At 72.2% G+C, this 191,102-nt stretch carries 189 protein-coding genes, 2 tRNA genes, 2 pseudogenes and 1 riboswitch; of the genes and pseudogenes, 117 read left to right on the forward strand and 76 right to left on the reverse strand.

The window, feature by feature from the left end; genetic code table 11:
* Positions 1-270 precede the first annotated feature (270 nt).
* From ACYVK5_RS15345 to ACYVK5_RS15370, 6 genes and pseudogenes are all read left to right on the forward strand, one after another.
* Complete coding sequence (locus ACYVK5_RS15345) at positions 271-1,026, forward strand: hypothetical protein (RefSeq protein ID WP_460706488.1); 756 nt, start codon at positions 271-273, stop codon at positions 1,024-1,026.
* Complete coding sequence (locus ACYVK5_RS15350; protein WP_460706490.1) at positions 977-1,528, forward strand: hypothetical protein; 552 nt, start codon at positions 977-979, stop codon at positions 1,526-1,528. The genes ACYVK5_RS15345 and ACYVK5_RS15350 overlap by 50 nt, the downstream gene beginning before the upstream one ends.
* 121 nt (positions 1,529-1,649) lie before the next feature.
* Positions 1,650-1,823, forward strand: a pseudogene (locus ACYVK5_RS15355) (helix-turn-helix transcriptional regulator); the annotation flags it as partial.
* 237 nt (positions 1,824-2,060) lie between these two features.
* Complete coding sequence (locus tag ACYVK5_RS15360; protein WP_460706863.1) at positions 2,061-2,951, forward strand: hypothetical protein; 891 nt, start codon at positions 2,061-2,063, stop codon at positions 2,949-2,951.
* Between the two features lies 1 nt (position 2,952).
* Entirely contained in the window at positions 2,953-3,855 is a 903-nt protein-coding gene (locus ACYVK5_RS15365; RefSeq protein ID WP_460706492.1) for a phosphotransferase, read from the forward strand.
* A gap of 226 nt (positions 3,856-4,081) precedes the next feature.
* Entirely contained in the window at positions 4,082-4,450 is a 369-nt protein-coding gene (locus tag ACYVK5_RS15370) for a hypothetical protein (RefSeq protein ID WP_460706494.1), read from the forward strand.
* A 213-nt stretch (positions 4,451-4,663) separates the two neighbouring features.
* Here the strand turns inward: ACYVK5_RS15370 and ACYVK5_RS15375 are convergent, their stop codons facing one another.
* The 4 genes from ACYVK5_RS15375 to ACYVK5_RS15390 form a co-directional block, all read right to left on the reverse strand.
* The gene (locus tag ACYVK5_RS15375) at positions 4,664-4,975 is read right to left on the reverse strand and encodes a methyltransferase domain-containing protein (protein WP_460706496.1); all 312 of its coding nucleotides are present in this window, start codon (positions 4,973-4,975) and stop codon (positions 4,664-4,666) included.
* Complete coding sequence (locus ACYVK5_RS15380) at positions 4,972-5,862, reverse strand: hypothetical protein (protein ID WP_460706498.1); 891 nt, start codon at positions 5,860-5,862, stop codon at positions 4,972-4,974. The genes ACYVK5_RS15375 and ACYVK5_RS15380 overlap by 4 nt, the downstream gene beginning before the upstream one ends.
* Before the next feature lie 30 nt (positions 5,863-5,892).
* Positions 5,893-6,639 (reverse strand): hypothetical protein, encoded by a 747-nt coding sequence (locus ACYVK5_RS15385; protein ID WP_460706500.1) that lies wholly within the window; start codon positions 6,637-6,639, stop codon positions 5,893-5,895.
* Positions 6,640-7,295: 656 nt separating this feature from the next.
* Positions 7,296-7,565: a hypothetical protein gene (locus ACYVK5_RS15390; RefSeq protein ID WP_460706502.1), complete on the reverse strand. Its 270-nt coding sequence runs from the start codon at positions 7,563-7,565 to the stop codon at positions 7,296-7,298.
* A gap of 262 nt (positions 7,566-7,827) precedes the next feature.
* On the opposite strand from ACYVK5_RS15390, the gene ACYVK5_RS15395 reads away from it, so the two are divergent.
* Complete coding sequence (locus tag ACYVK5_RS15395) at positions 7,828-7,965, forward strand: hypothetical protein (RefSeq protein ID WP_460706504.1); 138 nt, start codon at positions 7,828-7,830, stop codon at positions 7,963-7,965.
* A 395-nt stretch (positions 7,966-8,360) separates the two neighbouring features.
* Here the strand turns inward: ACYVK5_RS15395 and ACYVK5_RS15400 are convergent, their stop codons facing one another.
* Positions 8,361-9,971 (reverse strand): HEAT repeat domain-containing protein, encoded by a 1,611-nt coding sequence (locus ACYVK5_RS15400; protein WP_460706506.1) that lies wholly within the window; start codon positions 9,969-9,971, stop codon positions 8,361-8,363.
* Positions 9,972-10,107: 136 nt separating this feature from the next.
* Here ACYVK5_RS15400 and ACYVK5_RS15405 point away from each other — a divergent pair, with 136 nt between their 5' ends.
* Positions 10,108-10,287 carry a hypothetical protein gene (locus ACYVK5_RS15405; protein WP_460706508.1) on the forward strand — a complete coding sequence of 60 codons (180 nt, stop codon included), beginning with the start codon at positions 10,108-10,110 and terminating at the stop codon, positions 10,285-10,287.
* Between the two features lie 118 nt (positions 10,288-10,405).
* On the opposite strand, the gene ACYVK5_RS15410 is transcribed toward ACYVK5_RS15405, so the two are convergent.
* Positions 10,406-10,921, reverse strand: a complete 516-nt coding sequence (locus tag ACYVK5_RS15410; RefSeq protein WP_460706509.1) for an SRPBCC domain-containing protein — start codon at positions 10,919-10,921, stop codon at positions 10,406-10,408.
* Positions 10,922-10,939: 18 nt separating this feature from the next.
* Here ACYVK5_RS15410 and ACYVK5_RS15415 point away from each other — a divergent pair, with 18 nt between their 5' ends.
* Positions 10,940-11,452 (forward strand): winged helix-turn-helix transcriptional regulator, encoded by a 513-nt coding sequence (locus ACYVK5_RS15415; RefSeq protein ID WP_460706511.1) that lies wholly within the window; start codon positions 10,940-10,942, stop codon positions 11,450-11,452.
* Positions 11,453-11,618: 166 nt separating this feature from the next.
* Here the strand turns inward: ACYVK5_RS15415 and ACYVK5_RS15420 are convergent, their stop codons facing one another.
* A complete protein-coding gene (locus ACYVK5_RS15420; protein WP_460706513.1) occupies positions 11,619-12,197 on the reverse strand; it encodes a hypothetical protein in 579 nt (192 codons plus the stop codon).
* A 12-nt stretch (positions 12,198-12,209) separates the two neighbouring features.
* On the opposite strand from ACYVK5_RS15420, the gene ACYVK5_RS15425 reads away from it, so the two are divergent.
* The 4 genes from ACYVK5_RS15425 to ACYVK5_RS15440 all read left to right on the forward strand — a co-directional run bounded on the left by ACYVK5_RS15425 (position 12,210) and on the right by ACYVK5_RS15440 (position 15,683).
* A complete protein-coding gene (locus ACYVK5_RS15425) occupies positions 12,210-12,938 on the forward strand; it encodes a hypothetical protein (protein WP_460706515.1) in 729 nt (242 codons plus the stop codon).
* A gap of 12 nt (positions 12,939-12,950) precedes the next feature.
* Positions 12,951-13,277 (forward strand): hypothetical protein, encoded by a 327-nt coding sequence (locus ACYVK5_RS15430; RefSeq protein ID WP_460706517.1) that lies wholly within the window; start codon positions 12,951-12,953, stop codon positions 13,275-13,277.
* Positions 13,278-13,430: 153 nt separating this feature from the next.
* Positions 13,431-14,660: an amidohydrolase gene (locus ACYVK5_RS15435; protein WP_460706857.1), complete on the forward strand. Its 1,230-nt coding sequence runs from the start codon at positions 13,431-13,433 to the stop codon at positions 14,658-14,660.
* Positions 14,661-14,699: 39 nt separating this feature from the next.
* Positions 14,700-15,683, forward strand: a complete 984-nt coding sequence (locus ACYVK5_RS15440; RefSeq protein ID WP_460706519.1) for an epimerase — start codon at positions 14,700-14,702, stop codon at positions 15,681-15,683.
* Between the two features lie 67 nt (positions 15,684-15,750).
* Here the strand turns inward: ACYVK5_RS15440 and ACYVK5_RS15445 are convergent, their stop codons facing one another.
* Complete coding sequence (locus ACYVK5_RS15445) at positions 15,751-16,374, reverse strand: TetR/AcrR family transcriptional regulator (protein WP_460706521.1); 624 nt, start codon at positions 16,372-16,374, stop codon at positions 15,751-15,753.
* 81 nt (positions 16,375-16,455) lie between these two features.
* Here ACYVK5_RS15445 and ACYVK5_RS15450 point away from each other — a divergent pair, with 81 nt between their 5' ends.
* Together ACYVK5_RS15450 and ACYVK5_RS15455 are read left to right on the forward strand one after the other, a co-directional pair.
* The gene (locus ACYVK5_RS15450) at positions 16,456-17,418 is read left to right on the forward strand and encodes an ATP-binding cassette domain-containing protein (protein ID WP_460706523.1); all 963 of its coding nucleotides are present in this window, start codon (positions 16,456-16,458) and stop codon (positions 17,416-17,418) included.
* Positions 17,415-18,254 (forward strand): ABC transporter permease, encoded by an 840-nt coding sequence (locus tag ACYVK5_RS15455; protein ID WP_460706526.1) that lies wholly within the window; start codon positions 17,415-17,417, stop codon positions 18,252-18,254. Before ACYVK5_RS15450 ends, ACYVK5_RS15455 begins: the two co-directional genes overlap by 4 nt.
* A gap of 93 nt (positions 18,255-18,347) precedes the next feature.
* On the opposite strand, the gene ACYVK5_RS15460 is transcribed toward ACYVK5_RS15455, so the two are convergent.
* On the reverse strand, positions 18,348-20,993 hold the full coding sequence (locus tag ACYVK5_RS15460) for an RICIN domain-containing protein (protein WP_460706528.1): 2,646 nt from the start codon (positions 20,991-20,993) through the stop codon (positions 18,348-18,350).
* Between the two features lie 371 nt (positions 20,994-21,364).
* On the opposite strand from ACYVK5_RS15460, the gene ACYVK5_RS15465 reads away from it, so the two are divergent.
* Positions 21,365-22,042, forward strand: coding sequence for a phosphotransferase (locus ACYVK5_RS15465; RefSeq protein WP_460706530.1), 678 nt, complete (start codon positions 21,365-21,367; stop codon positions 22,040-22,042).
* Between the two features lie 30 nt (positions 22,043-22,072).
* Here ACYVK5_RS15465 and ACYVK5_RS15470 read toward each other — a convergent pair whose 3' ends face one another.
* On the reverse strand, positions 22,073-22,879 hold the full coding sequence (locus ACYVK5_RS15470; protein ID WP_460706532.1) for a hypothetical protein: 807 nt from the start codon (positions 22,877-22,879) through the stop codon (positions 22,073-22,075).
* Positions 22,880-23,068: 189 nt separating this feature from the next.
* On the opposite strand from ACYVK5_RS15470, the gene ACYVK5_RS15475 reads away from it, so the two are divergent.
* Entirely contained in the window at positions 23,069-23,455 is a 387-nt protein-coding gene (locus ACYVK5_RS15475; RefSeq protein WP_460706534.1) for a VOC family protein, read from the forward strand.
* 104 nt (positions 23,456-23,559) lie between these two features.
* Here the strand turns inward: ACYVK5_RS15475 and ACYVK5_RS15480 are convergent, their stop codons facing one another.
* Entirely contained in the window at positions 23,560-25,014 is a 1,455-nt protein-coding gene (locus ACYVK5_RS15480) for a ricin-type beta-trefoil lectin domain protein (RefSeq protein ID WP_460706536.1), read from the reverse strand.
* Positions 25,015-25,221: 207 nt separating this feature from the next.
* Here ACYVK5_RS15480 and ACYVK5_RS15485 point away from each other — a divergent pair, with 207 nt between their 5' ends.
* Together ACYVK5_RS15485 and ACYVK5_RS15490 are read left to right on the forward strand one after the other, a co-directional pair.
* Positions 25,222-25,863, forward strand: a complete 642-nt coding sequence (locus ACYVK5_RS15485) for a TetR/AcrR family transcriptional regulator (RefSeq protein WP_460706538.1) — start codon at positions 25,222-25,224, stop codon at positions 25,861-25,863.
* On the forward strand, positions 25,860-27,485 hold the full coding sequence (locus ACYVK5_RS15490) for a CocE/NonD family hydrolase (RefSeq protein ID WP_460706540.1): 1,626 nt from the start codon (positions 25,860-25,862) through the stop codon (positions 27,483-27,485). The genes ACYVK5_RS15485 and ACYVK5_RS15490 overlap by 4 nt, the downstream gene beginning before the upstream one ends.
* A gap of 89 nt (positions 27,486-27,574) precedes the next feature.
* On the opposite strand, the gene ACYVK5_RS15495 is transcribed toward ACYVK5_RS15490, so the two are convergent.
* Both ACYVK5_RS15495 and ACYVK5_RS15500 read right to left on the reverse strand, forming a co-directional pair.
* Positions 27,575-28,252, reverse strand: a complete 678-nt coding sequence (locus tag ACYVK5_RS15495; RefSeq protein ID WP_460706542.1) for a response regulator — start codon at positions 28,250-28,252, stop codon at positions 27,575-27,577.
* The gene (locus ACYVK5_RS15500; protein WP_460706544.1) at positions 28,249-29,103 is read right to left on the reverse strand and encodes a sensor histidine kinase; all 855 of its coding nucleotides are present in this window, start codon (positions 29,101-29,103) and stop codon (positions 28,249-28,251) included. Before ACYVK5_RS15500 ends, ACYVK5_RS15495 begins: the two co-directional genes overlap by 4 nt.
* A 132-nt stretch (positions 29,104-29,235) precedes the next feature.
* On the opposite strand from ACYVK5_RS15500, the gene ACYVK5_RS15505 reads away from it, so the two are divergent.
* The 3 genes from ACYVK5_RS15505 to ACYVK5_RS15515 are packed head-to-tail and all read left to right on the forward strand — an operon-like array spanning position 29,236 to position 31,480.
* Positions 29,236-29,952 carry an ABC transporter ATP-binding protein gene (locus ACYVK5_RS15505; RefSeq protein WP_460706546.1) on the forward strand — a complete coding sequence of 239 codons (717 nt, stop codon included), beginning with the start codon at positions 29,236-29,238 and terminating at the stop codon, positions 29,950-29,952.
* Positions 29,949-30,743 (forward strand): ABC transporter permease, encoded by a 795-nt coding sequence (locus tag ACYVK5_RS15510; RefSeq protein ID WP_460706548.1) that lies wholly within the window; start codon positions 29,949-29,951, stop codon positions 30,741-30,743. The genes ACYVK5_RS15505 and ACYVK5_RS15510 overlap by 4 nt, the downstream gene beginning before the upstream one ends.
* The gene (locus ACYVK5_RS15515) at positions 30,740-31,480 is read left to right on the forward strand and encodes a hypothetical protein (protein ID WP_460706550.1); all 741 of its coding nucleotides are present in this window, start codon (positions 30,740-30,742) and stop codon (positions 31,478-31,480) included. The genes ACYVK5_RS15510 and ACYVK5_RS15515 overlap by 4 nt, the downstream gene beginning before the upstream one ends.
* An 18-nt stretch (positions 31,481-31,498) precedes the next feature.
* On the opposite strand, the gene ACYVK5_RS15520 is transcribed toward ACYVK5_RS15515, so the two are convergent.
* On the reverse strand, positions 31,499-31,789 hold the full coding sequence (locus ACYVK5_RS15520; RefSeq protein ID WP_460706552.1) for a hypothetical protein: 291 nt from the start codon (positions 31,787-31,789) through the stop codon (positions 31,499-31,501).
* Between the two features lie 65 nt (positions 31,790-31,854).
* Here ACYVK5_RS15520 and ACYVK5_RS15525 point away from each other — a divergent pair, with 65 nt between their 5' ends.
* From ACYVK5_RS15525 to ACYVK5_RS15535, 3 genes are all read left to right on the forward strand, one after another.
* Positions 31,855-32,226, forward strand: a complete 372-nt coding sequence (locus ACYVK5_RS15525) for a hypothetical protein (RefSeq protein ID WP_460706554.1) — start codon at positions 31,855-31,857, stop codon at positions 32,224-32,226.
* A 393-nt stretch (positions 32,227-32,619) separates the two neighbouring features.
* Positions 32,620-35,667 (forward strand): InlB B-repeat-containing protein, encoded by a 3,048-nt coding sequence (locus ACYVK5_RS15530; RefSeq protein WP_460706556.1) that lies wholly within the window; start codon positions 32,620-32,622, stop codon positions 35,665-35,667.
* A gap of 220 nt (positions 35,668-35,887) precedes the next feature.
* A complete protein-coding gene (locus tag ACYVK5_RS15535; RefSeq protein ID WP_460706558.1) occupies positions 35,888-36,880 on the forward strand; it encodes a LacI family DNA-binding transcriptional regulator in 993 nt (330 codons plus the stop codon).
* A gap of 78 nt (positions 36,881-36,958) precedes the next feature.
* On the opposite strand, the gene ACYVK5_RS15540 is transcribed toward ACYVK5_RS15535, so the two are convergent.
* Genes ACYVK5_RS15540 through ACYVK5_RS15560 form a run of 5 tightly spaced genes read right to left on the reverse strand, consistent with a single transcriptional unit; the run spans position 36,959 to position 42,477 of the window.
* Positions 36,959-38,032, reverse strand: coding sequence for a Gfo/Idh/MocA family protein (locus ACYVK5_RS15540; protein ID WP_460706560.1), 1,074 nt, complete (start codon positions 38,030-38,032; stop codon positions 36,959-36,961).
* Entirely contained in the window at positions 38,029-39,246 is a 1,218-nt protein-coding gene (locus tag ACYVK5_RS15545) for a Gfo/Idh/MocA family protein (protein WP_460706562.1), read from the reverse strand. Before ACYVK5_RS15545 ends, ACYVK5_RS15540 begins: the two co-directional genes overlap by 4 nt.
* Before the next feature lie 28 nt (positions 39,247-39,274).
* Complete coding sequence (locus ACYVK5_RS15550; protein ID WP_460706564.1) at positions 39,275-40,576, reverse strand: ABC transporter substrate-binding protein; 1,302 nt, start codon at positions 40,574-40,576, stop codon at positions 39,275-39,277.
* Between the two features lie 25 nt (positions 40,577-40,601).
* Positions 40,602-41,552, reverse strand: a complete 951-nt coding sequence (locus ACYVK5_RS15555) for a carbohydrate ABC transporter permease (protein ID WP_460706566.1) — start codon at positions 41,550-41,552, stop codon at positions 40,602-40,604.
* Positions 41,542-42,477, reverse strand: coding sequence for a carbohydrate ABC transporter permease (locus ACYVK5_RS15560; RefSeq protein WP_460706568.1), 936 nt, complete (start codon positions 42,475-42,477; stop codon positions 41,542-41,544). The genes ACYVK5_RS15555 and ACYVK5_RS15560 overlap by 11 nt, the downstream gene beginning before the upstream one ends.
* 123 nt (positions 42,478-42,600) lie before the next feature.
* On the opposite strand from ACYVK5_RS15560, the gene ACYVK5_RS15565 reads away from it, so the two are divergent.
* On the forward strand, positions 42,601-43,620 hold the full coding sequence (locus ACYVK5_RS15565; protein WP_460706570.1) for a LacI family DNA-binding transcriptional regulator: 1,020 nt from the start codon (positions 42,601-42,603) through the stop codon (positions 43,618-43,620).
* A 429-nt stretch (positions 43,621-44,049) separates the two neighbouring features.
* Here the strand turns inward: ACYVK5_RS15565 and ACYVK5_RS15570 are convergent.
* Together ACYVK5_RS15570 and ACYVK5_RS15575 are read right to left on the reverse strand one after the other, a co-directional pair.
* Positions 44,050-44,598 (reverse strand): annotated as a pseudogene (locus ACYVK5_RS15570) (chloramphenicol phosphotransferase CPT family protein).
* A complete protein-coding gene (locus tag ACYVK5_RS15575; protein ID WP_460706572.1) occupies positions 44,595-44,996 on the reverse strand; it encodes a RidA family protein in 402 nt (133 codons plus the stop codon). Before ACYVK5_RS15575 ends, ACYVK5_RS15570 begins: the two are co-directional and overlap by 4 nt.
* A gap of 163 nt (positions 44,997-45,159) precedes the next feature.
* Between ACYVK5_RS15575 and ACYVK5_RS15580 the strand changes: the two genes are divergently transcribed.
* The 3 genes from ACYVK5_RS15580 to ACYVK5_RS15590 all read left to right on the forward strand — a co-directional run bounded on the left by ACYVK5_RS15580 (position 45,160) and on the right by ACYVK5_RS15590 (position 47,279).
* A complete protein-coding gene (locus ACYVK5_RS15580; protein WP_460706574.1) occupies positions 45,160-45,849 on the forward strand; it encodes a rhamnogalacturonan acetylesterase in 690 nt (229 codons plus the stop codon).
* The gene (locus ACYVK5_RS15585; protein WP_460706576.1) at positions 45,846-46,781 is read left to right on the forward strand and encodes an alpha/beta hydrolase fold domain-containing protein; all 936 of its coding nucleotides are present in this window, start codon (positions 45,846-45,848) and stop codon (positions 46,779-46,781) included. Before ACYVK5_RS15580 ends, ACYVK5_RS15585 begins: the two co-directional genes overlap by 4 nt.
* A gap of 156 nt (positions 46,782-46,937) precedes the next feature.
* Entirely contained in the window at positions 46,938-47,279 is a 342-nt protein-coding gene (locus tag ACYVK5_RS15590) for a DUF5713 family protein (RefSeq protein WP_460706578.1), read from the forward strand.
* A gap of 85 nt (positions 47,280-47,364) precedes the next feature.
* Here ACYVK5_RS15590 and ACYVK5_RS15595 read toward each other — a convergent pair whose 3' ends face one another.
* Complete coding sequence (locus ACYVK5_RS15595; protein WP_460706580.1) at positions 47,365-48,324, reverse strand: helix-turn-helix transcriptional regulator; 960 nt, start codon at positions 48,322-48,324, stop codon at positions 47,365-47,367.
* A 184-nt stretch (positions 48,325-48,508) separates the two neighbouring features.
* Here ACYVK5_RS15595 and ACYVK5_RS15600 point away from each other — a divergent pair, with 184 nt between their 5' ends.
* Positions 48,509-48,979, forward strand: coding sequence for a VOC family protein (locus tag ACYVK5_RS15600; protein ID WP_460706582.1), 471 nt, complete (start codon positions 48,509-48,511; stop codon positions 48,977-48,979).
* 9 nt (positions 48,980-48,988) lie between these two features.
* Complete coding sequence (locus ACYVK5_RS15605) at positions 48,989-49,426, forward strand: SRPBCC family protein (protein WP_460706584.1); 438 nt, start codon at positions 48,989-48,991, stop codon at positions 49,424-49,426.
* Positions 49,427-49,620: 194 nt separating this feature from the next.
* Here ACYVK5_RS15605 and ACYVK5_RS15610 read toward each other — a convergent pair whose 3' ends face one another.
* Positions 49,621-49,923, reverse strand: a complete 303-nt coding sequence (locus ACYVK5_RS15610; RefSeq protein ID WP_460706586.1) for an NIPSNAP family protein — start codon at positions 49,921-49,923, stop codon at positions 49,621-49,623.
* Between the two features lie 135 nt (positions 49,924-50,058).
* Here ACYVK5_RS15610 and ACYVK5_RS15615 point away from each other — a divergent pair, with 135 nt between their 5' ends.
* Both ACYVK5_RS15615 and ACYVK5_RS15620 read left to right on the forward strand, forming a co-directional pair.
* Positions 50,059-50,229, forward strand: coding sequence for a hypothetical protein (locus tag ACYVK5_RS15615; RefSeq protein WP_460706865.1), 171 nt, complete (start codon positions 50,059-50,061; stop codon positions 50,227-50,229).
* A gap of 114 nt (positions 50,230-50,343) precedes the next feature.
* Positions 50,344-51,345 (forward strand): diacylglycerol/lipid kinase family protein, encoded by a 1,002-nt coding sequence (locus tag ACYVK5_RS15620; protein WP_460706588.1) that lies wholly within the window; start codon positions 50,344-50,346, stop codon positions 51,343-51,345.
* Positions 51,346-51,384: 39 nt separating this feature from the next.
* Here the strand turns inward: ACYVK5_RS15620 and ACYVK5_RS15625 are convergent, their stop codons facing one another.
* From ACYVK5_RS15625 to ACYVK5_RS15635, 3 genes are all read right to left on the reverse strand, one after another.
* The gene (locus ACYVK5_RS15625; protein ID WP_460706590.1) at positions 51,385-52,659 is read right to left on the reverse strand and encodes an ATP-binding protein; all 1,275 of its coding nucleotides are present in this window, start codon (positions 52,657-52,659) and stop codon (positions 51,385-51,387) included.
* A gap of 144 nt (positions 52,660-52,803) precedes the next feature.
* Positions 52,804-53,448, reverse strand: a complete 645-nt coding sequence (locus ACYVK5_RS15630; RefSeq protein WP_460706592.1) for a dihydrofolate reductase family protein — start codon at positions 53,446-53,448, stop codon at positions 52,804-52,806.
* 77 nt (positions 53,449-53,525) lie between these two features.
* The gene (locus ACYVK5_RS15635; RefSeq protein ID WP_460706594.1) at positions 53,526-54,140 is read right to left on the reverse strand and encodes a helix-turn-helix transcriptional regulator; all 615 of its coding nucleotides are present in this window, start codon (positions 54,138-54,140) and stop codon (positions 53,526-53,528) included.
* 65 nt (positions 54,141-54,205) lie between these two features.
* Between ACYVK5_RS15635 and ACYVK5_RS15640 the strand changes: the two genes are divergently transcribed.
* The 4 genes from ACYVK5_RS15640 to ACYVK5_RS15655 all read left to right on the forward strand — a co-directional run bounded on the left by ACYVK5_RS15640 (position 54,206) and on the right by ACYVK5_RS15655 (position 58,496).
* Positions 54,206-55,408, forward strand: a complete 1,203-nt coding sequence (locus ACYVK5_RS15640; protein ID WP_460706596.1) for an FAD-dependent oxidoreductase — start codon at positions 54,206-54,208, stop codon at positions 55,406-55,408.
* Between the two features lie 97 nt (positions 55,409-55,505).
* Complete coding sequence (locus ACYVK5_RS15645; protein WP_460706598.1) at positions 55,506-56,081, forward strand: hypothetical protein; 576 nt, start codon at positions 55,506-55,508, stop codon at positions 56,079-56,081.
* A 9-nt stretch (positions 56,082-56,090) separates the two neighbouring features.
* A complete protein-coding gene (gene sigJ / locus ACYVK5_RS15650) occupies positions 56,091-57,062 on the forward strand; it encodes an RNA polymerase sigma factor SigJ (protein WP_460706600.1) in 972 nt (323 codons plus the stop codon).
* A gap of 228 nt (positions 57,063-57,290) precedes the next feature.
* Positions 57,291-58,496 (forward strand): NAD(P)/FAD-dependent oxidoreductase, encoded by a 1,206-nt coding sequence (locus tag ACYVK5_RS15655; protein WP_460706602.1) that lies wholly within the window; start codon positions 57,291-57,293, stop codon positions 58,494-58,496.
* 121 nt (positions 58,497-58,617) lie between these two features.
* Here the strand turns inward: ACYVK5_RS15655 and ACYVK5_RS15660 are convergent, their stop codons facing one another.
* Both ACYVK5_RS15660 and ACYVK5_RS15665 read right to left on the reverse strand, forming a co-directional pair.
* Positions 58,618-60,150 carry a HAMP domain-containing sensor histidine kinase gene (locus ACYVK5_RS15660; RefSeq protein WP_460706604.1) on the reverse strand — a complete coding sequence of 511 codons (1,533 nt, stop codon included), beginning with the start codon at positions 60,148-60,150 and terminating at the stop codon, positions 58,618-58,620.
* Positions 60,150-60,833 carry a response regulator transcription factor gene (locus ACYVK5_RS15665; protein WP_460706606.1) on the reverse strand — a complete coding sequence of 228 codons (684 nt, stop codon included), beginning with the start codon at positions 60,831-60,833 and terminating at the stop codon, positions 60,150-60,152. The genes ACYVK5_RS15660 and ACYVK5_RS15665 overlap by 1 nt, the downstream gene beginning before the upstream one ends.
* A 164-nt stretch (positions 60,834-60,997) precedes the next feature.
* Between ACYVK5_RS15665 and ACYVK5_RS15670 the strand changes: the two genes are divergently transcribed.
* From ACYVK5_RS15670 to ACYVK5_RS15680, 3 genes are read left to right on the forward strand one after another with little or no spacing between them, the layout of a single operon-like run.
* Positions 60,998-62,125: a hypothetical protein gene (locus ACYVK5_RS15670; RefSeq protein ID WP_460706608.1), complete on the forward strand. Its 1,128-nt coding sequence runs from the start codon at positions 60,998-61,000 to the stop codon at positions 62,123-62,125.
* The gene (locus ACYVK5_RS15675) at positions 62,122-63,135 is read left to right on the forward strand and encodes an ABC transporter ATP-binding protein (RefSeq protein WP_460706610.1); all 1,014 of its coding nucleotides are present in this window, start codon (positions 62,122-62,124) and stop codon (positions 63,133-63,135) included. Before ACYVK5_RS15670 ends, ACYVK5_RS15675 begins: the two co-directional genes overlap by 4 nt.
* Positions 63,132-64,160 (forward strand): ABC transporter permease, encoded by a 1,029-nt coding sequence (locus tag ACYVK5_RS15680; protein ID WP_460706612.1) that lies wholly within the window; start codon positions 63,132-63,134, stop codon positions 64,158-64,160. The genes ACYVK5_RS15675 and ACYVK5_RS15680 overlap by 4 nt, the downstream gene beginning before the upstream one ends.
* 127 nt (positions 64,161-64,287) lie before the next feature.
* Here ACYVK5_RS15680 and ACYVK5_RS15685 read toward each other — a convergent pair whose 3' ends face one another.
* Together ACYVK5_RS15685 and ACYVK5_RS15690 are read right to left on the reverse strand one after the other, a co-directional pair.
* Complete coding sequence (locus tag ACYVK5_RS15685; RefSeq protein WP_460706614.1) at positions 64,288-66,009, reverse strand: GH39 family glycosyl hydrolase; 1,722 nt, start codon at positions 66,007-66,009, stop codon at positions 64,288-64,290.
* Between the two features lie 34 nt (positions 66,010-66,043).
* Complete coding sequence (locus tag ACYVK5_RS15690) at positions 66,044-67,564, reverse strand: alpha-N-arabinofuranosidase (RefSeq protein ID WP_460706616.1); 1,521 nt, start codon at positions 67,562-67,564, stop codon at positions 66,044-66,046.
* A 221-nt stretch (positions 67,565-67,785) separates the two neighbouring features.
* On the opposite strand from ACYVK5_RS15690, the gene ACYVK5_RS15695 reads away from it, so the two are divergent.
* The 4 genes from ACYVK5_RS15695 (at position 67,786) to ACYVK5_RS15710 (ending at position 72,423) form a co-directional block, all read left to right on the forward strand.
* Positions 67,786-68,781 carry a LacI family DNA-binding transcriptional regulator gene (locus ACYVK5_RS15695; RefSeq protein ID WP_460706618.1) on the forward strand — a complete coding sequence of 332 codons (996 nt, stop codon included), beginning with the start codon at positions 67,786-67,788 and terminating at the stop codon, positions 68,779-68,781.
* A 330-nt stretch (positions 68,782-69,111) separates the two neighbouring features.
* The gene (gene murA / locus ACYVK5_RS15700) at positions 69,112-70,428 is read left to right on the forward strand and encodes a UDP-N-acetylglucosamine 1-carboxyvinyltransferase (protein WP_460706620.1); all 1,317 of its coding nucleotides are present in this window, start codon (positions 69,112-69,114) and stop codon (positions 70,426-70,428) included.
* Positions 70,429-70,648: 220 nt separating this feature from the next.
* Positions 70,649-71,416, forward strand: coding sequence for a lysophospholipid acyltransferase family protein (locus ACYVK5_RS15705; protein WP_460706622.1), 768 nt, complete (start codon positions 70,649-70,651; stop codon positions 71,414-71,416).
* Positions 71,413-72,423, forward strand: a complete 1,011-nt coding sequence (locus tag ACYVK5_RS15710; protein ID WP_460706624.1) for an NAD(P)H-dependent glycerol-3-phosphate dehydrogenase — start codon at positions 71,413-71,415, stop codon at positions 72,421-72,423. Before ACYVK5_RS15705 ends, ACYVK5_RS15710 begins: the two co-directional genes overlap by 4 nt.
* A 143-nt stretch (positions 72,424-72,566) precedes the next feature.
* Here ACYVK5_RS15710 and ACYVK5_RS15715 read toward each other — a convergent pair whose 3' ends face one another.
* From ACYVK5_RS15715 to ACYVK5_RS15730, 4 genes are all read right to left on the reverse strand, one after another.
* Positions 72,567-73,274 (reverse strand): AMIN-like domain-containing (lipo)protein, encoded by a 708-nt coding sequence (locus tag ACYVK5_RS15715; protein ID WP_460706626.1) that lies wholly within the window; start codon positions 73,272-73,274, stop codon positions 72,567-72,569.
* Positions 73,271-74,440 (reverse strand): trans-sulfuration enzyme family protein, encoded by a 1,170-nt coding sequence (locus ACYVK5_RS15720; RefSeq protein ID WP_460706628.1) that lies wholly within the window; start codon positions 74,438-74,440, stop codon positions 73,271-73,273. Before ACYVK5_RS15720 ends, ACYVK5_RS15715 begins: the two co-directional genes overlap by 4 nt.
* A 139-nt stretch (positions 74,441-74,579) precedes the next feature.
* Positions 74,580-76,157, reverse strand: a complete 1,578-nt coding sequence (locus ACYVK5_RS15725) for an AMP-binding protein (RefSeq protein ID WP_460706630.1) — start codon at positions 76,155-76,157, stop codon at positions 74,580-74,582.
* A gap of 202 nt (positions 76,158-76,359) precedes the next feature.
* A complete protein-coding gene (locus tag ACYVK5_RS15730; RefSeq protein ID WP_460706632.1) occupies positions 76,360-78,063 on the reverse strand; it encodes an aldehyde dehydrogenase family protein in 1,704 nt (567 codons plus the stop codon).
* Between the two features lie 232 nt (positions 78,064-78,295).
* Here ACYVK5_RS15730 and ACYVK5_RS15735 point away from each other — a divergent pair, with 232 nt between their 5' ends.
* The 3 genes from ACYVK5_RS15735 (at position 78,296) to ACYVK5_RS15745 (ending at position 80,900) form a co-directional block, all read left to right on the forward strand.
* Complete coding sequence (locus ACYVK5_RS15735) at positions 78,296-79,468, forward strand: D-alanine--D-alanine ligase family protein (protein WP_460706634.1); 1,173 nt, start codon at positions 78,296-78,298, stop codon at positions 79,466-79,468.
* A gap of 101 nt (positions 79,469-79,569) precedes the next feature.
* The gene (locus ACYVK5_RS15740; RefSeq protein ID WP_460706636.1) at positions 79,570-80,391 is read left to right on the forward strand and encodes an MBL fold metallo-hydrolase; all 822 of its coding nucleotides are present in this window, start codon (positions 79,570-79,572) and stop codon (positions 80,389-80,391) included.
* Positions 80,361-80,900, forward strand: a complete 540-nt coding sequence (locus ACYVK5_RS15745; RefSeq protein ID WP_460706638.1) for a DUF6232 family protein — start codon at positions 80,361-80,363, stop codon at positions 80,898-80,900. Before ACYVK5_RS15740 ends, ACYVK5_RS15745 begins: the two co-directional genes overlap by 31 nt.
* 132 nt (positions 80,901-81,032) lie before the next feature.
* Here ACYVK5_RS15745 and ACYVK5_RS15750 read toward each other — a convergent pair whose 3' ends face one another.
* Positions 81,033-82,073, reverse strand: a complete 1,041-nt coding sequence (locus ACYVK5_RS15750; protein ID WP_460706640.1) for a thiamine-phosphate kinase — start codon at positions 82,071-82,073, stop codon at positions 81,033-81,035.
* A 143-nt stretch (positions 82,074-82,216) separates the two neighbouring features.
* Here ACYVK5_RS15750 and ACYVK5_RS15755 point away from each other — a divergent pair, with 143 nt between their 5' ends.
* The gene (locus tag ACYVK5_RS15755) at positions 82,217-82,699 is read left to right on the forward strand and encodes a DUF3515 domain-containing protein (protein ID WP_460706642.1); all 483 of its coding nucleotides are present in this window, start codon (positions 82,217-82,219) and stop codon (positions 82,697-82,699) included.
* Positions 82,700-82,704: 5 nt separating this feature from the next.
* Positions 82,705-83,466 carry a TetR/AcrR family transcriptional regulator gene (locus ACYVK5_RS15760; protein ID WP_460706644.1) on the forward strand — a complete coding sequence of 254 codons (762 nt, stop codon included), beginning with the start codon at positions 82,705-82,707 and terminating at the stop codon, positions 83,464-83,466.
* Between the two features lie 12 nt (positions 83,467-83,478).
* On the opposite strand, the gene ACYVK5_RS15765 is transcribed toward ACYVK5_RS15760, so the two are convergent.
* The gene (locus ACYVK5_RS15765; RefSeq protein WP_460706646.1) at positions 83,479-83,991 is read right to left on the reverse strand and encodes a GNAT family N-acetyltransferase; all 513 of its coding nucleotides are present in this window, start codon (positions 83,989-83,991) and stop codon (positions 83,479-83,481) included.
* A 169-nt stretch (positions 83,992-84,160) separates the two neighbouring features.
* Positions 84,161-84,358: a 50S ribosomal protein L28 gene (gene rpmB / locus ACYVK5_RS15770; RefSeq protein WP_460706648.1), complete on the reverse strand. Its 198-nt coding sequence runs from the start codon at positions 84,356-84,358 to the stop codon at positions 84,161-84,163.
* 372 nt (positions 84,359-84,730) lie between these two features.
* Between rpmB and ACYVK5_RS15775 the strand changes: the two genes are divergently transcribed.
* The 9 genes from ACYVK5_RS15775 to mutM all read left to right on the forward strand — a co-directional run bounded on the left by ACYVK5_RS15775 (position 84,731) and on the right by mutM (position 93,952).
* The gene (locus ACYVK5_RS15775) at positions 84,731-86,491 is read left to right on the forward strand and encodes a DAK2 domain-containing protein (protein WP_460706650.1); all 1,761 of its coding nucleotides are present in this window, start codon (positions 84,731-84,733) and stop codon (positions 86,489-86,491) included.
* Positions 86,488-88,794 carry an ATP-dependent DNA helicase RecG gene (locus ACYVK5_RS15780; RefSeq protein ID WP_460706652.1) on the forward strand — a complete coding sequence of 769 codons (2,307 nt, stop codon included), beginning with the start codon at positions 86,488-86,490 and terminating at the stop codon, positions 88,792-88,794. Before ACYVK5_RS15775 ends, ACYVK5_RS15780 begins: the two co-directional genes overlap by 4 nt.
* Positions 88,795-88,829: 35 nt before the next feature.
* Positions 88,830-90,119, forward strand: a complete 1,290-nt coding sequence (locus ACYVK5_RS15785; RefSeq protein ID WP_460706654.1) for an endonuclease/exonuclease/phosphatase family protein — start codon at positions 88,830-88,832, stop codon at positions 90,117-90,119.
* Positions 90,120-90,162: 43 nt separating this feature from the next.
* Positions 90,163-90,768 carry a 16S rRNA (guanine(966)-N(2))-methyltransferase RsmD gene (gene rsmD, locus ACYVK5_RS15790; protein WP_460706656.1) on the forward strand — a complete coding sequence of 202 codons (606 nt, stop codon included), beginning with the start codon at positions 90,163-90,165 and terminating at the stop codon, positions 90,766-90,768.
* A gap of 10 nt (positions 90,769-90,778) precedes the next feature.
* On the forward strand, positions 90,779-91,261 hold the full coding sequence (gene coaD / locus ACYVK5_RS15795; protein WP_460706658.1) for a pantetheine-phosphate adenylyltransferase: 483 nt from the start codon (positions 90,779-90,781) through the stop codon (positions 91,259-91,261).
* A gap of 73 nt (positions 91,262-91,334) precedes the next feature.
* On the forward strand, positions 91,335-91,961 hold the full coding sequence (locus tag ACYVK5_RS15800) for a YceD family protein (protein ID WP_460706660.1): 627 nt from the start codon (positions 91,335-91,337) through the stop codon (positions 91,959-91,961).
* A gap of 2 nt (positions 91,962-91,963) precedes the next feature.
* Positions 91,964-92,158, forward strand: a complete 195-nt coding sequence (gene rpmF / locus ACYVK5_RS15805; RefSeq protein ID WP_460706662.1) for a 50S ribosomal protein L32 — start codon at positions 91,964-91,966, stop codon at positions 92,156-92,158.
* Positions 92,158-93,012, forward strand: coding sequence for a ribonuclease III (gene rnc, locus ACYVK5_RS15810; protein ID WP_460706664.1), 855 nt, complete (start codon positions 92,158-92,160; stop codon positions 93,010-93,012). Before rpmF ends, rnc begins: the two co-directional genes overlap by 1 nt.
* Positions 93,005-93,952 (forward strand): bifunctional DNA-formamidopyrimidine glycosylase/DNA-(apurinic or apyrimidinic site) lyase, encoded by a 948-nt coding sequence (gene mutM, locus ACYVK5_RS15815; RefSeq protein WP_460706665.1) that lies wholly within the window; start codon positions 93,005-93,007, stop codon positions 93,950-93,952. Before rnc ends, mutM begins: the two co-directional genes overlap by 8 nt.
* Here mutM and ACYVK5_RS15820 read toward each other — a convergent pair.
* Together ACYVK5_RS15820 and ACYVK5_RS15825 are read right to left on the reverse strand one after the other, a co-directional pair.
* Positions 93,897-94,907, reverse strand: coding sequence for an NAD(P)-dependent oxidoreductase (locus tag ACYVK5_RS15820; RefSeq protein ID WP_460706667.1), 1,011 nt, complete (start codon positions 94,905-94,907; stop codon positions 93,897-93,899). The genes mutM and ACYVK5_RS15820 overlap by 56 nt on opposite strands.
* Positions 94,908-95,129: 222 nt before the next feature.
* Positions 95,130-95,987, reverse strand: a complete 858-nt coding sequence (locus ACYVK5_RS15825) for a C40 family peptidase (protein WP_460706669.1) — start codon at positions 95,985-95,987, stop codon at positions 95,130-95,132.
* Positions 95,985-96,133, reverse strand: a riboswitch (cyclic di-AMP (ydaO/yuaA leader). It overlaps the preceding gene by 3 nt.
* A gap of 197 nt (positions 96,134-96,330) precedes the next feature.
* Between ACYVK5_RS15825 and ACYVK5_RS15830 the strand changes: the two genes are divergently transcribed.
* Entirely contained in the window at positions 96,331-96,858 is a 528-nt protein-coding gene (locus ACYVK5_RS15830) for a mycothiol transferase (RefSeq protein ID WP_460706671.1), read from the forward strand.
* 53 nt (positions 96,859-96,911) lie between these two features.
* Here the strand turns inward: ACYVK5_RS15830 and ACYVK5_RS15835 are convergent, their stop codons facing one another.
* Both ACYVK5_RS15835 and cydD read right to left on the reverse strand, forming a co-directional pair.
* The gene (locus ACYVK5_RS15835) at positions 96,912-98,591 is read right to left on the reverse strand and encodes an amino acid ABC transporter ATP-binding/permease protein (protein WP_460706673.1); all 1,680 of its coding nucleotides are present in this window, start codon (positions 98,589-98,591) and stop codon (positions 96,912-96,914) included.
* On the reverse strand, positions 98,588-100,534 hold the full coding sequence (gene cydD, locus ACYVK5_RS15840; RefSeq protein WP_460706675.1) for a thiol reductant ABC exporter subunit CydD: 1,947 nt from the start codon (positions 100,532-100,534) through the stop codon (positions 98,588-98,590). The genes ACYVK5_RS15835 and cydD overlap by 4 nt, the downstream gene beginning before the upstream one ends.
* A gap of 287 nt (positions 100,535-100,821) precedes the next feature.
* Here cydD and ACYVK5_RS15845 point away from each other — a divergent pair, with 287 nt between their 5' ends.
* The 3 genes from ACYVK5_RS15845 to ACYVK5_RS15855 are packed head-to-tail and all read left to right on the forward strand — an operon-like array spanning position 100,822 to position 103,255.
* The gene (locus ACYVK5_RS15845) at positions 100,822-101,688 is read left to right on the forward strand and encodes a hypothetical protein (RefSeq protein WP_460706677.1); all 867 of its coding nucleotides are present in this window, start codon (positions 100,822-100,824) and stop codon (positions 101,686-101,688) included.
* A gap of 5 nt (positions 101,689-101,693) precedes the next feature.
* Positions 101,694-102,392 carry a hypothetical protein gene (locus tag ACYVK5_RS15850; protein ID WP_460706679.1) on the forward strand — a complete coding sequence of 233 codons (699 nt, stop codon included), beginning with the start codon at positions 101,694-101,696 and terminating at the stop codon, positions 102,390-102,392.
* Positions 102,389-103,255, forward strand: coding sequence for a hypothetical protein (locus ACYVK5_RS15855; protein ID WP_460706681.1), 867 nt, complete (start codon positions 102,389-102,391; stop codon positions 103,253-103,255). The genes ACYVK5_RS15850 and ACYVK5_RS15855 overlap by 4 nt, the downstream gene beginning before the upstream one ends.
* A gap of 28 nt (positions 103,256-103,283) precedes the next feature.
* On the opposite strand, the gene cydB is transcribed toward ACYVK5_RS15855, so the two are convergent.
* Both cydB and ACYVK5_RS15865 read right to left on the reverse strand, forming a co-directional pair.
* Entirely contained in the window at positions 103,284-104,348 is a 1,065-nt protein-coding gene (gene cydB, locus ACYVK5_RS15860) for a cytochrome d ubiquinol oxidase subunit II (RefSeq protein ID WP_460706683.1), read from the reverse strand.
* Positions 104,349-104,357: 9 nt separating this feature from the next.
* Positions 104,358-105,860, reverse strand: coding sequence for a cytochrome ubiquinol oxidase subunit I (locus ACYVK5_RS15865; RefSeq protein WP_460706685.1), 1,503 nt, complete (start codon positions 105,858-105,860; stop codon positions 104,358-104,360).
* 416 nt (positions 105,861-106,276) lie between these two features.
* On the opposite strand from ACYVK5_RS15865, the gene ACYVK5_RS15870 reads away from it, so the two are divergent.
* On the forward strand, positions 106,277-109,831 hold the full coding sequence (locus ACYVK5_RS15870) for an Rne/Rng family ribonuclease (protein WP_460706687.1): 3,555 nt from the start codon (positions 106,277-106,279) through the stop codon (positions 109,829-109,831).
* Positions 109,832-109,938: 107 nt separating this feature from the next.
* Here ACYVK5_RS15870 and ACYVK5_RS15875 read toward each other — a convergent pair whose 3' ends face one another.
* Both ACYVK5_RS15875 and ACYVK5_RS15880 read right to left on the reverse strand, forming a co-directional pair.
* The gene (locus tag ACYVK5_RS15875) at positions 109,939-111,015 is read right to left on the reverse strand and encodes a fatty acid desaturase family protein (protein WP_460706689.1); all 1,077 of its coding nucleotides are present in this window, start codon (positions 111,013-111,015) and stop codon (positions 109,939-109,941) included.
* A 178-nt stretch (positions 111,016-111,193) separates the two neighbouring features.
* Positions 111,194-111,766 carry a protein-L-isoaspartate O-methyltransferase family protein gene (locus tag ACYVK5_RS15880; protein WP_460706691.1) on the reverse strand — a complete coding sequence of 191 codons (573 nt, stop codon included), beginning with the start codon at positions 111,764-111,766 and terminating at the stop codon, positions 111,194-111,196.
* A 282-nt stretch (positions 111,767-112,048) separates the two neighbouring features.
* Between ACYVK5_RS15880 and rplU the strand changes: the two genes are divergently transcribed.
* The 12 genes from rplU (at position 112,049) to ACYVK5_RS15940 (ending at position 121,763) form a co-directional block, all read left to right on the forward strand.
* The gene (rplU, locus tag ACYVK5_RS15885; protein WP_460706693.1) at positions 112,049-112,357 is read left to right on the forward strand and encodes a 50S ribosomal protein L21; all 309 of its coding nucleotides are present in this window, start codon (positions 112,049-112,051) and stop codon (positions 112,355-112,357) included.
* A 55-nt stretch (positions 112,358-112,412) separates the two neighbouring features.
* Positions 112,413-112,673 carry a 50S ribosomal protein L27 gene (gene rpmA / locus ACYVK5_RS15890; protein ID WP_460706695.1) on the forward strand — a complete coding sequence of 87 codons (261 nt, stop codon included), beginning with the start codon at positions 112,413-112,415 and terminating at the stop codon, positions 112,671-112,673.
* A 132-nt stretch (positions 112,674-112,805) separates the two neighbouring features.
* Positions 112,806-114,323: a GTPase ObgE gene (obgE, locus tag ACYVK5_RS15895; RefSeq protein ID WP_460706697.1), complete on the forward strand. Its 1,518-nt coding sequence runs from the start codon at positions 112,806-112,808 to the stop codon at positions 114,321-114,323.
* Between the two features lie 141 nt (positions 114,324-114,464).
* A complete protein-coding gene (proB, locus tag ACYVK5_RS15900) occupies positions 114,465-115,679 on the forward strand; it encodes a glutamate 5-kinase (RefSeq protein WP_460706699.1) in 1,215 nt (404 codons plus the stop codon).
* Between the two features lie 94 nt (positions 115,680-115,773).
* Complete coding sequence (locus ACYVK5_RS15905; protein ID WP_460706701.1) at positions 115,774-117,111, forward strand: glutamate-5-semialdehyde dehydrogenase; 1,338 nt, start codon at positions 115,774-115,776, stop codon at positions 117,109-117,111.
* Between the two features lie 102 nt (positions 117,112-117,213).
* On the forward strand, positions 117,214-117,405 hold the full coding sequence (locus tag ACYVK5_RS15910) for a hypothetical protein (RefSeq protein ID WP_460706703.1): 192 nt from the start codon (positions 117,214-117,216) through the stop codon (positions 117,403-117,405).
* A gap of 23 nt (positions 117,406-117,428) precedes the next feature.
* Positions 117,429-118,034, forward strand: a complete 606-nt coding sequence (gene nadD / locus ACYVK5_RS15915; RefSeq protein ID WP_460706705.1) for a nicotinate-nucleotide adenylyltransferase — start codon at positions 117,429-117,431, stop codon at positions 118,032-118,034.
* The gene (locus tag ACYVK5_RS15920; RefSeq protein ID WP_460706707.1) at positions 118,027-119,364 is read left to right on the forward strand and encodes a hypothetical protein; all 1,338 of its coding nucleotides are present in this window, start codon (positions 118,027-118,029) and stop codon (positions 119,362-119,364) included. Before nadD ends, ACYVK5_RS15920 begins: the two co-directional genes overlap by 8 nt.
* On the forward strand, positions 119,361-119,801 hold the full coding sequence (rsfS, locus tag ACYVK5_RS15925) for a ribosome silencing factor (protein WP_460706709.1): 441 nt from the start codon (positions 119,361-119,363) through the stop codon (positions 119,799-119,801). Before ACYVK5_RS15920 ends, rsfS begins: the two co-directional genes overlap by 4 nt.
* On the forward strand, positions 119,798-120,484 hold the full coding sequence (locus tag ACYVK5_RS15930) for a histidine phosphatase family protein (RefSeq protein ID WP_460706711.1): 687 nt from the start codon (positions 119,798-119,800) through the stop codon (positions 120,482-120,484). Before rsfS ends, ACYVK5_RS15930 begins: the two co-directional genes overlap by 4 nt.
* Before the next feature lie 51 nt (positions 120,485-120,535).
* Complete coding sequence (locus ACYVK5_RS15935) at positions 120,536-120,970, forward strand: hypothetical protein (RefSeq protein WP_460706713.1); 435 nt, start codon at positions 120,536-120,538, stop codon at positions 120,968-120,970.
* 55 nt (positions 120,971-121,025) lie between these two features.
* A complete protein-coding gene (locus ACYVK5_RS15940) occupies positions 121,026-121,763 on the forward strand; it encodes an alpha/beta fold hydrolase (RefSeq protein WP_460706715.1) in 738 nt (245 codons plus the stop codon).
* On the opposite strand, the gene ACYVK5_RS15945 is transcribed toward ACYVK5_RS15940, so the two are convergent.
* Positions 121,760-122,431, reverse strand: a complete 672-nt coding sequence (locus ACYVK5_RS15945) for a hypothetical protein (protein ID WP_460706717.1) — start codon at positions 122,429-122,431, stop codon at positions 121,760-121,762. The two genes, ACYVK5_RS15940 and ACYVK5_RS15945, sit on opposite strands and share 4 nt — an antisense overlap.
* 6 nt (positions 122,432-122,437) lie before the next feature.
* Positions 122,438-122,830: an SANT/Myb-like DNA-binding domain-containing protein gene (locus ACYVK5_RS15950; protein WP_460706719.1), complete on the reverse strand. Its 393-nt coding sequence runs from the start codon at positions 122,828-122,830 to the stop codon at positions 122,438-122,440.
* Positions 122,831-122,919: 89 nt separating this feature from the next.
* Here ACYVK5_RS15950 and ACYVK5_RS15955 point away from each other — a divergent pair, with 89 nt between their 5' ends.
* Both ACYVK5_RS15955 and ACYVK5_RS15960 read left to right on the forward strand, forming a co-directional pair.
* On the forward strand, positions 122,920-124,041 hold the full coding sequence (locus ACYVK5_RS15955; protein WP_460706721.1) for a PEP/pyruvate-binding domain-containing protein: 1,122 nt from the start codon (positions 122,920-122,922) through the stop codon (positions 124,039-124,041).
* A 75-nt stretch (positions 124,042-124,116) separates the two neighbouring features.
* Entirely contained in the window at positions 124,117-124,722 is a 606-nt protein-coding gene (locus ACYVK5_RS15960; RefSeq protein ID WP_460706723.1) for a histidine phosphatase family protein, read from the forward strand.
* Positions 124,723-124,751: 29 nt separating this feature from the next.
* Here the strand turns inward: ACYVK5_RS15960 and ACYVK5_RS15965 are convergent, their stop codons facing one another.
* Positions 124,752-125,654 (reverse strand): hypothetical protein, encoded by a 903-nt coding sequence (locus ACYVK5_RS15965; RefSeq protein WP_460706725.1) that lies wholly within the window; start codon positions 125,652-125,654, stop codon positions 124,752-124,754.
* A gap of 153 nt (positions 125,655-125,807) precedes the next feature.
* Between ACYVK5_RS15965 and ACYVK5_RS15970 the strand changes: the two genes are divergently transcribed.
* Positions 125,808-126,383, forward strand: a complete 576-nt coding sequence (locus ACYVK5_RS15970; RefSeq protein ID WP_460706727.1) for a helix-turn-helix domain-containing protein — start codon at positions 125,808-125,810, stop codon at positions 126,381-126,383.
* Between the two features lie 39 nt (positions 126,384-126,422).
* Here the strand turns inward: ACYVK5_RS15970 and ACYVK5_RS15975 are convergent, their stop codons facing one another.
* Positions 126,423-127,469, reverse strand: coding sequence for a LacI family DNA-binding transcriptional regulator (locus ACYVK5_RS15975; protein WP_460706859.1), 1,047 nt, complete (start codon positions 127,467-127,469; stop codon positions 126,423-126,425).
* A gap of 116 nt (positions 127,470-127,585) precedes the next feature.
* On the opposite strand from ACYVK5_RS15975, the gene ACYVK5_RS15980 reads away from it, so the two are divergent.
* The 7 genes from ACYVK5_RS15980 (at position 127,586) to ACYVK5_RS16010 (ending at position 136,794) form a co-directional block, all read left to right on the forward strand.
* Complete coding sequence (locus tag ACYVK5_RS15980; RefSeq protein WP_460706730.1) at positions 127,586-128,683, forward strand: substrate-binding domain-containing protein; 1,098 nt, start codon at positions 127,586-127,588, stop codon at positions 128,681-128,683.
* Between the two features lie 6 nt (positions 128,684-128,689).
* On the forward strand, positions 128,690-129,718 hold the full coding sequence (locus ACYVK5_RS15985) for an ABC transporter permease (RefSeq protein ID WP_460706732.1): 1,029 nt from the start codon (positions 128,690-128,692) through the stop codon (positions 129,716-129,718).
* Positions 129,715-130,530, forward strand: a complete 816-nt coding sequence (locus ACYVK5_RS15990; RefSeq protein ID WP_460706734.1) for an ATP-binding cassette domain-containing protein — start codon at positions 129,715-129,717, stop codon at positions 130,528-130,530. Before ACYVK5_RS15985 ends, ACYVK5_RS15990 begins: the two co-directional genes overlap by 4 nt.
* Before the next feature lie 245 nt (positions 130,531-130,775).
* Positions 130,776-131,141 (forward strand): Cd(II)/Pb(II)-sensing metalloregulatory transcriptional regulator CmtR, encoded by a 366-nt coding sequence (cmtR, locus tag ACYVK5_RS15995; RefSeq protein ID WP_460706736.1) that lies wholly within the window; start codon positions 130,776-130,778, stop codon positions 131,139-131,141.
* Between the two features lie 47 nt (positions 131,142-131,188).
* Positions 131,189-133,408 carry a heavy metal translocating P-type ATPase gene (locus ACYVK5_RS16000; protein WP_460706738.1) on the forward strand — a complete coding sequence of 740 codons (2,220 nt, stop codon included), beginning with the start codon at positions 131,189-131,191 and terminating at the stop codon, positions 133,406-133,408.
* A gap of 39 nt (positions 133,409-133,447) precedes the next feature.
* Positions 133,448-135,814 (forward strand): sulfatase-like hydrolase/transferase, encoded by a 2,367-nt coding sequence (locus ACYVK5_RS16005; RefSeq protein WP_460706740.1) that lies wholly within the window; start codon positions 133,448-133,450, stop codon positions 135,812-135,814.
* A 65-nt stretch (positions 135,815-135,879) separates the two neighbouring features.
* A complete protein-coding gene (locus ACYVK5_RS16010; RefSeq protein WP_460706861.1) occupies positions 135,880-136,794 on the forward strand; it encodes a formylglycine-generating enzyme family protein in 915 nt (304 codons plus the stop codon).
* Here the strand turns inward: ACYVK5_RS16010 and ACYVK5_RS16015 are convergent.
* Positions 136,767-137,282: a hypothetical protein gene (locus ACYVK5_RS16015; protein WP_460706742.1), complete on the reverse strand. Its 516-nt coding sequence runs from the start codon at positions 137,280-137,282 to the stop codon at positions 136,767-136,769. The two genes, ACYVK5_RS16010 and ACYVK5_RS16015, sit on opposite strands and share 28 nt — an antisense overlap.
* Before the next feature lie 119 nt (positions 137,283-137,401).
* Positions 137,402-137,938: a helix-turn-helix domain-containing protein gene (locus ACYVK5_RS16020; RefSeq protein ID WP_460706744.1), complete on the reverse strand. Its 537-nt coding sequence runs from the start codon at positions 137,936-137,938 to the stop codon at positions 137,402-137,404.
* A 76-nt stretch (positions 137,939-138,014) separates the two neighbouring features.
* Here ACYVK5_RS16020 and ACYVK5_RS16025 point away from each other — a divergent pair, with 76 nt between their 5' ends.
* On the forward strand, positions 138,015-139,244 hold the full coding sequence (locus ACYVK5_RS16025; protein ID WP_460706746.1) for a benzoate/H(+) symporter BenE family transporter: 1,230 nt from the start codon (positions 138,015-138,017) through the stop codon (positions 139,242-139,244).
* On the opposite strand, the gene ACYVK5_RS16030 is transcribed toward ACYVK5_RS16025, so the two are convergent.
* On the reverse strand, positions 139,153-139,794 hold the full coding sequence (locus tag ACYVK5_RS16030) for a TetR/AcrR family transcriptional regulator (protein WP_460706748.1): 642 nt from the start codon (positions 139,792-139,794) through the stop codon (positions 139,153-139,155). The two genes, ACYVK5_RS16025 and ACYVK5_RS16030, sit on opposite strands and share 92 nt — an antisense overlap.
* Positions 139,795-139,898: 104 nt before the next feature.
* Here ACYVK5_RS16030 and ACYVK5_RS16035 point away from each other — a divergent pair, with 104 nt between their 5' ends.
* Positions 139,899-140,453, forward strand: a complete 555-nt coding sequence (locus tag ACYVK5_RS16035; RefSeq protein WP_460706750.1) for a dihydrofolate reductase family protein — start codon at positions 139,899-139,901, stop codon at positions 140,451-140,453.
* A 113-nt stretch (positions 140,454-140,566) separates the two neighbouring features.
* On the opposite strand, the gene ACYVK5_RS16040 is transcribed toward ACYVK5_RS16035, so the two are convergent.
* Positions 140,567-140,639: transfer RNA gene (locus tag ACYVK5_RS16040), tRNA-Ala, on the reverse strand.
* Between the two features lie 91 nt (positions 140,640-140,730).
* On the opposite strand from ACYVK5_RS16040, the gene ACYVK5_RS16045 reads away from it, so the two are divergent.
* Together ACYVK5_RS16045 and ACYVK5_RS16050 are read left to right on the forward strand one after the other, a co-directional pair.
* Positions 140,731-141,051 carry a PadR family transcriptional regulator gene (locus ACYVK5_RS16045; RefSeq protein ID WP_460706752.1) on the forward strand — a complete coding sequence of 107 codons (321 nt, stop codon included), beginning with the start codon at positions 140,731-140,733 and terminating at the stop codon, positions 141,049-141,051.
* Between the two features lie 70 nt (positions 141,052-141,121).
* Positions 141,122-141,751, forward strand: a complete 630-nt coding sequence (locus tag ACYVK5_RS16050) for a permease prefix domain 1-containing protein (protein WP_460706754.1) — start codon at positions 141,122-141,124, stop codon at positions 141,749-141,751.
* A gap of 32 nt (positions 141,752-141,783) precedes the next feature.
* Here ACYVK5_RS16050 and ACYVK5_RS16055 read toward each other — a convergent pair whose 3' ends face one another.
* Positions 141,784-142,839, reverse strand: a complete 1,056-nt coding sequence (locus tag ACYVK5_RS16055) for a DUF418 domain-containing protein (RefSeq protein WP_460706756.1) — start codon at positions 142,837-142,839, stop codon at positions 141,784-141,786.
* Between the two features lie 393 nt (positions 142,840-143,232).
* On the opposite strand from ACYVK5_RS16055, the gene ACYVK5_RS16060 reads away from it, so the two are divergent.
* A tRNA-Ala gene (locus ACYVK5_RS16060) sits at positions 143,233-143,305 on the forward strand.
* Between the two features lie 177 nt (positions 143,306-143,482).
* Here ACYVK5_RS16060 and ACYVK5_RS16065 read toward each other — a convergent pair.
* The 4 genes from ACYVK5_RS16065 to ACYVK5_RS16080 all read right to left on the reverse strand — a co-directional run bounded on the left by ACYVK5_RS16065 (position 143,483) and on the right by ACYVK5_RS16080 (position 149,628).
* A complete protein-coding gene (locus tag ACYVK5_RS16065) occupies positions 143,483-144,100 on the reverse strand; it encodes a glyoxalase (protein WP_460706758.1) in 618 nt (205 codons plus the stop codon).
* Positions 144,101-144,351: 251 nt separating this feature from the next.
* The gene (locus ACYVK5_RS16070; RefSeq protein ID WP_460706760.1) at positions 144,352-147,753 is read right to left on the reverse strand and encodes a S8 family serine peptidase; all 3,402 of its coding nucleotides are present in this window, start codon (positions 147,751-147,753) and stop codon (positions 144,352-144,354) included.
* Positions 147,754-148,028: 275 nt separating this feature from the next.
* A complete protein-coding gene (locus ACYVK5_RS16075; protein ID WP_460706762.1) occupies positions 148,029-148,832 on the reverse strand; it encodes a hypothetical protein in 804 nt (267 codons plus the stop codon).
* A gap of 220 nt (positions 148,833-149,052) precedes the next feature.
* Positions 149,053-149,628: a CGNR zinc finger domain-containing protein gene (locus tag ACYVK5_RS16080; protein ID WP_460706764.1), complete on the reverse strand. Its 576-nt coding sequence runs from the start codon at positions 149,626-149,628 to the stop codon at positions 149,053-149,055.
* Between the two features lie 103 nt (positions 149,629-149,731).
* Between ACYVK5_RS16080 and ACYVK5_RS16085 the strand changes: the two genes are divergently transcribed.
* From ACYVK5_RS16085 to ACYVK5_RS16110, 6 genes are all read left to right on the forward strand, one after another.
* Positions 149,732-150,910: an epoxide hydrolase family protein gene (locus ACYVK5_RS16085; protein ID WP_460706766.1), complete on the forward strand. Its 1,179-nt coding sequence runs from the start codon at positions 149,732-149,734 to the stop codon at positions 150,908-150,910.
* A gap of 18 nt (positions 150,911-150,928) precedes the next feature.
* A complete protein-coding gene (locus ACYVK5_RS16090; RefSeq protein WP_460706768.1) occupies positions 150,929-151,138 on the forward strand; it encodes a DUF3175 domain-containing protein in 210 nt (69 codons plus the stop codon).
* Positions 151,139-151,231: 93 nt separating this feature from the next.
* Complete coding sequence (locus tag ACYVK5_RS16095) at positions 151,232-151,633, forward strand: VOC family protein (RefSeq protein ID WP_460706770.1); 402 nt, start codon at positions 151,232-151,234, stop codon at positions 151,631-151,633.
* Positions 151,634-151,721: 88 nt separating this feature from the next.
* Positions 151,722-153,077 (forward strand): phosphoribosyltransferase family protein, encoded by a 1,356-nt coding sequence (locus ACYVK5_RS16100; protein ID WP_460706772.1) that lies wholly within the window; start codon positions 151,722-151,724, stop codon positions 153,075-153,077.
* 108 nt (positions 153,078-153,185) lie between these two features.
* A complete protein-coding gene (locus ACYVK5_RS16105; protein ID WP_460706774.1) occupies positions 153,186-153,743 on the forward strand; it encodes an isochorismatase family protein in 558 nt (185 codons plus the stop codon).
* The gene (locus ACYVK5_RS16110) at positions 153,740-154,669 is read left to right on the forward strand and encodes a GlxA family transcriptional regulator (RefSeq protein ID WP_460706776.1); all 930 of its coding nucleotides are present in this window, start codon (positions 153,740-153,742) and stop codon (positions 154,667-154,669) included. Before ACYVK5_RS16105 ends, ACYVK5_RS16110 begins: the two co-directional genes overlap by 4 nt.
* Positions 154,670-154,774: 105 nt before the next feature.
* Here the strand turns inward: ACYVK5_RS16110 and ACYVK5_RS16115 are convergent, their stop codons facing one another.
* Positions 154,775-155,785, reverse strand: coding sequence for an NADP-dependent oxidoreductase (locus tag ACYVK5_RS16115; protein ID WP_460706778.1), 1,011 nt, complete (start codon positions 155,783-155,785; stop codon positions 154,775-154,777).
* A gap of 125 nt (positions 155,786-155,910) precedes the next feature.
* Here ACYVK5_RS16115 and ACYVK5_RS16120 point away from each other — a divergent pair, with 125 nt between their 5' ends.
* Positions 155,911-156,555: a TetR/AcrR family transcriptional regulator gene (locus ACYVK5_RS16120; protein WP_460706781.1), complete on the forward strand. Its 645-nt coding sequence runs from the start codon at positions 155,911-155,913 to the stop codon at positions 156,553-156,555.
* Between the two features lie 6 nt (positions 156,556-156,561).
* On the opposite strand, the gene ACYVK5_RS16125 is transcribed toward ACYVK5_RS16120, so the two are convergent.
* Positions 156,562-157,419, reverse strand: a complete 858-nt coding sequence (locus ACYVK5_RS16125; RefSeq protein WP_460706783.1) for a LysR family transcriptional regulator — start codon at positions 157,417-157,419, stop codon at positions 156,562-156,564.
* Positions 157,420-157,512: 93 nt separating this feature from the next.
* Here ACYVK5_RS16125 and ACYVK5_RS16130 point away from each other — a divergent pair, with 93 nt between their 5' ends.
* Positions 157,513-158,274 (forward strand): glutamine amidotransferase-related protein, encoded by a 762-nt coding sequence (locus tag ACYVK5_RS16130; protein WP_460706785.1) that lies wholly within the window; start codon positions 157,513-157,515, stop codon positions 158,272-158,274.
* A gap of 103 nt (positions 158,275-158,377) precedes the next feature.
* On the opposite strand, the gene ACYVK5_RS16135 is transcribed toward ACYVK5_RS16130, so the two are convergent.
* The 6 genes from ACYVK5_RS16135 to ACYVK5_RS16160 form a co-directional block, all read right to left on the reverse strand.
* Positions 158,378-159,196, reverse strand: a complete 819-nt coding sequence (locus ACYVK5_RS16135) for an ABC transporter ATP-binding protein (protein WP_460706787.1) — start codon at positions 159,194-159,196, stop codon at positions 158,378-158,380.
* The gene (locus tag ACYVK5_RS16140; RefSeq protein ID WP_460706789.1) at positions 159,193-160,203 is read right to left on the reverse strand and encodes a FecCD family ABC transporter permease; all 1,011 of its coding nucleotides are present in this window, start codon (positions 160,201-160,203) and stop codon (positions 159,193-159,195) included. The genes ACYVK5_RS16135 and ACYVK5_RS16140 overlap by 4 nt, the downstream gene beginning before the upstream one ends.
* A complete protein-coding gene (locus ACYVK5_RS16145) occupies positions 160,200-161,192 on the reverse strand; it encodes a FecCD family ABC transporter permease (protein WP_460706791.1) in 993 nt (330 codons plus the stop codon). Before ACYVK5_RS16145 ends, ACYVK5_RS16140 begins: the two co-directional genes overlap by 4 nt.
* A complete protein-coding gene (locus tag ACYVK5_RS16150; protein ID WP_460706793.1) occupies positions 161,189-162,172 on the reverse strand; it encodes an ABC transporter substrate-binding protein in 984 nt (327 codons plus the stop codon). The genes ACYVK5_RS16145 and ACYVK5_RS16150 overlap by 4 nt, the downstream gene beginning before the upstream one ends.
* A 145-nt stretch (positions 162,173-162,317) precedes the next feature.
* Positions 162,318-163,406 (reverse strand): class I SAM-dependent methyltransferase, encoded by a 1,089-nt coding sequence (locus ACYVK5_RS16155; RefSeq protein WP_460706795.1) that lies wholly within the window; start codon positions 163,404-163,406, stop codon positions 162,318-162,320.
* 101 nt (positions 163,407-163,507) lie between these two features.
* A complete protein-coding gene (locus ACYVK5_RS16160; RefSeq protein ID WP_460706797.1) occupies positions 163,508-164,134 on the reverse strand; it encodes a TetR/AcrR family transcriptional regulator in 627 nt (208 codons plus the stop codon).
* Positions 164,135-164,248: 114 nt separating this feature from the next.
* On the opposite strand from ACYVK5_RS16160, the gene ACYVK5_RS16165 reads away from it, so the two are divergent.
* Both ACYVK5_RS16165 and ACYVK5_RS16170 read left to right on the forward strand, forming a co-directional pair.
* Positions 164,249-164,587 carry a hypothetical protein gene (locus tag ACYVK5_RS16165; RefSeq protein WP_460706799.1) on the forward strand — a complete coding sequence of 113 codons (339 nt, stop codon included), beginning with the start codon at positions 164,249-164,251 and terminating at the stop codon, positions 164,585-164,587.
* Positions 164,584-165,561, forward strand: a complete 978-nt coding sequence (locus ACYVK5_RS16170) for a zinc-binding dehydrogenase (RefSeq protein ID WP_460706800.1) — start codon at positions 164,584-164,586, stop codon at positions 165,559-165,561. Before ACYVK5_RS16165 ends, ACYVK5_RS16170 begins: the two co-directional genes overlap by 4 nt.
* A 29-nt stretch (positions 165,562-165,590) precedes the next feature.
* Here ACYVK5_RS16170 and ACYVK5_RS16175 read toward each other — a convergent pair whose 3' ends face one another.
* Positions 165,591-166,100 carry an O-acetyl-ADP-ribose deacetylase gene (locus tag ACYVK5_RS16175; RefSeq protein WP_460706803.1) on the reverse strand — a complete coding sequence of 170 codons (510 nt, stop codon included), beginning with the start codon at positions 166,098-166,100 and terminating at the stop codon, positions 165,591-165,593.
* A gap of 207 nt (positions 166,101-166,307) precedes the next feature.
* Here ACYVK5_RS16175 and ACYVK5_RS16180 point away from each other — a divergent pair, with 207 nt between their 5' ends.
* Positions 166,308-167,234: a universal stress protein gene (locus ACYVK5_RS16180; RefSeq protein WP_460706805.1), complete on the forward strand. Its 927-nt coding sequence runs from the start codon at positions 166,308-166,310 to the stop codon at positions 167,232-167,234.
* Here the strand turns inward: ACYVK5_RS16180 and ACYVK5_RS16185 are convergent.
* Positions 167,170-168,327, reverse strand: coding sequence for a PQQ-dependent sugar dehydrogenase (locus ACYVK5_RS16185; RefSeq protein ID WP_460706807.1), 1,158 nt, complete (start codon positions 168,325-168,327; stop codon positions 167,170-167,172). The two genes, ACYVK5_RS16180 and ACYVK5_RS16185, sit on opposite strands and share 65 nt — an antisense overlap.
* A 212-nt stretch (positions 168,328-168,539) precedes the next feature.
* Between ACYVK5_RS16185 and ACYVK5_RS16190 the strand changes: the two genes are divergently transcribed.
* From ACYVK5_RS16190 to ACYVK5_RS16205, 4 genes are read left to right on the forward strand one after another with little or no spacing between them, the layout of a single operon-like run.
* Complete coding sequence (locus ACYVK5_RS16190; protein WP_460706809.1) at positions 168,540-168,935, forward strand: TOBE domain-containing protein; 396 nt, start codon at positions 168,540-168,542, stop codon at positions 168,933-168,935.
* Positions 168,932-169,711 (forward strand): molybdate ABC transporter substrate-binding protein, encoded by a 780-nt coding sequence (gene modA, locus ACYVK5_RS16195; RefSeq protein ID WP_460706811.1) that lies wholly within the window; start codon positions 168,932-168,934, stop codon positions 169,709-169,711. The genes ACYVK5_RS16190 and modA overlap by 4 nt, the downstream gene beginning before the upstream one ends.
* The gene (locus ACYVK5_RS16200) at positions 169,708-170,511 is read left to right on the forward strand and encodes an ABC transporter permease (RefSeq protein WP_460706813.1); all 804 of its coding nucleotides are present in this window, start codon (positions 169,708-169,710) and stop codon (positions 170,509-170,511) included. The genes modA and ACYVK5_RS16200 overlap by 4 nt, the downstream gene beginning before the upstream one ends.
* Positions 170,508-171,470, forward strand: a complete 963-nt coding sequence (locus ACYVK5_RS16205) for an ABC transporter ATP-binding protein (protein WP_460706815.1) — start codon at positions 170,508-170,510, stop codon at positions 171,468-171,470. Before ACYVK5_RS16200 ends, ACYVK5_RS16205 begins: the two co-directional genes overlap by 4 nt.
* 162 nt (positions 171,471-171,632) lie before the next feature.
* On the opposite strand, the gene ACYVK5_RS16210 is transcribed toward ACYVK5_RS16205, so the two are convergent.
* The gene (locus ACYVK5_RS16210) at positions 171,633-172,055 is read right to left on the reverse strand and encodes an organic hydroperoxide resistance protein (RefSeq protein ID WP_460706817.1); all 423 of its coding nucleotides are present in this window, start codon (positions 172,053-172,055) and stop codon (positions 171,633-171,635) included.
* Positions 172,056-172,157: 102 nt separating this feature from the next.
* Here ACYVK5_RS16210 and ACYVK5_RS16215 point away from each other — a divergent pair, with 102 nt between their 5' ends.
* Complete coding sequence (locus tag ACYVK5_RS16215; RefSeq protein WP_460706819.1) at positions 172,158-172,751, forward strand: TetR/AcrR family transcriptional regulator; 594 nt, start codon at positions 172,158-172,160, stop codon at positions 172,749-172,751.
* Here the strand turns inward: ACYVK5_RS16215 and ACYVK5_RS16220 are convergent.
* Positions 172,676-173,473 (reverse strand): phosphatase PAP2 family protein, encoded by a 798-nt coding sequence (locus ACYVK5_RS16220; protein WP_460706821.1) that lies wholly within the window; start codon positions 173,471-173,473, stop codon positions 172,676-172,678. The genes ACYVK5_RS16215 and ACYVK5_RS16220 overlap by 76 nt on opposite strands.
* A 271-nt stretch (positions 173,474-173,744) precedes the next feature.
* Between ACYVK5_RS16220 and ACYVK5_RS16225 the strand changes: the two genes are divergently transcribed.
* Both ACYVK5_RS16225 and ACYVK5_RS16230 read left to right on the forward strand, forming a co-directional pair.
* Positions 173,745-174,425: a RibD family protein gene (locus ACYVK5_RS16225; protein WP_460706823.1), complete on the forward strand. Its 681-nt coding sequence runs from the start codon at positions 173,745-173,747 to the stop codon at positions 174,423-174,425.
* On the forward strand, positions 174,422-174,877 hold the full coding sequence (locus ACYVK5_RS16230; RefSeq protein ID WP_460706825.1) for a cytidine/deoxycytidylate deaminase family protein: 456 nt from the start codon (positions 174,422-174,424) through the stop codon (positions 174,875-174,877). Before ACYVK5_RS16225 ends, ACYVK5_RS16230 begins: the two co-directional genes overlap by 4 nt.
* Positions 174,878-174,880: 3 nt before the next feature.
* Here ACYVK5_RS16230 and ACYVK5_RS16235 read toward each other — a convergent pair whose 3' ends face one another.
* Both ACYVK5_RS16235 and ACYVK5_RS16240 read right to left on the reverse strand, forming a co-directional pair.
* A complete protein-coding gene (locus ACYVK5_RS16235; RefSeq protein WP_460706827.1) occupies positions 174,881-176,425 on the reverse strand; it encodes a glycerol-3-phosphate dehydrogenase/oxidase in 1,545 nt (514 codons plus the stop codon).
* Positions 176,422-177,063 carry a TetR/AcrR family transcriptional regulator gene (locus ACYVK5_RS16240; protein ID WP_460706829.1) on the reverse strand — a complete coding sequence of 214 codons (642 nt, stop codon included), beginning with the start codon at positions 177,061-177,063 and terminating at the stop codon, positions 176,422-176,424. Before ACYVK5_RS16240 ends, ACYVK5_RS16235 begins: the two co-directional genes overlap by 4 nt.
* A 20-nt stretch (positions 177,064-177,083) precedes the next feature.
* On the opposite strand from ACYVK5_RS16240, the gene ACYVK5_RS16245 reads away from it, so the two are divergent.
* From ACYVK5_RS16245 to ACYVK5_RS16275, 7 genes are all read left to right on the forward strand, one after another.
* Complete coding sequence (locus ACYVK5_RS16245) at positions 177,084-178,694, forward strand: FAD-binding oxidoreductase (RefSeq protein WP_460706831.1); 1,611 nt, start codon at positions 177,084-177,086, stop codon at positions 178,692-178,694.
* Positions 178,695-178,725: 31 nt separating this feature from the next.
* Positions 178,726-179,433, forward strand: a complete 708-nt coding sequence (locus ACYVK5_RS16250; RefSeq protein ID WP_460706833.1) for a phosphatase PAP2 family protein — start codon at positions 178,726-178,728, stop codon at positions 179,431-179,433.
* A gap of 142 nt (positions 179,434-179,575) precedes the next feature.
* The gene (locus ACYVK5_RS16255) at positions 179,576-180,496 is read left to right on the forward strand and encodes a diacylglycerol/lipid kinase family protein (protein ID WP_460706835.1); all 921 of its coding nucleotides are present in this window, start codon (positions 179,576-179,578) and stop codon (positions 180,494-180,496) included.
* On the forward strand, positions 180,493-181,785 hold the full coding sequence (locus ACYVK5_RS16260; protein ID WP_460706837.1) for a cytochrome P450: 1,293 nt from the start codon (positions 180,493-180,495) through the stop codon (positions 181,783-181,785). The genes ACYVK5_RS16255 and ACYVK5_RS16260 overlap by 4 nt, the downstream gene beginning before the upstream one ends.
* 6 nt (positions 181,786-181,791) lie before the next feature.
* Positions 181,792-183,342, forward strand: a complete 1,551-nt coding sequence (locus ACYVK5_RS16265; RefSeq protein ID WP_460706839.1) for a Re/Si-specific NAD(P)(+) transhydrogenase subunit alpha — start codon at positions 181,792-181,794, stop codon at positions 183,340-183,342.
* Positions 183,339-184,772, forward strand: coding sequence for a Re/Si-specific NAD(P)(+) transhydrogenase subunit beta (gene pntB, locus ACYVK5_RS16270; RefSeq protein WP_460706841.1), 1,434 nt, complete (start codon positions 183,339-183,341; stop codon positions 184,770-184,772). Before ACYVK5_RS16265 ends, pntB begins: the two co-directional genes overlap by 4 nt.
* Before the next feature lie 49 nt (positions 184,773-184,821).
* On the forward strand, positions 184,822-185,694 hold the full coding sequence (locus ACYVK5_RS16275; protein ID WP_460706844.1) for an alpha/beta hydrolase family protein: 873 nt from the start codon (positions 184,822-184,824) through the stop codon (positions 185,692-185,694).
* Positions 185,695-185,844: 150 nt separating this feature from the next.
* Here the strand turns inward: ACYVK5_RS16275 and ACYVK5_RS16280 are convergent, their stop codons facing one another.
* Genes ACYVK5_RS16280 through ACYVK5_RS16290 form a run of 3 tightly spaced genes read right to left on the reverse strand, consistent with a single transcriptional unit; the run spans position 185,845 to position 188,058 of the window.
* A complete protein-coding gene (locus ACYVK5_RS16280) occupies positions 185,845-186,765 on the reverse strand; it encodes an aminotransferase class IV (protein WP_460706846.1) in 921 nt (306 codons plus the stop codon).
* A 34-nt stretch (positions 186,766-186,799) separates the two neighbouring features.
* A complete protein-coding gene (locus tag ACYVK5_RS16285; RefSeq protein WP_460706848.1) occupies positions 186,800-187,510 on the reverse strand; it encodes a sulfotransferase-like domain-containing protein in 711 nt (236 codons plus the stop codon).
* 14 nt (positions 187,511-187,524) lie between these two features.
* Positions 187,525-188,058, reverse strand: coding sequence for a CGNR zinc finger domain-containing protein (locus ACYVK5_RS16290; protein ID WP_460706850.1), 534 nt, complete (start codon positions 188,056-188,058; stop codon positions 187,525-187,527).
* A gap of 39 nt (positions 188,059-188,097) precedes the next feature.
* Here ACYVK5_RS16290 and ACYVK5_RS16295 point away from each other — a divergent pair, with 39 nt between their 5' ends.
* Positions 188,098-189,147, forward strand: coding sequence for an EamA family transporter (locus ACYVK5_RS16295; protein ID WP_460706851.1), 1,050 nt, complete (start codon positions 188,098-188,100; stop codon positions 189,145-189,147).
* Positions 189,148-189,157: 10 nt separating this feature from the next.
* On the opposite strand, the gene ACYVK5_RS16300 is transcribed toward ACYVK5_RS16295, so the two are convergent.
* A complete protein-coding gene (locus tag ACYVK5_RS16300) occupies positions 189,158-190,144 on the reverse strand; it encodes a glycoside hydrolase family protein (RefSeq protein WP_460706853.1) in 987 nt (328 codons plus the stop codon).
* A 581-nt stretch (positions 190,145-190,725) separates the two neighbouring features.
* Between ACYVK5_RS16300 and ACYVK5_RS16305 the strand changes: the two genes are divergently transcribed.
* Positions 190,726-191,102 (forward strand): hypothetical protein (locus ACYVK5_RS16305; protein WP_460706855.1); only part of this gene is annotated, 377 nt, incomplete at its 3' end.

Consider the following 191,102-nt stretch of genomic DNA (forward strand, 5'->3'; position numbering starts at 1 on the left):
AGAAGGGGTCTTTTCCCTGTCAACACGCAGGCCGATCCCGGCTACCCACGGATCCGGGTCTGACCGAGGCGCCGCACAGCCGTAAGGCAGGACGAACGAGTCATCGAAGGGAGGTGAGTGGTGGCGCAGTCGCGGCTGCAGTAGATCGCGGCCGGCCTGCTGGACTTCTACGGCCAGACCGACCGGCACGTCGGAGCGCTCGCGGCCGAGCTGGACCAGGTCAACAAGGCGGCGAGCATCCTGGGGAGTCAGGTGCCTCGGGAGCGTGTCGTGATCGCGGAACGGGTCGAGGCAGGTCTACCGGTGCCCGAGGTCAGGGTTGCGGATCTGGCGGAGCACCTGGCCTCGATCGCTCGTGTGCTCGAGGCGAACATGTCGAGCGTCCGGATCTACGGTGGCTACGCCCGCGCCTGGGCCGAAAGCGCGGTCGCCGACACCGCCAGCGGCGTGCGCGTGCCCTCACCCGGACTGCGTGAGCACATGCTCACCGGTCACCCCGACCGGCTTCCGCCGCCCCAGGCCGCTCAAGCCCTCGACGACGCGATCCAGGAACAGATCGACCGCGTCAAGGCCGCCGAACGCGAGTCCTGGCGGAAGCTGTTCGCCGACTTCCCTCGGGGTAGCTCCCACGGTCCGCTGAAGAAGGCGCGGTGGCTCGCTCGTAAGTACGCCGAGGAGGGGCATCTGCCGCAGCAGTACAACTTTCTGCGCGGGATTTGGTTCAACCACGCGTGTGCCCATCACTTCCGCACCACTGAGGTCTCCGTCGAACTCATCGACGAGCAGACCCGCGGACGGAAGCAACTATTCCGGGTCGACGGGATCCGCGATGACGAAGTGGTGTCGCTCACCTTGGAATCCCGCCGCAGCAGAGGCCGGTTCCCGAGCGTGTCGGCGAGTACGCTGCCAAGAGGCGCGTGCGCTTCAAGGAATTCGAGCCCCATCCGGACGCGGGAGGTCCGCTATGACTCACTCGGTGTTCTACACCACCAGCTGGAACGACATCACGAGGCTTCCCTCGGGTGACAGCGCCTGGACGCCGGAGGATGAGGCGCGTCGGCTCTACGAAAAGAAGGCTGGCCTGACAATCGTCGATGCGTCGAAATGTGATGCAGATGGCGCGCCGTTCCCACGCTGGGTTCTCGGATTCGGTGCTTCTCGGCGCGTCCGAGCGCAGTTTTTCGACGAGCACATGACGCTCGTGCACATGGTGGACTGGAACTGGATTGATGGTCGTCTTTGGCGTTGGCTCACCTATGACTGGACATATCCGAACACGACTCAGCATTGGGAGCAGAACGAGTCCGTTGCCAGGGCACTGTCGGGAATCGAGCCGGACGGGACCGGGTACATCGAACTGCTGCATAAGCAGCCACGGCGTGAACTGGACATCGAGTTCACCGACCGCGCTCAGGACTCCTACTGGGTCGACTATCCCGAGTTCGGCGACTGGGCCGCCTTGGCAGATCCTGGCCCGACAGCTCTTGAAGTCGCGGGCGACGCTGCTCCCGCGAACTTCGCCGTGTAGCGCGTCCTTGTGGCATCCGTGTAGCACCTTGCTCTCCTGGTCGCCGCAGTCCTGGGAGCAGGGCCGGGCCGCCTGTACGGTGGCGAGGGATCGCAACCGTCGCGTCAGGGAGGGGCACGGCATGGGTGGGCGCCGCGACCGGCTTGTCGAGCGTCGTGAGTTCCTGGGCCTGACTCAGGAATCTCTGGCGGGACTTCTGCAGGTTGAACGCACCACGGTCTCCCGCTGGGAGGCTGGCCGGACAACACCTGGTCTGTGGGTCCGGAACCGCCTCGCGGAAGCACTCCAGGTCGGGCTCCATCAGCTCGACATCCTCCTTACCACCGACCCCGGGACGGGATCCCCTACCGCCTCGACTGCGATCGGTCTCGGTCGTCGCGACCGATCAGCCCGGTCACTCGTCGAAGTCGACGGCGAGATGCCGGCCATTGAGGGGCCAAAACCGAGATCCGGCATCGGCGCCGTACTCGGAGGCGGCGATGAGACGCTCCTGAGACGACATGGGGAAATCAGCGCGGCCGACATCGCGGCCATGCAAGTCATGGCCGACGCGTTCACCCGGGCCGAGCACAAGGTTGGTGGCGGCCACGCGGCCTCGACTGTCGGCCACTACCTACAGCAGTCCGTATTCCCTCTTCTGGCCGGTGGGGGAGACGACGGCGTCAGGAGCTCACTCCTGTCCGCGGCGGGGCGCCTGTGCGACCTCGCCGGCTTCATGTTCTTCGACTCCGAGAAGCACGACCTGGCCCAGCGCTACTTCGGCCAAGCGCTCCGCCTGGCCAGGATGGCGGACGACGCGACGCTGATCGCGCACGTGCTGGGCGACATGACGATGCAGGCCGTCCACGTGGGCGCTGTCGGGCAAGCCATTGCTCTCACGGACAGCGTGACCGGGCACGCCGAACGAACGGGCTCTGCCCGCGTCATGGCTCGCGCCTGGGCGCTGGCGGCCCGCGCTCACGCCACGAGTGGTGACGGGGCGAGCGCGGACGCGGCGCGGACCGCCGCCGAACGCGCGCTGGACCGGGCGCCGTCGGACAACGACCCTTCGTGGATCCGGTTCTTCACCGCAGCCCAGCTGCAGACGGAGTTCCTCTACGTCGCGTGCTCGCTTGGTCGGCTCGGCGACGTCGAACGGCTGACGGCGGACGTCCTTGCCGTCGATACCGCCATGCAAAGGCGGCACGTGCTGGCCGGCGCGGCGATTGCCGGGCTACTCACCGACGAACACCGGGTGTCGCATCGAGATCCCGAGCGTGCGGTCGACGTCCTGGGCGGCCTGCTGCCGACCGCAACCAGCCTCTCGAGCGCCAGGAGCGTCACGTCGATCCGGCGTGTCCGACGGCAGCTCGGCACCTACGGGAAGGTTCGCGGACTGGATGCCCTCGACGAGGGTCTACGTGGCCTGGCACCGGTGGACTGACATGACGCCTTTCACCGAACCAGCACTCCGAGCAGCGCTCGCGGCCGTTTGTGCGCAACGTGATCTGCCCTACGAGGACGCTCTCCTTGTCCACCACTACAGCAACGCCGTCTTCGCACTCCCGGCCGCCGGCACGGTCGTCCGTTTCACGACCAGCGCGCATACCGGAGCGACGATCTGGACGACGCAGACCGCCGTCAGCCGCCTGATCCACGAGTACGGATTCCCGGCGACGGCACCGCTGGACGGTGTGCACCCCGTCCACCTCGCCAACGGCCTGACCGCATCGTTCTGGGAGTACTACCCGCAGCCGGCGATCGCGCACCTGTTCGCGGCAGCTGACCTCGCCCGGCTCGTACGCCGCCTGCATGACGTCTCGGATGTGGGGATCGCTCTCCCGGCATGGGAACCTTTGACGTCGCTGCGTGGGGAACTTGCCAGGCGAGTTCAGTTTCCAGGACTCACGGGTACCGAAGCCTCATGGCTTCGGGACGAGGTCGCCGTGGTTTCGCAGCGCATCGCGGAGACAACATGGCAGCTTGGGAGCGGTGTGATTCATGCGGACGCCTGGGCCGGGAACCTCCTGTGGAACGCAGACCAGCCGATCCTTGGTGACTGGGACGGCCTCGCCGTCGGACCGCGGGAGATCGACCTGATCCCCACCTGGCATGCCGCCATCCGCTACGGCCGCACCGGGCAGTGGGTCCGCGAGTTCCAGGACGTCTACGGCCACGACCTCGCGACGAACGAGTCGTTCGAGCTCCTACTTCACATGCGTGACCTCGTCCAGCTCACCGGCCCGCTTCGTCGCGCCGCTGATTCCCCTAAGCATCTGGATGTGCTCCGGCAACGCATCGACGCCATCCGAGCGGACGATCGCTCGGCGCGTTGGGTAGCGCTGTGATGGCATACGACGCAGGATCGGGAGGTTCGCAGTGACCAAGGCCGTTCGGTACACCACCAGGTGGAATCCCTGGACACGCCGCCCTATCGTCCGACACGAGTGGATCGACGCCGCGCATGCGCGGAAGTGCTTCGAGGACGCGTCCGGCCTTGACGTCGTCGACGCATCCAATCTCGACGATGAAGGGCTGCCTCGTGCCCGCTGGGTAATGGGGTGTGGGTCAAACATGGCGCCCCGGGTCATCTTCTTCGACGAGCACATGACCATCGTGCACATGGTCGACTGGAAGTACATCGACGGCCGCCTCTGGCGCTGGATCACCTACGACTGGATCCACCCGAACACGACTCAGCACTGGGATCAGGACGAGTCGGTCACTGAGGCTCTGGCGGAGATCACTCCTGGCGGGGCTGGGGTTCTTGAGCTCTCCGACGACAGAAACAACCGGGAGCTGGACATCGAATTCGCCGACCGCGCTCAGGGCTCCTACTGGGTCGACTACCCCGAGTTCGGCGACTGGGCCGCCTTGACCGATCCTGGTCCGACGGCGCTCGAAGTCGCGGGCGACGCTGCTCCTGCGAACTTCGCCGTGTAGGCCGCGGTTGGCGCGCCAGTCGGCACGCCGTGGGATTCCACGAGGGCTCGCCTCATCGTGACAGCCAAGATGGAGCAGCCCCGGATCTTCGGTGCTCCAGGAGAACTACCTGGTCCCGGCTGTCATCGGCGCGGAACGTGACCAGCAACTGGCCACGGGAAGAGAGTGCGCGGGCGCAGGCGCGGAGTAGTGAGCGGAGGTCGTCGGTGAAGCTCAGGGCGCCGAAGATCGACACGATGACGTCGACGGAGCCGGTGCGAACCGTCGCAGGCCATGTTCGGCGTCGTCGTGCACGAACTGCAGGTCCGGGATGGGCCCATAGAAGGCGCGGGCGCGGTGGATTCTGGCGGGGTCATGGTCGATTCCGATTCCGACGGCGCCGTGGTGGGTGACGAGGTGGGCGAGGTTGTGTCCGCTGCCGCAGCCGATCTCGATGACGATGGCGCCTGCCAGGTCACCGAGGAGGCTTGCGTCCGGGCCGACGCCGGGCACGCGTGTGAGTTCGAACCGCTCCGGTGGGCTCATGCCTTGAGCAGGGTCGCGGCTTCGAGCAGGTGCTTCGTGATCGCGCTCAGCCAGGCGTTTTCGGCTTCCTCGGCCCAGCCGAGGTCGAGTTGGCGGGCGAACCATTCGGCGACCCAGACGCGATGCCATCCCAGGGCCCACGAGGCGGCATCGATACCGCCGCGGTCGGCAGCGGCCTCAGGAGCGCCGCCTTCAGTCCGGTAGATATCGATGAGGTCCCACAAGCCCTCGACGTCGGGGGAGTCGACCGTGCCGGACCATGAAGCGAGGTCGAGCAGCCCGGGACCGATGAACGCTCGCGCCAGGTCCAGGATTCGCACACCGTGGTCGGTCACGTGCAGGGAGGTGTGGTGGAACTCGGAGTGGACCAGGCCGAACGGTGCGAGGTCCGCGTCCTTGGCCCGGGGCTCTGCTGCGGCCGTCAGTGCGCTTGCTGCCGCGACGGCGTCGTCGGGCGAGTCGTATCGAGCGAGGATCTCCGATGCGCTCGACGGGAGGGCTGAGAGTTCCTCCTGCCCGAGTGTGGCGACGCCGGGCAGGCTGGTGACGGCGTGGATCCGGACGGCGGCGCGTGCGCCATCGCCGATGTCGGCCTGTCGTCTGGCGTCGCCGAGGTCCTCGATGAGCATGACCAGCAGGTCGCCGACGTGGGTGGAGGCGTGGACCGTGGGGACGGGCAGGTCTGCCCCCACGGCGGTCAGGATGCGGTCTTCGTTGTCGAACGGGGTTTCGGCGTACTTGAGCACCACGGACGCGCCGCCGTCGAACATGAGGCGTTCGACGCCGGACCGTGCCCACACCCGGATGGGCTGACGGCGATACTGGTCCGGCAGGTCTGCCTCCGCGATGAGGGAGGGCAGCGTGGCGGTCACGTCCGTGGTGTTCAAGCTCGTGCTCCGTTCGTCAGGTGTGGTCGGTCAGTCGGTGGCGACGCGGCAGGCGTAGACGGCCTGCAGCCAGTTGTCGCGGAACCCGGCCAGGTCCTGGCGGAACCGGTCGATTGAGGCGCCGTAGGGCACGAGCGCGCCGCCGGACTGGTTGGGTGCGGACTGGCAGCCGTGGACCAGTCGCCCGCCGAGAGCGGCGTGCGCCTTGACCGACTCCACCCTGCGTGATTCGTTGAACCACGTCGAGTGGTACACCTCGTCGATCATGTTGCCCTTGGCTTCGTCGATGTCGAACACGACCTGGGTCGCGGCCGGGAAGAACCAGCAGGGGCCTACGTTCACGATTGAGCCGTCGGGCTTGACCTTGTTGAGGGCCATGAGGGTGGCGGCCTGGCGCAGCATGCGCAGCTCGTCCGGGCTGATCTCCTCCAGGCCGGCCACGGGCAGCAGCTCGTCGCGGAACACGTAGGAGTACACGTGCCACGCCGTGCGCAGGACTTCGGCGGCGTCGGTCGTGGTCCGAGCGTGGGACTGGATGAACCGCAGCGCGGTCTGCTCCAGTGCCTGCTCGGCGGACTCGTTCACTGGCAGCAGCTGCTCGCGCACGAGGTCCCAGTCCGCGATGAGCCAGGATGCCTCGTCGAACCGGAAGAAGTACTGCGCGGGGTCGAGAGTGATGGTGGTGCCCTCGACGGTGATGCCGGGCAGGCGTGACCAGCGGGGGTCGAACGCCTCGGGCAGGTCGACGCTGATCAGCGCCGGGGTAGCGACAGTCATTGCGTGTACTCCCTTGCGATAGAGGGGAACGGACGCAGCCTGGACCGCCGGCCGGTCGGTCTGGGCGTTTTGTGCCTTGCAATCACATCGCGCTTCCCGGTCGTGGAACAGCGCATGCGTGCGGCATCCGCGTCGCACGTTCGTCGCACGGGACGCAACCTGCACTTCCGCACCGGCGTCCTTGCTGTCTGGACGACGTACACGTAGTACTCAGCGCGGCGGCGCTCGGAATCCTCGGGCTATGCTCATGGCCATGAACTGCCGGCGTTTCTGGTGGCGGCTGCGTTCGCAGCCGTGATCTGACGCGCCCTTCGCAACGTCCCGAGCTGCCTGTCGCAGCCGGGACGTTCGTGTGTCTGGACGGTTCGTCGGCGGTGGCAGGCGTGAGGCCACCGAGGAGAACCCACCATGACACTTCCCACCAACACTGTTCCGCTCGCTCTGTCCGCGCCCGGTGCGCCGTCGTCGGACACGATCCCGGACCGCGTGCACGACCGAATCCGTGCGCGCCGCCCAGCACCGCTCCGCGGTCCTGGAGCAGCAGATAGCTGCTGACCCGGCTCGCTTCCGTGTGCTGACGGGCGACGTGGGTGAGCCCGTCCTTCTCGTCGAAGAACCCAATGACGCAGTCACCAGCACACGTGCATCGGACGGCACTAACTGCGCAGTGCGTCAGCCGCCATTCGGAGGTCTCGGAAGTCGACCACGGCCAGGTGGGCGGCGGAGATGAACTGTGCGAGGTCGCCGTCCGCTGCCACCCAGATGTCCTCGATGACCCTTTCCGGTGGAGAGGACTCTCTGTAGCAGTCGTGCCAGGCGTAGTCGAGTAGCGCTAACGCGTCGAGCGCCGCACCGGCCTGGCCGCCGAAGACTTCAACTGCTCGCGGGCTTCGTTCCGTTCTTCGGCTCGCGCTGCTCGTCACCATGCGGGAATTCTGCCAGGGAGGACGTGGTCTCTACGAGCACCTCGTCGGAGACGGGGAGCGCCCTCGGCGATCGTCGAAGACTCGTTGTCTCTTCCAGCCGGCCTCGCGCCGCCCAACTCCACTCCAAACGTCAGCCGGCCCCGGTCTTGCACCTTCTGGGTGGTAACCACGTCCGCCGTCCACCCAGAGGCGGAGTTCCACGGGATGCCGGCTGCGATATGGTGCGTGCCGTTGCGACGGACCGAGTAGAAGAGCTGCCTCGATGAGCTGGGACATCAGTCTGTTCAACGTGCCACCCGGGATCACGGTGGAGGAGATTCCGCGTGACTATCGGCCTGCACCACTTGGTTCGGTCACCGAGGTTCTTGGCACGTTGCAGGACGCTGTCTCGGGGATGTAGCGCAGGGCGCATCAACCTCCGGGATGTCAACCGGGTGGAGTGTGATTTACGTGGCGGGGTGCCATACGTAGCCTTGAGGCCTGTTCGTACGTGAGGAGGTCGCCGATGGCTGGTCTGTGGGGTAGGAAGTCCCGCGCGAAGAGCTGGAAGCGAGGCTTGTGGGGAAGTACGACGAAGGGTCGTAGCAAGAACCTGGGCAAGGGATTGTGGGGGAGCAGCAAGCGCCGTAAGCGCGGCCTGTGGGGGTGAACTCATGCGGCGAGGCGCCCGGTCCGTCGGACTTGGCGGTCTGGGCTGCCCGTTCGACCTCTTCCTGGGCCCGCGGGTTGTGTCGGTGGCCAGGTACGGGTGTAGAGAAGTCGGTCAGCCCGTTGGCGCGGACGTGCTCGGAAGCGTCATGTGCTTGCGTCTGTCAGAGCCGCGCGGAGGGCGTCGCGGAATTGCTCGTCGGCGGCGACGAAGGTGCCGAGTTGTCCGCCGCTGACGAACCGGGTGTCGCGTTCGATGACGGCGTGCCATCGACGAGTGGCGGCTGGAGACATCAGCGGCGCCAGTGTGGCCAGGGCGGTGACGGTGTCGTCGTCACGGTATTGGCCGGCCTGTTCGGCGAGCCGGTCGGAGACGTGGTCGACGTCGAGGTCACAGCCGCCGCAGACCAGGGCGGTCGCGGCGGCTGCCAGCGCGATCGGGTCGTCTAGAAAGCCGCGCAGAACTGACTCCAGGGTGGCCGCTTCGGTGCCGAGTCGCGCGGCCGTGCGTGCGGCGTTCGCCCGTTGGTATCCCCACAGGAAGCCTTCGCGGCCGGCGAGTCGGTCGGCCACTTCGGTCACGGTTGCCACCACGGGTGCTGGGTCGCCGGTCCGTTCCCACACCGCGGCTGCGAAGGCGAGCTTCTTCTCGATCACTGGGGTGGTGAGCTGGGCGTACTCCGATAGAGGGACGGCGAGTCGGGTGCGCATCTCCTTGATGTCGAGGTCGGCAGCATCGCCCAGGATCTGATCCGGGGTCGGCTGGATCGGCAGGGGTAGCGGGTCCGGGCCGGGGGACAGACCGAGCGTCTGAGCGAGCATCCTCGCGCCCTCGGCCCCTACGTGCTCGGCCGCGAGAGGGCGGAGCAGCTCGGTCGCCGCGCGGGATCGTTCGCAGGCGATGGTGGCGGCGTACAGTACCGACTTCAGGACAGCGTTCTTGCGCCCTGCGGCCTCGATGAGCAGGCCGGCGGCTGCCTTCCCGCGGCCGGAGTCGCACAACTGCTCGACCACCCATGCGAGTGCCTCGTATCGGTCATCCAGAAGCTGGCCGGCGATCGCGTCCGGATCCGGTACCGACAGCAGCGCCTCCCGGGCCTCGTGGGTCCATGACAGTCCGGCGTCGAACGACGCGAAGACGCCCGCCAGTCGCACCGTGTGCGCAGGGTCGGTGTACGCCTCGGAGATCACTTGACTCGTCTCCGGAGTGCTACAGCGCACCATCGCGATCACAGCCTCGGCGCGGACCAACGAGTCCTCATCCTCGTCGCGCGCCAACCGGAGGACGGGAAGCAGATCAGGCGCTCTGGTCTGCCCGAGAGCGTGCACGGCGGCCTTGCGGACCTCGCCGTCGTCGTGCGAGGTGAGCGGCTTCAGGACGTCCGCATGGGCGCGCACCGCGTCCCGCACATCCTCCTCCGCGCCCGGGGCGGTGTCGTCGCTGGCAGCGATCCAGCCCAGCAGCCACAAGCACTCCTTGGTCGCGGCACCGGCCGCCGCGAGGCGCGCCAGGAACGGAACCGCCGCCGTACTGGCCGAGTACACCGTGCCCTGATGCACGAGTGACCCCCACAGGTCGCTCATGCTGTCCGAGTCCGACTCGGGATCGGCTTCCGGGCCTTCGGCCAGAGCCCTCAGCATGCTGGGCACATCGGTCGCGGCGCCATACGCGTGGGACACGGTGGTCCAGTCGAACGCGTCGACGTCGGCCAGGACGGACGCGACCTCGGGACTCGGAGAAACCGCCTGCTGCGACATGGCCCAGAGCATGCCAGGGGTCACCGACACTCAGGCTCGTCACACGGACTTGGGCTGCCGCCGCGAAAAGTCCTTCGATCTTGGCCGCTTGAGGGTGGTGCTTCTGGGCGCCCAGCCTCTATGTCAACTCGAAGCCGTGAGATCTCAGCCAGGAGTGGAGGAGGGCCGGGTCGGCGAGGTCCGCTCCGCCGAGCCAGTGTCGGCTCTCGATCGTGGAGGGCAAGTCGATCATGACTACGGCCCTCAGGACGCGGACGAGGTGGACGCCGTGGTGTCGGTGGTCGAGGAGAGCATCGCGTTCGCACGCGGTGCGTGAGCTCTGCATCGACCGTGCCGGACCATGAAGCGAGGTCGAGCAGGTCCTGTCCGACGCTGTCCACGTCGCCCGCGACGTCGCCGGAGTCTCCCACCTCCCGAGCCTCGCGATGCGCGCCCTACGCGCCCGGGAGCCCGTTGAGGCGTAGTGCCGTGCCGCCGCGCAAGTGGGGAAGGTCGGCGCTGCCGTCGCCGGTACGGGCCAGGAAGGTGACCTGCTCGGTCCAGGTGAGCAGGCTGGCACCGTCCGCGTCGTCGGTGATCAGGACGGTCACGAGTGAGATCCACCGGCGCACGTCGTCGACGGTCGCCTCGTGCGTGAACACGATCCGCCGGTTCTGGACGATGTCGAGGTACCGGATTCGGTAGGAGAGTCTCTCCGGAGCGGAGCCGAGGGTGACGAAGGTGCTGTCCGCGTCCTCGCCGCCACCGACACGGAAGTCGTGCTGGTAGATCGCGTCCGAGCCGGGCAGGCGGAACCAGCTCCGCCGGGTCTGTTCGTCTGCGAACGCCGCGAACACGGACGGAGGCGGGGCGTCGAGGTGGCGCGTGATGGTGAACGTGTCGTGCCGGACGCCGATTGCGGTGTGCTCGAGCCGCGGGTCCGAGCCGGCGGGCGGATTCTGTGTGGTCACGTCGCTCTCTTCCTGCCGATGGCCGGCGCGGTCGTCGCCGATGCCTACTATCGGTACGAACGTGATGCGGACGTCGGGCGATCCCGTCCTGGCATACGCACTTTGAAGTCAGCAACGCACGGCGAGGGAAGAGACGTGGACAGCGAATTCCGATCCGAGCTCGCCGCGCGGGGTGTCGCGCCCGACTGCGTGGAGACCATCGTCGTCGCTCGCGAGGTGCTTGCCCGCGTCGGAGACAAATGGACGATGCTCGTCGTCGCCGCACTGGCGGACGGGCCACTGCGCTTCACGGAGTTGCACCGGAGCGTGTCCGGCATCTCGCAGCGCATGCTCGGCCAGACCCTCCGCGCCTTGACGCGCGACGGGCTCGTGAGTCGTACCCCTCACCCCGAGGTTCCGCCCCGGGTCGAGTATGAACTGACCGACCTCGGCAGGTCTCTCTCGGCGGCCGTGAACAACCTCGTCGGATGGGTCCAGCAACATCAGGGCCGGATCACGCACAACCGGAATCAGTTCGACACACGAGAATGAGTGCATGACGACGCCGGAGTCCGGAGCCGCCGGAATCCGGTGGGTTCGGCTGTCTCGGGGTATGAGCGTCGCTGTTGCTGCGATGGGTTCGTTCTAAATGAAGCACAGCAACTTCTCGTGTCGCGCCTGGCCAGTGTGCCCCTCGCTCCGAAGGCCGCGGTACGGCTCAGTGTCGTCGTCGCCCCCGGCTCCCGAGATACTCGTTCACCCATTCCCGGGTGCTTCGCCATTGCCCGTTGTCGTCATGTTGGGCGCGGAGCCGGCCACGCCGGGCGGCGTTGACGAGAGCGATCCTGCTGACATCGGGTGTCTCGAGGGCGGCGAGCGGGACGACATGGGACGGGTCAGCAACGGCCGGAAGGATGAACCGGTAGAGGTTGTCGAGCACGGCGCGGGCAATGATCTCCGCCAGGGGGCCGATCGCGCCCTTGTCTGCGCGGCGGAGCGCCTTCAGATAGCGCATGCGTTCGCGCTTCTGGATGATCGCGGGCGCATACCCGAGGCGGACCAGGACGAGATTGGCGAGGAGTCGTCCAGTGCGACCGTTGCCGTCGAGGAAGGGGGGACCTGCTCGAAGCCGGCGTGCGCCATCGCTACGGCCTCCATGCGGACCGCCCACGACGCCCTGCTGCCCGCGGCAGGCGAGGCCGCTGCGGCCTCCGGCCTGCTCACCGCCGGTCCGGTTGCGGACCACCTCGCCGGATGGGGAACACCCCAAGCCCACCGCCCTGATCAGCATCAGCACTAGCCTTCCCCCATGGAATGGACAGCCATCGTCGTCTCGTTGATCTCGGCTGCGGTCGCAGGTGTCAGTCTCCTCAACGCGAACAGGACCGAGTCCCGGCGAGCCCAGAGCGCCCGCGAGCTTGCCGCCCTGGAGGCGGAGTTCAAACGGGCGGATCGCCTCGAATCGAGGCGAGAGAACCTGGAGACCAGGCTGGCGATGCAGCGAGAACCGCTGATCGAGGCGGTCGAAGACCTTCAGAGCCGGATCTGGAACATCCGCCGCAACGGATTCCTGGAGAAGTACGCCATGCAGGAAGGCGCGCACCGACACGAGCTTGCCGTGCTGAGCACGCTGTACCGCCTGGGCAAGTACTTCGCGACCGTCGAGACGGTCCGGCGCGGGGTGGACACCTGGACGCTCGAGCACGACCCGGCCACCGAGGGGCTCGCCGTTGCGGTGCGCGAGGTCTCCGAGACCCTCGCGGCGGACCGGTACGGCGAGCTGATGGTCTGGCGTGAGGAGCAGCGGGCGATCGGCGAACTCATGCTCCACGCCGCCTCGCACACCCCGATCGGGTTCGCCGAGTTCGCGACACGCTACGACGACGACTTCCATCGGTGGTTCTCCGCACTGCGGGACGAGTTCCTCCGGTCCGGCAGTGCGACGAACGCCCGCCTCGAACGACTTGACGAAGAACTCGGGACGCTCCACTCCGTGCTCGTCGCCGGCCGGCACGTCGAGCAGGCCACGAGCCGCTGATAGCGTCCCCGCATGGAACTCCTGGCCGGCGGTCGCGACGCGGACGTCTTCGCGTTCGACGACGGCCTCGTACTCCGCCGGTACCGGGACGGCCGGTCGGCTGCCGCCGAGTCATCGGTCGGGCCCGCCCGGCTCGGCGGGCTTGGCGGGCTCGTGAGGGCGTACCTCGCCACGTTCGCCGGCGCCGTCCCTCCGTCGTACACCGACCGGCTCGACGAGGCCGTCGCCCTGCGACGGCGTGACCCGAACATGGGCCAGGCCGAGCTCGCCGCCCTGCCCGACGCCGTCCGCCTCGCCCGTGCCGTCGTTGAGCCTCGTGGCACGTGTCAAGCCGGCTGAGCTGATCTGCCGAGAGATGTCGCGCCGACCGCCCCCGCGACACGCTCCCGGGCGGACGATGCGCGGCGATGGCATCGTGAGGTCATGACGACTCCCTCCGCGGTGCCCGGCACGACGCCGGACGTCGATGCGGTCCTGGCCTCGCTGGCGGGGATGCTGCCCGGCCTGCGCGAGACCTACGTCGACCTCCACGAGCACCCCGAACTGTCCTACCAGGAGACCCGGACGGCCGCCCTGGTCGCCGAGCGTCTCGCTGCGGCCGGATACGGGGTGCACACCGGCATCGGCGGAACCGGCGTCGCGGGGGTGCTCAGCAACGGCGACGGTCCGTGCGTGCTGCTGCGCGCCGACATGGACGCCCTGCCCGTCACCGAGGACACCGGCCTGCCGTACGCCAGTACCGTCCGCGCCACCACCCCGGACGGCGCGGAGTCGGGGGTCATGCACGCGTGCGGGCACGACGTGCACGTCACCGCCCTGCTCGGCGCGGCCGACCTGTTGGCCCGCGGCCGGTCCGCATGGTCGGGCACGGTGGTCGTCGTCTTCCAACCCGCGGAAGAACTCGGCACGGGTGCCCGCGCCATGGTCGACGGCGGCCTGTACGACCTCGTGCCCCGCCCCGACATCGTGCTGGGGCAGCACGTGGCGCCCGTCGCGGCGGGCCTGCTCGGGATCCATGCCGGCCCGGCCTTCGCGGGCACGGACATACTCAACATCCGGCTGGTGGGCCGCGGCGGTCACGGCTCACGACCGGAGGCCACGGTCGACCCGGTCGTGACGGCGGCCTCGACCGTGATGCGCCTGCAGACGATCGTGTCCCGTGAGGTGGCGGCCGGCGACGCCGCAGTCGTCACGGTGGGCAAGCTGCAGGCGGGCACCAAGGACAACATCATTCCCGACGAGGCGGTGCTCGGCGTCAACGTCCGCTCCTTCGACGCGGCGGTGCGGGCGCGGGTCCTGGCGGCCGTCGAACGGATCGTGCGGGGCGAGGCCGATGCCGCGGGCGCGCCCCGGCCGCCGTCGATCACCCCCGGCGAGTCGTTCCCACCGGTGGTGAACGATCCGGCCGAGACCGAGCGCACGCGGGCGGTCCTGGCCGCCCACTTCGGCGCCGATCGGGTCATCGATCCCGGTCAGGTGTCGGGCAGCGAGGACGTCAGCATCCTGGCCACGGCGGCCGGGGTGCCGCTGGTGTACTGGCTGCTCGGCGGCTGGGACCCCGCGGAGTTCCTGGCCGCCGAGCGCGCGGGCACCACTGACCGGGACATCCCGTCCAACCACTCCCCACGGTTCGCCCCGGTGCCGCACCCGACCCTGGAGACCGGCGTGACCGCGCTCGTCGTCGCGGCATTAGACCGACTGATGGGACCGGCCGCGGCCTGACGATTCTCGGACCGTCGACGGGTCATATGCTCGTCGACCATGACGGGGAACAGGCGAGCGGTCGTTGCGGGCTGGAACGGGTTCATCGGGCGGGCTCTGGTCCAGGACCTCGGGAGGCGGGGGTACGACGTCGTCCGGGTGGGCCGTAGCGGACCCGACGTCCGGTGGGCCGACGGCGGGTCCGGGCTCGCCCGGGTGGTCGACGGCGCCGACCTGCTGATCAACCTCGCGGGCAAGAGCGTCGGCTGCCGGTACACCGATGCGAACCGCGACGAGATCCTGCGATCCCGCATCGACACGACGCGGGCGTTGCACGAGGCGGTTGCCGCAGCCTCAGCTCCTCCGCGCTTGTGGCTCAACGCCAGCACGGCCACCATCTACCGGTACGCGATCGACCGGCCCCAGACCGAGTCCGACGGCGAGCTCGGCTCAGGATTCTCCGTGGACGTGGCCCGCAGCTGGGAGCGGGAGCTGTTCGCCGGTGAGCTTCCCGGCACGCGCCGTGTCGCTCTGCGGATGGCGATCGTGCTCGGTGGACCGGCGTCCGGCATGCTGGCAAGGATTGCCCGGCTCGGGATCGGCGGGCCCCAGCTGGATGGCTGGTGGTTCCAGCATCGGCGCTACCGCGGCATCGGGACCGAGCCGACCGGCGGCCCCGTGCCGGTGCACCGATCCAGAGGACGGCAGAAGTTCTCCTGGATCCACCTCGACGACGTCCTCGGCGCGGTCCGGTTCATCGACGAGACCGAATCGCTCTCGGGGCCCGTGAACCTCGCGTCGCCGAACCCGAGCGACAACCGGGCTCTCATGGCCGAACTGCGCCGAGCCGTGCGGATGCCGATCGGGCTGCCGGCTCCGCGCTGGCTGCTGGAACCGGCTCTCTGGGTGCTGCGCAACGAGGCCGAACTCGTCCTCAAGAGCCGGTGGGTCCTGCCCGAGCGGCTCACCAGCGCCGGCTACACGTTCCGCCGGCCGGACCTGCCGCCCGCGATCGACGACGCGGTGCTCCGCCGACCCGAGTGAGGCATCTCTCACACTTCTTCATGTGCCCGACAAGCAGCCTGTCGGGTGATTTTGCGTCATAGTCATGTCAGCCCCGTGCCGCGTCATGAGCCGATGCCGCCGCCGACGGTCGTCCCGCCGCCGCGCCGATCACCCCGGCGATGGCCTGCCGCACCCGGTCGGCGGCCAGTTCCGGATCAGGCCGCCCGGCGTCCAACCAGGCGATGATCGCCTCGATCGCCACGCTCGGGGCCATCTGCGCCGCCCACCGGGCCCAGGCCTGATCGCCGACGATCTCGGAGATCTGCACGTGCGCGGCATCGGTCATGTCGGTCCGGAACTGCTCTGCGAACGCCTTGAACTCGGGCTCGCGGGCGGCGTGGACGAACAGCAGCCGGAACCCGGCCGGCTCGGCGGTCGCGGCCTTGAGCAGGCCGTCGATGCTGGCGTCGGTGAATCCGCCCACCTGCTCGGCCACGTGGTTGGACAGCACGCTGCGGAACCGGTCAAGAGCCGCCTGATACAGGTCGGTCTTGGAGTCGAAGTGCCGGTACAGGATCACGCGGGTGACGCCGGCCTCGGCGGCGATGTCGTCCAGTCCGGTGGCCGAGAACCCGTTCTGCGCGAACGCCCTCGTCGCGGCCCCGAGGATCTGCTCCCGCCGCTGGGCCCTCGGCAGCCGCCGCGCGGGCCCTGCGATCGCTTCGCCCATGATCATCCTCCAACTTGTTGACTCCAGAGTTTACTTGCGGTTATGTTTACTCTCAAGTAGACATGGCCTGAGGAGAGCCCGATGGACGACCCGATCGTCACCGTGGACGAGGTGACCAAGCAGTTCCGCGACGGCACCCGCGCCCTCGACGGGCTGAGCCTTGCGATCCCGAGAGGCAGCATCTACGGGCTGCTCGGCCCCAACGGCGCAGGCAAGACCACCCTCATCCGCATCCTCGCGACCCTGCTGCGGGCGGGCTCCGGTGCGGCCCGCGTTGCCGGGTACGACGTCGCCCGGAACCCCGCGCAGGTTCGCGAGCGCATCGGCCTGGCCGGGCAGTTCGCCGCCGTCGAGGACCACCTGACCGGCCGGGAGAACATCACCATGGTCGGCCGGCTGTACGGCCTGTCCCGCCGCGAGGCATCCACTCGCACCGAGGAGGTGCTGAGCCGCATCTGTCTCGACGACGCGGCGGACCGCCAGGTCAAGACCTACTCGGGCGGTATGCGCCGGCGCATCGACCTGGCCGCCTCCCTGATCGGCCGGCCGCAGGTCCTGTTCCTCGACGAGCCCACCACCGGCGTCGACCCAGCGAGTCGGCAGGACCTCTGGCGGCTCGTCCGTGACCTCGCCACCGAGGGCACCACCGTCCTGCTGACCACCCAGTACCTGGACGAGGCCGACCAGCTCGCCGACCGCATCGCCGTCGTCGACCACGGCCGCCTCCTCACCGAGGGCACCGCGACGGAACTCAAGGACCGCACCGGCGGCGCCGTCGTCGAGCTGGAGGCTGCGACCGGACAGCGGGAAGCGACTCTTGCCGCCCTGCGGCCGCTGGCCGCACGGGCCGCCCTCGACCGGGAGCGGATCGTGCTGCCCGCTCCGGACGGCTCGGTGACCCTCGGGCACGTACTGCGGCTGCTCGACCGGGCCGGCATCACCCCCACCGACGTCGCCCTGCACCGGCCCACCCTCGACGACGTGTTCCTCGCCCTGACCCGGGGAGCCGCCACGGACCGCGAACCTGCCGGGAGGGCAGCATGACCACCACGGCCGCACCACCAGCCGTCCCGGTCCGCCGCCTCGGCCGGGCCCTGACCCAGACCGGTGTGATCGCCCGCCGGAACCTACTGGCCAACATCCGGCTGCCGGACGTGCTGGTTCTGTCCACGATCCAGCCGGTCGTGTTCATGCTCATGTTCCTGTACGTCTTCGGCGGCGCGATCGAGGCCGCCCTGCCCCCGGCGGCCCAGGGGGAGTACGTCTACTGGCTCATCCCCGGCATCCTGGCCCAGTCCGCCGTCTTCGGCTCCGCACCGACCGCGTACGGCCTCAACAACGACAACACCAGGGGGGTCCTGGATCGGTTCCGGTCCCTGCCCATGGCCCGCTCAGCCGTGCTGGTCGGACGAACCCTGGCGGACCTGGTGCGCAGCACGTTCATCCTCGGTCTGCAGCTCGCGGTCGGCATCCTGCTGGGCTTCCGCTGGCAGAACGGCGTGGGCGGCATGCTCGCCGCCGTCGGCGTCGCCCTCGCGTTCGGCTACGCGTGCTCCTGGCTGATGGCCTACATCGGCCTGACCATCACGAACTCCGAAGCCATCCAGGCCGCCGTCTACCTGGTCGTCTTCCCGATGACTCTGATCAGCTCCGTCTTTCTGCCCACCCAGACCATGCCGGGCTGGCTCCAGGTCTTCGCCGAGCACCAGCCCATCACCGTCGTCGCCAACGCCATGCGTGGGCTGACCCTCGGCCACGGGGCACTTCCGGCCGGCCACGCCGTCCTCGGCGAGACACTGCTCGCGCTCGCGTGGACCGTCGGCATCCTCGCCGTGTTCGCTCCGCTCGCGGTACACGCGTACCGCCGCACCACCCGGTGACCTGACCGATGCAGGGTGCGGAAAGCGGCCGGACCCCGTGTTTCACGGAGCCCGGCCGCCAGGCGGTAGCGCTGCTTTCCTGCTGCCGTCTTCCTACTGTGCTTCGAACGTCCAGATGGTGTTCGCGTCGGCAGCTCCGGTGTTCCAGCCGATCGAGCCACCCGACCCGAAGAGGTATCCCCGTCCGCTGAGCTTGTTGTCGATCCGGAACCCGCCGTCGACGGCGTCGATCGCCCAGAGCGTGTCGTCGCCGAGCCAGCCGGTGTTCCAGAGGACCACGCCGTCCGGATCGGTGTCGAGGAGCTCGCGCCCGCTCCGGACGTTGTCGATCGTCCAGTACCCCGGCTCCTGCTCGGTGAGCGTCCAGTGCTGGTCGTCGTAGATGCTGCCAGGCTCCAGCGTGACGGCGCCGTCGGCTCCGGAGTCGAGGTACTGCCCGGTCGACTCGTTCCGGAGGCGATAGGTCTGTCCGCTGACCGGACCCGCGGCCTCGATGTTCACGTCGTCGACGTGGACCGAGCCACGCTCGCCGCCGTTGGCGTACCAGGCGACCCGCGCGACGCCGGGCAGGGCGTTGCGGAGGGCGGCGTCCGAGACCACCCGCTGGCCGTCGATGTCGAGGCTGTACCGCTGGGCGTCGGTGTCGATGGTGAGCCCGATGTCGTACCACCGGCCCAGCTCGTACGTGTCGAGGACGATCGAGGAGGTCCCCTGGTACGCCCTGATCTCGCCGTAGGCGAAGGCGACGCTGACCGCCGGTTCGCCCTCGGCGTTGTAGACGTAAGGCAGTCCGAAGAAACCGGCCTCGGTGTCGTCGCGCATCACGTTTGCCTCGATGGTGACGACGCCGTTCAGCGGGTCGGAGAAGGCGCGGGCGAGGTTGGTGCCGTCGGTGCCGCCACCGTTGGTCCAACGCTGCAGCCGGACGCTCTTGTCGCCGGCGGAGGGGGTCTCGACGATGTCGACGGCGTTGTCGGTGGCGACGACCCGCCACCCGTTCTTGCCGTTGGCGAGGGGTCCGGTCGGCAGAGCGTCGAACGTCTCGTGCACCGCGTACACCGGGTCGCCGGGGGCCTCGAAAGCGCCCAGGTCGGTTCCCACGCCGCTCGGCATCTGCGCACCGGCGAAGTCGCGTCCGCCGTTGCCGGAGATCTCGATGCCCGCGTCGATGAACGCCGATCCCTCACGCAGCGCGAAGTTCTCGGCGGTGTCGAGGCGGGTGCCGTTCTCGTCTCCGTAGGGCCCCGTGACGCCGGAGTCCACGAACTGCGGGTCACCGACCACCGGGCTGCTCTCGCTCGAGGGCGGGGTGAGGTTCGACGAGTACCCGTTGTTCTGGTAGATCAGGTTGGTCGGCGTGACGAATGTGACGTCGGAGCGCTCCGAGATGAACACGTTGTTGCTCAGGGTCACCGGCGAGCTGGTGCCGCCCGAGACCATGTTTGGCGCCTCGGTGCTGTAGAAGACGTTGTTGTAGACCTGGGCGGTCGCACCCGACGTCTGGGACATGTGGAGATTCCACCGGGTCGAGCCGGTGACGACGTTGTAGCGCACGACGGCGCTGCCGAACCTGAAGTTGCCGTTGCAGGCGCAGAGGAGAACGCCGTCCTCGTTGTCGTGCAGGTAGTTGTACTGGAACAGCTGGTTGGTGGTGGCGATGTCGGGGTCCATGCCGTTGCCGTCGGCGCTGCCGTTGGCCCGCGTGGTCCCGAAGATCTCGTTGAACTGGACGGTGACCTGGTCGGCGGCGTAGGTCTCGATGCCGGACACGCCGACGCGGTCGACCACGTTGTCCTCGACGAGGCCCCCACGGACGTTGGTGAGGTAGACGCCGTTGGAGCCGAACTGGGTGCCCTGCTGGGTGATGTAGTTGCCGCGGAGGACGATGTCGGTGTGCGGTGCGAAGCGCGAGTCGTCGGCGGTGCGGCGGGTGCCCCAGCCGGTCTCGACCGCGTCCGGCGCGTCACCCGTGTACTGCTTGACGGTGATGCCGGCGAACGACGTGTTCTTGATCGTGGAGTTCTGCACGGTGATGCCGTCGAGCACGGTGGGAGCACCGGGTGCGGCGATGTCGGCGACGGAGGTGAGGAAGATGATGCCGCCGGTGTTCTTCGAGCGGTCCCAACCGGTGCCGAACGTGATGCCCGGGGAGTTGTCGGCGGTGTTGCCGCCGATCCAGTTGATCTCGCCGGTGACGTCGTGCACGTCGACCGAGTCGATCACGAAGTGGTGCAACGTCTGGCCGTTGTCGCCGTGCACGCCGATGCCGCGGAAGTCACCGAGGTTCTCACCGGGGGTCGCCGTCGCGGGTGCCGTGTTCGACACGTCGAGGTTGCGGATCTCCCAGTACTCCTGGTTGAACAGCCGCACCGCATCGGCGACGGTGCCGCCGCCGGCGATGCTCGGCTTGGCGCCGCTGCCGTAGCGGTCGATCGTGATCGGCTCGCCATCGGTGCCGGAACCCTTCGGCCACAGCTGGCCGGTCCAGGTGTCGCCGCTGCGCAGGAGGATCTCGTCGCCCGGCTGGAACGTCGTCGAGTTCACCTTGCTGAGCGAGCGCCACGGCTGGTCGGAGCTGGTTCCGGTGTTGGTGTCGCTGCCGGTCGCGCTGACGTAGTACGTGGTCCCCGTGGCGGCCAGGGCCGGCGCCGCGGAACCCAGGGGGGTGACCGCCAGCGCGGCGAACAGGGCGAACACTGCGGCGGCGATCACCCGCCGCGGCGGTTTGCGGGTAGTCATCATTGACTCGTTTCTTCTTGAGTTCGGTGGTTCCTCGGCAGGACGGCGGCGAGCCGCCGCGCTGCCAGATGTGCGACCGCAGGTCGAAGGCCGAGCCGGAGGGGGCGGGGTCGGGCGGGCCGCGATCGAGGGGGTAGCGGGGCATGGGGGGCATGGACAGCGGGAGTTGAGACATTCCCTCGAGGCAAGAGAATGAACGTTCACCTTGTGGGTTCAGGAACGTAGTGAACGTTCACTCCTATTGTCAAGACGGCGACAGCGCGACGAATGCCCGCCTCGAACGCCTCGACGAGACGCTCGGGAGACTCCGGTCCGTGTGCGTCGCCGGCCGGAGCGCCGAACAGGGCACGGGTCGCTGATAGCGTCCCGGCATGGATCTCCTGGCCAGCGGCCGTGACGCGGACGTCTTCGTGCTCGACGACGGTCTGGTGCTCCGCCGGTACCGGGACGGCCGGTCGGCCGCGGCCGAGGCGGCGACGATCCGGGCCGTGTCCGACGCCGGGTTTCCCACCCCGCGCGTGCACCGCGTCGACGGGCACGAGATGGTCCTCGACCGCATCGACGGTCCTGATCTCCTGACGGCCGTCCTCACGGGCCTGGTCGACGCCGACGCCGCCGCCCGCGTCCTGGCGGACCTGCATACCCGGCTCCACGCGCTGCCCTGGCCGGGCGGCACCTTGCTCCATCTCGACCTGCACCCGCTGAACGTCCTGTGGGGCGCGGACGGCCCGGTGGTGGTCGACTGGTCGAACGCCCGGGTGGGTGAGCCCGATCTCGACGTCGCCATGACCGCTCTCATCCTGGCGCAGGTCGCCGTCGCCCCGCAGGCGTTCGCCGCCGAGTCCCCCGTCGAGCCCGCCCGGCTCGATGACCTCGTGAGGTCGTACCTCGGCACGTTCGCCGCCGCCGTACCGCCGTCGTACACCGACCGGCTCGACGAGGCCGTCGCCCGGCGGCGGCTCGACCCGAACGTGGGCCCGGCCGAGCTCGCCGCCCTGGACGACGCCGCCCGCCTCGCCCGCGACGTCGTCGGGCGATGCCCGAACTGAGAGAAGGAGGTGCGCCCTGCCCGCGCCGGGCTACGGCCCGGGCGTCACCGTCCACGAACCGTTCGTGGTGATGGCGAGCACCCCGGGCAGCGAGACCTCGTAGGAATCGGTGAAGGCCTGGGTGTCGCCGAACATCCGCGGCTCGCCCGAGACGCTGAAGTAGCGGCCGCTGAACGAGTCGTCGGGTCCAGCAGGCGTGTACTCGACGTCGATCCCGGACGCCGTGTCGCCGAGCGCCAGGACGGTCGAGCCGTCGCCGGACTGCCTGCCCGTCACAGGAGCCAGGTCGTTCCACGACTCGAGCCGCAGGCTCCACGGCCCCTCGGCGACGAGCCAGACGGACTGCTCCGTGGCTGAGCCCTCGAACACGTCCATCAGGTAGTCACCCGCCAGGGCGCCGTCGGACTCGCCGAACGGGGTTCCGCGTTCGGGAGCCGTGAGAACCGTCGCACCCGAGCACGCCGAGCAGTCGAGGTGGACGACGACGGCGAACTCGCCGTCGCGCTCGAAGGTGACCTCGGCGCTGCCCTTGCCCTCCGCCACCGTGGCCACGCCCGGCGCTACCATGCCGGCCGCTACCGATCGGTCGGGCGCCGCGGTCGGACGCGGGTCGGGTGTCGGCTCGGTTTCAGGTGCCGAGGACTCCGCTGCCGACGGCTCGGGCGTCGCACTCACCGTGGCCGTCGGGGTCGCGGCCGGCGTCGCGGTCCGGTCCGTCGGAGAGCCGGACGCGGTGGGCTCCCCACCGCTCGTGCACGCAGCGAGCGTGGCCATGATCAGGAATGTGGCGGCGAGGGCCGCGGCGGTCGGACGCGGCCGGTCGTGGAAGGAGGTCACGGCGCAAGGCTGCCACGATCTGCCCGGCTGCCCGGCTGCCCGGCTGCCCGGGTCACGGCAGCCGCGCAGATCGGACCGCCCGCAGGGCGATGCCGGGCGGCCGCAGGCGACGCCGGCGCGGCCGCGACCGATGATTTCCTCGGCGGGCCGTCGTCAACCGTATGACCGCTCCGACGGAAGGAACTCACCATGGTCACCACGGTTCGCAGTTTCAGCGGCTTCTCGGTGGACGACGTCGACGCCGCTCTCCGCTTCTACGGCGACACCCTCGGCCTGCCCGCACGCGGCAACGCCATGGGTGGTCTCGAGATCGACCTCACCGAGGGCTCGTCGGTGTTCGTCTACCCCAAGGGGGAGGCGCACACGCCCGCGTCGTTCACCGTGCTCAACCTCGTCGTTCCGGACATCGACGAAGCGGTGACGGAGCTGGAGGCCGCCGGCGTGAACCTGATCCGGTACGCGGAGTTCGGCCAGGACGAACGCGGCGTGGCTCGGAGCACCGACCCCACCCAGGGCCCGACGATCGGATGGATCGCCGATCCGGCGGGCAACGTCGTCGCGCTCATCCAGGAGTGAGACCCAAGGCTGCCATGAGGTAGCTGGTCAGAGGACCGACGCGGCGGGATTCACGCGGGCGGCCACCCCGGAGATCCGGAGCGGCCGCACCGCGTCAGACCTCGCTACGCCGAGCGCGCCCACTGCTGGGTCGTGGACCCCGCGTCACAGCCGGCGAGCGACAGCCCCCAGGAGTCCTCCGGGCTGGCCAGGCACAGAGTCGGCGCCGCCACGCTGCTCACCGTGCCGTCGTCGTTCACGTCCCACTGCTGCTCGGCCGCGCCCGTGCAGTCGGCAGTCACGAGTGAGCTCCCGGCGGCAAGCGCGCCACCGGCCGCGACGCACAGGTCCCCGTACACGGTGAGCTCCCGGTCGGCGTTCCAGTCGAACGACTGGTTCCCGCCACCGTTGCACCACCACAGCCCCAGCTCCGTGCCCGGCGTCGTCGAGAATCCCGGTACATCGACGCACACGTTCCCGTCGCCGCTGTGGTGGACGCTGATCAGGGGAGCGCCGGGCGGTGCGGGCGGGTCGTCGTTCAGCTGCTCCTTCCTGAGCAGGCCCCAGCCCCACTGGAGCTGAGCCAGCCCGGATTCGTTCGTGACCTCGAGGTCGCCGTCGCCGACCATCTCGGTCAGCGTGTACGCGTCGCCGGTGCGCAGGCCGGGCCAGTAGACGATGCCGATGCCCTGGTCGCGCGCGACCTCCGTGAGCGCGCCGAGGTACGAGGTGTAGGTGTCGCCCTCGTGGTTGCCGTAGTTGAGGCCGGTGGTCATCGGCGACCCGGCCTCGCTGACGACCGTGCGCCACCCGTACTCGCCGAGGCGGGGGAGCAGGTTCGCCTTCCACTCGTCCTCGGTGGTGTGGTCGGCCCAGAATCCGTAGAAGTGCAGGGAGAGCAGCGTGCCCTCCAGTTCCTCGGCCGCGCCGACGCCCGTGACGTCGTCGTTGTAGCCCGTGCCCGAGATGATCACGCGACCGCGCGACACGTCGTCGTGGTCGTCGAGCCAGCCGGCGGTCAGGTCGACCCACTCGTCGAGGGAGTAGCCGAACGGTTCGTTCATCGGCTCGAAGTACACGCGCGGGTTCTTGCCGTACTCGTCCACGACGGTGTCCCACATCGCGTCGAAGGCCTCGGGGTCGTCGGCCCGGCCGTCCTTGCCGTCGGGACCCTCCCAGTAGCTGAGGATGACCTTGAAGCCGTGCCGCGTGGCGGCGTCGATGGCGCCCTGGTAGGAGTCCCACCAGTCCGTGCCGACGCTCGACGGGTTGATCGGCAGCCGGACCGTGTTGGCGCGCACCTCCTTGCGGAACTCGCGGACGATGCGGGACGACTTGACGTACGTCGTGCGGTAGCTGTCGTCCGTGCTCAGGCCGGAGGGCACCACTTCGTCGTCGGCGTAGTTGTCGCGCGGGTCCGCCCAGTTGACGCCGCGGAAGTCGGTGGTGCCGACCGGTGGGCCGCCCGGCGGCCAGCCCGGAGGCCCGCCTGACGTGGCGCCGACGGCGGGACCGGCGGCCATCGCCGCCGCGAGGAGGCCGACGGCCGCCAGGGCGACGGTCCGGATTGCTCGTCTCATGGGACTCCGATCTGGGGGCGCGTCGCTGCGCCGCCGTCCGGGCATCCACGCTGGCAGCGCCAGCCTGGTGCCGATGGTGACGTAAACATTGCACGTCTGCCCGTGGTTGGCAAGGACGGTTCGTGGGCGGCGCGCAGGTGCGGGCCGCGGCGCGGGCCAGATACGCAACACTTGTTTATTAGTGGACGCTTGTCTATGATCTGGGCCATGGAGCTCGAGCTGGCAGCGCCGCCGCCCGCCAAGGACCGCCGGGTGCGCCGGTCACGGGCGGCGCTGACCCGGGCCGCCGTCGCACTGGTGACAGAGCGGGGGACCGCCGCCGTCTCGCTCTCCGACATCGCGGCGGCCGCGGACGTGAGCCGGCAGGTCGTCTACCAGCACTTCGGCGACCGCGAGTCGCTGCTGCTCGAAGCCGCGCTCGACCTGGCCAGGGCAGAGCTGCTGCCTCGCTTCGCTGAGCTCGACGCGGGGCCGGTGGCGCAGATGCCGTTCGGGCGGGCCGGCGCGCTCGCCGTGACCGGTCACTTCGCGGAGCATCGTGTCTTCTACCGGGCAATGCTGAACAGCTCCAGCGCCTTCCCGCTGACCAAGGCGCTCAGCGGGCTGATGGCGGGGGTCAACCGGCGCATCATCGAGGAGCACCTGGGCGACCGCCTCGACCCACGACAGGTGGCGGACCTGACTCGGTTCATCACCGGCGGCAGTGCCGCCGTCGTCAACGAGTGGGTCATCGAGGCGCCCGACCCGCTCGACCCCGCCGATCTCGCCGACCGGCTGATGGACGTGGTCGGCACCGTCGTCACCGCACTTCGACTGTCCGCCACCCCCAGCAAAAGGACCGACCGATGAGCCTCATGAGCCACGTGATCCAGCGCCAGCTGAAGCTCCCTGCCCCGCAGACGCGGCGACTCACGGTCGATCGTGACCTGCGCGTCCCGATGCGCGACGGCGTCGAACTGCTCGCCGACCACTGGGCGCCGAAGAACGGCGCGGATGGCCTGCCGACGGCGCTCATCCGCAGCCCGTACGGCCGCGCGGGCGTGTTCGCCACGATGATGGCCCGGCCGCTGGCCGAGCGCGGCTACCAGGTCCTCATCCAGAGCACCCGCGGCGGATTCGGCTCCGGTGGTGTGATGGATCCCTTGCGCCAGGAGCGTGAGGACGGCCTCGACACGCTGGACTGGGTGGTCGGGCAGTCGTGGTTCGGCGAGGCGATGGTGCTGTTCGGGATGAGCTACATGGGCCTGGTGCAATGGGCCGTCGCCGACAGTCTGCCGCCGCAGGTCAAGGCCATGGTTCCCGTGGTCACCGAGTCCGCGCTCACCCGGGAGTTCCTGCGCGCCGACGGGCGGTCGCTGGAGGTACCGCTCGAGTGGGGCGCGATGGTCGCCACCCAGGAGCGACCGCTTGCGACGCTGCGCATGAACGCACAGACCAAGAAGACCGCCCGCGCGTTGCGCGCGCTGCCCCTGAGCGAGTTCGACCTGGCCGCCACCGGCACGCGCTCGCAGTACGTCCAGGACGTCCTGGCGCACGATGCCGCCGACCCGCACTGGGACCGTCTGGACCACGTCCACCGCGTCGCCGATACGAGTGTTCCGGTCAGCTCGGTCGCCGGCTGGTACGACATCTTCCTGCCCGGCCAGCTCCGGGACTTCGAGATCCTGCAGGACGCCGGCAGGCTCGCCCGGCTCACCGTGGGTCCCTGGACGCACGTGGAACCCATGACCGCCATGTTCGAGGCTGCCGAGTTCGGCCTGGCTCACGCGCGCGGTGAGGAGCCCCCGGAGCGTGCGCCGGTGCGGCTCTTCGTGATGGGCCAGGACGAGTGGCGGGACTTCGAGTCGTGGCCCCCGAAGGGCTACGCACCCGAGCGATTCCACCTCCAGGCCGACGGCGGGCTGTCGGTCGAGACGCCGGGCGAGTCCGAGCCCGACACCTACCGCTACGACCCGGCCGACCCGACGCCCGCGGCCGGGGGCATCAGCATCAGCCATGGGGGCCGGGTCGACAACGGGGCGCTGGAGGCCCGCCCGGACGTGCTCACGTACACCACCCCGGTGCTCGACGAGGACATCGAGATGGTCGGTGACGTGCGGGCCGAGATCTGGTTCCGGTCCAGCCTGGCCCACGCGGACGTGTTCGTGCGGCTCTGCGACGTCGACGAGTCGGGCCGGTCGCTCAACGTGTGCGACGGACTCACCACACTCACGTCCGCCGACGACCTCACGCGCGCGGAGGTGCGGCTCTGGCCCACCGCCTACCGGTTCGGGCGCGGCCACCGGATCCGCGTGCAGGTCTCCAGCGGCGCGTTCCCCCGGTACGCCCGGAATCCCGGAACCGGCGAGCCGATCGCGTCGGCCACGACGCTGTGCGCCGCAGATCAGGCCGTCCATCACGACCCGGAGCGCCCGTCGGCGCTGATCCTGCCCGTTCGTGCACACGCGCTCGCTCAGGGCCGGAGCGAGTAGGGCCGCACGCCCCTACTTCAGGGGAAGTGCGGAGCTCGTCGGCCCGCCGGCGCGCCGCGAGCGATGCTGCTCGGCGTGCCGCTCGTCCGTCAGCCCGGTTCGACCAGCCCGTGGTTGTAGGCGGCGATGACGAGCTGGGCGCGGTCACGGGCATGGAGCTTCGCGAGGAGGCTGCCGATGTGCGTCTTGACGGTCTTGATCGAGATGGTGAGCGTGGCGGCGATCTCGTCGTTGGACAGACCCCGCCCGACGTGCGTGAGGACCTCGGTCTCGCGCGGGGTCAGCTGATCGGGGCGTCGCGCGACGAACGGTGCGGGGCGTCCCACGTAGTGCTCGACGATCCGGGTCAGGATGGCCGGGGCGAACAGGGACTCGCCGGCGTGGGTGCGACGGATCGCGTCGAGGACCTGGTCGGGGTGGGCGTCCTTGAGGAGGAAGCCGGCGGCGCCGGCGCGCAACGCGTCATAGACGTACTCGTCCAGCTCGAACATGCTGAGCACGAGCACCCGGCAGCCGGACAGCTCGGGGCTGGACGTGATCGTGCGGGTCGCCTCGATGCCGTCTCCCGCAGGCATGCGGATGTCCATGAGGATCACGTCGGGGACGAGTCCGCGTGCGAGGCGCACGGCCTCCGAGCCGGTACCGGCCTCCCCGGCGACGGCGAGGCCGGGCGCGCCGTCGACGAGAGTGGCGAGGCTGTGGCGGATCAGGGCCTGATCGTCGGCGATCAGCACGCGGACGGCCGCCTGCGCGGGAGCGGCGGTCATGACGGTTCCTGGTCGGGGATGCGTGCGGTCAGGCGGAAGCCGTCGTCGTGGGGTCCGGCGTGCACGGTGCCGCCGAGTACCGCCAGCCGCTCGCGCAGGCCGTCGATGCCGTGCCCGGCGCCGGGCTGAGGCTCCCAGCAGCCCTGGGGCCCGGCATCCTGGACGTCCACGACGATCGATCCGCCGTCGCGGTGGATCCCGACGCGCGCGGTGGTGGGGCCGGCGTGCCGGAGCGTGTTGTTCAGGGCCTCGCGGACGACGGCGCAGACGGTGAGCTGCACGCCCGGCGACACGGCGTCGTCCAGTCCTTCGATTCCCAGCGTGGCCGTCACCCCGGCGTCGGCCGCGGCACGCACGATCGAGGGAAGGTCCTCGAGAGTGTCCGCCGGACGCAGCGGCGCGCTGCCCGGCGAGCGCAGGACGCCGAGCATCCGGCGCAGCTCCACGGTCGTCCGGCGGCTGGCGTGCTCGATGTCGGCCAGCGCCGCCGCCCGCTCGGTGTCGCCGTCGGGCCCGGCGACGCTGCGGGCAGCCGCGGCGCGAACGGTGATGAGCCCGAGCCCGTGCGACACGAGGTCGTGCAGATCGGCGGCGATGCGCAGCCGTTCGGCCTGCGTCGCCTGCTGTGCCGCCCACGACGCGAGTTCGTCGTCGTACGTCCTGCGTTGTGTGCGGCTGCGTACGAGTGCCCAGACGGCGACCGAGACGGTCACGGAGGCGGTCACCGCCAGCGCGGCCCATGCGGGGACCGGGCGGTCGACGCCCACGGAAGTCAGGGCGAGCGCGAGCCCGGCGAGTACTGCGACGGCGATGAGCCATGTGCGCGAGCGCGTCGGTCGGGCCGCCTCCATCGCTCGAGTCTAGGTCGTGGATCGCCCCGATTCGTCGGTCCTGGGTCCGAGAGACCTGGGGTCGATGCGACGACGCGCAGTCCCGGCTCAGGTCCGATGACCCGGGGTCGGCCACCTGGTGGCATGGGTGGCATGCTCCAGATCGATCGACTCACCAAACGGCACGGCTCACGAGCCGTCCTCTCGGACATCTCCTTCGAGGCCCTGCCCGGCCGGGTGACGGGGTTCCTCGGCCCGAACGGGGCGGGCAAGTCCTCGACGCTGCGAATCCTGCTCGGGCTCGACCGCCCGAGCGCCGGTTCCGCCCTGATCGACGGGCGGCCCTACCGGAGCCTGCGCGACCCCTTGCGCGCGGTCGGGTCGATGCTGGAGGGCTCGGGCGCCCACCGATCCCGCACCGCCCGGAACCACCTGGCGTGGGTCGCGCGCAGCAACGGCATCCCGAGGCGCCGCGTGCACGAGGTGCTCGAACAGGTCGGGCTTGCCGATGCCGCCCGGATGCGCGTGGGCCGGTTCTCGCTGGGGATGGGGCAGCGACTCGGGCTCGCCGCGGCGCTGCTCGGCGAGCCGCGCATCGTGGTGCTCGACGAGCCGGTCAACGGACTCGACCCCGAGGGCATCCGGTGGATACGCGGCCTGCTCCGCGACCACGCGGACAACGGCGGGACGGTGCTGCTGTCCAGCCACCTGATGAGCGAGGTAGCGCAGATCGCCGACGACCTCGTGGTCATCACGGGCGGCCGCATCGTCGCCGCCGGCTCGACGGCCGAGGTCACCACGGGATACCCCACGCTCGAGGAAGCCTTCTTCACCCTCACCGGCACTCCCGGGACGGAGGTCGGCCGATGACGCTGCTGCGCACGATCAGCGCCGAGCTGCGCAAGACCGTATCTCTTCCCGCCGCGTACGCCGCCGTCGCCGTGACCCTGCTCGGCTCACTCGGCGTCAGCCTGCTCAACGCCTCCTTCGTCCGGAGATCCATCGAGTCCGGCCGGACCGAGACCGTGGCGTCGACAGCCGCGGTCGATGCCGTGCTCGCCGCCGCACCGCTGGGCACGGTCGGAGCCGTGATCCTCGGCGTCGTCGTCATCAGCAGCGAGTACACGGCCAACAGCACCGATGCCGGCGGCGGCAGGCAGCTCACCACGACCCTCACCGCCACACCGCACCGGCTCACCGTGTTCACCGCGAAGGTGGTCGCGGTCGTGCTCCTGGTCCTTGCCTCCGCCGTGGCCGCGATCCCGGCGAGCCTCGCCGTGGCCCACCGTGTCATCGGGGATCCGGGCGTCGCGTCCGACGGCCTCGCCGACGTCGTCGGACGGTCCGCCGGGGCTGCCCTCTACTGGATGCTCACGGCGCTCATCGCGCTCGGCGTCACCGTGCTCACCCGCAACGGGATCATCCCGTTGGTCGTCCTCATCGCCAACAGCTCGCTCGTGTCGGTGTCCCTGCTGCTGACCAGGCTCACGTCGCTGGCGTACTGGCTGCCCGACATCGCGGGGTCGCGAATGTTCGCCCGGGATCCCGGGGGTCTGCTGGACGACGCGCCCGATCCGGTCCCCGGCGGCCTGGCCATGGCGGCCTGGGCCGTCGCGTGGCTCGCGGTGGCCGCCGTCACGTTCGCCCGGCACGACGCATGATCCGCGCACTCGGCAACACCACCATGGCCGAGCTGATCAAGTTGCGCGGCCTCCCCGAGATCCGGCTCGCGCTGATCGGTACCGTCGGCGCGGCCGCTGCTTTCTCGGCGCTCGTCGCCGCCTCCGGTGGGTCCGACGACGCCGACCCGGTGCGGGCCGTCCTCGAGACGATCCCGTTCCTCCAGGTCGGCGTGATCGTGCTGGGCGTTCTCGTCGTCGCCGGTGAGTACACCGGCCGCCAGATCCGCACCACCCTCGTCGCGACACCGCGCCGGCTCGTCGTCCTGGCCGCCAAGACCCTTGCCTACCTCACGGCCTCGGCGGTGGCGAGCGTGGTCGCCGTCGCGTGCGGACTCTGCTCCGCGTGGGTGGTCGCCGCGGCCCGCGGCGACCACGTGGTGGCAGCCGCGGGCGGTCGGCCGGCGGCCGGGACGCTCCTGGCCGGAGCAACCGTCTACCTGGTCCTCATCGGGCTCCTCGGCCTCGCCGTGGCAGTCGTGGCGCGATCTCTGATCGTGCCGCTCGTCGCCCTGCTCGCCCACATGCTCATCGTCTCCCCGTTGCTCGCGGGGCTCACCGAGCACGCACGCTGGCTTCCCGACCGCGCCGGGAGCCTGCTCCATCTGCCGGACGACGACGCGGTGCTGGACCCGGCGACCGGAGCACTCGTGCTGGTCGCCTGGATCGCCGTGGCCACGTGTGCCGCCGGGCTCGCCTTCGCGCGACGTGACGCGTGACGAGCCGGGGCCGAACCCTCAGCGGCCCGGATCCGCCGACGCGCCGGCCCGCTCCCGCTCCGCCAGGTTGCGCGCCGCCTTCCCCAGCATCCGGCCGTTCAGCTTGATCGACTGCGACCGCGGCATCAGCCGGACCATCACGCGCATCATCCGGCCGGGGACGTGGGTTGCCCTGCCCTTGAGGAAGGCGGCGATCGTCTCCCGGACGGCCTTCTCGGCCGGCTGCGGCCGGACCGGCAGGTCCGTCCGGGCGAACCCGAGGGCGTCGATGATGGGCGTGTCGACGTTGCCCGGCAGCATCACCGTCACGGCGACTCCGTCCCGCCCTGCTCGCGTTCCTGCTGACCTCGCACGCCCGGCAGGGCGCCGAGGCGGTGCGGGCCGCGGTCGACCCGGACGATCCGCCCGAGGCGCGGCTGCGGACGATGGTGGAAACGCTGGCGCGGTTCCTCGGCGACCGGCCCGGCATCTGCGCCGGGATGCTCGGCGCCCTCGGGGGGAACCTCGGGCTGCGCGAGGTTCTCGAGGCGAACGACACCTGGATCGCCGGGCCCCTGCGGGAGCTCCTCGCCGAAGGCGCCGACGCCGGCGTCCTCGCGGTGGACGACGCCGGAGACGCGAGCAGTGCCATCCTCGGCGCGCTGCTCCTCGGCGTGCTCGGCCGGTCCATGTCCGGGGCTGACGCCACCGATCGCGAGTTCCAGCGGCGGATCACCGGGCAGATCATGCGAGGCGTCCTGCGGTAGCCCGACGACGCCGGCGACCGGCCCGGCGAGCGCAGGACGCCGCCGGAGGGGGCGGCGACGGCGGGACCGGCGGCCATCGCCGCCGCGAGGAGGCCGAGGCCCCCAGAGCGACCATCCGGATTGCTCGTCGGTCTGGGGGCGCGTCGCGCGCCTACTGCGGTTCGAACGTCCAGACGGTGTTCGCGTCGGTGGCTCCGGTGTTTGGCCCGGTTTGACGCGGGAGGGGGTCCCCCGCCACTATTCCTGATACGTGTCACCCATACGTATCACTCATACGTTTCACCCGGGGCGTGGAGGCCATCGGGTGAGGCACTCACCCGGCATCAAGGAGGATGCAGCGGTGCGGCTCAGACCGGCGGCTGCGCTCTCCTCGACCGAACAGAGGAGTTCAGCGTGAGAAGACGAACGACCGCGGCGACCGCTGGAGCGATCGGTATCGCTCTGGCGCTGGGGTCCGCACCCCTGACCAGTGGGGCGGCGACCGATGCGGTACCGGCTGCCCCTTCCGTGACCGCGGCGCCCTCAGCCCCGGTCACGATCGACTACGCCGTCGACGCCGGCGAGGCCGCGCACGTCGGCGGAGGGAACCTGCATCCCTTCGACGAGCGCAGCCCCGCGCAGTGGCTGACCGACGGCATCAACATCAACGCCGTCCGCGGCATGGACTACAGCAAGCGCACGAACTCCTACTACGAGAACCTGCCCGGGTGGTTCGAGGAACCTACCCAGGACCGCCTGATGCAGATCAACCCCGATGCGACGCAGATGATCGGGACCTACTACGGCTTCAAGGGCAAGGTCGCCGCCGGCGACTACGGCGGCAACACCGACTGGCAGGGGCTCGCCCGCCAGGACGCGGGGGCGCCGTACAAGGAGTACATGGAGTGGGAGCTCGCCGAGGCAGAGCGGCTCGGTATCGACGTGTACTCCTGGGTCCTCTGGAACGAGCCCGACCTTCAGTGGGGCAACCAGGCCGCCTACTTCGAGGCGCACAAGTACGCGCACCAGAACCTGAAGGCGATCGATCCGGGCGCGCGCAGCCAGGCTCCCGAGCTCTCCGGCTTCAAGTGGGACTACATCACCCAGTTCCTGACGTACTGCAAGGCGAACGACTGCATCCCCGACGTGCTCGCCTGGCACGAGCTGTCGCGGAACCCCCTCGACATCGAGGAGCACGCGGCGCGCCTGACGCAGTGGCTCGAGGACAACGACATCCCGGTGATGCCCTTCGCCATCACCGAGTACCAGGGCAGCGGCTACAGCACGACCGAGTCGGGACGGCGCGCGCAGGGGAACTACAACCCCGGCCTCGCCGTGTCGTACCTGGGCGGGCTGGAACGTGCCTCCGAGATCAGCACGCTGGAGTTCGGCCTGCGTTCGGAGTGGGGCCTGCCCGGAGGTGACCCGAACGCCCGCGGCTTCCTCGGCGAGATGGCGACCTTCGACGACGACGGCATGATGGCCACGGGGCTCTGGTACGTCTACAACGCGTACTGGGACATGACCGGTCGCAAGGTCGGCACCACGATCGACAAGACGGAGATCGACGCCGTCGCCACGTACGACGCCGACCCGGAGGCGAACCGGTCGGGCATCCTCGTCGGAAACTGGGAGGAGGCCGCCAAGAGCGTCCCCGTCACCCTCGAGAACCTCCCCGAGCAGCTCCTCGTCGACGGGCGTGTTCACCTGCGGGCCGAGCTCATCGGCGAGACCCTCGCGACGCCGTCCTACGGCACCGTCCCTGTGCTGACCCGTGACGTCGTGGTCACGGACGGGGCCGCGTCGTTCAGCCTGGAGCTCCCGGGCCGTACGGCCGCGAGGATCTTCCTCACCCCGGCCACGGGCGACCCGGCCGTCTACAGCGCGGTCGAGGGCACGGAGGCGCAGGACGTCGAGGTCACCACCACCGGCGCCGTCGCGGCCCAGGCCGCGAGCCTCGGCGACACGGCGTTCGTGTCGTACACCGGCGGCCGGCCGAGCTCCTACGTCGACGAGTCCGGCGCGGAGATCGCGACAGAGACGGGCGACGTCGTCACCTACGGCGTCGAGGTCGAGCAGGCCGGCGTCTACGACCTCACGTCGAGCTTCGTGCAGTCGGACAGCGGCGCGTTCGTGCAGCTCTACGTCGACGGTGAGTCGACAGGCACGCCCGCCGACCTGTACGCGGGCGACCAGCGCGAGCTCGAGCACAACCACGGCACCGTCCACCTGAGCGAGGGGACGCACGAGCTGAGCTACCGCATCGTCGGCGCGGGCAGGAACGCCGCCGGCACCGGGTACGACATCGGGATCGAGAACGTGAAGCTGGCCGCCCCCGGGGTGGCTTCCGACGCGGTTCGCGTGTCGTTCGGCGACGACGGTGCCGACGGCTCCGCCGACTCCGACTACTACGTGCGGTCCGGCGACAGGATCGGTGAACTGCCCGTCGTACCCGCCCGCGACGGCTACGTCTTCGCCGGCTGGAACACGGCCGCCGACGGCAGCGGTGAGACCGTCACGGCCGACTCGGTCGTGGAGCAGGACACGACCCTCTGGGCCATCTGGCTCGAGCTCGGCGACGTCGTCTACTTCGTCGACGCCGGCGACATCGACCCGGCCACGCTGAGCCCCGGCGCGAAGCCCGGGACGCACAACTCCGTGACCGACCAGTTCTTCGGCCCCGACCCCGAGACGGGCAAGGAATGGGGTGTCGAGGACGTCTACGCGCCGTCCAGCGCGTATCCCGACCTCCTGACGGGCGAGTACACCTGGCCCGCCGAGAACAACGGTTACACGGACGAGAGCCCGGCGTCGCAGACCTATCGCTACGCCAAGGATCAGGCGCAGCCGCTCGAGCAGCGCGTCGGCGTGCCGTACAAGTTCCAGCTCGACGACGGCGAGTACCGCGTGCGGCTCACGATCGCAACGGGCTGGGCCAGCCAGGTCGACCGGGGGTACCAGGCGACCGTGACGTTCAACGAGGGTACGGAGAACGAGGTCCAGGCTCTCGAGCCGACGCTGTTCTCGCGTGACCACGAGAACCCGATCACGGTCGATGCGATCGCCACGGTGGAGAACGGGTTCCTGACGGTCAACGTCGACATGGCCGACACCGCGACCGGGACCGTCATGGTCAACGAGATCGAGATCTGGGAGCTGATCGGCGACGAGACGGGTGCGGAGCCGGCGGTCGCCGCCGCCGTCGACACCCGCTGCGTCGGCAAGCGGGTCGCGCTGGTCGTGTCGGCGACCAACACGAGCGAGGCCCGGCTCTCGGTCGACGTGTCGACGCCCTACGGCGACACGTCGATCAGGAATCTGAGTGTCGGCCAGACACGTTCGCGGGTCGTCGCGACTCGGTCGGCGGCGATCGGGGCTGACGAGGTCGAGGTCTCGTGGGCGGGTGACGGGGGCGAGCCGGGCTCGGCCCGCGTGCCGTACGACGCCGTGTCCTGCGGCTAGCGCTGTCCTGCGGCCCTCCGCGTCCCGCGGCCGGCCGGGCCGGGGCGACGGTCTTCGGACCGCCGCCCCGGTCGTTCGTCCGGCTCGTCTCGGTCTCGCCCGCGTCCTGTCGGGCTCGCCCGCCGCTCCCGTATCGTTCGTACGATCATGGGCGTAGCGGCCGCGGCCGCCGCGGCCCGTGCCGCCGGCCAGGAGCATGCCAGGAGAGAAGGAGACGGCCATGGGGACGGTTCGCGCGCCGACGAGCCGCGATGTGGCCCGGCTCGCCGGGGTCTCGCAGACGACGGTCTCCTATGCGCTGACCGGAAACGGCGCCATCGCACCCCACACCCGTGAGCGCGTGCTGAAGATCGCCGAGTCCATCGGCTATCGGCCCAATCTCGCCGCGCGGTCCATGCGCACGCGCCGCTCCGGCCGGCTGGCCGTGGTCACCGGCATCGCCCTCGACAACCATCTGCGCATGCTGGCGGGCGCGAGCGAGATCGCGAACGGTGCGGGCTACGTCATGGAGACGCACAGTGTCGACGCGACGGTGCGCGACTCCACGGAGAGAGTGCTGGACATGGCGTCCAGTGAGCAGTACGAGGGGATCCTGACCCTTGTGCCGGTGCGCCCCGTGGCTCTCGGGGACGGCCAGGACTCGCCGCCGGTCGTCACCGCGACGGCCTTCGACGCCGAGATGCACAGCGTGGGCCAGCTCGCCGACGCCGGACTCGTCGACGTCCTCGTCTCGTCCCTCGCCGCGGCCGGTCACCGCCGGTTCGCGCACGTCGGCGGGTCCGACCGATACGTCTCCGCGCGGGCCCGCCGCAGCGTCTATCTGTCCGCCGTCGGGCGCCTCGGTGTCGAATCCCTCGGCGTGCTCGGCGGCGAGTGGCCCGCGGAATCCGGCCGGGAGGCCGTCCTCGCGCTGCCCGACGACGCCCCGCCGCTCGCCGTCATCGCGGCCAACGACGTCCTCGCCGTCGGCGTGCTGCGCGGCGCGGCCGAGCGTGGCTGGTCCGTACCGGGCGACCTCGTGGTGACCGGCTGGGACAACGCCGAGTTCGGGGCCTACACGACACCGTCCCTGACGACGGTCGACGTCGACTTCCACGAGGCGGGGCGGCAGGCGATGCGCACGCTTGTGGCGGCGCTGCGTCACGACGAGCCGCCCCCGGGCACCCCGAACCTGCAGCGCATCGTGTGGCGCGAGTCGACCGGAGATATCTAACCGGCCGCCGCCCGGGAAAGGGACGTTCGCGAGCATCGGTCGATGCCCGCGAACGTCCCACGCGCCCACAACGAGCCGTCACGGCGTGAGGACGCGAGCTCCTTGCTGGGCCAGCACGCTGAGTTCGGCCGCCTTGAACGCGTGCTCCTGCGTCATGGCGATCTCGGTGCGTTCGAGGCAGTCGAGGATGAGCTCCCCGAAGAACGGGTAGCCGACGTTCCCGTTCGCGACGAGGTGGTGCTCGCCCTTGCCGTCGACGAGAAAGACATGGCCGGGGCCGCCGCCGGTGCCGACGTCGACGTACTTGCGCAGCTCCACGTAGCCGTCGGTGCCCAGGACGAACGTGCGTCCGTCACCCCAGGTGCTCAGGCCGTCCGGGGTGAACCAGTCGACCCGGCAGTATCCCGTGGCGCCGTTGTCCATGACGATGGTCGCCTCGCCGAAGTCGTCCAGGCCGGGATGCTCGGGGTGGTGGTAGTTCGCGATCGCGGAGTACCCGACCTCGGCGTCCTTGGCGCCGGCATAGTGGAGCATCTGCTCGAAGTTGTGGCTGCCGATGTCGCACAGGATCCCGCCGTACTTCTCCTTCTCGAAGAACCAGTCGGGACGACCGGTGCCGAGGCGGTGCGGGCCGAGGCCCATCACCTGCAGCACCCGGCCGATCGCTCCCTGGTCGATGAGCTGCCCGGCGAGGACCGCGGCCTCGACGTGGATGCGCTCGGAGTAGTAGACGGCGTACTTCCGCCCGGTCCGCGCGGTCGCCTCCCGGGCCGCGGCGAGCTGGTCGAGCGTGGTGAGCGGCGCCTTGTCGGTGAAGTAGTCCTTGCCGGCCTCGATGGCGCGCAGCCCGAGGGCGCAGCGCTCCGACGTAACCGCGGCGCCGGCGACGAGGCGCACCTCGTCGTCGTCCAGCACCTCCTCCTCACTCCGCGCCACGCGCACGCCGGGGAACCGCTCGCGGAACGCGTCGACCTTCGCCGGGTCCGGGTCGTAGACCCACTTGGGCGTCGCGCCGGCGGAGGCCAGCCCTTCGCTCATCCCGTAGATGTGGCCGTGATCGAGGCGCACCGCGGCGAACTGGAACTCACCGGGCTCCACCACGGGTGCCGGGATCGGCTCGGGCGCGTAGGCGGCGCCGCTGGACGTCGTCATGAAGCCTCCTCGGCCCGCCCGGCGACGTCCGCCGTCGACCCGCCGTCGGCCACCGGCGCGGCCGCGCTGCTGCCGACGACGATCGCACCGGGCAGGTCGGCCACGGCCGCCGTCTTCTCGAAGAAGTGCGGCGCGCGCCCGACGAGCGTGCCCGCGCGGTAGTACGGGTCGTCCGCGGACAGCGGCAGGTCGACGGTGCGTCGTTCGATGCCCGCCTGGTAGATCGCGGTGACCAGCTCGATGGCGCGGCGTCCGTCGGTGCCGTCCGCGACGGGACGACGGCGGTCGCGCACGGCCCCGAGCATGTCGCCGATCTGCCCGGGGTGGCCCTCGTGTTCCAGGGCGCGGTGTGCCTCGGCGATCGCCTCGATCTTCGCGACCCGGCCGGGATCTCCGCCGGGCGCCGGAAAGCCGTTGGGTTCGGCCGTGTCGGCCACCACCTTCCACGGCTGGGACACACGGGCGTGGCGCCCGTGCACGACGATCGCCTGTTCCTCGCCGTGGTGCACCACGGAGCTGGTCACCTCGGCGAGCGCCCGGTCGTACTGCAGGACGGCCACCGAGAGGTCCTCGACCTCGGAGTTCTCGTGCTGGGCGTTGGTCAGCACGGCGGTGACGGCCTTCGGCGTGCCGAGCATCCAGAGGGTGAGGTCCAGGTGGTGGATCGCGTGGTTGAGGGTGCAGCCACCGCCCTCGGACTCCCAGGTACCCCGCCACCACAGGTCGTAGTAGGCGGTACCACGCCACCAGGCCGAGTTGACCTGGGCGTGGGAGACGGGACCGATCAGGCCCGAGTCCAGCACCTCCTTCAGGGTGAACATGTCGTCGCGGAAGCGGTTCTGCGCGACGACCGACAGGATCCGGTCGTTCTCCTCCGCGGCCGCGATCATCGCGTCGCACTCCTCGAGCGAAGGCGCCATAGGTTTCTCGACGAGCACGTCGACGCCGGCCCGCAGGGCGGCGATCGTCAGTTCGGCGTGGGTGGACGGCGGCGTTGTGACGCTGACGAGGTCGAGGTCCTCGGCGGCCAGCATGTCCTCGGCGCTCTCGTAGGCGCGGGCGCCCTCGACGCCGAGCCCGGCGCGCTGCTCGGCGGCCTTGCCGGGAACGCTGTCGCACAGGGCGACGATCTCGCACTCCTGCGCGAAGCGCCGATACCCGTCGATATGCGCGCCGGCGATGCCGCCGGTTCCGATGATCCCGATCTTGAGCATGTTTCCTCCGGTCACTGTGCGGCTGCGGTCACTGTGCGGCTGCGATGGAGTTGTGGACCTCGTCGATCAGTGCGTTCGCCGCGTCCTGCGGCGTCGTCTCCTCGAAAATGACGTCCTGCAGGTAGCGCAGCAGGACGGCCTCGATGTCCGAGGCGCCGTTCGGGACGATCGCGGGCGCCTCGCCCAGGTGCGGCTTGCGCTGCTCGGCGAACTCGGCGGCCTTGCGCTCCTCGTCGGTCAGGGCGTCGCCGAGCTCCGCGATCGTCTGCGGGTTGGCCGGGATGCCGCGCTCGGTGCCGATGATCGCGGTCGCCTCGGGGTCGTTGACCAGGAAGTCGATGAGCAGCGCCGCCTCGGCGGGGTGCTCGGACGTGGACGACACCGACCAGTACATCCCGGGCTTGTAGTAGTCGTACGGCGCGGTGTCCTCGTCGGGGGTCGGCAGCGGCACCAGCTCGAGCTCGGCGTCGATGGCTCCCGCGAATGCGGTGATCATGGTCGACGGCGTGTAGATGGTCGCGGCCTTGCCCGTCGCGAAGGGCGTCTGGTCGAGGGCGAGGCTGGTGCTCTCGGCGGTCATCGACGCCGGTGCGGCGGCGCCGTCCGACGTCCAGTCGAGCGCGAGCTGGAAGTAGGCGGCCAGCGTCTCGGGCTTGATCACGATGTCGTCGCCGGAGAACAGCTGGTCCCCGTGCTGGCGGGCGAAGAGTTGCAGGGTGAACTCGTTGAACATGATGCCGCCGCCGTAGGTGTCGTCCGGCGACTTCTCGGTGAACTCCTGGGCCCAGGCCTCGTACTCCTCCCAGGTCCAGGTGGAGGTGTCGGGCAGCGGCACCCCGATCTCGTCGATCAGGTCGGTGTTCACCAGCAGCCCGGTCGAGGTGGTCGAGACGGGCATCGCGTAGACGGTGTCGTCCCACGAGCCCATGCCCAGGACCGACTCCTCGAGCGCCGACGTGTCGAGCTGGGGCAGGGAACCGAGGTCGGCGAGGCTGCCCCGCGAGGCGTACGAGGCGAGATAGAGCTGGTCCATCTGCATGATGTCGGCCGAGTTGCCGCCCGCCGTGGCGGTGGCGAGCTTCTCCCAGTAGCCGTTCCAGTCGGAGAACTCCGGCTCGATGGTGATGGTGGGGTGCTTCTCCTCGAAGAGGTCGAAGGCCTCCTGGGTGCGGGCGTGGCGGGCGTCGCCGCCCCACCAGGTGACGCGGAGGGTGACGGGCTCGTCGGTGAGCTCGGTCGATCCCTGGGTCTGTCCGACGCCACAAGCGGCGAGCGTCAGTGCCATGGCCGCGGCGGCGGTGCCGGCGGCGGTGCGGCGGATCCTGTTCATTGCGGGTTCCTTCCGGTAGTGCGGCTCACTTGAGCCCGGTGGTGGCGATGCCCTGGACCAGGTACTTCTGACCGAGGGCGAAGGCGAGGACGAGGGGCACGATGGCGACGACGCTCATCGCGAACATCCCGCCGAACGACGAGGTGGACTGCGCGTCGATGAACGAGCGCAGCGCGATCGGGACGGTGTATTTCTGCGGGTCGGTCAGGTAGACCAGCTGGGAGAAGAAGTCGTTCCACGTCCAGATGAACGTGAAGATGGCGGTGGTGGCGAGCGCCGGCTTCATCAGCGGCAGGATGATCAGGAAGAAGATCCGGCCGTGTCCCGCGCCGTCGATGCGGGCGGCGTCGTCCAGCTCGCGGGGCAGGCCCCGGATGAACTGGACCATGAGGAAGATGAAGAAGGCGTCGGTGGCCAGCAGCTTGGGCACGATGAGCGGCCAGAACGAGTCGACCAGCCCGATCTGTGCCCACAGGATGTACTGCGGCACGATCACGACGTGCAGGGGCAGCATGATCGTGATGAGCATGTAGACGAACGCCGGCCGCTGGAAGCGGAATCGCAGGCGGGCGAACGCGTAGGCGGCCATCGAGCAGCTCACGAGGTTGCCGATGATCGAGCCCGCCACGATGATCCCGGAGTTGAGCAGGTACAGGCTGAAGGGCCGCCCGAGGGCCGTCCAGCCGTACGTGTAGTTCTCGACGTGGAAGGTCGTCAGCAGGAGCGACGGGTTGCCGAAGATCTGGCCGTCCGGTCGCAGTGAGCTCACCACCATCCACAGCACCGGGTACAGGGTGGTGAGGACGCCCAGGATCAGCAGAGCGTGCTTCCCGGCCCGGCGGAACAGGTGCCCGGTCCGGCTGGTGCCCGCCCTCGGTCGGGCGGGGACCGGTCGCCTGGTGTCGGGTCTGCCCAGGGGCGCGACGGCCGCGGCGGGGCGGTCTTGCACGGGTCGGTTCGCGGACTCAGTCGTCATAGTGCACCCAGTGCTTCGAGAGCCAGAAGTTGATTGCGGTGATCGTGCCGACGATCAGGACGAGCAGCCAGGCGAGCGCCGACGCGTACCCCATGCGGAAGGACGAGAAGCCCTCCTGGTAGAGGTAGAGCGTGTAGAAGAGCAGCGAGTCGGACGGGCCGCCCGTTCCACCCGAGACGATGAACGCCTGGGTGAAGGACTGGAACGAGTTGATCGTCGCCAGGACGAGGTTGAAGAAGATGATCGGCGTCAGCAGCGGCAGTGTGATGGCACGGAAGCGGCGCCACGGTCCCGCGCCGTCGGTCGCGGCGGCCTCGTAGAGCTCGACCGGGATCTGCCGTAGCCCGGCGAGGAAGATCACCATCGGCGATCCGAACGTCCAGATGTGCAGCAGGATGATCGTTCCCAGAGCCGTGTCGGGGCTGCCGATCCAGCTCGTGGTGGTGTGGATGCCGACCAGGCCCAGCATCGCGTTGACGAGGCCGTTGCCGCCGAACACCAGACGCCAGAGCACCGCGATCGCGACGGAGGCGCCGAGCAGGCTGGGCAGATAGAAGGCCGAGCGGTAGACGGCGCGGCCGCGCAGCCCGCGATCGAGCAGCATCGCGAGCCCGAGCGCCACGAGGAGCTGGCCCGGTACGCCCACCGCGACGTAGACGAGGGTGGCGACCAGCGAGTTGTGCAGCCGCGCGTCGGTGAGCATGCGCTCGAAGTTGGCCAGCCCGATCCAGTTCGCGTTCTGCAGCAGGTTGAAGTCGGTGAAGGCCAGGTACAGGGACGCGAGAATCGGGCCGAGCGTGAGCGCGACAGCCCCCAGCACCCATGGACCGAGAAACGCGAGAGCAGCCTTGTTGTCCGGCGTGGCCTGCGGTACACGAGCTCGGGACGAACGCCTGGTCAGCCGTTGTAACTCGGCGACAGACATGGACACCTCCTCCTTGAGGGTCACGACCCGGAACCCGGGTGACGGTAGTGAAACGTGTCACTGGTGACACGTGTCACTATAGTTGTGGTCAGACAGGCTACTGTCAAGGCGATGGAGAGAATCGTGAAAGCGACGACCCCGCCGACCATCCGCGACGTCGCGCGAGTCGCGGGGGTCTCACAGACGACGGTGTCCTACGTCCTCACTGGCAAGGGCGCCATTTCCCCCGCTACCCGCGCGCACGTCCTGAAGGTCGCCGAGTCGGTCGGCTACCGGCCGAATCTCGCCGCGCGGTCGATGCGGACCCGCCGCTCCGGACGCCTCGTCGTGATCGCGGGCATCGTCGTCGAGAATCAGATACGCATGCTCACCGGCGCGAGCCAGGCGGCGCACGACGCCGGCTACGTCATGGAGACCAGCATCGTCGACGGCCCGGTGAAGGAACGGACCGAGCGGGTGCTCGAACTGTCGAGCAGCGCGCAGTACGAGGGCATCCTGACCTTGGTGCCAGTCCTTCCCGAGGCGTTGGCGGACGGCGACGGCACACCCCCGGTCCTGGCCGCGACGGCGTTCGACGAGCAGATGCACAGTGCGGGGGAACTGGCCGACGCCGGCCTGGTGGAGACCTTCATCCATGCGCTCGTCGCGGACGGCCACCGCCGGTTCGTGCACGTCGCCGGATCCGCGGAGTTCCCTTCCGCTCGCGCGCGCCGCGACACCTACCTCGCCGCCGTCGAGCGCCACGGCGTCGAGTCGCTCGGCGTGCTCGGCGGAGACTGGCCCGCGGAGTCCGGCCGGCAGGCCATGCTCGCGTTGCCCGACGACGCGCCACCGATCGCCGTCGTCGCGGCCAACGACCTGCTGGCCGTCGGCGCTCTGCGCGGAGCCGCCGAGCGCGGCTGGTCCGTACCCGGCGACGTCGTCGTCACCGGATGGGACAACGCGGCCTTCGGCGCGCACACCATGCCGTCGCTCACCACCGTGGACGTCGACTTCCAGACAGCCGGACGCCACGCCATGCAGCTCCTCATCGCGACGCTGCGCGGCGAAGCCGCACCCCCGCGGGAATCCGAGCTCCAGCGCATCATCTGGCGGGAGTCGACGGGGCGCGCCGAGCCGGCGCCCGGACGTCCGACGGCCTAGTGCCCTGCGCGTGAGATCCGTCGTGGAAGTCGGTTGCGGTTCGGCGCGAACCGCAACGCCATGCCGGGCTGTTTCCGGCGAGTCGCAACGTCGTGCCGACCCCACGGGTCCAACCGCAGCCGCGCAACGATTCCCTCCGCCGAACCGCACCCTGAGTGCGCCGGTGTCGGGGGAGCCGCAGCTCGAGTTCGCTGGTGTCGCCCGAACCGCACCCTGAGTGCGCCGGTGTCCGCCGAACCGCAGCTTGAGGACGGTTTCCGTCACCGAGCCGCAGCGACACGCCGACAATTGCCAGTGTTGTCGGCGTGTCCCTGCGGCTCGACCGTGGTCGGCAGACGCAGGCTGCGGCTCGCCGACGCCGGCCAACACACGATTGCGGTTCGCGACGAACCGCAACAGACCTCCACCCCGAATCTCAGGCGCAGGACACTAGGGAGCGTGCACGGCCGCTGCGATCAGCCGGGCGCAGTCCAGGGCGCTCGCGGCTCCGCTGTCCACCGTGACGTCGTAGGCCACGCCGTCGTGCACCACGTCTGCCTGCAGCGCCGCCATGCCGGTGACGCGGTCACCACGGGCCGCCTCACGCCCGGCGGCGATCTCCGGCGCGCACCGCACCCCGACCCAGAGCACGTCCGGGCCGTCCAGGTGCCGTCGCATCCGCTCCTGCGAGGCGCCGCCCGCGAGGAACACGTCGTCGAGAACGACTCGTGCCCCGGCGGGCACCATCGCGGCGATCCCTGCCAGCCAGGCGGCCTGGGCCCGGGAGAAGGCGTCGCCGACGGCGACCTCGCCCGCCGACCCGAACTCGATCCCCGGCCCGGAACCGTCGCCGTCGCCGGACAGCGACGGTGGCATGGCGTCGACCAGGTCGTCGATGCTCCAGCTCAGTCACGGCGACGGCAGGATCTCCTGCAGGGCGCGCGCGATGCTCGACTTGCCCGAGCTCGACCCGCCGTTGAGGACGATCACCCGCGTCACGACAGCGCCGCCTCGAGGTCCACCTCGACCAGTTGTCCCGGGTAGCCGAGGCAGGTCACGCCGAGCAGCGTGCTCGCCGTGGTGAACCCCTCGCCCAGCTCCGAGGCGACCAGCCGGTCCCACACCGCGACCAGGTCCGCGCGGTCGGCGCTCGCGACGTAGATGACGGAGCGCACGACGTCGCCCGGCTCGGCCCCGGCGGCACGCAGGGCGACGAGCGCGTTCGCCACGACCTGGTCGGTCTGCACGACGACGTCGCCGTGGCCCACCAGGTCGCCCGCGGTGTCCAGGGGGCACTGGCCCGCCAGCTGTGCCATTCGTCCCGCCTCGACGATCGTGACGTGGTGGTAGGTGGGGGTGGGATGCAGGCCGTCCGGGTGAATACGAGTGATCGACACGACGGAGACTCTGGCATGAGCCACACGGGATACGCATCCGAAATGATCGGAGCGGGCCCGCGCGCCAGGAGGGCGACTGGACAGCGCTTACCCGAGGTGGTTCCATCGCTTCGACCGGCGGCAACGGTCCAGGGCCGCCGAGCCGGACGGACAGGAGCGACGGATGACGTATCACCTCGCAGGCGACTCGACGGTCGCCGACCCCGAGCCGGACGAACTCCCGCTCGCGGGCTGGGGAGGGTTCCTCGCCGATCACGTCGATGCCCCGGTGCGCAACCACGCCTTCGGCGGCGCGACGACCGAGTCGTTCCTCGCCGAGCGATGGGATGCGCTGATCGACGGGGTCCGGCCGTCCGACGCGGTGCTGATCCAGTTCGGGCACAACGACCAGAAGGAGCCCGAGTTGCTGGCCGCGCGCGGCGGCTACCTCGCACGGCTCCGCGCGATGGCCGACGCCGTGGACGCGCAGGGCGCTCGGCCCGTCCTGTGCACGTCGCCCGAACGCCGGTGGTTCGAGGGGGCGCAGATCACTCCCACGCACGGTGACTACCCGAACGCCGTGCGGGACCTGGCCCGCGAGCTCGACGCCCCGCTCATCGATCTGACGGCGTTCACCACCTGGCTCTACGAGGACATGGGCCCGGCGGAATCCGTCGCCCTCTTCTGCCACTTCGCTCCGGGGGAGCACCCGGCCTGGCCGGAGGGCAAGACCGACGACAACACGCACTTCCACGAGCGGGGCGCCCGGCGCATCGCGGCGTACGTCGCCCGGTCCCTCCGGGCGATCGAGCGGGCCGACGGCGATCGGCCGGCGCGCGGACTCGAGATCGTCGCCCGGGAGGCTCGGTCATGACCGCTGGTATCGGGGTGCGGATCGCGGATCGGGTGCTGGACGGGCCGCACGGTGACCTGCGGGTACGCGTGTACACGCCGACGACGGCGCCTGCGGCCGGGCTCGTCTGGGCGCACGGCGGGGCGTTCATGCACGGGGATCTCGACATGCCCGAGGCCGACTGGGTCTCGCGCCGCCTGGCCGACGCCGGCGTCGTCGTCGTGAGTGTCGACTACCGCCTGGCGCCGTTGCTGGACTACCGCGCCACCGGAGTGCGTCCGGGCGGGCCGGGGGTGCGGTTCCCGGTTCCGTCCGAGGAGGTGGCCTTCGCGTTCGTGTGGGCGGCCGGCGCGACCGGTCCGGCCCCGGAACTCACGGCGCGGCGGTGGTCGCTCGGTGGTGCCAGCGCCGGGGGTGATCTGGCCGCGGGGGCGTCGTTGCGGTTGCGTGACGGCGCTGTTCCCCTCGGTGTGCTCGGGGACGTCGTCGTGCCGCTGCCGCGGAGTGTCGTCCTGGCCTATCCGGTGACCCATCAGGAACTGCCCGCCTACCGGCCCGAGCTGGCGGCGAAGGTGGCCGCCCTGCCCGCGGAGAAGGACTTCCCGCCTGCCGCGATGCGGGCGATGAACGCCAACTATCTCGGGCACGACGGTCCGGCGGACTCGCCGTACGCGTTCCCTGGCGGGCAGGACCTGCGGGGACTGCCGCCCACGTTCGTCGTCACCTCCGACCACGACGCGCTGCGTGCGGGCGGCGAGGCGTACGCGTCCGAACTGGCGGCCGCCGGCGTCGATGTCGCCCTGGTGCGGGAGGACGGCACGACCCACGGTCACCTCAACCGCCCCGACGAGCCGGGCGCGGCGCGCAGCATCGCCCGCATCGCGGCCTGGCTCACCACCGACGCGCTCATCGGCGCGGCACACGAGCCGCCGGACCTGCCGGCCGGCGAGTAGGCCGCTCCGGTCGCGCCGGGCCTGGCCGTCGTTCGCGGGACGTCGGCGACGGTTCACCGACGACAGGAGTGCCGGCGAACACCTGGCCGGCGTGGGGAACCTTCTGGCCGAGCCGGTCGTGCGGGAGTGTCAGAGTCCATCAGTACGGTGCCCGGCATGACGATCACCAACCCCCAGGTGGCGGGGCACTACTTCCTGAAGGGGATGTACGCCGACGTGTACTTCCCTGACCACTGCGTCGACAAGGTCCGCGCGACCCTGGTGCGCCTGTCGGAGCGGATCGAGCGCGAGCGGCCGGTCGACCTGCCCGCGTTGTACGAGCTCACGCGCGCCGCGACGGACGAGGTCAACGAGGTGCAGGACGACTTCGACGAGGCCGGCAGCGAGATCGAGACCGTGGCCCGCGAGCTCATCGCGGACGAGTTCGGGTTCCTCGCCGAGGCGTACGGGTTCGCCGACGCGGACATCGAGGAACTGATCGCCACGCGCGACTGGTGACGACAGGGATGGTGGACCGTCCGGTCCGCCATCCGGGCCGCCGCCACCAGTGGCTCACGAGGTGCTCGAGCCGGGCGACCTCGGTTCAGCGGTCCGAGCCCCGCCCCGTCCGTTCGTGGATCCCGTCCATGTGGACACGGAGTTCCGGCGGACCGTGGACCGCGAAGCGGCAGTCCATCGCGAGCAGCCGCAGCGCCAGCCATTCCACGGTGTCCGGCGCGCTGTGCCATCGGGTGTCGGGGCCTTTGGGGAAGAGCTTGCCGTCGCCGAGGTGGTCTCGGAGCCGCTCCCGGGCGGCGCCGATCGGCAGGCGCAGCGTGACGTCCGCCCGGTAGGTCGGCGCCATCGCGAGCTCGGCCTCCTCGAGGTGGGTCAGGACGTCGGAGTCGGGCAGGTCGTGACGCGACGGCGCGCCTGTGGCGCGCGGGGCGCGGACCCTGTCGGCCCGGAAGGTGCGCCAGGCCTCGCGCTCGACGTCGTACGCCACGAGGTACCAGCGCTGATGGACGCTGACGAGCTGCTGCGGCTCGATGTGCCGCGGTCCGCGCCGGCCATCCCGGGTCTCGTACGCCATGCGGACCCGTTCCCGGTTGGCGATGGCGGCGGCCAGCACCGTGAGAACGTCCGGGTCGACGACGCTTCCGGTGGGACGCGCCCAGCTCCTGGTGCTCGCGCCGAGGGTGCGGACGCGGTGCCGGAGGCGCGACGGGAGCGACTGGCTCAACTTGGTGAGCGCGCGGAGGCCCGCGTCGTCGAACCCCGGGAGGCCGTGGACGGCGATGGTGCGCAGACCGAGCGCGACGGCGATCGCCTCGTCGTCCTCCAGGAGCAGCGGCGGCATCGACGTGCCGCCCACCAGGCGGTACCCGCCGTGAACGCCGAGGCCGGCTTCGACCGGGTAGCCCATCTCGCGTAGCCGGTCGATATCTCGTCGGATCGTGCGATGGGTGACGTCGAGCCGCTCCGCGAGCTCGCTGCCGGACCAGGCCCGGGAGGTCTGCAGCAGCGAGAGCAGAGTGAGCAGGCGAGAGGTGGGACCCGTCATGGCTCCATTCTCCGTCCCATCTAGGACAAGAACGGTCCTATCTCGTTCCTATCGTTGCCGGTACCAGCGAAGGCTTCACCCGAGAGGAACCGATCATGACCGACCTTCAGAACAGCGCCCCGGCCGGCTACACGAGCGTCGCCCCTGGGTCGTCACCGACGACACCGGAGCTTTCCTCGACTTCGTGACGCAGGTGTTCGACGGCGAGGAACTCGCTCGCGTCGCGACGGAGGACGGCTCGATCGGGCACGGGGAGACCCGCGTCGGCGACACCGTCGTGCTGGCCTTCGACCGCCGCCCGGAGTGGCCGGTCATGCCGAGCTTGCTGCGCGTGTTCGTCCCGGACGCGGACGCGGCCTTCGAGAGGGCGCGATCGGCGGGCGCGGCGGTGGTGACCGAGCTGGGCGACAGCGCCTTCGGACAGCGCGGCGGGCGCATCAGGGACCCGTTCGGGAACATCTGGTGGGTGGTGAGCCACGTCGAGGACGTCTCGGAAGACGTGATGTGGCAGCGCATGCAGGAACCGGTGTACACCGAGCAGATGCGCGTCGCGCAGGAGACGCTCGACGCCGAACTGAGCGGCCGCGCGCAGGGACGCGGCAGCGCACCGGTGCGCCGAGCCGGGACCACGACGTCCGAGGCGCGTGCCCAGTAGGCTCCCGCCATGACCGGTCCGCGGCGCTATCAGGACGTGCGCACCACGACGATCACCGCCCCGCCCGACGCGGTGTGGCGTGCCGTCCTGGACCAGGTCGAAGTGCTCGGGCCGGCCTGGTACGTGCGGATGATCGGCTGCCGCGACACTCGTGCTCTGGGTCCCCGCCCGCTCGCGGCGGGTTCGGTGGTCCCGGGGTTCCGGGTCACGACGGCGGACCCACCGGACCGGCTCGCGCTCGACGGCGTCCACCGGTTCTCGGCCTACACCCTCACCTTCCGGCTCGCGCCCGACGGCGCCGGCACCCGGCTCGAGGCACACACCGACGCAACCTTCCCGGGCGTGCTCGGCGCGCTCTACCGGCTGCTGGTGATCGACTCCCGGTTCCACAAGCTCGCGACCCGGAGCATCGTGGCACGCATTCAGCGGCGGGTGCCGATGCCCTGACAACGTGTGTCTGGGAACTCCAGATCAGTTTCCCGGCCACCGCCCTTCTCGGGCGTCCGAGATCATCCAGAAGCCCGTGGCACCTGCGCGCGACCACGCCATTTTGCTCGGTGCGAGCGCAGCCACCGAGCAAAATGGCGTGGTCGGCACCTGGCGGGAGGACGTCGGTTCCTGACGCGGTGGGCCCGCAGAACCTAGTCGAGTGGTCGCAGGAAGCGTCGTTCGTACCTGCGGATGCAGCGGGTCCGCCGAGCCAGCTCGAACGCCTCCTGGCACTCGGGATCACTCATGCTGTCGGTGCGGTACTGCTCGTACGCCGCAAGACTGGGGAAGGAGAACAGGGCGTACGCGATGTCGCTGTCGCCCTCGCCGGGCAGGAAGTAGCCATGATGGGTTCCCCCGAACCTGTCGACGAGGGCGACCCACCGGCGACCGTACTCCTCGAAGTCCTCGATGCGGTCGGGGTCGATCTCGTACGTGAGATGAACGGTGATCATGGGGAGACATGATGCCTGGGCGGCGGCTCGGCCGGGCGAGCGGGCCCGCGGACGGCCTGGGTGATGGCCCGGATCCGTGCGGCGCTACGGATCGGTGCTCAAGTACCCTCGTCTTGTCCACAGGGTGCGCGTACCGTGAAGAGTATGTGGACCGCCATAGTAATCCTGCTCGTCGCGTGGGCAGTGCTGGCCGTTGTCGGATTCGTCTTCGAGGGCCTGCTCTGGCTTGCCGTGGTCGGGGTCATCCTGTTCCTCGGCACGCTGATCGTGGGCATCATTCGCCAGCGGATCCGACGGAGCGCCTGAAACCCTCACCAGCCCCGAGCACGCGCGGGAACGCGGATGAGTTCGGCTCGCTGGAGGACGCGAGGGCGCTCGCACACCGCGCGCCCCACATCGAATGAGCAAGCCGTCGTCATCGTGAACCCGGTCAGGATCGACACCGAGCGGCTGCGCGCGGCTGTCGCCCTGGAGGAAGTGCGGCACGGCTGGCGACCACACCTGTGGTTCGAGACGACGGTCGACGATCCTGGACAGCAAGTGGCGAGAGACGCACTGCGGCACGATCCGGCGGTCGTGATCGTCGCCGGCGGCGACGGCACGATTCGCGCGGTCGCCGAAGTTGCCCTCGCGAGCGGGATACCCCTGGCGATCGTTCCCGCGGGGACCGGTAATCTGCTGGCCCGCGACCTCGGCCTCCTGGCCGGGCCGGAGGCGTCGGTGCGGACGGCGTTCGCCGGGTCGGACCGCACCATCGACGTTGGTGTCGCCGAACTCGAACGCGAGGACGGATCGGCGACCACGCACGTGTTCCTCGTGATGACGGGCATCGGGCTGGACGCGAGCATGGCGACCGGCACGAACAGCACGCTGAAGCGCATGATCGGCTGGCTCGCCTATGCCGACCCGATCAGCAGATCGGTTCTGGGCAACAAGCGGTTCTCCATGCACTACCGCGTGGACGGTGCCCCGGAGCGTTCGATCCGGGCGCACACCGTGATAGTCGGCAACTGCGGCACCCTCACCGCGGGGCTTCTGCTCCTTCCCGACGCGGAGGTCGACGACGGCCTCCTCGACGTCGTCGTCCTGCGTCCCCAAGGATTCTGGCAGTGGCTACGAGTCGGATCGAGACTCACGATCGGCGGCATCCTCAAGCGCTCGCGCGGAGGCCGGGTGGTGCTGCGCGCGGCACCCCGGCTCCGCGCCATGGAGTACGTGCAGGGTGAGCGTCTGGCCGCACGGTTCGATGCGCCGCAGCACATCGAACTCGACGGCGACAGCTTCGGCGCGATCACGGCCGCCAGGATCGGGATCCGCCCTGGTGCCCTGCTGGTCCGCGTTCGCGAGCAGCCGTCCGCACGCAGATCCGCGGATCCAGGGGCCCTCACCCGGGACGTCCACCGCGGAACCCGCCCGGCGTGATCTCTCAGCCGATGTGAGGCCGCTCAGGGACGGCTGATCTCAGGGGCCGAGTAGTTCTGCGGGCACGACGGCGATGCCGTCGTCGCGTCGGTATGCGGCGGGTCCGGTGGTGACGAGAACGGCATCGAGCAGGTCGTCACCCAGCGTGTCCTGGAGCCATTTCAGGTGCTTGATGTCGTTCCCGTCTGGGATGGCCGTGAGTTTTACCTCGATGGCCACGATCTTGCCGTCGCCCCGTTCGACGATGAGATCGACCTCGCGTTCGCCGCGCTTGGTCCGCAAGTGGCTCACGCGCGCTCCATGGGCTTCTGCGTACACCTGGACGGACAGCGTGACGAGTCCTTCGAAGAACGCGCCGATCAGCGAGCCGTTGCGTGGGAGCGGAACGGTGCCGGGATTTGCGCGTTCGAGGAGCGCGTCACTGCTGACGTTCAGGAGTCGTGCCGCCAGCGCGGGGTCGCACATCTGGTGCTTCGGCGAGGCGCCCAGTGCCGTCATGGTGCTGCCGATCCCCGTCCACGCCGGAATCTCCTCGACTAGCCACATGCGTTCGAGGATCTCGCGGTAGGCGACCGTGGTGGAACGCGCCGGCTTGTCGGCGTCTCCGGGTGTCGCGGCCTCGAGTATCGAGTTGTACGAGGTGGTCGTCGACGTCGCCGCCGCGTATGCGCGTAGCCAGGCACGTAGCGTTCCGGGACGGCGTACGACGTGACCGAGCTCCGGGAAGTCGCGATCCACCACGGCCGCCAGGTAGCCGTCCAGAGCGTCCTTGCGGAAGCGCTCCGGAAGACGCCGTATCCCCGGAAAGCCCGAGGAGGTGATCTCCCGGGCGTAGTCTCCGAGACTTGCCGAGGAGTCGCCCGACAGCGGCGGGCGCCCTCCTGCGAGCAGTGCACCCAGCGACACCGAGGGCTCGCCGATCGCTCGCTCCGCGAGCGACATCGGACGCATGCGCAGCTGGACGATGCGGCCCGCGCCGGAGTGCATGGGCTTCTTCGTCGGGGTCGCCGAGCCGGTCAGCAGGAAGTCTCCGGCGTGCGCGCCGCGGTCGACAGCTCGCCGAACCGCATCCCAGACAGGTGGATGTACCTGCCATTCGTCGACAAGAACCGGGCGCTCAGCCTTCGTCAACCGGCCGGGATCGTTCCGAATCAGGCTCAGTTCGAACTCGTCACCCAGGTCCAGGACCGACCGCGCCCGTCGCGAGGCTGTCTCGGTCTTCCCTACCGCCTTGGGGCCGACGATCGCCACGGCAGGAAGCCCTTCGAGAAGGTCGTCCAGCTGACGGTCGAGGATCCTGGAGATGTAGTCCACGACCCTAAACTACAGATCTGCAGCATCCTACGCTACCGATGTGCGTCTCTCTACGAGACAGTTTCTCGTGTTCCTATGCTACCGATGTGCGGGCACCGGTAGTTCGCCCGTTTCGCCTCGCCTCGACACCGGGTACGAGGGCGCCTACGCCTCCCGGCCGACCCCGCGATCGGGTGCCGTCATGTCTCCCGTCGCCGGGACGCCGTCGGCGAGTCCGTAGCGTAGGCACACGATGCCCTTCGGCCCGGCCGCCGGCGGTTCGAGGAGGGTGATGTTCGTGGGCACCTCGCCGCCGTCGAACACCTTCTTACCGACGCCGAGCACGATCGGGTGCAGCCACAGGTCCAGGCGGTCGAAGAGCTTCTCGCGCAGGAGGGTCTGGACCAGGTTCAGGCTGCCGACGACCTTGATGTTCTCGTGCCGGTCGCGGATCTCGCGCACCGCGGCGGGCAGGTCCGGGCCGAGCTGGCTGGAGCCGGCCCACGAGAGGTCGGGCGTGCCGCGGGAGGCGACGTACTTCGGGATGCGGTTGAAGAGCGTGGCGATCGAGTTGTCGGTGCCGCCCTCCTGGTGCGGCCAGTAGGCGGCGAAGATGTCGTAGGTGCGACGGCCGAGCAGGAGGGCGTCGGTGCCCTCGTAGGCGGCGTCGACCTGGGCGCCGACGGCGTCGTCCAGCAGCGGCGCCTGCCAGCCGCCGAACGGGAACCCTGCCGGATCCTCGTCGGGACTGCCGGGCGACTGCGCGACGAGATCGAGGGTGGCGAACAGCTCGATGTGGATGAGTCCCATGATGTGCTCCCGGTGGTCGTGTGGGTGGCTCCAGAAGGTAGACCCGCGGCCGCGGGTGAACTCATCGGCGGGCGGCTCTACTCGTTTTCCACCGGCGGGTGCGCCGCCAGCAGCGCCTCCGTGTCCCAGTCCAGCTTGCCGGACTCCAGGTCGGCGAGCACGCCCCGCACCCAGTCGAGCTCGGCGCGGGTGGTCACCGTGAGGTGCTCGTTCTCGAGCAGCAGGACCCGAGCGAGGCCTGCGGCGTGCGCGCCCCGCCTCTCCTGTTCTGCCACGGCGAGGACGTCCTCCAGGGCGATCGCCCGCAGCCGCAGCGCGTCGCGGACGACGGCGGGGCGGGTGATCCCGACGACCGCGAGCACGGCCCGGAACTCGGGGAACTCCCGGGCCGGCGTGCTGAGCGCGGCGGCCATCCAGCTTCCGAGCGCGGTCAGGCCGGCATCGGTGATCGCGTAGACGGTCCGGGCCGGTGCGCCGGCCGACTCCTCGCGGGCGTGCACCGCCACGAGACCGTCGCGCCGCAGCCGCTCGATCGCCTGGTAGATGCTGTTGGACCGCTCGACGTTGACGACGTCGTCCTTGCGGCGGATCTGGATCAGCCGGCGGATCCGGTAGACGTGCATCGGCTCCTCCGCCAGGAGCGCGAGGACGACCATCGCCAGGGGCGAGCGAGGACGGTTCGGTGCGGGCACCGCACCAGGGTAGATCGCGCCTTGACCTCTTGCCATTTCATGGCTAGCCATACTATGGTCATGTCATGGACGTCATCATCGTCGGAGCGGGCATCGCCGGGCCCGTGACCGCCATGGCCCTGCGGAAGGCCGGCATCCGCGCCGAGGTGTACGAGGCCTACGACCGTGGCGCCGACGACGTCGGCGCCTTCCTCTCCCTCGCACCGAACGGCCTGGCCGCCCTCGACCTCATCGGCGTCGACCACCGGGCCCTGGGCGGCTTCGACACCCCCGCCCTCGAACTGCGCGGCGCCTCGGGCCGCCCGCTCGCCCGCATGCCGATGGGCTACGGCGACGGTCCGACCTGCCAGTCCGTCCGCCGCTCCGACCTGTACTCTGCCTTGCGGGACGAGGCGCTCCGCCGCGGCATCCCGATCCACCACGGCAAGCGCCTCGGCGACCTCACCACCACCCCGGACGGCGTCACCGCCGTCTTCACCGACGGCACCACGGCCCACGGCGACGTCCTCGTCGGGGCCGACGGCGTCCGCTCCCGTGTGCGCCGGGTGCTCGACCCGGACTGCCCGGAACCCCGCTATACCCGCCTGCTGAACACCGGCGGGTACGCGAGCGGCGTCGACGTGGACGCGCCGACCGGCCTGTTCGTCATGCAGTTCGGCCGCCGCGCCTTTTTCGGTTACCTGCGCCGCGACGCCGGGGACGTGTGGTGGTTCGCCAACGTGCCGCGCAAGCGCGCCCTGACCGGCGCCGAGGCCAGAGCCCGGCGCCCCGAGGAGTGGCGGGCACAACTCGAGGCCCTCTTCGCCGACGACGCCGGCTCGGCCGTCGACCTGATCCGCGCGACGCCCGACGTCGTCGGCCCGTGGAACACGGTCGATCTGCCGCGCGTGCCCGTCTGGCACCGCGGTCCGGTCGGGCTCGTCGGGGACGCCGCGCACGCGATCTCACCCACCTCCGGGCAGGGAGCCTCCCTCGCGATCGAGGACGGCGTCCTGCTGGCCACCATGCTGCGCGACCACGAGACCCCGACCGCCGCGCTCGTCGCCTTCGAACGGGCCCGGCGCGGCCGCGTGGAACGGCTGATCGCCCAGGCGAAGCGCACCAGCTCCACCAAGATCCCGAACCCGCTCACCCGTGCGTTCCGCGACCACGTGATCCTCCCGCTGATCGGCCGTGCCGCGGCCCGCGCCACACGCGACCAGGCCACCGACTACCGCATCACGTGGGACCCGCAGGGCGCTTCCGCGGCCTCCCGCCCGGACCACTGACCGTCGAGCCCGGGCGACCTCTGAAGGCCGCGCGGGTGGCCGACCACGCCTCCTCGGGCGATCTCTCAGCAGTTCGACGTCCACTACCGTGGCCGCCATGGATCCCCTCACCGACCCCGACTACCGGGTTCCCGCGGTTCCGGACGCCGATCACGGGGTGGCCTGGCTGCGCTCGCAGGTGGCGCGGTTCTGCGACGGCGAGGATCACCGGCGTCGGCGGAAGCTGGCCGAGGACCTGCTCGCCGATGTCGATCCGGACACCCTGCGCCGCCCGGGCGACCACGTGGCGATCCTCGCTGAGGCGCTCGGCGTGCCCGGCTCGGTGTCGGCCGACGTCGACGTGGTGGCCGCCGCGTACCAGCCGCACGCGCCGCAGACGGCGGCGGCGGATCGCGCGGTCGAGCGGCTCGTCGAGGCGTGCGGCGGCGTGAAGGACGAGCGCACCGCGGCCCGGATCGGCCTGCTGGTCCAGGCCTGCGCCGCCACGCGGGCCATGATCGCCGGGGAGGACCCGCCCGTGCCGGCCACCCGCCGCGTGGACCCGTCCGGGGCTGTGGTCGAGGTCGATCTGGCCGGCCGGCCGTTCGGCGCAGGCCCCCACGAATGCCCCGGGCGCGCCCACGCCCTCGCCTTGGTGGACGGCGCCGGTGGACCGGGCGGGCCGGCGTCGTAGGGTCGGCGCATGACCAAGGAGCCGGTGCGGCATGACGAGCTGGAACTCTTCGAAGGGCTCCGGGGCAGGCTGGAAGCCATCGCGTACCGGCTCCTGGGCTCCGCCGCGGAGGCCGAGGACGCGGCCCAGGAGACCTTCCTGCGCTGGGAGGCCGCCGACCGCGGCGAGATCCGCGTGCCGGAGGCGTGGCTGACGCGGGTCCTCACCAACCTGTGCCTCACCCAGCTGAAGTCCGCACGGGCCCGGCGCGAGGTCTACGTGGGCGAGTGGCTGCCCGAGCCGGTGCTCGACGGCGACCCGATGCTCGGCCCGGCGGAGACCACCGAGCAGCGGGACTCCGTGTCCGTCGCGATGCTCGTGCTGATGGAACGCCTCTCGCCCCACGAAAGGGCCGTCTACGTGCTGCGAGAGGCCTTCGCCTACTCGCACGGGGAGATCGCCGGGATGCTCGGCATCACCGAGGCGAACTGCCAGCAGATCCTCCACCGCGCCAAGCAGCACCTGGCCACGGCCCGGGCCCGCGCCGACGTCGACCGGGCAGCCGCCCGCGAGGTCGTGGAGGAGTTCCTGGCTGCGGCCACGAGCGGCCGGACCGAGCCGCTGATCCGGCTGCTCACGGACGACGCGATGGGTGTCGGAGACGGCGGCGGGAAGTTCCCGGTGCGTCCGAAGCCCTTCTTCGGCGCCCCGGCCGTCGCCCAGTTCCTGCGCGGCGTGTTCCGGCCTGCCGACGCCCGGCGCCCGCTCGCCGGTGCGCGCGCCGTCGTCGGCGGGAGCCCCGACATCTACGCCTGGACCGCGAACGGCGACCCGGCACTGGTGTTCACCGTCGGGGACCGGATGGTCGGGATCCTCACCCTGGCGGCGACCGCCGAGGGCATCGCCGCGGTCCTCACCCAGGCCAACCCGGACAAGCTGGGCCGCGCGGGACGCCGGTGGGCGGCGTCGGACCACGGGGACCCGCTGCTCAGCGGCTGGTGACGGCGAGCCTGCCCGGGTGCGGCCGGGCTCGTCGGGGTGACGGCGGTGCCGCCCGGACGACCCTCGCTCCGCTCGGCCCCACGCCGCTGATGCCCGCGCCGCCCGGTGCGGCGCCGTTCGCCATGTGACCGGCATCACCGGGCCGAAGCGGGCAGAAGTGTCAGGGATCGGGCCGCCGTCCGGTTCAGGAGGTACGCAACCCACCCACGACAGGAGCTGAGTGCAGTCATGAAGCACCGCATCGTCATCCTCGGAGCCGGATACGCGGGAGCAATCGCCGCGGGACGTCTCGCCCGTCGCCTGAACCCCGACGACGTGGACATCACCCTGGTCAACATCGAGCCGGACTTCGTCGAACGCATCCGGATGCACCAGGTCGCCGTCGGCGAGCAACTGCGCCGGCGGCCGCTGCGCGAGATCCTCGCCGGGACCGGCGTCACGCTCCGCATCGCACGTGTGACCGCCGTCGACGTCGGACGCCGGACCGTCTCCCTCGCCGGGCCCGGCGTCGGCGCGGCCGCGGCCGGCCCCGACGAACTCGGCTACGACACGCTCGTCTACGCCCTGGGAAGTTCGTGGGACGACGGCGGTGTGCCGGGTGTCGTCGAGCACGCCGACGAGATCGCGAGCCGGCCGGGCGCGCTGCGCCTGCGCAAGCGGCTGGCATCGCTCGCTCCCGGCCGCCGCGTCGTGGTGGTCGGGGGCGGGCTGACGGGCATCGAGGCGGTCACCGAGATCGCCGAGGCCCGCGGGGACCTGGACGTCGCCCTCGTCGCGCGCGGCGACCTCGGCGGCTGGCTCTCCCCGAACGGGCGGCGCCACCTGCGCGAGGCCGTCGTCCGCCTGGGCGTCACGGTCCACGAGCACACCGACATCGAGCGTGTCGGTGCCACCGAAGTGGTGGCCGGTGGCACCGCCATCCCGGCGGACGTCACCGTGTGGTCCGCCGGGTTCGGCGTGCAGCCGATCGCCGCCGCCACGGCCCTGACGGTCTCGCCGCGCGGCCAGATCGTCGTCGACGGGACCATGCGGTCCGTGTCCCACCCCGACGTGTACGCGGTGGGCGATGCCGCACTCGCGGAAGGCCCGCAGGACAACCCGCTGCGCATGTCGTGCGCCTCGGCCATCCCGATGGCCTGGCAGGCCGCCGACTCCATCGCCGCGCGGCTGAGCGGCGGAAAGCTCCCGAGCACGTCGCTGGCCTACATCCACCAGTGCATCAGCCTGGGTCGCCGCGACGGCATCATCCAGATGGTCACGACGGACGACCAGGCCAAGCCCGCCGCGCCCGGCGGGCGCCTGGCGGCCCGGCACAAGGAACTGATCTGCCGGTACGTCGCGTGGGCGGTCGGACACCCCATGCCCTACCCGGTGCGACGGCGTCGCGTGACCGCGCGGACCACTTCCGCCGGGAGCGTTGCGGGCGCCCGGTAGGCCGCGGCGTCGGCTGAGGGCACGGCCGGTCCGATGACTGCTCAGCTCCGGAGGCCGGGGCCCGGAGCGGAGGACTCGCGGTCCGGGACCGGTCGCCCGGGTGGCGCCGGGCAGGCGGGGCTCATCCCGTCCGGGGCCCTGCCTGCCGCACCCCGCCGCCGGCCTCGGGCCAGACGGCCGTGAACCGGGCTCCGCCGTCGGGGGACTCGTCGACGGCGACCCGGCCGCCCCGCCGGCGGACGAGCTGGGCGACCAGTGCCAGACCGAGCCCGGCGCCGCCCGAGGTGCGGGCGCGGTCGTCCGAGACCCGGTAGAAGCGGTCGAAGATCTTCGGGCGGTGCTCCGGCGGGACGCCCGGGCCGTCGTCGTCGACCAGGACGCCGACACCCGCCCGGTAGGTGAGGACCGACACCACCACCTGCGTGCGCGTGTACCGGCAGGCGTTGCGCAGCAGGTTGTCGAGGACCAGCTCGACCTCGGTGTGCGCGGCGGCCGCCCACGCCTCGCCCGCCACGGCCTTGACCACGATCGGCACCGGCTGGTCCGCGGCACGAGCCACCGCCGCGCGCACCTCGCCGACCAGGTCCACGTCGTCGGGCGGCGGGAACTCGCCGGCGTCCGAGCGCGCCAGCGCCATCAGCCCGTCGAGGAGCGCGGACAACCGCACGGCGTCCGCCAGGACGTCGGCGTGCACGTCGTGCGAGAGCTCCGGGTCGGGGTTGGCCGCCGCGACCTCCGACTGCACGCGGATCGACGCCACCGGTGACCGCAGCTCGTGCGCCGCGTCGCCCGTGAACCGCCGCAGCCGTTCCGCGGTGGCCTCCGTGCGGTCCAGCAGGACGTTGAAGTCGTCGGCCAGGGCGCGCAGCTCGCCCGCGGCGGCGTCAGGCACCTCCACGCGGGCGCCGGGCGCGAGCCGGCGCACCGACTGCCGCATCCGGGCGACCGGGCGCAGCGCCGACCCGACGGCGAACGAGATCGCGACCCCGGCCACCACCGTCCCGGCGAGCGCCATGACCAGCAGCCACCGGCTGCCCGACTCCTCCGCGGCGTTCTGGCCCACGAGCCCCGACCCGGCCACCACGAGCCGCTGGCTCCCGTCCGGGGCGGTCACGACGGTCCCGTGCCAGCGGACCGGCGGACCGGCGGCGCCGCTTCCGGCGGGCGGCGGCACGGTGGTGACCGGCATGCCGGCCTTCAGCGTGCGAACCTGGTCGCGGGTCAGGGCGGGCGCGTCACCGGGTGCGCCTGTGTCGTCGTTCGGGGCGGCGCTACCGCCTTCACCCGAGGCAGAACCGCCAGCGTCGTTCGAGGCGCTACCGCTGCCGGCGTCGTCCGGGGCGGCATCGACGCCGTCGACCGGGTTTCCCGCCGTGTCGAGGACGCGTACCTCCAGGCCGTCGGGCGCGACGGGCATCCGGCCGGCGACGACCTCGCGGGCCGCGCCGGTCAGGGCCACGGCGAGCTCGTCGTCCACGGCATGCGTCAGCAGCGGCCCGAGGCCCTGGCCCGCGACCATCGCCAGGCCGAGCAGGCATGCCAGCGTGACCGCCGTGGCGAGGGCCGTGATCCGCAGACGCAGCGACGTGCCCGCCCGGCGCCGGCGTGTCCCGTGCCCGCTTGGCGACCCGTGCCCGTTCGGTGGCGACCGCACTAGCGCGGGTCCCCGAGCTGGTACCCGTGCCCCCGGACGGTCCGCACCAGGTCGCCGGCACCGGCGGCGGACAGCTTGCGGCGCAGGTAGCCGATGTACACCTCCACGGCGTTCCGGGTCGCGGCCTGCTCGTCGCCCCACGCCTCGTCCAGCAGCTCCTGCTTGGTCCGCACTGTCCCGGCCCGCGTGGCCAGTGCCTCCAGCAGCGCGTACTCGCGCGGGCTCAGGGGGACGTCGACGTCGTCGTACCGCACGGCACGGGTGGCGCGGTCGATGGTGAGCGGGCCGAGGCGGATCCGGCCCCGCGCGGTCCCGGTGGCCGCCCGGCGCAGGGTGGCGCGCAGCTGGGCGACCAGCACCACGAAGGAGAACGGCTTGACCACGTAGCCGTCGGCGCCGAGGTCCAGTCCGTCGGCCTGGTCCACCTCGCCGTCCTTCGCGGAGACGAGCAGCACGGGCGTCGTCACCCGGGCGGACCGCAGCTCCTCCAGCACGCGGTACCCGGACAGGCCGGGGATCATGATGTCGAGCAGGATCGCGTCGAACGACCCGGTGCGCGCCAGCCTCAGCGCCGTCGGCCCGTCGGCGGCGACGGTGACGTCCATGCCCTCCGCACGCAGGCCGCGATCCAGCGCCTTGCGCACGCCCGGCTCGTCGTCGACCACGAGGATCTGCGGTCTCATGGCTGCCAGCATGCCGCATGCACCCCACGATCCGCCCCGCCCCACCGACCGCTCTCAGCGTCGTCTCAGCTCCGGCCCGCGTCTCAGGTTCGTCTCAGGAGGCAGGGGGGATCGTTGATCGTGTCGGTGCAGGACACTGGAAGACGAGAGCGAAGGAGCCGGACATGAGGCCGAGGACGAAAGCACTGGTCGCCGCGGGGTCGGGGATCGCCGTCGGGCTGACGGGCCTGGCGCTGAGCGCGCTGCCCGCCGGTGCGGACGACGATCCGGTGCTGCCCGAGATCGGTGCGGAAGAGCTGGTCACCTCGGTCCTGGAGGCCCGGCCGCCGGCGTTCGACGGCGTGGCCGAGGTCGAGAACGAGCTCGGGTTGCCGGTCGTCCCGGGGATGGAGGCGCTCGACGTCGAGTCGGTGCGCGTGTTCCACGACGGCGAGGAGAGCGCCCGAGTCCAGATCGAGCGCCCGGCGTCCGAGGTCACGTTCGTGAAGAACGCCGGCGAGGCATGGGCCTACGACTCGCAGGAGCACAAGGCGAAGCACTTCACCTGGGACGACGCCGACGCGGCGGCCGCCCGGGAGCGCGCCGAGGGCGAGCTGGCGGACCCCTCGCGGGCGGCGGCGGAACTCATCGAGCGGCTGGCCCCGACCAGCGACATCTTCGTGGACGGCACCGCGCGGGTGGCGGGCCGGCCCGCGTACGAACTCGTCCTGACGCCGAAGCCGTCGGAGAAGACGCTGCTGCGGGAGATCACGGTCGCGATCGACGACGAGACGCGCGTGCCGCTGCGCCTCGACGTTTTCGCCAACGGCAGCACCGACGCCGTCCTCTCCCTCGGCTTCACCGGCTTCGCGGTCGGCGCGCAGGACGCGGACCTGTTCGAGTTCACGCCGCCGGAGGGCGCCGAGGTCGACACCACGGAGGCCGACGACGTCGCACGTGCGGCGGGCGAGGGCGCGGGGCACGACGCCGAGGCGTTCGAGGAGCGGACGACGACGGTCGGCGACGGCTGGGACACGGTAGTGATCGGCGAGATGCCCTCCGGGGCGGAGTCCGGGGACCTGACCGGGCCAGGCGGGGAGTTCGGCCAGGAGTTCGGCGGGGACGCCCCGGACCTCAGCGGGATGCTCGGCCAGATCGGCGTGCCCGTGTCCGGCGAGTTCGGTTCCGGGACCCATGTGCGGATCGCCGTCGGCGGCGCGATCATCACCGACGACGGCCGGGTCGCGGCCGGTGCGGTGCCGCAGCAGGTGCTCGTCGACGCCCTCGACAGCGACAGGGCGGTCCAGGAGTGACGACGGTACGCACCGCCGAGGCGGCGGTACCGGAGGCGGGCGCCTCCGGTACCGCCGTCGCGGCGCGCACCCGGGGGCTGCGCAAGGTCTACCGCGGCACGATCGCCGTGGACGGCGTGGACCTGGAGGTCCCGGAGGGCGCCGTGGTCGGGATGCTGGGGCCGAACGGCTCCGGCAAGACGACGACGATCCGGATGCTGCTCGGGCTCGTCCAGCCGACCGAGGGGGAGATCGAGCTGCTGGGCGTGCCCGTGCCGGGGCACGTCGACCGGGTGCTGCCGCACGTCGGGGCGCTCGTGGAGGGCCCCGGCCTCCACCCGTTCCTGTCCGGCCGGGAGAACCTGATGCGGTTCGCCGCCGCCGAGCCGCTGCTGGCCGGCGGGGAACTGCACGGCGCCGTGTCCGCGGCGCTGGAGCGGGTCGGGCTCACGCACGCGGCCGGGCGGAAGTACCGCGAATACTCGCTCGGCATGAAGCAGCGCCTGGGTCTCGCGTCGGCGCTGCTCGCGCCCCGCAGGCTCGTCGTGCTGGACGAGCCGACGAACGGCCTCGATCCGGCCGGTACGCAGGAGGTCCGCCGGATCATCGCGGAGCTGCACGCCCGCGGCGTGACGGTGCTCGTGTCGTCGCACCTCCTGGCGGAGGTCGAGGCCACCTGCACGCACGTGGTCGTGCTCAACCAGGGCGTCGTCGTCGCGCAGGGCGCGCTGGACGACCTGCTGGAGTCCGGCAGCCCCACGCTGCTCGTCACCACGCCCGACGGCGCGCGGGCCGTGGAGGTCCTGCGTACCGGCCGGATCCCCGGGCGGCTCGCGCCCGACGGCGTGCGCGTGGACATCGCGACGACGACGCCGGCCGCGGCGATCGAGACGCTGGTCCGCGCGGGCGTGCGCGTGGACGAGGCCCGGCGGGAGCGCACCGGGCTGGAGGAGGCGTTCGCGCGGCTGACGCACGACGTGGGCGACATGGTCGGCGTGCTGGACGGCGACGAACCGGAGGAGATCCGATGACCACGCGAGAACCGGGGACGGAACGAGGCCCCGTCGCGCGCGGCCCGATGGCGGAGCCAGGACGGGTGACCGGCGGTGCCGCGCCGGCCGGCCCGGGCCTGATGACCGCGCAGGATCCGATGACCGCGCGGCGGCCCGGGGCGGACGGCGCCGCCGTGCTGCCGGCTCGCCGTCGTGTGCCGCTCGTGCGCCTGCTGCGGGCTGAGGTGCGGTGGATCTTCCGGCGCCCGCGGACGCTGGCCGTCCTGGCGCTGCTCGCCGCGCTCCCGGTGATCACCGGCGTGGCCGTCGACCTGACGCTCGACGGGCCGGCCACCTCCGGCCAGATGGGACCGGGACCCGGGCCCGGGCCCGGTGGCGGGCCGCCGATCTTCGTCACGATGGCCTCCAGCGCGTTCGTGCTGCCGCTGGGGTCGCTGATGACGATGCTCATGATGCTTCTGCCCCTCACCGTCGCGATGGCGAGCGGGGACGCGCTGGCCGGCGAGCAGTCCCACGGCGCGCTGCGCGGCTGGCTGCTCGCCCCGGTGTCCCGCGGGCGGCTGCTGCTGGTCAAGTCGGCGGGCGTGCTCGCGGTCGCCTTCGTCGCGTCCGGGTTGGTCGTCGCGTCCGGCCTGGTGACCGGGCTGATCCTGAGCGGGACGGACGGCCTGATATCCATGTCCGGGACGGAGCTGTCGATCGCGGACGTGCTGGGTCGGCTGGCCGTCGCCGTGGCCTGGGCGACGCTCTACCTCATGGCGATCGGGGCGGTCGCGCTGGCGGTCTCGGCGTCCACCGAGCACCCGATGCTGGTGGTGGTGAGCGTGCTCGGCGGGCTGATCGTCTCGGTCGTGCTCATGCAGATCTCGGCGCTCGACTGGCTGCACCCGTTCCTGCTCCCGGACTCCGTGACGGTCCTGGTCGACCTGATCCGGGACCCGGTGTCGTTCAACGGCCTGGCCGAGGGCGCGTTCCGGGCGCTGTGCTACCTGGTCATCGGCCTGTCCCTGGCCTACGCCCGCCTCACGACCCGCGACGGCTGACCCGCCGCGGCGCTGCCGTGCCGCGTCGAGTCTCCCGATCACGAACCATGAGGTTCCCTGCGAGCCATGAGGATGCTTACGCCATTGTCGGCAGATCGGTAAGCAAGCTCGTGGCTCGCAGGGAACCTCATGGCCGGGCGGGCTCGTGCTCCATGAGGGACATCACGGCCCAGGCGGGGAGCTCGACGTCCAGGTCGAGCACCCCCGACGGCGACACCGTGAGCCGCTCGCGCCGGAGGGCGTCGGCCTCGGTGCGCAGCCGCGCGGTCTCCTCCCTGGTCAGGTTGAGCGGCTCGCCCAGCTGATGCCACGTCTCGGCGACGTTCCCGTGCTCCAGGTCGAGGATCTCGACCTGGAACCGGGTGCCGGGCGCCAGTCCTTCGACGCGGTGCCGGATCCTGCGCGCCGGGCCGACGTCGGCCAGCGGGCGCGTCGTCGCATACCCGTCCCGCGAGCCGACGGACGCGCGGCCCATCTCCTCCGGGTAGTTGAAGAAGAGCCCCGCGAGCTCTCCCGTGGCACCGGAGCGGGTCAGCACGCCCTGCGGCGTCGACAGCAGCAGCCGGTCACCCAGCCGGGCGAGCATCGCCATCGCGTGGAAGGTCGGCTTGTGGATGCCCTGCTCGTTGACCAGCCCGAACCCGCCGTGGAACGGCCCGATCCCCGCGCCGCCCTCCTCGAACACGTCCGTGAACGTCCAGTAGGCGATCGAGTCCGCGAACTCCGCGCACTGCAGATAGGCGCGCGTGATGTAGGTCGCCGCGAACACCGTGTCGTGCATCGCGTCGCGGCTCGACGGCGAGGTCGACCACTCGGTGATGTGGATCGCCGCCTGCGGGAACGCGCTGCCGGCCAGGATCTCGCGCAGCATGACGAGGTCGTCGTAGGTGGCGTCGGCGTAGCGGCTGATGGCGTGCCCCTCGCCGTCGGCGCCGAAGGCGTAGTCGGTGGGGTACAGGTGGGTCGTCACGAAGTCGACCGGGAGGTCGCGGGCGGCGCACCAGTCGAGGAACTCCTTGATCCACACGGGACGCCAGTGGAGTGCGTCGACGTCGTCGGCCACGGCGGTCGCGTATTCCTGGGTGCGGTCCTCCGTCTCGCCGCGGTAGCGGTCGTCGGGCACGAACACGCTGGTGGACGGCCCGCCGACCTGCAGCTCGGGGTCGATCGCCTTGATCGCCCGCGCCGTCGCCCCGTACAGCTCGAAGTACTCGGTGCGCGTCCCCGTCCAGAAGTGGGGGACCAGGTTCGGCTCGTTCCACACCTCGAACGGCCAGCGGCGCACCTCCTCGATCCCGTACCGGCCGATCCAGTGCCGCACCGTGGTGGTCACCAGCTCGATCCACCGGTTCATGTCGGAGGGCGGGCTGCCGTGCGCCTTCCACCAGAAGACGGTCTCCGTGGCCGTGGCCAGTTCGCGGGGCATGAACCCGAGCTCCACGAACGGCCGGGCGCCGGTCTCCAGGATGGCGTCGAAGACCTTGTCGACGTAGGCGTACGTGTACCGGGGTTCGGGGAGCGACTCCCCGGGGCCGAAACCGCCGCCGTTCGTGGTGCGGTAGACGAACATGTCGTCGTGGAAGACGCCATGGAAGCGGACGTACCGCGCACCCAGCACCCGGACCACCTCGCGGAAGTGTTCCTGCCAGTCCGCCCGGAGCGCCTCGTGGGCGCGGCCCGCCCCGACGCACTCGTTCCAGATGTGCTGCAGCGCGCGCTCGACCGGCTCCGCGCCGTCGATCCGGAGAGCGGCCTGCGGCGGTGTGGCGTGGCCGGGCATCCCGGTGTCGGGCAGCGGCACGGACGTGGCGTCGTCGGAGATGGTGCCGGACACGGCGTCGTCGGACATGGTGTTCATCCCTTCACGGGTTCCGGTCGGGCGCTCAGGCGAGCCGGAGCTCGGTGGTGACGTAGGAGTGCGGCGGCAGCTCCACCAGCAGGCCGCGCGGGTGCTCGCGGACGCCGTCGAACGGGGCGGGCGCGACGGCCGACGGCGCGTCGGGCGTGTTGTGCGACTGGAGGGCCGGCGCGGTGAGGATCCGCGCGCCGGTCCACTCGGCGGTACGGCCGCGGAGGTCCAGCACCACCTCGCGGGGCTCGGCCGCGTCCAGGTTGCTCAGCGAGACGAGCGCGCCGTCGTCCCTGGTCGACGCGGTGACGGAGACGAGGGGGAGCGTGCGCCCGTCGGCCTCGGTCGTCGGGACGTCGCGCAGGAAGACGTCCAGTGACGCCGCGTCGTGGTGGCCGGTGTTCATCTCGAACACGTGGTACGTGGGCGTGAGCACGAGCGCGCCGGAGTCCGGGTCGGTGAGAAGCATCGCCTGGAGCACGTTGACCGTCTGCGCGATGTTCGCCATGACCACGCGGTCCGCGTGCCGGTGGAAGGCGTCGAGGTGGGTGCTGGCGACGAGCGCGTCCCGCAGCGTGTTCTGCTGGTACAGGAAGCCCGGGTTGGTTCCCGGCTCCGCGTTCCACCAGGTGCCCCACTCGTCGACCGCCAGGCCGACCTTGCGGTGCGGGTCGTAGCGGTCCATGACCGTGCTGTGCCGGGCGAGGAACTCCTCGATCCGCGACGCGCGGGACAGCGCGGTGTACCACTCGTCCTCGGTGAACCGGGTCGCCTCACCCTTGTCCGACCAGGAGCCCGTCATCGTGTAGTAATGCAGCGAGAGCGCCTGGAACGGATCGGCCGGCGCGGCCGGGTCGGCGGCCAGGTCGTCGAACGACCGCATCATGGTCTCGGTCCAGTCGTACTGGTCGTCGTGGGGGCCGACGGCGATGCGGTAGACCCGGTTCTCGCCCTGGTCGCGCACGAACGTCGAGTAGTGGCGGGCGAGGGAGGCGTACTGCTCGGCCCGCATGTTGCCGCCGCACCCCCAGGTCTCGTTGCCGATGCCCCAGAACGGGACACGCCACGGCTCGTCCCTGCCGTGCTCGCGGCGCAGCGCCGCCATCGGCGAGTCGTCGCCGCGGGTGAGGTACTCGACCCACTCCGCCATCTCCTGCACCGAGCCGGATCCGACGTTCCCCGACACGTACGGTTCGGCGCCCAGCAGTTCGCAGAGGTCGAGGAACTCGTGGGTGCCGAAGGCGTTGTCCTCCACGACGTCGCCCCAGTGACTGTTCACGATCCTCGGGCGCTGCTTCCGCGGGCCGACGCCGTCCCGCCAGTGATAGGTGTCGGCGAAGCAGCCCCCGGGCCACCGCAGGTTCGGGATGCGCAGCGCCCGCAGCGCCGCCACGACATCCGAGCGGATGCCGCGGACGTGGGGCACGTCCGAGTCCTCGCCCACCCAGAACCCGCCGTAGATGCACCGGCCGAGGTGCTCGGCGAAGTGCCCGTAGACGTGACGGGAGATGACCGGGCCCGGCAGGTCCAGGTTGATGATCGCTGTGGTCGTCATGTCGCCTTCCGGTACGACGGCGTCCGTGCCGTCCTCGAACCACGATGTTCGCGGTGTTTATCGTTAAACTCCGTGGCAGGAGTTGATCACCCGGTGCCGTGCGTCGTCAAGTCGCGGCCCGCCGATCGTCACCGTTTCGTGACCGACGGCGGTGCCGGGTGCGCGATGCGGTGTCCGGGCTGGCAGAGTGAGCCGTCGTGGAGAGGAGACGGATGGTCACGATGAGCGACGTGGCACGGGCGGCCGGTGTCTCGGTGATGACGGTGTCGAACGTGCTCAACGGGCGGTCGAACGTGGGGGCGGACACGCGGCTGCGCGTCCTCGAGGTCATCGACGAGCTCGGGTACGAGATCAACCTGACCGCCCGGCGCCTGAGGTCGGGTCGCACGGGAACGATCGGCCTCATCGTGCCGGGCTTCGACCTGCACTACTACGGCGAGCTGGCCTCCCGGATCTCCGAGGCGCTGGCGCCGGAGGGCATGCACCTCGTCGTCGAGCAGTCGGGCGCGAGCCGCGAGCGGGAGCTCTCCGCGCTCTCGCTCGCCAGGCTCCAGCAGTACGACGGCGTGCTGCTGAGCGCCGTGGGACTCGACATGGCCGACCTCGACCGGATCCATCCCGACGTGCCGATCGTCCTCCTCGGCGAGCAGGCCGTGCCCGACCGGTACCACCGCATCCGGATGAGCAACGCCGCCGGGGCGCGGCTCGCCACCGGGCACCTGATCGACTGCGGTGCCCGCCGCATCGCGGTGCTGGGCGGCAAGCTGTCCGCACCCCGCCCGGAGATGGCGACGTGCCGCGCGGAGGGCTGGTCCGAGGCCCTCGAGGCGGCCGGCCTGCGTCCCGACCCCGGGCTCGTGATCCCGCTGCGCACCTACTCGATCGCCGAGGCGCGCGGCGCGATCGCCGCGGCGGTCGCCGGCGGGCTGGAGATCGACGGCGTCTTCGCCGTCACGGACGAGGTGGCGATCGGCGCGCTCGCGGGCCTGCACGACGCCGGGCGACGGGTCCCCGACGACGTCCAGCTCGCCGGATTCGACAACCTCGGCATCTCCGAGCACCTCGTGCCGGGCCTGACGACGATCGACCCCGACCACTCGACGACGGTGGCCGAGGCCCTGCGGCTCCTGAACCGCCAGCTGAAGGACAGGACGGCCGAACCGGAACACGTCGTGAGCGACGTGACCCTCATCTCCCGTGGCACCACCCGCGGCTGAGCCTCCGGCGGGGCGCCCTCCCCCGCCGGAGGTCCAGACGCCGGAGACGATCCCGCGCGCCTACTGAAAAGTGATATAGATCACGAATGGTTCACCCGCTGATCCGCGGAACGTGCTCCGCGGCGTGTCCGCGCGCGCCACCGTGCGCGGCGGGTGAAGGTGTAGTGAACGTGAATACTCTCGACGCGGAGCGTGTTGGCACGCTCGTGTCCGTGGGGGCAGGATCGTCGGGGCGCACGGCCCCGGCGACGACTTGTCCCGCGGTACCGGCCGGGTCCGCCGGACGACCGGCCATCGACTGCCCATCGACGACAAGGCGACGACGAGGACATGAACGACCTTCTCTACGTGAACGGCGGGAACCCGCTGAACGGTTCCATCACGGTGCGCGGCGCCAAGAACTTCGTCTCGAAGTCCATGGTCGCCTCGCTGCTGGGCGAGACCCCGAGCGTGCTGCGCAACGTGCCGCAGATCCGTGACGTCAAGGTGGTCTCCGGGCTCCTCGAACTGCACGGCGTGGCCGTGAAATACGACCCCGACGCGGGCATCCTCGATCTCGATCCCTCGAACGTCGAGTCCGCGCACGTCGCCGACATCGACGCGCACGCCGGTGCCAGCCGCATCCCGATCCTGTTCTGCGGGCCGCTCCTGCACCGGCTCGGCGAGGCTTTCATCCCCGACCTGGGCGGCTGCCGCATCGGCGACCGGCCGATCGACTACCACCTGGACATCCTGCGCCAGTTCGGCGCCGTCGTCGACAAGCGCGCGGGCGGCATCCACCTGCGCGCCCCCCGCCGCCTGCAGGGCACCAAGATCTCGCTCCCGTACCCGAGCGTCGGCGCCACGGAGCAACTGCTCCTCACGGCGGTCCGCGCCGAGGGCATCACCGAACTGTCCGGCGCCGCGATCGAGCCCGAGATCATGGACCTCATCGCCGTGCTGCAGAAGATGGGCGCCATCATCTCGGTCGACACCGACCGCGTCATCCGCATCGAGGGCGTCGACCGGCTCGAGGGGTACAACCACACGGCCCTGTCGGACCGCATCGAGGCGGCGTCGTGGGCCTCCGCGGCGCTCGCGACCGGCGGCGACATCACCGTCAAGGGCGCGACGCAGCCGGAGATGATGACGTTCCTGAACACGTTCCGGAAGGTCGGCGGCCGGTTCGAGGTGCAGGACGACGGCATCCGGTTCTGGCACCCGGGCGGTGACCTGAAGTCGATCGTGCTGGAGACCGACGTGCACCCCGGCTTCATGACGGACTGGCAGCAGCCGCTCGTCGTCGCACTCACCCAGGCCAAGGGCCTGTCGATCGTGCACGAGACCGTCTACGAGAACCGCTTCGGCTTCACCGAGGCCGTGCGGAAGATGGGCGCCACCATCCAGGTCTACAAGGAATGCCTGGGCGGCGGAGCGTGCCGGTTCGGCGCGCGGAACTTCCACCACTCCGCCGTCGTCTCCGGCCCGACGCCGCTCGCCGCGGCGGACATCGAGGTGCCGGACCTGCGCGGCGGGTTCAGCCACCTCATCGCGGCCCTCGCCGCGAAGGGCCAGTCGACGGTCCGCGGCATCCGCCTCATCGACCGCGGCTACGAGAACTTCCAGGACAAGCTCGTCGCCCTGGGCGCCGACGTCTCCCGCGACTGAACGGCGCCGAGCGCCCCCACTCCACGAGGACCCACGCCCTCAAGCCTCTGCCACCCACGCCGGGGGTCGTGGGTCCGGCGCGCAGCCCACCACCCCGGAACGAAGCAGAACCGCCGAAGTGGTGGGCTACGCGCCGGGCCGGCCACCTCACGCCTGAGGACCTGAGCGCGGGGGATCGGGCGCGGCCCTGCAGCGGAGCCCTGGCAGGTATTGTTTCGCCGTGCCCAACGCTCGTCCGCAATCCCGTCCGCCGCAGACCCGCGCGTACCGTTTCGTCGCCTTCTGCGTGCGACACCTCGGCTTCAGCCTGTGGAAGTACGACTGGCGAGGGCAGGAAAACCTCCCGAGGAAGGGCGGGTTCATCGCGGCGGCCAACCACGTCACCGAGATCGACCCCCTGCCCCTGGCGCACTTCCTCTACGACAGCGGCTACGAACCCCGGATCCTCGCCAAGCGCGCCCTGTTCGACTCACCGGTCGGGTTCGCGCTCAAGTGGACGAACATGATCCCGGTGGACCGCGGCACCAAGTCCTCCGCGCAGTCCCTCGCCGACGCCGGCAAACTGCTCGGGGACGGCGCCGCCGTCGTCATCCTCCCGGAGGGCACTCTCACCCGGGACCCCGACCTGTGGCCGATGGTCGCCAAGACCGGCATGGCACGCATGGCGCTCGCCTCGAAGCTGCCCGTGATCCCGATCGCCCAGTGGGGCGCCCACAAGACACTCCCCAGGTACGGCCGCATCCCCAGCCCGTTCCCCCGGAAGAAGGTCGTCATCTCGGTTGGCGAACCCGTGGACCTCTCCGACCTCTACGACAAGCCCCTCGACAGCACGGTCCTGACCGAGGCGACGGAACGGGTCATGGACGCCATCACGTCCCAGCTCGCCGGGATCCGCGGCGAGGAAGCCCCGAAGCACCGCTTCGACCTGCGCAGACACCCCGAATACAAGGCCAAGCAGACCGACTACCCGCCGGTGGAGCGCCCGTGACCGGCAAGCCGACGCGCGTCGCCGTCCTCGGCTCGGGTGCCTGGGGCACCGCGTTCGCGATGGTGCTGACCGACGCCGGATGCGACGTCGTGCTCTGGGGCCGCGACCCCGAGGTGGCGCGCTCCGTGACCGAGGACCACGCGAACCCCAAGCGACTGCCCGGCGTCACGCTGCCGCCGATGCGCGGCACCACCGACGCCGCCGAGGCGCTCGCGGGCGCCGCCATCGTGGTGGCGGCCATCCCGTCCCAGGTGGCGCGCACCACGCTCGAACCGATGAAGGACCTGCTCGCGCCCGACGCCGTGGTCGTGTCCCTGATGAAGGGTGTCGAGCTCGCCACCGACAAGCGGATGAGCGAGGTCGTCGCCGAGGCGCTCGACATCCCCGCGGGCCGCGTCGCCGTGGTCTCCGGCCCGAACCTGGCACGCGAGATCGCCGAGCGCCAGGTCGCCGCCAGCGTCGTGGCCGCGACCGACGAGGCGACCGCCCGGTTCGTCGCCGACGCGTGCTCCGCCCCGTACTTCCGCCCCTACACGAACGACGACGTCGTGGGCGTGGAACTGTGCGGCGCGGTGAAGAACGTGATCGCGCTCGCGGTCGGCATGGCCCAGGGGCGTGGATTCGGCTGGAACACCACGGCCACGCTGATCACCCGCGGGCTCGTGGAGATCACCCGCCTGGGGACGGTGCTCGGCGCGCGGCCGGAGACGTTCTCCGGCCTGGCGGGCATGGGCGACCTGGTCGCGACCTGCGCGTCCCCGCTGAGCCGGAACCACACGCTGGGCAAGCACCTCGGGCAGGGGATGTCCCTGGACGAGGCGATCAAGGCCACGGGCGGCACGGCCGAAGGGGTCAAGTCCTCCACGTCGGTCCTCGACCTCGCCCGCACCCACGGCGTGGACATGCCGATCACGGAGGGCGTCGTCGGCGTGATCGAGGGCAAGCTCCCCATCGACGACCTCGCTGTCGCCCTGCTCTCCCGCCCCCTCAAGTCGGAAAGCGTCTGACCGTCCCACGGCGCACCCGGCCGGACGCCCTGGTCGACCCGACGTGGTCGGCTCGACGTCGTGTGGTCGGTCGGATGTCGGATGATCGGCCGCTCGGGGGACCGATCATCCGACATCCGACCGACCACACGACATCCTGCCGACTAGTGCTGGACGTCCAGGACCACCCGGACCGGGTCCGTCAGCAGGAAGACGCGGAAGGGGCGCTCGGCCTCGTCGACGCCGACGAACGCCGTGCTGTAGCCCTCGAACCAGGTGCGGTACAGGACCTCCTCCACAGCCTCCGCGTCCGCCGGGCGGATCGGCGTGCGGTCGGCGCCGGGGACGCCGGAGTCCGTGGGCGCCGCAGTTCCCGAGATCCTCACCTCGAGGATCGCGTCCCCCGCGACGTCCACGAGGTGGCCGCTGCCGTCGTCGCGCGCCTCGGGGACGTAGCGGACGTCCCATCCGGGCGTACCGGAACCCGTGCCGTCCAGGTCGAACACGACGCGGTCGAACCCGGGGTGGACGCCCGTCCGGATGTCGGTGACGGTGAGGAAGGTGTCGCCGCCTCCGCTGGTCGGCTCGGCCAGGTCGGGACGGGTGTCCGCGGGGAAAGGCGCCGCGTCCCCAGCGTCCCCGTCCTCCCCGTCCCCGTCGTCGCCGTCCGCACTGCCGTCACCGTCGGATCCATCGCCGTCGTCGTCGGCGTGCTCACTGCCGTCGGACGGCGCGCCGGTGCCGCCGCCCGCCGTGCTCGACTCCGACGGCGTGCCGGCCGGCTCCTCGCCGTCGGAGGTGCAGCCAGCCGCCACGAGGGCCAGGACCGCGGGCAGGACGAAGGCGGTCGCGAGGCTTCGTCGCAGGCTCATACCCGCAGCGTATCGGGCCGCAGCGCCCTGTCCAGGTCGGCCCACAGATCCTCGACGTCCTCGACGCCCACGCTCAGGCGCAGCAGGTCCTCGGGCACCGTCCCCGACTCCGTGCCCCACCGCCGTCGCCGCTCGATCAGCGACTCGACCCCGCCGAGCGACGTGCCCGGGACCCAGAGCCCGCACCGGGCGACGACGGCGTCCGCCGTGGCGCCGGGCCCGTGACCGGGATCCGGCACCGGCCGCATGCCGATGACCGCTCCGAACGTGCCCATCTGGGCGGCCGCACGTTCGTGCCCCGGATCACCCGGCAGCGACGGGTGCCGCACCTCCGCCACGCCCGGGTGTGCGGCGAGGCGCCGGGCGAGCTCGGCCGCGTTCGCGCAGGCCCGCTCGAACCGCAGCGGGAGGGTGCGCAGGCCACGGAGTGCGAGCCACACCTCGAACGGTCCGGCGATCGCCCCGTGCAGCGTGCGGTGGCCGCGGACCCGTTCGGCGAGAGCGGCGTCGCTCGTGAGCACGGCGCCCAGGATCACGTCCGAGTGCCCCGCGAGGTACTTCGACACCGAGTGCAGCACGAGGTCCGCCCCGAGCCCGAGCGGACGCTGCCCGAGCGGCGTGGCGAACGTGTTGTCCACCGCCGTGCGCACACCGCGTTCCCGTGCCGCCGCCAGCAGCGCCGGGAGGTCGGCGACCTCCAGCATCGGGTTCGTCGGCGACTCGATCAGCAGCAGGTCGGCGCCGTCCAGGGTGGCGGCCACGGTGGCGGTGTCCGCGATGTCGACCCGCCGCACCGTGACACCGTGCCGTGCCGCCAGGTCGTCGGCGAACCCGCTCGTGGTCTGGTAGGCGTGGCGGGGCAGCACCAGCGTCCCGCCGTCGGGCACGAGGGACAGCACCGCCGCGATCGCGGCCATCCCGGAGGAGAACACGATCCCGCGCTCGCCCGCCTCCTCCAGCGCGGCCAGCGCCTCCTCGAACGCGTGCCACGCGTCGGTGTCGGCCCGTGCGTACGCGAGCTCGCCCGGCGGGACCTCGCCCTGGGAGACGTAGGTGCTGTTCAGCGGGATCGGCGGGTTGACGGCGCCGCCCTGCCGGGGCTCCGGCCGTCCGGCGTGCACGGCGAGGGTGGCGGGGGACAGGCCGGGGCGGTGCTGATCGATCATGCCGTGAGCGTACGACGGCGGCCGCGCGGCACCCCCGACCATGGCGACGGCCACCGTCGCGCCCGGCCCGCCACGACCGCCGTCGGACGCCACCGCTGTGGTCGGCAACGTCCCCGGCCCGCGGCGACCGCCGTCGGCCTCACCCCGTGCGCAGGTCCTTGCGCAGGATCTTGCCCGACGCCGACTTCGGGACCGCCTCGATGAACTCCACCAGGCGCACCTTCTTGTACGGGGCGACGTGCTCCGCGACGTAGCTCTTGACGTCCTCGCCCGTGAGCTCCGAGCCCGGCGTCCGCACCACGAACGCCTTCGGCAGCTCGCCCACCTCGTCGTCCGGCACGCCGATGACCGCGGCGTCCGCGATCTCCTCGTGCGCGATCAGGAGTGCCTCCAGCTCGGCCGGCGGCACCTGGTAGCCCTTGTACTTGATGAGCTCCTTGAGGCGGTCCACCACGTAGAACGCGCCGTCGGCGTCGACGGCGACGATGTCGCCGGTGTGCAGGAAGCCGTCGGGCTCGATCGTGGCGGCGGTCGCCGCCTCGTCGCCGAGGTAGCCCACCATGATGTTCGGGCCCTGGCACAGGAGCTCGCCCGGTGCGGAGACACCAACGCCCGGCTGCCCGATCTCCTCGCCGGTGGCGGGGTCGACGATCTTCGCGGTCATGTTCGGGATGAGCAAGCCGATCGAGCCGGGCGAGATGTCCTCCCGGTCGATCGGGATCACGTGGGAGACAGGGCTCATCTCGCTCATGCCGTAGCCCTGCAGCACGCGGCAGCCGGGCAGCCGGGAGGACACCGCGGCCCCGAGCTTCTCGTCGAACGGCGCGGCGCCCGACAGCATCGCCCGCACCGAGCTCATGTCGACCGTGTCCACGAGAGGGTGCTTGGCCAGCGCCAGCGCGATCGGCGGCGCGACGAACAGGTACGTCGCCCGGTGCTCGGCGATCACGCCGAGGTACTGCTCCAGGTCGAAGCGCGGCAGCGTGACGAGCGTCGCGCGCGTGTGCAGGGCCAGGTTCAGCAGCACCGTCATGCCGTAGATGTGGAAGAACGGCAGCACCGCGGGGACGACGTCGTCGCTGCGCAGGCCCAGGCCGTTGTTCTGGACCACGTTGGCGACGAGGTTGCGGTGCGTGAGCATGACACCCTTGGGCCGGCCCGTCGTGCCCGAGGAATAGGGGAGCACGGCGAGGTGCGTGGCCGGGTCGAACGACACGTCCGGCACCGGGCCGGTCTGGGTGAGCACGTCGGCGAGCGAGTCGTACCCGTCGGCGCCGTCGAGCACGACGACGTCGGACGCCGCCAGCCCTGCGATCTCCGCGCCGGCCGCGGCCGCGGGCAGCAGCGGCGACACGGTGATCAGCGCCTTCGCGTCCGAGTCGATGAGCTGCTTGGCCATCTCCAGGTGGTTGGCGAGCGCGTTCACCGTGGTGACGGTGACGCCCAGGCGCAGCAGGCCGTGGAAGACGATCGCGAACGCGGGCGTGTTCGGGCAGTGCAGGGCCACGACGTCCCCGACCGCGAGCCCCCGCGCCGCGAACCCGCCCGCGGCCGCGTCGATCCGCGCGACGAGCTCGCCGTAGGTCGTGCCCACGCCGCTCGGGCCGTCGATGATCGCGGTTCTCGCCCGATCGTCGTCGCCGAGCCCGGCGAAGAGGAAGTCGTAGACGCTCGAGTCGGGGATGTCGACGTCGTCGAACACGGACCTGATGACCACGGGTGCGCTCCTTGTCGTCCGTCCGGGGCGCCGTCGCCCCGGACCTGGGTCTTCGATTCCATCACGCGCCTCCCCGGGAGAACATCCCCGGTGGCGGCCCGCTGTCGAGGAAGGTCGGTCCGATGTCGCGAAATCGGTCCCCCGAGGGGCCGACCGCACGGACAACGGACCGACCGCTCGACATGTGGGGGCGCCGGTTCGGTCAGGCGCGGAACGCCGGGATCAGCACCGCGAGGAGCCGCGCCCAGCTCGGCGCCGCCGCGTACCGCGTCAGGCGCTCGCCCGTCGTCGCCGCGGTGCGGGCGCCGGCGAACCACGGCGGTTTCGGGAAGAGCGAGAACTCGCCGCTCAGCACGGACCGCGGGAAGTCGCGGAACGGCCCGGTCACGACGGTGCGCTCCGGCCCGGTCAGCAGGTGGCCGTTGTGCACGACGCCGACCCCGCTGCCGACGTCCTCGATCGTGCTGCCGGGGAACGCGCCCCATGTGGCCCCCGCCAGCAGGAAGCCGACGGCGGTCCAGGCGTTGACGGCGATCGTGCCGTAGTGCAGGCCGGCGAGCGCGTCGTCGAACCCCGCGCCCATCGCCTTCCGGGCGGCCGGGTCGACGACGACGTTCGCGCCCAGCGTGCCGTCGAGACGGTCGTTGGCGAAGGCCACCGCCGCGCGCAGGAACTCCGTCCCGGTCCCGGGGACCTGCTTCCAGGCGAGCACGGGTGCGAAGTACTCCGTGTCGCACGCCGGGTCGTCGTCGCTCGTGGACTCCAGCAGCACGCGACCGTTGATCGTCTCCGCGCCCGGGTGGGCGGCCACGGCGTCCCGCAGGCGGTCGCCCGATCCGGGGTACCAGGGCTCGCGCGCGGGAAGCCGTTCGAACGCGCGGCGCAGTTCGGCGAGGAAGGCGTCCCGCTGCGGCCAGTCGGCGCCGAGCACCACCATCTGCCCGGCGATGCAGTTGTGTCCCGCGTTGTGCAGCCGCATCGTGGCGACGTGCTCGGCCTGGAACCGCAGGTCGGCGTCGGACCACCGGCCGGGGACGACGATGATCGGCGAGACGCCGCCGAGCTCGCTCGTGATGGGGACGGCGAGGCGCGGGTCGTGCTCGGCGCGGCGGCGGTCCGCCTCGGGGCCGCGTCCCCAGACGATCGTGTCGTGGGTGGCCCGGGAGCCGGTGATGTGCACCTTGTCCACGCCGTCGTGCCCGGTCAGGTAGGCGCCGACGGTGCCGTCGCCGTTCACGACGCGGACCGCGCCGATGCGGATCAGCGGTGCGAGCGCTTTCTCGTAGACGCCGAACAGGTCCGCGAAGGTCGGGTTGAGCTTTACGAGCGACGTGCGATTGTGCGCGACGAGCTCGTAGAACGCGTCGAGCGGGGCGATCGACGAGATGTTCCCCGCGCCGAGCACGAGGCCGACGCCGCCGCTCGTGCCCACCGTTCCGGCGTCGAGCCCGGCCTCGCGGCGCACCTGCTCGGCCGAGACGCCGGGCGGCATCCAGACCTCGGCGGAGAAGCCGTGGAACAGGACCCGCTGCTGGGCGTTCCGTGGCAGCACCCGGACGGCCGTGCGGCCGCCGGGCGCGGGGCGCGCTGGGAGGCCGTCGGCTGGGGACTTGCCGCGGGCGATCGCCTCGTACGCGCGGGCGTAGGCGGCCGACGACTCGAGCGCGGCGTACGGGCCGCTCATCCATTCCTCGCCGGCCAGCCGCGAGCCGTCGGGGATGTTCTTGGCCCGCGCGGCCGTCTCGGCCCACTCCCGCGCGACGCAGGCGACGGCGTCGAACACCTCGCGGAAGACCTGCGCGCGGTCCGGGACGGGGAGGCCGGCCCAGCGGGCGGCGCCCGCGCGGAGCTCACGCAGCGCCTGGTCGAGCTCGGGTCGGGCGGGGGGTGCGTCGGTCACGGCCATCGCTGCGGTCTCCTTCGACTGCTGCTAGTTGTAACTGGAGTCAATTGCTCGCCTCCGGTGATTGTGCCCTGTTCCATGGCGCCTGCGCCAGGGTCGGTGGTGCGTGCGCCGAGGTCGACGGTGCGGGCCGAGGCCGACCGTGCAGGCGCCCGGGGCCACCACGTCACCGCCGGGCCCGGCGTGCCGCCCTCACGGCCTGCGGTCGACCCGTCGTCCGGTAGTGTCGGGGCCGATGTCGAACAGCACCGATTCCCAGCCGTCCACGCCCGATTCCGCGGCGGCCACGCCCGATCCCGGCCGCAAGCCGCGGGTCGTGATCCTGTTCGGCGGGCGCTCGGGCGAGCACGGGATCTCCGTCGCCACCGCGGGCGGCGTTCTGGGCGCCATCGACCGGGACAAGTACGATGTGGTGCCCGTCGGCATCACCCGCGACGGGCAGTGGGTGGTGGCCGACGACGACGCCGGCCGCTGGACCATCGCCGACGGCCGCGTCCCCGAGGTGCCCGCCGCTTCCGGCGAGGTGGTGCTGCCGCTGCGGGCCGGGTCCCGCGACGTGCGCGTGATCGAGGCGGGCCAGGTGCCGTCCGTGCTCGGCGAGGTCGACGTCGTCTTCCCCCTGCTGCACGGGCCGTACGGCGAGGACGGCACGGTCCAGGGCCTTCTGGAGCTGGCCGACGTGCGGTACGTCGGCTCCGGAGTCCTGGCTTCCGCGGTCGGCATGGACAAGCACTTCATGAAGATGGTGTTCGCCGGCCACGGCCTGCCGATCGGCCCGTACACCGTGATCCGCCCGGGGGAGTGGGACACGCGCCGGGACGAGGTCCTGTCCGAGGCGGCGGGGCTCGGCCTGCCGTTGTTCGTGAAGCCGGCGCGGGCCGGCTCCTCGCTCGGCGTCTCTCGCGTGGACTCCCTCGACGAGATGGACGCGGCCGTGCGCGCCGCGGCCGAGCACGACCCGAAGGTGATCGTCGAGGCCGGCCTCGACGGGCGGGAGATCGAGTGCGCGGTGCTGGGCGGCCGCGGCGGGGCTCGCCCCCGCGCGTCGCTGCCGGGCGAGATCGAGGTGACGGCCGGCGACCACGACTTCTACGACTTCGAGGCCAAGTACCTGGCGGAGGCCGACGTCGAGCTGTCCTGCCCGGCGAACCTCCCCGATCACGTGATCAAGGAGGTCCAGGAGATCGCGATCCGGACCTTCGAGGCGGTCGGCGCGGAGGGGCTGTCGCGGGTCGACGTGTTCGTCGGCCCGGACGAGCGCGTCGTCGTCAACGAGATCAACACCATGCCGGGCTTCACGCCCTTCTCCATGTACCCGCGCATGTGGGACGCGTCCGGCGTCCCGTACCCGGAGCTCATCGACGAGCTGATCCAGCTCGCGCTCGAGCGCCCGGTCGGCCTGCGGTGACCTGCGCACTCCTGGGGACGATCTCCGGATTCATCCTTTACTCCTGATTGCCTGGATGGCACCCTTACTGAGGATGTCATCGCAGGTCAAGGGGGTCCGGGATGGTCGTGGTCAGCCGGGTCGCGCCGGACGTGTTCCGCTGCACCGGCACGCACGTCAACTGGTACCTGCTGCGCGAGGGCAGGCATCTGACCCTGATCGACGCGGGCTGGACCGGTGACACGGCCGCCGTCGTCGCGTCGGTGGTGGCGATCGGGTGCGACCCGCGGGACGTCCGGGCGATAGTGATCACCCACGCCCACGCCGACCACATCGGCGGCGCGCAGCACTTCCGCCGCGAGTACGGCACGCCCGTGCACCTGGCCGCGGCCGACGCCGAGCGTGCCGCGAGCGGTGAGCTCGAGCGGCCGGGGACGTTCGACGTCGTGCGGCGGTTCCGCGAGCCCGGCGCCCTCCGGTGGGCCCTCGACGTGGCGCGGGCCGGGGCGTTCGGACGCCGCCCGCTGCCCGGCACCATCCCGCTGCCCGACGGCGACTCCTGGGAGCCGCTCGACCTCCCTGGCGGGCCCGTACCGGTGGCGACACCCGGTCACACCCCCGGGTCGACGTCCTACATGCTGCCCGGCGGCTTGCTGGCCACGGGCGACGCCCTGATCACCGCCCACCCGCTGGTCCGGCTGACCGGGCCGCAACTGGCCCCGGGGTTCTTCGCCCACGATCCGGCCGCCGCGGACGCGTCGCTCGACGTGCTGGCCGGACTGGACGCCGACGTCGTGCTCCCGGGGCACGGTCCGGTCTGGCGGGGCTCGATGGGCGAGGCGACGCGGATCGCGAGATGGCGAGCGGACGGCGTGGGCGCGAGCCTGCGCCACGGAGGGAGAAAGGCGGGACCGTGGCAGCGTTCTGGAAGCTCGAAGGGTTGACGGAGACCACCTGGACGCCGCGGGTCGACCGCGGCATCCTCACCGTCAGCGGGATCATGTTCCCCCTCGGGAACCTGGAGCGGGCGAGGATCCATCAGATCGGGAAGCCGCGCCGCCGGATGCCGGGCGGCTGGCCCGGGCAGGCGGCGGGAGTCGTCCTGCTGTTCGCGCTGGCCTGGGCGTGCTTCGTGCTGTTCGGCGTGCTCGAGCCGCTGTTCTGGGTGGGGCCGGCGCTCCTCGCGGTCGCGGCGGCCGCGCTCCTCGCCTACGGCATGCGCGGCGCGCCCTGCCCGCCGTTCGCCTGCCTGGAGATCGAGTCCAGCACGGGCTACGTGGTGCGGGTCTTCTCCCACAACAAGGACGGCGAGCTGGAGCGGCTGCGCGAGGCCGTCGGCCGGGGACACCACGACAAGGAGCACACGTTCTCCGAGGAGATGAAGCTGCTCAAGAACGCCCAGGACTTCTGCGACCTGGGCGGCGCGCCGGACAAGGTGGACGTGGTGCGGTGAGGTGGACCGTGCGGCGCAGGCCCGTGCCGTGGCGATCTCCCGCGACCTGCGGGAACACCTGACCCGGCGATGGGCCGACAGCTCGGATCTACATCGCCCGCCCGCAGGTCACATGGCGACCGTGCGCCCCGACTACCCCTCGAAGTGGTCCCACCCCGCCGCCACGGCCGGCCGGCGTCCGCCGATCGTGACGCGCGGTGCGGCCTTGCCCGGCGGGAGAACCTTGCCGATCCTGGTCCACCCTTCCGGCAGCCGGGCGTCCTCCGGGAACGTCGCGAGCAGGCCGTGGTCCTCGCCCCCGGACCAGATCCACTGGTTCAGGAGACGGTTCGCGGCCTCCGCCTGGCCGATGTCGCCGACCAGGTCACCGGCGCCGCCCGCACGCAGGGCCGACTGGGCGACGACGAGGGCGGCGTCGGACAGGGCACGCCGGTCGTCGCCGAACGCGGCCTCGTCCAGGTCCAGCCGCACGTCGGACGCCAGCGCGATCCGTCCGGCGTCGCGCAGCAGGCCGTCCGACACGTCGAGCATCGCGGTGGCGCCCGCGCGTGCGGCGTGCCGTCCCGCCTCCAGCGGCGGCTCGGGGCGCAGGTAGGCCTTGACGAGGGGGTGCTGATGCGAAGGGCGGATCAGCCCGGACTCGAGCAGCGCCAGCCCCGCGGCCGACCAGCCGCGCGTGCCCGCGTACGCGACGATGTCGCCCGGCTTGGCGCCGGCCCGCAGCACGGGCTGGCGCCAGTCCAGCGTCCCGTGCACGGTCACGTTCACGACGATCGTCTCGCCGCTCGCCAGGTCGCCGCCGACGACGCCCGCGCGCACCGGCTTGCACGCCTCGGCGAGTCCCCGGGCGAGGTCCTCGACCCAGTCCACCGGCGTGTCGCCGGGGATGACGAGGGAGATGACGAGCGCCGTCGGACGCCCGCCCATGGCCGCGATGTCGGCGAAGTTCTGTGCGGCGGCCCGGTATCCGACGTCGGACCCGGACGACCAGCGGGTCCGGAAGTGCCGGTCCTCGACGAGGACGTCGGAGGAGACGAGGAAGCGCCCGTCGGACGCGGCCACGATCGCGGCGTCGTCACCTGGCCCGACCTGCGTCGATCCGCCCACGGGCAGGAGAGGGAAGATGCGCCGCAGCAGCTCGTCCTCGTTCACGTCACGCACCCGCTCGGTCACGAGGACCACCCTATATAACGGGGAGCGGCGCGCTGACCAGGTATCTCGCCCGGAGGTGCAGGAAATGTTCGGAGAGCGGACGCGCCGGGGCCGCGATCTCCCTCCTCCCGGCCTGGATCCCGGGAACCAGGTACGGTGGCCGCGTGAATCCACGCCGAAAGGCACCACTGATCGCGGCGTTTCCCGCGACGGTCGCCGTGGTCGCCACCGCCGCCTGCGCCCCGACGATCGGCGTGTCCGCCGCACCGGACGCGGCCGACCCCCAGTGCGCGTCGGTGGTCCTGGCCCTGCCGGAGGAACTGGCCGAGGATCTGCCCCGGGCCGACACGAACTCGCAGGCCACCGCGGCCTGGGGAGAGCCTGGCGCCGCCGTGACCCTGCGGTGCGGCGTGGAGCCCCCCGGCCCGTCGGCGCAGTGCCAGAGCGTGGAGAGCGCAAACGGAACGACGGTCGACTGGATCGTGGCCACCGACGACGAGGGCACCTGGTCGTTCGTCACCTACGGCCGCGATCCGGCGGTCGAGGTCGTGGTACCGCCCGCGGTCATGGAGGACCACACGTCGTCGTTCGTCATCGATCTCGCCGGTGCTGTGTCGCTGGTCGAACCAGAGAGGACATGTCAGTGAGCACCATGAACACCACGACTGACACCCGCGTCCTGAGCGGACGCCATGCCGAGGCGCGACGCCAGGCCGTCAAGGCAGCCCGCCAGATCATGGTCGATTCGGGCGGTACCCGCAACGTCACGATCGCCGCGGTGGCGAAGGCGCTCAAGTTCACCTCGCCCGCCCTCTACCGGTACTTCCCCGGCGGTCGCGTCGAACTGCTGCGGGCCGTGCACCACACGGTCACCGAGCGCCTGGCCGCGCGGATGATCGTGGCGCGGGACAGGCAGCCCGCCGACGACGTGAGCGCGCAGCTCTACGCCCTCACCCACACGGTGTTCTCCTGGTCCATCGCGTACCCGGGTGAGTTCTCGCTGCTCATGGGGCCGGACTTCCACGAGGTCCGGGAAGGCGCCGAGCAGACCGACCGCGACATCGCCGCGATCATCGGCGGCGCGTACGTCCCGGCGTTCGCCATGCATCTCGAGCGGTCGACGGCGGCGCCCTGGCTGCCGCACGACGACGAAGTCCCCGAAGGGCTGCGTGGCCAGGTCATCGAGCACTCCCGCACGATCGCGCCCGGCATGGACGCGCCGCTGGGTCTCGGCTACCTGTGGATCGTGGCCTGGCGGAGCTTCTTCGGCGTGACGTGCATGGCTGCCTTCGGGCACCTGTCGTTCGCCTACGGCGACTTCGACGAGCTGTTCGACGACATGATGACCCAGGTGCTGGGGCTGTTCGGCCTGGAGCCGAGCGACCGCGTCGTCCCGGTGTCCGGGCTGGCCTGAGCGCCGGCCGGTTCAGCGGCGGTAGCGCAGCTGGGTCATCGGCTTGCCGCCGATCTCGTCGATGCGCTCGGTGCCGTCGGGCGCGAACCCGTGCCGGCGGTAGAAGTGCTGGGCGCGCTCGTTCTCCGCGAGGATCCACAAGGTCACCGACGCGCCGTCGGGGACGTCGCCGAGCACCTGGCGCATCAGGTCCCGGGCCACGCCGCTGCCCCATGCCTTGGGGTGCAGGTAGATGGCATAGATCTCGAGATCGCCGTCCTCGGCGTCCTCGTCGCGCGACGGCCCCACGCTCGTGAACCCGACCGTGCCCCCGCTGGTCTCCGCGACCAGGATGCGGGTGCCCTCGGCGGCGACCGCGTCACGCCACAGGGCCGCGCGTTCCTCCGCGTCGAGCGAGGACAGGTAGGAACCGGGGAGCATCTCCGAGTACGCGCCACGCCACGATGCGATATCGACGCGGGCGATGTCGTCGGCGTCCTCGGCCCTCGCGGGACGGATGGACACCTCGTCGAGCTGAGCCGCCATGACCTCACCTTTTCACCGTCGGGATCGTGCGTGCAACAAACGCCGTGCAACAAGCGGGGCAGCGTTCACGCAAAGCCTATGCGGACCCGTGACACACTCCGGCACGGACGACGACGCCCGTCCGCAGTCGGAACCACGGGCGGGCGTCGCTCGGAACAGACGCTGGGCGTCAGGCCGAGACGCGGCGCTGCACCTTGCCGGCCTTGAGGCACGAGGTGCAGGCGTTGACGCGCTTCGGGGCGCCGTTCACCACGGCGCGCACGCGCTGGATGTTCGGGTTCCAGCGGCGCTTGGTCCGCACGTGGGAGTGCGAGACGTTGTGCCCGAAGCCCGGGCCCTTGCCGCAGACGTCGCAGTTGGCAGCCACGGAGTCTCCTGAGTGTCGTGCACGTCCGTGCACACGAGCAGGACGTGGTGAGTGGTCGGTGAAAGAGATCTGCCCTCCGGCCACCGGTCCGGTACTTCGGACCCGCGGAACGCCGTCGGACAACCACAAGAGCGTACCCGATCCGCACTTCGGCACTCAAACCGTACCGGCGTCCCGCCACCGGGGATGCGTCACATCCGCCTGTGGGTAACGCCGCACCAAGGGCGGGCACGCCGGTACGGTGGATGCCGACCGGGGCGCCGTCGACCACCCGTGCAGGGCGAGGCGGACGGACGGGGACGGGACGTCACCGGAGCGGGACGTGAGGAGACGGCGGATGAGCGCAGCGGATCGAACCGACGGGGGGCAGCGGTGACGGAGATCGACGCGGGTCTCGTGCGCAGATGGGTCCGTGGCGCGACCGACGCGCTGCGGCGCGAACGAGCCGCCCTGGACCGGGTCAACGTGTTCCCCGTGGCCGACGCCGACACCGGCACGAACATGTACCTCACGATCCGCGAGGGTGACCGGGCCGTCCGCGCGGCACCCGACGACGCGACCGGCGTCGACCTGCTCGCCACCGCGGCCCGCGCCGCGCTGCTCGGCGCACGCGGCAACTCCGGCGTCATCCTCTCCGAGTGGCTGCGCGGCACGGCGCTCGAGGCCCGCCGGGGCACCACCGCCGCCACGATCCTCGAGGAGGCGGCACGGTCCGCGCGCGCGGCGGTCGCCAGGCCCGCCGACGGGACCGTGCCGACCACCGCCGACGCCGCCGCGACCGCGGGCCGCGCCGCCGAGGACGCCGGGGGAGGCCCCGGCGCGGTGGCCCGCGCCGCCGTCGGCGCGGCCCGCGAGGCGGCCCGGACCAGCATGACCGAGCACCCCGTCCTCGCCGCCGCCGGCGTGCTCGACGCCGGAGCGTGCGGCCTGGTCCTCGTGCTCGGCGCGCTCGTCGCGGCAGCGGTGTCAGACAGCCCGGGCACGATGGAACCCGTGAGCCTCGACCTGATCGTCCAGCCGCGGCGCGGCGCGGCCTTCGTCCTGCCGGAACCGGCCGCCTCCCACGACCACGCCCACACGGACCTGGGCGGGCTCGAGCTCATGTTCGTCCTCACCCGGCGCGCCGCCGGAGCGGAGCACGTCGCACCCCGCCTGCGGTCCCGGCTCGAGGAGGTCGGTGACTCCGTCGTCGTGGTCGGCGGCGACACCGGAGGAGACACGGCCGTCTGGCAGGCGCACGTGCACACCGACCGGCTGCCCGACGCGCTCGCCGTCGCCGCCGGGATCACCGGCGCCGGCACGCTCGCCCAGGTGCACGTGCGCCACCTCGAAGCGGCCGACCCGCAGGAGTGGGGCGTCGTCGCCGTCACCACCGCACCGGCCCTCGCCGCCGACCTCGCGCACGCCGGAGCGGTCGTGCTGCTCACGGGCGGGTTCGGCGCCACGGTCGACGCCGTCACCTCCGACGACGTGCAGCGCGCCGCGGCGTCCACCGGCGCACGCCGCGCCCTGGTGCTCGGCGACCACCCCCGGCCCGGACCGGACGGCGCAGATCCCCGCACCGGGCCGAACCACGGCGACCTCGACGAGATCGTCGCGCTGGACGCGCCCACCGACGTGCACGTGGTCGTGGCGCTCGCGGCCCTCGGCACCGCACCCGGCGCCGCCACGCCGCGGGACGCGGCCCGCGCCGCGCTGGACGGCCTGCGCGTGACCGGCCCCGTCCCGGCCCCGGAGGCGGCGACGGCGCTCGCGGAACTGGCGGGGCAGGCCGGGGAGTCCCACCCGGCCGAGGAGGCCGGGCCGCCCGAGGTCGTCACGGCGCTCCTGGACGACGACGCCACCCACGTGGCCGACGAGCTCGCGGCGGTGCTCGCCCGGGTGGCGCCCGCCGCGGAACTGGTCACGCTGCCGACGGGCCGCCCGGGCGACACCGTGCAGCTGGGCGTCGAGGCGCCCGGCGGCGGCGAACGGGCGCCGGACGCGCCCGGGGGGAGCCCGGCCTCGTGCGCGGCCACCTCGGCAGGGCCGGCGCGGCGCACGACCGCCTCGCTCCGGGGCGCCGCGCCGGCCCGGGGCACGACCGTCCCGGACGGACCGGCGGGCCGTGAGGCGCTGCGGGAGGGCGTGTGACCTCCCGGGCCCGGCTGGACGAGCCGCTGTCGCGCGCGCTGGGCCAGGCGCGCGGCAAGAACCCGCTGTCCAAGCTCGGCCTGGAGACGGTGGGCGACCTCATCGGTCACTACCCGCGGCGCTATGACGATCCGGGCCGCCTGACCGACATCAGCATGCTGCGGGCGGGGGAGCACGTCACTGTCATGGCGCGCGTGGTCCGGACCACGGTGCGTTCCATGCGCAACCGCCGGGGTGCCCTCCTGGAGGCGGTCATCACCGACGGCAAGCACTACCTGTCGCTGACGTTCTTCGGCAAGCACCGCGGCTCGCTGTACGCGCACGAGCAGCGGCTCGTCGCGGGCAGCACCGGCCTGTTCACCGGCACGGTCGGGCTGTACCGGGGCGAGCGGCAGCTCACGCACCCGGCGTTCATGATGATGGGCGAGGACGACCTGGAGTCGGACGAGGACATGCTCGCCGAGGCCGCCCGTCCCATCCCGATCTACCCGGCCGTGGCGAACGTCCCGAGCTGGAAGATCGCGAAGGCCGTGCGCACGGTGCTGGACACCCTGACCGGCGCGGACGTCCCCGACCCCGTGCCGCTGGAGGTGCGGGCGCGGGCCGGGCTCCCGGGGCGGCTCGGTGCGCTGCGCAAGGTGCACCGGCCCGACAGCATGGCCGACGTCCGCGCGGGACAGCACCGGCTGCGGTTCGAGGAGGCGTTCGTGCTGCAGGCCGCACTCGCCAAACGGCGCGCGCTGGCCACGGGGCGGCCCGCGACGCCGCGCCCGCTGGTCGACGCCGGCGCCGGTCCCGGGCGCAGGAGTCTGCTCGCCGACCTCGACGCCCGGCTGCCGTTCGACCTGACTGCCGGCCAGCGGGACGTGGGCGACGAGATCAGCGCCGAGCTGGCCGGCGCCCGGCCGATGCAGCGCCTGCTGCAGGGCGAGGTCGGGTCCGGCAAGACGGTGGTGGCGCTGCGCGCCATGCTCCAGGTGGTCGACGCCGGCGGCCAGGCGGCCCTGCTCGCGCCCACCGAGGTGCTCGCCGCCCAGCACGTCCGCACGCTCCGCGCCCTGCTCGGGCCGCTCGCCGACGGCGGGATGCTGGGCGGCGCGGAGAACGGCACCCGGGTCGCCCTGCTGACCGGGTCCCTGGGGGCCAGGGCGAAGAAGGAGGCCCTGCTGGCCGCCGCGGGCGGCGAGGCGGGGATCGTCGTCGGCACGCACGCACTCCTGTCCGAGCACGTCCAGTTCGCCGACCTCGGGCTGGTCGTGGTGGACGAGCAGCACCGGTTCGGCGTCGAGCAGCGCGACCGCCTGCGCGACAAGGCGAGCGCGGCCCCGCACCTGCTGGTCATGACCGCCACCCCCATCCCGCGCACGGTCGCGATGACCGTCTTCGGGGACCTGGCGACGTCGTCCCTCACCGAGGTGCCCGCCGGCCGCGCGGGCGTCACCACGCACGTCGTCCCGGCAGCCAACGAACGCTGGATGGACCGCACGTGGGCCCGCGTGCGGGAGGAGATCGACCGGGGCGGCCGCGCCTACGTCGTGTGCCCCCGGATCCGTCCGGACGACGACGGCGCCGGCGGCGAGGACGGGATGGAGGCCGTCCCGGTGGGTGACCTCGTGCCGGCCGGGGACGGCGACGGCGCGGGTGGCCCCGGCGCCCTGCTCGATCCCGGCGAACCGCCCGCCGCCGCGCCGCTGCGGGCCGTGCTGGAGGTCGTCGAGGAGCTGCGCGGGCGGGATCAGCTCGCGGGCGTCGAGATCGGCGTCCTGCACGGACAGATGGCGCCCGCCGACAAGGACGACGCCATGGCGCGGTTCGCGTCGGGCGACACGCCGGTGCTCGTGTCCACCACGGTGGTCGAGGTCGGCGTCGACGTGCCGGAGGCGACCGTCATGGTCATCCTCGACGCCGACAGGTTCGGCCTGTCCCAGCTGCACCAGCTGCGCGGCCGCGTCGGGCGTGGCACGGCCCCCGGCCTGTGCCTGCTGGTCTCCGACGCGCCACCGGGCGGTACGGCGGGCACGCGCCTCGAGGCGATGGTGCGCACCACGGACGGCTTCGAGCTCGCGAACACCGACCTGGAACTGCGCAACGAGGGAGACGTGCTCGGCGCCGCCCAGTCCGGGCGATCGAGCTCCCTGCGCCTGCTGCGCGTGGTCAAGGACGCCAAGCTCATCGAGCACGCCCGCACCGAGGCGATCGGAGTCGTCACGGCCGATCCGGACCTGCACTACGCCCCCGAACTCGCCGACGCCATCGCGGAGCAGCTCGACGCCGAGAAGGAGGAGTTCCTCGAACGCGCGTAGCCCCCGGTGAAGCGACCCGAGTAGAGTCCCCGCCCGTGAGCGACGATCAGCACGCCCATCCGGGTCCGCGACAGCCAGGTCGCGATCCGGGGCCCGCGATGGCGGGGCCCGCCGGTCCTGGCCGTGCTGGTACGGGGCCCGCCGGTTCGGGGCTCGCAGGCTGGGACGACCCGCCGTTCGACGACAGGTTCGACACCGTGCCGTACCTCGAACGAGGCACGCCCACGCCGTCGCGTGAGGACACCGTCCCGTACCCCGGCTCGGGCGCGCCGCCGTCGCCGCCGTCGTCGCCCGAGGACACCGTCCCCTACCCCGGAACGGGCTCGAACCCGCTCCCGTCGTTCGACGACGTCCTCCAGGACGAGCCCGCCGGCGAGCCGCACCGGACCGGCACGGCGTGGTCGCGCGGCATCGTGCTCGCCGTGCTCCAGCTCCTCCTCGCCGCGGCGCTGCTGTTCCACGACCAGCTCCCCGGCGCCTTCGGCCTGGTCAGCCTCGTCGCCTCGATCCTGCCCTGGCTGGGCGCGTTCGCCGCGCTGCTCCTCGTCCTCGGACTCGTGCGCCGATCCGCGACCGCGACGCTCGCCTTCCTCCTGCCCGCCGCGGCCTGGGCCTGGGTCCTCTGGCCGCGCCTGACGGACGAACCCGTCCCGCGCGACGACCTGACGGTGGTCCAGCACAACGTCAGCGACGAGAACCGGGACATCGCCGGGACCGTGCGAGTACTGCTCGACGCCGAACCCGACGTCGTCGTCCTGGAGGAGGTCACGCCTCCGCTGGTCGAGCATTACGCGCGTGCCTTCGGCGACGCGCTGCCGCACCAGGAGGTCCACGGCACGGTCGGCGTCTGGTCCGCCCACCCGCTGCGCGACGCGGAACGGATCGATCTGCGGCCCGACGGCGCCGGCCCGGGATGGAACCGGGGCATGCGGGTCACCGTGACCCCGGCCGACGACGCCCCGGGCATCGCGCTGTACGCGGTGCACCTGCCGTCCATGCGACTCGGCCCCGCCGGACTCGACGTCGCGGCCAGGAACCAGAGCATCGGACTGCTCGCGCAGGCCCTGTCCGCCGACGAGTCCGACGCCGTCGTCGTGGCCGGCGACCTGAACACCACCCTCGACGACCCCGCGCTGGACCCGGTCACCGCGCTGGTGTCCGAACCGCGGCACGGCCTCGGACTCACGTTCCCGGCGTCGTTCCCGATGGTCCCGATCGACCACGTGCTGGCGCGCGGCGCCGCGGTCACGGAGGTCCGCACGCTCGACCGCACGGGAAGTGACCACCTCCCGGTGGTCGCCCGCATCGACCTCCCCTGGTCCTGAGGCCACCCGACCACCCACCCGCGGAACCTCTAAACTCTGCCCCGTGAGAATCGTCGCGGGCAGGCTGGGCGGACGGACGCTCGTCGTCCCGCCCAAGGGGACCAGGCCCACCAGCGACCGCGTGCGCGAGGCGATCTTCTCCCGCCTCGACCACCTCGACGTGCTCGACGGCACGCGCGTGCTCGACCTCTACGCCGGATCCGGCGCCCTCGGCCTGGAGGCCGCCAGCCGCGGCGCACGGCACGTGACCCTCGTGGACTCCGCGCGCGGAGCCGTCGCCGCCGCACGCAAGAACGTCGCGGCGCTCGGTCTCGCGCCGCACGTCCAGGTCGTCAACGGTCCCGTCGAGCGGTACACGGCGGCGCTCGCGGCCGCTCCGCCGTCGTCCGGCGCCGCGCTCGATCTGGTCTTCCTCGACCCGCCCTACGACCTGTCCGACGACGATCTCGCCCGGGTGCTGCGCGATCTCGCCGCGCCGGGCGTGCTGGCCCGCGCGGCCGTCGTCGTCGTCGAACGGTCGGCCAGGAGCCCCGAGCCGTCCTGGCCGGAAGGCCTGGCCCTCATCGGCCGGAAGCCCTACGGCGAGACGGCGGTCTACTACACCGAGCCGATCGGGCCGGCCGCACCGGAGGAACCCGCCGCCGACTAGGGTGTGGGCCATGACCATCGCTGTGTGTCCGGGGTCGTTCGACCCGATCACCCTCGGCCATCTCGACGTGGTGCGCAGGGCACGGAGTCAGTTCGACCGCGTGATCGTCGCCGTGGCCAGGAACCCCGGCAAGTCCGGTCTGCTGGACCTGGACACGCGCGCGGCGCTCGTCCGTGCGGCCGTCGCGGCCGACCCCTCGACCGCGGACGTGGAGGTCGGCGTCGCCGATGGCCTGCTCGTCGACTTCTGCCGCGAGGTGGGCGCGACCGCCGTCGTGAAGGGCCTGCGGGGCGGCGCGGACTTCGACGCGGAACTGCCGATGGCGCTGATGAACCGGCACCTGTCGGGCGTCGAGACGGTGTTCGTCGTCGCCGACCAGGCCTACGCGCACATCGCGTCGTCGCTGGTGAAGGACATCGCCCGGAACGGCGGCGAGATCGACGACCTGGTCCCGGTCGCCGTCGCCGGAGCGGTGCGCGCGGCCGTGGGCTGAGGCGTGGCGGATCACACCTGTCCCGGGCCGACAGGCCCCGGGCCGATGCCGTAAGATTGCAGGCTGGTCCTGCATGGACCACCATCCCGCATTTCGAACGCCCCTCTCGGAGCCTGCCATCACACTCGACCCCCGCTCGCCGCTCGTGCTCGACACGCACGAGCTGTCCCGGCGTCCCGGCACCATGCGCACGCACAGCGCCATGGTGCAGGTGCCGTCTGCCGTGGGGACCCCGGTGATCGCGGTCCGCGAGGGTGATGACCTGGAGCTCGACCTGCGGCTCGAGGCCGTCATGGACGGCGTGCTGATCTCCGGGTCGATCCGCGGCAAGGCGGTCGGCGAGTGCGCCCGCTGCCTCGACGAGATCACGGTCGAGGTCGACGCGCCGGTTCAGGAGCTCTTCGCCTACCCGGAGCGGGCCGAGGCGGAAGCCGCGGCCGGTGACGACGATGTCGAGGACGAGCAGTCGGTCCTGGAGCACGATCTGGCCGACATCGAACCCGTATTGCGAGATTCGGTGGTCACTGCACTACCATTTCAACCGCTGTGTCGTCCGGACTGCCCGGGCCTGTGCACCGAGTGCGGTGCACGCCTGGCCGACGACCCCGGCCACCATCATGATCAGGTCGACCCTCGCTGGTCGGCGCTGCAGAGCATGCTCGAATCCACGAGCATGTCCGACGAGACGAAAGAGAGCTGACCGTGGCTGTTCCGAAGCGCAAGATGTCGCGCAGCAACACCCGTGCGCGTCGTTCGCAGTGGAAGACCACCGCGGCGAACCTCACGACCTGCCCGTCGTGCCAGGCCGACAAGCTGCAGCACACCGCGTGCCCCACCTGCGGCGCGTACAAGGGCCGTACCTACCGCGACGCCCTGAAGACCGTCAACGCGGGTTGATGGCCCGCCGCGGCGCTCCGACCCCCTCGGAGCCGGGCGAGCTGCTGGAGAAGCTCGGGGTCGTTCTCGACCCCGAGCTTCTCGTGCTCGCCCTGACGCATCGCTCGTTCGCCCACGAGGCAGGCGGCATCCCGACGAACGAGCGCCTGGAGTTCCTGGGCGACACGGTCCTCGGGCTCGTGGTGACCGAGGCGCTCTACCGGCGTCACCCCGACACCAACGAGGGTGACCTCGCCCGGATGCGCGCCGCGACCGTGTCGCAGCGGTCGCTCGCGAAGATCGCCCGGACGCTCGGCCTGGGACGCTACGTGCTCCTCGGCAAGGGGGAGATCCGCACGCGCGGCTTCGACAAGGACTCGATCCTGTCGGACACGGTCGAGGCGCTGATCGGCGCCACCTACGTGTCGCACGGGCTGGAGGTCTCCCGCGACCTGGTGCACCGCCTGGTCGACGACCAGCTCGACGTCGCCGCCGGCCTGGGCGCCGGCCTGGACTGGAAGACGTCGCTGCAGGAGGCCGCCGCCGAGCGCGGACTCGGCGCCCCGGACTACCTGGCGACCTTCGAGGGGCCCGAGCACGCCCGGATCTTCCACTCCGAGGTGGTGATCGACGGCGTCGCCTACGGCCAGGGCTCCGGGTCGGCGAAGAAGCACGCGGAGCAGGAGGCCGCCGAGGAGGCGTACAAGGCGCTGGTCGCCGCGTTCCCGTCGGCGCCGGTCACCGAGGACCGGGACGAGCGGCTCGCCGAGAGCGACCCGTCGTCGTCGGACGCCGCGGAGGGCGGACGCCGCCAGGCGCGGCGCCGCCCCGGCGCCGGACCCGCCGACGCGGCGCGGCACGTGCCGAGTGCCTGAGCTGCCCGAGGTCGAGACCGTGCGCGACGGTCTCGACCGTCTCGTCGTGGGCGCCGTGGTGCGGCGCGTGGAGGTCCTGCGGGACTACAGCGTGCGACGGCACGAGGGCGGTCCGCTCGACTTCGCCGGCCGCCTGGCCGGCCGGCGCCTCGCCGCCGCGGTCCGCCGCGGCAAGTTCCTCTGGCTGCCGCTGTCCGACGACGACGGCCCGGGCGCGGCCGCGACCGCGGACGATGCGCTCCTCGCCCACCTCGGCATGTCCGGCCAGCTCCTCGTCCGCGGTGGCGTGAGCGCGGACGACTGGCAGCACCCGCACCTGCGCGTACGCCTCCACCTGGAGGGTGCGCCCGCCGTCGACGGCACGGCCGCCCGCTACCTCGACTTCGTCGACCAGCGCACCTTCGGCCATCTGAGCGTGCAGGACATGGTCCCGGACGGCTCGGGGCTGCCCGCCGGGCAGGGCAGCGATCTGCCGCTCCTGCCGGTGCCCGTGGCGCACATCGCGCGTGACCTGCTCGACCCGCACGCGGAGCGCGCGGAGGTGGCGCGGCGCGTGCGCCGTCGTCGGACGCAGATCAAGCGCGCGCTCCTCGACCAGACGGTCGTCTCCGGGGTCGGGAACATCTACGCCGACGAGGCGCTCTGGCGTGCCGAGGTCCACGGCCGCCGCCCGGTCGAGCGGATGCGGCAGGCGGACGTGCTGCGCGTGCTCGACGCCGCCGCGGAGGTGATGCGCGAGGCGCTCGTGCGGGGCGGTACGTCGTTCGACGCGCTGTACGTGAACGTGAACGGCGAGTCGGGCTACTTCGCAAGAAATCTTGACGCCTACGGCCGTGCGGGCGAGCCCTGCCGCCGCTGCGGTACGGAGGTCCGGCGGGAGCCGTTCATGAACCGGTCGTCGTACTTTTGCCCCAGCTGCCAGCGCGCGCCACGTTCCTGAGACCGGCGGCGCCGTCGCGCACCCAGGCCGTGACCTGATCCGCGAGGAACCTGGCGGCACCGCGCGGACGCCCGCCGGCGACGTGGGGCGTGAGGACCAGGTTCGGGCAGTCCCACAGCGGCGAGCCGGCGGGCAGCGGCTCGGTCTCCGTGACGTCGAGGGCGGCTCCGGCGAGGCGGCCGGACCGGAGGGCGTCGATCAGGGCAGCCTCGTCGACGGTCGCCCCGCGCCCGGCGTTGACGAACCGCGCGTGCGCCGGGAGCCTCGCGAGGACGTCGGCGTCGAGCGCGTGCCGCGTGGCCGGCACGGCCGGCAGCAGGGAGACCAGGACGTCGGTCTCGGGCAGCAGGCCGGCGAGCCCGTCCGGGCCGACGACGTCGAATCCGGCCCGCCGGCCCGCCGAGCCCGCTACCCCGGTCACGCGCGCGCCGAGGGCGGAGAGCATCGGCGAGAGCCGCTCCGCGATGGACCCGAAACCCCAGAGCACGACGTGCGCCGCGGACAGCGTCCAGTGGGCGTCCGTGTCGGGAGCGGCCTGGGCGGCCGCCATCTCGCCCGCCCAGCGGCGCTCACGCTGCGCCTCGAGGGCCTCGGGCAGGCGCCGCACGGAGGCGAGGATCAGCATGAGGGTGTGCTCGGCCACGGTCTCGTCGTGGAGGGACCGCCCGGAGGAGATGACGACGTCGTCCCCGAAGCCGGCGGCCAGCGCCACGTCCGGGCCGGCTGAGAGCGTCTGGACCCAGCGCAGGCGGGTGAGCCGGCGGGCGGCGTCGGCGACGACGCCGGGTGGGCTGGCCCAGGTGACCAGGACGTCGGCGTTGGTGTGCTCTTCGGGGACGGGCTCCCCCATGGCGTACGGCACGACGACGGCGTTGCCCAGGGCCTGCCGTACGTCGTCGTCCAGGTACTGCCGGAACCCGAGATCGAACGCGACGTCGGGCAGGAGAATCTTCACGCGGGGACTGTAGCGTCCGGAGCCGGCCGGGCGCTTGTGCATCGCGTCATCGAGACATACCGACCGGCTGTCCGACGGGCGACCAGGACGTCGAGCCCTGATCTGCCGAACAGCCGGCCGGGACGAATGCCTCCCGCCGGCGCCGACCACGCCATCTCGGTCGGTGGGATCGCAGCCATCGACCAGAACGACGTGGTCGCGTGCCGGCCCTCGGGTGAGCGCTCAGGCGACCCGGACGAACGTCGGGTTCGACTGCCACATCGTCGTGTAGCGCAGCGGCGTGCCCGGCTGCACGGCCTCGACGATCATGCCGTTGCCGGCGTACAGGGAGACGTGGCCCGAGGTCCACACGATGTCGCCGGGCTGCGGGTCCGAGACGACGGTTCCGGCGTAGCGCAGGTCGCCCGACGTGCGGGGCAGGTTGGTGACGCCCAGCTGGCCGTACACGTAGGTGATCAGGCCGGAGCAGTCCAGGCCCTCCGACGGGGTGGACCCGCCGAGCACGTACGGCGTGCCGACGAGCTCCATCGCCAGGTTCACGGCCTGCTGGCCCGTCGCGGAACCGGTCGAGGTGGACGTGGTGGCCTCGGCGGCTGCCGTGGCCTCCGCCTCCGCCTCGGCTGCGGCCTGGGCCTCCAGCTCCGCCTGGCGCTGTGCCTCGAGCTCGGCCTGGCGCTGCTTCTCGAGCTCCGCCTGGCGCTCCTCCTCGGCGATGCGCTTCGCCTCGGCCTTGCCCTCAGGGGTCTCCGCGTACGGGGTGACCTTGATGGTGCTCGTCTCGACGACGGTCTCGGCCTGCGGGGAGACCTTGACCTGGCTGACGAGTTCGTCGGCCAGGGCGTCGGCGACGCGGGCGTCGGCCTTGCCGTAGTCGACGGTCTGCTTGCTGTTCTCGGCGGCAGGGGCCGCGCCCGCACTCGACGAGAACACGGACGCGAGCATGCCACCCGTGACGGCGGCGATGGCGCCCGTCCTGGCGGCGGCCTCACTCACGCCGGTCAGGGGGGTGATGGTGGGGCGCTCCGCGCGGTGGCGACCGCGACGGGACGGACGGCTGGTTTCGGGCGTGATCGTAGCCACTTTCTCCTCCGACGCCTGCGAGGTGAGCTGTCGGGTTCGGATGGGAGATCACCCGGCCTCCCGAAGGAGGCTTCACCCCAAGGGCCGTGGCCCGTACTACCTGGTTCCCCCGTCCCCGCCATGTTTTCGCTGGGCAGATCCGGTGGCGGGGCTCGGCGGCCGGATCCGGAGCCGCGGTCTGGGTCCGCGGCTCGGTGATGACAGTACAGAGGATCGCGCCGGATGTCACGAATTGGTTACGCGAAGGTTTTCGCCTGCATGTCGGACGCGTGCGAAACGGTGTGTCATCGCAGGTCATGCCGGCAAAATGCCGCCCGCTCCCGGAATCTCCTATGGTGGCGACATGCCGCTCTCCGACGTCGAACCGCGTGTGGATTCCCCTGACCCCGCCGAGCAGTTCGTGGCGTACCTGGACTACTACCGGGGCGTGGTCGAGCGCAAGGCCCGAGGTCTGGGCCCCGCAGGGCTCGCCGAACGTCCGCTGGAGTCCGGGTGGTCGCCGCTGGAACTGCTTGTGCATCTCGTGCACATGGAACGGCGGTGGTTCGTGTGGGGGTTTCTGGCGGAGGGCGTGTCCGAACCGTGGGGTGACCACGCCGGCGGGGACCCGCACGGGCCGTGGGCGGTCCCGGCGGGCGACGCGGACCTCGACGACTGGCTGCGGCGCCTGCACGACGGCGGCGCCCGGACCAGGCAGGTTCTGGCCGCCCACGACCTGGCCGAGCGCGGCGCGACCGGCGGCCGGTTCACCTCGGGCGAGACGCCGCCCACGCTGCTGTGGATCGCGTTCCACGTGCTCCAGGAGTACGCCCGGCACGCGGGCCACCTGGACGCGGCACGAGAGCAGATCGACGGCATGACGGGGGAGTGACGGCGCGGTCCGGGTCCGGCGCGCGGCTGCGTCCGGCGCGGGTCCGCCCGGCGTCAGCCGTGGAGCGTGAGGCTGATCTCGTGGTCGGCCAGGCCCGCCGGGACCGGGCGGTGCGTCGCCAGGACGACGGCGGTCCCGGTGGCGCGGGCATGCTCGGCGAGGACACGGACGACGTCGTCGGCCGCCTTCGCGTCGAGATGCTCGGCCGGCTCGTCGACGAGCAGGGCGTCCGCGCGGGCCAGCAGCGCCCGGGCGATGAGGAGCCGGCGTCGCTCGCCGCCCGACACGTTCGTCGCGTCCGTGCCCAGCATGGTGTCCAGGCCGTCCGGCAGCCCGTCGAGCCAGGGTGTCAGCCCGACGGCGCCGAGCGCCGCACGCGCCTCGCCCTCCTCGACGTCGCCGCGTGCCACCCGGAGGTTCTCGAGCACGGTGGTTCCGAAAACGTGCCCGTCCTCGGCCACGAATAGTGTGCCAAGCGCTGGCGCCCTCGCACCCGGGAGCAGCCCGGCGGAGCGCATGAGGAGGGTCGTCTTTCCCGAGCCCGACGGCCCGGTCACCACGGTCACCGTCCCCGGCCGCGGGTCCAGGGTCACGCCGTACAGGGCGGGGCGGGACTCGCCGACCCGTTCGGCGGAGTCGTCCTCCAGCAGGCTGAGCAGTCGCCGGGCTGCTTCCCGGGACCGGTGCCACTGGACGGCCGCGGCGGGGAGCCCGGCCGTCGCCTCGAACACCGCGAGCGGCGTGAGCACGACGACGCTCAGTTCCTCGGGCGTGAGCCGTCCGGCCGCCAGGGCGGGGATCCCGAGCACCAGTGCCGCCATCACGGCGAGTCCCTGCGCCAGCGAGCCGAGCCCGGCGGACAGGCCCGACACCCGTGCCCCGGCCTCGTTCGCGGCGTCGAGCTCGCGGTCGGCGGCCCGCAGGTCCGCCGACCGGGCCGCGAACCGGCCCGCCACCCGCAGCTGCGGCGCCTCCTCCAGCAGTTCGAGGACGAGCCCGCTCACCCGCCCGCGCGCCGCGGCGCCGTCGGCCTCGACCCGTGCGGACGCCCGGGCCGCCAGCCACGGTACGACGACGCCCGCCAGCAGCAGGCACACCGCCAGCGCGAGCCCCGCCTCCGGCAGGAGCACCCCGACCAGGATCACCGACCCGGCACCCGTCACCAGGGCGACCCCCGCCGGGATCACGGCGCGCACCACGACGTCGCCCACGCTGTCGACGTCGGCCCCGAGCCGCGCCAGGAGGTCGCCGCGCCGCACCGACGGGGTTCCCGGGGCGTCCGCGAGGCCCGCGTAGACCCGCGCCCGCAGCGCCGACATGCCGCGCAGGGCGACGTCGTGCGAGGCGAGGCGCTCCAGGTAGCGCAGCACGCCGCGGCCGATCCCGAACGCCCGCACCGCCACCACCGCCACCGACAGCGTGAGCACCGGGGGCATCTGGGAGGCGCGCGCGATCAGCCAGGCGGCGACGGCCGCGAGCCCGATCGCGCAGGCCAGCGCCAGGGTGCCGAGGCCGATGGCGGCCGCGACACGACCGGGCCGGACCTCCAGCAGCGGCAGGAGCCGCAGCAGCGGGTCGCGGGCGATGCCGCGCGGTCCGGCGCGCCGTGTCCGGCGGGCCGTCGCGGCGCCCGGCGACACCGCGCCTGAGGTCGCGGCGCGAGGAGCGGCACCGGGGAGCGGTGCGCCGGGAGGAAACGCCGTGGGCGGTTGCGGGCGGGATGCGGCGCTCATCGGGCGGCTCCGGCGTCGGCGCCGGTCGCGGGACCGGTGCTTGTCGTGGGAATCGCGCTGGTCGCGGTGCCGGCGGACACGGGCCGCGCCTCGACGTCGATGACCTGGTCGGCGATCGCCAGCAGCGACTCGCGGTGCGCGACGACGAGCACGGTCCGGCCCTCGCCGCGCCAGGCGCGCACGGTGTCGAGGATCTGTCCCTCCGAGTGGGCGTCGAGGTGCGCGGTCGGCTCGTCGAGGATCACGAGCGGGCGGTCGGCGCCGTCGTCCAGCAGGGCGGCGGTGAGCGCCACCCGCTGACGCTGGCCCACGCTCAGCCCGGTCCCGCCCAGGCCGAGTCGCGTGTCCCACCCGTGCGGCAGGTCGCGGACGACGGTGTCGAGCCCGGTCTTCCGGGCCGCCCTGGCGACCCGCACGGTGCGCTGCGGCGGAACCGGCACGCTCTTCACCCCCGGCGTGCGCTCTGCCCCTGGCGTGCGCTCTGCTCCCGGCCTGCCCTCCGCCTCCGGCGTGCCCTGCGCTTCCGGCGCGCCGCCCTGCCGCGCGTGCAGGATGTCGCGCAACGAGCCCGGCGGTATCGCCGGCCGCTGGGGGACCCAGGTGAGGCGGCGCCACCAGGCCTCGAGGCCGACGTCGCGCAGCGGCACCAGCCGCGCCTCGCCGGACGACCCGCCGAATGCCCCGCTCGGCTCCGCCAGTTCCAGGAGCACCTGGCCGGAGTCCGGTTCGACCAGTCCGAGCGCGACCAGGACCGCCGTCGACTTCCCGGAGCCGCTCGGCCCGCGGAGCGCGATGACGCGACCGCCCCCGGGGCGGCCCGAGCCCAGCGGGATGCGGGCGGTGAGCCCGGCGGGCGCGACCACGTCCCGATCACCGGCGCGCACGTGGACGTCGTCGAGCACCAGAGTCAGTGGCGTGACCCGGCCCACGCCGCCGTCCGCCTGCCGCGGCCGGTCAGGATCGAGGCCGGGCGCCGGGCGGCCGTCCGCGTCCGTCGTGGCGAGCAGGTCGAGGGCGCGGCCCGCGGCGGCCACGCCGTCGACCGACGCGTGGAACTCCGCCCCGACCCGCCGCAGGGGCAGGTAGACCTCCGGGGCGAGCACCAGGACGGCGATCGCCGCCTGCAGGTCCATCTGGCCCTCGACGAGACGCAGCCCGACGCCCACGGCGACGACCGCGACGGACAGCGTGGTCAGCAGCTCCAGCACCATCGACGACAGGAACGCCACGCGCAGGGTCCGCATCGTCGCGCTGCGGGACGCGTCGCCGAGCGCCCGCACCCGGGCCGCCGGGCCGGTCGCCCGGCCGAACGCGCGCAGCGTCGGGAGCCCGGCCACGAGGTCGAGCACCTGGTCGCCCAGCCGGGCGACCGCCGCCAGCCGCCGCTCCGACGTGCCGGCCGTGAGTCGTCCCACGAGCACCATGAAGATCGGCACGAGCGGCAGCGTCACCGCCACGACCGCCGCCGAGATCCAGTCCAGCCCCAGCATGACGAGCACCAGCGCGGGCGTGAGCAACGCGGTCAGGACGAGCTGCGGCACGTAGCGCACCAGATAGGGCTCGAGGTCGTCGAGCCCGCGCGTGGCCAGGGTGGCGACGCCGGTGCCGTCCGGTGCCGATCCTGTGCCGCGGGGCGGTCGCGTCGCGACCGCGTGGACGACCTGCTCGCGCAGGTCGGCGATCGTGCGCGACGCCGCCCGCCGCGCGTACCGTTCCTGTGCCCAGGCGACGACGGCGCGACCGGCGACGGCGACGCCCAGCCCCACGAGGAGCGCGCCCGCGGGCGTTACTCCCGGGTTCTGGATCACCGGAGCCAGCAGCGCGGCGATCAGCAGCGCCTGCGCGACGACCAGCCCCGCGGAGGCCAGCCCCAGCCCCACGGTCAACGTGAGATAGGAACGGGCCGGGCGAATGTGCCGGAGTCGTGGATCAAGGGGACGCACAGGCCTATCTTTGCGCGTCAGAGCCCTGAATGGGACATGCCGTCCCTCACAGATCAGGGCGAATTTCCGGTCCCGGAGCGCGCCCGGTCGCCGCCGTCCCTGACAAGCCGCCGCCGGAGATGTCCGCGGAATATCGGAATGCGCCCCGGGCGTGGCTGTCGGCGGCCCTATCTTTTGCTGATTTCACCCCTGCTGTGCAGACTTTCAATCCAGGACGTAATAAATCGTTGCTGATCTACCCCAGACACGTAGTTCCCCTTCAGTGAACTTCGAAGACGGAGTGACAGATGACGGTGACCAGAAAAGTCGTGACGCCCCTCGGCTCGCCTCTGCCCGGCGCGGCGGGCCCGCACTCCAACCGGCGGCGGACGGCCCTCGTGCTCGCCGGGCTTCTCACCCTGGCACTGCTCGCCGGCATCATCGGCACCCTCCAGGCCACCCGGACCGACGCCGCACCCGCGTCCGGCCCCACCGCGCCCGACGCGACCGCCGCACTCGCCCGGTCGTTCGTGACCGAGGTCGACGCATCGGCCAGCACCGTCACCGTCGACATGTCCCGGGACCCGGACGCCGTCTACGCCTGGATGAACGAGACGGGCACCGGCCTCGACGGCTGGACCGTCGACGTCGTCGGCCTGGACGCCCCCGACGGTGAGGAACGGGCCGCGCTCGACGCCGCCTCCTCCGACGCCGAGGGCGACCGGCCCGTCGAGCCGCAGGCATGCCCGGACCTCCCGGAAGGGACCAGGACCGACGACGGATCCACCGTGCCGTACCTCGGCTGCGACCCCGGCACCGGGCACGAACCGTCCGCCACCCCCGTGCGGGGCGGCCTCCGGCACTCGCTCGGCGGCGCGGTCGACGCGGTGCTCGCCGAACTCATCCCCGGCGCCGACCTCGCGGCGAGCAAGGTCTCCGTCACCGGCGGACACGCCGTCGTCGACCTCCCCGCGGACTTCCCCGGCGCCGCCGCGACCGCGCCCGTCCCCGCCTACGAGATCGACCGGGCCCTGATCTTCACCGCCTACAGCAACGGCGCCCTCGACTCGGTCCGTTTCCGGGTCACCGGCGACTGCCTCGCCTACGCCACCGCCGTCGACGGCGACATGTGCGCCACCGTGCCCCTCCCCATCGAACTCGGCCGCGAGGAGTGAGACCCATGACCACGGACCTCCGGCCCCTCCTCGGCCGGGCGGCCGCCGCCCTGCTGGCCGCCGGCCTCACCGCCGCGACCCTCGCCCCGCCCGCCGCCGCGGACGCCGACTACAACCCGGAGCACTGGAACGGCAAGCGCATCTACCTGTCCCAGGCCTGCCACGACGGCAACGACGGCGTACCCGGCGGCTCCTGCATCACGAACCACGGATGCCGCGACTACTCCGAGAACGCCCAGTCCTACGCGACCGCCCTGCACGCGATCACCGGCGCCCAGGACGACCGCCTCAACCTGCTCGAACGCGGGTACCGCGTCCGGCGGGGCACCGGCACGCTCAACGAGAACGTGAACAGCTCCAACAACTACGGGGCGGACCTGCACGTCCCCATCCACTCCAACGCCCGCAACGAGACGTGCGAGAACACCAGCGGCAGCCACGGGACGCTCATGATGTACGTCTCCACGGCGGGCCGTGAGTGCTCCGACGAGTTCGTGCGCTGGTTCGGCCCCGGCAGCCCCGGCACCAACGACGTGCGCTCCTACCGGTCCAACCTGGGCGAGCTGAACAACACGAACGCCCCCGCCTGCTACCTGGAGATGGAGTTCCACACCTGGAACACCGGCAGGGACTGGCTGCTCGGCGAGCAGAACTACTCGTGGCGGATCGCCAGGTCGATCGACGAGTACCTGGACTACCCGTGACGGCCGGGCGGCGCCTCACCACGACCTTCCTGGCCGGGGTGCTGCTCCTGGCGCTCGCGGGCTGCGACGCGGCGGACGGTTCGGCCGGCCCGTCGCCGTCGTCGTCCCCCGGTCCGACGACGACGGACGCCGCCGACCCGGCACCCGGCCCCGGGCGGCCCGCCGTCCGGGTGGTTCCCGCGAACGGCACCCTCCGCGTGACGGCCGAGGGCCTGCCGGGCGGCGAGGTCGTCGAGGTGCTGCCGTGCGCGGCCGAGTACGTGCGGGTCGACGGCGGGGCCGCGGACACGATGTGCTCGTTCAACTCGGACACGGGCGTCGCCGTGGAGACGTCGGCCGACGGCCGCCTCCGCACCACGGTCGAGCCCGAGGTATTCCTCAAGATCAACGGCCACGAGGTGCTGTGCGACACCGGATGCGTGCTCGGCGTCGTCACCGACGGGCGGACGGTGCGGGCGACCACCCCGTTCGGCCTGCCCGACGGCGTCGTCGTGCCCGACGCGCCGGAACTGACCGTCGAGTCGTGGACCTACGATGTCGCGAGCAACACCGGCACCGCGGTCGTGACCGGCAGCGGCTTCGAGCCCAGGGCCGACGTCGACCTGTCGCAGTGCCCGGTCGCCGCGGACGGGACGGGCGTCGACGGGGCGGACTGCCTCTACGAGTACGGCACGACGGCGATCGCCGACTCCCGCGGCGCGTTCCGGGTGGACGTCGCCGCGTACCCGCTGTTCCAGCGATCCGCCGGCGGGCGGGCCGACGAGTACGTCGACTGCGCCGAGCGCCCGGAGACCTGCGCGATCGCCGCCCCCTGGGTACCGAACGAACGCATAGCGCTCACAACCTTGGACGCCGCCCGGTAATTGGCCGGCCCTGATGGTTACCGCGGGGTCAGAACGCCGCGTCCTTGATCCGCTTCCACGTCAGGCCTGCGGGCGCGGGAATGTCCCGCACCGACAGCCGGCGCCGGAACACCCAGTACGTCCACGCCTGGTAGGCGATCACGAGCGGGGTGAGGATCACGGCGACGACCGTCATCACGCCGAGCGTGTACGGGGTCGACGCCGCCTCGGCGATGGTGAGCGAGTTGCCGCCGTCGAGCCCGGGCATCACGGCCGGGTACATCGACCCGAAGATGAGCACCACGGACGCGATCAGCACCACGGCCGACAGCCCGAACGCCCAGCCCTCGCGCGAGCGCCGGGTCATCTCCACGACGCCGACGAGCGCGCCGGCCGCGACGGCCACGGCCGCCCACGTCCACGGCGTCGAGTACGCCACCTGCGCCCAGACCGCCCAGCCGCCCGTCACGAGGAGGGCCACGACGGAGAGGCCGGCCGCCAGGCGGCAGGCACGCTCCCGGATGTCGCCGCTCGTCTTGAGCGCGATGAAGATCGCGCCGTGCAGCAGGAACAGCACCGTGGTCACCAGCCCGCCGAGCAGGGCGAACGGGTTGAGCAGCGCCCAGAAACCGCCCACGTACTGGTGCGCCGCGTCCAGCTCGACGCCCCGCACCAGGTTGGCGAACGCGACGCCCCACAGGAAGGCCGGCACCCATGACCCCACCTGGATGGCCACGTCGCAGCGCCGCCGCCAGATGTCGTCGGAGATCTTGCCGCGCCACTCGAAGGCGACGCCACGCACGATGAGCGCCAGGAGGATGAGCAGCAGCGGCACGTAGAAGCCGGAGAAGAGGGTGGCGTACCACTCGGGGAAGGCGGCGAAGGTCGCGCCGCCGGCGGTGAGCAGCCACACCTCGTTGCCGTCCCACACCGGCCCGATCGTGTTGATCAGGACGCGGCGCTCCTTGTCACGGTTCTCCGGGCCGCCGTGCGCGGCGCCGCCGCGCGGCAGGATCGACAGCAGCATGCCGACGCCGAAGTCGAATCCCTCCAGCACCAGGTAGCCGGTCCACAGGACCGCGATGAGCACGAACCAGAGAATGGCGAGATCCATGTCAGTTCCTCAGTAGGCGAAGGACAGGGGACGGTCGGCGGCGTCGTCGTCGGCCTGCGCCTCGGGCGACTCGTCGCGGACGACGCCGGGCACGCCCTCCACGGCGTAGCGGTGCATGAGCCGGCCCCACACGACGGCGAGCACGCCGTACAGGATCGTGAACACGATCATGGAGAAGAGCACCATGCCCGGGCTGACGACCGTGGACACCCCGCGCTCGGTGAGCAGCCGGATCTGGTCGATGCCCGTCGGGTTCGGCGCCACCACCCACGGCTGGCGGCCCGTCTCGGTGAAGATCCAGCCGAACGAGGAGGCGAGGAACGGGGTGGGGATCGCCCAGACGCCGACGCGGGCGAACCACCTGTTCCCGGTCACGCGACCGCCGCGGGTGAACCACAGCGCGAGGAGCGCCAGGGCGGCCGAGCCGGCGGCGAGCCCGATCATGAGCCGGAACGACCAGTAGGTCAGGGCGAGGTTCGGGGTGTAGGTGACGGGGTCGCCGGCGGCGTCGGTCTCGCCGTAGCGCTCGGAGTACTCGGACTGGACGTCGTACACGCCGGGCAGGTAGCTCTCCTCGCCGGTGAAGCTCCCGGTGCCCAGGTAGCTGGCCAGGCCCGGCACCTCCAGGATGTGCCGCACGCCCTCGCACGAGTTCGACAGGTCGCCGATGGTGAGGATGGAGAAGTTCGCGGCCTCCGAGCCCTCGCACAGCGCCTCCGCGGACGCCATCTTGCCGGGCTGCTGCTCGAACATGAGCTTGCCCTGGACGTCTCCCGAGATGCCGACGCCGATCCCGGCGACGAGCATCGTCACCGTGCCGAGCACGACGGCGGGCCGGTACACCTCGCGGGCGAGCGTCACCTTGGCCTCGTCGCCGGTGCGTACCAGGCGCACCATCCACCAGGCCGCGATGCCCGCCACGAACGTCCCGGCGGTGAGGAAGGCCGCGGCCACCGTGTGCGGGAACGCGGCCCAGAGGGTGTTGTTCGCCAGGATCGCCCAGATGGACTCCATCTCCGCGCGGCCGGTCTCCGGGTTGAACCGGGCGCCTACGGGGTGCTGCATCCAGGAGTTGGCGGCGAGGATGAAGAGCGCGGACAGGTTCACGGCGACGGCCACGGCCCAGATGCAGGCCAGGTGCACCTTCTTGTTGAGGCGGTCCCAGCCGAAGATCCACAGCCCCAGGAACGTGGATTCGACGAAGAACGCCGCGAGGGCCTCCATCGCGAGCGGGGCGCCGAACACGTCACCGACGAACCGCGAGTACTCGCTCCAGTTCATGCCGAACTGGAACTCCTGCACGATGCCGGTCACCACGCCCATCGCGAAGTTGATCAGGAAGAGTTTCCCGAAGAACTTCGTCAGGCGCAGCCAGCGCTCGTTCCCGGTGCGGACCCAGGCCGTCTGCATGATCGCCACGAGCGGGGCGAGGCCGATCGTCAGCGGTACGAAGATGAAGTGGTAGACCGTCGTGATGGCGAACTGCCATCGCGCCAGATCGAGTGCGTCCACTGAGGCTCCTGCGGGTCGGTCCAGAGCTTGTACTTTTCTTCACAAGCACCCTATGCCCGTCGGGTGCCCGCCTATGACGACGTGGCGCGTGACATCGGCCACTCGTCAGAGTGTCGCCGTCTCCGGGCGCGTCCGCCCGGCGGGGGTCGAAGCGCTTGTGCGATAATGAACTCGCCCTTGCCGGACCCACATCCTGGCCGGGGATGCAGAGCCCGCAGGACCGCGTCCGCCGCGGTGCCGCGACAACGGGGAGTGAAAGGGATCCGTGGTCGCAGGCGTCCGCGAAGACGTGACCGGTGGGGCCGCAACCGAGACTTCTGTCCGGCACGGCGCTCCGAGGCGACGTGCCGCAGGACTACCGACCGCCTGGCGGTCCGCTGGTGTGGGGCGGATCCCCAGTAACAGGAGCTACCCACGTGACGACTCCCTCTACCGCCGGTCCGACCGCCGGGTCACAGAACGATCACGACGGCGAGGCCGAGGCCCCCGCGACGACCAAGCCGGCGCGGCGCCGTGCCACGCGCACCACGTCTGCGCCCGCCACGACGGCCGCGCCCATCGTCATCAAGACCGCCCCCGCGCCGGAGCCGTCGTCGGCCCCGGCTCCGACGTCGAACGTCATCGCCGGAACCGGATCCGCACTGCGTCCGCGCCGTCGCGCCAGCCGCGGCTCCGCGGCACCCGCCACGCCGACGGAAGAGGCCACGGCCGCTCCCGGGCGCGAGGCGGCCCCTGCGTCCGGGACCGACGCGGTCGAGTCCGCCGGGACGCCCGCGACCGCTGTGACCATCGGCACAACCGCTCCGGCCGCCGAGCCGGAGGACGCTCCGGCGCCGAAGCGGCGTTCACGTCGCGTCACCAAGGCCGCGGGCGCCGTCGAGAAGACAGAGCTCACCGCGGGTTCCCGCCCGGCCGCGGCGGGTGAGGCCGCCCCGAGCGAGGCGGAGACCCCCGCCGGCACGACGGAACCCGAGGCGCCCGCCGAGGAGACGAAGCCGGCTCGCGCGCGCCGGACCCGGTCCCGCAAGGCCGACGAGTCCGCGGCCGCCGAGCCTGCAGCCGACGAGCCCGCGGACGTCAAGGCCGCGGCCGAGCCGGCCGGTGCCGGGACCGCGAGCGAGGAACCCGCGCCCCGGACCAGGGGCACCCGCCGGGCACGCACCGCGGCGCCGTCGTCGGCCACCGCGACGCGTAGGGCCGGCGCGGCCGAGGACAGGGACGAGAAGCCCAGGACGGCGCCGCGGCTCGCGACGACCGCCCTGCTGTTCCAGGCGCCCGACCTGACGGCGGTGCAGCGCCCGCGCCGCGAGCCCGGCCTCACGATGCCGGGAATGAGCGGCGCCACGACCGCCGACGCCACGACCACAGACGCCACGACCGCCGCCGCCGAGGAAGAGACCGCGGCGGCACCGGCCGAGACGGTGGAGAGGCCGGAGAAGGCCGGGTCGACGGCGGTCCGGGCGGGCTCGGGCAAGTCGGGCTCCACCAGCCGGAGGGCGGGCCGGGCCGCCGGCGAGCCGGAGCCCTCCGCCGCCGCGACCGAGGACACGACCGGCGCCGCCCCGCGCTTCCAGACCGCCGAGCTGAGCGACGACGACGCGGCCGCCGTGGACGAGGTCGGCGTCATCGAGGAGGAGCTGGCCGCCGAGGGTGTCGAGCTGGCCGAGCTCGGCCCGGAGGACCTCGACGAGGAAGAGGACTTCGACGAGGACGACTCGCGCCCGAACCGCCGTCGCCGGCGCCGGGGCGGACGAGGCCGCCGGGGAAGCCGTCCGCGCGACTCGCGCCAGGACGACGAGCCGGGCGATCAGAGGACTGCGGACGAGCAGGGCGACGACGGCGCCGCACTGGACGAGCCCGAGGACGCCGAGGACGGGGGTGCGGGTGACGACGACTCCGGCAGCCGTCGCCGGCGCCGCAGGCGGCGGGGCAGCCGTGCCGAGCGCGCTGAGGCCGCCCGGGGCACCCGTGGGTCGTCGGACGAGGTCACGGCCCTGAAGGGGTCGACCCGGCTGGAGGCCAAGCGGCAGCGCCGGCGTGAGGGCCGCGACGCGGGACGTCGCCGGCAGATCGTCAGCGAGGCCGAGTTCCTGGCACGCCGGGAGTCGGTGACGCGGTCGATGGTGGTGCGCGAGCAGGACGGGCGCACGCAGATCGCGGTGCTGGAGGACGGCGTGCTGGTGGAGCACTACGTCTCGCAGCAGTCGCAGGTGTCGATGGCCGGCAACGTCTACCTGGGCCGTGTGCAGAACGTGCTGCCGTCCATGGAGGCCGCGTTCGTCGACATCGGCAAGGGACGCAACGCCGTGCTGTACGCGGGCGAGGTGAACTGGGACGCCGCGGGGATCGCGGACGGCCAGCCGCGCCGCATCGAGGAGGCGCTCAAGTCCGGCGACACGGTGCTGGTGCAGGTCACCAAGGACCCGATGGGACACAAGGGCGCGCGTCTGACGTCGCAGGTCACGCTGGCCGGACGGTACCTGGTGTTCGTGCCGGGCGGCGGGATGACCGGGATCAGCCGCAAGCTGCCCGACACCGAGCGCAACCGGCTCAAGAAGATCCTGCGCGAGGTGGTGCCGGACGGCGCCGGCGTGATCGTGCGCACCGCCGCCGAGGGCGCGAGCGAGGAGGAGCTGCGGGCCGACGTCGAGCGGCTGCAGGGCCAGTGGGAAGCCATCACCACGAAGGCGGACCGGTCGAAGAAGTCCGCGCCCGTGCTGCTCCAGGGCGAGCCCGACCTCGCCATTCGCGTGGTGCGCGACATCTTCAACGACGACTTCTCCTCGCTCGTGGTGGCGGGCGAGCGGGCGTGGGACGAGATCTCGGCCTACGTGGACGAGCTCGCCCCGGACCTGCGCGAGCGCGTGACGAAGTGGGCGCGGTCCGGTGACGTCTTCGCCGAGCACCGCGTCGACGAGCAGCTCGCCAAGGGCATGGACCGCAAGGTGTGGCTGCCGTCCGGCGGCTCGCTGGTGATCGACCGCACCGAGGCCATGACCGTCGTGGACGTCAACACCGGCAAGTTCACCGGTGCGGGCGGCACGCTCGAGGAGACCGTCACGCGGAACAACCTCGAGGCGGCCGAGGAGATCGTGCGGCAGCTCCGCCTGCGTGACATCGGCGGCATCATCGTCATCGACTTCATCGACATGGTGCTCGAGTCGAACCGCGACCTGGTGCTGCGCAGGCTGGTCGAGTGCCTGGGCCGGGACCGGACGAAGCACCAGGTGGCCGAGGTGACCTCGCTCGGCCTGGTGCAGATGACGCGCAAGCGCGTGGGGCAGGGCCTCGTCGAGGCGTTCAGCGAGACGTGCGAGCACTGCAACGGGCGCGGGTTCGTCGTGCACGACCACCCGATCGAGCGCGGCCCGTCCGGCGTCGAGCAGGGGGACGGCGGCCCCGGCGCCGGCGCGCGCAACAAGCGCCGCAAGCGGGGCGGCAAGGCGGGCGCCGACGTCCCGTCCGCCTCGAAGGGCCCGGTATCGGCCTCGCAGAGTGCGGCCGTGCTTCCCGAGGAGAGCTCGGAGGAGCGCGAGGAGGTCAAGGCGCGGCTGGCGACCATCGCCGCTGCGGCGCAGCACGCGCACGAGGACGAGGACGCCAAGGGCGGGGCGAACGCCGCGCCGGACGCCGGCCGGACGGTGCGCGCCGGCTCGGAGGCGGAGGGCGCGCCGACGGCGGAGGCGGATTCCGCCGCGGCCGTCGCGGAGCCCGAGCGGGAGGCGAAGTCCGAGCCGCGGTTCGAGCTCAGCCTGCCGGAGCCGAAGTCGGGAGCGGGCGAGCGTGCGACGGCGAGGCCGTCCGCGTCGCTCGACGCGATCGTCCTGCCGGACAGGTCCGCGAAGGCCGAGGCGCCCGGAACTTCCGGGAGCGACGCGGCAGGGTCCGACGCCGGGCAGGCCGACGACGAGGCGCCGGACGGTGGTGCCGCGCCCGAACCGCCCAAAGGAGCCGGCGACGAGGTCGCCTGAGAACCAGCAGAAGAAGGGATTCTGGTCCAGGCTGCTGGGCCGCTGATCCCTTCACCGGAGGGCCGTCACCCGCGAGGGTGGCGGCCCTCCGCCGTTCCCCGGACGCGTCACATCTTGCGGAGCTGGTGGAACATCGGGCAGTCGAACGGGTCGCGTGCCTGCAGGCCGACGCGGTTCAGGTAGCCGACGACGATCGCGTACGACCGCAGCAGGCTGGTCTCCGTGTACGGGATGCCGAGCGTGCCGCAGTGCTCGCGCACGATCTCCCGTGCCCGCGCCAGGTGCGGCCGGGGCATGCTCGGGAACAGGTGGTGCTCGATCTGGAAGTTCAGGCCGCCCATCAGGATCGTCATCCACCAGCCGCCGCGGATGTTGCGCGAGGTGAGCACCTGCTTGGACAGGAAGTCCAGCCGGCTGCCGGCCGGGATGATCGCCATCCCCTTGTGGTTCGGCGCGAACGACGCGCCCATGTAGACGCCGAACACGGCCATCTGCACGGCGAGGAAGGCGAACGCCAGGCCCACCGGCAGCACCCAGAACAGGATGCCCACGTATACGGCCAGGCGCAGCCCGATAGTCACGAGTTCCTGGACGCGCGCGGTGCGGGTGCGGGCGAGTCCCGCGCCGCTCGCACCGGGCTCCTTGAGCAGCGACCGGATCGCCGTCACGTGCAGGTTCACGCCCTCGAGCGTGAGCAGCGGGAAGAACAGCCAGCCCTGGTACCGGTTGATCAGCGCCTTCAGTCCGCGGTGCTGCCGGACCCCGTCCTCGGTGAAGGCGATGACGTCGTTCGCGATGTCGGGGTCCTTGCCCTCGTGGTTCGGGTTGGCGTGGTGCCGGGTGTGCTTGACCATCCACCACGAGTAGCTGATCCCGACCACGGCGTTCGCGAGGGTGCGGCCCAGGCGGTCGTTGGCGGGGCCGGACTCCAGGACCTGGCGGTGCGAGGCCTCGTGCGCCACGAACGCGAACTGCGTGAGCACCAGGCCCAGGGCGCCGGCGAGGAGCAGCTGGAACCAGGAGTCGCCCAGCAGCACGAATCCCGTGACGATCCCGCCCAGGGCCAGCGTCAGCGTTCCCAGGGTCCACAGGTAGTACGCACGCGCCCGTCGCAGCAGCCCGGTGTCCCGGACGGTGCGCGCGAGCGCGGAGTAGGTGGACGTGACGGGGGTGGTGACGGACATGCACACCTCGTGGGACTAGGTTCGACTTCCCAGCCGACGGTGGTGGGGGCAGAGCGCCCGGACTTCGGATACGGCGAGAGTACGGCACCGCTGTCCCGGACTTGACGCCGGGCACGTGTAAACCTGGAAAAGACTTGACTTATGTTGAGGATGAGCCTGGCGGCTCCGGAAAGCATTGTCAGCCCTCGACCAGCGGCACGAAGCGGTAGCCGCCGTGCTCGCTCACGTCGACGTCGCCGTCCGGGTGGCGCTCCACGAGCAGCATCCGGCTCCGCACCGGGATCACCATGAGGCCGCCGGGTGCGAGCTGGTCCACCAGGCCCTGGGGCAGCCGGTCGGCCGCGGCCGACACCAGGATCCGGTCCCAGCCGCCCGGCCGTGGCGAACCCAGCGTGCCGGGCCGCGCCGGTTCCACGCGCGCCCACCCCATCCCGGTCGCCGCCACGTTCGCGTCGCCCCACCCGGCCAGCCGGGCGTACCGTTCGATACCGACGACCTCGCCGTCCGGGCCGGTCAGGTGGGCGAGGAGGGCGGTGGTCCAGCCGGACCCGGCCCCGATGTCGAGCACCCGCGCGCGGCGCGGCACGTGCAGCAGGCGCAACATGTCGGCGACGGTGCTGGGCTGCGAGGACGTCTGGCCCTGGCCGATGGGCAGCGGGTGGTCGGCGCCCGCGAAGGGGCGCTGGCTGCGAGGGAGGAAGCCGGTGCGCGGCACGGCGTGCATGGCGCGCGCGACGGCGTCGTCGGCCATACTCACCAGGGTAGACGTGGTGCCGCGCGGGCGCGGGGCGGCGTGCGTGGGGGAGGCGCGGCCGGCGGGTGCGGGGCGGCGCGGCCGCCGTCGGCCATCTCACAGGACCTGCGGTTTGAACGGCGTGGTCACATCCCGTAATCTTGGACGTCGGTGCGCGCTCTGCGCACCTGTCCCGCGTGCCCATGGCGCACCGCACTCGACCGCCGCGGCGGTGAGAGTTTCAGCAAAGCCGGTGACCGACGTCGTGCGTGCACGCCAAGACGAGGAGAAGAGTTCAACGTGGTGTACGCGATCGTCAAGGCCGGTGGCCGGCAGGAGAAGGTGTCCGTCGGTTCCATCGTGGTCATGGACCGTGTCCCGGCGCAGCCGGGTGAGACGGTGGAGCTGCCCGCTCTGCTGCTGGTCGACGGGGAGAAGGTGACCACCGACAAGGCCGTGCTGGCCGAGGTCAAGGTCACCGCCGAGGTCGTGCGGGACGAGAAGGGCCCCAAGATCACGATCCTCAAGTACAAGAACAAGACCGGTTACCGGAAGCGGCAGGGTCACCGCCAGCCGCTGACCCGCCTCAAGGTCACCGGCATCAAGTGAGCTTCCGCCGGGCGCGTCGCCCGGCGATCGTACTTCCCGAAAGAGGTCAGCAGAGATGGCACACAAGAAGGGCGCGAGCTCCTCGCGCAACGGTCGTGACTCGAACGCCCAGCGCCTCGGCGTCAAGCGCTTCGGTGGCCAGGTCGTGAACGCGGGCGAGATCATCGTGCGCCAGCGCGGCACGCACTTCCACCCGGGCAACAACGTCGGTCGCGGTGGCGACGACACGCTGTTCGCCCTGGCCGCCGGCGCCGTGCAGTTCGGCACGCGCCGCGGCCGCAAGGTCATCGACATCGTCGAGCCCGCCGGGGCCTGATCCCCCGGCTCCCGCGCAGAGGGGCGTGCCCGGCTGGGCACGCCCCTCTCGCTGTTTCCAGCCACTGGCGCCGAGCAGCCGGGACCAAGTACCTGTTCGGTCGTCGTGGCCGGACCTTGAGAGGATGTACCCATGGCCAGCTTTGTCGATCGCGTCGTCCTGCATGCCGCAGGCGGTAACGGCGGGCACGGCGTCGCGTCGATCCGTCGCGAGAAGTTCAAGCCGCTCGCCGGGCCCGACGGCGGCAACGGGGGCGACGGCGGCACCGTGAAGCTCGTCGTCGACCCGCAGGTGACCACGCTGCTCGACTACCACCACTCGCCGCACCGCCGGGGGGCCAACGGCACCCAGGGCATGGGCGACGACCGGGACGGGGCCAACGGCGGCGACCTGATCCTCGGCGTCCCCGACGGCACGGTCGTCAAGGACCGCGGCGGGAACGTGCTGGCGGACCTCGTCGGGGTGGGGGCGGAGTACATCGTCGCGCAGGGCGGCCGGGGTGGCCTGGGCAACCGGGCGCTGGCGTCGCCGAAGCGCAAGGCGCCCGGATTCGCGCTGCTCGGGGAACCGGGCGACGAGGCCGAGGTCATCCTCGAGCTCAAGACCATCGCCGACGTCGCGCTGGTGGGCTACCCGAGCGCGGGCAAGTCCTCGCTGATCGCCGCGATCTCCGCGGCGCGGCCCAAGATCGCGGACTACCCGTTCACGACGCTCGTGCCGAACCTCGGCGTCGTGCAGGCCGGGGAGTCCCGCTACACCGTCGCGGACGTGCCCGGCCTGATCCCCGGCGCGAGCGAGGGCAAGGGGCTGGGCCTCGAGTTCCTGCGGCACATCGAGCGCACGGCGGTGATCGTGCACGTGCTCGACTGCGCCACGCTGGAGCCGCAGCGCGACCCGCTCAGTGACCTCGACACGCTCGAGGCGGAGCTCGCTGCGTACGCGGGTGACCTGGGGATCGAGGGCGGCCGGGTGCCGCTCGTCGAGCGCCCCCGCATCGTGGTGCTGAACAAGATCGACGTACCCGACGCGCGCGACCTGGCCGAGATGGTCCGGCCCGACCTGGAGGCCCGGGGACTGCGGGTCTTCGAGATCTCGACCGCGTCCCACGAGGGGCTGCGCCCGCTGACGTTCGCGCTGGCGCAGGTCGTCGAGGAGGCGCGCGCGGCGGCGCCGGCGCCTGAGCCGAAGCGCGTCGTCCTGCGGCCGAAGGCGGTCGACGCCGCGGGCTTCACCGTGACCCGCAAGGGCGGCGAGCAGGACTACTGGTTCGAGGTGCGCGGCGCGAAGCCCGAGCGCTGGGTCAAGCAGACCGACTTCAACAACGACGAGGCGGTCGGGTTCCTCGCGGACCGGCTGGAACGGCTCGGCGTCGAGGACAAGCTGTTCAAGGCCGGCGCGGTGGCGGGCGACGAGGTGCGGATCGGCGATCCGGACAATGCCGTCGTCTTCGACTGGGAGCCCACTCTGACCACGGGCGCCGAACTGCTCGGCGCCCGCGGCACGGACCTGCGCCTGGAGGAGGCCACGCGCCCGACCCGCGCGGAGAAGCGGCGTGAGTTCACCGAGCGCATGGACGCCAAGGCGGAGGCCCGCCGCGAGCTGTGGACGGAGCGCGAGTCGGGCGTCTGGACGGACCCGGACCAGGAATAGGGGTTCGCGAGGGCGGCGATGCGGTCGGCTGGTTGTCGAGTGGTCGGTCCGATGTCGGATGATCGGCCGCCCGGGGGACCGATCATCCGACATCGGACCGACCTCTTGACATCGGACCGACCTCAGGTTCCGTCTGGCGAAATGAGCGAGCGCCCTGGCGGGGCCGGCGGCGATGATGGGGGAGTGGCCCCCGTTTCCTCCCGTGCCGCGCTGCCCGCCGCGCGCCGCGTCGTCGTCAAGATCGGATCCTCCTCGCTGACCCGCCCGGACGGGCACCTCGACGAGGGCGCGCTCCGCTCGCTCGTCGACGTGCTCGCGGCGCGCGTGTCCGGTCCGGGGGCGGGCGACCCGGCGGGCTCGGCACCGAACGGCGGCCAGGTCGTCCTGGTGACGTCGGGAGCGGTCGCCGCGGGGATCGGCCCGCTCGGGCTGCCGGCCCTCCCGCGCGACCTCGCCACCATGCAGGCGGCCGCGTCGGTGGGGCAGGGGCAGCTCGTGGCCCGGTACACGGAGGCGTTCGCCGGTCACGGCCTGCGGGTCGGGCAGGTGCTGCTCACCGCCGAGGACACGGTGCGCCGCTCCCGCTACGCGAACGCGCAGCGCTCGCTGGAGAAGCTCCTGGCCCTCGGCGTCGTCCCCGTGATCAACGAGAACGACGCCGTGACCACGGCCGAACTGAAGTTCGGCGACAACGACCGGCTCGCGGCCCTGGCCGCACACCTCGTACGGGCGGACGCGCTCGTGCTGCTGACCGACATCGACGGGCTCTACGACGGGCCGCCCTCGCGTCCGGGCACGCGCCGCATCCCGCACGTCGCGCAGCTGTCCGACGTCGCCGACGTCGAGGTGACGGCCCGGGGCAGCGCCGTCGGGACCGGCGGGATGCTCACCAAGCTGCAGTCGGTGCGCATCGCCACCGGGGACGGGATCCCCGTGGTCCTCACCCGCGCAACCGACGCGGCCGCCGCGCTCGCCGGCGAGGACACCGGCACGTTCTTCGCCGCCACGGGCCGCCGGACGACGGCGCGCCGGCTGTGGATCGCGCACGCCGCCGGGACCCAGGGACGCATCCACCTCGACGGAGGCGCGGTGCGCGCGGTCCGTGGTGGCCGCGCCTCGCTGCTGCCCGCCGGGGTGACGAAGGCCGAGGGCGTGTTCGACGCCGGCGACCCCGTCGAACTGGTGGGGCCCGACGGCGTCGTGGTCGCGCGCGGGCTCGTCGCCTTCGGTTCCGCCGACCTGCCCGCCCTGCTCGGCCGCACCACGCACGCCCTGCGGGAGGAGCTCGGCGAGGGCTACGACCGCGAGGTGGTGCACCGCGACGACCTCGTGCTGGCGGGCAACGGGTTCGCGTGAGCGCAGGCGGGGCCGGGCGGCCGGGTGGTCGGCGGCAGCCCAGGTTGTGGATAACACCTGCCGGGTGTCGGCGACGGGTCGTAGGCTCGTGGACATGACGAGCCTTGCACCTGACACCGAGTCCGCTTCCAGCGTGGCCGAGGTCACGCCGACGCCGCCGTCGGACGACGACGCGGCCGTCGCGGTGCGCGAGATCGCGCGACGTGCCAAGGTCGCCTCGCGGGTGCTGGCCACGGCGAACCGCGCCACGAAGGACGCCGCGCTCGGCGCGATCGCGGACAGCCTGGTCGCCCGTGCGGAGCGGATCGTGGCGGCGAACGCCGAGGACATGGAGCGCGGCCGGGCGAACGGTATGTCGCCGGGCCTGCTCGACCGGCTGGTGCTGACACCGGAGAAGATCGGGCAGATCGCCGACGCCGTCCGGGAGGTGGCCGGGCTGCCCGACCCCGTCGGCGAGGTCGTGCGTGGCCAGACCCTGCCGAACGGCCTGCGGCTGCGGCAGCTCCGGGTGCCGATGGGCGTGGTCGGGATGATCTACGAGGCCCGCCCGAACGTGACGGTCGATGCCGCGGTCCTCGCGCTGAAGTCCGGCAACGCGGCGGTACTGCGCGGCGGCTCCGCGGCGGCGTCGTCCAACCGGGTGATCGTCGAGGTCCTGCGTGCGGCCCTGGGGGACTCGGGCCTGCCCGCGGACCTCGTGCAGACCATCGACGCGCACGGCAGGCCCGGCGCCCGCGCGCTGATGCGTGCTCGCGGCCTGGCCGACGTCCTCATCCCGCGCGGCGGGGCCGACCTCATCCGGACCGTGGTCGCGAAGTCCACCGTCCCCGTGATCGAGACCGGCGTCGGGAACGTGCACGTGTACGTCGACGCCACCGCCGACGTCGGGATGGCCGTGGACATCACCATGAACGCCAAGACCCAGCGGGTCGGGGTGTGCAACGCGGCCGAGACCCTGCTGGTGCACGCCGACGCCGCCCCCGCGTTCCTGCCCGCGGCCCTCGCCGCACTGGCCGGCGCCGGCGTGGTGCTGCACGGCGACCCGCGCGCGATGGAGTACGCGCCCGAGGGGGCGACGGCGATCCCCGCGACCGACGAGGACTGGGCCACCGAGTACCTCGCGCTGGAACTCGGCGTGAAGGTGGTCGATTCCCTGGACGAGGCGATCGATCACATCCGCACCTGGTCGTCGGGGCACACCGAGGCCATCGTGACCCGTGACCTCGCGGCGTCCGAACGGTTCGTCGCCGAGGTCGACTCCGCCGCGGTCATGGTCAACGCCTCCACCCGGTTCACCGACGGCGGCGAGCTGGGCCTGGGCGCCGAGATCGGGATCTCCACCCAGAAGCTGCACGCCCGGGGGCCCATGGGCCTGAGCGAGCTCACCACCACCAAGTGGATCGTGCAGGGCGACGGCCACGTGAAGCCGTAGTCTCCGCAGGATCTTCCCGGACCCACACCGTCCGGATACGGTACGCCGGGCCCGGCGTGAGAGACTAGGGCCCACCTGAGCACGAACCACAGGAGGACATCCGTGCTGCACACTGCGGTCCAGATCGCCGAGACCACCACCGAGCACGCCGACGCGCTGCCCTTCCCGCCGCCCGTGTTCGGCCTGATCGCCTTCGGCACGCTCGTGGCCGGTCTGCTGTTCACGTTCGCCTTCCGCAACGTGAACAACCGGCACGCCGAGGTCCCTGCCTCCCACGACGACACCGGCCACTGAGACCGCAGGTCGGACCGGCGCCAGTGACTGCTCAGCGGCCTCGGATCGGTGTGATGGGTGGGACGTTCGATCCCATCCACCACGGCCACCTGGTGGCGGCGAGCGAGGCCGCCGCGCGGCTGGACCTGGACGAGGTCGTCTTCGTCCCCACCGGAAGGCCCTGGCTCAAGCACCACCAGCAGGTCACGGAGCCCGAGCACCGGTACCTCATGACGGTGATCGCCACGGCATCCAACCCGCAGTTCACGGTGAGCCGGGTCGACATCGACCGCCCCGGGACCACCTACACGGTGGACACCCTGCGGGACCTGCGGCTCGAACGGCCCGATGCCGATCTCTACTTCATCACCGGCGCCGACGCGATCCAGCAGATCCTTACGTGGAAAGATGCTGAGAAGCTCTGGGACATGGCACACTTCGTGGCGGTCACACGCCCGGGGCACCGCTTGACCGTGGAAGGGCTGCCCACGGACGGGGTGACGACGTTGGAGGTCCCGGCGCTCGCGATCTCGTCGTCCGACTGCCGTCGGCGTGCAAGTGCCGGGCTGCCAGTGTGGTACCTGGTGCCGGACGGCGTGGTCCAGTACATCGCGAAGCACGGACTGTATCGAGGTCTTCAGGATGAGTGACAACAATGGCCGGCCTCTGACGCGGCGCGAGATCCGCGAGAGAGAGGCCGCGGCACGGGCCGCCGCGGAGGGCGGTGGCCAGGCCCCGGGTAGCCCGCCGCAACGTGGCGCCGGACCCCAGGCCGGCGGCTTCCCGTCGCAACCGCCCCCGGTCACACGGCCGCCGCAGGCGTCCGGGACCCGTGGCGTCGATGCCACAGGCCGGCTCACGCCCGTGCAGCAGCAGGGCGGTGCGCCCGGCGGCGACGTCCCGACGGCGTTCCCGCCGTCCCGCGGTGGCGCGGCCCCGGCCGGCGGTGCACCCTCCCCGTTCCCCAGCCGTACCGACGCCCCGGCGGACCCTGCCGGCGGTCCGACGGGCCCGCAGAACCCGTTCGGCGGCCGTCCTGGCGCTCCTCCCGCGGGTCCCGCCGGCTCGCAGAGCCCGTTCCCCGGCCCCGCCGGTGCACCGGCCGATCCTGCAGGTGGGCCCACGGGCCCGCAGAACCCGTTCGGCGGCCGGACGAGTGCTCCGGCGGACCCCGCCGGCGGCGGCCCGACCGGCCCGCAGAGTCCGTTCGGCACGCGCGGTGGTGCGCCGGCAGGCCCGGCAGGTGGCCCGGCCGGCTCGCAGAGCCCGTTCGCGCCCCGGACGCCGGGAGCTCCGCCACCCGCGCCGGCGCCCGGTGCCCCGGACGACTTCTCCGACGAGACGGTCCGCCGGGTGCCGCAGTCGGCCGCGCCCTGGGGGGCTCCCACTCAGGCGCCCGGCGCCGCTCCCGGTCAGGCCGCACCCGGTGCTCCGAACGGGCCGGGCGGGCCGGGTGGCCAGGGCGCCCCGCCCGGGGGCCCGGGCTCGCCCTTCGGGGACCGCGGCGCGAACCCGCCCCGGGCCGAAGCCACGCAGGTCGCGCCCGCGGGCGTCCCGTGGGGCCGGAACGCTCCGGGACCCGGTCCCGTAGGAGCGCCCGGTCCTGGGGCCCTGCCTGGTCCGGGGGGTGCGCCCGGACCCGGGGCCGTGCCGCCGGCATCGCCGTTCCCGCCGGCAGCGGGCGCCGCGGGCGCTCCACCTGGTCCGGGCGGTCCCGGCGAGTTCAACCCGGGTTTCGACGCGATGGTCGGGCCCGGGCGGCCGCAGGCCGTCCGGAGCGGCCCCGTTCCCGAGGACGACGAGATCGAGGAGGATCCCGGCCCCTCCTACACCTGGTTGCACTACGTCATCCTCGTGGTGGTGGCGTTCGTGCTCGGCTTCCTGATCTGGAAGCTCGTCCTGGAGGAGGACCCGTCCTACAGCAGCGACGAGGCCGCGCAGCTGATCGTGTCGGTGCTCCCCGGGGCGGGACTCGCATGACGGCGACCGAACGCGCCCGCGAACTGGCCGTGCTCGCGGCCCGCGCGGCGAGCGACCGCAAGGCGCAGGAGATCATCGCCCTCGACGTGAGCGACCAGCTGGTGCTCACCGACATCTTCCTCATCGCGTCGGGGACGAACGAGCGCCAGGTGTCGGCGATCGTCGACGCCGTCGAGGAGGCGATGCACAAGGCGGGCTCGAAGGCGATCCGCCGGGAGGGCCTCTCGGAGGCGCGCTGGGTCCTGCTGGACTTCGGCGACGTCGTCGTACACGTGCAGCATGCCGAGGACCGTGTGTACTACGCGCTCGAGCGGCTCTGGAAGGACTGCCCGGAGGTCGAACTGCCCGACGACGCCCGAGGTGGCGGCGACACGGCCGAGTTCGGCGGGTCCGACAAGGACGCCGCCATCCACCTCGACCCGAGGCTCCGCCAGTGACGGCGGGCACCGTCGTCCTCCTGCGTCACGCCCGCACCGCCTACAACCATTCCAAGCGCCTGCAGGGGCAGATCGACATCCCGCTGGACGACGTCGGCCGCTGGCAGGCCGAACAGGGGGCGAGCGCACTCGCGTCGTCGCACACGGCGACGAAGGTGGTGGCGAGCGACCTGCAGCGCGCCTTCGACACGGCGACCGCGTACGCGAAGCTGGTGGGCGGCGACGTCGAGCCGGACGAGCGGATGCGGGAGCGCTCGTTCGGCGAGTGGGAGGGCCTGACCGGCGAGGAGATCGCCGAGCGCTGGCCCGCCGAGCACGCGCGGTGGCGTGCCGGCGCCGATCCGGTGCGGGCGGGTGCGGAGTCCCGCCGGGCGGTCGCCGACCGCATGGGCGCCGCCGTGCTGGAGCACGCGGCCGGGCTGGACTCGGAGGACACGCTCGTCGTGGTCTCGCACGGTGCCGCGATCACGCTGACGCTCACCCTGCTGCTCGGCCAGGACCCCGTCGCGTGGCGGGGCATCACCGGCCTGCACAACGTGCACTGGTCGCACCTGCACGCCGCTGACTCGCAGAGCCACCCGGCCTGGCGGCTCGTGGCACACAACGTGGGCGCGGGCTACCCGCTGGACCACTGGCTGGCGGGCCCGGACTGGAACCTGGAGCCGGGCGTCTCGGAGGAATGAGCCGAGCCGGCCGAGGGCCGGCGAGTCGTCGAGCATCGTGAGGAGGGGTCCATGGGGCAGTCCTGGGCGGAGCAGCGCACCGAGGCGGCGCGCCTGCAGGCCGAGCGCCTGCGTGAGCGGCAGGACGCCGAGCACGCGCGCGCCGAGGCGATGCTCGCCGAGTTCGTCGCGGCGGCCCGCGCCGCGGGCCTCGCGTCCGAGCCGCTCGTCGTCCGCGGGTACGGCGGGCGGGGGAGTGCCCGCACGCCGCTGCACGGCTGGTACCTGCGCATGGACCGGACGGCCGCGGTGGCCGACGACGGCGGCTTCTACGTCCTGACCGCGCCGCTCACCCTGCTCGACCGGCTCCGGGGCGTGCACCCGGACCCGAAGCGGCCGCCGCTCGTCCTCGGCGCGGGCGGCAAGGACGGCGACTCGATCGAGCTCTCGGCGGCGCTGGACCGGCTGCTCCCGGACTGGCGACCGGGGACGACGCCAGGCACCTGACGCGTGCTGGCCTGCGGGTTGGTCGCCCGAGTCGGGTGAGGACTACGGTCAGCGAATGCACCTCACCCATCACACGACAGGTTCGGGGCCGGACGTCCTGCTGCTCCACGCGGGCGTGGCCGACTCGCGGATGTGGGGTCCGCAGGTCGCCGCACTCGCTGAGCACTACTGCGTCACCACGTGCGACCTGCGCGGCTACGGCGACACGCCGCTCACCAGCGAGCCGTACAGCGACGCCGACGACGTGCGGCAGCTGCTCGACACGCTGAAGACGCCCGTCACGATCATCGGGGCGTCGGCGGGCGGCCATGTGGCACTCCAGGTCGCCTCCGGCTGGCCGGAGCTCGTCGGCACGCTCGTGCTGCTCAACCCCGCCTACCCGCTGCCGGCGACGCGCTCGCTCGAGCGCTTCGCGCGGCGCGAGGACGTCCTGCTGTCGGCCGACGACGTCGAGGGCGCCACGGAGCTGAACGTCGCCACCTGGGTGGGACCCGAGGCCGACGACGCCGCCCGCGGCCTGGTGCGCACCATGCAGCGCCACGCCTTCGAGGTGCAGCTCGCCGCCGGCGACGCCGTGAACCAGCTACCCGGCCCGGACACCGACCTGTCGCGCGTGACGGCACGCACGCTCGTCGTCTCCGGCGGCCAGGACCTGGACCACTTCCGCGAGGTCGCCCACCACGTCGTCGAGAGGATCGCCGGCGCCCGCCACGTCCAGCTCGGCTGGGCCGGCCACCTGCCGAACCTGGAACGCCCGGACGAGATCACGAAGCTGATCGCAGAGTTTCTCTAGACGCTGGCGGGTGGGTGTGGCCGGTCAGGAGGGTGGCTGCTCGGTGCCGCGGTCGATGCCGAGGGTGGCCACGAGGTCTTCGTGGAGCTGGAACCAGACCCGGTGGCAGGAGTCGATGTCGGTCCTGTCGATCCACCCGTGGTGGCCTGCTCGGGCCCGGTGGACGGCCGCCCCGAAGCGTTCGTCGTAGCCGGCGAATCGGGGGAGCGCGCTGCTGAGACGGTCGGCCAGCGGGGCGAGAGCGCTGCTGAGCGTCGCGAGCTCGTCCAGGATGCGGCCGTCCCAGGCGGGTCGCGGTGGTCGTTGGCGGCGAGCCTGTCCTCGCCGGTGGGTTTGAGCTGCCAGTCGGTGACCGCGCGCAGCAGGCGCGCGTTGAGCGGCAGGAAGTCCCGGTGGACGGCGCCGATCTCGTTCGCGGGATCGGCGCTTTCGCGCTCATGGGCGAGCTGGCGTTCGTTCTCGGTCCTTCCCGCGTCGGTCAGGGACCAGCCGCCGGCGTCCGCGAACGCGGTGTGCTGCACCCAGCCGCGGTGTTCGGCGTCGTGCAGTATGCCGATCGCCTCGTGGCGCGAGGCCGCGGCCCGGTCGGCGATCTCGGCGCTGCCGGCGTAGCCGAGCAGTCGTACCGCGTGGAGCACCCGCAGGGGCATCGGTGAGGTGAGTGTCATGGCTGCTCACCCCGCCCGGGCGGCGAGCCGGGTGAAGTGCTGCTGACAGGCCTGGGGCGACCGGAATCCCATCGCCTCGGCGATCTGCGCCCAGGTGAGTCCCGCGTTCCGGGCCGTGAACAGCAGCCCGGTCTCCACGCCCTCGACCTCGGCCCGCGCGGCGGGCAGCAGGGCGAGCGCGCTGAGGAGGTTCTCGGAAGTCAGCTCCGCGGACTTCCAGAGCGCGAACTGCGTGAGATCCACAGCCGTGGGCGGGATCGGTTCGGGACGCCAGGGGCGAGGGCCCAGGTCGCCGGCACCGAGTTCGAGAAGCCGATCCTGCGCGTCACGTTCACGCCGGGCCTGGGAGCGGTCGGGGTCGGGGTCGGCCGGGCGATCGACGTCGTGCTTGCGGTCCATGCGCCTCATCCTGCAGAATCAACATCATGTTGTCAACAAGGCGTTGATCGGCGGAGTGCTTGCGGGACGGAGCGTTGATGGATGGAGTGATGGTGGTACCTCTTCGGGAAGCGACCGCCGACACCTGCGGCGGTAAGGCGGCGGTGCTGGCGACCCTGCTGCGGGAAGGACTTCCGGTGCCCGACGGCTTCGTCGTCCCCTTCGTCGCGCAGGAATCGGCCGACGGCGCGCCGCCGATTTCCGCCGCGCTGCGGTCCGCGGTCGCTGAACGGCTCGCGGCCATGGGGGACTCGGTGGTGGTGGCAGTGCGGTCCTCGGCGGCGAACGAGGACACGACCGACGCATCCGGGGCCGGCCAGTACGAGAGCGTGATCGGCGTCCAGGGAACGGACGCCGTCTCGGAGGCGATCCGAACCTGCTGGGCGTCGGCGCGATCGGACCGCGTCAGCGACTACTGGCGCGGAGTGCACGGCGCCCGCCAACCTGGGCCGCCCGACATGGCCGTGCTCGTCCAGCGCCTGGTCGACGCCGATGTCTCCGGCGTGATGTTCACCCCGTCCGCACCGGGTCATGGCACCCGGATCGAGGCATCGCGAGGCCTCGGCCTCGACGTCGTCGGAGGGGCGGTCACCCCCGACAGTTACGAGATCGCCCCGGACGGCGGCGTGAACATTCACGACGTCCCGAGCCCGGAACGGACGCGGCCCGTCCTCGAGGATGAAGCCGCCACGGCGCTCGCGGTCCTCGGGGAGCGGGTGGCGGCGATTCTCGGCCGGCCCCAGGACATCGAATGGGCGGTCGCGGACGGGAAGGCGTGGATCCTCCAGTCGCGGCCCGTCACCGCGCCCCTTCCGCCGCTGCCCGCCCGGCCGCCGTCGTCGGACGGCGCCGTACTGACCGGTATACCGGGTGCCCACGGGATCGCCGGCGGGATCGCCCGCGTCCTGCACAGCCCCGCCGAGCTCGCGCGCGTGCGGCGCGGGAACATCGTGGTCTGCCGGTTCACCGAGCCGGCCTGGACTCCCGCGTTCGGCATCGCCGGAGGCGTCGTCACCGAGACCGGGGGAGTGCTCTCCCACGCCGCGATCGTCGCCCGCGAGCACGGCATCCCAGCAGTGCTCGGTGTCGCGCACGCCACGACCAGTGTCCGCGACGGTGCTCGAATCACGGTCGACGGCACGGCGGGGACCGTCACTGTCACACCGGACTGACTGAGAGAACCAGTCCCCGTGCAACGAGAAAGGAGAACGGAAGGCTCGTGCGCCACGCGAGCCTCCGGCCAACTCATGTCGACCAGGTATCTCTACATCGCGCGACACGGCGCCGCCGACCCGTTCGGCGAGCTCACCGACACCGGGCAGGAGCAGGCAAGGCTCCTTGGCCGTCGCCTCGCGCACCTGCCGATCGGCGCCGTCCGGCACTCACCCCTCCCGCGTGCCGCCGCGAGCGCTCAGGAACTGGCCGCACAGTTGCGGCCGGGCATCCCGGTGGCCGAGGCAGCCGAGCTCGTCGACCACATTCCCTACATCCCGTCGCCGGAGGAGACGCCCGGCCCGTGGGTGCCGTTCTTCGACGGGTACGACGCCGAGGAGGCTGCCGTCGGCAACCGGATGGCCTGCGACCTGACCGCCAGGTTCGCCACCGCGCCCGATCGAGCCGACGGCGACGTGCACGAAGTGCTCATCACCCACGCCTATCCGATCGCCTGGCTCATCCGTGACGCCCTCGCCGCACCGCCGGTCCGGTGGCTCGGCCTCAGCAGCGCCAACGCGGCGCTGACCGTCATCGAGTACCGCCCGGGCGTTCCGCCGAGCATCGCCATGTTCAATGACATGACCCACCTGCCTGCCGAACTCCGCTGGACCGGCTTCCCGCAGGTGGCCCGCCCCTGAGGCGAGGCACTCACCGGGTGTCGGGTGCCTCAGGTGAGCACCGCGACCGCCTCTTCGGGGGTGGTGAGGTCGGCCATCGAGACGGCGCCGGTCGTGGAGATGTCGGCGACGCGCGCCGCGGCGAGCGCGGTGAGCCGTCCCGTGGCCTCGGACTGGCCGGTTCCCTCGGCCTGCCGCCGTTCGCCGGTACGGCGGTTGCGCACGACGAGATGCCACGCGGCGGTGCCCAGGTGGGGTGCGCTCCCGAGGGCTCCGCGCAGGAGCGGGAGGCGTCCGACGATCGCGAGGGCGGTGGTCATCGGCGCGGAGCTGAGGCTGAGGTAGGAGCGGATGGCGGGGCCGCCGGGTCTGCCGAGAAGCACGTGATCGGGGAAGTCGGCGCGGAGATAGCGCCGACGACGTCCGTCCGGCCCGGTTTCCCGTCGGCTCGTGAGCAGATTTCGTACGGGGATGCTCTCGGGGGGCTGGTGGACGTCGGAGCCGACAAGGCCCGCCGTCCACGCGACGGCCGCCGGCCCGTGCCGATCCCCGGATCCGAGCATCACGAGGACGTCGATGTCGTCTCCGCGTCGAGCGGTCAGCGCCGCGACGAACACGGTGCTGAGGCCCGGCACGAGGCCCGCGCCGAGCACGACGGGGCCGGTGGCGGCCGACCGGAGCGCGTCGAGGTAGGCGCCCGACGCCGAGATGTCGACCAGCGGTGTTCCGTTCACGGCGGTGGCGATGCCGGCGCGTTCGATGCCGGACGCGTTGACGACGACGTCGTGCCCGGCGGCGAGGCGGGTCAGGGCCGCGAGGTCGCCGCGCAGGTCGACGCCGGTGTCGCCGTCCGTCGTCCGGCTCGCAGCGGTCACGGTGTGGCCGGAGTGCGTCAGTTCGCGGTGGACGACGGCGCCGACCGCGCCGCGCGCTCCGAGCAGGAGCGCCTTCATCGCGCGCCTCGCACGGGAATCTCAGGATGTGTCGTCTCGGTCACGCGGGTACCCAGCCTTTCGATACGTCCGACGGGTGATCGGTCGACACCGATGTTCCCCGCGGTGCGCCGCGAGGCCCAGCGTTCTTGCGGAACCTGCAAACATTGCCGGATGGAAACGGATGTTGCGGTGATCCTCGACGCGATCGGCCCACGCCTGCGCGCCTTGCGCCAGGCGCGCGGGCTCACCCTGGCCACCGTCGCCGACCGTGCCGGCCTGTCCCCGAGCACCTTGTCTCGCCTGGAGACGGGGGACCGCCGCCCCACCCTCGACGTCCTCATCCCGCTCGCACGGGCATACCGGGTCTCGTTGAACCGGCTCGTGGACGCGCCGGCCACCGGGGATCCGCGGACACATCTGGAGCCGTACCGCCACGCCGCCGGCGGGGTGATCGTGCCGCTCACGCGCTACCCGGGTCGTGTCCAGGTCTTCAAGCATGTCGTCGGTCCCCGGGATCCACGGCTCGCGACCCACGCGGGCCACGCCTGGCTCTACGTCCTCGCAGGCAAGCTCAGGCTGATCCTGGACGACGACGAGCACCTGCTCGGCCCCGGAGAGACCGCGGAGTTCGACGCCCGCACGCCGCACTGGTTCGGCCCGGCGGACGACACCCCGGTCGAGATCCTCCACCTCTTCGGCCCTCGCGGCGATCGCCCCATCGCACGCGTCGATCAGGCGCACTCGTGAGCCATGCCGTCCTCGCTCCTCGCACCGCGGCCGCGTCCCTCACCTCCCTGGGGCGGGGATCTCGCCCGAGCCGCGAGCGATGAGCTGGGTGGGGACGACGAGCCGGCGTGCCGGGCTCGTGTCTCCGCCGATCCGGGCGAACATGCGGTCGGCCGCGAGCCGGCCGATCCGGTCGGGATCCTGGGCCACCACCGAGACCCGCGGCTTGACGAGGTCGCCCGCCTCGACGTCGTCGAATCCCACGAGGGCGACGTCGTGCTCGCGGCCGAGCTGCTGCAGCGCCCGGATGGCGCCCACGGTGAGGAGGTTCTGGCTGGAGAAGATGGCCGTCGGCGGGTCCGGGAGGGTGAGCAGGCGCCGGGTCACCGCCGTGGCGCTCGCGTCGTCGTGCAGGTCGACCACGATCAGCGTAGGGTCGGGGGTGAGCCCGGCGGCGGCGAACTCGTCGAGGTAGCCCTCTCGTCGCAGGCGGGCGGTCTGGATGCGTTCGAGGTCGCCGAGGAACGCGATGCGCCGGTGACCGTGCGCGACGAGGTGCCGCACGGCGTCGCGGGCACCGTCGAGGTTGGAGGTGACGACGCTGTCGATGTCGATCCCGGTCGGTTCCCGGTCGATACAGACCAGCGGGGTGCCGCGCTCGAGATGTACTCGTAGGTAGGACTGGTCGTCATGGACGGGCGTGACCACGTAGCCGTCGACCCGCCGCCGCGAGAGCGCGGTGATCGCCCGCTGCTCGGCGGCCGGGTCGTCCTCGAGGCTGGTCGCGAAGACCGCGTAGCCGTGCTGGCTGGCGACGCGCTCGATGGCGCGGTGCACGTGCGCGGCGAACGGGTTCGCCACGCTCGAGACGAGCAGGCCGATCGTGTGGGACCGTCCGTCGGCGCGCCGGAGGTTACCGGCGTGCAGGTCGGGCTCGTACTGCAGCTCGGCGGCCGCGCGGCGTACCCGCTCGGCGGTGTCGGCGGCCACGTTGGGCTCGCCGTTGACCACCCGCGAGACGGTCTTGATGCCGACGCCGGCGAGGCGCGCGACGTCGCGCATCGTGGGCCGGCGGGCCGTCGCGGGGGTGGACGCATCCTCTGACATCGATGTCACGAAAGTGTCTCTCCTCGGTTCACTTGGGTTGACCCTACCGCGTGACTCGGGTAGACAGTGTACTGACAACGTTGTCGGGCGAGAGCCCACGGCAAAGGAGTTCGACGATGACCCTCAAGATCGCGAAGACCGCGACCAGGCGACGGTGGCAGCGCGGTGCGGTGCTGACCGGTACCGTCGCCGTCGCAGCACTCACCCTGGGGGCGTGCGGCGGCGGGACGAGCGGCGATGACGACGCCATCGGCGTCTCGCTGATCGTCAAGACCACCACCAACCCGTTCTTCGTCGCGATGCAGGACGGCGCCGAGGACGCCGCCGCGGAGCACGGCGTCTCGCTGACGATGGCGGCCGGCCGCGAGGACGGCGACGAGGACACCCAGATCCAGGCGATCGAGAACGCGGTCGCCCGCGGCGACGCGGGCATCCTCATCACGCCGAACGGCCCGTCCGTCGTCGACGCCATCGCCTCGGCCCGGGACGCCGGCCTGTACGTGATCGCCCTCGACACGCCGCCCGACCCCGCCGACGCCGTGGACATCACGTTCGCCACGGACAACCGGCTCGCCGGGCAGAAGATCGGCGAGTGGACGGCGGGAGCGCTCGACGGCGAGAAGGCGACGATCGCGATGCTCGACCTGTTCGGCGACAAGGTCGTCACGGTCGACGTCGACCGCGACCAGGGATTCCTGGAGGGCATGGGGATCGACGTCGCCGACCCGCAGGCCAACGGCGACGAGGAGGCCACCGGCGACTACAGCGGCGGCGAGTACGAGATCGTCGGCCACGAGGCGACCGACGGCGCCGAGGACGGCGGCCGCACCGCGATGGAGAACCTGCTCGCGAAGAACCCCGACGTCAACGTCGTGTACACGATCAACGAGCCCGCGGCGTACGGCGCCTACCAGGCGCTCGAGGCGGCGGGCAAGAGCGGCGACGACGTCCTGGTCGTGTCGGTCGACGGCGGCTGCGCCGGCGTGCAGAACGTGACCGAGGGCGTCATCGACGCCACGAGCCAGCAGTACCCGGTGAAGATGGCCGAGCTCGGCGTCGAGGCCATCGCGCAGCTCGCGGCCGACGGCACCACGCCGGAGACGAGCGAGGGGCTGGACTTCTTCAACACCGGCGTCGAGCTGGTCGCCGACGAGCCCGTCGACGGGGTCGAGTCGATCGACTCGACCGACGCCGCCGACATCTGCTGGGGCTGATCGCCGATGAGTGCCACCACCGCGCCTCCGGCCGATCCGGCGGCGGAGTTCCTCGACCGGCGCAGCCCGCTCGAGCGCGCCCGCGGCGTGCTGCACCGGTATCCCGCACTGAGCCCGGCCATCGTCCTGGTGCTGTCGGTCATCGTGTTCGGTCTGCTCAACGAGCGCTTCCTGGCGCTGTCGAACCTGTCGCTGATCACGCAGCAGGTGGCGGTGGTGGGAACGCTCGCCGTGGCCCAGACCCTCATCATCCTCACCGCGGGGATCGACCTGTCCGTCGGGTCGGTCATGGTCCTGGCCTCGATGGTCGTGGCCCAGGTGGCCAGCGGGTCCGGGGTGCCGGCGGGGCTCGCCCTGCTCATCGGGCTCGTGACCGGTGTGGCCTGCGGCGGTCTGAACGGGTTCCTGGTGACCCGGCTCAAGCTGCCGCCCTTCATCGCCACGCTCGGCACGTTCAGCGTGTTCACGGCCCTGGCCCTGCTGTACTCGCACGGGGCCACCGTGCGCGGTGGTGACATGCCGGCCCTGCTCACCTGGACCGGCACGACGATCCTGGTGGGCGGGGTGCGGGTCTCCACGGGCGTCCTGCTGATGCTCGCCGCGTACGTCGTCGTGGCCTTCGCGCTGTCCCGCACCGCCTGGGGCAAGCACGTCTACGCCGTCGGTGACGACAAGGAGGCCGCCCGGCTGTCCGGGATCAGCGTCAATCGCGTGCTGCTGAGCGTCTACCTCTCGGCCGGCGCGATCCTCGCCCTGGCCGCCTGGATCCAGATCGGGCGCGCCAATGCCGCGAGCCCGAACGTCGGCGTCGACATGAACCTGGACTCGATCACCGCCGTCGTCATCGGCGGGACGAGCTTGTTCGGCGGGCGTGGCATGGTCTGGGGGACGCTGCTCGGAGCGCTGATCGTCGGCGTCTTCCGTAACGGGCTGTCCCTCGCCGGGCTCGACGTGCTGTACCAGACCCTGGCCGTGGGAATCCTCGTGATCGTCGCGGTCTCGCTCGACCAGTGGATCAGGAAGGTGCGCAAGTGACCACCACCGACACCCCCACGAACACCGCCCCCGACGACGGCTCCACCGTTGCCGGAGCGACGCCGGTCCTGCGGGCGCGCGGGCTGGTCAAGACGTTCGGCCACGTGGTCGGGCTCGACGGCGTCGACATCGAGCTGTACCCGGGCGAGGTGCTCGCCGTCATCGGCGACAACGGCGCCGGCAAGTCGACGCTGATCAAGTGCCTCACCGGCGCGGAGATCCCGGACCAGGGCGAGATCCTCCTCGATGGCGAACGCGTCCACTTCAAACGCCCGCAGGACGCCCGCGCCGCCGGGATCGAGACCGTCTACCAGACGCTCGCCGTCGCGCCGTCGCTGGACATCGCCTCGAACCTGTACCTCGGCCGCGAGGTGCGGCGCCCCGGGCTGCTCGGCTCCGTGCTGCGGCTCACCGACCGGGCGGGGATGCGCAAGGCCGCGCGACAGCACCTCCTGGACCTCGGCATCTCGACCCTGCAGGACGTCACGGTGCCGGTGGAGAACCTCTCCGGCGGGCAGCGGCAGGCCGTCGCGGTCGCGCGGGCGGCGGCGTTCGGGTCGAAGGTCGTCGTGCTCGACGAGCCGACGGCGGCGCTCGGCGTGCGCGAGTCGGGTCAGGTCCTGGAGCTGGTGCGCACCCTGCGTGACAAGGGCGTGCCGGTGATCATCATCAGCCACAACATGCCGCACGTGTTCGAGATCGCCGACCGGATCCACGTCCAGCGCCTCGGGCGGCGTGCGGCGACGATCACGCCGACGTCCCACACCATGACCGAGGCGGTCGCCCTGATGACCGGGGCCGCGGAGGCCTGATCAACCCCGCGGTGGCCGCTGCAACTGGTCGTCCGACCGCCTGTCAGCGGCCGGCCCGGCCTGCGCAGGAGGCGGGTGGCGTGGTCGGTCGGTTGTCGAGTGGTCGGCCCCATGCGCCGGTCGGTCGGTCCGATGTCGAGAAGTCGGTCCCCCGGGGGACCGACCGCATGGACAACGGGCCGACCACTCGGTGACCAGCCGGCCGCTGCCGACAGAAAGGTCACTGACCGCTGTATAGTCAGTCCATGCTGACTATTGCTTCGCGGGTGGACGTGATGAACCGGCTGGGCCGGGCGATGGCGGATCCGACGCGGTCCCGGATCCTGCTGTCGCTGCTGGAGTCCCCCGGCTACCCCGCCCAGCTCGCCCGTGATCTGGAGCTGACGCGCACGAACGTGTCGAACCACCTGTCGTGCCTGCGCGGCTGCGGGATCGTGGTCGCCGAGCCGGAGGGACGCAAGACGCGGTACGAGATCGCCGACCCGCACCTGACCGCCGCCCTGACCGCGCTGGTGGACGTCACGCTCGCCGTCGACCAGGACGTGCCGTGCCTGGACCCGCGGTGCACCGTGCCGGGCTGCTGCGACCCGGGCGATGGGGAGGCCGCGTGAGCGACGAGTGCTGCGGCTCCGAGGAAACCCGCTCGGGAGCGCGGACCATGCGAAAGGTCCCGTTCACGACACGGCGTGTGACGAGTGACGCCTGCTGCGCCCCCGCCGGCCGAGTCGCACCGGCGGCGCAGGGCGCCGATGACTGCTGCAGCACTGCGGGCGGTCCCGTGCGGGCACCGGCGCAGGAGGCCGGAGATGTCGGTAGTGGTCCCGTCGGCGGCCGGGCGACCGAGCCCGTGGCGGACGACGGCGATGCCTGCTGCGGCCCCTACCCTGCTGCGCCCGGCGTCGGCGAGGAGGCGGAGGCGCGCCCACCCTGGTGGCGCGATCCCGCTCTGCTGCCGTCGGCGGTCTCGGGTGTGTTCCTGGCCGTCGGCCTGGGGCTCGGGTGGTCCGGCGCGGGCGCCCTGGCTCTGGTGGCGCAGTGGATCGCGCTGCTCGCGGGCGCCTGGACGTTCGTGCCCGGCGCGGTCCGCCGGCTCGTGCGCGGCCGGCTGGGTGTGGGACTGCTGATGACGATCGCCGCGGTCGGCGCCGTCCTGCTCGGTCACGTCGGGGAGGCCGCGGCCCTGGCGGTCCTGTTCTCCCTCGCGGAGGCGCTGGAGGACCGGGCCATGGACCGGGCCAGGGAAGGCCTGCGTGCCCTGCTGTCCCTGATCCCCGAGACCGCCCGCGTGTCCCGCGGGGGCGGTGACATCACCGTCCCGGTCACCGGGATCCGCGAGCGCGACCTGCTTCGGGTCGGTGCGGGGGAGCGGGTCGCCACGGACGGCGTCGTCGTCGAGGGCCGGTCCGCCATCGACACGTCCGCCGTCACCGGCGAGGCGATCCCCGTCGAGGTGGGCCCCGGCGACGCCGTGCCCGCCGGGGTGGTGAACGGTTCCGGGAGTCTGCTGATCGAGGCCACCGCGGACGGGCGGGACAACTCGCTCACGCAGATCGTCGCGCTGGTGGAGCAGGCGCACGCCCGCAAGGGGGAACGCGCCCGGCTCGCCGACCGCATCGCCCGCCCCCTGGTCCCGGCCGTACTGGTCGCCGCCGCCATCGTCGCCCTGTTCGGCGTGATCGCCGGGGACCCGTGGACGTGGATCGAACGCTCCCTCGTCGTGCTCGTCGCCGCCTCGCCGTGCGCGCTGGCCATTGCCGTCCCGGTCACCGTCATCAGCGCGATCGGCTCCGCCTCCCGGTTCGGCGTCGTCATCAAGTCCGGCGCCGCGTTCGAGCAGTTCGGCACCATCCGCACGATCGCGTTCGACAAGACCGGCACCCTCACCCGGGGCGAGCCGACAGTCGTCGACGTGCGCACCACCGGCAACGCCACCCGGGACGAGGTGCTAGCCCTGGCGGCCGCCGTCGAATCCACCAGCACCCACCCGCTGGCCTCCGCGATCACGGCCGCGGCCTCCGCCTCCTCCGCGACTCCCGCCGCCTCCGCCGTGCCCGCTGGTTCCGCCGCCCCCGGCGTCGCTCACGCGGCGGACGTCATCGAGGACGCCGGACACGGCATCACCGGCCGCGTCGGGACCCGCGCCGTGCGCGTGGGCCACCTCCGCCGGGTCGACCCCCGCGAACTGCGGGACGACGCCGACGACATGGCCGCGGCGGGGATGACCCTCGTCGTCGTCGAGGTGGACGGCCTGGTCGCCGGACTGATCGGGGTACGCGACGAACTCCGGCCCGAGGCCGCCGAAACGGTCCGGATGCTGCACGACCGGCATCTCGACGTCGTCATGCTCACCGGCGACAACGCGCGCACGGCGCACGCGCTCGCCGCCGACGCCGGGATCACCGACGTCCGCGCGGAGCAGCGGCCCGCGGACAAGGCGCACGCGATCACGGAACTCGCCGGTGCGCGTCCGGTCGCGATGGTCGGCGACGGCATCAACGACGCCCCGGCGCTCGCGACCGCGACCGTCGGGATCGCGATGGGCGCGAGCGGCTCCGCCGCGGCCGTCGAGTCCGCCGACATCGCCTTCACCGGCCACGACCTGCGCCTCATCCCGGCCGCGCTGGCGCACGCCAGGCGAGGACGCCGGATCATGACGGCCAACATCGCCCTGGCGCTCGCGATCATCGTCGTGCTGTTCCCGCTCGCCCTGTTCGGCGTGCTCGGGCTGGCCGGGGTCGTGCTGGTGCACGAGGTGGCCGAGGTCGTCGTCATCCTCAACGGCATCCGCGCGGCTCGCCGCCCGGTGCGCGGGGTCGGCGTGCCGCCCCGGACTCACCCCTTTCGTGGGATGCGCCCCGGCGGCACCCCCCTAGCGTGAGAGGAGCCCCATCCCCTCCGCGGTGAAGTGGAGTCCCTCATGCGTCCCGACCCGCCTGCCCGCACGATGCTGCCCGTTCCGGACCGCCCGGCGCCCGGTCTCACGACCTACGATGCGAAGGACCCGGAGACGTCGTACCCGCCCATCGAACCGTTGCTTCCCCCGCCTGGCGCACCCAACGTGCTGGTCATCCTGCTCGACGACGTCGGGTTCGGGGCCCCGAGCGCGTTCGGCGGACCGTGTTCCACGCCGACGGCCGAACGCCTCGCCGAGGCGGGTCTGCGGTTCAACCGGTTCCACACCACCGCGCTGTGCGCTCCGACGCGGCAGGCGCTGCTGACCGGCCGCAACCACCATTCGGTCGGTATGGGCAGCATCACCGAGACGGCCACCTCGGCGCCCGGGAACAGCTCACTGCGCCCGAACACGAAGGCGCCCCTGCCCGAGACCCTGCGGCTCAACGGATACTCGACCGCACAGTTCGGCAAGTGCCACGAGGTCCCGGTGTGGCAGTCGTCGCCGTTGGGCCCGTTCGACGCGTGGCCGACCGGCGGTGGCGGGTTCGAGACGTTCTACGGGTTCATCGGCGGCGAGAACAACCAGTGGGCGCCCGCCCTGTACAGCGGCACCACACCGGTCGAACCGCCGGCGACCGCGGAGGAGGGCTACCACCTCACCGAGGACCTCGTCGACCACGCCAGCGCGTGGGTGCGTCAGCAGAGGGCGCTCATGCCGGACCGGCCGTTCTTCGTCTACCTCGCCCCGGGTGCGACGCACGCTCCGCATCATGTCGCGCCCGAGTGGATCGAGAAGTATCGCGGGGCGTTCGACGACGGCTGGGACGTGCAACGCGAGCGAACCTTCGCGCGGCAGAAAGAACTCGGGGTCGTTCCGCCCGAGGCCGATCTCACGGCACGTCACGACGAGATCCCCGCGTGGGAGGACATGCCCGACGATCTCAAGCCCGTGCTGGCGCGGCAGATGGAGACGTACGCAGGCTTCCTCGAGCACACGGACGTCCAGGTCGGCCGGCTGATCGACACGCTCGAAGAGCTCGAGGTCCTGGACGACACGCTCGTCTTCTACGTCATCGGCGACAACGGCGCCTCGGCCGAGGGCACGCTCAACGGCGCGTTCAACGAGATGGCGAACTTCAACGGCATGGCAGCGCTCGAGACGCCCGAGTTCATGCGCTCCAAGATCGACGAGTTCGGTTCGCCCGACTCCTACAACCACTACTCGGTGGGCTGGGCGTGGGCCATGGACACCCCCTACCAGTGGACCAAGCAGGTCGCCTCGCACTGGGGCGGCACCCGCAACGGCACGATCGTGCACTGGCCGAGCGGTATCGCGGAGCGTGGCGGGCTCCGCTCGCAGTTCACCCACGTCATCGACGTGGCGCCCACGATTCTCGAGGCGGCCGGACTGCCGGAACCGACGATGGTGAACGGCGTGCTGCAGTCCCCCATCGAGGGCACGTCCATGATCTACGCGTTCGGCGACGCCGCGACGGCCGAACGCCACGACCTGCAGTACTTCGAGATGTTCGGCAACCGCGGGATCTACCACCGCGGCTGGAGCGCGGTCACCAAGCACCGCACGCCCTGGCTGCTGACGGGGGATCAGGTGCCTGAGTTCGACGACGACGTCTGGGAGCTGTACGACGGCGCGTCGGACTTCAGCCAGGCCCACGACCTCGCGGCCGAAAGGCCGGACTTGCTCGCGAAGCTCCAGCGCCTGTGGCTCATCGAGGCCACGAAGTACAACGTGCTGCCCATGGACGATCGCACGGGCGAACGGCTCTCGCCCGACCTCGCCGGACGACCCACGCTCATCCGGGGGGACTCCCAGATCTTCTTCCCCGGGATGGGCCGCCTGTCCGAGAGCAGCGTGGCCGGCATCAAGAACAAGTCGTTCTCCGTGACCGCCGAGGTCGACGTCCCGGCAGACGGCGCCGGGGGCGTCGTCATCGCGCAGGGCGGCAGGTTCGGCGGCTGGTCCCTGCATGCCACGGGTGGCCGGCTCACGTTCACCTACAACGTGCTCGGCATCCACCAGTACGACGTCGTCGCCGACGACCCCGTGCCTGCCGGCACGCACCAGGTACGCATCGAGTTCGCCTACGACGGCGGAGGGCTCGGCAAGGGCGGTGACGTGACCCTCTTCCACGACGGGACCCCGGTGGGCCGCGGGCGGGTGGATGCCACGCAGCCGCTGATCTTCTCGGCCGACGAGACCACCGACATCGGCTATGAGTCCGGGACCTGCGTGTCCAGCGCGTACAGCGTCGGTACGAGCCGGTTCACCGGTCGCATCAGCTGGGTGCAGCTCGACATCGGCCATGACGACCACGACCACTTCATCAGGCCCGAGGAGCTGATGCGCGTCGCCATGGGCCGGCAGTAGGCGCGCGGCACGGCGGCGTGGGGGTGGTGATCGTGGGCGAGTACCGGGACGCGGCGTCGGACCTCATGGGGATCGAGGGCGGGACCTTCCGGATGGGCTCGGACCGGTTCTACCCCGAGGAGGGGTTCGTCGTGGAGGCGACGGTCGCGGCGTTCGAGATCGGCCGGTACGCGGTGACCAACCGGCAGTTCGCTGCGTTCGTGGCTGCCACGGGGTACGTCACGACGGCGGAGCACCCGCTCGATCCGGCCGATTTCGGCGGTGCGGACCTGCCGGATCTCGAACCAGGGTCACTCGTGTTCATGCCGACCGACGGTCCCGTCGACCTGCGCGACTGGCGGCAGTGGTGGCGCTGGGTCCCGGGCGCGAACTGGCGGCATCCGCGCGGTCCGGGCTCGTCGCTCGACGGGCTGGACGACCACCCCGTCGTGCAGGTGTCGTTCCAGGACGCCGCCGCCTATGCGGACTGGGCCGGGGCGCGGCTCCCGACCGAGACCGAGTGGGAGTTCGCGGCGCGCGGCGGCCTCGACGGGGCGACCTACACGTGGGGTGAGGAGCCGAACGACGGCACGCACGCCAACACGTGGCAGGGCCGGTTCCCGTACCGCAACACCGGCGCGGGCACGGGCGGATGGGTCGGCACCGCGCCGGTGGGGTCGTTCCCGCCCAACGGGTTCGGGCTGTACGACATGGCGGGCAACGTCTGGGAGTGGACCAGCGACACCTGGACGCCGGGCCACGGCGGGCCGCCCGCCACACCCGCACTCGCGACAGAGCACGCCTGCTCGTGCGGATGCGCGCCGGACAGCGGTGGCCGAGCCGAGGACACCGGCGCGTCCGTCGGAGAGGTCGCCCGCGTGCTCAAGGGCGGCTCGCACCTCTGCGCTCCCGAGTACTGCCTGCGCTACCGACCCGCCGCCCGATCACCGCAGACGCCCGATTCCGCGACCAGTCACATCGGCTTCCGCTGCGCCCGGTGAGAAGCGGCGGGCTCGGCGAGCTGTCGCTCGAGGCCCGCGATCGTGATGTCGACGACGAACCGGTAGTAGTCCCGCACGCGCTCGGCCGCGCGGTCCGGATCGCCGGTGAGCGGCCGGATCACGCTGTCGAGGAGCACGTCGACGCCGTGGCTGCCGCCGGCGTTGGCCTGGAAGTCGTGCATCATCGCGCGATGGTCGCGGGGGCTGTCGGCCTCGTGGCGGAGCCGCTCGTCGCCGACGGAGATGGTGAGCACGGCGCTGTTGAGGAGGACGCTGTACGCGAGGCCGACGCGGTCACCGAATCCCGCCCTCTCGAGAGAGGCGATGCCGGCGTCGATGATCGGCGTGATGCCGGGGAACGCCGGACCGTGCATGAGCAGCCAGAACGCCGTTCCCGGGTAGCGGCGCAGGATCGGGTAGATCGACGTGAGCAGCTCGCGGTACGCCCTCTGGCCACCGCTGCCGATCCTGACCGGCGGGGCGATCATGCTCGCCGTGTGCGTCTTCGTCCTGGCCCACCCCCGCTTCCGTGAGGGGCCGCGCGGGTAGGCGACGTCGTCGGCCTCACGCGACCGCGGTCCCCTCGCCGAGCCGGACGAGGTTCGCGTCAGGTCCTCGGTGTCACGATGATGTTGACCGCCTCGAAGCCCTCGTCGGGGCTGCCGATGTACGAGTGCGGCTGGTCCGCCGGGAACTCGACGGAGACGCCTGTGGTGAGGTCGGACCGCCGCTCGCCGTACATGACCGCGCCGTTCCCGGTCAGCACGACGAGTCGCTCGACGGCGCCGACGGCGTGAGCGGGGGACCGGCGCACCGCGCCGGCCGCAAGCCGGATCAGGTAGACCTCGGTCACCCGCGAGTCCTCGCGCAGCACCCGGACCCGGGTGGTGAAGATCCCGTTCTCGTCGAGCTGCGTCCAGTCGTCGTCGCCGACGAGCTCCGCCATCGGCACTCGCAGCGGCCCCGCGACCGCGTACAGGGTGTCCAGCGTGGGGTTCCTCTGCCCGGTCTCCAGCTCCGAGAGGGAACCCTTGCCGATCCCGGCGGTCGCCGCCAAGGCTGTCAGCGACATTCCGCGAGCGGTTCGCAGCGCACGGATTCGCTGCCCGACCTTGGCGGCCGCGCCGTCCCTGGCGTCTCCCATCACGCTCCTTGCTTGTTCTGTATACAGAACATAGGGTGTTCCGTAATCAGAACAGCGTAGGCGAAGGGATGCTCGGATGAGCGACAGAATGCATCAGGGACCCGTCGCCGCCGGGATCGTCACGGCCGTCGTCGGCCCCAGCAGCTCCGTCGTCGTCGTGCTCGCCGGCCTGACCGCCGTGGGCGCGTCCCCCGCGCAGGCCGCCTCGGGCCTGCTGACCCTCCTCGTCACCCAAGCACTCGGGATGCTGTGGCTGAGCGTGCGACACCGCACTCCGATCGTCCTGGCCTGGTCGACCCCCGGCGCGGCGCTCCTCGCCTCGATGTCCGGCGTCGCGGGTGGGTGGCCGGCGGCCGTGGCCGCGTTCGGGATCACGGGACTGCTCATCATCCTCACCGCCGTGATCCCCCGGCTGGGGGACCTGGTCGCGGCCATCCCGGCGTCCCTGGCCCAGGGAATGCTCGCCGGGGTTCTCGTTCCCCTGTGCCTGGCCCCCGTCACCGCGCTCGCCGGCGCCCCGCTCGCGGTCGCGCCGATCGTGCTGACCTGGCTGGTCCTGCTCCCGATCGCGCGGCGATGGGCCGTGCCCGCCGCTCTCGGCGTCGCGCTCGTCGTGGTCCTGGTCACCGGCGGGGGAGCGGTCCCGACGTCGGACCTGGTCCCCACCCTGGCATGGACCACACCGCACCTGACCGTCGAGGCCGTCATCGCCATCTCCGTCCCGCTCTACGTGGTGACGATGGCGTCGCAGAACGTTCCCGGCGTCGCCGTCCTCGCCACCCACGGCTATCGCACCCCCTGGCGCGAGAGCCTGGTCGTAACCGGCCTGGGCACCACCCTCGGCGCACCCACCGGCGGGCATGCGATCAACCTCGCCGCCATCTCCGCCGCCCTCGCCGCGGGACCGGAAGCAGGACGAGATCCACGCCGCCGCTGGATCGCAGCCGTCGTCGCCGCCATCACCATGCTCGCGCTCGCCGTCGCGAGCGGAGCACTCACCACACTCGTCCAGGCGGCGCCCGACGGCGTGATGCAGGCAGCGGCCGGCCTGGCGCTGCTCGGCACCCTCTCCAACTCGCTGCTGGCGGCACTGTCAGACCCCCACGAACGAGAGGCCGCCGTCCTGACCATGCTGATCGCCGCCTCCGGCGTCGCGTTCCTCGGCATCGGCGCGGCGTTCTGGGCGCTCGCGGCCGGGCTGATTCTCCGGTACGTCATGCGCCCTGGCCGCTCCCGGCCGCGGCGTAGCGCGCGGCTGTCGTCCGGGCGGCTTGGTCCACCACGCGGTGCGTCTCTTCCTGGCTGAGCGACCAGTTGCCGTGGACGAGGCGAGGCCAGAAGACGACCGTCGCGATCATGCCGAGGAACTGCGCTGCCGCCACGTCCAGATCGTCCACGTCGGCGGTCCCGGCGGCGTTCGCCGCTTCGAAGTAGCGCCTCAGGGCCGCGAGCACGGGCAGTGTGCCGAAATCGAAGGTCCGGTCGCGCAGTTCCGGGAACCTCGGGGACTCGGCGATGACGGCTCGGATCAGGTCCGCCATGCGAGGGCGGGAGAGCAACTCCGCGTACGCGAGACCCAGGACGACCAGGCCCGCGTGGAAGTCGCCGGACGGCGGTTCCGCAAGCTCGTTGTCCGGCGTATCACCTGCCGCGAGCACCGTCGCTTCGAAGAGTTCTGCCTTCGTCGGGAACTGCTTGTACAGGGTCGCCTTGGAGACCCCCGCGCTCTCGGCGACGCGTGCCAGCGATGTCCGGTCGTAGCCGAGCTCGAGGAACAGGCGTGTGGCTGCGTCGAGGATGGCCGCGCGGTTATCCGCGGCGACCCGCCGGTGGTAGGCGGAGAGTTCGCGTGGCATGCGCCCAGTATGGCAGGGAGGTGAGTCGCTTGACTCACCATCGGGAGATCTCTACGCTCAGTTGAGGTGAGCCGACTGACTCACCTCAACCGAAGGAGCCGGACATGGCCAAACTCATCTATTCGATGATCACGTCGCTCGACGGCTACGCCGAAGCCGCCGAGGGCAGCCTTGGCAGCGGGGCCGAGGACGAGGAGGTGCACACCTTCATCGGGGACACGTTCCGTCACGTGGGCACGTACCTCTACGGCCGGCGCATGTACGAGACGATGGTCTTCTGGGAGACCGCGCACACCGAGCCCGGCGCGCCGCCGCACATCGTGCAGTACGCCCGCGACTGGCAGGCCGCGGAGAAGGTCGTCTACTCCACGACACTGGAGTCGCCGTCTAGCGCGAGAACCAGGATCGAGCGGACCTTCGACCCGGACGCGGTGCGCAAGCTCAAGGCCGAGTCCGATCACGACATCTCCGTCGACGGCCCGAACCTCGCCGCCCAGGCGATCAGGGCCGGCCTGGTGGACGAGTACCACCTCTTCGTCACGACGAGCGTGGTCGGCGGCGGCAAGCGGTTCTTCCCCGACGACGTACGCCTCGACCTCGAACTGGTTGAGGAACGCTCCTTCAGCAGCGGACTGATCTACGCGCGCTACCGGAACTGATCGAACCGGACCGGGGTCTGGGGCGGAGCCCCAGGCGGGGTGTGGGGGCTGCACCCCCATGAGACATGGCGAGACCGGTGTGGCCTGTCGGCCACACCGGTCTCACGGTCGAGTGGAGCTGAGGGGACTCGAACCCCTGACCCCCTGCATGCCATGCAGGTGCGCTACCAGCTGCGCCACAGCCCCGACGCCCGCTTTCCAGCGGGCCCCGCAAGCATACGCAGCGGCGGGCCCACCGGCCAAATTCGCACACAGGATCGACTAGTAGCCTGTCTACATGAAGGCCGACGCGCTCCGCGGACACCTCGACTCGCTGATCCTGGCCGTCGTCGAGAGTGAACCGCTGCACGGGTACGCGATCATCGAGGCACTGAGCGAACGAAGTGGCGGTGAGCTCGGGCTGCCCACCGGCACCGTGTATCCGGCCCTGCGGCGGCTGGAACGGGCGGGCTATCTCGACAGCACGTGGTCCACGGTGGGCGGCCGGCGTCGTCGTACCTATTCGCTGTCGCGCGCCGGCACGAAGGCGCTGGCGCGGCACCGCGAGGAATGGCGCGCCTTCTCCGCCGTCGTCGGCCGGGTGCTCGGTGAGGCATGATCCGGGGACCGGCGTCGAACCAGGGGCAACCCTGATGCGCTCGCGTACGCGAGCGACCACGATGGAAGGCGTGTCCGCGATCACCACCTACCTGGCCGATCTCGACGCCGCGCTCGTCGGGCCGGCCCGCCTCCGCCGTGACCTGCTGCAGGAGGCCGCCGACCACCTCGAGGACGCCACGGCGACCTACGCCCGCGCCGGGTACGACGAGCGCCGGGCCGCGGAGCGCGCCGTCGCCGAGTTCGGGACGGTGGACGAGGTCGCGCCCGGCTTCCAGACGACGCTCGCGGTCTCGTCGGCGCGGCGCACCGCCGGTCTCCTCTTCGCGTTCGTCGTGCTCCAGCCGTTCGTCTGGGGCAGCCCGATCGTCTCGACCGGCGCGCCCACCCCGGGCGGCGCGGTGTACGCATTCCTCGACCGCGCCGTCGAGGTGACCGGCGTCGTGATGATCGCCGTGGCGGCGCTGCTGCTCGTCATCGCCGGGATCGGCGGCCGATGGTTCGACGCCGGACGCCAGGTGGCGCTCGCGACCGCCGGGTTCGCCATGGTCTCGTCGGTGCTGCTCGCGGGAATCGGCGTGGCCATGACGACAGCCGGCGTCGGCTCGGAGCCCCGGGGCTGGCTGGTGCTGGGGATCGTCGTCGGACTGCCCATGGCACTCGTCGCCGTGTCCGCGCGCCGGACCCTCGCGACCTGCTGAACCGTGCCCACAGGGCACCCCGCCCCTGCCGGTCAGCTGCTGAGCCGCCGCAGCAGCACCTCTGCCGGCCCGCGGTGTCCCGCCCGGTGCAGCCCGTACGCCCCCGCCAGCGAGATCACCCACGTCCCGAGCGCGATCCCCGCGGCCCCGACGTACCGGACCTCGCCGCCCAGCCCGAGGGCGAAGGGCGCCATCAGGGCCACGAACGCCACCGACTGGAACAGGTAGAACGTCAGCGACCGCTGCCCCAGCGCCTGGACGGCCACGACGACGGGGTGCGCGAGCACGGGTACGCGCAGCGCGGCCAGCCCGATGAGCGCCGCCGTGCCGACGCCGCCCGCGTACCCCGTGACGCCGTGCACCACGGCCGCAGCCCCGGCCACGACCGCCGTCGGCCCCGGCCAGAAACCCGCCTCCATCAGTGCGAACGGCACTCCGCCCAGCACCGACGCCACGAGGCCGACGACGGCGGTCCGGGTCAGGAGCGTCCGGTGGCGATACGGCTCCTCCAGGATCCGCCGCCGCGCCGCCCAGATGCCCAGCAGCACGCCGGGCAGCACCTGCCAGGTCATGAAGGACGCCATCCGCAGCCACTCCATGACGCGGTCCCACGGCGTGAAGATCGGGCTGTCGGGGCCGATCACCAGGCTGAACCCCTCGGTCGCGGAGAGACCTCCGTACACCGCGAACGCCATCGCCACCCCGACGAGCGCCAGGCGGAGCACCTGGAGCAGGCGGGCGTCGGACCAGGTGAGCGCCCCGGCCAAGAGCAGGCTCGCGATCCCGTACATCGTGAGCACGTCGTAGAACAGCAGCGCGACGTGCAGCAGACCGAGCAGGAGCAGCCACAGGCCACGACGGCGCACGAGGCGCCGCACCGTGTCCCAGCTGTCGCCCCGGCGGCGGCAGCGCAGCCCGAGCTGGGCGAGGCCGTAGCCGAACAGGAGGACGAACATCGGCCGGGCGCGGTGGTTCACGAACAGGTCCTCGAGGAACACCACCACGCGGTCACCGAGCGCGAGCGGGCGGACGCCGTCGACCGCGTACAGCAGCAGGTAGGAGTGCGCGAGCGCGATGAACAGGAGCATCAGCCCGCGTGCCAGGTCCGGGGCCGGCGCACGGGCAGGGACGCGGGTGCGGGCGCTGAGCAGCAACCTACAGCCGATCCGGCGACGCCGCGGGGCCGTTCACGGTCGGTCTCTGGTGGGGGATGGTCATCAATTCTCCGGGTCGAAAGTGGGGCATGAGCTTGCTTGCGGAATCGCCGGGTGTGGTGAAAGCAAGCTCCTGCCTCGCGCTCGGGCGCGACAGAGGCGCGCACAGACAACCAGAGCCCGATGAACGGTGCAGGCTCGATGAGTGAACCCGAGAAGTTGGTCCGATGCACCGTGACGAGGCCCACGCGGCGGAATTTCCGATTCGATTTGGCCGGTGGGCCCGCCGCTGCGTATGCTTGCGGGGCCCGCTGGAAAGCGGGCGTCGGGGCTGTGGCGCAGCTGGTAGCGCACCTGCATGGCATGCAGGGGGTCAGGGGTTCGAGTCCCCTCAGCTCCACTCGACCGTGAGACCGGTGTGGCCGACAGGCCACACCGGTCTCGCCATGTCTCATGGGGGTGCAGCCCCCACGTCCCGCCTGGGGCTCCGCCCCAGACCCCGGTCCGGTTCGGGGTGGCTCTGCGATCGCGTCGGCGGCCGCGCCACGGCCGTGACGCGGCGCGACCCGGGCCGGTCCTATCGGGTGGCCGGGACGGGCTCCCAGGCGAATCCGTTCGGGTCCGAGAGCTCCCCGAGGTCGCCGTTGATCGTGAGCCGGTGCGAACCCGTGCCCTCGGGCGGTACGCCGGCGTCCTTGGCCAGCGCGCGGTACTTGTAGAGGCCGAACCCGATCGGGCTGGATCCCATGTCGAAGTCGACGTAGGAGCCGAAGCTCCTGCCCACCTTCAAACCGTGCTCCACGTAGAACCGCTTGCTCGCCGACACGTCGGCGACGCCGATCAGGAGCACGATCTCGTCGACCTCCCGGGAGGCCGGGGCGGTGTCCTTCTTGGCGGAGGTCGCGACCTTCCAGATGGCGCCGTCGGGCGCCTGGAGGACGCCGCCGTGACCCCACAGGGACTTCGCGACGGGCTTGAGCGGGGTGGCGCCTGCCGCGACGGCGGCGTCGAACAGGGCGTTCACGTTCGCGGGCTGGGAGGCGATGAGGGAGATGTGATAGCCGCGGAACCCGGTGGAGGGCGTGTCTCCTGCGCGGAGGTGGAGCCTGTCGCCCAGGTCGAAGGCGGCGTCGTAGAAGGAACGTGCGGTGCTGGTGTCGGTCACCTCAAGGGTGACGGAGTCGATGTTTGCCATGTCCTGAACACTAGGGAGCACGCGGCAGGGAACGCTTCTCGATTCCTGACCGACCCGCCGTGCACCCCGGTACCCGACGATGGCCAACAGCTCCAGCCCAAGGAGTCCGGGGCCGGCGACGCATGACGGTTCAGCGATTCATGAGGGTATTGAGTGAGGCGTAGTCGAGGGCGCCGCGCCGATCTTCGCGGCATCGGGCCGGACGCCCAGGCGCTTGCGTGGCCTGGGCGTCCGGCATTGCCGGTTCCCGGTCAGTCGACGGCGTACGCCCGGACGACCGTCTTGGTCACGGTCGCGTCCGCCGCGTCCCACGCCTCGACCTTGAGCGAGACGTGCTCGGTACCGGCGGGTGCCCGGACCAGTGCGGCGTAGGTGCCGTCACCGATCCTCATCGCCTTCGCCCGGCGCCAGGTGTCGCCGTCGTCGGCCGACCACCACAGGCGGGCGCCCTCGACCTCCGACGTGTCGTACGCGCCGTCCTGGTGGTCCGCACGGACCCGTACCCACGTGGTCCCGGGTGCGGAGCCTGACGGGTCGAGCCCGCGCACGTCCCACGTGGTGTCGAGCAGCGGCGGGCGGGCGTCGTCGGCGACGTCGGGACGCGCGTGGAACGTCCACTCGCCGGTCACGCTCGTGGCGAGCCGGTAGGCGGGGTCGTCCGGTGTGCTCTCGAGCAGCATCCGGTAGTCCGCCCCGCCCTCGGGGACGGTCGGGAACGCATAGGGCTCCGGGGCGTCCTCGATCAGTTCGCCGTCCTGCCAGACGCGCAGGCGTTCCACGATGTCCGAGCCCCACAGCACGCCGCCGTCGTCGTCGACCCGGCCCGACGGGGTGAGCCAGAGATCGCCACCCCACTGCATGACCGGCGTGATCGGGGAGATCCCCGAGGCCAGCACGCCCGCGGCGAGCCCCTGCCGGGCGCGGCCCGGTTCGCTCCAGGTGTGTGTCTCGGCCTCGGCGAGCACCACGCCCACGCCGTCCTCCTGGATCTCGGACCTGAGGTACCACGCGCCCGGCGCCGCTGTCAGGTACTCGGTGCGCCGCGTGCCGACGGGGACCGTCTCGACGGCTCCGCCGGCGATGATGGTGCCCGGCTCCCAGTACATGCGCTCCGCGAGGTGGGTGTCGCCGACCGACGCGCCGTAGGTGGTGTCGACGGCGACCGTCGTGCGGCGGTCGCCCCGCAGCGCCGGCACCTCGACGCCCTCGCTGTGGTGGGCGAGGTCGTAGCGGTAGGCGGCCGCCTCGTCTCCCGTGGTCGGCGCCAGCAGCGTCGCCTGGAGGATCGTGTCGTAGTCGCCGTGGGTTGCCGCCGGCACCGGGGTCAGCGCGAGGTCCGTTCCCGGCCCGTACTTCACGTTGACCGACGCGTAGGCGAACTCCAGCGAGTCCTCGGTCTCGACGGAAAGGCCCAGGGAAGCCAGTTCTGCGGGACGGTGTGTCGAGGTGGTGATCTCCTCGGCCGTCGTCCCGTCCAGGAGTACCTCCGCGTCGGAGGTCGCGTCGACCTCCCCGCTCGACAGGAACAGCGCGTCGGTGACCTCGCCGTCCTCACCGAACGTCTCGATGTACGCCATCGGGCTGTACACGCCGGGGAGGACGCGCGCCGTGGCGACGCCGTCCTCGAAGTTGAGGTTCGTGCCGAAGACCTCGCCGTTCTCGGGGTCCAGCTTGATCGCGGCGCCCCACGTGTCCGCGGCGACGGGCGCCCCGTCGCGGTCGACGGCACGCACCGTCAGGTCCACGTACTCGCGCTCCTTCGCCCAGCCGACCGGCGTACGCACCGTGGTGCCGTCCGTCCCGGTCGCGACGAGCGTCCCGCCGATCGCGCCGATGGCGCCCGGCCCGTCGGCCACGGTCACGTCGACCGACGCCGTCCCGCCGGCCGGGACGACGACGGAGTCTGCCGACAGGGTGATCGCGTCGGCCGCCGAGTCGCCCTCGGAGTCGGTGACGCCGGTGGTCAGGGCGAGCGTGACGTCGTCTGACCCCGTGTTCGTCCAGGTGACGGTGCGGGAGGCCGACTCGCCGTCGTGCGGCCAGGTGAAGGTGCCGAACGAGACCGACGGCGTGGCGGTGACCTGCTGCGCGATGGCGCCCGGGACGGTGATCCGTCCCGCGCCCTCGGACCAGACGTCCGCGCCCGTGGGTTCGGCCGATCCCATCAGGGTCGACTTGAGGGCGGTCGCGTCGAGGCCGGGGCGGGCCTGCTTGAGCAGGGCGGCTGCGCCCGCGACGTGCGGGGCCGCCATGGAGGTGCCGCTCAGCGCGACGTGCAGGTCGTCGACGACGTCGCCCTCCGAGGTCCCCGTGGCACGCGCGGCGACGATCCCGTCGCCCGGCGCGACGACGTCGGGCTTGAGCAGGCCGGCGTCGGCGCCGCCGCGGCTGGAGTAGGGCGTGACGGTGTCGGCGTCGTCGACGGCGCCCACCGTGAGGGCCGACGCCGCGATGCCGGGGGAGCCCACCGTGCCCTGGCCGAGGTCGCCGTCGTTGCCCGCGGCCACGACGAACAGCGTGCCGTACTGCTCGGTCAGCTCGTCCACCGCGACGGCGTCCGGGGACGGGACGTCGAAGAACAGGCTGCCCAGCGACAGGTTCACGACGTCGGCGCCCTCCGCGGCCGCCCACTCCATGCCGTCGATGACGCCCGACAGCTCGCCGTAGCCGTAGTCGTCCAGGACCTTGCCGACCAGCAGGTCGGCGTCCGGGGCGACGCCCCGGTTCGCGCCGTCCGACGCTTCACCCGACCCCGTCAGGATCGAGGCGACGTGCGTGCCGTGGCCGTGGCCGTCGGTCACGTCGCCCTTGCCGGTGAAGTCCCGCTCGCCGGCCACCACGTCGTCGAGGTCGGGGTGCGTCGCATCGATGCCCGAGTCGAGCACGGCGACCGTGACGCCCTCCCCCGTGAACCCCGCCTCCCAGGCCTCGGGGGCGCCGATCTGCGGCGTCGAGTCCGCGTCCGACGCCCGGACCGGCTGGTCCAGCCAGACGTACCCGACGCCGTCGGGGGCCGCGGCACGCAGAGTGGAGGCGTCCGTCCCGGCCGGCGTCCCGGCCGGCACGAGGGCGTCGAGCAGCTTCGCCGCCCGGCCCTTCGGCAGGACGTCGGCCACGGCGCCCACCGACTCCAGTTCCACGTCGGGTGTGATGCCCGACGCCGCCCAGTCGTGCTCGGCCGGTGCCGCGACGCGGGCTCGGTCGTCCGGGGAGCCGGACGTGGCCGCGCCGACGGCGGCCGTGGCACCCTCGGCCGTCGCCGCGGTGGCCGCCGCGGTCTGGACGATCACGGGCAACGTGTCGCGCGAGGCGTCGTCGTACCCGGCCTCGACCAGGCCGGTCACGTCGAACAGCGCGCGGTCCAGGCGGCCGGGCACGAGCTGCGCGACGTCGCGCGGGATGACGTAGAGATGGTCCCCCTCACGCTGCTGGAAGAAGGCCATGTGTTCGCGGCCGGGGCCGGGCTGCACCGTCGCCGCGACCGAGCCGTCGGCCGCGGTCCGCACGGTGACGACGTCGCCCGTCAGCAGCGTGACGGACGCGGGACGATCCTGCGTCGCGCCCGCCGCCCGCCGCTGTTCGAGCTGTGGTGCCGGTGTGTCCTTCGGGACGGCCGCGGTCGCCCACGTCCCCCCGCCCAGTGCGATCGCCATCGCGACCGCCGCTGCACTTGCTCTCCTGCGCATCGGGTCTCTCCCGTCCGGTTTCGAGCGCGCCGCCCGTGCGACGCCATGCCAACCAGACGCAGGAGACCTGCCGGGAGGTTGCGTGACCTGCGGGATCGGTCGGGGCGGGGGATCATGGGCGATCCGGGATCAGCGATTGCAGTGGCGGTCGATGGGACGGCGGCGAACGCCCCGGCCGAGCCTGAGAACGTCGCAATGGCTGCTCGACGCTCCGTCAGAGCCCCATGGACCGGATGGCTCGGTCAGGAACCGATCCACGCGCTCGTCGCGCCGGCGATCAACGGTGTGAGGATCACGACGGCGCGCTCCAGTTCACCAACGATTCCCAGGTCTCCCGTGGCCTGGTCGAGGCCCTTGCGCCGGCCCAGGGCCTCGGCGATGTCGGCGGCCTGATCGAGTCCCTCGATCGGGTAGAGGCAGTCGGCGAGCTCTCGGGCCCTTTGGTTGAGTGCCGCCGTCGTCGGTGCGATGACCACAGCGACGGCGACGGTACCGGCAAGCCCCGTTGCCAGGACCCTTAGGTCCCATCCGTCGGCCGGGTCGGTCCGGTTCAGGTGGGCACCGAGGGCTATCGTGATGAGCGCGACCTGAGCTCCCGCGCCTGCCAGCACTCCGCGAACGATCCGGCGACTGTCAATCAGTCGCGCGAGCTGCGTTCCTGCCGGAGCTGCCCCGTCCGGCGGGCTGCGACGCACCGCGTCGACCACGCCCACGGCGGGGACCATTCCACAGTAGGCGACGAGCGTGAGCGCCGGACCGACCCAGTTGCGGCTCCCGATGAGGTCGAACACGATCCATCCGGCCATGACCAGGCTCGCGGTCCCGAGGAGAAGGGCCGGCCAGCTCTTGGCCGCGCGGCGAACGTCCCGCACGTCGGCGGGAAGCTCAGCCCATCGGCGGGCGCCATAGCTCCAGATCACTCCAGCTGAGGTGCACACGGCAACTGCCCACCCAGCCCACGTCAGGTCTGCGAGCGCGCTCAGCTCGCCGGGTTCGAGGAGGACCAGGCCGATACCGATCAGGACGTAGCCCGCGACTACCGCCATGTCGCGGGTCTGCGTCGAGCCCTGCCGATCAGGCGGCGTGGCCGAATGCGGCCGCACAGTGCCGAACGAACGACCGTCAGTGTCCATGACTCGGACATTAGCGGCGGGCAGGTGGTCCGGCATCCGCCGGCGAGAAGTCGGTCCGAACTCCCCCGGGGCGCAGCGCCGTTGCCCCGGCGGACCAGCCGCACGCCTGGGCGCTCGATCGGCTCGTCGGCGACTACCGTGCCGGTGCGGCGCTTTCGTGCCTGTGGGCGTTGAAGCGCGCCTTCTTCTCACGGTTCCCGCACGTGTTCATGTCGCACCATCTGCGGGTGCGGCTCCGGCTGGTGTCGAAGAAGGCTGCCTGGCAGGTGGGTGACGCACACAAGGCCAGCCTGCCATCTCGTTCGCCGGAGATGATGCTGATCGCGTCGGCGGCGATCACGCCCATGGCGTCCTGCACGGCGGACGCCGAGCTCAGTCGCCAGTGCCGCTCGCCCTCGGGCGTCAGGATGGCCGCTGCCCGGCCGTGAGTGCTGCAGTCGTTGATGACGGAGACGGCAGGCGCGGGGAGGGGATCTTGGCGTGCTGCCGCCGTCGCCGCGGCGTGAATCGACTCCCTCAGCTCGCGGGCGCGTTCGAGCTGGGCGGGGGTGCAGGACTCCACCGCGAGGCCGCTCACCGCCAGCCAGTCGACGAGTCGCTGTGGCGTCGGAATGCGTTCCACGGCGTCGCCACGACGCTCCGTCAGGGTCGCCGTGAAGCCGGTCGCCAGCACCTTGCCGAGACGGAAGTCGGGGAACGGGTCGCGCATGGAACCACCATAGCTGGTTGCGCGCCGGCGCCGAGGTCTGTTAGAACCGTCATAGCCGGTTCCAGTGGATGGCGGGCCGGTTCACCGATGACCAGGAGGTCCCATGTCCACGAACCGCCGAGCCGGCGACGTGCAAGCCTTCGAAGCCCACGCGCCCGACGCCGACCTCGACGACCTGCGCGCGCGGCTGGCCGCGGCCCGGCTTCCGGAACCCGAGACGGTCTTCGGGTCCGCGCCCGGCCCTCGCCGATGGGATCAGGGCGTTCCGCTCGCCGACCTCGTGGACGTCGTGAACTACTGGCGCACCGGGTACGACTGGCGGTCGTTCGAAGCGCGCCTCGACGAGATCGGCCAGTTCCGCACGACCATCGACGGTCTGGGAATCCACTTCCTGCACCGCCGGTCGCCCCGCGCGGACGCCACCCCGCTGATCGTGACGCACGGCTGGCCGGACAGCATCGTCCGGTTCATCGATGTCGTCGACGAGCTGGCAGGTCCGACAGACGCGGACACGCCGGCGTTCCACGTCGTCGTCCCGTCGCTGCCAGGTTTTGGCTACAGCGACAAGCCGGCCACCACCGGGTGGGGAACCGAGAAGATCGCGGCCGCCTGGGCGGAACTCATGGGGCGGCTCGGCTACGGCAGGTTCCTGGCCCACGGCGGCGACTGGGGAGGCAACATCACCACGGTCCTCGCCGGCAGGTTCCCGGAACGTGTTCTCGGCATCCACACCACGTTCGCGGAAGGCTTGCCGGGGTCGACGACGGACGGGCTGACCGCGACCGAGCGCACGTGGGCCGAGGAGACCCGCGACTTCTGGCATCACCGCGCGGCGTACGCGAAGCAGCAGGCGACCCGGCCGCAGACCATCGGCTACTCGCTGGTCGACTCGCCGGTCGGGCTGCTCGCCTGGATCCTCGACAAGTTCGCGGAGTGGTCGGACACCGACGACAGCCCGTTCGAGAGGATCTCCAGGGACCGCATCCTCGACGACGTCACCCTGTACTGGCTGACGCGGACAGGCGCCTCGGCGGCCCGCATCTACTACGAGAGCCACAACTCGCTCGACCCTGAGCTCCGGGTCGACGTCCCGGCAGCGCTCACCATGTATCCCCGCGACGTCGAGAAGTGTCCGCGCCCCTGGGCGCAGGAGCGGTACCGGCAGATCGTCCGATGGACGTCGCCCGAAGCCGGGGGACACTTCCCGGCACTGGAAGTTCCCGAGTTCTTCGTCGACGACCTGCGAGAGGGTCTGGCGGCCGTGCTGGCCGCCGGCGGGTAGTCGGTCACGCCGTCGTCGGTGTTCGCGCGCGGTATCCCGGCGCGCATCGCCGCGTCGCTCAAGCGCTCCGCGGAGGCGAGCGACCGGCGCAAGAGCTCGCCGTACCGCTCGGCGATGTCGATGCTCACCTTCTACGTCAACCGCGCCGGCAAGGAGCTGAGCGCCGACCAGAAGAAGGTGCTCGAGCGCGCCAAGGACGAACTGCGCAAGCAGTTCGAGCGAGCCTGAGCGCCCGCGGCCTCACGGCGCGAGGCCCGCTGACGCGCGGCGCCGGCCCGGAAAACGCTTCGGCCACGTCCCGATCCATGTCAAGATCGTCCGGTGCTGAGACTCACCGATTTCATCATCGACTGCCCGGACCCGATGCGACTGGCCGCCTTCTACGCCGAGGTCACGGGGCGTGAGATGAAGAAGGACAGCGACGACCACTGGGCCGGCATCATCGTCGGCGACATCGAACTGGCCTTCCAGCGGGTCGAGAACTTCCGCCCACCGGTCTGGCCCAGCGACGAGCACCCCAAGCAGTACCACCTCGACTTCGAGGTCGACGAGTTCGAGCCCGAACAGCGCCGGATCGTCGCGCTGGGCGCGACGCTGCAGAAGGACTTCATCGGCCCCGAGGGCTACGGCTGGCAGGTCTACACCGACCCCGTCGGGCACCCGTTCTGCCTGTGCCGCAACCGCGGCGTGGTCTGGCGTGACGGCAAGCCGGTGTGGACCTGACGCTCTGTCGAGCTCTGTCGGCCGGCTCCGGCCGTCGACCCCTCGGCCCCCGGACGGGTCAGCGATAGGCTGGCCTGGAGGGTACGACATGACGCTGTTCGACGATCGCATCGACGCGGGGCGCCGGCTGGCCCGGCGCCTGGAGCGCCTGCGCGACGACGACGTCGTGGTTCTCGGGTTGCCGCGCGGCGGCGTTCCCGTCGCTTTCGAGGTCGCGAGGGCCCTGGACGCACCGCTGGACGTGATCGTCGTGCGCAAGCTGGGCGTGCCCTACCAGCCCGAGTTCGCCCTGGGCTCGGTCGGCGAGGGCGGCGTCCTGGTGCTCAACGACGACGTCTGGCGGCACGCGGGCTTGCGCAGCGAGGACCTCGCCGAGCTCGAGGACGCCGAGCGCGCCGAGCTGTCGCGCCGCGTGGAGCGGTTCCGCGGCGAGCGTGAGCGGATCTCCCTGGAGGACCGGGTCGCGCTGATCGTCGACGACGGGATGGCGACCGGCGCGACCGCCCGGGCGGCCTGCCAGGTGGCCCGGGCCCAGGGCGCGCGCCGCGTGATCCTCGCGGTGCCGGTCGGGGCGACCGAGGCCGTCCGCTCGCTGCACCGCGATGCCGACGAGGTCGTGTGCCTGTCGCAGCCGGTCAGGTTCATGGCCGTCGGCCAGTGGTACCGCGACTTCCGGCAGACGCCCGACAGTGACGTCGCCGAACTGCTCGATCGGGCCAGGCGGCGGGTCCCGGCGTCGGCCACGGCGGACGACGACGACCCGCCGCAGATCGACGAGGACGTGCACGTCCTGGCGGATCAGGTGCCGCTGGCGGGGCACCTCACCATTCCGGAGAAGCCGGTCGGCCTCGTGGTGTTCGCGCACGGCAGCGGGAGCAGCCGGCACAGTCCGCGCAACCGCTACGTCGCCGCCAAGCTCCACGAGGCCGGGCTGGGCACGCTCCTGTTCGACCTGCTCACTCCGCACGAGGAACTCGAACGCGCCAGTGTCTTCGACATCGAGCTCCTCGCCCGCAGGCTGGTCGAGGTCACCCTGTCGCTGCGTACCCAGGCGGACGCAGCCGGACTTCCAATCGGCTACTTCGGAGCCAGCACCGGTGCGGGCGCGGCGCTGTGGGCGGCCTCCGTCCCGGGCGTAGACGTCCGGGCCGTGGTGTCCCGCGGAGGCAGGCCGGACCTGGCCGAGCCCCGCCTCGCCCTGGTCGATGCCCCGACGCTGCTGATCGTGGGCGGACGCGACCATCTCGTCCTCGACCTCAACCGCCGCGCCCAGGCCGAGATGCGCGGCGAGTGCGAGCTCTCCGTCGTGCCCGACGCTACCCATCTGTTCGAGGAGACGGGCGCGCTCGCCCAGGTCGCCGAGTTCGCCTGTGCCTGGTTCGCCCGGCATCTCGTGCCCAGGGTGCCCGGCGTCGATGTCGCCGGCCGCGACTACTGGCTCTGAACCACGGCACCGGCGTCGGACCCGAGCGCCCGGAGCTGACCGGATCCGTCCGCCTCGCGACCTGATCGGGCCTCCCGCGGGCGGGTCGCCACGGCGCAGACTGGGGCCATGAACCGAGCGCTGATCGTCATCGACGTCCAGGAGTCCTTCCGGACCCGCCCGCTGTGGGCCCACACGCTCAACCCGGGCGTCGCGGAGCCGGTCAACCGGCTCGTCGCCCTGGCCCGCGCGGCGGGCGACCTCGTGGTGTGGGTGCTGCACACAGAACCGGGGACGGGCAACGCGTTCGACCCCGAGTCCGGTCACGTGCGGCTGTTCGAGGAGCTGAGCGAGCCCCTGCCCGGCGAGCCGGTGCTGCGCAAGACCTCGCACAACGCCTTCACCACGACCAACCTGCAGCAGATCCTCACCACCCACGGCGTGACCGAGCTGCGCGTCTGCGGCATCCGGGCCGAGCAGTGCGTGGAGACCACCACGCGCGTCGGCTCCGACCTGGGCTACGACATGACGTTCGTCAGCGACGCGACCAGCACCGACCCGCTCGGGCCGTTCAGCGCCGCCGACATCCTCGAACGCACCGAGGCGGTGCTCCGCGACCGCTTCGCGCGCATCGCCACCGTCGGGGAGCTGGAGGCGGAGACGGAAGTGGCAGCATCGGCCAGGTGACCACCGTCGTCTTCCTTCTCCTGCCCGGGGTCCACCTGCTTGACCTGGCGGGCCCCGCGCAGGCGTTCTTCACGGCCGGGGACTTCGGCCACCGCTACGACCTGCACTACGTCTCGGGATCCCCCGGGCCCGACGCCGGAGTGGTCGCCTCGGCGCAGGGCCTGCCGCTGGTCGCGGGTGCCCGCTGGCCGGATCTGGGCCCGGACGACCTCGTCGTCGTCCCCGGCTGGCGCGTGGGGAACGACCCGGCCGCCTGGCCCCGCCTGAGCGAGCCGATGCGGGAGCGGCTCGCCGCGCACCACGCGGCGGGCGGCACGGTCGCCAGCGTGTGCGCGGGGTCGGACGCGCTCGGCCAGGCCGGGCTCCTCGACGGGCGCCGCTGTACCACCCACCACGCCGTCCAGGACGACCTCGCCGTCCGGCATCCGCGGGCCCGCGTGGTGCGGGACGTCCTGTTCACCACCGACGACGGCGTGGTCACCTCCGCCGGCATCGCCAGCGGCATCGACCTCTCGCTGCACCTGCTCGCCATGCGGCACGGCCCGGCACTCGCTGCCCGGGTGGCCCGGGAGATGGTGGTCTACGCCCGCCGGAACGGTACCGAGCCACAGGCCGGCGTGATGCTGCGGCACCGCTCGCACGTCGACGACACGGTCCACCGCGTCCAGGACCACATCGACGCGCACTTCGCGCGGACCCTCCCGCTCACCGACCTGGCCGCCCACGCCGGCGTCGCCGAGCGGACCCTGACCAGGCTGTTCACCCGCGCCACCGGGCTGACGCCGCTGCGCTACCAGCAGCTTCTGCGGCGCGAACGCGCCGAGCACCTCATCGGCCACGGCGCCACCGTCGAGTCGGCGGCCCACACGGTCGGGTTCCAAGACCCGAGGATGCTCCGCCGGCTCCGGAGCGAGGCGGCGTCGTAGGCCTGGGGCCAGGCGATCTGCGGTCGGCTCGTTGTCGGATGATCGGCTCCCCGGGCGGCCGATCATCCGACGTCCGGCCGATCACTCGACGTCCGGCCGACCGCATCAGACGCGGACGAGCATCTTCCCGGTGTTGGCGCCGCGCATCATGGCGAGGAACGCGTCGACGGTGTTCTCGATGCCGTCGACGATCGTCTCGTCGTAGGCGATCTTCCCGGCGGCGAACCAGCCGGTCATCTTCTCCTGGAACTCCGGCGCGAGGTGCAGGTAGGCGGCCAGGGTGAAGCCCTTGAGGGTGAGCCCGCGGGTGATGACGTTGGCCAGGTTGCCCGGGCCGGGAACCGGGCCCGTGGCGTTGTAGGCGGAGATCGCCCCGCAGAGGGCGGCGCGGCCGCCGTCGTTGAAGGCGGCGAGCGCGGCCTCCAGGTGGTCGCCGCCGACGTTGTCGAAGTACACGTCGATGCCCTCGGGCGCGGCGGCGGCGAGCTGACCCCGGACGTCGCCGTCCTTGTAGTCGAACGCGGCGTCGTACCCGTACTTCTCGGTGAGCAGCCGCACCTTCTCGGGGGAGCCGGCGGAGCCGATCACGCGCTTCGCCCCGAGCAGCTTGGCGATCTGGCCCGCGGCGGTTCCCACGGCACCGGCGGCGCCCGAGACGAAGACCGTGTCGCCCTCGCGCATCCTGGCGATGGTGGTCAGCCCCACGTAGGCGGTCAGGCCCGTCATGCCGAGGACGTGCAGGTACAGCGAGAGGGGCACGCCGGGGAGCTCGGGCAGCACGCGGAACGTGGCGGCGTCGGCCTGCACGGTGTCGGTCCAGCCGTGCTGGTGCAGGACGATCGCGCCGACGGGCACGTCGGGCGTCGCGGACTCGACGACCCGGCCGACGGCGCCGCCGGTGATGGTCTCGCGGAGCGCGTACGGCGCCACGTAGCTGCGCACGTCGCGCATCCGGCCGCGCATGTACGGGTCGACGGAGACGAACTCGTTGCGCACGCGCACCTGGCCGGGCTCGAGGTCGCCGTGGACAACCTCGACGGTGCGGAAGTCGTCCACGGTCGGCCAGCCGTCCGGGCGGGCGGCGAGCTGGATCTGCGTGCTGGTGAACTCGGTCATGGTGGTTCCGGGTCGCTTTCTGTCGGGGTCTCTGGTCGAGGCGGGAGGTTTTCTGTAACGACCCTTCCAATATATACTGGACGGGTCGTTACAGAAAGCCGTCGTCGTCACAGGAGGTCACGGGTATGGCCAGGACCCCGGCGTTCGAGCGCGACGCCGCCGTGCGCGCGGCGCGATCACTGTTCTGGGAGCACGGGTACGAGGCCACGTCCGTACCCGCGCTCGAGGAGGCCACGGGCCTGAGCCGGTCGAGCATCTACAACACGTTCGGCTCGAAGCGCGGTCTGTTCGACGTCGTCGTGCAGAGCTACCTGGACGAGGTGATCCGTCCGCGGCTGCGGCCGCTGCAGGCCGAGGTGGTCGCGCCCGGCGCGATCACCGAGTACCTCCACGGGCTGGGGCAGGCGTTCGCGCGCGTCGAGTCGCTGCCCGCGGCGAACGGCTGCCTGCTCATCAACACGGCCGGCGCCCCCATCGCGCACGACGCGCAGGTCGCCCAGGTCATCGACGACTACCGGGCCGAGCTCCGGGCCGCGGTCGCCCGCGGCGTCGACGCGCGCCTCCCCGGCGCGCCGGACAGGGACCGCGCCCGGCTCGCCGATACGGTCACGGGCCTGGTCGTGGCCGCGTTCGCGCTGGTCCGGATCGCGCCCGCCGAGGCCGCGAGAAGCCTGACGACAGCGGACGAACTGATCGAGGACGCGCTGAGCGACGAGATCGACTTCGAGCCCGAGCGTCTGGGGCTGACCGCTCGCACTGCCGAGCTCTGATGGACCTCAACCCGTGGGCGGACTGACGGCGTCGGCCAGCGCGAGTACGGCCGGGCGGGCCGGGGTGTGGGTGCGTACCTCGATCCGGTGGACGAGCCGGGGTTCCGCGAGCGGGACGACGGCGAGGCCGTCGGGCGCGGCGCCGGTCGCCGGCGCGGCGTGCAGCCCGTGGCCCGCGCGGACGAGCGCCGCCACCGTCTCCGCCGAGCTCCCGGAGTAGGCGGCGCCGCGGCGCAGGCGGATCCGGGCCGCGGCCGCGAGGCCCGACGTCGCGCAGCGGGTGCTGGTCGTGTCGAGCCACCGGGCGTCGGTGAGAGTCGCCAGGTCGAGCCCCGCCCGCCCCGCGAGCGGATGATCGACGGGCAGGAGTACCCCAACGGGTGCCTCGGCCACGAGCCGGACCACGACGTCCGCGCCGGAGCCGGGCAATGGGTCGCGCGGCGCGGCGATCCCGTCGACGACGGCGACGTCCGTGCCGCCGGAGGTGAGAGCGGCGGCCGCGGCGTCGGCGTCGTGCACGACGACGGCGGCCAGCGGGCCGGTCACCGGGACGAGGTGCTCCGTGGCGGGGGTGACGCTCACGGACACGGGCCGGTCGGCGTCGCGCCCGGTCAGCCGCGCGACCGCCGCCTGCGCGGCCCGCTCGTGCGCGAGGATCTGCCGGGCGTGCCGCAGGAACTCCCGGCCGGCGGGCGTGGGGGCGACCGCCGGCCGGCGGGTGAGGAGCGGGGTGCCGGCGGTCTTCTCCAGGCCGGCGACGTGCTGGGAGACGGCCGACTGGGTGAAGCCCAGGCTCGCGGCCGCCCGGGAGAACGACCCGGTCTCGGCGACGGTGACCAGGCTGAGCAGGGCGCGGGTATCCACGCGAGCAGTATCCCCCGGCCTATAAGGAATAGCGATCGGCCGATCGTCGATCATCGTTGGACGTGATGCGCGGCCCGACCGCAGCATGGGTGCATGAACCCCACACGCATCGCCCTGGTCGGGGACCGTTCGACGGCGGTCCGCGCGCACGAGCAGATCCCGCGGATCGCCTCCGCGTACGACGACGTGGACCTGCACTGGCTCCCCACCGAACACCTCGTGCCCGACGACGCGACCGCGTTCGACGGCCTCTGGGTGGTCCCCGGATCCCCGTACGCGGACGAGGACGGGGTCGTCGACGTCATCCGGGCGGCCCGCGTGGCCGGGACGCCGCTGCTCGGCACGTGCGGCGGCTATCAGCACATGGTCCTGGAGTTCGCGCGCGACGTCGTCGGGATCCGGGCGCGGCACGCGGAGAGCTCCGGCGCGGGGGAGGACGGCCCGGCGTCGACCGCGCTCATCACCGAGCTGGCGTGCTCGATGAAGGGCCACAGCGGGCAGGTCGACGTCGTCCCGGGCAGCCGGGCCGCGGTAGTCCTGGGCGAGCGGAGCTTCGAGCGCTTCCACTGCTCCTTCGGACTGACCGCCGCCGACGCCGCGCCTCTGGTCGCGGCCGGGCTGGTCGTGTCCGGGACGAGCCCCGAGGGCGAGCCCCGCGTGGTCGAGCTGCCGGGGGACGCGTTCTGGCTGGGCACCGCCTTCCAGCCCGAGCTTGCGGACGCGCAGCCGCATCCGGTGATCGACGCGTTCGTCACGGCGGCCCGCGAACGGGCGGGCCGTGCGAGCGGTGGAACTGGGAACGGTCCTTGTCGCGCACAGCCTCGGCTGCCTCGCAGCGGCCTCGTGGCTCGCTGAGCACGGGCCGGGTGGCGTGGTGGGCGCGCATGGCGGCAATGCGGTCGGCCCCGGACGGGGTCGACGTCGTCCCGGTGACGATGCTTGCCCCCCCGACAAGAGGTCAGGCCCTGGTCTCCAGGGCACTGACCGGTTCCAGCGGGATCACGAGCGGCGCCCCGCTCACCGGGTCGGGGGTGACGGCGCAGGCGACGCCGAAGACGTCTTCGACCAGCTCGGCGGTGACGACCTCGCGCGGGTGGCCGTGGGCGACGACTTCGCCGTCGCGCATGGCGATGAGATGGTCGGCGTAGCGAGCCGCCTCGTGGAGGTCGTGCAGGACCATGACGACGGTGACGCCGCGTTCGGCGTTGAGGGTCCGCAACAGCCGCAGGACCTCGAGGCGGTGGGCGAGGTCGAGGTAGGTGGTGGGCTCGTCCAGCAGCAGGATGGGTGTCTGCTGGGCGAGGGTCATCGCGATCCAGGCCCGCTGGCGCTGCCCGCCGGAGAGCTCGTCGACCTCCCGGTCGGCGAGTTCGCGCATGCCGGTGGCCTCCAGCGCCTCGTCGACGGCGTCTCGGTCGGCCCTGGTCCAGCGGCCGAACGCGCCCCGGTGGGGGTAGCGGCCCCGGGCGACCAGGTCGGCGACCGTCAACTGCTCGGGGACCGCGTTGGTCTGGGGGAGCAGGCCGAGGTCGTGGGCGAGCGCCCGGGTCGATCGCCGGTGGACGGGTTCGCCGTCGAGCAGGACGGCCCCGGCGCGGGGTGCGAGGACGCGCCCCATCGCGCGCAGCAGGGTGGACTTGCCGCAGCCGTTGGGGCCGACGATGGCGGTGACCGCCCGGTCGGGGACGTCGAGGTCGATGCCGTCGAGGACGGGGCGGGAGCCGTAGGCGACGGTCAGGTGGTCGGCGCGCAGCCGGGGTGGTCGGATCTGGCTCATCGTCTTCCTGTCCGGTGGAGCAGCCATAGCAGGTAGGGGGCGCCGAGCGCGGCGGTGACGACGCCGGCCGCCAGGGAGGTCGGCGCGAACAGGCGCTGGCCGATGATGTCGGCGCCGAGCACCAGCAGAGCGCCGATGAGGACGGCGGCCGTGAGGGTGGCCGCCCGGGTGGGCCCGACGACGCGGCGGGCGATGTGCGGCGCGCCGAGCGCGACGAACGCGATCGGCCCGGCGACGGCGACCGCGATCCCCGCCAGCACGGCGGAGCTGACCAGCAGGGCCGCGCGGGTGTGCCGCACGTGGACGCCCGTGCCGATGGCGAGGTCGTCGCCGAGTTCGAGCAGCGACAGGCGGCGCAGCAGCCAGTACGCGACCGGGAGTGCGACGACGAGGCCGATCGCGGCGGCGGTGACGTGGGCCCAGCTGCGGGCGTGCAGGCTGCCGGCGAGCCAGACCTCGGCGGCGCCGAGCCGCCCGGACGGGAGCCGGGACATGACGAGCGAGACCCCGGCGGCGGCGACGGAGTGGACGCCGATGCCGATCAGCACCAGGCGGCTGCCCGCCGTCGTGCCGCGCCCGCCGAGCAGGTACAGCAGGCCGGTGACGGCCCCGGCTCCGGCCGCTGCGGCGACCGGCAGGCCCAGCGGCGGGACGGCCGCGCCGATGGCGAGGACGGCGGCCAGGCTCGCACCGCCGGTCACGCCGACGACGTCGGGCGAGGCCAGCGGGTTGCGCATGAGCCCCTGCAGCAGGGTTCCGGAGGCGCCGAGGGCCGCGCCGACCAGCAGGGCCGACAGGACTCGCGGCAGGCGCAGCTGCTGGACGACGAAGACCTGGCCGCTCTCGCCCAGCCCCAGGGCCGCCGCGATGACCTGGGGAATCGTGAGATCGCTGGAGCCGAGGGTGAGCGCCCGGGCGGCGAGGAGCGCGGTCAGCGCCAGAAGCACGACGACGGCGGCGAGGCCGCGGACACGGCGTCGTGCGAGGACGGCTGTGGCAGGTGTCATGCGGCGACCCTCCGCTTCATGACGATGCGGATCAGGATCGGCGCGCCGATGACGGCGGTGATGACACCGGCCTGGACCTCGCCCGGCTTGGCGATGATGCGCCCCAGCACGTCCGCGGCCAGCAGCATCACCGGCCCCAGCAGGAGCGAGACGACCAGCAGGAGGCGGTGTCCGCCGCCGACGAGGGAGCGGGCGATGTGCGGGACGGCCAGGCCGATGAACGCGATCGGCCCCGCGACGGCGACCGCGACGGCCGCCAGCAGCAGCGCGGCGATGCCCGCGGCCAGGCGCACCCTGCCGGGGTGCTGGCCGAGCCCGACGGCGGCCTCGTCGCCGAGGGCGAGCGCGTCGAGAGGCCGGGCGAGGAACCAGGCGGCGACCAGGGCCACCGCGACGAGGGGCAGCAGCGGGCCGATGACGGTGACGTCGCGCCCGGCGAGGGACCCGGCCAGCCAGTCGCGGACCTCCTCGGCGGCGAACTCGTTGAGCGTGAGGATCGCGGTGGTCCATGACGACAGCATGGTCGAGACGATCGCCCCCGACAGCGCCAGGCGTACCGGGGACAGGCCGTCGCGCCCCGAGCTCGCCAGCACCAGCGCGATGCCGAATCCGGCGCCGCCGCCGAGGAACGCCGCCCAGACGCCGTGCCCGGCGGGGAGGCCGAGCAGGGCCACGGTGGTCACGACGCCGAACCCGGCCCCGGCGGTGATGCCCAGCAGCGCCGGCGAGGCGAGCGGGTTGCGGGTCGCGCCCTGCAGCAGCACGCCGGAGACGCCGAGGCACGCCCCGGCGATCAGCCCGGCCGCGGTGCGCGGAACGCGCAGGTCCCGCACGATCAGGTGAGACTGGGCGCTGTCCGCCCCGGACAGCGCGTCGACGACGTCCCGGAGCGGGAGGGCGACCGACCCGACCGCGACGCTGGCCGCCAGGGCGGCGGCCAGCGCGAGCACGATCCCCGCGATCACCGCGAGGCGGCGGGTGCGGGTCATTCCTGTCCCAGGAAGTATTCCTCGAGGTCATCGAGCATGGCGTTCGCGGCGCCGATGCCGCCGCCGAGGTTCCAGACGCTCTCGTTGACCTCGCGGACGTTGTCGTTCTCGACCGCCGAGAGCTGCTGCCACAGCTCGGTAGAGGTCCACTGGTCCATGACCTCCTCGGTCTCCTGGCTGCCGCTGGCGGCATACCACTTCTCGGAGACCATGACGAAGATGACGTCGCCGTCCATCTCGGGGATGCGCTCCTCCGAGATCTCGATGAGCTGCTCGGAGGCCTCCCAGTCCTCGACGCGCTGAGCCTCGGGGCGTTCCAGGCCGGCGTCGCGCATCACGGTGCCCGGGAAGCCGGTGAGGTAGATCCGGACCTGGTCGGGCATGAAGCGGACCATCGACGCCTCGGTGTCGCCGAGGCCGGCGGCGTCCAGGCCGTCCGAGATCTCCTGGGCATGCGACTCGTAGTCGGCGAGGATCTGCTCGCCCTCGTCCTCACGGCAGAGCGCCTCGGCCCACAGGGAGACGTTGTCCTTCCAGGCCACGCCGATGGTCTCGGAGAACACGGTCGGCGCGATCTGGGAGAGCTGGTCGTACAGGGCCTCGTGGCGCAGCTTGGAGCCGAGGATGACGTCCGGCTGGAGCGCGGCGATGGCCTCGAGATCGGGTTCGAGCTCCGTACCGAGCACGGTCGCGTCCTCGACCTCGTCGGGCAGGTAGTCGTACCAGTCCTCCGTCCAGGGCTGGACGACGCCGACGGGAGTCACGCCGAGGGCCAGCACCGTGTCGGTCTGGCCCTGCCCGAGGGTGACGACCTTCTCGGGGGTGCAGGGGACATCCGTGGAGCCCATCGCGTGCTCGACGGTGGTCGTCGCGGTTCCCTCGTCGGTCTCGGCGCCCTCGGTGGCGCCACCACAGGCGGACAGGACGAGGGCAAGGGCGGCGGCACTGGACGTCAGGGCGCCGAGGCGGGCGAGTCGCATGGTTCTCCGAATCGATCAAGGGGGTTTCGGTAGGTAAGGCTAACCTCCCTTCGGTGCCGAAACCGCCGCAGATCGCACTCCGGGCGCCGGTGCGGCTGCGTTGTTGGTCACTCCTCGAGGCCCTTGACGGCGGGTGCGCGATCGGTCAGTCCCTCATGCGGTAGAAGCGCCAGAAGTCGTTCTCGATCGGCGCGACCTCGAACGATCTGAATCCGGCCGCGTCGGCCCACCTGGCCACGGTCGGCGCGCGCAGAATCGTGCCGTTGGCCTCGACGGGGTCCTCGGCGAGCGTGGCCGGGAGGCAATGGGTGACCGACCATCCGAACTGGAAGCGCTCGAGCAGATCGGCGGGCGCGGTGAACTTGTCGGCGACGCGCTCGTCACCGACGAGCACCTCGCCTCCCGCGGCCAGCAGGGAGCGGGCGGTGCGCAGGGCGCCGACCGGGTCGCCCATGTCGTGCAACGTCTCGAACATCGTGATCAGGTCGAACGGTCCGTCGGCGGCCAGCGAGGCGGCGTCCGCGGCAGTGAAGCGCACCCGGTCGTCCAGCTGGGCCGCGGTGGCTGCGTGGCGGGCCTCGGTCACCGAGTCGTCGTCGAGGTCGACGCCGAGGACGCTCGCGTCCGGATAGGCGCGTGCCAGCGCGAGCGCCGCCTGCCCGATGCCGCATCCCAGGTCGAGCAGGCGCGGCTTCTCGGCGGCCCGCAGTCGCGCGTCGAGGCCGGGGACGGACGTGAGCCAGTTCGGCAGTTCATGCAGGTACTGCGGGCGGTTGAAGGCGGCGATCCCGCGGCGGATGTCCTCACCGTATTCGGAGTAGGGCACGCCCTCGCCGGTGCGGTACGCCTGTGGCAGGCGGCGCATCACGTCGACGACGCCGCCGAACATCATCACACCGGGTGCGGCGTGGAAGAGGCTGTCGCCGTCGAGCAGCACCTCGGCATGGCCCTCGGGCAGCAGGTAGCGGCGCTCGTCGGCGGGCGCCGTGGGGTCCTCGCACTCGATGTACCCGGCGGCAGCCTGCTGTTCGAGCCACTCGCGGGCGTAGCGCCGGTCGATGTTCGTGGTGTCCGACACCTTGCCCGGAGTCGCCGCGCCGAGGTCCGCGAGTGCTCGGTAGAGCCCGAGCTCGAGGCCCAGGTGGACGCTGACGGTCTCCAGGGAGCGAGTCACATCCTCGATGAGCCGCTCGGCCAGAGCCTCCCGGGGATCCGTGGTTCCGTTCTCGGCCATCGGTCACTCCTTGCTCGTCGATGAGCTGCTCCGTTCATTCTCACAGCCGAAGGAGCCTTCTGCGCGAGTTCAGATGACGTGGACCTCGCGGACCGCAGCCGTCAGTGCGAACCCGACGTCGCGGCCTCGGCGCGGATTCCGTTGATCAGGAGCCTGAGTCCGTACTCGAACTGCTCCTCGGAGCCGACGGCGAACATCTCCTCACCCGGAGGCCGGTCCGGAAGGCCGGCGATCGCCTGGCTGGCCTGCTCCCAGCGGGCGTCGCGGCTGCCGGCCCGCACGTTCATCGCGAGGGCCGCCGCGAGGTAGGCGATGAGTGCCTGCGAGGACCGTACGACGTCGGCCGGGGGCAGGCCCGCCTCGGCCAGGGCGGCGAACAGCCCGGCGCCGAGCCGTCTGCCGTTCTCGCCGAGCGGCGGGCGCGCGGCGACGTGCGCGGCGATGCCGGGGTGGCGCAGCGCCGCGGAGCGGATCGCGAAGGTGATCGCGCGTACCCGCTCGTCCCACGGCGTCGACGGGCCGGGATCCTGTGCGTCGGCGAGCGCGGCGTCGGCGACGGCGTCCAGCAGCGCCTCGCGATGGGCGAAGTGGCGGTACAGCGCCATCGGGTCGCACTCGAGGTCCGCCGCGATGCGGCGCATCGACATCGCCTCGGCGCCCTCGCGGTCGCCGAGCCGCAGCGCGGCGGCCGCGATCATCGCGGGCGTGAGGCGTCCGGACCTGGCCATGTGGCTCCCAACTTCTGACGAACTCGCGCTTCTGACGAACCCGCCAAGTCTACGACGTAGACACCGGCACACCCGTGTGTCTACGCTGTAGACACTCGACCGAAGGAGACCGAAATGCGCATCATCACGGCCGGCAGGGTGGCGGCGCTCGTCCTGAGCGGCGCCACCTTCGCCTTCCTGTTCATCCACGACTCGTGGCGACCGGACAACCTGTTCCTGGTCCCCGACCTCATCCTGTGCGCCACACTCCTGGCCGCCGCGCTCACGCCGTCGCGCTGGGCGGGCCGCGCCCTGCTGTTCGCGTTCGGGCTGACCGCGGGTGTGCTCATGACGTCCGTCGCGTCCTACGCGGTCGACGGCCGGCTCGGCGCCGCGAGCCTGCTCGGGGCGGTCGCGGCCGTGGTCCTCGCCGCGCTGGTCGCCCGGTCGCGACCCGCCCCCACCGCAGGATGACCGTCCGCCGGAGCGTCGTCGTCGAACACTTCGGCGATCCCTCCGTGCTGCGCCTACGCGCGGGCCCGGCGCCCCGGCCCAGGCCGGGGCAGGCGCGGGTGCGGGTGCAGGCGTCGGGCGTGGCGCGGGCCGACGCCCTGATGCGTTCCGGGCGGTACCCCCGCGGACCGAGGCCGCCGTTCGTGCCGGGCTGGGACGTCGCGGGGCGCGTGGAGGAGGTCGGCGCCGGGGTGCCGCCCGAGTGGGTCGGCAGGCGGGTGGTCGCCCTCGTGCTGGCCGGCGGCTACACCAGCCACGCCGTCGTACCGGTGAGCCGCCTGGTCCCCGTCCCGGACGGGGTCGACCTGCACGCGGCGGCGTGCCTGCCGCTGAACTACGTCACGGCGTACCAGCTGCTGCACCGGGTGGCCGGCGTCGGACCGGGGGACCGGGTCCTCGTCCGCGGCGCCTCCGGCGGCGTGGGAACGGCGCTGCTCGACGTCGCTGCGCGGGCGGGCGCGGTCACGTTCGGAAGCGCCTCGGCGAGCGGCCGGGACGTCGTCAGGTCGTTCGGCGCGGAGTACGTCGAGGACACGCCGGCCGGTCTCCGGGAGATCACACCCGACGTCGTCCTCGACTCGATCGGCGGCGACGGCCTGACCCGCTCGATGCGGGCGCTGTCCGACGGCGGTCTGCTCGTGTCCTTCGGGTTCTCGGCGGGGTCGGGCCGACGGGACCTGCTGCGTCACGCGGCACGGATCATCGGCTGGTCGGCACTGCCGGACGGCAGGCGGGTCCGGACCTACCGGCTGAGCGCCGCGGCGCGCCGCGCGCCGGACCAGGTGCGCGACGACCTCGCCACGCTCCTGCGCCACCTCGCCACCGGTGACCTCCGGCCACTGGCGGCCGGCACGTTCTCCCTGGACCGTGCCGCCGACGCCCACCGCGCGCTGGAGGACCGCACCGTCCGCGGCAAGCTCCTGCTCACGCCCTGAGCGACGGGCGGACGCGTCCTCGTGGAGATTCAGCCGCGAGTTCGGGTCAGCTGCCGCTCGACCTTGCGGTGCAACTCCTCGCCGAACGCGACGACCGCGATGTCCCCGACCCGCGACGGCGTCGTGGCGAGGGTCTCGACGGCGATACGGACGGCGTCGTCGAGCGGCCAGCCGTAGCTGCCGGCGCTGACGAGCGGGACCGCGAGCGTGCTCGCGCCCAGCTCGTCGGCCGTCTCCAGGACGCGCCGGTAGCACGACACGAGGAGCTCCGGGTCGCGCTCGCCGCGGTTCCAGTTCGGCCCCACCGTGTGGATCACCCAGCGCGCCGGCAGGTCTCCCGCGGTGGTCCAGCCGGAGTCGCCCGTCGGCAGCCCGTCCGGGAACCGCCGGCGGCAGTCGGCGAGCACCTCCGGCCCGCCCGCGCGATGGATCGCGCCGTCGACCCCGCCACCGCCCCGCATCGCGCGGTTCGCCGCGTTCACGACGGCGTCGGCATGCTGCTCGGTGATGTCACCGCGGACGGCCCGGATCGTGGTCACGGAACGATTGTCCCAGGCCGGCGACGCATCACCGGGATGAACACCGGCCGACCGGCGATTCGCCCAGATCGCACTCCTGCCATCGCAGGCTGGTGCAACGGATATGCCGCGGACCAGGGAGGTCGTGCAGGTCGGCGGAACGGCGCGTCCCGTGATTACCTGGCAGGACTGACAACCACCCGACCGCACCAGTGAACGGAGACCGACATGATCGGTCACATCGGCAACGGCCACGTCGTCGTCGTCGGCGTCGACGGTTCCCCGGACAGCAGCGTCGCTCTCGACTGGGCCGCGACCGAGGCCCAGGTCAGGGAGGCGGACCTGCACGTCCTGTACGGCCTCCACACGCCCGTCAGGGTGGGGCCCGACGGCGCCCCGACCGTCGTGCCCGCGCTGGACGACCTCCGCCTCACGGGCGAGGGCGTCCTCGCCGACGCCCGGCGGCAGGTGGCCGAGCGGGCACCCGACGTGCGGGTGGAGACCCGGCTCGACCTCCGTCCGCCGATCGAGGCACTGCTGCAGGCAGCGAAGGAGGATGCGGCGCTCCTCGTCGTGGGAACGCGAGGACTCGGCACCGCCGCGGCCATCGCGCTGGGCTCCGTGAGCGGCCACGTCGTCATACACGCCGCCTGCCCGACGGTCGTGGTGCCGTCGCCGGACGAGGTACCCCCGGACGACGGGTCGATCGTCGTCGGGGTCGACGGATCGGAGCACAGCGACGCCGCCCTGCGGTTCGCGCTGCGCGAGGCGAACCTGCGGTCCGCCAGGATCGTCGCGGTGCACGCCTATCGCGCACAGGCGCCGACCCTCCCGTTCTTCGACCCCGGCCACACGGACGTCGCCGTCGAGGCCGGCCGGCAGCACGTCCAGGCGGAGGTCCGCGCCGAGTCGATGGTTCGCCAGATGGTCGCGCACGCCGCGCAGGAGGTGGGGGGCGAACCCGACTTCGGTGTGCGGGTCGTGGAAGGCCACTCGAGCGACCTGCTCGTCGAGCTGGCGCGCGACGCCGCGCTCACCGTCGTCGGAACGCGCGGCCGTGGCGACTTCCGGGCGGCGCTGCTGGGATCGGTCAGCCGCGACGTGCTCTCCCACGCGCGCCGTCCCGTCGCCGTCGTGCGGGCCGGGGCGTCCTGACCTCGAGGAGACGGTCGTCGTCGGGCCCGGGGCTGCCGCGGCCGTCCGTGTTGTTCGTCAGGAACCACAGGCCGCCGTCGGGTGACACCGTGACGTCGCGGAGCCGCCCGTACTCTCCCGCGTAGTACTCGGCGGACCCGGACGGCTCGGCGACCGGTACCGCGCGGAGCACCGAGCCGCGCAGGTTGGCGACGAAGATCGTGCCGTCCGCGATCGTGATACCGCTCGGGCTCGCGACGGCGGGATCCCACTGCTGCACCGGGTCGACGTACCGGTCGTCGTCGGCGATGCCCTCGACGACCGGCCAGCCGTAGTTGCCGCCGGGCGTGATGACGTTCAGCTCGTCCCACGTGTTCTGCCCGAACTCGGACGAGAACATCGTCCCGTCCTCCGCCCAGGCGATGCCCTGCGGGTTGCGGTGGCCGTAGGAGTGGACCAGCGACCCGTCGAAGGGGTTGTCGCCGGGGACGTCGCCGTCGGGCGTCATGCGCAGGATCTTCCCGGCCAGGCTGTCCCGGTCCTGCGCGGCGTCCGCGTTCCCGGCGTCGCCCGTGGTGACGTAGAGCATGCCGTCCGGCCCGAAGGCGATGCGCCCGCCGTTGTGGAAGTTCGCGGACGGGATCCCGTCGAGGATCGTCTCGGCCGGTCCGAGCCCGAGCGCACCGGGCTCGCCCGTGAGCGCGAACCGCTGGACGCGGTTGCCGCCCGCGCCGGTCGAGTAGGCGTAGAGGCGGTCCTCGTCGTCGACGGCGAGCCCGAGCAGGCCGCCTTCGCCGTTGGGGCTGATGCCCTCGACGGTGCCGGCGACCCGTGTGCCGCCGTCGTCGAGCAGCTCCAGCACACGGGCGCTGTCGCGCTCGCTGATCAGCGCTGTCGTGCCCGTGAACGCGACCGACCACGGGGCGGCGAGCCCGGTCGTCACCGCCTGGGGCTCGCCGGCCGACGCCTCTAGCGGGCCGGCCGACGTCGTGGAGCCCGACGGCGTCGCGGGGGTGGCGCCCCCGTCCGGTGCGGTGACCCCGCAGCCGGCGATCGCGACGCCCACGGCGGCGGTGAGCACGAGTGCGAGGGGGGTCTTCCGGGGGACGGTCATCGTTCTCCTCGGGGAAGTCGTCGCCGGTGGCCGGGTCGGTGGCCGAGTCTAGGCGCTGCTGGCGACGGCGGAGGAGGTGGTCGGGGTCGGGGTTCGGTCAAGGTCCGAGTCCAGGTGTGGGCTCCGGACGGCCGGTGGCCACGCCCCGGTGACCTGCCGCATGTGCGGGTGATTGGTTGGGAACGATCCGCAGATGCGGCATCATAGGCCGTATGGAGTACCGGATCGCGGAAGCGGCAGAGCTGCTCGGTGTCAGCGACGACACGATGCGGCGCTGGGCCGACGCCGGGCGCGTCGCGACCGGAACCCGGAACGGCCGCACGGTGATCCCCGGCGCCCCTTTGGCGGAGTTGGCCGCGTCACTCGTCGACACAGGCGAGCACGCGCGCACCCGCGGCGGCTCCGTGAGCGCCCGCAACCGGATGACGGGACTCGTCACCCGCGTCACCAAGGACACCGTGATGGCCCAGATCGAGATGGTCTGCGGCCCGTACCGGATGGTCTCCCTGATGAGCGCGGAGGCGGCCACGGAACTCGGGCTGGAGCCGGGCGTCCGCGCCATCGCCTCGGTGAAGGCGACGAACGTCGTCGTGGAGCGTCCGCGATGAGGGATACCGGCGCGGTCGAGGGCCGGTGGGGCGGGCGTGTCTGGGCCGGAGGGCTGAGTGGGGTGCTCGCCGTCGTGGTGGCGGGGTGTTCCGGGGGAGGGGGTGGGGGCGGGGAGAGCCTCCAGGTGCTCGCCGCGGCTTCGCTCACCGACGTGTTCACCGAGCTCGGGGAGCGGTTCGAGGCGTCGCACGACGGCGTCGACGTCGAGTTCTCCTTCGGCTCCAGCACCGACCTCGCCGCACAGGCCGCCGACGGCGCCCCCGGCGACGTTCTCGCCACCGCCGACGAGGACGCGATGGCGATCGCGATCGCCGCCGGCGTCGCCGCGACCCCCACCCTCATCGCGACGAACACGCTGGTCGTCGTCACGCCACGCGACAACCCGGCAGGTGTCGGGTCCCTCGACGACCTGACCGGCACCACCTGGGTGCGCTGCGCCGACCAGGCGCCCTGCGGCAAGGCGGCGCGCGCCGTCCTGGAGGACGCCGGGGTCACCGCCCGGCCGGCGAGCCTCGAGGAGGACGTCCGCGCCTCCCTCGACAAGGTCGTCTCCGGCGAGGCGGACGCCGCGCTCGTCTACGCCACCGACGCCGCCTCCGCGGGCGACGCCGTCACCACCGTCGACATCCCGGAAGCGGAGCGCGAGCGCAACTCCTACCTCCTCGTGGTCCTCGACCAGACGCGCGACGCCGACCTCGCCAAGGAATGGACCGACTTCGTGACCGGCCCGGCCGGCGAGCGCGTCCTCACCGAGGCGGGGTTCACCACGCCATGACGGAGACACTGCGCGACCCCCTCGGCCGCGCTCCCCTCGTGCTGCTGATCCCCGCCGCGCTCGCGGTGCTGCTGCTCGTGACCCCGCTGGTCACGATGGTCGCGGCCACCGATCCCGCGAGCCTGGCCGTGGCGCTCGGCTCCGAGGCCGTCCGCGAGGCCCTGTGGCTCTCGGTCGTCACCTCCACCGCCGCGATCGTGATCTGCCTGGTGCTCGGGCTGCCGCTCGCCTGGGTGCTCGCACGGGTCGACTTCCCCGGACGCCGGCTGGTGCGGTCGCTCGTCATCGTCCCGATGGTGCTGCCGCCCGTCGTCGCCGGCATCGCCCTGCGGACGGCGTTCGGCCGCTCCGGTTTCCTCGGGGAGCCGCTGCTGGGAGTCACCGGGTTCGCGTTCCCGTACACCACCTGGGGTGTCGTGCTCGCGCACGTGTTCGTGGCGCTGCCGTTCGTTGTCGTCAGCATGGAGGGCGGCCTGCGCGCCGCGGGCCCGGTGCACGACGCCGCCGCGGCGACCCTCGGCGCGTCCCGCTGGCTCACGTTCCGCCGCGTCACCGTGCCGCTCGCGCTTCCCGGCATCGCCGCCGCCCTCGTCCTCGGCTGGGCCCGTTCGCTCGGCGAGTTCGGCGCCACCATCACTTTCAACGGGAACTATCCCGGCGTGACCCAGACCATGCCGACCCTGATCTACGTCGAGCGGCAGGCCGACACCGACGCCGTCCTCGCGCTCAGCCTCGTCATGCTCGTGGTCTCGGTCGGGGTGCTCGTCGCCCTGCGGGATCGCTGGCTGGTGACGGCATGAGCGGGCGCGCCGGCCTGTCGGCGCGGCTGGCCGTTCCCGGGCGTCTGGACGTCGAGCTCGCGGCCGCGCCCGGGGACGTCGTCGCCGTCGTCGGCCCCAACGGGGCGGGGAAGACCACGCTCGTGCAGGCGCTCGCGGGACTGCAGCCCGTGGGCGGGGCGGTGCGGCTCGGCGGGACCGAGCTGACGCGGCTGCCGCCCCAGCAGCGCCACGTCGGGGTCGTGTTCCAGGACCGGCGGCTGTTCCCGCACCTCAGCGCGCTGGAGAACGTGGCGTTCGGACCGCGGGCGCGGGGGATCGCGGCCGGGCGGGCGCGCCTCGTCGCCCGCGACTGGCTCGATCGCCTCGGGGTCGGCGACCTGGCCGAACGCCGGCCGGGGGAGCTGTCCGGCGGTCAGGCGCAGCGGGTCGCGATCGCCCGGGCGCTCGCCACGGACCCCGCCCTCCTGCTCCTCGACGAGCCGTTCACCGGGCTCGACGTCGGTGTCGCCGCCGCGCTCCGGGTCGAGCTCGCCGGGCATCTCGCGGAGTACGCCGGCGTCACGGTCCTCGTGACCCACGACGCGATCGACGCCCTCACCCTCGCGACCACGGTCGCGGTGCTCGACGGCGGCCGGCTGATCCAGGCGGGGCCGCCCCACGAGGTCGCCGCGCGGCCCCGCACCGAGCATGTCGCCCGGCTGGTGGGGCTCAACGTGATCCGCGAGGGCGACCGTTTCCGCGCGTTCTCGCCGTCGGCGGTGACGGTCTCCGTGCACCTGCCGGACGACTCGACGCGCAACCGCTGGCCCGGCACCGTCCGGAGCGCTGCCCCACACGGCGATGCGGTCCGCCTGCAGGTGCACGGCACCCACGACCTCATCGCCGACGTCACCCCCGCCGCGACCCGGGAGCTGGGCCTGGCCCCGGGCCGCGAGGTCTGGCTGTCGGTCAAGGAGACGGCGATCACGACGTACTGAGTGATGCGAGCCGGCGAGTGGTCCGGCCGGCGGGCCGGCGAGTGGTCGGCTCGTTGTCGGATGATCGGCCCCCCGAGCGACCGATCATCCGACAACGAGCCGACCTCGCGTGAAAAGTGTGCCAAGCGCGGAGCGCCCCGCAGCTTGGGGCGCACTTGTGGGTCAGGCCGTGACGACCTTGAGGTCCGTGGGGACGTTGCCGCGCGTCGCGTTCGAGTAGGGGCAGACCTCGTGGGCGGCGGCGACGAGGCGCTCCGCCACCGGCTGCTCCACGCCGCCGATCTCGACCGTGAGCACGGCCTCCAGGGCGAAGCCGCCCGCCTCGTTCGGGCCGATGCCGACCTCGGCGGTGACGGCCGTGTCGCTGATCGGGGCCTTCTCCCGGCGCGCCACGAGCTTGAGCGCGCTGTGGAAGCAGGCCGCCCAGCCCGCGGCGAAGAGCTGCTCCGGGTTGGTCGCGCCGCCGGTGCCGCCGAGCTCCTTCTGGACGGCGAGGTCGACGTCGAGCAGGCCGTCCGACGTGACGGCGCGGCCGTCGCGGCCGTCGCCCGTGGCGGTGGCCGAGGCGGTGTAGAGAGCGGGCATGGGTCCTCCATCATTAGTAGAAAGAACGGTCGTTCTGCTTGCGGGCCTCACTACACCCTGGAAGGCAGCGCCATGTCAAGAAGACGCGGCTACCGTGGAGACATGACCACCCACGCACCGGGCACGACGGCGGCACGTCCGTCCGCCGCACGTGACCGCCTCCTCCGCACGGCGTCCGAGCTGTTCTACGCCGACGGCGTGCGCGGCGTGGGCGTGGAGCGCGTGGTCGCCGAGGCGTCGGTCACGCGCGCGACCTTCTACCGGCACTTCGCCGGGAAGGAAGCCCTGGTGGTCGCCTACATCGAGGCGACCGACGCGGCGATACGGGCGCATGCCGGCGAACCGCCGTCAGACTCACCCGAGAGCGCGGCGACGTGGCTCTCGGCAGTGACGGATCTGGTGGGGGAGACGTTGTGCGCCCCCGGCTTCCGGGGCTGCGCGTTCATCAACGCGGCCGCGGAGTACCCGGACCCGGACAGCCCCGTGCGCCGGGCCGTGCAGGCGCACCGCGGCTGGCTGCTCGGCGCGGTCACCGAGGCGCTGCGGGGTGCGGGACATCCGGAACCGGCCGGGGCGGGCCGGCGCTGGATGGCGATGCGCGACGGCGCGATGGTGGCCGGCTACCTCGGCGACCCGGCCGAGGCGCGGGCCACCCTGCGCGCCGGCGTCCGGGACCTGATCTCCGAGGCCGCCTGACCGGCCGACAGCGAGGGGAGCGGCGAGGGCAGAGCCGGGAATCCGGGCTCGTCGTCGTCCTCCTCGGGCACGGCCGGGATGCGATCCGGCCAGTGCAGGACCGTCAGCGAGACGCACACCGCGATGAAGCCCATCAGCCAGCCCGCCGGGATGTCGCTGAGCCAGTGGTACCCCATCCAGGCCACGAGCGGCCCGTTCACGGCGAGCAGCGCGACGACGACCACGACCCCCCGGCGGAACCGGCGCGGGTCCGGGCGGAGCCCCGCCGATCCGTACAGCAGGAACACGACCATCGTCGCGGTGAACGCCGTGTTGGCGGCGTGCCCGGACGGGAACGCCTGCCCTCCGGCGTGCAGCAGGTCGACCCCGGTCACCGGGCTCGAGCGCCCGAGGCCGAACTTCACCGGGTAGCCGATCGCCGCGATCGTCGCGAGGCCCGCGATCACGGCGTACAGCGGCCGCAGCCCGCCGCGCCGGTACGCGACCAGCGCGCTCGCACCCATGACGACCGGGACCGTCGCCCAGCGCTCACCGGTGACGAACGCCTGGACCTCGAGGAACGTGGCCGCCCCGCCCTGGGCCCGGCGGGCGTACACCCACTCGCGGGCGACCCAGTCCCACGCGATGAAGGGCCCGGCCGAGATCACCTGGAGCACCATCCACACGAACGCCAGCACGAGGACGACGCCGACGGTCGCCGGGGCGACCCACGGCTGCGGCACGGCGCCGCTCCGGGCGGAGTACACGATCGTCGCGGACCGCGCCCTCGGGGGCAGCCCCCGTCCTGGCGCGCCACTGTAAGCCGCGCTGTGCGCCCCCTGAATTCGCCACATCGCCCGTGATCCTATGGTCGATTTCACCCGCTCGCCCCAGCTTGTGCCCGGGTCGCACGAGAGATTCACAATGGCTCGATAATGGTTATCGCGCCGTGATGTTCGCAGGTCGTCAAAGTGCTGTGGGTCACTGGCGCGGGAATTTGAGAAACTTGGTGTCATGCCCCCTCGCCCGCACGTGCTCCTGTCGGTCGCGGTGTCCCTCGACGGATACATCGACGACGCCGGCACCGAGCGGCTCCTGCTCTCCGACGGCGCGGACTTCGACCGCGTCGACGACGAGCGGGCGCAGGCGGACGCGATCCTCGTCGGCGCCGGCACGATCCGCGCGGACGATCCCCGCCTGGAGGTGCGGTCGGAGGAACGCCGCGCGAAGCGCGCCGCCGGCTCGCGGCCCGAGACCCCGATCAAGGTCACCGTCACGGCCGGCGGCGACCTCGCCCCGGGATCCCGGTTCTTCACCGGCGACGTCCGCAAGATCGTCTACACCACCGACGCCGCCGTCGGCGACGTGCGCGCTCGTCTCGGCCCCGTGGCCGACGTCGTCCCCCTCGGGCCGCGCATCGATCCGGCCGCGATCCTGTCCGACCTCGGCGCCCGCGGCGTCGAACGGCTGATGGTCGAGGGCGGCGGCCGCGTCCACACCCTGTTCCTCACGGCGGGCCTGGTCGACGAACTGCACGTCGTGCTCGCCCCGTTCTTCGTCGGCGACGCCGCCGCCCCGCGATTCACCGGACCGGGTGCCTTCCCACAGGGGCCCGGGCGGCCGATGACGCTGCTCGAGGCCCGCCCCATGGGAGACCTGGTCCTGCTGCGCTACGCCCCGGGAGCCGCGCCATGACCGCCACACCCGCCGACCGGGAACTCCTGCTCGAGGCGATCGCGCTGGCGCACCGGTGCCCGCCGTCGCGCACGGCCTTCAGCGTCGGCGCGATCATCGTGGCCGACGACGGCGACGAGCTCGGCCGCGGCTGGTCGCGCCGCCACGACCTGACGGAGCACGCCGAGGAGGCCGCGCTCGCGGACGTGTCCGGCGCGGACCACGACCGGCTGCCTACCGCCACGATCTATACCTCGCTCGAACCGTGCAGCGCGCGCGCCTCCCGTCCCGTGACCTGCACGGAGCACATCCTGGCGACGGGCATCGGCCGGATCGTGTACGCGTGGTCCGAGCCCGCCCTGTTCGTGGACGGGCACGGCGCCGGGATTCTCCGGCAGGCCGGCCGCACGGTCACCCAGATCCCCGACCTGGCCGAGGCGGCCCGCGAACCGAACCTCCACCTGCTCGGCTGAAGCCTATGTGGTCTCGGCGACGATCTGCTCGACCTCGTCGGCGAGGGCGGCCCGGTCCGCCGGGACCAGGCCGATGCGGGTGCGGCGGTCCAGGACGTCGTCGGCGTCGAGGGCGCCCTCGTGCGTGATCGCCCACTCGATCTCGGCCCGCGCGATCCGCAGGTGCCCGACGGCGGCCGCGGCCGAGCGGGTGCGTGCCTCGCCGACGACCCGGTGTGCCTCGGTGCCGTGCCGCGCCACGACGCCGGCCCACAGCTCCGGGTCCATCCCGGACGGAAGCGGGCCCTGCGCCGAGCCCAGGGCTCCCACCAGCGGGAGCGAGGGGGTGCGGCACGGAGCTGCCGTCAACCCGGCGTGCCGCACCGCCAGGTCGACCGCGTCCTCGGCCATCTGCCGGTAGGTGGTGAGCTTGCCGCCCAGCACGTTCACCGCGCCCGTGCCCGCCGAGACCCGCACGAGGTGGCGCCGGGACACGTCGGCGGTGCCGCGCCCGCTGCCGTCCGTGTCGACCAGCGGCCGGAGCCCCGCATACGCGCCGACGACGTCGTCGCTGGTGAGCGGCACCTCCAGCACGCGTGAGACGGTGCGGAGCAGGAACTCGATCTCGGCCGGCGTCGGTTCGGCGACGTCGGGCACCGGGCCGAACGCCTCCTCGTCCGTGAGCCCGACGAACACACGACCGTGCTGCTGCGGCAGCGCGAACACGAACCGGCTGACCGAACCTGGCAGCGGCACCATCAGCCCGACGCCCGGGTCGCCCAGGCGCGCCGCGGGGATCACGATGTGCGTGCCCCGGCTCGGCCGTAGTCGCACCGACGGGTCGACCCTGCCCGCCCACACGCCGGTCGCATTGATCACCGCGCGGGCCTGGACGCTCAGGCTCTGGCCGGTGACGGCGCAGGTCAGGTCGGCGCCGTCGGACCGGATGCGCTCGGCGCGCGTCCGGGTCAGCACCCGCGTGCCCAGCCCCGCCGCGGTGCGGGCGAGCGCCACGACGAGCCTCGCGTCGTCCACGAGCTGCCCGTCGTGACCGAGGAGTCCGCCGCGCAGGCCGCCGGACGCCAGGGCGGGAGCGAGCCGGAGCGCCTCGCCGGCGCTCGTGCGGCGCCAGGAGGGCAGGGCCGACGACGGCGTCCGGGCGCTCCGGCGCAGCAGGTCGCCCAGCGACATCCCGATCGCGGAGGCCGCGACCTGCCCGGCGGACAGCGCCGGGAGCACGGGCACGAGCTGACCCAGCGGGCGCACCAGGTGCGGGGCGATCCGCGTCATGAGCAGGTGACGTTCGCGGGCACTCTCGCGGGCGACACCGACGTCGCCCGTCGCGAGATAGCGCAGCCCGCCGTGCACGAGCTTCGAGCTGAAGCGCGACGTGCCCCAGGCCAGGTCGCGCGCCTCGACCAGCGCCACGGACAGGCCGCGCGACGCGGCGTCGAGCGCGACGCCCGCACCGGTCACGCCGCCCCCGACGACGAGCACGTCGACCCCGGAGGAGGCCACCTCGTCGAGCTCGCGAGCGCGGCGGGCGGCGTTCAGCGCGCGCCGCGTCACGGCCGCAGGTACGAGTCGAGGGCGTGGGCCAGTTCGGCGCGCCAGGCGTCCGGGTCGACGAGGTCGGCGACCGTCGGGCCGGAGAGCAGTGCGCCCTGGGAGAGGATCAGCACCATCAGGGCCATGTCGTGCGGATCGCCCCGACGCACGGTCCCGCCGGCCTGCGCGGTGGCGAGCGCGGCGGCGATCCACTCGTGGATGACGCGCTGCGACCGCCCGATGCGTTGCAGCGTGTACCGGGTGAACACCTCGGGCTCGCGCCGCATCAGCCGCCGGAACACCGGGTCGGCCCGGAACAGGTCGCCGAACTCCAGCACCCCCGCCACGATCGCGACCCGGTCGGGCGCCTCGGCGTCGCGGCCGGTCGCGGTCCCGGACCGGCGTCGCGCGTTCCGGCTCGCCCGGGTCACGAGGAGCTGGGCGCGGTGGCCGAGCAGCGCGCGGACGACGTCGTCGGACGACCGGAAGCGCCGGTAGACCGTGGGCCGGCTGACCTCGGCCTCCCGGGCGAGCTCCGCGATCGTCAGTCCCTTCAGGCCGCGCGTGGCGACCAGGCGTCCCGCCGCGTCGAGGAGCCGCACGCCGATCGCGTCAGGTGCGTCGGGTGCGGGTGCGGGATGCTCGTTACGGACTGACATGATGTGTAACACTGTAATCCATGACGGAGAACAGTGAAGTCCCCGACATGCGCTGGGACGGCTGGGGCGATCCTGCCAAGGCCGCCGAGAGGCTGCCAGGCGGCGTCAAGCTCCTGCTCACCGCCGTGCTCGGGCACCGTCCGAGGCGGACCGAGCAGCTCCTGCTCGGCGACGTCGAACTCACCACCCCGGAGCTCGACGCCGCGGACGTGCAGGCGCTGGCGGCCGCTGTCGGGCCCGAGCACGTGCGCACCGACCACGACGCGCGCGTGCTGCACGCGGGCGGCAAGTCGACCCCGGACCTGCTGCGTCGCCGGGCACGCGAGCAGGCCGCGCCCGGCGCCGTCGTGCTGCCGGGCAGCGAGGCGGGCGTCGGCGCCGTGCTGCGGATCGCGGCCGGGCGAGGGCTCGCCGTCGTCCCGTTCGGCGGCGGGACCGCCGTCACCGGAGGACTGGGGCCCGACGCCGGGAACCACCGTGGCGTGATCAGCCTCGACCTGCGGCGGCTCGCGGGCCTGGAACGGCTCGACGAGGTGTCCGGCGAGGCGACCTTCTGGGCCGGCACGCGCGCGCCCGACGCCGAGGCCGCACTCGCGGAGCGCGGGTTCGAGCTGGGTCACTTCCCGCAGAGCTTCGAGTTCGCGTCGCTCGGCGGGTTCGCGGCGATGCGCTCGTCGGGCCAGAACTCGGCCGGGCACGGGCGGTTCGACGCCATGGTGACGGGCCTGCGGGTCGTCACGCCCACCGGGACCCTGGACCTCGGGCGGGCGCCGGGATCCGCGGCGGGGCCGGACCTGGTGCGGACGTTTCTCGGCTCCGAGGGCGCGTTCGGGGTCATCACGCAGGTGCGGCTGCGGGTGCACGAGACCCCGGCCGAACGGTACTTCGACGCCTTCACGTTCGCCGGCTTCCGCTCGGGAGCCGACGCGCTGCGTCGGGTGGCGCAGGCCGGGACCGGGCCGACCGTGATCCGGCTGTCCGACGAGGCGGAGACCGCCGTCTCGCTCGCGCAGGTGGGAAGCATCGGCAAGGCGCTGAGCAAGGGGTGCACCGCGGTGGTGCTGCACGAGGGACCCGCGGACCTGGCCCGCGCCCGGCGGGACGCGACCGCCGCCGTGCTGACCGCGGCGGGCGGGCGGCCGGCGTCGCGCAGGCTCGCCGAGTCCTGGGACCACGGCCGGTTCGGCGCGCCCTACCTGCGCGACACCTTGCTGGAGCACGGGGTGTTCGCGGAGACGCTGGAGACGGCCACGACCTGGGCCGACCTCCAGGTGCTGCGGACCGCGGTCACCGAGGCCCTGACCGAGGGGCTCGGCGCGGCGGGCGCGAAGCATCGCATCCTGTCCCACGTGTCCCACGTGTACCCGACGGGAGCGTCGCTGTACTTCACCGTCGTGGCAGGGCTGGCCGGCGACATGGCCGCCGCGTGGGAACCGGTCAAGGCGCGCGTCAACGACGCGATCATGGCCGCGGGCGGGACCATCTCGCACCACCACGGCGTCGGGACGGACCACGCCCCGTGGCTGGAGCACGAGATCGGCGAGCACGGCCTGCGCATCCTCCGGGCGATCAAGCAGGAGCTGGACCCGGCGGGCATCATGAACCCGGGCACGCTCCTGCCGCGGGCGTGAGCCGGCCGCCGGTGCCCGTAGGATCGGGCGCGTGAAGCAAGTTCCGACCGGCATGGCGTGGCTCGGAGGCGTGTCCGCCGTCCTGCTCGCCCTCGGCACGTGGCAGGTCGCGGTGTCCGGGCCGTTCGTCGCGGCCGACTGGGAGTACCACGTCTGGGCGGACGCCAACCTCCCGGCCGGGCCGGTGAAGTGGCTCCTGGACGCGTTCGCCACCATCACCGGCGAGCGCCTCGTCACGGTTCCGGTGCTCGGTGTCCTCGCCGGCTGGCAGGCGCTGCGCGGGCGGGACTGGCGGCCGCTGGTCGCGGTGCTGGCGGGGCTCCTGGTCGTCGCGGTGGTGGGCTACTCGCTCAAGTTCGGCCTCGGCCGCACGATGCCGCACACCGGCATCGACGTGCTGTTGGGCGGCGGGCGGGCGTGGCCGTCGGGGCATGCCGCGAATGCCGCGTACACCTGGGCGATGGCCGGGATCCTGCTCATCGGCGAGCGGGGCCTGTGGCCGCGGCGGGTGTGGCTCGCGCCCTGGATGGTGGTGAGCGGCGTCGTCGTGATCTTCTCCGGCTGGATCATGGTCCGTGTCGACTACCACTGGATCAGCGACGTCCCGGGCGGGTGGGTGGTCGGGCTCCTGGCGCTGGCGGTGGCGGTCACCGTCCTTCACGGCGATCCGCCGATCCCGATGCGCGCCCCCTGGGCTCTCCGCCTGCGCTCGAGGTTGTTCGACGCCGCTCGTCGCTGACGCCCCGCAGCCCCGGCATCCTGTCCGGATCGTGACTTGCGGGCGACCGGATTTTGGTCCTTGTTCCGCTAGCATCCACGAGTGCCCTTGTGCGGGGCATCACAAGACCAGGTCCACGCGGATCCACCCGGAAGGGAGCGGCATGGACGACAGCGGGCACATCGCGGTGCTCGTCAATCCTGCGTCGCGGCGTGGCGCGGGAGTCGAGCAGGCGGGCGCGGTGGTCGGCCGGCTCGCCGAGCGCGGCGCCACGGTCCGCACCTATCAGGGTGCCGGTCGTGAGGACACGGCCCGCCTCGCGAAGGAGGCGGTCGCGGCCGGGCCGGACGTGCTGGCGGTCGTGGGTGGCGACGGCACGATCGCCGCCGTCCTGCCGCACCTGATCGGCACCGGCGTGCCGCTCGCCGTCGTCGGCGGGGGAACGGGCAACGACCTCGCCCGGATGCACGGCATCCCGCCGGGCCCGCGGGACGCGGCCGACGTCGTGCTCGACGGTGACCGCCGGCTCGTCGACACCGGCACCATCACCGGCGACGACGGCAGCGTCACTCCCTTCGCGACGATCGCCTGCGCGGGGTTCGACTCGCGGGCCAACGAGCGGATCAACCGGATGCGCCGCCCGAAGGGCGCCGCGCGGTACACCCTGGGCACGTACCTCGAACTGCTCGGGCTGCGCACGTTCACCTACCGGCTCGTGCCCGACAGCGACGGCGAGCCGGTCGAGGTCCCCGGCCACCTGCTCGCGGTCGGCAACACGCGTTACTACGGCGGCGGTCGCCCCATCCTTCCCGGCGCCGACCCGCGTGACGGCCTTCTCGACCTCACGCTCGTCGAGGCGGTGGGCCGCCTCGGGCTGATCGGCCTGGACACGCCGATCAAGCGGGGCGAGCACCTGGGCCGCCCGGGCGTCCGTTCGCTGCGCGCGGCCTCCGTGCGTGTCGAGGCCGACCAGGAGCTGGTCATGTACGCCGACGGCGAGCCCGTGGGGCCGCTGCCCGTCACCGTGACGGCACACCACCGGACCCTCATGCTCTGCCTGCCACGGGACGGAGGACGACCATGACAGAACTCGGGCGCACGCCCGGAGCCGCCCGCCTGCCCGGACCCGGTGGACCCGCGCTGCGGCTGGCGGACGTGCACGACCGGCCCCTGCTCTCCGAGACGACGTCGGCCGCCGACCCCGACCAGGTGTACTCGCGGCTGAGGAAGCGCTGGGGGGCGATCGCTCCCGTCGACCTGGAGCCCGGCGTGCCGGCCTGGCTGGTGCTCGGGCACGCCGAGGTGGTCGCCGTCATGCGCGACGACCGCACCTTCGTCAAGGACCCCTCCACCTGGCGCGGGCACGAGGACGAGCTGCTGGGCCCCCACTCCGGGCTGCGCCCGCTGATCTCCCGCGCCCGGCAGCACACCGCGATCCATCAGGACGGCGCCGAGCACATGCGGCTGCGCGCCCCGATCGACGACGCCCTGGAGCAGGTCGACGAGATCCGCACCGCCGTCGTCGTGCGCCGCCTGTGCACGATGCTCATCCAGCGGTTCGAGCGGCGCGGCCGGGCGGACCTCGTCGCCGAGTACGCCGCCGCCGTGCCCTTCCTCGTCATGTCCGAGCTGGCGGGATACGACCCCGAGGACGCCCAGCGCATCCAGGAGATCATCCAGGCCATCTTCGAGACGGGCCCGGACGCGAGGGAACTGCGCAAGGAGCTCGGCGGGATCGTCCGTTCGCACCTCGCCCGCAGCGCGGAACGCGACACGCGGGACATCGCCGGGGTGCTGGCCCGCCACCCGGCGTTCCAGGACGACCTCGAACGGGCGCAGACGCTGATCGCCCTCACGTCGATCGCGAGCACGTCCCTGCTCTCCTGGGTCGCGCAGACCCTCACCCTGGTCCTGACGGACGAGCGCTTCTCGAACCGCCTGCGCGGCGGCCGGCTGAACATCGACGACGCCCTCGACGAGGTGCTGTGGCGCTCGACCCCCAACCCGAACATGGTGCCGCGGTACGCCACGCGCGACGTCCTGCTCGACGACAAGCTCATCGAGCGGGGCGAAGCAGTCGTGATGTCCGTGCACGCCGCGAACCACGACCCCGCGATCCTCCCCGACGACCAGTGGGAGGAGATCGGCAACCGTGCCCACCTCTCCTTCGGCGGCGGGCCGCACGCCTGCCCCGCACCCCGGCTCGCGCGCGTCATCGCGCGGATCGCCGCCGAGACGCTCGTGCGGCGCCTGCACGTGTCGTTCGACGGCGACCCGGCCGGCCTCGAGTGGGCGCCGTCACCCTGGCTGCGCTACCCCGCCCGGCTGCCCGTCACCTTCCCCGTTCCCCGCAGAACAGACGACGAAAGGTAGGCACAGATGCAGATCGGCATCCCCGACGACGCGGGCCCCCTGGTCGCCGCGACGCCGTCGGCCGTGACACGACTGAGCGCCCTCGGGTACGACGTCGTCGTCACCGAGAGCGGCGGAGCCGCCGCCGGACTGCCCGACGACGACTACCGTGCCGCCGGCGCGCTCGTCGTCTCCGACCCCGCCGTCGCGTGGGAGTCGGACGTGGTGGTCTGCACCGTGGTGCCCGACGACGTCACCGAGCGGATGCGGCCCGGCTCGACCCTCGTGGCCCGGCTCGCCCCCGCCGCGCACCCCGACCGCGTCCGCGCCCTGGCGGAACGCGGCATCACGGCGCTGGCCCTCGACGCCGTGCCCCGCATCTCGCGGGCGCAGTCCCTCGACGTGCTCTCCGTCCTGTCCAACGTCGCCGGTTACCGCGCCGTCGTGGAGGCTGCCGCCGAGTACTCCGGCATGTTCGGCGGCCAGGTCACCGCCGCCGGCAGCACCCGGCCCGCCACCGTCTTCGTGATCGGCGCCGGCGTCGCCGGGCTCGCCGCCCTCGGTGCCGCCACCGCGCTCGGCGCGCGCGTGCGCGCCTTCGACGTCCGGCCCGAGGTAGCCGAGCAGATCGAGTCGATGGGCGCCGAGTTCGTCTCCGAACCCGAGGCGCAGCAGCAGATCAGCGCCGACGGCTACGCCACACCCCTCACCGAGGAGCAGCTCGCCGCCGCCCTGCGCCTCTACACGCGGGAGGCCGCCGCGGCCGACATCGTCATCACCACCGCACTCGTGCGCGGCACCGCGCCGACCACGCTCACCGCCGAGGCGGTGGCGGCCATGCGGCCCGGCTCCGTGATCGTCGACCTCGCGGCACCCGGGGGCGGCAACTGCGAGCTCACGGTCCCGGGGGAGCGGGTGGTGTCCGGCAACGGCGTCGTCGTCCTCGGCTACACCGACCTGCCCGCGCGCATGCCGCGCCACACCTCCGAGCTGTACGGCACGGCCGTCGCGAACCTGCTCACCCTGCTGACGCCCGCCAAGGACGGCAAGGTCCGGCTCGACCTCGACGACGTCGTCCAGCGCGGCATCACCGTCGCCCGCGGCGGCGAGGTCCTCTGGCCGCCACCCGCGGTGCAGGTCAGCGCGGCAGCTCCGCCCGCCACCACGCCCGCCGTCGTCCCTGCCGAGCCTGCACGACGCCGGCCCGCCTGGCTCACCGGAGCACTCGCCGTGGCGGGCGCCGTGCTCGGCGGACTGGCCGTCGCCGCGTCACCCGCCGAGACCGTCGGGCACTTCACGGTGCTGGCGCTCGCGGTCGTCGTCGGGTTCTACGTGATCCGGTCCGTCACCCACGCCCTGCACACGCCGCTGATGAGTCAGACGAATGCCGTCTCGGGCATCATCCTGGTCGGCGCGCTGCTGCAGATCGGGTCCTCGTCGCTGCTGGTGACCGTGCTGGCGACCATCGCGGCGGCGGTCGCGAGCATCAACGTGTTCGGCGGGTTCCTCGTGACGCGCCGCATGCTGCGCATGTTCCGCAAGGCCGACGAGACACCTGCCGAGGGGAGCGCGCGATGACGACGACCGGACTGGTCCAGGGCGCCTCCGTCGTGGCGGCGGTGCTGTTCATCCTCTCGCTGGCGGGACTGTCCCGGCAGGAGACCGCCAGGCGCGGCGTGAACCTCGGCATGGCCGGCATGGTGCTGGCGCTCGGCGCGACGATCGCGCTCGCCCTCGTGAGTTCCGAGCGGCCCGTGGGTGTCACGGCGGCGCTGATCCTGCTCGTGCTCGTGGTCGGCGCGACCGTCGGCACGTGGCGGGCGCGCAGCGTCGAGATGACGCAGATGCCCGAGCTCATCGCGCTGCTGCACTCGTTCGTGGGTCTCGCGGCGGTGCTGGTGGGGTACGGGTCGTATCTCACGGCGTTCCCGCTGGGTGAGGGGCCGGCGGGGGACGGCGGCGACACGGTGCACGCCGTCGAGATCTATCTCGGCGTGCTGATCGGGGCCGTGACGTTCACCGGGTCGCTCGTGGCGTTCGGGAAGCTGTCCGGGAGGCTGAAGTCGGCGCCGGTGATGCTGCCCGCGCGGAACTGGCTGAACCTCGCCGTCGTCGTGGGGTGCGCGGCGCTGCTCGCCTGGTACCTGGCCGCGGTCGGGCCCGCCGGCGGGAGCGCTGCCGTGGTGCCGCTGCTGCTCATGACGGTGCTCGCCCTGGCGCTCGGCTGGCACCTCGTGGCGGCGATCGGCGGGGGAGACATGCCCGTCGTCGTCTCGATGCTGAACTCGTACTCAGGCTGGGCCGCGGCCGCGGCCGGGTTCATGCTCGGCAACGACCTGCTGATCATCACGGGCGCGCTGGTCGGGTCCTCGGGTGCGATCCTCAGCTACATCATGTGCCGGGCGATGAACCGCTCGTTCGTGTCCGTGATCCTCGGCGGGTTCGGGCAGGCCGCCGGTCCGTCGTCGTCGGACGGGCCCGACGGCGAGCACCGCGAGACGACTCCGCCCACGGTGGCGGACCAGCTCGTCGCCGCCCGGAGCGTGATCATCGCGCCGGGATACGGCATGGCCGTGGCCAAGGCGCAGTACCCCGTGGCGGACCTCGCGGCGAAACTGGCCGAGCGGGGCGTGCGGGTGCGGTTCGCGATCCACCCGGTCGCCGGGCGGCTGCCCGGGCACATGAACGTGCTGCTCGCCGAGGCGAAGGTGCCGTACGACATCGTCGAGGGCATGGACGAGATCAACGCGGACTTCGGCGAGACCGACGTCGTGCTCGTGATCGGCGCCAACGACACCGTGAACCCGGCCGCGCAGGACGACCCGGGATCGCCCATCGCCGGGATGCCGGTGCTGGAGGTGTGGCACGCGCGCGACGTCGTCGTCTTCAAGCGTTCCATGGCCACGGGCTACGCGGGCGTGCAGAACCCGCTGTTCTTCAAGGAGAACACGACGATGCTGTTCGGCGACGCCAAGGACCGCGTGGAGGAGATCATCAAGGCGCTGTGAGCGGAGGTAGCCGATACTCGGCGTATCAGGTTCGGGGTAGTCTGGCCGCGTGACGACCGAACATGCCGGTGCCGAGCCCGTTCGACACACCGTCCGTGCGCGGGACGGTCACGACCTCGCCGTCAGCACGTTCGAGCCTGGCGGCGAGCCTCGCGGCGTCGCGGTGATCGCGCCCGCGTTCTCCACGCCGGCGTCGTTCTACGCGGGGTTCGCCGACTGGCTCGCGGGGCACGGGATCCGTGCCGTCACGTTCGACTACCGCGGGTTCGCGTCGTCGTCAGGCGGTCGTCACCTGCGCGACGTCGACGCCGACCTGCTCGCCTGGGCCGGGGACGCGGCCGACGTCGTCGGCTGGGCGGCCGAGCACGCCGATGGGCTACCCGTCACCTACGTGGGGCACAGCCTCGGCAGCCAGATCCTGGGCCTCGGGAAGCACGAGGTGGTGGACCGCGCGCTGTTCGTGGCCGGCGGGAACCCCCACGTCGAGATCAGCAGGTCCCGCATGGCGTGGGCCGCCCCCTTCGCGTTCCGCGTGCTGCTGCCTGCGGTGATCCGGATGACCGGCTACTACCCCGGCAAGCGCGTGCGATTCATGGGCAACGCGCCCGCCGGGGTGATGCGGCAGTGGATGCGGTGGGCGATGCACCCCGAGTACCTCCTGGGCGAGGTGCCGCACGCGGCCGACGCGTATGCCAAGGTCGAGATGCCCATCGTGTCCCTGCACATGACCGACGACGAACTCGTGACGCGGGAGACCACCGAGGCGATGCTGAAGTGGTACTCCGGTGCGGACCTGACGCACCGCGAGGTCACGCCGGCCGAGATGGGCGCCGAACGCGTCGGCCATCTGGGCTTCTTCCGGCCGAGGTCCGCGGCGGGCTGGGACCGGGTGGTCCTCCCCGCGATCACGGGCGCGGGGTAGGCGCCGGGACGGGCGGTGCGGCCGACGGCTCGTCGGATGGTCGGCTGGTTGTCGGGTGGTCGGTCGGTTGTCGGATGATCGGTCCCTCGGGCGCCCGATCATCCGACAACCGACCGACCACACCGGACGCGCGCCCGCTGGGGCCGTGGGTCAGCAGACCTGGGTGCCCGAGGTTGTCGTCAGGGCGGCGTAGGCCGATGTCAGAAGGGTGGTGACCGGGCCCGGGCCGGAGGCGGCGTCCGCCGTCGTACCCGGTCCGATGGGGCGGCCGTCTACCGACAGGACCGGTGCGAGGCCGCCCATCGTGCCGGTCACGAAGGCCTCGTCCGCGGTGTAGAGGTCCGTCAGGGAGAAGTCGCCGACGGCGGACGGGATGCCCGCCTCCGCTGCCAGGCCGAGCACCGTCGCGCGGGTGATTCCCTCGGGGCAGGCGCGGGTGGTGGAGGTGCGCAGGACGCCGTCGGCCACGTGGAAGACGTGCGTCGCGTTCGTCTCGGCGATGTAGCCGGCGTCGTCCAGCATGAGCGCGTCGTCGGCGCCGGCCACGTTCGCCTCGATCTTCGCGAGGATCGACGTGAGCAGGTTGTTGTGGTGGATCTTCGGGTCGAGCGAGTCAGCGCGGTGCCGCCGCACGGACGACGTCACCAGGGTGATGCCACCGGCGTCGTACACGGGCGGCTTGAACTCCGCGAGCACGATGAGCGTCGGCCCGGCCTGGTTGAGCCGCGGGTCCATGCCGGACGTGATCTTCTCGCCGCGGCCGAGCGTGAGGCGGATGTGCACGTCGTCGCGCATGCCGTTGGCGGCGAGGGTCTCGCGGATCGCGGCGACGAGCTCGTCGTCGGACGGGATCTCGGAGAACGCGAGAGCCTTGGCCGAGCGGCGCAGCCGCGCGAGGTGCTCGGTCAGCCCGAAGATGCGGCCGTCGTGCAGGCGCAACCCCTCCCAGACGCCGTCGCCGCCCTGGACCAGCGAGTCGAACGGGCTGACGCGCGCCTCGTCGCGGTGGGTGAGCTTGCCGTTGATCCAGACCTGCAGGTCACGGTTGCGTTCGTCGAACGTCTGCAGCATGGGTGATTCCTCTCCTCGTGGGGATCGTGGCGCGTCACGGGCGCAGCGCGTAGGGCGCGAGCCGTTCGTAGTACGGCAGGCAGCGCTCCAGCAGCGGCCGCAGACGGTCCGGCAGCGGGTCGCGCGTGCCCGGTGACTCCGCGGCGAAGCCGGTGGACGCCTCGACGCCCGCGTACCAGTGCTTCGCCCAGACGCCGTCCTCCGCGCGAGGGCCGGGCGGCCAGGACAGCATCGCGTCGTCGAACTCCAGGCCGAGCGCGGCGCACAGCGCGGTGAGGGTGCCGCGGGGGTCGCGCAGCACGTCGGCGGCGTCGACGACCGGGCCGCCGAACCGCTCGTACAGCTCGACCTGCTGCGGCAGCCCGAGATCCTCCAGCGTGGGCTCCGAGCGCACCTTCGCGTAGGAGACCAGCACACGCTCGGGGTCGCGGATCAGGAACGCGTGGGTCAGGTGGGCGAGCGGCTCGCGCGGCGTGCTCGGCAGGATGTGGTGCGTCATGTGCTTCTGGTAGTGCACGGCCGTGGGGACGGCGCCGGTCGTCAGCTCTCGCAGCACGACGGCCGGGTCGGACGGCTGGGACGCGATGACCTCCGCGGCGCCGGGATGATCGATCCCCGTGCTCTCCAGGTAGGCGGCGTACAGCGGCTCGTCGACCACCGAGGTGTCCGCCCGGTTGCCGAGGCTGCGCATCATCGCGGTCGACAGATTACGAGGGCCGGACCACATGGCGATGCGTAGCGTCATGGTGGGCAGAGTACTCAGGTGCGCTTGCGGTCGCGGTAGGCGGCGACGGCGGCGCGGTTGCTGCATCGGGTGCTGCAGAACTTGCGGGAGCGGTTGCGGGAGAGGTCGAGGACCAGGCCCTCGCAGGTCGGGTCGGCGCAGACCGACAGGCGCGACATCTCGTCGGCGCGAATCAGGTCGGCCATGGCGAGTGCCGTCTCCGCGGCGACGTGATCGGTGAACGGGGCGTCGTCGGGCACGGAGTGGAGGTGCCAGTCGGTGTCGCCGTGCCGGACGAGGCGCGGCACGGCCGAGACGTCGGCCAGTATGCGGTTGGCCAGCTCGGCGGCCGTGTCGCGGTCCGCGATGAGGAGCTCGCGCAGGCGCGGGCGCAGCGCGTGGACGGCGGCGAGCTCGGCCGCGTCCCCGTCGTGCCGGACCGTGTAGCCGTGCGCCACGTAGAACGCGTCCAGGTCGGCGACCGTCTCGAGCGTGAGCGGCGGCTCGGCCGAGTTCACCAGGGCGACGGCGGCCCGCAGGTTCGGTTCGGTGTCATGCTCGAAAAGCATGTTGACACATTACCGCGTGCAGGCCTACTGTCATGAGTCATGACGGATATGACTCGTGACACGGGTGTTCCCAGCGCTCTCGGGGGCGGGCCGACGGCGGTCCGCCCGTCGCCCGCCGATGCGCTCCCCGGGCCGGCGCCGACGCCGACGGGTGCGGTAGCGCCGTCGACCTCCGCCGACGCGCTTCCGGGCGTGACGGCGACGGCCGGTATCGCCTTCGCCCTTCTCGCCGCGGCGACGTTCTCGCTGTCCGGTCCGTTCGCCCGCGGCCTGCTCGACGCCGGCTGGACGGCGGGGGCGGCCGTCACGGTCCGTGTGCTCATCGGCGGCGCGGTGCTCGCGATCCCGGCGATCCTGGCGCTCCGCGGCCGGTGGGCCCTGCTGCGCTCGAACCTCTGGTCGCTCCTGGCGTACGGCCTGGTGCCGGTGGCGGGCACGCAGCTCACGTTCTTCTACGCGGTGTCGTACCTGGACGTCGGTGTCGCGCTGCTCATCGAGTTCCTCGCGCCCGTGGCCGTCGTCGGCTGGATGTGGGCGCGGCACGGCCGGCGGCCGGGCCTGCTGACGTGCATCGGCGGGGTGGTCGCACTGGGCGGGCTCGTCCTGGTGCTGGATCTCGCCGGTAACGGCGGTATCAGCGTGCCCGGAGTGCTGTGGGCGCTGGGCGCCATGGTGGGGGCGGCCGGCTACTTCGTGATGTCGGCGCGGCCGACAGGGTTGCCACCCGTCGCCCTGGCCTCGGGCGGTCTGCTGACGGGCGGCGTGTCGCTGCTGGTCGCGGGCCTCATCGGGATCGTGCCGCTGCGGGTCGCGGCCGAGGCCGTACGGTTCCAGGACTTCACCGTTCCCTGGTGGGTGCCGGTGCTGGGCCTGGGTGTCGTCACGGCGGCCGTCGCCTACACGGCGGGCATCGCGGCGAGCCGGCGGCTGGGCGCGCGGCTGGCCTCGTTCGTCGGTCTGACCGAGGTGATGTTCGCGGTGCTGGCCGCGTGGCTGCTGCTGGGCCAGGCCCCGGCCCCCGTGCAGATCGTCGGCGGCGTGCTGATCCTCGCGGGCATCATCACGGTCCGGGCGGGGGAGCGGGGCTGACGGGCTGGGGTCACAGCTCGATGGCTGCGACCGAGAGGTAGAACGGCGAGGGGGCCACGGGTCGTCGCCCGCGCAACAGGCGTCCGAGAAGGAATCGTGGCCAGCGTGGGGTGGCACGCACGCCCGTCGCGTACAGGATGGTGCGGTCGGGGCCGGCCACGTGCAGTATGCCCGGACCATAGGTGCCGCGGGCGAGAGCCGCGGGCGTTCCGGGATCCTCCGTCCGTACGACGTGTCGCGGCTCCGACCAGTCGGCTCGGTTCGTCGTGAGCTCGGTCGCTGTACTCAGCCACAGGCCCTGCGGTGGGAATCCGCCGGTTCCGTGGAGGTCCGCACCTCGGGCGAGGACCATGAGCCATCCGTCCGGTGTGCGCGTGACGGCGTTGTCGAAGAACCCTTCCACGGAGCTTGCGAACACTCGCGGTTCGTCCCATGTGATCCCGTCCGCGCTCTCGGTCACCCGGAGCTCGTAGTCGGGAAGCTCGCCGGGACCGATCTCGTGCTCGTTCGCCTGGAACCACATCACGTAGCGACCGCCGTCGTGGATCACGAGCGGTTCGAGCACGCTGAGCCGTGGCGGGGAGCCCTGGACCAGAGGCTCGTCGTGACGCACCCACCGCCCGTCGAGGTGCTCGAGCATCCCGATCGCGTACCTGCTCCTGGATCCGTACTGCTTCCGGGAGGAGCGGCCGGTGTAGTAGATGCGCGCCGGCTGTCCGTCGGACGCCGGGACGTACGACGGCGTGTGCATGCCGGAGGCGTCCCATGCCCCTCGGGGCGGATCGGCAGCCAGGGCGCGCGCACGTCCGCGCGCGTCCGTTTCGACACGCCAGGCGGAGCCTGCCGGGTCGTCGGCCTCGTCGAGGGTGGCCACGTACAGACGGTTCCTGAACGTGGTGCTGAATCCTCCGAGGAACATCGTCGGGACGCCATCGATGACATGGACGTCGGGATCGCCCACACCGAGCAGACCGGGTGGCATCGGCCCGTCCGCCATGTCCCACAGTGAAGCCCACCGGGACGATGAGAAGTGGCTGACCATGACGACCTCCGCGGAATCGAGCACGCCAAGACGGGCGTGGACTCCCCTGCGTGTCAGGTAGGTCGTTGCCCCGACCCTATCAATCGCGGGGTGCCCCGGTGGGGCAGGGTGCCGTGGGTCAGGTTGTCGCCGAGTCCTGCGCGGCCGCGTCGTGATCTGGCTGCTGGCGGGGTGCGTCCTCTGCTGGCCGTACTACTGGGTGCGCTGCACGCCTCGCGAGGGCGGCGGTGATGCCCATGCGGCCGGCTTGAGGCACTCGCGCCGGCAGTGGGGGGGATTCGAGGGCGCTCCATGCCGACGACGACGGCGGTGGCCGGGGCCATGGCCGCCGCCTACCAGAGGGCCGTGGGGCGTCATCGGCGCCTCGGCCCCCGGCTACCGGCCCCGGGCCCGGGCCCGCGATGAGGGACCGTCATGACGGCGTTGTGCGGGAGGGACGCCGACGGCGACTGTGTGCAGAACATTTGTTCCACAGATTGGTGCCAGATAGGGGTTTCAGCTCGTGCTTGCCTCGGCCTGCTGAGAGAATTGAGGGCATGACGACACGACGCGCCACGGGCTTCCTGCCCGGCCCCCAGGACGGGGCCGGGCAGGCCACGACGCCCCCGCGCACCACCGTGTCCACCCACGACAGCTCGGCCGACGGCATCCCGGCCAACTTCTCAGCGGCTGACATGTCGGCGACTGGCGTCTCGACCCACGGCGTCCCGGCGACCGGTGTCCCGGTGACCGGTGTCTCGGCGGCTGGCGCCTCGACGAACGGTGTGTCGGCGACTGGCATGTCGGCGACTGGAGGCTCGACTGGCGCCTTGGCCACCGACGTGTCGGCGGCCGATGTTGCTGCGGTGCATGAGTGGCTGCTGACGGCGGCCAAGCCCGGTGAAGCGCGCGGTCAGGTCCAGATGCTGCGTGC

This window comes from Myceligenerans halotolerans (genome assembly GCF_054782975.1).

Coding starts and splice junctions, on each gene's coding strand:
- ACYVK5_RS15850 (WP_460706679.1), top strand. CDS start 101,694: ATGACCACGGACCTCCGGCCCCTCCTCGGCCGGGCGGCCGCCGCCCTG.
- ACYVK5_RS16005 (WP_460706740.1), top strand. CDS start 133,448: ATGCGTCCCGACCCGCCTGCCCGCACGATGCTGCCCGTTCCGGACCGC.
- ACYVK5_RS16180 (WP_460706805.1), top strand. CDS start 166,308: ATGATCGGTCACATCGGCAACGGCCACGTCGTCGTCGTCGGCGTCGAC.
- ACYVK5_RS15765 (WP_460706646.1), bottom strand. CDS start 83,991: ATGGCGGCTCAGCTCGACGAGGTGTCCATCCGTCCCGCGAGGGCCGAG.
- ACYVK5_RS15360 (WP_460706863.1), top strand. CDS start 2,061: ATGCAAGTCATGGCCGACGCGTTCACCCGGGCCGAGCACAAGGTTGGT.
- ACYVK5_RS16100 (WP_460706772.1), top strand. CDS start 151,722: ATGACGCTGTTCGACGATCGCATCGACGCGGGGCGCCGGCTGGCCCGG.
- ACYVK5_RS15440 (WP_460706519.1), top strand. CDS start 14,700: ATGACGGGGAACAGGCGAGCGGTCGTTGCGGGCTGGAACGGGTTCATC.
- ACYVK5_RS15390 (WP_460706502.1), bottom strand. CDS start 7,565: ATGGTGACGAGCAGCGCGAGCCGAAGAACGGAACGAAGCCCGCGAGCA.
- ACYVK5_RS15430 (WP_460706517.1), top strand. CDS start 12,951: ATGGAACTCCTGGCCGGCGGTCGCGACGCGGACGTCTTCGCGTTCGAC.
- ACYVK5_RS15905 (WP_460706701.1), top strand. CDS start 115,774: ATGACGAGCCTTGCACCTGACACCGAGTCCGCTTCCAGCGTGGCCGAG.
- ACYVK5_RS16085 (WP_460706766.1), top strand. CDS start 149,732: ATGTCCACGAACCGCCGAGCCGGCGACGTGCAAGCCTTCGAAGCCCAC.
- rpmA (WP_460706695.1), top strand. CDS start 112,413: ATGGCACACAAGAAGGGCGCGAGCTCCTCGCGCAACGGTCGTGACTCG.
- ACYVK5_RS15730 (WP_460706632.1), bottom strand. CDS start 78,063: ATGGCCGTGACCGACGCACCCCCCGCCCGACCCGAGCTCGACCAGGCG.
- ACYVK5_RS15605 (WP_460706584.1), top strand. CDS start 48,989: ATGACCGGTCCGCGGCGCTATCAGGACGTGCGCACCACGACGATCACC.
- obgE (WP_460706697.1), top strand. CDS start 112,806: ATGGCCAGCTTTGTCGATCGCGTCGTCCTGCATGCCGCAGGCGGTAAC.
- ACYVK5_RS15585 (WP_460706576.1), top strand. CDS start 45,846: ATGACCGCTGGTATCGGGGTGCGGATCGCGGATCGGGTGCTGGACGGG.
- ACYVK5_RS15645 (WP_460706598.1), top strand. CDS start 55,506: ATGGATCCCCTCACCGACCCCGACTACCGGGTTCCCGCGGTTCCGGAC.
- ACYVK5_RS16205 (WP_460706815.1), top strand. CDS start 170,508: ATGAGCGGGCGCGCCGGCCTGTCGGCGCGGCTGGCCGTTCCCGGGCGT.
- murA (WP_460706620.1), top strand. CDS start 69,112: ATGAACGACCTTCTCTACGTGAACGGCGGGAACCCGCTGAACGGTTCC.
- ACYVK5_RS16000 (WP_460706738.1), top strand. CDS start 131,189: ATGCGAAAGGTCCCGTTCACGACACGGCGTGTGACGAGTGACGCCTGC.
- ACYVK5_RS16115 (WP_460706778.1), bottom strand. CDS start 155,785: ATGACCGAGTTCACCAGCACGCAGATCCAGCTCGCCGCCCGCCCGGAC.
- ACYVK5_RS15800 (WP_460706660.1), top strand. CDS start 91,335: ATGGACCACCATCCCGCATTTCGAACGCCCCTCTCGGAGCCTGCCATC.
- ACYVK5_RS15375 (WP_460706496.1), bottom strand. CDS start 4,975: ATGAGCCCACCGGAGCGGTTCGAACTCACACGCGTGCCCGGCGTCGGC.
- ACYVK5_RS15830 (WP_460706671.1), top strand. CDS start 96,331: ATGCCGCTCTCCGACGTCGAACCGCGTGTGGATTCCCCTGACCCCGCC.
- ACYVK5_RS15540 (WP_460706560.1), bottom strand. CDS start 38,032: ATGACGACGTCCAGCGGCGCCGCCTACGCGCCCGAGCCGATCCCGGCA.
- ACYVK5_RS15535 (WP_460706558.1), top strand. CDS start 35,888: ATGGGGACGGTTCGCGCGCCGACGAGCCGCGATGTGGCCCGGCTCGCC.
- ACYVK5_RS15515 (WP_460706550.1), top strand. CDS start 30,740: ATGATCCGCGCACTCGGCAACACCACCATGGCCGAGCTGATCAAGTTG.
- ACYVK5_RS15630 (WP_460706592.1), bottom strand. CDS start 53,448: ATGGGACTCATCCACATCGAGCTGTTCGCCACCCTCGATCTCGTCGCG.
- ACYVK5_RS16020 (WP_460706744.1), bottom strand. CDS start 137,938: ATGGGAGACGCCAGGGACGGCGCGGCCGCCAAGGTCGGGCAGCGAATC.
- ACYVK5_RS15670 (WP_460706608.1), top strand. CDS start 60,998: ATGAGGCCGAGGACGAAAGCACTGGTCGCCGCGGGGTCGGGGATCGCC.
- ACYVK5_RS15695 (WP_460706618.1), top strand. CDS start 67,786: ATGAGCGACGTGGCACGGGCGGCCGGTGTCTCGGTGATGACGGTGTCG.
- ACYVK5_RS16015 (WP_460706742.1), bottom strand. CDS start 137,282: ATGATCGCCCCGCCGGTCAGGATCGGCAGCGGTGGCCAGAGGGCGTAC.
- ACYVK5_RS16080 (WP_460706764.1), bottom strand. CDS start 149,628: ATGCGCGACCCGTTCCCCGACTTCCGTCTCGGCAAGGTGCTGGCGACC.
- ACYVK5_RS15680 (WP_460706612.1), top strand. CDS start 63,132: ATGACCACGCGAGAACCGGGGACGGAACGAGGCCCCGTCGCGCGCGGC.
- ACYVK5_RS16290 (WP_460706850.1), bottom strand. CDS start 188,058: ATGCTTTTCGAGCATGACACCGAACCGAACCTGCGGGCCGCCGTCGCC.
- ACYVK5_RS15580 (WP_460706574.1), top strand. CDS start 45,160: ATGACGTATCACCTCGCAGGCGACTCGACGGTCGCCGACCCCGAGCCG.
- ACYVK5_RS16130 (WP_460706785.1), top strand. CDS start 157,513: ATGAACCCCACACGCATCGCCCTGGTCGGGGACCGTTCGACGGCGGTC.
- ACYVK5_RS16260 (WP_460706837.1), top strand. CDS start 180,493: ATGACAGAACTCGGGCGCACGCCCGGAGCCGCCCGCCTGCCCGGACCC.
- ACYVK5_RS15610 (WP_460706586.1), bottom strand. CDS start 49,923: ATGATCACCGTTCATCTCACGTACGAGATCGACCCCGACCGCATCGAG.
- ACYVK5_RS16035 (WP_460706750.1), top strand. CDS start 139,899: ATGGCCAAACTCATCTATTCGATGATCACGTCGCTCGACGGCTACGCC.
- ACYVK5_RS15690 (WP_460706616.1), bottom strand. CDS start 67,564: ATGACGACCACAGCGATCATCAACCTGGACCTGCCGGGCCCGGTCATC.
- ACYVK5_RS15545 (WP_460706562.1), bottom strand. CDS start 39,246: ATGCTCAAGATCGGGATCATCGGAACCGGCGGCATCGCCGGCGCGCAT.
- cmtR (WP_460706736.1), top strand. CDS start 130,776: ATGCTGACTATTGCTTCGCGGGTGGACGTGATGAACCGGCTGGGCCGG.
- ACYVK5_RS15450 (WP_460706523.1), top strand. CDS start 16,456: ATGGACGACCCGATCGTCACCGTGGACGAGGTGACCAAGCAGTTCCGC.
- ACYVK5_RS15555 (WP_460706566.1), bottom strand. CDS start 41,552: ATGACGACTGAGTCCGCGAACCGACCCGTGCAAGACCGCCCCGCCGCG.
- ACYVK5_RS15970 (WP_460706727.1), top strand. CDS start 125,808: ATGGAAACGGATGTTGCGGTGATCCTCGACGCGATCGGCCCACGCCTG.
- ACYVK5_RS16285 (WP_460706848.1), bottom strand. CDS start 187,510: ATGACGCTACGCATCGCCATGTGGTCCGGCCCTCGTAATCTGTCGACC.
- ACYVK5_RS16170 (WP_460706800.1), top strand. CDS start 164,584: ATGACCGTCCGCCGGAGCGTCGTCGTCGAACACTTCGGCGATCCCTCC.
- ACYVK5_RS16140 (WP_460706789.1), bottom strand. CDS start 160,203: ATGACACCTGCCACAGCCGTCCTCGCACGACGCCGTGTCCGCGGCCTC.
- ACYVK5_RS16215 (WP_460706819.1), top strand. CDS start 172,158: ATGACCACCCACGCACCGGGCACGACGGCGGCACGTCCGTCCGCCGCA.
- ACYVK5_RS15655 (WP_460706602.1), top strand. CDS start 57,291: ATGAAGCACCGCATCGTCATCCTCGGAGCCGGATACGCGGGAGCAATC.
- ACYVK5_RS15955 (WP_460706721.1), top strand. CDS start 122,920: ATGGTGGTACCTCTTCGGGAAGCGACCGCCGACACCTGCGGCGGTAAG.
- ACYVK5_RS15435 (WP_460706857.1), top strand. CDS start 13,431: ATGCTGCCCGGCCTGCGCGAGACCTACGTCGACCTCCACGAGCACCCC.
- ACYVK5_RS16105 (WP_460706774.1), top strand. CDS start 153,186: ATGAACCGAGCGCTGATCGTCATCGACGTCCAGGAGTCCTTCCGGACC.
- ACYVK5_RS16265 (WP_460706839.1), top strand. CDS start 181,792: ATGCAGATCGGCATCCCCGACGACGCGGGCCCCCTGGTCGCCGCGACG.
- ACYVK5_RS15960 (WP_460706723.1), top strand. CDS start 124,117: ATGTCGACCAGGTATCTCTACATCGCGCGACACGGCGCCGCCGACCCG.
- ACYVK5_RS16075 (WP_460706762.1), bottom strand. CDS start 148,832: ATGGCGGTAGTCGCGGGCTACGTCCTGATCGGTATCGGCCTGGTCCTC.
- proB (WP_460706699.1), top strand. CDS start 114,465: ATGAGCGAGCGCCCTGGCGGGGCCGGCGGCGATGATGGGGGAGTGGCC.
- ACYVK5_RS16210 (WP_460706817.1), bottom strand. CDS start 172,055: ATGCCCGCTCTCTACACCGCCTCGGCCACCGCCACGGGCGACGGCCGC.
- ACYVK5_RS15400 (WP_460706506.1), bottom strand. CDS start 9,971: ATGTCGCAGCAGGCGGTTTCTCCGAGTCCCGAGGTCGCGTCCGTCCTG.
- ACYVK5_RS15940 (WP_460706715.1), top strand. CDS start 121,026: ATGCACCTCACCCATCACACGACAGGTTCGGGGCCGGACGTCCTGCTG.
- ACYVK5_RS16045 (WP_460706752.1), top strand. CDS start 140,731: ATGAAGGCCGACGCGCTCCGCGGACACCTCGACTCGCTGATCCTGGCC.
- ACYVK5_RS16190 (WP_460706809.1), top strand. CDS start 168,540: ATGGAGTACCGGATCGCGGAAGCGGCAGAGCTGCTCGGTGTCAGCGAC.
- ACYVK5_RS16155 (WP_460706795.1), bottom strand. CDS start 163,406: ATGGCCGAGAACGGAACCACGGATCCCCGGGAGGCTCTGGCCGAGCGG.
- coaD (WP_460706658.1), top strand. CDS start 90,779: ATGACCATCGCTGTGTGTCCGGGGTCGTTCGACCCGATCACCCTCGGC.
- ACYVK5_RS15385 (WP_460706500.1), bottom strand. CDS start 6,639: ATGACTGTCGCTACCCCGGCGCTGATCAGCGTCGACCTGCCCGAGGCG.
- ACYVK5_RS16160 (WP_460706797.1), bottom strand. CDS start 164,134: ATGGCCAGGTCCGGACGCCTCACGCCCGCGATGATCGCGGCCGCCGCG.
- modA (WP_460706811.1), top strand. CDS start 168,932: ATGAGGGATACCGGCGCGGTCGAGGGCCGGTGGGGCGGGCGTGTCTGG.
- rnc (WP_460706664.1), top strand. CDS start 92,158: ATGGCCCGCCGCGGCGCTCCGACCCCCTCGGAGCCGGGCGAGCTGCTG.
- ACYVK5_RS16055 (WP_460706756.1), bottom strand. CDS start 142,839: ATGCTCCTGTTCATCGCGCTCGCGCACTCCTACCTGCTGCTGTACGCG.
- ACYVK5_RS15985 (WP_460706732.1), top strand. CDS start 128,690: ATGAGTGCCACCACCGCGCCTCCGGCCGATCCGGCGGCGGAGTTCCTC.
- ACYVK5_RS16300 (WP_460706853.1), bottom strand. CDS start 190,144: ATGGCGGACGGGCCGATGCCACCCGGTCTGCTCGGTGTGGGCGATCCC.
- ACYVK5_RS15495 (WP_460706542.1), bottom strand. CDS start 28,252: ATGACCGCCGCTCCCGCGCAGGCGGCCGTCCGCGTGCTGATCGCCGAC.
- ACYVK5_RS16225 (WP_460706823.1), top strand. CDS start 173,745: ATGCCCCCTCGCCCGCACGTGCTCCTGTCGGTCGCGGTGTCCCTCGAC.
- ACYVK5_RS15560 (WP_460706568.1), bottom strand. CDS start 42,477: ATGTCTGTCGCCGAGTTACAACGGCTGACCAGGCGTTCGTCCCGAGCT.
- ACYVK5_RS15480 (WP_460706536.1), bottom strand. CDS start 25,014: ATGAGACGAGCAATCCGGACCGTCGCCCTGGCGGCCGTCGGCCTCCTC.
- sigJ (WP_460706600.1), top strand. CDS start 56,091: ATGACCAAGGAGCCGGTGCGGCATGACGAGCTGGAACTCTTCGAAGGG.
- ACYVK5_RS15510 (WP_460706548.1), top strand. CDS start 29,949: ATGACGCTGCTGCGCACGATCAGCGCCGAGCTGCGCAAGACCGTATCT.
- ACYVK5_RS15980 (WP_460706730.1), top strand. CDS start 127,586: ATGACCCTCAAGATCGCGAAGACCGCGACCAGGCGACGGTGGCAGCGC.
- ACYVK5_RS15935 (WP_460706713.1), top strand. CDS start 120,536: ATGGGGCAGTCCTGGGCGGAGCAGCGCACCGAGGCGGCGCGCCTGCAG.
- ACYVK5_RS15490 (WP_460706540.1), top strand. CDS start 25,860: ATGAGCCTCATGAGCCACGTGATCCAGCGCCAGCTGAAGCTCCCTGCC.
- ACYVK5_RS16200 (WP_460706813.1), top strand. CDS start 169,708: ATGACGGAGACACTGCGCGACCCCCTCGGCCGCGCTCCCCTCGTGCTG.
- ACYVK5_RS15975 (WP_460706859.1), bottom strand. CDS start 127,469: ATGTCAGAGGATGCGTCCACCCCCGCGACGGCCCGCCGGCCCACGATG.
- ACYVK5_RS15835 (WP_460706673.1), bottom strand. CDS start 98,591: ATGAGCGCCGCATCCCGCCCGCAACCGCCCACGGCGTTTCCTCCCGGC.
- ACYVK5_RS15370 (WP_460706494.1), top strand. CDS start 4,082: ATGGCGCCCCGGGTCATCTTCTTCGACGAGCACATGACCATCGTGCAC.
- ACYVK5_RS16145 (WP_460706791.1), bottom strand. CDS start 161,192: ATGACCCGCACCCGCCGCCTCGCGGTGATCGCGGGGATCGTGCTCGCG.
- ACYVK5_RS15505 (WP_460706546.1), top strand. CDS start 29,236: ATGCTCCAGATCGATCGACTCACCAAACGGCACGGCTCACGAGCCGTC.
- ACYVK5_RS15760 (WP_460706644.1), top strand. CDS start 82,705: ATGAACACCACGACTGACACCCGCGTCCTGAGCGGACGCCATGCCGAG.
- ACYVK5_RS15740 (WP_460706636.1), top strand. CDS start 79,570: ATGGTCGTGGTCAGCCGGGTCGCGCCGGACGTGTTCCGCTGCACCGGC.
- ACYVK5_RS16185 (WP_460706807.1), bottom strand. CDS start 168,327: ATGACCGTCCCCCGGAAGACCCCCCTCGCACTCGTGCTCACCGCCGCC.
- ACYVK5_RS15425 (WP_460706515.1), top strand. CDS start 12,210: ATGGAATGGACAGCCATCGTCGTCTCGTTGATCTCGGCTGCGGTCGCA.
- ACYVK5_RS15595 (WP_460706580.1), bottom strand. CDS start 48,324: ATGACGGGTCCCACCTCTCGCCTGCTCACTCTGCTCTCGCTGCTGCAG.
- ACYVK5_RS15735 (WP_460706634.1), top strand. CDS start 78,296: ATGTCGAACAGCACCGATTCCCAGCCGTCCACGCCCGATTCCGCGGCG.
- ACYVK5_RS16065 (WP_460706758.1), bottom strand. CDS start 144,100: ATGGCAAACATCGACTCCGTCACCCTTGAGGTGACCGACACCAGCACC.
- ACYVK5_RS15950 (WP_460706719.1), bottom strand. CDS start 122,830: ATGGACCGCAAGCACGACGTCGATCGCCCGGCCGACCCCGACCCCGAC.
- ACYVK5_RS15590 (WP_460706578.1), top strand. CDS start 46,938: ATGACGATCACCAACCCCCAGGTGGCGGGGCACTACTTCCTGAAGGGG.
- ACYVK5_RS16070 (WP_460706760.1), bottom strand. CDS start 147,753: ATGGCGATCGCACTGGGCGGGGGGACGTGGGCGACCGCGGCCGTCCCG.
- ACYVK5_RS15365 (WP_460706492.1), top strand. CDS start 2,953: ATGACGCCTTTCACCGAACCAGCACTCCGAGCAGCGCTCGCGGCCGTT.
- ACYVK5_RS16280 (WP_460706846.1), bottom strand. CDS start 186,765: ATGCTGCAGACGTTCGACGAACGCAACCGTGACCTGCAGGTCTGGATC.
- ACYVK5_RS15460 (WP_460706528.1), bottom strand. CDS start 20,993: ATGACTACCCGCAAACCGCCGCGGCGGGTGATCGCCGCCGCAGTGTTC.
- ACYVK5_RS15500 (WP_460706544.1), bottom strand. CDS start 29,103: ATGGAGGCGGCCCGACCGACGCGCTCGCGCACATGGCTCATCGCCGTC.
- ACYVK5_RS15640 (WP_460706596.1), top strand. CDS start 54,206: ATGGACGTCATCATCGTCGGAGCGGGCATCGCCGGGCCCGTGACCGCC.
- ACYVK5_RS15415 (WP_460706511.1), top strand. CDS start 10,940: ATGGCCGGCGCGGTCGTCGCCGATGCCTACTATCGGTACGAACGTGAT.
- ACYVK5_RS16240 (WP_460706829.1), bottom strand. CDS start 177,063: ATGTCAGTCCGTAACGAGCATCCCGCACCCGCACCCGACGCACCTGAC.
- ACYVK5_RS15475 (WP_460706534.1), top strand. CDS start 23,069: ATGGTCACCACGGTTCGCAGTTTCAGCGGCTTCTCGGTGGACGACGTC.
- ACYVK5_RS16120 (WP_460706781.1), top strand. CDS start 155,911: ATGGCCAGGACCCCGGCGTTCGAGCGCGACGCCGCCGTGCGCGCGGCG.
- ACYVK5_RS15550 (WP_460706564.1), bottom strand. CDS start 40,576: ATGAACAGGATCCGCCGCACCGCCGCCGGCACCGCCGCCGCGGCCATG.
- ACYVK5_RS15455 (WP_460706526.1), top strand. CDS start 17,415: ATGACCACCACGGCCGCACCACCAGCCGTCCCGGTCCGCCGCCTCGGC.
- ACYVK5_RS15715 (WP_460706626.1), bottom strand. CDS start 73,274: ATGAGCCTGCGACGAAGCCTCGCGACCGCCTTCGTCCTGCCCGCGGTC.
- ACYVK5_RS15665 (WP_460706606.1), bottom strand. CDS start 60,833: ATGAGACCGCAGATCCTCGTGGTCGACGACGAGCCGGGCGTGCGCAAG.
- ACYVK5_RS15880 (WP_460706691.1), bottom strand. CDS start 111,766: ATGGCCGACGACGCCGTCGCGCGCGCCATGCACGCCGTGCCGCGCACC.
- ACYVK5_RS16230 (WP_460706825.1), top strand. CDS start 174,422: ATGACCGCCACACCCGCCGACCGGGAACTCCTGCTCGAGGCGATCGCG.
- ACYVK5_RS15465 (WP_460706530.1), top strand. CDS start 21,365: ATGGATCTCCTGGCCAGCGGCCGTGACGCGGACGTCTTCGTGCTCGAC.
- ACYVK5_RS15945 (WP_460706717.1), bottom strand. CDS start 122,431: ATGACACTCACCTCACCGATGCCCCTGCGGGTGCTCCACGCGGTACGA.
- ACYVK5_RS16030 (WP_460706748.1), bottom strand. CDS start 139,794: ATGCCACGCGAACTCTCCGCCTACCACCGGCGGGTCGCCGCGGATAAC.
- cydB (WP_460706683.1), bottom strand. CDS start 104,348: ATGGATCTCGCCATTCTCTGGTTCGTGCTCATCGCGGTCCTGTGGACC.
- ACYVK5_RS15445 (WP_460706521.1), bottom strand. CDS start 16,374: ATGGGCGAAGCGATCGCAGGGCCCGCGCGGCGGCTGCCGAGGGCCCAG.
- ACYVK5_RS15965 (WP_460706725.1), bottom strand. CDS start 125,654: ATGAAGGCGCTCCTGCTCGGAGCGCGCGGCGCGGTCGGCGCCGTCGTC.
- ACYVK5_RS15875 (WP_460706689.1), bottom strand. CDS start 111,015: ATGTCCGTCACCACCCCCGTCACGTCCACCTACTCCGCGCTCGCGCGC.
- ACYVK5_RS16025 (WP_460706746.1), top strand. CDS start 138,015: ATGAGCGACAGAATGCATCAGGGACCCGTCGCCGCCGGGATCGTCACG.
- ACYVK5_RS15395 (WP_460706504.1), top strand. CDS start 7,828: ATGAGCTGGGACATCAGTCTGTTCAACGTGCCACCCGGGATCACGGTG.
- ACYVK5_RS15920 (WP_460706707.1), top strand. CDS start 118,027: ATGAGTGACAACAATGGCCGGCCTCTGACGCGGCGCGAGATCCGCGAG.
- ACYVK5_RS16010 (WP_460706861.1), top strand. CDS start 135,880: ATGGGGATCGAGGGCGGGACCTTCCGGATGGGCTCGGACCGGTTCTAC.
- ACYVK5_RS15720 (WP_460706628.1), bottom strand. CDS start 74,440: ATGATCGATCAGCACCGCCCCGGCCTGTCCCCCGCCACCCTCGCCGTG.
- ACYVK5_RS16135 (WP_460706787.1), bottom strand. CDS start 159,196: ATGAGCCAGATCCGACCACCCCGGCTGCGCGCCGACCACCTGACCGTC.
- ACYVK5_RS15485 (WP_460706538.1), top strand. CDS start 25,222: ATGGAGCTCGAGCTGGCAGCGCCGCCGCCCGCCAAGGACCGCCGGGTG.
- ACYVK5_RS16255 (WP_460706835.1), top strand. CDS start 179,576: ATGGACGACAGCGGGCACATCGCGGTGCTCGTCAATCCTGCGTCGCGG.
- ACYVK5_RS16295 (WP_460706851.1), top strand. CDS start 188,098: ATGACGGATATGACTCGTGACACGGGTGTTCCCAGCGCTCTCGGGGGC.
- ACYVK5_RS15685 (WP_460706614.1), bottom strand. CDS start 66,009: ATGTCCGACGACGCCGTGTCCGGCACCATCTCCGACGACGCCACGTCC.
- pntB (WP_460706841.1), top strand. CDS start 183,339: ATGACGACGACCGGACTGGTCCAGGGCGCCTCCGTCGTGGCGGCGGTG.
- ACYVK5_RS16165 (WP_460706799.1), top strand. CDS start 164,249: ATGCGCATCATCACGGCCGGCAGGGTGGCGGCGCTCGTCCTGAGCGGC.
- ACYVK5_RS15845 (WP_460706677.1), top strand. CDS start 100,822: ATGACGGTGACCAGAAAAGTCGTGACGCCCCTCGGCTCGCCTCTGCCC.
- ACYVK5_RS16150 (WP_460706793.1), bottom strand. CDS start 162,172: ATGCGACTCGCCCGCCTCGGCGCCCTGACGTCCAGTGCCGCCGCCCTT.
- ACYVK5_RS16245 (WP_460706831.1), top strand. CDS start 177,084: ATGACGGAGAACAGTGAAGTCCCCGACATGCGCTGGGACGGCTGGGGC.
- rsfS (WP_460706709.1), top strand. CDS start 119,361: ATGACGGCGACCGAACGCGCCCGCGAACTGGCCGTGCTCGCGGCCCGC.